Here is a 213299-nt window from a genome sequence, read left to right as displayed (position 1 = left end):
GAAATCGGCCTTGGCGACATTGAAGGCCGCCCGCGCTGCCAGCAGGCCGGCATCGAGCTGGGGGCTCTCCAATTGGGCGATCACGTCGCCTTGCTTGACATTGTCCCCGACATCGACGGCCAGCTTGGCGATGCGGCCGCCCACCCGGGMACTGATGTCGACCCGGTTGGCGGTGACTTCYCCTTGCACGATCAGCGGCGGAGGGCGCGTCGCGAACCASAGCACCGCGCCCAGCGCGGCCAGCGCRCCAATGCCGATGATCGACCGGAAAACAGCACGTCCCTTGGTGTCAGCTGCCACGAAACACCCCCGCAAACAGGTGAAAGGCCTGGAAATGACGATTATCCCAGCATCGATCTAGGGCGCAGTTGCAGAATTGATCAAGCCCCGATCGGCATCGTGACGTGAAAAACGCTCCCTATCTCGTTTATTTCAGGTGCACGACGCATGGTTAATAAAGGATACAGCGATATTATACCAATGAATAGCAGAATAATACCTTCTTGGTTTTCTGAAAAGCAAAGCATTTATCGATGTGTGCCTGATTCCGGTAGGTGCTATGCTGCTTTATGAATTACCGGAATCGGCAAGAATTCCAAGACGTTCTGATGCAAAGTGTTGGAGTAAGGCAGCGTTCGGTCGTGAACAGCTTTGGCCTGGTCACTGAAGGCGGCAGGAATGCCTTCAGTGTTCTTGTAGCTCGAATGGCCCGTAGCCATGAGGCTATGGCGCCGCGAGAACGGGAGCGTGGTTGCTCCTCGGGTTCAGTTCGTTCCGGCCAGTGCCACGGCATCGGCGCCCGCGGCGATGCGCAGGGGGCAGGACGGATCGTTCGCCGCGCGCCACACCGCTTCTGCAACATCCTGTGCCTGGGTCGCCGTGGACGTCTGCCCCCATTCGGCGAAGATGCTCTGCGCCAAGCCGGCATAGGCTTCGGGAATGCCTTCCTGCATGCGAGCTCGCGCGTTTTCGCCGAAACGGGTCTCCGGCGCTCGCCCGGGCAGCACCAGGCTGACGCGTATATCGAAGGGATGCAGTTCAAGCGCCAGCGATTCCGTGAAGGCGTTCACTGCCGCCTTGCTGGCGCTGTAGACGGCGAGCAGCGGAAACGGCTTGTATGTCACGCTGGAGGTGACGTTTACGATGACGCCGGATCGGCGCTGCCTGAACTGGGGCAGCAGGGCCTGCGTCACCGCGATGGTGCCGAGCGTATTCGTCTCGAAGACCTCGCGGATATCAGCCATGGAAGTGCCTTCGAGGGCGTTCAAAACGCCGATCCCGGCATTGTTGACCAGGACGTCGATCGGCCCCGCGGCTGTCACAGCGTGTTTGATGCTGTCGGGATCGGTGACGTCGAGGGCGAGCAGGCGCATATGCTCGGAGTGGGGCAGGATCTCCTCGCGGGGCGTGCGCATCGTGGCGATGACCTTCCAGTCGCGATCGAGGAAGTAGCGGGCCGTTTCGAGGCCGAATCCGGACGAGCATCCGGTAATCAGGACGGTTTTCATCGGGGCTTTCGCAAATTCGTTGGCGGAGTCGGAAAGCTAGATCGCCGTTCTCGGACTTGCTACAATGAGAAGTCCATATATCATTTGCAGAAGTCCGGATTTGATCGACCCGCTCACCGAAATTGTCACGCTGCTTCAACCTGAGGCCCGGTTTTCGAAAGTCGTCGGCGCGGCAGGGTCCTGGCGTGTCCGCCGAACGGAAGCGGGCCGGCCATTCTACTGCGCGATCCTTGAAGGTGCATGTCGCCTCGTGGCCGATGGACAGGAGCCGATCGATCTCCAGGCCGGCGATTTCATGCTGATTCCCGCGGCTCATGGCTTCACCATGTCGAGTCAAGCCCCGATGGTATCGGACGCGATCGACAGCACGCCGATTGCCCTGGGCGACGGCGAATTCAGGCTCGGCTTTCCCGCTGGCCCGCCCGATGTCGTGATGTTGATAGGCTATTGCGATTTCGCTTCGCCCGATGCGGCCCTGCTGGTTTCACTGCTGCCGCAACTCGTCCATGTGCGCGGAGAGAGCCGGCTTACGACCCTGGTGCAACTCGTCGGTGAGGAGTCACGAGGGACGCGGCCCGCACGCGAGGTCATTCTGGCACGGCTGCTGGAGGTTCTTCTCATCGAAGCGCTGCGGTCGACGGCCCGGACCGCTGCCTCCGCCGGACTCCTGCGCGGCCTGGGTGACGGGCGCCTTACGGCCGCGATCCGCCGCATGCACGAAGATCCCGCCCGGCCGTGGACCGTGGTGCAATTGGCGCAGGAAGCGGCCCTGTCCCGTTCGGCTTTCTTCGAGCGGTTCAAGCGCATGGTCGGCGTCGCGCCGATGGAATATCTGCTGGCCTGGCGCATGGCCCTGGCCAAGCCCCTGTTGCGGCGCGGCGAGGGCGGCATCGCCGAGATCGCCGAACGGGTGGGCTATAGTTCAGCGAGCACGTTCAGTGTCGCCTTCACCCGGCATGTCGGTCTGCCGCCGGCCCATTACGCCCGACTGCATGGGCCATCGGGCCATCTCTGAAAGGGGCTGCTTGCCAGGCCCGAGCGCGCCGTACTCCATGGACGTAGTCACGGAGGAATCACGAGGCCGTGCGACAGTCGAGATACTGCCAGCCCCTGCCTTAGGGGGAGCTGGCGGGTGACACGGTCCTAAGAAAACGACCTTGCCCGGCGTTCACAGCGTCGGGCTCTTTGTGCATTGAGGGCGGAGGCTGCGACCCGCTCGCCTGTGCCATTGGGAATAGCCTGCCAGCTGGCTGCCGAGGACATTGTACCGGCTTGAATGAACGGGGTTTCCGGGACAGCTCGGTGTCCTTGGCAAAAGTTCGAAATCGCATCGGGTGCCAAAAGCCGAGATTGAAGCCTCTGGGAGGAGGCTCAGCATGAGCACTGGTACTGTCAAATGGTTCGATCCCGCCAAGGGGTACGGCTTCATCGCACCGGACAATGGCAGTCGGGATATCTTCGTTCATATTACCGCCGTGACGCGCTCAGGGCTTGGCGAACTGCACGAGGGGCAGAAGGTGAGCTTCGAGCTCGTCGTCGATCGCAAGACCGGCAGCTCAAAAGCAGGTGCGCTGAAGCGTTGCTGAAGCATCCACTGCCGCCAATATCTGGCGGGCAACTTCACTTCTTCGCACCCGGACGCCGGCTCTCCATCAATTTGCCGTCCTCTGCCGACATGCAAGGTGGGTAAAGGAAACGTAACGCTTCCCGGCTAGCCTGACCCCGTGCGGATTATGGCCATGCTCGCCTGGCTTTCGCATTGCTCGTGCCGCGCCTTCTTCGCGGGCCGGTTCGGCGATAAAGAGGGAAAGAACTTACGATGGCTCGGTCGGCGCATACCCCCAAGGCGGCCCTTCCCATCCGCAGGATGGAGATCCTGAAAGCAGCCCTCGGACCACATTACACAAGGAAAATCGGCTCGGTGCGACTGAAATCCAGGCTGGTGAAGGGCGTGGGCATCACCTGCCTGTCTCTTGGCGCCGCTGTCGGCGCGGGATCGTTCGAGGCTTTGGCGGCTGGCCAGGCCGCCGGCATTCCCGGCTGGTTGATGACGTATGTCGGCGAGGGGCAGGGACAGATTGCCCTGCCGGTCCTGCAGAGGGCGCGAGCGCTCTATGTTCAGAAGGCGAGCCAGGGAACCGTCAACAATCCCTGCTATTTCGCCATGGATGCGACGCGCCCCAACGATCCCGGCAGCTCGGGCGGACGCTTCTACATCATCTGCGAATCCCAGCACTCGTTCCGGGCCATTTCGGCGGGGCATGGTGGCGGCCGCAATCTGAGGGGCGTGGCGGATTTCTCCAATGGACGACGCTGCGCGAGGCATTTCGGCAATGCGCAGGATTCGGAACTGACGACGGGCGGCGCCTATGTGACTGCCGAGACAAAAACCTCGTTCAAGGGCTATTATCGCGTGGCCGTAAACCAGGACGCGGCATTTCTGCGGTCCTTCATCCAATTCGATGGTGTGGGCGAGACCGCGAACGCCCGCCAGCGCGCCATCGGCGGCCATGCCGCCGTCGCCCTGAAGGGCGTGTGCTTGCGCAAGGCTCCGAGCAGCCCCTATGCGAACCAGGATGGTTACGTTCCCTTCGGCAAGCTGGTGGATTATGCGGGCGGCCGCAGCAATGGCTGCACCAGTTGGTCGCTCGGAGACGTGAAGCAGATCCTGTCCATGGTGAAGGACTATCCGACCACGCTCTACATCTATCCCGAAGCCGCCGACGTCAGCAATGTCGCACGCTCGGTGGCGGCCGGGCAGTCGCCTGCCCGCGCCGGCCTCTATTGGAACGCTGCCTGCCTGAGGGAGATCGGGGCTCCCAAATACTGGTCGCGGCAAGTGCTCGAGCCGGTCTTGGCGCAATACAAGCTCGACCACCCTGCGCCGCCGCCACGGCCGACCCCGATCTGCGAAGGCAGCGAATAAGCGCGACCACCACGTAAAGTGCGCGCGACAGCGCGGGAAAACTCGGCGCAGCCTCGCCCTCTGGGGACCGAGGGCGAGGCTCCCCCAAACCGCGGCTTTTCCGTCGGGTCGTTTGTCTCGGGACGCCGCGTGGGCTTCATCTGCCGCGGCGAAGATCAGAACCGGCCTCATAGTTGCCAGGAATAGCCGCCGTTATGGTGGCCTGACGATTGAACGGCTTTGAGAAAGTCGCCAATATCACCCTCCGGTCTGGAGAGTTCACCAATGAGGATTACCTTCGCCTTGTCTTGCGCCGGCCTGATCACCTGCTTGGGCATCGCGCCGGCTTGGGCCGATGGTGCCAGTTGCAGCGACATCAAGCGGGCATTGGTCTCTGCCAATATGGACTTCATGCGCATCGAGCGGGGGCCGCTGCCGGTGGCGCCGGTGCAGGCCGCCCTGGTGATCGGTCAGATGTCCGCCCTCACGCAACTCACCCGGCTCGCTTGCGAGGAGGAGGATGCCCGCCAGATCGCGAAGGTCGTGGGGATCCGCCTGCACGCCCTGCAGGCGATGCTGCCGATCGGTTCAGCCCCCATCGAGACGGCGGAGGCCCCCGAAACCCCACCCACCGCAGCCACCCCACCCACGCCGCCCCCGGCGCCACCCAGCGAAGACCGCCGACAGACCACGCGAAAGCCGGCGAGTGCTGTCGGCTGCCATCGCGTCTATTATACGAGAGACGGTCATCGTTATTGGCGCTGCCAGCGCTGACGCCAGCCGGCCTCGCCATGCCCAAGATTTACCTCGGACCGGGAGCGAGGCTGAGGTCCGCTGCTTTGCGCCACGATCCTGGTGAGTAGCTGCCATCGCCGCTGCCGACCACCGATGGCTGCCTTTTTCGCAAGCATATCGACAGTCTTGGGCATGGCGTCCGAAGGTCGATACGGTCGAATCGTTGGCCCTGTCGGTGTTGCCTGCGGACAGGTTCAAAGACTTCCCCGACCCGGCTTTACACGCGTCGCAATTTGCTTGAGAATTTCTGAATCGCCGCAGCAATCGGGTCCACAACGCTGCGGCCACTAAGAAAACTTCACTCACTTTGAAATCAACACAACAATGAAAGTGGTTGAACGTGCTTGAAGCTGACACGAAACTGGTCGACCTGACGGTCGACATCGTCTCTGCCTACGTCGCAAACAATCAGGTCTCCTCTTCGTCCCTTTCCGAACTGATACAATCGGTGCATGGGCGGCTGAGCGATCTGAATACTGGTAAACCGGCCGAAGCCGCCGTAGCGGCAACGCCCGCAGTACCGATCAAGAAGTCCATCACACCCGACTTCATCATCTGCCTGGAAGATGGACGCAAGTTCAAGTCGCTGAGCCGGCATCTGCGCAGCGCCTATGACATGACGCCCGAGCAATATCGGGAAAAATGGAGCCTGCCCGCCGATTATCCCATGGTGGCGCCGAACTATTCGGCTCATCGCTCCCGGCTGGCAAAGGAACTTGGCCTGGGTCAGCAGGGCCGCCAGACCAAGGAGAAGGCCCCGGCCCGCACCGCGCGCGGCAGGGCCAAGAAAGCCAACGCCTAAGGCGTTTTTGGGAAAGCCGATAAGTAACTGCTCACCCCCTGCCGTTGAGGTCGTACTGTTCCTCACCCCTCGCCCTTGCAAAGCAAAGGCTGGCCTCTCGCTGTAAGAACGGGGCGAGGGTATGGGTGGGGTGACACCACCGTGAGCAACTACGCCACGAGGCTTCTCGATTAAGAAAACCTGTTGAAACAAAGAGTTGGAGCAAGGTTCGATTTTTCGAAAACGCGCTTTGGCTCCAGCTTCTTGTTTTGGCGCGCCCCTTGCCGGCCCTGATGGTTCCACCGAATCGCAAAATGCCGGGGCGAGGGAGGCTTTGCCGTCGATCGCCTGTTTCTCGCCGATTTCGTCGTCGGCCGCCAACCAGCGGTGATTTCCATGCTTGGGCAGCTTGGCACGAGGCGACAGTCTTAAAAGGTTGGTACGCTTTCCCGATCCCCCTATGCTACGTGCATGGAGAGACCAAGCAGGGTTTTTCGGCATGGCACATGGACGAGCTTCGCCGGGAACGCCTGCAATGTCTGGTGTCTTGCAGCTTTCTGTTGATCGCGCCTGTGCTCGATCAACAGAAAGCTGCTCAGGGGAGAGTGATGCGTGACCGGTGAGGTAATCTTGTTGAACGGTCTCGGCATTGTCGCCAGCGATCTGGTGGAGCCGGGAACAGTGGCGATCATGCTGCATGGCGGTGACGTGCAGGTCGTGCCGGTGCGTGAGCTGAGGGCGACCGTCGGCCAGATCGGCAGCGAGAAGATCGAGGGCCTGTCGATGGCGCCCTCCGATTTCACGCAGGTGCAGGCGGTCATCGAACGCCGTAAGGCCGATGGCGACGACGACAGCGAGGATACGAAGGAATAGGGCGTGATTTCGTAACGCCTGCCGGGATCGCAATGTCGCTCCGGCGTGCGCAGGCGAAGCTGGTAACTACGGCTATCGCGCTCAATCTGCGACTGGAGTGAACCCCTGGACTGAGACAGACAAAATAGGGACAGTTCTCGTTAGGAGAATGGATGTCCGACCAAGAATGTCGAAGTTTCAGCCGCGAGTTCAAGCTGCGAGCGGTGCAGCGCACATCCACTCACCGGCCGGCGGGCAGGGACTCGACCAGGGCTTCGGCGGCGCCGCGGCGCTCGCGCGCCTCCTGCTGCCGGTACTGCGCGGTGAGGCGAACGCAACCGGCCTCGATGCCTATGGCTCGGCGCGCTTGGAGAAACGCCATGATTGAATGGACCGTGGGTCACGCTGTCTCGCGCGATGGAACGATCATCGGTTACAGGCAGGTCGGCGCTGGCCCGAGCCTCGTGCTGCTGGCAGGCGCCATGCAGAGCAGCCGCAACTTCACCCAGTTGGGGGAGTTGCTGGCCGATCGCTTCACACTGCATTTGCCTGACCGGCGCGGACGTGGCCTCAGCGGCCCACCGGGGCCGGACTACGGCATCGAGACCGAGGTCGACGATCTGTCGGCGGTGCTGGCGCAAACGGGCGCGCGCGACGTATTCGCGCTGAGTTCGGGCGCCATCGCCACGCTGTGGACGGCGCTGCACCGGCCGCAGGCGCTCGCTAGAATTGCGCTCTACGAGCCGCCGCTGCCGGTCGGCACACTGTCATCGCTGGACTTTGTGCCGCGCTATGAACGCGAGCTTGCCGCCGGCAATTTGCCGGCCGCCATGGTCACGGTGATGAAGGGGACGGGCGACCGACGCGATTGGTTCACCGGCTTGCCCCGGCTGCTGCTGACTCCGATGATGGGCATGGCGCTGCGCGGCGACGGCGAAGAGGCGGCAGCGATCCGCGAACTGGTGCCCTCCGTCCACTACGATCTGCAACTGGTCGCCGCCACGGCCGGGCAGGTTCAGCGCTTCGGCGCCATCCGCATGCCGGTCCTGCTCATGGGCGGTGACAATTCCAATCCCTATCTGCCGATGGCGCTCGACGCGTTGCAGCACGAGTTGCCTCAGGCGGAGCGGGTCGAACTCAAGGGCATCGGCCACATGGCCTCCGACAATGTCGGCAAGCCAAGATTGGTCGCCAGCGAGTTGCGGCGCTTCTTCACTAGCCCACCGAGAGTCTGACTTAAGTAATTACGGTGAAGTGCACTTAATTTGCGATATGTGAAGCCAGAAGCAGAAATAAATGCACTTCACTTCACTGTATTTCCCGCAAGGCCGATGGCGATCGAGACGACGACAGCGAGGATGCGAAGGAATCGGGCGTGATCTCTTGAGCTTGCCGGGATCGCAATCCGTTGCAGTGCGCTTCAGCCGAGCTTTCCGGCCGCCTCGCGGATGGTCCTGAGCAGAATGGCGAAGGCGGGATGGGCAATCATGTCGGTGCGCATGGTCAGGCCTACCGGTCCCTTCGTGTCGCTGGTCTCGATGGCCAGGGCTCTCAGGGTGGCTTCCTCGATGTCGTTGCTGACCACGCCGTGTGAGATGACCCAGATCGCATCGCTCTGGCGCACGAAAGCCCGGCCAAAGGAATCCGACACCGTCTCGATTTCCGTGGGAACAGACGCGATGCCATTGGCGATGAAGATACGCTCCACGAAGGGACGGATGACGGAGCCGCGCGTCGGCATCAGCACGGGATAGGTGCTCATCTGCTCGAACAGATTGCCGCCGCTGTCGAGGAGCGGATGTCCAGGCCGCACCACGAACACGACCTGTTCCGAATAGAGATGCTCGAAGAAAAAACCGGTCATCTTGTCCGGTGCCGCCAGGCGCCCGACCACGAGGTCGAGCTCACCGATGCGCAACTGCTCCAGGAGGACACTGTTTTCCCCGGTGACGATCTTGACGGTGACGCCGGTGTCCTCCTTGAGGAAGAACCGCATGGCGAGCGGCATGATATGGGCCGAGACCGTCGGCAGCGCTCCGATGCGAAGGGGCGGCCCCACTTTGGCACCGGCGAGGGCGACGGAATCGATCCCTTGCCTGAGGGCGCTGACGGCGAGGCCGGCATGCTGCATGAACACTTCGCCGGTCCGGGTTATCCTGATGCCACGGCCGTCCCGCTCGAACACGCAAACGCCCAAGGCTTCCTCGAGCTCGCGGATCGTCTTGGTCACCGCCGGCTGGCTGACATGCAGCACGCCGGCTGCCTTCACCACGCTTTTCTGTCGCGCGACTTCCAGGAAAGTCTGAAGATGGCGGAACTTGACACGGCTGTCGATCATGGCGATCCATAACCCAGCAGTTAAGATAACGCTAGAAAATATGATTTTACCAAACCAATTGCATCATCCATCTTCGCGGGGAGGAGACGGCCGTGCAGTTCATCACCATCGGCGGCATTACGCTGCATTTCGATCGCAGACCGGCCGGGCAGGGCCGACCCCACCTCGTCTTCATCAATTCCCTCGGCACGGATTTGCGCATCTGGAGCGAGGTGGCCGGGGCGTTCGACGGCTCGATCGCCACGCTCGCCTATGACAAGCGCGGCCATGGCCTGTCCGATCTCGGCCCCACGCCCTATACGATCGAGGACCATGTCGACGATCTCCTTGGCCTGATCGATCATCTCGGCATTAAGGAAGTGGTGCTGTGCGGCCTTTCCGTCGGCGGCCTCATCGCGCTCGGCCTTGCCGGCCGCCGACCCGGCATCGTCAAGGGCCTGGTGCTGTGCGACACGGCGCATAAGATCGGTACCGCCGATGGCTGGAACAGCCGCATCGCCGCTGTTCAGAAGGGCGGGATCGCCGCGATCGCCGATACCGTGATGAAATTGTGGTTCACGCCGCGTTTTCATGCCGAGCGCAAGCCAGCGCTGGATGGTTGCCGCAACATGCTCGCCCGTCAGCCCGTTGCGGGCTATGCGGCGACCTGCGCGGCGATCCGCGATGCCGACTATACCAGGACCGCCGAGGCGATCGCCGTTCCTACACTGTGCATCGTCGGTGATCAGGATGGTTCGACGCCGCCGGCTCTGGTGCGTTCCATGGCCGATATCATCCCCGGTTCGCAATTCGAGGTCATCGCCGGCGCCGGCCACATTCCCTGCATCGAGCAGCCGGCCGTGCTCGTTGCCCTCATCACCCAGTTTCTCGCACGCTTGCCATCGGAGTGACCCTGCCATGAGTGTTTCGGCGCCACGCTCGGCCAGATATCGCGAGGGCCTCGCCGTTCGCCGCGCCGTGCTCGGCGATGCCCATGTCGATCATGCGGAGGGGGCCTCGACCGCGTTCGACCGTCCGTTCCAGGAGCTGATCACCGAGGCTGCCTGGGGCACGGTGTGGTCGCGCCCGACCTGGACGCAGCGGGAGCGCTCGATCGTTACCCTCGCTTTGCTGGCTGCACTCGGCCATGACGAGGAAGTGGCCATGCATGTCAGGGCAACCGCCAATACCGGCGCGACGCGGGAGGATATCTGCGAAGCCTTCCTGCATGTGGCCGTTTATGCCGGCGTGCCGGCAGCCAACCGGGCCATCAAGATCGCCAAGCAGGTGTTTGCCCAGATGGACGAGGAGGCCGGAAAATCCGATGTCCGCTGAACGCACCGACCTCCGGCCCGAGACGGGCGCTTTCTTTCAGCGCGACCGGAGCTGGCATCCGCCGGCCCTGACGCCGCCCTACAAGACGTCCGTGCTGCGCTCGCCGCAGAAGGCGCTGCTGTCGCTCGACAATACGCTGTCCGAGATCACGGGACCGGTTTTCGGCCACGATCTGCTGGGCCCACTCGACGACGACCTCATCCACAATTTCGCCAGGCCCGGCGAGAGCGCCATCGGCGAGCGCATCATTGTCTATGGGCGTGTCCTGGATGAGCGCGGCAAGGGCGTGCCGGGGGCACTGCTCGAATTCTGGCAGGCCAATGCCGGCGGGCGCTACCGGCACAAGAAGGAAGGCTATCTCGCCGCACTCGACCCGAATTTCGGCGGCTGCGGCCGCACCATCACCGATGTGGACGGCGGCTATGCCTTCCGCACCATCAAGCCCGGTCCCTATCCCTGGCCGAATGGCGTCAATGACTGGCGTCCCGCCCATATTCATTTCTCGGTGTTCGGCCACGGCTTTGCCCAGCGTCTGATCACGCAGATGTATTTCGAGGGTGATCCGCTGATCTGGCTGTGCCCGATCGTGAAGACGATCCCTGACAGGGCTGGTATCGAAACCTTGATCGCAGCCCTCGACATGCAGGCGACCATCCCCATGGATGCCCGTGCGTATAAATTCGACATCGTGCTGCGCGGTCGCCGCTCGGCGATGTTCGAGAACCGCCTGGAGGGCAATTGATGGTTCAGGCTCTCGATCGCCTCAAGGAAAGCCCCTCGCAGACCGCCGGTCCTTACGTGCATATCGGGCTGACACCGAATTTCGCAGGGATAGCGGGCGTCTATGACCGCGACCTCGGCGATGTGATGGTCAATGCCGCGACCAAGGGCGAGCGCATCGGCGTGCGGGTGCGCGTGCTCGACGGCTTGGGGACGCCGCTCAAGGACGCGCTCGTCGAGATCTGGCAGGCCGATAGCGCCGGCCTTTACAATTCGCCTTCGGAACGGCGTGGCAAGGCCGATCCCAATTTTGCCGGCTGGGGCCGCAAGGCGACGGATATGACGACGGGTGAGTGCCTGTTCGAGACGGTCAAGCCGGGCCGGGTGCCGTTCAAGGATGGCCGCCTGATGGCGCCGCATCTCACCTTGTGGATCGTTGCCCGCGGCATCAATCTCGGCTTGCAGACCCGCATGTATTTCGCCGACGAAGCGGAGGCGAATGCCGAGGACCCGGTGCTGGCACGCATCGAGCATCGCCATCGCGTCGCCACGCTCGTCGCGGCGCGCGAAGGCGATCCCTATGTCTTCGACATCCACCTGCAGGGCGAGCAGGAAACAGTGTTCTTCGATATATGACAGTCTCGCCCCTCGATCATCCGGTTCTTGCCTCCCTGTTGGGCGATGAGGAAACGGCACGCCAGTTCTCCTTCGAAGTGGAGATGGCGGCGATGCTGGCTTTCGAGCTTGCCCTCGCCGAGGCGGAAGCCGAAGAGAGGGTAATCGAAGCCGATGCCGCCGCGGCGATCGCCGCCGGCCTGGCCTCGTTCGTCCCCGATCTCGAGGCGCTCAGGCGTGGCGTTGCCAGTGATGGCGTCATCGTGCCGGAGTTGGTGCGCCAATTGCGTGAAGCGGTTGGAACGCCGCATGGCGACAGGCTGCATTTCGGCGCCACTAGCCAGGATGTCATCGATACCGCGCTGGTGTTGCGACTGGTGGCGATAGTGCAGCGGCTGGATGACCTGTTGGTCGAGGCGGTCGCGAAACTGGCTGGCCTGGAATTGGAATTCGGCAGCCGCAGGCTGATGGGCCGTACCCGCATGCAGGCGGCGATCCCAATTACGGTCGCCGACCGTATACAGGCTTGGCGCGAACCGCTGGAACGGCACAGGAAGCGGCTCGAAGCCATGCGGCCGGCGCTGCTGGTAGTGCAGTTCGGCGGGGCCGCGGGCACGCTGGACAAGCTCGGGACCAAGGCCGCTGCCGTTCGGGCGGGGCTCGCCGCTCGCCTCGGTCTCGGTGATGCCCCGCAATGGCACAGCCAGCGCGACCGGCTTGCCGATTTCGCCGGTCTGCTGTCGCTGATCACAGGAAGCCTCGGCAAATTCGGCCAGGATATCGCCCTGATGGCCCAGGACGGCGGCGAGATTGGCTTGTCCGCCGGCGGAGGATCCTCCGCCATGCCGCACAAGCAAAATCCGGTGGCGGCGGAGATGCTGGTTACGCTCGCTCGCTTCAACGCCACGCAGCTTGCCGGCATGCATCAGGCCTTGCTGCACGAACAGGAACGCTCGGGCGCGGCGTGGACATTGGAATGGCTGCTTCTGCCACAGATGGCCGTGGCGGCCACTGCGTCGCTGCGGTTGGCGGATGAACTCGCCACCCAGATCGAAAGTATCGGTGTGCTGGCCGACGGATAGTCGCGATCCCGAAACAGAAATGGAACGAAAACCGACCCGAGCCTGCCGATGGCATGGAATTCGCGGCGATGAGGGCAGGACATGCGCACACAGGTGGTCATCGTCGGTTCGGGTCCTTCCGGCCTGTTGCTTGGACAGTTGCTGGCCAATGAGGGCATCGCCAACATCATCCTCGAACGTGCCAGCCGCGGTCATGTACTCGCTCGCGTGCGTGCAGGCGTGCTCGAGCAGGGCACACTGGATCTCATCGATGAAGCCAAGGCGGGCGAGCGCATGCATGCCGAAGGCCTGCCGCATGACGGCATCTCCCTGGCTTTCGACGGCCGGCTGCACCGCATCGACCTGGCAGCCCTGACCGGCGGCAAGCGGGTGATGGTCTACGGCCAGACCGAGGTGACGCATGACCTGATGGACAAGCGCGAGGCTGCAGGCCTGACCACCATCTATGAGGCTGGCAATGTCGAGCTCCACGATTTCGGCGGCGAGGCGCCCTACGTCACCTATGAGAAGGACGGTGCCGGCCATCGCATCGATTGCGACCTCATTGCCGGCTGCGACGGCTTCCATGGTGTCAGCCGTAAATCGGTGCCGTCGACCGCGATCAGGACCTATGAGCGGGCCTATCCCTTCGGCTGGCTCGGCATTCTCGCCGAGGTGCCGCCGGCCGGTCATGAATTGATCTATGCCAACCACCCACGGGGTTTTGCGCTCTGTTCGATGCGTTCGGCTCATCGCAGCCGTTACTATGTGCAATGTCCGCTCGATGACAGGATCGAGGACTGGAGCGACGATCGTTTCTGGGACGAACTGCGCCTACGCCTGCCGCCCGAGGCCGCCGCCGGCATCGTCACCGGACCGTCCTTCGAAAAATCGGTTGCGCCGCTGCGCTCCTTCGTCGCCGAGCCCATGCGTTTCGGGCGCTTGTTCCTGGTTGGCGACGCCGCCCATATCGTGCCGCCCACCGGGGCCAAGGGGCTCAATCTTGCCGCGAGCGACGTGCGCTACCTCTATTGGGGGTTGCGGGAATTCTATCGGGAGAATTCATCGGCTGGCATCGATGTCTATTCGAGCCGGGCGCTTTCCCGCGTATGGAAGGCAGTGCGTTTTTCATGGTGGATGACGACGATGCTGCATCGCTTCCCGGACACGGACGATTTCGGGCAACGGATCCAGGAGGCCGAACTCGATTATCTCGTTCATTCACAGATGGCGTCAGCGGCACTTGCCGAAAACTATGTCGGTCTTCCCTACTGAAATCTCGGAGTCCCATGCCCGTCACATATCCTGCAGGTTATGGTTCGAGCGTTTGTTTTCATTTTACATTACCAATTAACGCGTCACATTTGACCAATATGGAAAGCCTGCGATCGGCGTGCCCAAAAGGTGCTGGTCCGGCTTTCAAAGCGTTTTGTGATTTGATCGTATCATTTCAAATCGCAAAGACGCGCCGAACCAAAGAGTTAGAGCAAACAAGCGTTCACACCTGGACGCGCTTTGCTCTAGGAGGAAAGAATGAAAAAAACCGTTCTCGCCGCCAAATCGGTTCTCGCGACCTTGGCGGTCGTCATGCTGTCCGGCAGCGCCCTGGCCGAAACCATCAAGGTCGGCGTGATCGGTCCGTTCTCAGGCCCCTTCGCCATCCAGGGCAAGAATTTCAAGGCTGGTATCGACACCTACCGGGCTCTGCATGGCAGCAAGGTCGGTAGCGACGACATCGAGATCGTCTATCGCGACGTGCCCCAGGCCGATCCCGCGCAGTCCAAGGCCCTTGCCCAGGAACTGGTGGTCAAGGAACGCGTCCAATATCTCGCGGGCTTCTATTTCACACCGGACGCCATGGCCGTCACCCCGCTGCTGAAGCAGGCCAATGTGCCGCTCGTGGTGATGAATGCCGCGACGTCGGCCATCGTGACCAAGAGCCCCCTGGTGGTGCGCACCTCCTTCACCACCTGGCAGACCTCGGCGCCCATGGCCAAGGTTGCCAAGGAGCGCGGCGCCAAGAAGGCGATCACCGTGGTCAGCGACTATGGTCCTGGCGTCGATGCGGAAAATGCCTTCAAGACCAGCTTCACCGGCGTCGGCGGCGAAGTCGTCGGCACGATCCGCATGCCGTTGTCGACCAACGATTTCAGCCCGATCATGCAGAGGGTGAAGGATTCCGGTGCCGATACCCTGTTTGCCTTCCTGCCGTCCGGCCCCACCACGCTCGGCTTCGTCAAAGCCTATAATGACAATGGCCTGGCAAAATCAGGCGTGAAATTGCTCGCGCCTGGAGACCTGACCCAGGAATCGGATTTGCCGGCGCTCGGCCAGGCCGCCGAGGGCTTGCCGACCACCTTCCACTATGCCGTCTCGCATGACTCCGCCGAGAACAAGAAATTCGTCGAGGCGGCGCGCAAGGCCATCGGCAACCCAAGTGAATTGTCGTTTCCCGCGGTCGGGGCCTATGATGGCATGCATGTCATCTACAAGATGATCGAGGCGACCGGCGGCAAGCAGGACGCCCAGAAGGCGGTGGACGCCGTCAAGGGACTGGCCTGGGAAAGCCCGCGCGGGCCCGTTTCGATCGATCCCGACAGCCGCCACATCACGCAGAACATCTATCTGCGCGTGGTCACCAAGGCCGAGGACGGCAGTTATTACAACAAGGAAATCGCCACTTTCGAAAAACAGGGTGACCCCGGCCTTGCCGCTTTGAAATGACTGCGCCGCGCCGAGATCCACAGAGTGCAAGGCGGCGCCGGGGAGAGAGCATCTTCTGGAACAGTCAAGCCTTGAGTTCAGAAAATGCATTAGAAAAAGGACATAGAGTAAGTGGTAGTTTAACAAAATTGCCATTCCTCTAGTGCTGGATCAGACCATGCAAACCATTCTCAGCGTGGGTATCGACGCCCTTGCCTATGGCATGGTGCTGTTCGTCATCTCCATCGGGCTTTCCGTGACCATGGGGCTGATGCGGGTGGTGAACCTTGCCCATGGCGCCTTCGCCATGATCGGCGGCTACATCGCTTCCTATGCCGTGCAATCCCTCGGCCTGGGATATGCCCTCGCCATCCTGGTGGCCGTGGCCGGCACGGTGGTGATCGCCCTTCCGCTGGAACGCTTGCTCTACCGCCGGCTCTATGGTGCGCCCGAATTGACCCAGGTGCTAATGACCATCGGCATCACCTTCTGCGTCATCGGCATCGCCAATTACGTCTTCGGCCCCACGCTGAAGACCATCCCCTTGCCCGAGCTGTTGCGCGGACCTGTCGATCTCGGCTTTCGCACCATCGCCGCGCATAAATTATTCGCCATTGCCTGTGGCTTGGCCGTTGCCCTGGCTCTCTGGTATCTGATCGAGAAAACCGGGTTCGGTATCAAATTGCGCGCCTCGGTGGACAATGCCGCCATGGCTGCTTCGCTCGGCGTGCGCACCACGATCGTCTATGCCGTGAGCTTTGCGATCGCCGTCGGGCTCGCCGCCTTCGGCGGTATCGTCGGTGCCGAGCTCCTGCCGATCGAACCCTATTATGCCTTGCGCTACATGGTGACCTTCCTGGTCGTGGTCTGCGTCGGCGGAGCAGGCTCGATCCCAGGTGCCTTGCTGGCCTGCCTCGTGCTTGGACTCGTCGACACTACCAGCCGCTATCTCCTGCCCGAATATGGCGAATTCTTCTTCTATCTCGCCGTGATCGCCATCGTCTGCGTCTTCCCACGCGGCCTCATGGGCAGGAGAGCCTGAATGGACATGGTGGAGAGCAAATCCGTGCCCGGTCGGGAAGAAATGCCGAAAACCAACTGGCTGAGGCGCGACCTGGCAGGTCTTGCGGCCGTCCTGGCCGCCGCCGTCGTCGGCTATTGCCTGTTTCCCGACAATCTGGCGCTGCTGACCCGCATCCTCTCGGTCGCGCTGCTCGTGCTTTCGCTCGACCTCGTCACCGGCTTTTGCGGCGTCGCCACGCTGGGCCATGCGGCCTTGTACGGTGCCGGTGCCTATGCCGCGGGGATTGCCGCCGCGCATTGGAACGTCACCGATCCGTTGGCGATGCTCGCCATCTCAGCCGTGGGCGGCGCACTCGCCGGCCTGGTCTCGGGGGTGGTGATCCTGCGCGGGGAGGGGCTCGCGCAATTGGTGCTGTCGATCGCGGTGGTCCATCTCTTCCACGAAGCCGCGAACAAGGCTTCGGCCTATACCGGCGGCAGCGACGGCCTTTCGGGCATCTCACCCGACCCCGTCTTCGGTCTGTTCGAGTTCGATCTGTGGGGTCGCACTGCCTATGGCCTGGGTGTGGCGCTTCTCATCGTTGTCTTCGTCATGCTCAGACTGCTGGTGCGCTCGCCCTTCGGCATGCTCTGCCGGGGCATCCGGCAGGATCCCGTGCGCATCCGTGCCATGGGTGCTTCGGTGCAGGGCACGCTTTTGAAGATGTATGTCATCTCCGGTGCCGTGGCCGGGTTGGGCGGCGGGCTCAACGCCCTTTCCACCCAGGTGGTGGGTTTGGACAGCCTGAGTTTCACTCTCTCGGCCGAGGCCCTGGTCATGCTCGTGCTCGGCGGCACCGGCTCGCTTTATGGGGCGCTCGTCGGTACCATCGCCTTCATGGGTTTCGAGGATTTTGTTTCGGCCGCCAATCCGTTTCACTGGCTCACCATTGTCGGCGCCCTGCTGATCGCCGTCGTGCTGTTCGCGCCGCGTGGCCTCTATGGCTCGGCCGTCCTGCTTCTTGCCCGTTTCAAGGGGAGGGGCGGATGAGTGCGGTGTTCCAGACCCTTGATTTGAAAAAATCCTTCGGCGGCCTTGCCGTCACGCAAGGCCTGTCGATCAGCCTGAACGCCGGCGACCGTGTCGCCCTGATCGGTCCGAACGGTGCCGGCAAGACCACCTTCGTCAACCTGGTCACCGGCCACCTCGAGCCCGATTCCGGCAAGGTGGTGCTCGCCGGCAGGGACGTCACCGGGCTCGGACCGACGGAGCGTGTGCGCCAGGGCCTCGTACGCTCCTTCCAGGTCACCCGGCTCTTCCCCGACATGACGCCGCAAGAGCATCTGGCGCTCGCCGTCCTGCAGCGCACGGGCCGTACCGGCCGCCTTTTCGGCCATTATCGTGCGAAACCCGACGTGATGGTTGAAGTGGCTGCATTGCTGGCCACGCTCGGCCTCGCAGCGATCGCCACCCGTCCGGTCGCGGAGATCGCCTATGGCCAGCAGCGCCTGCTCGAGATCGCGCTGGCGTTGGCGCTCAAGCCCAAGGTTCTCCTGCTCGACGAGCCGGCCGCGGGCGTGCCGCAAAGCGATACGCCCCGCATCGAGGAGGCGCTGGCCGGCCTGCCCCCCGATCTCGCCGTGCTGATGATCGAGCACGACATGGACCTGGTCTTCCGCTTCGCCCGGCGCGTCATCGTGCTCGCGGCCGGCGCCATCATCTTCGACGGTTCTCCCGAGGACGTGACGAAGGATGCGCGTGTCCGCCAAGCCTATCTTGGAAACTATGCCCATGAGAAGCAGTCAGCATGACCGCAACGCCGCTTGAAATCAGCGATCTCAGCGCCGGTTATGGCCCGACCCGGGTGCTGGAGAACATTTCCTTCGCCGTTCCCGCCGGCGGGCGTCTGGCCGTACTCGGTCGCAATGGCATGGGCAAGACGACCCTGCTCGCCACCATCGCCGGGCAGACCCGGCGCTACGGCGGTACGCTGCGCCTTGGCGGCAGGGATATCAGCCTGCTCGACATCGCCTCGCGCGCCCGCGGCGGCCTGGGCTATGTCCCGCAGGCCCGCTGCATCTTCGCCTCGCTGACGGTGGAGGAGAATCTTTTCGTTGGCCTCAAGAACCGTGGCCGCCCGGCGATCGAGGAAGCCTATGAGATGTTTCCGCGCCTCAAGGAGCGCCGCGGGAATCTCGGTTCCCAGCTCTCGGGAGGCGAGCAGCAGATGCTCACCACGGCCCGCAGCATTCTGGGCAGGCCGACGGTGCTGCTGCTGGATGAGCCGCTGGAAGGGCTGGCCCCCGTCATTTGCGAGGAACTGATGGCCGTGTTCTCGCGCCTCGCCGCCGAAGGGCAGATGACTATTCTGCTGGTCGAGCAGCGCATCCAGACCGCGATCGACTTCGCCGATCATGTCGTCATTCTGGAACGGGGGCGCATCGCCTGGTCGGGCGCCTCGGCCGCGCTCTCCGAGCAGCCGGAGGTAATCGAGCGGCTACTCGGGGTCGGCGGGCTGCATTGAGCAGGGCCCGGCGCCGGGGCGGATAGCGAGGCGGGTGGCAAGTCAACGTTTCCCGGAACAGGCGCTCGGGACGGCTCGCGTGCTGCACCCTAACGGATCATGTCGAAATTGATATCGCCGTAATCGGCAAATAGAGCCGGACGCTGCTTTCGCAATAGGCGGAGGTTTTCGAACATGCTGTCGAGCTGGAATTGAAGTGCCGTGACAGCGGCCTGCTCGCTTCCGGTTCTCAAGCCTTGGTAAATCGCGCCATGTTCGGCGATCACGACGTCGAAACTGTTTTCGAAGGCAAAGGCGAGCAGCCTGACGCGGTCGAGCTGTCCCGTTGCGGCACGGAGTGTGCGCCAACTGTTGCCGACGCCTGAGACTTCGCAGATCAGCTTGTGGAAGGCGTTGTCGAGAGCGAAGAATGCATCGGTATCGTGCCGCGCGGCGGCTTCGCCCTGCAGGGCCAGAGAATGCTCGAAATCCTTGGCCAGGGCCGGGACGAAGTGCCGGGCCGCGAGGCGCGTTATCCGGACTTCCAGCGTTTCCCGGACGATCTGGCCGGTCAGCACTTCGTCGATGTCGATCGCGGCAACGAGCGCCTGGCCATCGGGCTCGATAATGACGAACCGTTCGCCTGCCAATTGCTGGATTGCATCCCTGAGCGGCGGGCGGGAAATCGATAAACGGGCGCAGATCTCTTCTTCCTGAATGGCCTCCCCCGGTGCCATTGCCATCGCGATGATGGCACTGCGCAACAGTTCATGAATCTGAGATGTCTCGGACAGGCCCGTATCCAACTTGACGGCTTTGAACAAATCGAGGGCCGATGTCATTGCCTGCCCCTCTGCGCCGGATTGTTGTGGCGGACTAACCCGCTCTTGCCTCAATAAAACACTGCACTGAAGCAATTGACAACTGTATCTTTTAAAATATCGATCGGATTTGATCAGACAAATTGTCAAAATGTACTGTAAAACGATTGATCCTATGACGTGTATATGAGGTATGGCCGACTTCGGCGCTCAATTCAGGCGAAGGGCAATCCCACCGGCGGCGAGCAGGCCGACGACGATCCAGGGTGGGGCTTTCCACACCGTCAGCAGCAGGAAGCCGGCCAGCGCCAGCGCAAAGTCTCGCGGCGAGAGGATGGCACTGGTCCAGACGGGGCTGTAGAGCGCCGCAGCGAGGATGCCGACGACGGCAGCATTGGCCCCGCGCATGGCTGCCTGGGCCGCCGGCCGCAGCCGCAACGCGTCCCAGAAGGGCAGCATGCCATAAACCATGAGGAGGCCCGGCGCGAAGACGGCGACCAGCGCGATCAGCGCACCGGCAATGCCGTTGGGCATTGGTGTCATGATGGCACCGAGATAGGCGGCAAAGGTGAAGAGGGGGCCTGGCACAGCCTGGGCCACGCCGTAACCGGCGAGGAAGGCCTCGTTGCTGACCCAGCCTGGCGCAACCACCTCTGCCTGCAGCAGCGGCAGGACGACATGACCACCGCCGAAGACCAGCGCCCCCGAGCGGTAGAAGGCATTGAACAGAGCGATCACGCCGGAGAAGATCGTGTCCGGGCCGGTCGCAGCCGTGAGGAGGGCGGGAATGACGAAGAATGCCGCGAACAGGGCCAGGGCGATGGCACCTTTGCGCCGCGATACGGCAAAGCCGAGACGGCCGACGGCGGTGCTCCGTTCGCCGCGGCAGAGCCAGAGCCCGGCGATGGCGCCAACCACGATGGCGCCGATCTGGCTGAACCAGCCTGCCGTCAGGACGGTCAGGGCAACAGCCGCCAGGGCGATGGCGGCGCGTTCCCTGTCCGGCGTGAGGGTCTTGGCCATGCCCCAGATCGCCTGAGCGACGACCGCGACCGCCACCAGCTTCAGGCCGTGTAGCACACCTGCAGCCAGGGGGCCGGCAAGGGCCGATGCGCCGAGAGCGAATGCCATAAGGATAATGGCCGAAGGCAGGGTGAAGGCCAGCCAAGCTGCAAGGCCGCCCAGCAATCCCCCGCCACGCAAGACTCCGAGGCAGAAACCGACTTGGCTGGAAGCAGGGCCCGGCAGGAACTGGCAGAGCGCTACGAGGTCGGCATAGGCGGCCTCGCCGATCCACTGGCGCCGCACCACCAATTCGTCGCGGAAATAGCCGAGATGGGCAATCGGTCCGCCGAAGGAGGTCAGTCCGAGCTTGAGGAAGATGCCAAAGACCTCGAGCGGCGAACCATTGGCTGGCTCGACATGGGAACGGGCTTGCCTACGCCCATCCATGACCGACCTCCAAACGGATAGCGGCGGATCGAGTGGATGTCGCAGGCCTCGCGCGGAGCTGCATGGTGGAGACGGGGCGGAGCAAAACCGGCCGGTCGAGACGTCTTGCTGCGCGGGCCGCCATCATTTCGAAAACACCTGTATCGCCGAAAATCGATATCGATAGCCGACGATACAGGTGGGAAGTCTCGGGTCAATGACGATGTCCAATGCTGAAGCGGGCAAGCGCTTCAGCGTGCGCCCCAGGTGTCGCTCAGCTTGTAGCCTTCGGGCCAGGGATCCGAAGGGTCGAGCATGTGCTGGTGGGTGCCGGTAATCCAGGCCCTCCCGGAAATCTCGGGCAGCACTGCCGGACGGCCGCCGACCTCGGTGGTGCCGACGATGCGGCCCGTGAAGGTCGAGCCGATTACCGAAACCGCGGTCAGGCTGTCTTCCATGGTCATCTGCCCGCGTGCGTGCAGCACGGCCATGCGGGCCGACAGCGCCGTGCCCGTCGGCGAACGGTCGACCTTGCCGGGCTGGATCGCCACCGCCGCCCCGGCGCGCAGGCCCTCGGCCGTACGCTCGACGGCACCGGCGAACAGGCAGAAGGAAAAATGCTGCCAATCGGGATTTTCAGGATGGTGGAAGCCGAGCGCCGCATTGGCGGCATTGGTGATGCGCACGCCGAGCGTGGCGATGTCATGCGCCTCATCGGGCTTGAGCGAAAAGCCCAGGGCGGCGGCGTCGACGATGACGAAACTGTCGCCGCCATAGGCGGTGTCAACGGTAAGCGTGCCCAGCCCCTCGACTTCAAGCTTTGCATCAAGCTTGTCAGCGAAGCTCGGAAGGTTGCGTACGAAAATGCGTTCGGCCTTGCCGTTCCGACACTCTGCGCGAACGCGAACGAGCCCGCCGGGCGCTTCCAGGGTGATCTCCGTCACCGGCTCGTGCATCGGCAGGATGCCGCTGTCGAGCAGCACGGTGGAGACGCAGATCGAGTTCGAGCCGGACATCGGCGGGGTGTCTTCCGGCTCCATGATGATGAAGGCCGCATCCGCTTCGGGGTGCTTGGGCGGCACCAGCAGGTTGACATGGCGGAACACGCCCCCACGCGGCTCGTTCAGGACGAAGTTGCGCAGGGTCTGGTCGCGGGCGATCCAGCGGCTCTGTTCCCAGATGGTGTCGCCGGGCGGCGGGGTGACGCCGCCGACGATGACGTCGCCGACCTCACCCTCGGCATGGGCCGAGATCACATGGATGGTCTTGGTGCTGCGCATGGGAATTCCTCAGGAAAGCCAGGTCGGCAAACGGCGCGGGGCATGGCCGGTCAAGGCTGCGGCCACGCAATCGGCAAGGTTGCCCAGGCGCACGGTGCGGCCGGACAGGCCAGGACCGTAATGGGCGTATTTGCCCGAATTCGTCATCACGGCGCGGGTCCGCGTCGGGAAGACCGGTTCGGAAATCGAACACCAGCACAGGTCCGGCAATACCTGCACGCCGCTCTCCTGCAGGCGTGCAAGCGTGCCATCGCTTTGTGCTTCGCGGATGACCTGCTGTCCGGCGGTGACGATGACGGCGACATCCGCAAGACACCTGCGGCCTGCCAGCGCCTCGGCAAGGTTGCGGCATTCGTCGAGCGACGCATGCGGGCTGCCGATTGCGACGAGTTCTACCTGTTCCGGCCCTTCGTTGAGGCGCTGCCAGGCTGCAGCCATGTCGGCGCGGGTGATGACGGCATGGTCGGCGTCATCGGCCACGGCACCGCCAGCCTCTGGCGTGACCCCTTCGACATGCAGCATCGGCGCGGCCGAGGTGGTGCCGAAGGCGGCGCAGAGCGCCTTGAGGTCGTCCCGCGAAGGACGGGCCGTGGCAATGCCGCGCAGGAGCGGGATGCGTTCGGGCGCGGCGCGGCCGGCGAGATAGCCGATCAGCGGCCAGAAGGCATCGTCCACATCTCCGGGCAGTTCGACGTCGAGGACGCGGCGGGCTTTGCGGTGCCGATCGAGATAGACACCCGACAGGGGAGCCCGTCCCGTCACCGCGATGCAGAGGTCGAGGAAGTCGGGATGCTTGGCCGTTCGCGCGCCGAGCACGGTGTTGGCGAAGATCACCGCATTGGACTCGGCCCAGGCGATGGTTTCGCCGGCATTGGGGGCGCTGTCGAGCAGATAGGGCGAACAGGTGAAGGTCGGTCGGCAGCCCATGCGGACATAGGCATCGGCGAGGCTCGCGGCGGGGGCGCCGAAGGAGGGCGGCACGCCCTGTTCCCGCCAGTGGGCATGATCGACCGAAATCGCGTTCATCGTGGTGGGCACGCGGACCCGCGCGCCCATCTCAGCCATCTTCTCGGCAAAGGTCAGGTTGGCGGGGCTGGCATAGATGCAGCCGTCGATATGAGCCTGGGTGACGTCCACAAGCCCCTGGGCGCCCTGCTGGGCGGCCATGGCGCAGATGATGCGCATGGCCTGCTGTATCGCCGGTCCGTCGCGTCCATCGAGCATGGAACGGTCGGTATCGGTGAGGTCGAGCGTGGCAAGAGCCGGGGGCGCGAGAGACAAAGTGAGACCCTCGGCCTCGATGCCTGTATCGTCGATGCGTGCGGACTTTGCCCGTGCCAAGGCCGCGAAAGCCTCCGGCGCCAGGCGCAACACGGGCAGGGGCCTGCCGAAGAGTTCGGCGGCAATCAGCGCACCCAGGGTCAGCACGTCCTCGGGTTCCGAGAACACTAGCGCGGCAGGCGCCCGCCCGTTGAGGACGAGGTCGAGCAGCACGCCTGAACCCGTGCACGAGCCCCGGCTGGACGGCATCATCAGGATGCCACCCGTGAGGCAGGTTCCGTGCAGGGGATGGTGCACGTCAATCACCTGCCCGGTGGCGGGATCGACACCGCCCCAGAAGCTGAGCGCTTCCTCGCTGGCGATGACAGGCCCGTGGGCGGAGCCGGCAAGGATGCTGCGCGCGGATAAGGCGGTGTTCATTTCACCACGAAACCAGTTCACTTGACCACAAAACCATGGGCGAAGGGGTCGCGATCGTCGATGAAGATGGTGTTGATGCCGGTCATGCGCGCCCAGCCTGCGATGGAGGGGATGATCGCCGCGCGGCCGGCAACTTCGGTTGCCGCCTCGACCCGCCCCTTGAACAGCGAGCCGATGATCGATTCATGCACGAATTCGTCGCCGACCTTCAGCTTGCCCTTGGCGGCGAGCTGGGCCATACGGGCCGAGGTGCCGGTGCCGCATGGCGAGCGATCGATGGCCTTCTCACCGTAGAACACGGCATTGCGGGCATGCGCGCCTGCCTGCGTGGGCTTGCCCGTCCACTGGATATGGCTGAGGCCCTGGATCTCAGGATGTTCAGGGTGGACGAACTCATATTTGGCGTTGAGCGCGGCGCGCAGTTTCGGGCTCCAGCCCACCAATTCGCCGGCGGTATGGTCGGCCATGTCGCGGAAGTTCTTCTGCGGCTCGACGATGGCATAGAAATTGCCGCCATAGGCGACGTCGACCACGATCTCGCCCAGCCCCTCGACCTCGGCCGTCAGGCCTTCCGCGTGGAGGAAGCCGGGCACGTTGGTGAGGCGAACCTCCTCCACGAAGCGGCCCTCCTGGCGGTAGGTGATGTCGACCTTGCCGGCGGGGGCGTCGATCGAGAGCTTGCCGGGTTCGCGCGGGGTGATCAGGCCGTGCTCGATCCCCATGGTGATGGTGCCGATGGTGCCATGGCCACACATCGGCAGGCAGCCGGAGGTCTCGATGAACAGCACGGCAACGTCACAGTCCGGCCGCGTCGGCGGATAGAGGATCGAGCCCGACATCATGTCGTGGCCGCGGGGCTCATACATCAGGCCGGTGCGGATCCAGTCGAATTCACGCAGGAAGTGGGCGCGCTTTTCCAGCATGGTCGCGCCTTCCAGGCGCGGGCCGCCGCCCGACACCAGGCGGACGGGATTGCCGCAAGTGTGGCCGTCGATGCATGAGAACGTATGGTTGGCCATGGCAGGACCTTTTCGTCAGAAACGCTGAGGCGAGAAAGAAGCGATATCGATGGCGGGCTTATGGCCGGTCAGAAGATCGGCGACGATGCGCGCCGTACCGGCCGACTGGGTCAGGCCGAGATGGCCATGACCGAAGGCGTGGATCACGCGCGGCGTGACGCGGGCACGGCCGATGGCGGGCAGGCTGTCGGGCAGGGAAGGGCGGAACCCCATCCACTGCACGCCACCTTCCGGCTTCAAAGCGGGCAGGAAGGCCTGCGCCTTCTTCAGCATGGCCTCGGAACGACGGAAATTCGGCTTGAGCTCCAGGCCACCGAGTTCTACGGCGCCGCCAACGCGAATGCCGGTCGACAGGCGCGTGACCACGAAGCCGTGGCCGCCGAAGGTGATCTGGGTGCGTAAATCGAGGGCATCGGGCGGCAAAGTGGTGTTGTAGCCGCGCTCGGTTTCCAGCGGAATGATCTCGCCAATGGTCCGGACGATCCGGTGCGAGAAGGCGCCGGCCGCGAGCACCACCTTGGCGGCTCGCCGCACGCTGCCGTCGGCACCAAGGATCTCGACGCCGTTTTCGAGGGGGCGCAGCGCCTTGACCGCCACCCGCTCGATCAGCCCATCACTGGCGCGCAGATGGTCGGCCAGCGCCAGGGTATAGAGCTTGGGATCGGCGATGGAGTACCAACCGGGCGTGAAGGTGCCATGGGTGAAACGTCGGGCCAGCCCGGGCTGGATTTCGGCCATGCCGGCGGCATCGAGATGACGGAATTCGATACCGTGCGTCTGCCGAACGGCCCAGCCCGGCAGCGAGGCTTCGAGTTCCGCCTTGCTCTCATAGACCTGCAGATTGCCTTCCTTGCGCAGCATCGGCAGTGTGCCGGTCTGGGTGAGGAAGGGCTCGAGCTCGGCTTTGGACAGATCCATCAAGGCGGTCTGGGCAGCGGTCGAATGCGCGACGCGTGACGCCGAGCAGGCCCGCCAGAAGCGGAACATCCAGGGCGCGATCTGCAGCGCATAGGCCGGCGGCACGCTCAGGGGGCCCAGCGGATCCAGCAGCCATTTCGGCGCCTTCTTCAGGATGCCGGGCGAGGCGAGCGGCAGGATGTCAGTAAAGGCGAAGGCCCCCGCATTGCCCGCCGAAGCGCCGGCTGCCGGGCCTTCCCGGTCCAGTACCGCGACCGAGAGCCCACGCGCCTTGGCGGCGATGGCGCAGGACAGGCCCACCACGCCGGCACCGATGACGATGACATCGAGATCGGAACTCACCGCACGCTCGCCAGGAATTTCTGGGTTTCGGGGTTCTGCGGCGCACCGAAGAGCTGGTCCGGCGTGCCGATCTCCGCCATCACACCCTGGTGGAAGAAGGCCACCCGCTTGGAGACATCACGGGCGAACGCCATTTCGTGGGTGACGCAGATCATCGTCATGCCCTCTTCTGCCAGCATCTTGAGCGTATCGAGCACTTCGCCGACGAGCATCGGGTCGAGCGCTGATGTTACCTCGTCAAACAGCATATATTCGGGCGACATCGCAAGGGCCCGGGCGATCGCCATGCGCTGCTGCTGGCCGCCCGACATGCGGCTGGGATAGACGGAGAGTTTCTCGCCAAGCCCGACATGGGAGAGCTGCCTGACTGCGATCTCCTCCGCCTTGGCCTTGGCCATGCCGAGCACCTTGCGCGGGGCAAGCATCACGTTTTCCAGGACGGTCAGATGCGGAAAGGCGTTCCATTGCTGGAAGACGATGCCGACCTTCCGGCGCAACTTGTTGAGGTCGGTGCTCTTGGCGTGGACCTCGGTGCCGTCGATGGTGATCCTGCCCGAATTGATCGGCTCCAGTCCGTTGATGCAGGTCAACAGCGTCGATTTGCCCGAGCCGGATCCGCCGATGATGCTGACCACTTCGCCCTTGTCGACGGTGAGGTTGATGCCCTTCAGCACTTCGAGAGCGGAAAAGGATTTACGGACGTTCTGGATCTCAATCATGGGGGGACCACCGTCTTTCGAGATAGCCGCCCAGCCGGGCGATGGGGAAGCTGATGAGGAAATAGATGGCGCCGCAGATCATCAGGATGAACAAGGGCTCCTGCAGGCGGGTGACCAGGATCTGCGAGGCGCGCAGGAGCTCGATCAGGCCGAGCCAGAGCACCAAAGCGGAATCCTTCATCACACCGAGCGTGAGACCGATCCAGGAGGGCAGCGAGACGCGTATCGCCAGCGGGGCCACGATATAGCGCATGTCCTGCCACCAGCTCATGCCGAGCGAGCGGGCGGCCCGGCGGGTGGTTGTCGGTACCGAGCCGATGCCGCCGCGCACGATCTCGGTGCAGTAGGCGGCCGTATACAAGCTCAACACCACGCAGGAGGTGGTGAAGGGCGGCCAACCCAGTCGCGCGATGGACTGGAAGGCATTGGCCAGCACGAGCTGGATCAGCAGCGGGACCGAGCGGAAGATGTCGAGCAGGAAGGTCAGCGGCACCGACCAATAGGGGCCGAGCTGGACGCGGATCACGCCGAAGAGGATGCCGAGAACGGTACCGGCCGCGACGGAGACCGCCGTCACAGCCAGCGTCATCCCTGCGCCTTGAGCGAGGAAGGCGAAATCGCTCCAGGTAAGGGCGGTGTTGAACATGATCAGCCCTCTCAATACCGGAACATGCGCCAGGCAACCGCCCGGGCAGCCAAAGTGACGGCCTTGGCGATCAGGTAGTAGATCACCGCGGCCAGCGCGAAGAATTCGAAGGTGCGGAAGGAGCGCGCATTCAGCTCCTGCGTGACGCCGGCGAGATCGGTATTCATGCCCACGGTGACGCCGAGCGAGGTCATCAGGATGGCCCACACCATCTGGTTGGTGGCAGGCAGGAAGGCGATGCGCAGCATCTGTGGCACCACGATCATCCGGAAGGCCTGCAGAGAGGTCATGCCGAGCGAGCGGCCGGCACGGGCCTGGGTGTCGGGAATGGCCTTGAGGGCGCCGCGGAAATTCTCGGCCAGATAACCCGCATTGTTGAAGGCGATACCGACAAGCAGCGCAGTGAACGGCGTCAGATGGATGCCGAAATTGCCGAGGCCGAAATGGGCCATGTAGATCTGGAACAGCGCCGGCGTATTGCGCGCCACCTCGACCCAGGCCGAGGCGAAACCGCTGAGCAGGCGATTGCCGGACAGGCGGAACAAGGTGAGGACGATGGCGATGGCCAAGCCGATCGCCATCGACAGGAGCGCGATCTGCAGGGTGACCAGGGCGCCTTCGAGCAACTGCGGCAGCGCCTTCAGCGCCTGGTTCCAATGGAAGGCATATTTGAACATGCCGTTTCACCTCTCGAGTAGGATCGGCGGCGCGAAGCTTGCCAGCGCGCCGCCGGTGAAACGGTCAGGTCAGCGATAGGAACCGTTGACGGTGAGATTGGGAACGTGGTCGTCGACCCACTTCTTGTAGAGCTCGGCGTAGCGGCCGGTGCGAACCTGCTGGTTGATGAACAGGTTGAGATAGTTGATCAGGCCGTATTCGTCGCGATTGGTGAACAGCGCCACATAGTCGATGTCGAAGGGCGCCTTGCCGACCACGGCGATGCCGGGGAACTTGCCGGTCTTCACATTGGCCTGTGCGACCGTCGAGGTCGAGACGGTGGCGTCGAGCTGGCCCTGGCTCAAGGCGAGGAAGACGTCGGCCTGGGTCTGGTAGGGACGGAATTCGCCGCTGCCCCAGGCCTTGACCTGCTTTTCCAGCGCGATGGCTTCATAGGTGCCGGCGGTCGCGCCGACGACCTTGCCCTTCATGTCCTCGAAGGACTTGACGCCAGACTTTTCATTGGCGGTCACCGCCATTTCGAAGGCGAAGTAGGGGATGGTCATGCCGACGGTCTTGGCACGCTCCAGCGTGTCGGAGGTCGAGGCGACGCCGACATCGACGCGGCCGGACATCAGGGCCGGAATGCGCTCGGGGAAGGGTGTCTCGACGATCTCGGCCTTCACGCCGAGGGCCTTGGCGAGATCGTTGCAGTAATCGACGTCGAAGCCGATCGGATTGTTGTTGGCATCGCGCGCGCCCATGGGCGGGAAGTCGAGCACGACAGCGCAGCGCAGCGTTCCCGAAGCGATGATGTCATCCAGCTTGTCAGCCTTGGCGGGGCTGACCATGGCGATGGCGGCCATGAGGCCGAAGGCGGCAACCGATTTCCTCATTCTAACGCTCTCTCCCTGCGTTGGCCCGTGTTTTTCACGGCGGGGCCACTATTGCGTTTTCGAGCGCGAAATCAACAAAAAATACAACATGAATACAAAAAGAATTTTATGTGTGGGCATAAGTTATTCTCGTGAGTGCCCATCACTCGTCGCCACACCGCTTCTCGACAATGGTCTGAAGACGCAATCTGTTACTCCCGGCGCCGCCGCAGGTGACGTTATTCTCAGAAGCTCCGCTCGGGAGCGGGATCCGAGGCGCGCCAGCAATGGCCCTTGATCTCCTCCCAACGCCTTCGGCTATGCCGAAGATGAGAGATGCCCTCATTTGGGCATGATCAGTGCGGCGGATCGGGATTATCCGCGTTTGGACCAGAGCTTATCGGGATTTCCGACTCAGATTTCGGGCGCAGTGACTTTGCTTGGGCTCACGTTTGACGGCACTGAGTTCGGATTGTTTAAGACGGACTCAATAATTTGGGGTCGTCTTTTGGTAAGAAATACGGATAGTATCTGATCGAAGAAATTTCGATACCGCAAACATGGATAAGTTCTACAAAGATCTGCGCTATAGAACAATAACTTGACCAATTTTCTTAGATTTTGCGTGTCTGTACGCGATATCGGCCGCTATCATGTCTTCCATTGCGATGCCCATCGCTTTGTAGACGGTAATGTCCGTTTCTAATTGCCTGCCGCTTTTCAAGCGCGAAAGCATGTCACCTAACGTTGTCGCGACGCCGGGATCGATCCCGCAAAGCTCGCCGCAACCAACGGGAGGTCCCTCGAAAGCCTCAAGGCTTTCGACAAAAAGGCTCGCCTTTTCCAACAATTCGACCGGCAATTCTCCGTGCGGAGGCGCATACCCAACGGATGTGACATGCGTCCCCGCACGTACCCACCCTGCCTCAATCACCGGTGTGTAGGAATGGCTTGCCAAGCAGACTATATCCGACGTTCGGACCGCGGCTTCGACATCCCTGACGGCAATGGCTTTTGGATTCAGGCGCGCGAGCTTTTCAGCATCTTCATACTCAAGGGAGGCGATGCGGATCTCGGTGAAATCACCAACCAAGGGCAGTAGCAGCAAATGCTCGCGACCTTGGACTCCGGCCCCAATGATCGTTGCGACCCGAGCATTCTTGCGGGCAAGCGCGCCCACTGACAGAACGGCCGATGCCGCAGTTCGGACCGCGGTAATATACGTGCCGTCCATGATGCAGACAGGCGCCCCGGTCTGCGCATCAAACAAGGTGATCGTAGCCAAATGGTTCGGAAGGTTGATTGCGAGGTTTCCCTCGAACACATTTACGACCTTAACCGCGATATTCATCCCCTCCATATAGGCGGGCATTGCCAAGCTAAATCCTTTTCCAGGAATCGTGATCTCGGGCCGGTGCGGAGACTGTACGGCACCTCGTGCAAGAGCCTGAAATCCGCTCGACAGGCGGCTAAGGAGTTCGCGGGGGTCAAGGTGCCGCATAACATCCTCTTCGCTCAGCGCCAAGATCGGCATGTCTCCTTTGCGGATTTCGGCTGCACTTTTTACGGCGTGCCTTTGCGCTTCACTACCCATGGACTTTGTTACCCTCCAAATTACATTGGTGCTAAGAATGTTGGTATCTTGTTTGAAATCAAACGATTAAATTTACTACATCATAACTTGAGGTAATGGCTTATGGGCGGACGCAAGCTGCCATCCTTGACCGCCCTTCGGTCTTTCGAGGTCGTCGCTCGGACGTTGAGCTTTACAAAAGCCGCAGAGGAATTGGGTGTCACTCAAGCGGCGGTAAGTCGTCAGATCAAGAATCTCGAGCGGGAACTTGCGGTAGAACTGGTATCGCGACGGTCAACGAAGAATGCACTGACGGATGCAGGCGACTTGTTGTTCGACGGCATCTACCGTGCCTTCGAAACGATCGCCGGCACCGTTGATAAGATCACCGACACCGGCGATAGGGAGATCCTCACCATAAGCGTGGCACCCTATCTTTCCGCGCAATGGCTGACTCCACATCTCATGGAATTCTTGGCCGTCCACCCCGAAATTGATTTACGGCTACATCATTCTTATCACCCCTCCGACCACCGCAGGGAGGGTATCGATATAGGCATCAACTGGGGTTCGGGTGAGTGGCTAGGTGTTGAGAAGATAAAGGTGGTTGACGGATCCCTAGAGGCAGTCGCCAGCCCGGCGTTGATTGAAAAAATCGGTGTGCCGGTCGATCCCCACAAGCTTCTGGGCCAACCCCTCTTTTACGAATTCGATTTGCAACATTGGCGGCTGTGGTTCGAAAATGCCCATGTGAAAATGCCTGACAATTTCAGAGGGCAGCGAATCTCCGATTCTCACGCACTTCGGCGCGCCATCGTCGATGGACATGGCGTTGGGCTGTTTTTCTCGGCGTTGCTCGATGAAGACGTTGCGACAGGACAACTCATTAGATTGCAGGGCGGCGCCATACATACAGGATATGACTATTATTTGAATTATCCGAGAGATGTCCAATTGCCCAAGAAGGCAAGGGCCTTCATGAGATTCATATTAGCAAAAGCCGGCATTCGAGGATGATTATGGTGGACGCTGGCCCCGCGCGAATCGACTGATGAAATACTCATTGTCGGGACCGAATTATGACTGCGGCCCACCTAAATTCAGATCATCAGGCTTGAAATAGTGTGCCCCTCGCGGATAGTGGCGATCCGCTACTATCGAGGGCTGCAGCCGTTGCCCTCAGCCGTCCAGATCCTCAGGCAGCAGGCCCTGCGGCAGGTTCTGATAGGCAACAGGGCGCAGGAAGCGGCGGATCGACAGCGTGCCGACGCTGGTCGCGCCGAAATTGGTCGAGGCCGGATAGGGGCCGCCATGCACCATGGCATCGACGACTTCCACCCCGGTGGGGAAGCCGTTGACGAGCACGCGCCCGGCCTTGCGCTCGAGGATTGGCAGCAGGCGGCGTGCGGCCGCAAGATCCGCCGGCTCTATATGAAGAGTCGCGGTCAACTGCCCCTCGAAGGAGCGGGCCAGCCGCTCCATGTCTTCCGGCGACGATGCCCGCACCACGAGGCCGAGCGGCCCGAATACCTCTTCGCCGAGCGCGTGGTCGGCGACGAAGCGATCGCTCGACGTTTCGAACAGGCTGGGCGCGACCTCGCGGCCGGACATCGGCGTCGCCAGCACGGATCTGACGGCGTTGCGTTCGGCCATGCGGGCCTTGCCTTCATGGTAGGATCGGGCAATGCCGTCCGACAGCATGGTCTGCGGCGCCACCTTGCCGAGAGCTTCCGTTGCAGCGGTGGTGAAGCGGTCGGCGTCGGGGCCCTCGATCACGATAGCGATGCCGGGATTGGTGCAGAACTGGCCGGCCCCCATGGTCAGGGAGGCTGCCCAGCCTTGGCCGAGTGCCTCGGGTCGTGCCTTGAGGGCTTCGGGCAGCAGGAACATTGGATTGACGGATCCGAGCTCTCCGAAGAAGGGGATCGGTTCCGGGCGGGCCGCGCAGAGATCGAACAGTGCGCGGCCACCTGCGAGCGAGCCGGTGAAGCCGACGGCCTTGATCAACGGGTGCTGCACGATGGCTTGGCCGATCTCGCGGCTGTTGCCCTGGATCAGGGAGAACACGCCCGGATGCATGCCGCTCCTGCGGATGGCGGCGTCGATGGCCTCAGCCACGATCTCGCCCGTTCCCGGATGGGCCGAATGGCCTTTGACCACCACGGGGCAGCCGGCCGCGAGCGCGGCGGCGGTATCGCCGCCGGCAGTGGAAAAGGCGAGGGGGAAGTTGGAGGCACCGAACACCGCGACGGGGCCGATGGGGCGCTGCATCATGCGGATCTCGGGCCGCGGTGCGGGCTGGCGATCGGGTAATGCCACATCCACGCGGCGGTCGAGATAACCGCCAAGCTCGACATGATCGGCAAAGAGCCGGAGCTGGCCGGTGGTGCGAGCGCGCTCTCCCTGCAGGCGTGCGGCAGGCAGGCCGGTTTCCTGGCTGCCGATCTCGGTGATCGCCTCGCCGCGCGCCTCGATCTCCTCGGCGAGCAGGCGCAGGAAGGCAGCGCGCTCCCATCGCTTGGCATAGCCGAAATGCCAGAACGCGTCCTCGGCCGCCTCGCAGGCTCGGTTCACCAGCGCGCTCGTGCCGATCGAAAACCGGTGGGTGGGCCCATGGGCGGGGGCCGATGCGAAGAACCCTTCGCCTTCGACCCAGTCACCTGCGACAAGATGCTTGCCTGTGGGAGTGAAGCCCATATGCCATTCCTTCCGAGCCGTGCGGGGGAAACGCGAAATTTCATCGCGCTTGTCGATTATATGTATACACCGTGTATTTTTTCTATCAACCCGTGATATCGAGCGGCAACGCGAACGACCAGGAAAGGCATGCCATGACTGACAGCCGTCTTTTGACGACGAGGGAACTGAGCGAGCAGGTGGAGGCGATCTTCCGCAAGGCCGGCTTCAATACCGCGCAGGCCGGAGCTGTGGCGCGGGTGATCGTCGCCGGCGAGCGTGACGCCTGCAAATCGCACGGCATCTATCGTATCGAGGGCGCGTTGCGCACGGTGAAGGCCGGCAAGGTCCGCCCCGACGCCGAGCCGGAACTGTCGGCTCAGGACGCCTCGGCCATCGTCAAGGTCAACGCGAAGGGCGGCTTCGCCAATCCGGCCTTCGAACTCGGCCTTCCCTTGCTGGTCGAGCGGGCGCGTTCCTATGGCCTTGCCGCGCTGGTGATCAACGACTGCACCCATTTCTCGGCGCTCTGGCCCGAGGTGGAGGCCTTGACGGAGCAGGGTCTCGCCGGTCTCGTGATGTGCCCCAGCTACTCGGCCGTGGCGCCCACCGGCGGCAACAAGCCCTTGCTCGGCACCAACCCCTTCGGCTTCGGCTGGCCGCGCCAGGGCAAGCCGCCCTATGTCTTCGACTTCGCCACCTCCGTCGCGGCGCGCGGCGAGATCGAACTGCATCGGCGGGCCGGCAAGCCATTGCCCGAGGGCTGGGCCATCGATGCCGAGGGCAAGCCGACGACGGATCCGGTGGCGGCTCTTGCCGGTGCGATGCTGCCCTTCGGCGGCCACAAGGGCTCGGCGATCGGCACCATGATCGAACTCCTGGCCGGCATCATGATCGGGGATCTCACCAGCCCCGAAGCATTGGAAGCCCTGGGCACCACGAGTCTGGCGCCGGCGCATGGCGAGTTGATCCTTGCCTTCTCGCCCGAGAAATTCGCCGCCGGCCGCCCGGGAGATCCCTTCGCTCGCGCCGAGATTCTGTTCGAAACCATCGTCGGGCAGGGCGCCAGGCTGCCGTCCCAGCGCCGGTTCGTGGCGCGCTCCAAGTCACAGGCGGAAGGCATCCTCCTCAGTGCAGCCGAGGTCGAGCAGCTCGACCGCCTGCTGGCCCTCGGCCTCGACGCCGTGGACTGAGGGGCCTCATATTGGCTGGGTGACTGCTCTTCAGAACCGGACCGATCGCAGGAACCTTCGCTTCTTGTCATCACCGGGCTTGTCCCGGTGATCTAGCCACTATCTCGATGGGTTGCGGTATCTGGATGCCCGGGACAAGCTCTGGCATGACAAAATCGAGTTCTTGTCGGCCTCGTTGCGATTGTAGAGCCGGCCAGCAGCAAAAAGGCCCTCCGGATGGGAGGGCCTTTTTCAGTTCGGTGCTTTCGACAATGCCGTCAGGCGGCGCATTTCTGTACGGCGCCGGGGAGGCGGCTCCACTGTGCATACCACGTGTCGAACAACTTGAGCTGAGTCTCGGCGTAGCCGCGCTGGCTGTCGGACAGCACATCGGTTTCGTTGAAGTTGAGGGCGTATTCCTTGTCGCCCTTCACCACCATCATGTGCTTGAAGAAGAGCACGAGGTCCGGTCCTTCGTCGAAGGAGGAGAGCACGGCCAGGGCCTGCTCCAGTTCCTGGGCGCGCTGGCGGGCGTCGACATCACCGGCGGCGGCGGCCTGCGACAGCTTGCACAGATGGATCACTTCCTTGGGCAGCACATTGCCGATGCCGGTGATCGCGCCGGTGGCGCCGCAATTGACAAAGCCATGGAACACGGCGGTATCGACGCCGATCATCAGCGAGACGCCATCGTCGCGGCTGGTGATGTTCTCGGCCGCATAGCGCATGTCGGCCGGGCCGCCGAACTCCTTGAAGCCGACGAGGTTGGAATGCTCGGCCCTGAGGGCGAAGAACAGGTCGGCACGGGTGGCGAAACCATAATAGGGGCTGTTGTAGATCACGGCCGGCAGATCGGGTGCAGCCGTAAGGATGGCCTTGAAATGATCCTTCTGAGCCGCGACCACCGAGCCGCGCGACAACACGCGCGGGATCACCATCAGGCCCTGAGCGCCGACTTTCTGGGCGTGAGCAGCATGCGCCACGGCCGAAGCGGTATTGACCGCGCCGGTGCCGACGATCAGCGGGATGCCGGCCTTGACCAGACGCTCGACGCCTTCCATGCGCTGGGCGTCGGTAAGGAGCGGCCAGTCACCCATCGAGCCGCAATAGACCACGGCAGACATGCCGTCGGCGATGAGCTCCTTGCCCTTGCGCACGAGAGCATCGAAATCCGGGCTGCGGTCTGCCTTGCACGGGGTCATCAGCGCGGGGATGACACCGGAGAAAATCTTGGCCTTCATCTCGGGTTCCTCTGTTGGCCTGTCGGATAGGCTTGATCGTAGCACCGCAAGGGCGCCGGTTCCTCGCCTTCGACGTCTTCATACGCGTTTGTATATTATTTGTCGACAAGAAATCGACATACAAAGATACTAAGCCCCTCTTATATGAACGATACTTATCGTAATGAATTGTTTTCGCTTGTTCTTTTCGTTTCGCGGCGAGCCGGGAAAATTGGAGAAAAACGCCTCAAAGCGCGATGTCGAGACGGCGGTCGCGGACCAGGAGCTTGCGAATTTGCTCGACGATCTGCTCGGCGTGGATCTTGGCCAGCCGTTCGGCGAGGTCGACGTCACGCGCCACGACGGCATTGATCATGTCTTCGTGCTCGTCGACGAAGCGCTGCGGCAACCGGTCGTCAAAGGATTGGTAATAAAGGCGCAGGAAGCGCCGGCCCTCGTCGAGCAACCGCTGGAACAGGCCGGCAAAATAGGGATTGCGGCCGGCTTCGGCGATGGCCGAATGGAACGCGGCATTGGTGGCGATCATCGCCAGGGCATCCTGGGCCTCGACCGCCGCGGCAAATTCTGCCTGGCGGGCGTGGATCGCGTCCAGATCCTGCTGGCGATGATGCTCGGCTGCCAGCCGTGTCGTCACCCGATACATCAGCACCAACGCATCGAAAAAGGGCGACATGTTGAGGAAATCGATGCTCGAGACCATGGTCGAACGATTGGGGAGGGTGTCGATCAATCCCTCGCCGGCGAGTCGCACCAGGGCCTCGCGGATTGGCGTGCGGGACATTTTGAAGCGCTCCGCCAATTGGACCTCATCGATCGGGCTTCCGGGTGGCAGCACCAGATCGAGGATTTCGTCGCGCAGGAGGTCGTAGACCATCTTGACGCCGGAACCGCGCTTGCGCTCCGTGGACGGGCCGCCCTCTGACTTTTTCTTCATTTCAGAATCCTCTTGTCGACAAGAGGGATACTGTCGAGCGGACAAGCGATCAACCGTTTCGCGGCAATACCGTTTGCCGGTGCCGGGGAGCCGGCATTACGCTCTACCCTATGAAAGGCATAGATACTTAAGTTTTTCAGTAAATTAGAATGAATATATAATTCAAAAAATTAACTCTTGGAGAGCGACTCATGCTTCCGTGCTTTTCCTGGGGCACTAGCCGCGCACCGCGGCCCGAAAGGCGGCGGACAGAGCGGCAAGTGCTTCGCGTGGCCGGCCATTGCCAAGCCGGCTATGCAGCAGCACGGGCAGGCGCGGCAAATCGGGAAGGCCGAGCCTGGCCCCCACCTCGACCGCACCGAAGGGCAGCATGCGCGGCGCCAACGCCGCGACGCCGAGTCCGGCCATGACGGCGGCGGCTACCGCCGCAACACCGCCGCCGACGAAGATCTCCGTCCAGCGTATGCCGGCCGCGTCGAGCAGCCGGCCGGCCATCACCCGCACGCCGCAGGGTTCAGCCAATGTCGCAAGCGGCAGAGGCTCGTCCGCCCGGTGCTGCCAGCCCGGCGCCGCGAACCAGCCGAGCTTTTCCTCGGTGATGATCTCGCCATCGCTCCGCCCGGCATGCAGGCGCACGATCACCGTGTCGAGTTCCCGCCGGTCGAAGCTTTGCAGCAGATCACCGGACGAGCCGATCCGGATCTCGATCAAAAGCTGCGGGTCCTGCGCATTCATGCGCGCGATCAGCGCCGGCAGTTCCGGCCCGGCGACATGATCGCTGATGCCGATGGTCAGGCGCTGACGAGCCCCAGCAAACACGCCGAGCGCGCGGTCATGCACTTCGAGAAGCTCGCGGGCATGATCGAGGAAGGTAGCGCCCTGGGCCGAGAGCTGCACATAGCGAGGTGTCCGCTCAACGAGCCGGCAGCCGAGCCTGTCTTCGAGGCGCTTCAGCTTCAAGCTGACGGCGGCCTGCGTCGTCTGCATGGCTTCGGCCGCCCGGGTGAAGCTGTCGAGCTCGGCAATATGGACGAAGGCCCTGATGGCATCGAGGTCGAGGGGGCGTTCCATCATTTCCAATCGTTATCATTGATATCCACTTTCATAGAATATCAAAATGTTGGGGCGGCCGCTAATCTCGAACGGAAATCATGGAGAAGAACGGATATGCCGCTTACACACATCTCGTTGCGGGCCGGAAAGCCGGAGGCCTACCGGCAAGCCATCTTCGACGGCCTCTATCGCGCGATGCGCGAGACCTTCGACGTGCCCGAGGACGATCAGTTCATGACCATCACGGAACATGAGGCCGGGAATTTCCGCTATGGCGCTTCCTATCTCGGCGTCGCCCGCAGCGACGATCTCGTGTTGATCCAGATCACCGCCAACGACACCCGCAGCAAGGAACAGAAAAAGGCGCTGTTCCGGCGGATCGCCGAACTGCTCGGCCAAGAGCCCGGCATCCGGGCCGATGACGTCTTCGTCAGTCTGGTTGAGGTTGCGAAAGCCAATTGGTCCCTCGGCCATGGCCTCGCGCAATATGCCTGAGGGGGCAGGCGGAGGCATGGTCTTGGTGTGCCGGTCTTCTCAGCTCCATCAAATGACGGAGCGAGATCGGGACACCGAGTTTCAGGCATCGCCATCGTCCTCGATGTGATCGGCAAAGGTAGATCCGCGGTATTCGTCGCGGCACAGGCGGGCTTTTCAACCAGCCGGGGCACCAGGTCCTCGAGTGCCAGCTGCAATGCTTCGGCCGACCCGCCCGGCAGGATGATGAAGCCGTCGATGGCGCCGGCACCGGCCTATTGCCCGATCTGCCCGGCTGCGTCCTCTGTCGTTCCGATGACGCACCAATGCGCCGAGCCGATTACCTCGGGATGGGTCAGAAGCTCGGCATGGGTATGGCTGCGGAAAATCGACGCTGCTGGAGGCGATCATGGGCTTCTTGCCCCTGAGCGCCGGCGAGATCACACTGGCGGGAAGGCCCCGTCGGCGCCATCAGGCGGAAAGTGCTCGCCCGCGATATTGCCTATCTGCCGCAGGACATTCATTGCCCCCACTATATGACTCTTGGCGAGTTGATCGAACTGGCCGGCTATGCCGAAAAGGACCGCTCGCAGGCAGCGATCCGCGCTCGCCTCGACAAGATCATGCCGGGCTGGGACAAGTTCCTCAGATCGGCGCGGGAAGGGCGCATTCTCTATCTCGACTTCGGTGAGGTCGCCACTCCCACCCTCGCCAGTGCCGAACACACGCTCGACGCCTTCGCCGCCAGGAAGGAATGAGCCAGGCCCCCGCGACGGCGACAAAGTTGCGCGTGGAGAGCAACGCCTTCGTTCCGATCGTAACTCGTCTCGTCGGCTCTCAGCATTCCGGCAGGTTGACGGCAAGCCCGCCGGTCGAGGTCTCCTTGTATTTGAGATTCATGTCGATGCCGGTCTGGCGCATCGTCTCGATGCAATTGTCGAGCGGCATGAAATGCTTGCCGTCGCCGCGCAAGGCCAGGCTGGCGGCGCTCACCGCCTTGATCGCACCGAGCCCATTTCGCTCGATGCAGGGCACCTGCACCAGGCCCTTGGCCGGATCGCAGGTCATGCCAAGATGATGCTCCAGAGCGATTTCGGCCGCGTTCTCCACCTGCTCGTTGGAGCCGCCGAGCGCTGCGCAAAGCCCTGCCGCCGCCATGGCCGAAGCAGATCCGACCTCGCCCTGGCACCCGACCTCGGCTCCCGAGATCGAGGCGTTGTATTTGATGATGCCGCCGATGGCGGCGGCAACCAGCAGAAAGTCGCGGATGCCTTCATGGCTCGAGCCACGGCAGTGATCGCGATAGTAGCGGATCACGGCCGGCACTACGCCGGCGGCCCCGTTGGTGGGCGAGGTGACGACGCGTCCACCGGCGGCGTTCTCCTCGTTGACCGCCATGGCATAGATCGAGATCCAGTCATTGACGACATGGGGCTGTTCGAGATTGCGGCCCTGTTCGGCTAGAAGCTGCTGATGAATGGTGCGTGCACGACGCCGCACCGACAGGCCGCCCGGCAGAATGCCGTCGTGTCGTAAACCCCGGTCGATGCAGCCGTCCATCGCAACCCAGATCGCATCGAGCTTGTCGTCGAGAGCGCCGCCGTGGACGACGCCTTCATTCGCCCGCTTCATCTCGGCGATGCTGAGATTGGCGGCGGCGCCCATCGCCAGCATTTCGGCAGCCGTACCGAAGGGATGGGGAAAGCCGAGCGCACCCGGCTCATCGGACGAAGACGCATCCTTGCTGCGCTGGGCTTCGAGTTCTTCGGCCGACAGGACGAAGCCGCCGCCGATCGAATAGAAGATCCGGCTGAGAAGCACCGCGCCCTCTGCATCCGTGGCCGCGAGGATCAGGCCATTGGCGTGGCCGGGCAGAGGTGGGCCATAGTCGAAGATGAGGTCGGTGTCGGGGGTAAAGCTCAGCGGCGGCAGGCCTGGCAGCCTGATCACGCCGGCATGGCGGAGTTCTGCTTCCTTCTCCTGTGCCAGGTCCGGATCGATGGTGGCAGGCAGAAAGCCCATCAGCCCGAGGATGACGGCACGGTCGGTGGCATGGCCGTGACCGGTGAAGGCCAGCGAGCCGTGCAGGCTGGCCTTGAGCCTGAGGCCCGTCATCGCAGGCTCGTGCCTGACCAGGGCACGCAGTTCCTCCAGAAAACGGGCCGCCGCCACCATCGGCCCCATGGTGTGGGACGAGGAAGGCCCGATACCGATCTTGAAGATGTCGAAAATCGACAGAAACATGCCAAGCTCTCTAATCAACGCTCTCTAATCAAGGCAGGCGGCCCTGGAGGACCGCCTGCCGGGCGCGTGGCTATCAACCTTTACTCGGCCGCTTCGACATAGCTTTCGAGTGGCGGGCAGGAGCAGATCAGGTTGCGGTCACCATAGACATTGTCGACGCGATTGACCGGCGACCAATATTTGTCGACCCGGAAGGCGCCGGCCGGATAGCAGGCAATTTCGCGGCTATAGGACCGGTTCCATTCGCCCACCAGATCCTCGACGGTGTGCGGCGCATGCTTGAGCGGGTTGTCCTCCGGATCGAGTTTACCCGCCACGATCGCCTCGGCCTCCGCCGCGATGCCGAGCATCGCCGCGATGAAGCGGTCGAGCTCGGCCTTGGGTTCGCTTTCCGTCGGTTCCACCATCAGCGTGCCCGCCACCGGCCAGCTCATGGTCGGAGCATGGAAACCGCAGTCGATCAGCCGCTTGGCGATATCGTCGACGCTGACGCCGGCGCGATCCTTCAGCACGCGGGTGTCGAGGATGCACTCATGCGCCACCCGGCCCTTGGCCGAATAAAGGATCGGATAGGAGGCCGAGAGGCGGCTGGCGATGTAGTTGGCGTTGAGGATCGCCACCTTGGTCGCCTGGGTCAGGCCCTCGCCGCCCATCAGCAGGCAATAGGCCCAGGAAATGAGCAGGATCGAGGCCGAGCCATAAGGCGCCGAGGATACCGCGCCCTTCTCGCCGGTCTGCGGCAGGGTCGGCAGGTAAGGCGCCAGATGGGCCTTGACGCCGATCGGCCCCATGCCTGGACCGCCGCCGCCATGCGGAATGGCGAAGGTCTTGTGCAGGTTGAGATGGCTGACGTCGGAGCCGATGTCGCCGGGACGGGCGAGGCCGACCATGGCGTTCATGTTGGCGCCGTCGAGATAGACCTGGCCGCCATGGGCGTGGGTGATCTCGCAGATCTCGCGCACAGTCTCCTCGAACACGCCATGGGTGGAGGGATAGGTGATCATGCAGGCGGCGAGATTGGCCGAATGGGCCTCCGCCTTGGCACGGAAATCGGCAAGGTCGATGTCGCCATTCGCCGATGCGCCGACCACCACCACCTTCATGCCGCACATCTGCGCCGAGGCGGGATTGGTGCCATGAGCCGAAGTCGGGATCAGGCAGACGTCGCGATGATGGTCGCCGCGCGCCTGATGATAGGCCTGGATGGTCAGAAGGCCGGCATATTCGCCCTGCGCGCCGGAATTGGGCTGCATCGAGAAGGCGTCATAACCGGTGATCTGGCAGAGCTTGACCTCGAGATCGGCGATCGCCTCGGCATAGCCCCGGGTCTGGCCATCGGGTGCGAAGGGATGGACGTCGGCAAACTCAGGCCAGCTCAGCGCCGTCATCTCGGCGGTGGCGTTCAGCTTCATGGTGCAGGAGCCGAGCGGGATCATCGAGCGGTCGAGTGCGAGATCGCGATCGGCCAGACGGCGCATATAACGTGTCATTTCCGCTTCGGCGCGGTTCAAATGGAAGATCGGATGGGTCAGATAGGCTGACGTCCGTTCCAGGGTCTCGGGAAGCCGATATTCATGGGTGAGGTCGTCATCCTTGCGGTCGATACCGAAGGCGCGCCAGATGGCTTCGGTATGGCCGCGGCGGGTGCGCTCGTCATAGGCGATGCCGATCTTGCTGGTGCCAACCCGGCGCAGATTGATGCCTTCGGCCTCGGCCGCCTTCAGGATGGCGCCCTGGACCGCGCCGACCTCGACCGTCACCGTGTCGAAGAAGGTCGATGGTTCGACCTTGTAGCCCTGGCTCTCCAGGCCCTTGACCAGGCGTACCGTCTTGCGATGGACGCGCTCGGCGATCGCCCTGAGCCCGGTCGGGCCGTGAAACACCGCATACATCGAGGCCATCACCGCCAGCAACGCCTGGGCGGTGCAGACGTTCGAAGTCGCCTTTTCGCGGCGAATATGCTGTTCGCGGGTCTGCAGCGACAGGCGATAGGCGCGGTTGCCGCGCGCATCGATGGAAACGCCGACGATGCGGCCGGGCATGCTGCGCTTGAGCGCGTCGCGCACCGCCATATAGGCGGCATGCGGGCCGCCATAGCCCATCGGCACACCGAAGCGCTGGGTCGAACCGACGGCGATGTCGGCGCCCATCTCGCCCGGCGCCTTGAGGATGGTCAAGGCGAGCGGATCGGCGGCGACGCAGGCCAAGGCCTCGGCGCGGTGCAGCGCCTCGATTACGCCGCTGAAGTCATGCACATGGCCGTAGGTGCCGGGATATTGGAACAGCGCGCCGAACACGCTTGCCGGATCGAGATCGGCGAAGGGATCGCCGACCACGACCTTCCAGCCCAGCGCGGCGGCGCGGGTCTCGATCACCGCGATGGTCTGGGGATGGCAATGGTGATCGACAAAGAAGGCGTTGGCTTTCGACTTGGCGGAGCGCCGACACAGGGCCATCGCCTCGGCTGCGGCCGTGCCTTCGTCGAGCAGCGAGGCGTTAGCGACGTCGAGGGCGGTCAGATCAGAGATCATGGTCTGGAAGTTCAGCAGGGCCTCGAGGCGCCCCTGGCTGATTTCGGGCTGATAGGGCGTGTAGGCGGTGTACCAGGCCGGGTTCTCGAAGATGTTGCGCTGGATCGCCGGCGGCGTGACGGTGCCGTAATAGCCCTGGCCGATCAGCGAGATCATCACGCGGTTCTTGTCGGCGACCTCGCGCAGGCGGTTGAGCACACCGTGCTCGGACAGAGCCGGCCCCCAGGCGAGCGGCGCCTTCTGACGGATGCCCGCCGGCACGATGGCATCGATGAGCGCGTCGAGGCTGTCAGCGCCGACCGCCTTCAGCATCTCGGTCATTTCAGCCGGAGAGGGGCCGATATGGCGCCTGTTGGCGAAATCATAGGGATCGTAGGTGGTTTCGGTATGAGACATCGTACCCTCTCAGAGCAAAGCGCGTTCGAGACCGAACGCTTGTTTGCTCCAACTCCTTGTTTCCAAGCCAATTCAAAGAATTGGCTCGAGCGCCTTTGCGATTCTTGATGTTTCCGTCACATCACAAAACGCTTTAGCCGATGTGAGCTTTATAGGTGGCCTCGTCCATCAGGCCAGTCGCATCATCGGCATTGGCCAGCTTGAGACGGAAGAACCAACCACCGGCCTGCGGATCGGAATTGACGAGAGAGGGGTCGTTGACGATGGCCTCGTTCACCTCGACGATCTCGCCATCGAGCGGGCAATAGACGTCCGAGGCGGCCTTGACGGACTCGACCGTTGCCGCAACGTCCCCCTTCGACAAGTGCTTGCCGACCCCGGGCAGCTCGACGAAGACGAGGTCGCCGAGTTGCTCGGCGGCATGACCGGTGATGCCGACCGTGGCGACGCCGTCGGCGATCTCGAGCCATTCATGGTCTTCGGTGAATTTCGTCATGGTGGGCCTCTCAGCTGCGCTTGTAGCGCGGGGTGATGAAGGGAAGGGTGGCGACGACGACCGGCAGGCGCTTGCCGCGAACCTCGGCGAACAGCCGGGTGCCGGGCTCGGCGCTGGCAGTGGGAACATAGCCCATCGCGACGGGAGCGCCGAGGGTGGGACCGAAACCGCCGGACGTGACGCGGCCGATCGGCGCTGCCGCCGTCTCGTCGGCGAACAGCTCCGCTCCGTCCCGGATCGGCGCGCGGCCTTCGGCGGCGAGCCCGACGCGCCGGCGCAGCGCACCACGCTCGAATTCGGGCAAGATCACCTCCGCCCCCGGGAAGCCGCCCGCGCGGGCGCCACCGGGGCGCCGCACCTTCTGCACGGCCCATTCGAGCGCCGCCGCGACCGGTGTCGTCGAGGTATCGATGTCGTTGCCATACAGGCAGAGCCCGGCTTCGAGCCGAAGGCTGTCGCGCGCGCCGAGTCCGATGGGATGCACGTCGGGATCGGCAAGCAGGGCCTTGGCCAGTTCTTCCGCATGGGCCGATGGCACCGAGATTTCGTAGCCATCCTCGCCCGAATAGCCCGAACGGGAAACCAGGCAGGAGGCGCCGAGGATGGAGAGCTCTCTTACATCCATGAAGGCCATAGCGGCGACTTCTGGAGCAAGCTTGGCCAGCGCTGCCTCCGCGGACGGGCCTTGCAAGGCAATGAGCCCACGATCCGTCAGTTCCTCGATCTCGCAGTCTTTAGACAGATGAGCACGCAGATGGGCAATGTCCTGCTGCTTACAGGCCGCATTGACCACCAGGAAGAGATGGTCGCCGCGATTGGCGAACATCAGATCATCGAGGATACCGCCCCCCGCATCGGTAAAGAGCCCGTAACGCTGGCGACCCGGCTTCAGCCCGAGCACATCGACCGGGACCAGCCGCTCCAGCGCGAGCGCCGCATCCTCGTATTTGCCGGATTTCGCACGCAGCACGACCTGGCCCATATGGCCGACATCGAACAGCCCTACCAGGGCGCGGGTGTGGAGGTGTTCCTTCGCCACGCCCTCGGGAAACTGCACGGGCATGTCATAGCCCGCAAACTCCACCATTCTGCCGCCGAGCGCGGCATTGAGCGCGGTCAGCGGCGTCTTTCCAAGTTCATTCCTGCCAGGTTCAATCTTGTCGTCCATGGGCATGTCCTCGGTGGTGGTTCTTCTCAGGCCAAATATCGAGAATATCGACCCATGCGCAGGCATGGCATCCCAGGACCGTCGACTGCGCCAACGTCTTCGGACAGCTCGGATATGCCAGATCGTTTGACATTGCAGAAATTCATAGTTCAAATGCTAGGATTGAAATTTCTCATGATAACGCCATGCAGAATATTCCTACAGAACTCCTGCGTACCTTCGTGAAGGCCATCGATTCAGGCAGCTTCACGCGCGCCGGTGCATTGGTCGGCCGCAGCCAGTCGGCGGTGAGCCTCCAGGTTCGCCGGCTCGAGGAAATCGTGGCGGCACAGCTCTTTCAAAGGGATGCGCACAAGCTGCAACTCACCCAGGAAGGAACGTTGCTCGCCCAGTTCGCCCGGCGCATCCTGGCCTTGAACGACGAGGCGCTTGCCAGCATGCGCCAGCCCAAGGTTGCCGGGCGCATCCGGCTGGGTGCCCCCCATGAATATACGGCTTCGCTGCTACCGGACTTCCTGGGCAAGTTCGCCCAGTCCCATCCGAATGTGATGCTGGAAGTAACGAGTGACCTGAGCAAGAACCTGCTCAGCCGCCAGGCCGATGGCGATCTCGATCTCGTGATTGCTTTGCACGACGAGCCGAACCTGACGGAGGGACGCCAGATCTTCACCGAGCCGCTGGTGTGGATGACGAGCGCCGACCATGAGCGCCACACCCAGAGCCCTTTGCCCCTGGTGGTGGCACCGCCGCCCTGCATCTACAGGCACCGCATCCTGGAGACACTGAACGGGCTCGGCAGGCCCTGCCGGATCGCCTATCTCAGCTCGAGCTATGACGGCATTTCCGCCGCCGTGCGGGCGGGGTTGGGCGTGACGGTGATGGCGGAGAGTGCGGCGCCGTCGGGCGTGCGCATGCTCGGTGAGCGCGACGATTTCCCGCCGCTCGGCCATCTCGAACTCAGGCTGCACCGGCTTGCCGGCAATTCGAGCGAGGCGATCATTCGCCTCGAAGACTATATTGCCGAAAGCTTCGCCGATACCGAACTCGGGCGGGGCGGCCGGCCGCGGCCCTTGCCCCTGTCGGAATAGAACCGCTTCCGATACGAATACCTTCCCCGGAATACGTCTGGGGACAGGAAAGACGGTAGGAAGACACTTCAACGCTTCTTCAACGCCTCGGCCAAGGCCGCCCCGAAAGCCCCTTGCGAGGATGGCTTGTCGGGACGGCCCTGGCTGGGACGAGGCGGATTCGGCCTGGCCTTGTCGTCGCGCCTGGCCGGCTTGTCGGAGTTGGCATTGCCGTCCCGCCGCATCGACAGGGCAATGCGCTTGCGGGGAATGTCGACTTCGACCACGCGCACTTTCACGACGTCGCCGGCCTTCACCACCTCGTGCGCGTCCTTGACGAAACGATCGGCCAGTTGCGAGACATGCACCAGGCCGTCCTGATGCACGCCGATGTCGACGAAGGCGCCGAAGGCGGCGACGTTGGTGACCGTGCCTTCCAAAAGCATGCCGGGCCGGAGGTCCTTGATGTCGTCGATGCCGTCGGCGAAGGTCGCGGTCTTGAATTCGGGACGGGGGTCGCGGCCGGGCTTGTCCAGCTCGGCGATGATGTCGCGCACGGTCGGCAGGCCGAAGCGTTCATCCACGAAAGCTTGCGGATCGAGCTTTCTGAGGGCGGCACTGTCGCCCATCAGCGTGCGCACGTCGCGCCCGCAGGCGGCGACGATCTTCTTGGCGACGCCGTAGGCTTCGGGATGCACGGCCGAGGCATCCAGCGGCTCGCTGCCATTGGGAATGCGCAGGAAGCCGGCGCATTGCTCGAAGGCGCGCGGGCCGAGGCGGGAGACTTTGAGCAGGTCCTTGCGGCTGGCGAAGGGACCGTTGGCATTGCGATGCACCACGATGCCCTCGGCAAGTGAGGCGCCAAGGCCGGAGACGCGAGCGAGCAGCGAGGCCGAGGCGGTGTTGAGATCGACGCCGACCGCGTTCACCGCATCTTCCACCACGCCATCCAGCGAGCGCGCCAGGCGATATTGGTCAACATCGTGCTGATATTGCCCGACGCCGATCGATTTAGGTTCGATCTTGACCAGTTCCGCGAGGGGATCCTGGAGCCGTCGCGCGATCGAGACCGCGCCGCGCAGCGACACGTCGAGATCCGGAAACTCGGCAGCGGCCGTTGCCGACGCCGAATAGACCGAAGCGCCCGCCTCGCTGACGATGACCTTGAGCGGCTTGGGCGGGGGCAGGGTAGCGAGCATGTCGATCACCAGCCTTTCCGTCTCGCGACTGCCGGTACCGTTGCCGATGGCGATCAATTCGATACCGTGACGGCGGACGAGGGCCGCGAGCTCCGTCTGGGTGCCGCGCAAATCGTTCTTAGGCGGGAAGGGATAGACGGTGGTGGTGGCCAGGACCTTGCCGGTGCCGTCGACCACCGCGACCTTCACGCCCGTCCGGATGCCGGGATCGAGGCCCATGGTGGCGCGCGAGCCGGCGGGGGCCGCGAGGAGCAGGTCCTTGAGATTGCGGGCGAAGACCCGGATCGCCTCTTCCTCGGCCCGTTCGCGCAAATCGCCCATCAGGTCGACATAGAGATGCAGGGAGAGCTTGACGCGCCAGGCCCAGCCCACAACCTCCATCAGCCAGCGGTCGCCGGGAAGGCTGCCCGCGATCGCATAGGCCTGGGCGATCATGCGCTCCACCGGCTTGACCGCGGAGGCATTGTCGGCGTCGACCTCGATGTCGAGCGACAGCACCTCCTCGTTGCGGCCGCGCAGCATGGCGAGCGCGCGATGGCTGGGCACGCCCGACCATTTCTCGACATGGTCGAAATAATCGGAGAATTTAGCGCCGGCCGCCTGCTTGCCGTCGATGACGCGGGCGCGCAGGAAGGCATGTTCCTTCATATAGGCGCGCAGCCGGCCGACCAGCTCGGCGTTCTCGCTGAAGCGCTCGACCAGGATGTCGCGCGCGCCCTCCAGGGCCGCCTTGGTGTCAGGGACCTCGTCGCCGAGATAGGCAGCCGCCAGCTCCGCGGGCACCGCCGCCCTGTCGGCGAGAACGGCCTCGGCGAGCGGGCCGAGCCCGCGCTCGCGGGCGATCTCGGCCTTGGTGCGCCGCTTGGGCTTGTAGGGCAGATAGATGTCTTCCAGCTCCGCCTTGGTGGCGGCTGCGGCGATCTTGGCTGCGAGTTCGTCGTCGAGTTTGCCCTGCTCGCGGATGGAGGAAAGAATGGTCTCGCGCCGGGCCTCGAGCTCGCGCAGATAAGCGAGGCGTTCGGCAAGATCGCGCAACTGCGTGTCATCGAGCCCGCCGGTCACTTCCTTGCGGTAGCGGGCGACGAAGGGGACGGTGGCGCCTTCGTCGAGCAAAGCGACGGCGGCAGTGACCTGCTGCGGCCTGGCGCCGATCTCGGCTGCAATGATCGTGGCCAGGCGCAGGCCGGCTCCGGTGGCGTGTTGCTTGCCGTTCATGCGCTCCTCGCTCGACAATGAGTCGCGCACCATAGGCAAGGCTGGGCGGGATCGCCATGCCTCTGGCCACAGGCCCTTGCTTCTCCACAACCTGTCTTTCGCTTGCTGTTGGAGGGGCCTCAATTCCACCCCGGCCCCCTTTAGGCGGCATGACCACTCGGTCCTGACCTCATGGCACGACGACTCTACTTGGCTCGAACGAGCGGGAGAAACACGCTGTCGACCCAAGCTTTCCACAAGGCGGGCGGCGGCGCCGAAAAGGTCATGAGGATATGCCCCCCGAAAAGATCGCTCAGCAGGGAATCGACGGGCGGGGCGAGTTTTTCCCGATCAACCTCGCCGCGCGTCACGGCACGCTCGAGGATCGTCGGAAGCATTTGCCCATGCCCCCCCTTGATGAGCGAAGCGCGCAGGTCTTTTGGCGTGGAGGTGGTTTCGGTGAAATAGGCGCTCGAGAGCAGCGAGAAAGTAGCGACGATCGCGGAGGTGCGTTCCGAGGCCCGGTCCAGGAATTCCAGTAGCTCCGTGCGCAGATTGCCTCGATCCGGCACGTCAATCGGGTTTTTCGCCATTTGCTGCCGAATGGCCGCGACGACGAGGGGCGCCTTGCCGTCCCAACGACGCCCGAGCACCGGGCGGCTGGTACCGGCCCTTTCGGCCACGGCCTCCATCGTCAGCCCGGCATAGCCGCGTTCGACCAGTTCGGACCACGCTGCTTCCAGAATCGCCTGTTCGAGATCCGCTCCCCGACGTCGCTGCTGCATGAAATTCCTTATCTAAATAAGATGCATTTTCGCATCTTATTTCCACCATAATGCTATAACTAGATGCGCCAGTGTATCCTATATTTGGAGCTGGGCGTGACAAGTTTTCCTCTTTCACGGCGGCTGGCCGTGTTTCGAATCCGCACGGGCCTTGTGACATTCGGTAGGGTGAGCGAAAAGGCAACCGATCCCCACGCTGCTATGACGGCCTGTCTGCGGGATGTCCTGATACAAGTTCGGGTAACGACGGCCTGTTTGATTCTGCCTTTACTGTCCACCGGATGTGCTTCGGTTCCTCTCAAGTCTGCAGGCACGTTGACGAGCTATGACAAGCTCAGCGAACCAAAAGGACTGCTGTCAAAGTCGAGAAATTACGTCGATGCCAGTGCTTTGGCTTCCGTGAAGACTGTCGGTATCGTGCCGACCACGCTGACTCAGTCGGCCTCCGCGCGGGTGAAAACGCTGAGCGATCGGGCGATGGTTGCCAATGCGCTTGATCGCGAGATCTGCGTCGCCCTGAGCGACAAGTTTCAGATCGTTAGACCGGGCGCGCCTGCCGACCTGATGGTTCGGACTGTGGTCACCGACATCGTACCGACCAACAGGGCGGTGGCGGTGCTCGCGACTGCCGTGACATTGGGCAGCGGCTTTGCCCTGCCGGTCAGCGTTCCCAGGCTTCCTTTCGGCCTGGGTGGTCTGGCGGTCGAGGCGGAAGCCGTCGACAGCAAGGGCAACCAGCGCGCCGCGATGCTCTGGGCCCGCGGCGCCAACTCGATCTCGAACAAACCGCGCATGTCCGAAGTCGGTGACGCCTATGGCTTGGCGACGATGTTCGGGAGCGAGTTCTCCCGCATGCTCGTTACCGGAAAGGAGCCGCGCACGTTGGATATCAGGCTGCCATCCGGACAGCGGATACGATCCTGGCTGGGCGGCAAGCCGAAATATGCGACCTGCGACAGTTTCGGCCGGGCGCCAGGTCTTCTGGGCGTCGTCGCCGAAAAATTCGGGGCGCCGCCGGAATGGACCGACAAGCGCCCGCAAGCCGCCCCCCAGCGTTAGATCGGTGCTTGCTTGTATCGTGGATGCCATGGCCTCGCCTCGGCCGGCCATCGCGGGGCGCTGTCCGGGAATAGCGCCTGCGTCGCTGCCTCCCGTATTTTCTCTCGGTACCCAAGAGGCTTGCCTCAATAAAATCGATGTGATTTATTCGCGTGGCGTCACTGCGCCCATCACGAGGCGGAACCGATCCGCCCGATCGAGGAAACACCCCAGGGAGAAACAAGATGCGCAAGCGTCTGGTTACCGCGCTGCTCGCCTCGGCCGTTGCCTTCGCAACCGCCTCGTCACAGGCCGAAGACCTCGTCACCAAGAGCCGGATCGGGCCGGCCGATGCTCCGAAATCACTGACCTTCCGGCTGACGGGAGACGGGCCTGACAGCACCGACCCGGTCTGGGCGGAGGGCTACAAGAAGCTGTTCGGCGACTTCATCCAGCGCCATCCCGGCTGGAAGATCGAGCTCGAACGCATGTCCGACAATATCGGCCAGGAACAGGCCCGCATGCTCGAACAGGCCAAGGCCGGGCGAGGACCCGATTGCGCCGCGGTGGATTCCTTCGTGCTGGCCCTGTTCATCGGCGCCGGCGTGCTCAAGCCGCTAGATGCCTATTTTACGAAGGACGAGGTCAATGATCTCTTCCCCTTCGTGCGCCAGGGCATCACCGGCAAGGACGGCAAGATCTATGCCTGGTGGTGGGATACCGATCTGCGCGTGCTCTACCGCAAGAAAGACGTCGTGCCGGATGCCCCCAAGTCCTGGGACGAGTTGAAGGCAGCGGCTCTCGCCTCCAAGGAGAAGGGTATGGAGGGTCTGCTCTTCAATGCCGGGCGTTGGGAGGCCACGACCTTCGACTGGCTCGCCAATTTCTGGAGCCAGGGTGGCAAACTCGTCGACGACACCGGCAAGCCCGTCTTCGCAGAGGGTGAGAACCGCGAGAAATTCCTGAAGGCCGTCAAATATTTCAAGGAACTTGTTGATTCCGGCGCCGCGCCCAAGCGCGTCACCACCATCATGAATTATGACGAGTTGAACGCCGCGGCCGCCGCCGGGACAACCGCTCTGTTCATCGGCGGCAACTGGCAATATGGCCAGCTCAAGACCATTCTCGAACCGGAAGCCTTCGAGCAATGGACCTTCTCGGAGATCCCGGGACCGACCGCCGGCCAGAACGCCACCGGTACCGGCGGCTGGACGGTCGGAGCCTTCGCCAACGATCCCGAGAAGGTTGCCATGTGCGCGGCGATCGCCAAGGAGGTCTATTCGGGCCTGGGCAATGCCCTCCAGCAGCAATTGCCAACCTCCAAGGCGCAATATGACAAGTTCGACGTCTTCAAGACCGAGGCGAACAAGACCTTTGCGGCGGCGCTCGCCCACGGCCAGGCCCGGCCGGGCGTGCCGATCTATGCGGAAATCTCCAACCAGATCCAGGTGATGATGGGCGAAGTGCTGGCCGGCACCAAGACGCCGGAAACGGCCCTCGATGCCGCCAATGCCGCCGTGCAGGCGGCCTATACCCGGCAGAAATAGGGGAGGGGCAACCGAATCCGCGGACTGATGCCAGACAGGAGAGGGACGTCATGTCGACGACCAGGGCCGCCATCGCCGCCGTGCCGCGCCGCCAGCGAGGGCTCGGCCTTGCAGGGCGGATCGACACCAATGCCTTCTCCTGGCTGGCGCCAGCCGTCTTGCTGCTCGCCGCCTTCTATCTCTACCCGATTATCGACGTCTTCCGCCTGTCCCTGACCAATGCGACGCTGCTCAGTTCCGAGGAGCGCTACACGCTCGACACCCTCTACGCCATGCTCGGTAATGCCGCGCTCGGCGATATCCTCCTCACCACCTTCATCTTCTGCGCGGCTAGCGTGATCGGCCAGCAGGCGGTCGGCTTCGGCATCGCCCTGGTGGTGGTGCGTGGCGAGCGCCGCCGCCTTCCCGGCATGACGGTGATCCGCACCATCGTGCTGATCGCCTGGGTCATTCCCGGTATCGCCAACGGCTTGATCTGGCAGATGCTGTTCTCCGAAGCGCCGTTCGGTGCGATCAACAGCGTACTGCGCCTGATGCACATCGCCCCGGTGGCGTGGCTGTCCGATCCCACCAACGCCATGATCTCGGCCATCATCTCCAATGTCTGGCGTGGCACGGCCTTCTCGATGATCGTGTTCTATGCCGCGCTCAAGGGCATCGACCCTACGCTCTATGAGGCGGCCAATGTCGACGGCGCCAATGGCTGGCAGAAATTCCGCTTCGTCACCCTGCCGATGATGCGCAGTGCCATCCTGGTCAACTCGATCCTGATCACCATCCAAACGCTCAACACCTTTGACGCCATCATCTCGCTCACCGGCGGCGGGCCGGGCCGGGCGACGGAAGTGCTCTCGCTCTTCACCTACAACACCGTCTTCCGCAATTACGACCTCGCCGGCGGCAGTATGCTCTCGGTGCTGATGCTGGCGATCAGCCTGGCACTGGCCCTGTTCTATGCCGCCTTCCTGCCGCGTTGGGAGGATCGGACATGAAGGGCGAGCGCCGCGAGAAATGGGGCGATGTCGCCACCTATATACTGGCCGTGTTGATCGCCGCCTTCTTCCTGACGCCGCTTCTATGGCTGCTGTCGCTGGCGCTGCGCTCGCGCCAGGAGGTCTTCCTCGGGGCTGCCCGCTTCATCCCCAAGCGCCCGACGCTCGCCAATTTCGCGCAGGTGCTGAGCGATCCCACCTTCCTGGTCTATCTGTGGAACGGTCTGAAGCTCTCGGCGCTCGGGGGGCTCGGCTGCCTCGCGGTGGCTGCACCCGCCGCCTATGCCTTTTCGCGCTTCTGGTTCGCCGGCCGCTCGGCCCTGATGATGGCGATCCTCGCCTTTCAGATGGTCTCGCCGCTGGTGATCCTGGTGCCGCTCTATCGCTATATGAGCGATCTTGGCCTGCTCAACAGCCATTTCGGCGTGATCATGGTCTATATCGCCGTGGGCATTCCCATGTGCACCTGGCTGCTCAAGAGCGCCATCGACGCCATTCCGCGCGAATTGGAGGAGGCGGCCGCCATCGATGGCTGCAGCCACTTCGGCATCTTCTGGCGCATCACTTTGCCGCTGATCACGCCGGGCATCGCCTCGGCCTTCATCCTGATCATGATCCTCAACTGGTCGCAGTTCCTGATCCCCTTTCTGCTGCTCAACAAGGATCCGCAGCTGCCGATTTCGGTGGCGATCTTCAATTTCGCTGGCACGTCCAATGCCTCCACCACCCAGGTACTGGCGGCTGCCTGCCTGGTGGCGGTGGTGCCGGCCATCATCGCCTTCGTGGCGCTGCAGCGCATGGTGGTAGGAGCGCTAACTGCCGGAGCAGTTAAAGGTTAGATCGTAACATATTGTTTTATCTAGGAGTTTAAGATGTCACTCACGATCCAGCAGCGGATCGATCGCCTGAATGTCCGCGTGCTCGAGCTCGGTTTCTGGCGAGAGCACGAAAAGGTTGCCATCAAAGGCTGGACTTTCAATGGCGAACCGATCGCTCTCGGTGCCGACTGGCCCAGGCGCGACGGTGTCGTGCATTTCATGGCCAAGGCCGAGGTGCCCCAGTCCTGGCCGCTGGAGGAGACTCGCCTGATCCTCGATCTCGGCGGCGAGAGCCTGATCACGCTGAAGAGCGAGGCGGGACAGAAGCGCTACGGCCACGATCCCTATCATCAGGAATATCCGGTGCCCGGCCGGCATTTCTCGATCGAGACGGACAGCGTCGCCCGGCTGCCCTTCGGCGAGCCGGTGGCCGAGCCTCGGCTGGTTGCGGCACGCCTCGTGCGCCTCGAACCATCCGTGCATCGCCTGCGCCTGCTGCTCAAGCAGGTGGCCGAGGTGGCGCACCTGCTGGGCGACCACGAGGTCGTGCCCCATCTCGTCGGCGCAGCGGAGCGCACTTATGCTGCGCTCGACTGGCCCTCGGCGACCTCGGACTATGTGGCACGCATGGGCGACTACACCCAGCAGCGCTCGATCTGGCAATTGCCGGCACTGAAACCGAACCCTGACGGGCTGCGGCAGGACCACCGCGCCAGCGTGGCGGCGGCCCATGACAGACTGGTGGCCGAATTGCGCGCGCTCAAGGCCCGCTTTCCTCAGCAGGGCAAGCTCGGCATCACCGGCCATGCCCATATCGATCTCGCCTGGCTCTGGCCCTATGACGAGACCCGGCGCAAGGCCCGGCGCACTTTCCACACCGCGCTACGCTTGATGGAGCAGTTCCCGAGCTTCATCTTCAACCAGTCAACGGCCGCCTATTATGCCCAAATCGAGGAGGACGATCCGGCACTGTTTGCCGATATCGTCGCCGCCGTGAAGAAGGGCCAATGGGAGACCATTGGCGGCATGTGGGTCGAACCCGATACCAACATGCCGACCGGCGAGAGCTTCGTGCGCCAGATCCTGTATGGCCAGCGCTATTTCCTGCGCCAATTCGGCGTGCGCCATCGCGTCTGCTGGCTGCCGGATTGCTTCGGCTTCTCGCCGGCTCTGCCGCAACTGCTCAGGCAGGGCGGCATGGATTCCTTCTTCACCATCAAGGTGAACTGGTCGGAAACCAACCGCTTCCCGCACGACCTCTTCTTCTGGGAAGGCCTCGACGGCAGCCAGGTGATTGCCCACACCTTCGACAATCCACTGCACGGCTATAATGGTTCGACTGAGCCGGCGGCCATCATTCCGACCTGGAAGAATTTCCGCCGCAAGGACATCCATGATGAAAGCCTGCTCGCCGTCGGTTATGGCGATGGCGGTGGTGGCACCACGCCCGAAATGCTGGAACGCCAGGCCCAGCTCGTCGATTTCCCGGCGATCCCGGCGCTCAGGCCGGTTCGGGTCGAGGATTTCTACGCTCGTATACACGATGAAGTGCCGGCGGAGAAAATCCCGGTCTGGTCTGGCGAGATCTATCTCGAACTGCACCGTGCCACGCTGACCACGCAAAGCCACACCAAAAAGCTGCATCGCCATGCTGAACGGGCGCTGATCACGGCAGAGACCGTCGCTTCATTGGCGGCGTTGCTCGGCGGCCCTCTGCCCGAGAGCCTTGAGCCGGCCTGGCGCAAGGTGCTCAAGAACGAATTCCACGACATCCTGCCGGGCTCGGGCATTCGCGAGATCTACGAGGATGCTGAGCGCGAACTCGGCGAGGCGCTGGCGACCGGCCGTGAAGCGCAGGAGGCCGGGCTCGCGGCAGTGGCGGCGCAGCTACCAAAGAGCGGGTCGACGGACGTGCTGGTGGTGGTCAACCCTGATCTCCATGCGCGACCCATCCGCTGCGAAATCGGTGGTGTTCCCCTTGCACCGGAAGGGACGGTGCCCCCGCTCGGCATTGTTGTTCTCGACCGCGGCGGGCTACACCCGTCAGATGGCCTCACTGTCTCGAAGACCGGCCTCGAAAACCGCTTCGTGCGGGTTGCCCTCAATGGCGACGGCACGCTCGCCAGCCTCTACGACAAGCGCGCCGGGCGCGAGGCGCTGGCCGGCCGTGGCAACCAGCTCTGGGCCTATGCCATGGACAAGCCGCGCAATTGGGATGCCTGGGACATCGACGACGACTACACCGCCAATGGCCAGGAGCTGACTGCGGTGGAGGCGATCGACGTCGTCGAGACCGGTCCGCATCGCGTCGCCGTCAGGATCGTGAGGCGCTTCCGCGATTCCACCATCACCCAGACCCTGCGGCTATGGGCGAACTCGCCGCGCCTGGAGATCAGGACCGATCTCGACTGGCATGACCGCCGCGTGCTGCTCAGAACCCTGACGCCGGTGGCGGTGCGTTCGGACTTCGCCACCTTCGAATGCGCTTTCGGTGTCGTCAGGCGCTCGACCCGCGACAACACCTCCTGGGAGAGCGCCCAATATGAGGTGCCGGCCCATCGCTTTGCCGATCTGTCAGAGCCGGGTTTCGGCGTCGCCATCCTGAACGACGCCAAATATGGCCACAGCGTCAAGGGCAATGTGCTCGGGCTGAGCCTGGTGCGCGCACCCATCTATCCCGATCCGCTGGCCGACGAGGGCGAGCAGAGCTTCCTTTATGCGCTCCTGCCGCATCAGGGCAGCTGGCATGAGGGCGACGTGCGCGAGGAGGCGCTCGATCTGAACCAGCCGGTGCTGGCGCTCGCCGCCACCGGCCTCCAGCCCGGATCACATCAGCCGCTCGCCGTCGAGGGCATCGCGGCCGGGCTAGGCGGTCTCAAGCAGGCCGAGGAGGGTGGGGGGCTCATCCTGCGCGTCTATGAGCCCGCCGGCGCCCGCGGTGCCTTAGCCGTCAAACCAGCCACGGGCTGGCGGCTCGGCGATGCCGTCGATATCCTCGAAGAGTCGGTATCACGTGCCGACGGCCCGGATCTCAAGCCTTTCGAGGTGCGCAGCTGGGTGCTGAAGAAAGGCTGAATGGCTACCGCAGAGTGGCTTCCTGGGAGCGCGGACGTCCCTACGACACTCAAGTGAGAGTCGGACGATCCGCTTTTCCCTCTCATTGAGCACCTCCTCTCCGAGAGCGGGCGGGGACCCCGCGCTGCCAGGAGAATGCCCACACCGAGCGCCATGGTTGACAAGATGGGATACCGTGCGGCTTGATCGGTCCGGATATGAAGTCTTCCCTCCTGCCGGGCGAACTCGCCGGCTCCAATTCCGGCCATGCCGCGAGCCACAATCAGGCTGTCATCCTGCGCACCATTCGCTGGAGCCAGCCGATCTCGCGCACCGAGCTCGCGCGGCGCTCCGGCCTCAGCAAGCAGGCCGTCGCCCGCATCACCGAAAAGATGCTCGACGACGGGCTGATCATCGAGGCGCGCCGGCGCTACGGCATGCGTGGGCAGCCGGCGATCGAGCTCGAAATCAATCCGGAAGGCTGTTTTTCGGTGGGTATCGGCCTCGGGCGCGATCACCTCACCATCGTCGCCGTCGATGCGCTTGGCACGGTACGCGACCGGCTCCATCGGGAGATACGCTATCTTCTACCTGACGCCTTCTTCGCCGAGGTGAAGGAAGCCCTGAAGACCTTCCGCCGCCGCCATGCCATCGACGAGAACCGGCTGGTTGGCATCGGCCTCGCCATTCCCGACCTCCTCGGCGAGATCCCCTTCATCGGCATGCCGGAGGCCTATTCCGTCTGGGAAGAGACGGATATCCGCGCCCGCTTTGCCGCCTTCACGGAACAGCCCGTTTTCATCGACAATGATGCAACGGCTGCGGCGATCGGGGAGCTCACCTACGGGCTCGGCGTGGAGATTCGCAGCTTCTTCTACATCTTCATCGGCGCGGGGCTCGGCGGAGGCATCGTGCTCGATGGTGCCTGCTATCACGGCTCGAGCGGCATCAGCGGGGAAATCGGCTGGCTGCCGCTGTCGCCGGCGGGGGGGCGGGAAGGCGACGGCGTCCAGCCGCTCGGCCAGCTCGTCTCGCTGCTGCAGCTCTACGATTTTCTCGCCAGGCACGGCATCGCCGTCGCGCAGCCGCAGCAATTGCTGGCCCTCGACGAACGCGGTCGGGATCTGGTGGTGATCTGGCTGCGCATGGCCGCCCGGCATCTGGCCGAGGCAGCCATCGATATCGGCCTCCTGATCAATCCCGATGCGGTGCTGATCGGCGGTCGCCTGCCGGTGACCTTGATGGACAAGCTGCTGCTCTTCGTTCACGAGGAGCTTGCGCGCGATCCAAGGCCGATGCCACCGGTCTATCGTGCCGGTGGTTCGGAAGATGCGGCGGCGCTGGGGGCGGCAACCATGCCGCTCGCCCACGCCCTCAGGCTGGAGGCGGCCGATCCGGCACAGCGGACGCGTTCGCCCTTGCGTGCCCGCGATCTTCGCTAACGTTCTGGCGGACAAGGACGGTCCGGCGCATGTCCGGCAGCAGGATGTCGAGGAAAGGGATCGCCGCCATCCCTTGAGCCACGCCCTGCTCGGACAGCGTACTGCAGCGGATTTCCGGCAACCAGAACGGGTGTGTCGGGTCGATCATCCGGCTCCGGCGCAGCACCTGCAGGCGTGCGGCAAGCGCTTCCAGAAGCGGCGTCGGCAGGCGGCCGCCCACCACGATCAGGCGCGGTCCGATGAAGGCCGCCATGGCGATGATCATGTCGGTCAGATGCTCGGCGGCATCGTCGAGCCATTGCTGCACGGCAGGGTCCGACAGATCATGGCTGGGCAGGCGGCTGGTCGCCGCCACCTCGTCGAGATAGCGCCCGTCGCGGCCGGTGCGCATCAGTCCAACCAAGCCAGCCTTGTGCTCCGCACCGTCGAAGACGGTGCCGCCGATGATCATGCCGGCGCGAACGGTGGCGCCGAGCAGGACGAAGACGAAACTATCATCGGCCGTTGCAATCCCGGATTGCCTCTCGCTGATCGCTGCGGCGACCGTATCGCGTTCGACGATGGCCCGGTAGGGAGAAAGCGCGGCACGGATAGCCTCGGCATGTTCGCCTGCCGTCACTCCGATGCCGAACAGACGGCCGCCCGGCGCCGCCGTCGAGAGCCGGGAGATCGCCCGCCGGATCCAGGTGGAGGCCTCGGCCGGTTCGCGCACCGAGCCCGGCGCTTCCTCGGCAAAGAGGAGCGTGCCGGCAAGATCGGTGGCGATCAGCCTCGCCCGCTCGCCGGCGAGGTCAACACCGATCGACACGGCGCTGCCCTGGCGAATGGCGAAGCGGTTCGAACGCGCCGAACTATTGGTCTCGATCAGGCCTTCGCCGGTCAGGCGGCGAAGGATATTGGCGATGCCCGGCACGGTGAGGCCGGTGACATGGGCGAGTTCGAGCCGCGTCATCGCACCGCCGCGCCGCAAGGCCTCCAAGGTGACGCGCAGATTGTGATCGGCGGCCTGTACCAGATTGAGGCCCGAAGTCTGGTCGCGCCTTTCGGGAAAACGCACGGGAAGCGGGGGGCTGCGATCGATCGGCATGGCTTCTTCGTCAGAAAGCTCGAGACGGGACTCCACCGACGATAGCCCATTGGTGCCCGCCAGGGCAGGGCTCGCCTGCGCGAAAGTGCGAAATCCTGTGCGTGCGACCGCGTAAATCACCCGCAAGGGCCATGTGGCTATAGTCGCCGAATCTCGGTACCGCCGTCATGCGCCGAATACTCGTTCGACTGCACCAGAGGAAATGAAGAATGGCGAATAATGGTCACGCCAAGATAATTCCCAGAAGAACACCAGAATCAGCGGCCATGCTGGCAAGTGTCAAGCGGGCGATGGCGATCACTGCCGCCCTCAACCGCTTGACGTTCAACGATGCGGATGAGGTCAGGGCGCTGTTCAGCGAACTCATCGGCCGGAAGGTGGACGACAGCTTTATGTTGATCCCGCCATTCTACACCACCGGTGGGACGGACATCCGCGTGGGGTGCAACGTTTTCGTCAATCAGAACTGTACATTCTACGACCTTGGCGGGCTGGATATTGCCGATGACGTGATGATTGGCCCGAATGTAAGTATCCTCACATCCAGCCACCCCGTCGAGCCTTCGCAACGGCGCACCTCCGTCATCGCAAAGCCCGTTGCGATTGACAGGAATGTCTGGATCGCAGCCGGCGTGACGATCATCGGTGGGGTGACGATCGGCGAAAACTCGGTTGTTGCGGCGGGTTCCGTGGTCACCAGGGACGTGCCCCCAAATATGCTCGTCGCAGGCAACCCAGCCAGGATCATTCGTTCGATTGGCGACTGAGGGCGCTTCCGCGAGAAACCCGTTCCAGGCAATGCGCCTGGCCTTGATGTCGGTTGACTTTCCGATAGTAAAGCTATTTTCTTTTAGGAAAAATAACTTTCCAAGAAGAGGAGGGCGCGTTGAAGCTGTTCATCGCCGGTCTCGATACCGAGACCAACACGTTTTCGCCGATGCACACGGGCTATGAATCCTATGCCGAGAATCTGATCGCCCATGGCGATGCCACTTCGAGGCCGCTGAATTGCTGCTCGGCGCAGCTTGCCGTCTGGCGAGCCCGAGCCGAGGTGCGGGGATGGCATGTGGCCGAGAGCCTGTGCGCCGTGGCCGAGCCCGGCGGTGTCACCACGCGCTCGGTCTATGAGACCTTCCGCGATGAGATCCTGCGCGATCTCGCCACCGCCATGCCGGTCGATGCCGTCCTGCTCGCTTTGCATGGGGCCTGCGTGGCCGAGGGCTATGACGATGTCGAGGGCGATCTTCTCGGTCATGTTCGCGCGCTGGTGGGACCTGACGTAGCGGTGGGCGCCGAACTCGACCTGCATTGCCACCTCACCGAACGCATGCTTGATCAGGCCACTTTGCTGGCGACCTATCTCGAATATCCCCACACTGATATCGAGGAACGAGCCGACCATTTGTTCAGGCTTATGGCCCAGGTGCTTGCCGGCGAGACCCGTCCCGTGATGGCGCTGTTCGATTGCCGGATGATCGGCACCTTCCGCGTCCATGAGCAGCCCTTGCGCGACCTCGTCGACCGCATGAAGGCACAGCAGGGGCGTGACGGCATCCTGTCCGTCTCCTTCGGACATGGCTTTCCCTGGGGCGATGTCGCCGATGTCGGCGCCAAGATGCTGGTGGTAGCCGATGGTGACGGGAGGCAGGCACGGGCGGTGGCTGCCCACTTCGGCCAGGAGATCTTCGCACAGCGCCACAGACTGCAGCCGGATTATCTCGACATGGACGAGGCGCTCGATCGGGCCTGCGCCATCGAGGGCGGTCCCGTCGTGCTGGCCGACGTCTCCGACAATGCCGGCGGCGGCGCGCCGGGCGACTCCACCTTCCTGCTCCGTCGTGTCATCGAGCGCGGCATTCGCAATGTCGCGAGCTGCCTTTATTGGGATCCGATCGCCGTGAGGCTTTGCCGGGAGGCGGGCGAGGGAGCCACGCTGCCGCTCAGGATCGGCGGCAAGATCGGCGTTGCTTCCGGCGATCCGATCGATCTGACCGTCACGGTCCGGCGCGTCGCTTCCGGCATCACACAGCGTTTCGGCCAGGTGCCGATTGCGATCGGCGATGCGGCCTGGGTCAGCGCCGACGGGATCGATCTCGTGCTCAACAGCGTGCGCAGCCAGGCCTTCCATCCCGAATGCATGACCGCGCTCGGTCTCGATCCGGCCACGCGCAAGCTCGTGCTGGTCAAATCGATCAACCACTTCCGCGCGGGTTTCGAGCCGATTGCTCGCGAGATCCTATATGTTGCGACACCGGGGGCTCTGCAGCCGCGGTTCGAGCGCATACCCTACACCAAGCTCGCGCGGCCTTATTGGCCCAAGGTGGACGACCCCTTTGCCGAGGCTGGCACCTGACGGAACAGCGCCCCGATGCAGTAGCCACTACGAATATATAATTATTCGTTTTTTCAATAATTTAGTAGAATTATCTAATGTATTTTTTATCGAAGACTCCCTGACCGTCTGCGGGATACCCTAGATTGTCGCCTTCAACCCTGCAGCCCTGTGGCAGCGCACCCGGCGCCCCTCCATGGCGGCAATGGCCTCGTCATAGACCGTCAGTGCCTGGGGCCTGTCGCAGCCTGCGGCGGCGGATTGGCAGCGTTCACGATAGAAGCAGCCGGCGGGCAGCACCCGGTTGTTGGGCAGTTCGCCGACCCGGTTTGCCGCAAGCTGGGGCAATGGGTGCTCGAGGCTCGGCACCGTTGCCAGCAACGTGCGGGTATAGGGATGGGCGGGCTGCTCCAGCACCGCCTGCGCCGGGCCGGATTCGACGATCTGGCCGAGATACATCACTGCGACGCGATCGCAGAAATGACGCACTAGCGAGACGTCGTGGGAGATCAGGAGATAGGCGAGATTGCGCTCGCGCTGCAGCTTGAGCAGCAGATTGATGATCTGCGCCTGCACGGAGACGTCGAGCGCCGAGGTCGGCTCGTCGAGGATCAGCAGGTCCGGATCGGTGCTGATCGCCCGGGCTACGGCGATGCGCTGGCGCTGGCCGCCGGAGAAGGCGTGTGGCAGGCGGTCGAGAAGCTCTGGTCTCAGGCCCACCGCCGCCGCGAGTTCGGCGGCGCGCGCCCTGAGGGCCGCCCTGGTCATGCCGCCGCGCACATGCAGCGGTTCGGTGATCAAGCGCCATACCGGCATGCGCGGATCAAGCGAGGATTGCGGATCCTGAAAGACGATCTGCATGCGCTGGCGGATGTCGCGCTGCGCCTGGCCCTGCGCCAGGCGCAATTCGGCGCCGCCGATCAGCACGCGTCCAGAGCCGTGGCCGACAAGGCCGATGATCGCCTGGACCAGGGTGCTCTTGCCGCAGCCGGATTCACCGACAATGCCGAAGCTTTCGCCCGGTCGCACGACGAGGTCGACGCCGTTGACGGCATGGACATAAGGTCTCTCACGCTCGAACCAGCCGCGCGGCAGAGGAAAACGGACACGCAAGTCCTCGACGGCGAGCAGGGGCGCCTCCGTCACGAGGCGCTCCCCTGGTGGCGAATGGCCTGGCGCTGCCAGCAGGCGACGAGACGTTGCGGGGCCGGGGAGGTCGACTGCGGCTTGGTCAGGCATCGGGCGGTGGCCTCGGGACAGCGGGGACGGTAGAAGCAGCCTTCGGGCGGATCGAACAGATTGGGCACCGTGCCGGGAATGGCTTCCAGCTCGGCCTTGGGCGCGACGCGCTCCGGCAGGCAGCGCAGCAGAGCCTGGGTATAGGGATGCTGCGGCTCCTCCAGCACGGCGCGGGTCGGGCCTGCCTCGACGATGCGTCCGGCGTACATGACGTAGAGGCGATCGCACAGCTGCGACACCACCGCCATGTTGTGGGAGATGAACACGACGGAGGTGCCGGTGCGGCGGGCGCGGTTCTGGATGAGCCGCAGGATGACCGCCTGCACGGTCACGTCGAGCGCCGTGGTCGGCTCGTCGGCAATGATCAGGCCTGGATTGCAGGAAAACGCCATGGCGATCAGGACGCGCTGGCGCATGCCGCCGGAGAGCTCGAAGGGATAGGCCCGCATCACCCGTTCCGGCTCGGGGATGAGCATGTCGGCCAGGATCGCCCGGGCGGTTCGCTCGGCCTCGTCCCGGCCGACCTGCTCATGCCGGCGGATCACCTCTACGAGCTGCCGCCCTATGCGGATGGTCGGGTTGAGGGCGTTCATCGGCTCCTGGAAGATGGTCGAGACCAGCTTGCCGCGCACATCCTGCAGCGTTGCCTCATCCATGGCAAAGGGATCGCGGCCGAACAGGCGGATGCTGCCGGCAGTAACGCGATAGCCCCCTTGCGGGAGCAGGCGGGTCGCCGCCATGGTGGTGACGGACTTGCCGCAGCCGGACTCGCCGACGAGGCCGACGATCTCGGCCTGGCCGACCTCGATCGAGACGTCGTCGAGCGCCTTGACGGCGCCGCCATAGGTCGGAAATTCCAGCGACAGGCCGCTGATCGACAACGGCAGCGCGGAGGGAGCAGTTGCGGCGGCCATCAGCGCGACCTCATTTTCGGATCGAGGAGGTCGCGGATACCATCGCCGAGCAGGTTGCAGCCCATGGCCGTCACCAGGATCGCAAGGCCCGGAAAGGTGCTGTACCACCACTGGTCTAGGATGAAGCGGCGGCCGCTGCTGACGAGCGCGCCCCATTCCGAGGTCGGCGGTTGCGCCCCGAGCCCGAGAAAACTGAGGGCGGCGGCGATGAGGATGATGTTGCCGAGATCGAGCGTTGCCTGCACGATCAGAGGCGACAGTGCGTTGGGCAGCACATGCCAGCGTAGGATATAGAAGGGCGAGGCCCCGTAAGTGCGGGCTGCTCGCACATAGACCCTTTCGCGCAGCGACAAGGTCTGGCCGCGCGCCAGCCGGACATAAGCGGGAATGCGCACGATGGCGACTGCGAGCATGGCGTTGACCAGGCTCGGTCCGAGTGCGGCCGCCAGAGCCATGGCGAGCACGAGGGCGGGCAGTGCCAAGAGGACGTCCATCAGCCGCATGATGACGGTGTCAAGACGGCCGCCGAGGATACCCGACAGGCAGCCGATCAGCGCGCCGGCGATGGTCGAGATCGCCACGATGAGAAAGGCGGCGCCGCAGGAGGCGCGCGCACCATAGATGACGCGGGAGAACAGGTCCCGCCCGACTTCGTCGGTGCCGAACCAATGGGCCGCGCTCGGCGGCTTCAGGCGCAGGGACAGGGCGACCTTGTCGGGATTGTAGGGTGCGAGCAGGGGTGCTGCGGCGATGATCACCAGGACCATGAGGACGATGGCAAGGCCGATCACGGTCAGGGGTTGCCGGCGCGACAGATAGCCAAGATAGGCAAGGCGTTCGCGCAGCTTCGAGGGAGAACGTGCACTGGTCGCTTCGGGCGCCTGCATGGTCATCAGCCGATCTCCCTGATTTGCGGGTCGGCGGCCATATAGGCCAGGTCGATCATGAGGTTGATCAGGACATAGCCGATCGAGGCGACCACGGTGAAACCCATGATGGCGGGGAAATCGAGGGTCTGGATCGAAGTCACGACATAGCTGCCCATACCCGGCCAGGCGAAGATCGTCTCGGTCAACACGGCGCCATAGAGCAGGTCGCCGAGAGCGAGCCCGAGCAGGGTGATGGAAGGGATCAGCGCATTGCGCAGGGCATGATTGAAAATGACGGCCCGCCGGCGCAACCCGCTCGCCCAGGCGGTGCGGATATAGTCCTCCTGCAGCACTTCCAGCATCGAGGCGCGGATCTGGCGGGTGATCACGCCCAGATTGGCGAAAGCGAGCACGACGCTTGGCAAAATGAGGTGGCGGACGGCGCTTGCAAAAGCATCGAGGCGTCCCTGGAGCAGGGAATCGACCAGGAAGAAGCCGGTCATCGGCCGCAGCGGCGGAATTTCCATGGCGAGACGGCCGCCACCCGGCAGGATCTGCAGCTTGGCGTAGAAAAGCAGGATCAGGATCAGGCCGAACCAGAACACCGGCATGGAAATGCCGCAGACCGAGACCACCCTGGCAATCTGGTCGACCAGCCCGTCCTTCTTCACCGCCGATGCCACGCCGAGGGGAACGCCGATCAGCACCGCCAGGAACAGGGCTGTGATACCCAGTTCCAGCGTTGCCGGCAGGAAGGTGGCGATATCGGCGGCGACCGACCGGCGGGTTCGCAGCGAGGTGCCGAGATCGCCTTGGACGAGCTTGCCGACATAGATCACGAACTGATCCATCACCGGGCGATCGAGGCCGAGATCGCGGCGGACATTTTCGAGCGTCTCGGCACTGGCCCGATCGCCGGCGATCAGCCGGGCCGGATCACCGGGAATGAGATGGGAAATGACGAAGGTGATGACGACAACGCCAAACACCACCAGGAACAGGAACAGACCGCGCTGGCCAATGATGCGCGCGAATGTCATCGGCTTGTCTCTCCTTGCTGGGGTGCCTGGTGAGGCTTAGCCATCCTGCGATCTAACGCAAACGGAGCCGATGGCACCGCGTACCACCGGCTCCGGCTATCGTCAGTCCGCCTTGGACATGGCTGCGAAATTATAGACCTGGATCAGCATGGGATTGTAGACATAGCCCTTCACCGCAGCCCGGCGGGCGAAGATGTCGTTCTTCTGCACGAGATAGAGATAGGGCGCGTCCTGTGTCGACAGCTTCTGAGCCTCCAAATAGAGCTGCTGGCGCTTGGGCTGGTCGACGATGCTGCCGGCCTCGCGGATCAGCGCCGTGACCTTGGGATTGTCGTAGAAGGCGCGATTGCCGGGGGCGCCCTTGCGGTCTGGATCGAACCAGTAGTTCATGAACATGTAGGGGTCGGCGAAATCGGGGGTCCAATCGCCGGCCGCCAGCTCGAAATTGCCGTTGGCCACCATTTCGCGCTTGGTGGTGTCGGCCAGCGATTGCAGATCGAGCTTGATGCCGACATCAGCGAGATTGGCCTGCAGCGCCAGACCCACCGGCTCCCAGATCGGGTTGGCCTGGGAGAAGGTATAGGTGAAGTGCAGATTCGACTGCCCGGCTTCCTTCAGCAGGGCCTTGGCCTTTTCCGGATCGTAGCTGTACTGGAAGCCCGAGGGGTCATGGCCCCACATGCCATCGGGTACGGCGCCGCGCATCTGTTCGGCCTGGCCCAGCATGATGCCTTCGACGATACCCTTGTAGTCGACGGCATAGGAAATCGCCTGGCGCACGCGTGGGTCGTTCAGCGGCGGTTTGGTGTTGTTCAGATAAATATACGTGACGTAGAGGCTCGGATTGCTCTCCACGACCACGGAGGATTCCTTGCCGAGCGCTTCGGCCTGCTCGACGGGAACCTGCTCGATGATGTCGGCATCGCCATTGAGAAGCTGCAGCCGGCGCGCCGAGATGTCACCGACGATACGCACCACCACCTGCTTGAAGGCGGGCGCGGGGCCGGCATAATGGCTGTTGCGCTCCAGCACCGTGCTCTGGTTGCGCTCCCAGCTGGCAATGCGGAAGGCACCGCTGCCGGCGCTGTGCTCGGCGAGCCAGGCTTTGGCCATGTCGCCGTCCTTCTCATGCGCCATCACCTTGGGATTGACGATGGCTGCACCTGAGGTGGCGAGGGCCGAAAGGAAGGGCGAGAAGGGCGCTGACAAGACGAAGCGGACTGTCATGGGATCGACGATCTCGACGGTCTTCAGCGTGGGCAGGGCGTCCGAAGGGCCGGCCTTCAGCTTCATCAGGCGGTCGAAGCTGAACTTGACGGCGGCGGCATCGACCAGCGAGCCATCGTCGAATTGATGGCCGGGCGCCAGCTTGAAGGTCCACACCAGCTTGGCATCATCAACCGTCCAGCTTCCGGCCAGCTCTGGTATCACCTCGGTGGAGCTGCCCTTATAGGCGACCAGCCGCTCATAGGCGGCGTAGGTGAAGGTATAACCCTTATTGTCGATCTCGACGCCGGGGTCGGCGGTGGGTGCATCCTCGGATCGCGCCACTACCAAGACATCCTTGGCTCCCGCCATGGCGCCTTGGCTGAGGCAGGTGGCGAGCAGCAGGGCGAGCCCCATGGTTTTGAGTTGAGTCGAGATCATGCGCCCTCTCCGGCATTGGATGGATGAGATCGGTGCCGGTTTCCGGCTTGGTGATCCATCGCGTAAGAATGCCGCGATTTTTCCGAAGCGCAATCAATTTTTCTGATGCTATATGTCGCCGACAGTCTTTTTCGCACGCGGTTTGCGTGCAGCGGGCCCCGGCCTGGCATCCTGGGTGGCGGCAATCAGGTCGGTCTCGCTGATCGAGCAGATGCAGAGCACGCGAGCCGGCTCCTCACTGACCGAAATATAGGCGTGCCCCATGGCCGCATCGAAATAGCAGGATTCGCCGGCCTTCAGCCGCACCGGCGCGTAGTATTCGGTATGCAATTCGAGTTCGCCTTCGAGCACATAGGTGTATTCCTCCCCGACATGGCGGATGAAGGGGCCGAATTCGGCCATGCTTCTGGCGTGAGCGAGGGCCATGATCGGCACCATCGCCTTCTTGGAAATATCCGTGCAGAGGTAGAAATAATCGTAATTGCTGGTCTTGATCGGCCGCCCTTCGCCGATTCGGCTGATGGCACGGCGGGCCAGGGGCGCCTGGCTGGTCTCGGCCGTGCGGGTGCCGAACAACTCGACGATGTCGACGCCGAGCCCTTCGGCGAGCTGGATCAGCCGATCATAGGTGAGCGACATCTGGTTGTTCTCGACCTTGGACAGGGTCGAGACAGCCAGCCCGGTCATCGCGCTCATCTGCGACAGGGTCCACTGGTTGCGGAGGCGTATGTCCCGAAGGCAATCGCCCAGGCTGGCCTTGGCCTCCGTCGCGGATGCTGGCTTGGCGGGAAGTTTGATCGGTGGCCTGCTCTGATTTTTCATCACGATAATGATAACGCAGACAGGTTCTTGCGCAAATCGGAAAAATAATTGATCAATAGGAAAATTATCTTTCCAGCGGGATTGGCAGTGGGCAAGGCAGCGTTCGATTTCGTCATTATCGGCGGCGGCATGGCGGGGGCGTCCCTGGCCTATGAACTGGCGGAGACCGACCGCGTGCTGCTGATCGAGCGCGAGCAGTTCTGCGGCTATCATACGACCGGCCGGTCGGCAGCCCTGTTTTCCGAAACCTATGGCAACGCTACGATCCGGGCGCTGACGCGGGCCAGCCGCGGCCTTTACGAAGCGCCGCCTGCCGGATTTGCCGATCTTCCCCTGTTGACGCCGCGGCCGGTTCTGTTCATCGCGCGCGCCGATCAAGTAGCACGCCTTGCCGCCTTCACCGACATCCTCGCCGAGGCGAGTGGCAAGAAGCCGACGGTGCTCGATACCGCTCAGGCGCGTGCGCATGTGCCGATCTTGCGGACCGATTATGTCGCCCAGGCGCTGCTCGACGGCAGTTCCAGGGATATCGACGTGCACGCTTTGCATCAGGGCTATCTGCGGGGCGCGAAAGCGCGTGGCGCCGAACTCGTCACTTCGGCCGAGCTGCTAGGCCTCGACCGGCAGGCCGGGCATTGGCGGATCCGGACCTCTTCAGGTTCGTTCGAAGCCGGGACCGTGATCAACGCCGCCGGAGCCTGGGCCAGCACCGTCGGTGGGCTGGCCGGCGCCTCCACCGTGGTGCTGACGCCGCTGCGCCGGACGGCAATGATGCTGGACATGCCGCGTGGCTTTGATGGCACCGCCTGGCCGATGGCGATCGACATCGACGAGGCTTTCTATTTCAAGCCGGATGCCGGCCGGCTGCTGGCGTCGCCGGCCGACGAGACGCCGAGCGATCCCTGCGACGCCCAGCCCGAGGAACTCGACATCGCCATTGCCATCGACCGCATCCAGCGCGCGGCCGATCTGCCGGTCCGTACCATCGCCCGGCGCTGGGCCGGCTTACGGACCTTCGCCGCCGATCGCAGTCCGGTGGTCGGCTATGATCCGAAGGCCGAGGGCTTCTTCTGGCTGGCGGGGCAGGGCGGCTACGGAATCCAGACGGCGCCGGCTCTCGCGAGAGCTGCTGCCGCGCTCGTCCGCTGCCGGCCTGTCGAAGAGGCGGTCCTGGCCGAAGGCTTCGATCCTACCGCTGTCTCACCCGCCCGTCCCGGGCTCGAGGCCGCGATCGTGCCGCACGAGGCAGCCGAGGCCTGAGATTGCTGGAGGAGGCAACGGCTTTCAAAATGGCCCAGGGCTGCGGATGAACAGCCAGGAGCCGAGCCTGTCGGCCCCGCCAGGCTGGTCGTCTTCGAGCCAGCCGCATTTGCGATAGAAGTTTCGCGCCACCTGGTTCCGCATCTGGCATTTCAACGATAGGGCCGGACCGTATCGCCTGATGGTCTCGCCGAGCAACGTGGCCCCGATGCCGCAACCGGCGAGGTCGGGATCGATATAGAGGTGATGCAGAAAATTCTCCGGCATATAGACAGCGGCAAATCCGGCGACCTGATTGTGCGTCTCGGCCACCAGAATCTGTTCGCCCTTGGTGACCTCATCGAAGCCGGGGCCGTCGAAGACGGGCCAATCGGCCCAGTAGAAGGCCATCCGCCCGGCCTTGGACAGGATTCTGGCGCAAGGCTCGCGGTCGGCGGAGCTGAAATCGCGGATCATCACGTCGATCGGCACGCAATCCTCCCTTGCAGGGGAGGCGAGCATGGAGAGCGGCTTGCCCTTGCCATCCCTGGAGCAGATGCGTTCGAGCGCAAGCATCCCCCACGCTCTCACACCCTGTTTCAGGCGTCTTTGCCATTTCCGCCGATTCCGTCAAATCGCGATGGGCTCAGGACAGGCGTGCAACGGCCGCTGTAATACGCCGGCAGGCCTCCTGCAATTCGCCGGTCGAAGTGGCATAGGAGATGCGGAAATATGGGCCGAGACCGAAAGCCGATCCGGGAACCACGGCCACGTCTACCGAGCGCAGCAGATAGTCGGTGAAAGCATGGTCGCTATCGAGGATGACGCCATCCGGCGTCGTCTTGCCGATCAATCCGCCGCAGCTCGCGAAGGTGTAGAAGGCGCCCTCGGGAACCCGGCAGGAAATACCCTCGATCGCGTTCAGCGCCTCGACGACCAGGTTGCGGCGCGCCTTGAAGGATTGGCATCTTTCGCTGACGATCGCCTGCGGGCCGGCCAGGGCCTCGACGGCGGCGGCCTGGCTGATGGAGGAGGGGCAGGAGGTCGACTGGCTCTGGACGATGGCCATGGCCGCGATCAGGGGAGCCGGACCACCGGCATAGCCGATGCGCCAGCCTGTCATGGCATAGGCTTTCGACACGCCGTTCACCGTCAAGGTCCGCCCGGCGAGTTGAGGTTCGAGCGCGGCCGGCGTCACGAAGGCAAAATCGTCATAGACGATGTGCTCATACATGTCGTCGACCATGAGCCAGACTTGCGGGTGGCGCAGCAAGATCTCGATGAGGGGGTGGTAATGCTCGGCCGCGTAAGCCGCGCCTGACGGATTGGACGGCGAATTGAGCATCAGCCAGCGCGTTCGCGGCGTGATCGCGCACTCGAGGTCCTCCGCCGTTAGGCGGAAGCCGTTCTCCTCGCGGCAGGGCACGAGCACGGGCGTGCCGCCCGCAATCTTGACGATGTCGGCATAGGTCACCCAGAACGGGGTGGGGATGATCACCTCATCCCCTTCGTCGATGGTCGCCATCATGGCGTTGTAGAGGACCTGCTTGGCGCCGGCCGCGACCGTGATCTGGTCGAGGCCGAAGTCCAGCCCGTTGTCGCGCCGGAACTTCTCGCGGATCGCCGCCTTCAGCTCGGCCGTGCCGTCGAGGGCGGTATACCTGGTCTTGCCGTCGGCGATAGCCCGCACAGCCGCTTCCTTGATATTGGCGGGCGTATCGAAATCGGGCTCCCCGGCACCGAGTATGATCACGTCCCGGCCGGCCTTCTTGCGCTGCTGGGCCAGGGCCGTGATCCGGAGGATCTCCGACACCCCGATGGCCTCGATCCGGCGCGCGGGGCGAAAGCCCCGCGCCATCTGCACATTCATGTTCATGACGGGCTCACTCGACGTCGAACTTCACGCCCTGGGCCAGCGGCAGCGTGCGGCCGTAATTGATGGTGTTGGTTGCCCGCCGCATATAGGCCTTCCAGGCGTCCGAGCCGGACTCGCGGCCGCCGCCGGTTTCCTTCTCGCCGCCGAAGGCGCCACCGATCTCGGCACCGGAGGGGCCGATATTCACATTGGCGATGCCGCAGTCGGAGCCACGCGCCGACAGAAAGGTCTCCGCCTCGCGCATGTCGTTGGTGAAGATGGAGGATGACAGTCCCTGCGGCACGTCGTTATGCGCTTCCAGCACCGTGTCGATATCGCTGTATTTCATCACATAGAGGATGGGGGCAAAGGTCTCTTCGAGCACCGGGCCGACCTGTCCCGGCATTTCGACCAGGGCCGGAGCGACGTAATAGGCGTCCGGCAGACCGAGATCGACGCGTCCGCCACCGTGGACGGCACCGCCGGCCTCCTTCGCAGCGACAAGCGCCTTCTGCATGGCCTTGAAGGCGGCTTCATCGATCAGCGGGCCGATAAGCGTGCCTGCTTCCAGCGGACTGCCGATCGAGACCGAGGCGTAGGCGCGCTTGAGGCGCGGCACCAGGGCCTCATAGACGCTGTCATGCACGAAGAGGCGGCGCAGGCTGGTGCAGCGTTGCCCGGCCGTGCCCATGGCCGCGAAGGCGACGCCGCGCAGGGTGAGATCGAGATCGGCGGACGGGCAGACGATGGCGGCGTTGTTGCCGCCGAGCTCCAGGATTGCACGGGCAAACCGCTGGGACAGGCGCGGTGCCACCGCGCGGCCCATGGCGGTGGAGCCGGTTGCCGAAACCAGCGGAACCTTGTCATGATCGACCAGGAGTTCGCCGAGCTCACGATTGCCGTAGAGAACGCCGTGCAGGCCGGCGGGGGCCGCTTCACCCTCGACCGCGAAACGCGCCAAGGCACGCTCGACGAGCGCTTCGGTCGCCAGGGCGACCAGCAAGGTCTTTTCCGAGGGCTTCCACACCACGGCGTTGCCGCAGACCAAGGCAAGCGCCGTGTTCCACGACCAGACCGCCGCCGGGAAATTGAAGGCCGAGATGACGCCGGTCACGCCGAGGGGATGCCAGGTTTCCATCATGCGATGGTCTGCCCGTTCGGTGGCGATGGTGAGGCCGTAGAGCTGGCGCGACAGGCCGACGGCGAAGTCGCAAATGTCGATCATCTCTTGGACTTCGCCCAGGCCTTCGGAGGCGGTCTTGCCGACTTCGATCGAAATCAGCCGGCCGAGCAATGCCTTATGCGCGCGCAATTCCTCGCCGAGCAGGCGGACGAGCTCGCCACGGCGGGGGGCTGGCACGTTGCGCCAAGCCCGGAAGGCCCGATGGGCCATCTCGATACGCGCAAGCGCTTCCTCGGAGCTGGTTTCCTTCACGGCCGCCAGGGTCTCGCCCGTGATCGGCGAGCGGGCCGCAAGGGTGCCGCCGGTATAGAGGCTGGCCTTGACGCCGACCTGCTCGAGCAGCGCGATGGCGTCGGCGACGACGGACAGGGGCGCGGTGCTGGGTTCGGCGCCGGCGTGGCGCTGGGCGGACGATGCGGTCATCGGGGTTCTCCTTGCTGGGAATGCGGAATTGGCCGGGAATTCGGAACTGCGTCCTGCGGGGATCGGGGAAGGCTGTCGAGATGAGCGAGAAGTACCTGCGCCGGGTGGAGCGGAGAAAAGCCGGCGCAGCGCTTGGTCTGGCAGCGGCAGGAAAAGCCGGTGGCCAGCACCGTCGAGGGATCAAGGTCGGCAAGACGCGGGGCCCAGCTCATCGCGAACAGGTTTTTCGACATCTGCGCATGCTCGGCTTCATGTCCGAAAAGGCCGGCCATGCCGCAGCAGCCGGCCGTGGGCAGCTTGAGGTCGAGCCCGAAATGATGGAAGACGCGCGCCCAAGCCTGGCCGGTGCCGGGCTTTGCCGTCTTCTCCGTGCAATGGGGGAAGAGGTGATAGGCCGCCGCCGTGAAGGCCGGATGAGCCTGTCCCAGCCGGCCGCTTTCGAGCGCCTTGGCCAGGAATTCATCGAGGCTCTGGATGTGCAGCGGCTCCCCGAGTCCCGGGCCGGCATATTCGTGGTCGCGCATCAGCACGGTGACGGGCTCAATGCCGACGACTGGCAATCCCGTTGCCAGCAGACCGCTTTGATAGGCCCTGGCCGTGCCGGCGACCTTGGCAAATTCATCCAGCATGCCCAGGACATGCAGCGCCTTGCCATTGGCGGTGGGGCCGGCCCGATGCACGCGATAGCCCAGGCGGCTCAGCAGGCCGGCGACCGCGTCGACGACGCGGCCGTCGAACGAACTCGTGAAATTGTCTTCGAGCAGGATGATCTCGTCATGCCAGGAGTCGGCGGCGAGCCAGTCGAGATCGGCGCGGGAAAGACGCGGAGCGGGCACGGGCACGGACAGAGCCGGCAGATCGACCAGGCGCGTCCAACGCGCCAGGCGTGACAGGGCCATCAGCCGCAAACCCAGATTGGCCACTGTGGGAAAACGCCTGGCCAGCGACAGGCCGGGCTCCATCGCAGCGACGATCCTGTGGCGCAGCGGCCTGCGACGATGCTTGAAATAGCGATGCAGAAATCGCGATTTCATGGCGGGAATGTCGACCTTGACCGGGCATTGGCTGGAACAGGCCTTGCAGGACAGGCAAAGATCGAGGGAGGCCTTGAGCTGTTCCTCGATTGCGGTGTCTGGCAGTGCGTCACCCGTGGTGGTCGCGGTCGATCGCGCCCATTCGCGCAGCATCGCGGCCCGCCCCTTGGGGGAATGGCGGCGGTCGCGCGTAAGTTTGTAGGACGGGCACATCGGATCATGCCTGTCCCAGTTGAAGCAGGCGCCATTGCCGTTGCAGGCGATCGCCCGGTCATAATCGCGCTGGAGAGGAGCGGCGATGGCCCGGTCCTTCTCGCCCCTCAGCGGCACGGCATCGATGCGTTCGACCGGATACAGGGTGGCATCGACACTGGCGAGCTTGCCGGGATTGAGCAGGTTGAGCGGATCGAACACCCGCTTGAGAGCGCATAGCTCGTCATAGAGCTTGCCCCCGAAGAAGAAGGGAGAATATTCACCGCGATAGCCGCGGCCATGCTCGCCCCAGAGCAAGCCGCCATATTTCCTGGTGAGGGCGGCAACGGCATCGCTGACCGGCCGGATCAGCGCGGCATCTTCGGGGAGGCGCATGTCGAGGGCCGGGCGGACATGCAGGCAGCCGACATCGGCATGGCCAAACATGCCATAGGCGAGGCCGTGCCGATCGAGGATGGCGCGGAACTCTTCCACATAGGGTGCCAGCCTTTCGGGAGGAACGGCAGTGTCCTCGACGAAAGGCGTGCCTTGCTTGCCTCCGCCGAGACGGCCGAGCAGCCCGACGGCCTTTTCGCGCAGGGACCAGAGGCCGGCGATGGTCCTGGCGTCGGTGACGATTTTCCAGTCGAGAACCGTGCCGGGCTGCGCTGCGAGCAGGTTCGACAAGAGGGCCAGAGCCGCATCGACTTCGTCCTGCGTCTCGCCGACGAACTCTACGAAGTTCAGCCCACCCACCGGCCTGTCGTCATCGCTTCCCAGAACGCTCTCGATCTCTCCCCACACCACATCCTGCCTGGCGAGCGAAAGGATGGTGTCGTCGAGAATTTCGATCGCGGCCGGCTCAGCCTGCAGCAGGCGCTGGACGTCGACGAGGGCCGCCTGGAAAGTGGCGTAGCGCACGGGCACCAGCGCACGGCAAGCCGGGCGCCTGCGCAACCGCAAGGTCAGGCGGGTGGTGAAGGCGAGGGTGCCTTCCGACCCGGCCAGCAGATAGGGCAGGCGGAAGCTGCCGTCCTCGCCGAGCACATGTTTGAGATTGTAGCCCGTCAGGCCCCGGTTCATCTCCGGAAAGATCGACGCGATCAGTTCGGCGTTTTCGTCGACGACCCGCAAGACTTCCCGATGAATGCGGCCGGCGGCATCTTCCCGCCGCGCCAGCTCGCGCGCTTCGGCAACCGGCATCGTCTCGACCTGGAAGGTCTCGCCATTGGCGAGAACGATCTCCATCGCCTCGATATAGTCGGAGGTCTTGCCATAGATACGCGAGCCCTTGCCGGAGGCATCGGTGGCGACCATACCCCCCAGGGTGGCGCGCGAGGCGGTGGAAACGGTGGGCGGGAAGAACAAGCCGTAGGGCTGGAGATAGTCGTTGAGCTGGTTGAGCACCACGCCCGGCTCGACCGTCACCATCTGACGTTCGAGGTCGAGCTCGAGGATGCGGTTCATGTAACGGGAGGTGTCGACCAGCACCCCGCGCGTCAGCGACTGGCCGTTGGTGCCGGTGCCGCCGCCACGCGGCGAGAGCGGAATGCCGTGATCGGCCGCCAGCCGGACGACGCGGGCGACATTCTCGCCGTCGCGGGCAAACAGCACCGCAGCCGGCTCGACCTGGTAGATGCTGTTGTCGGTGGCATGAACGATGCGAGTGGCGCGATCGCGCGCAATGTCGCCGGCATAGCCGGCGGGCACCAGCGCGGACAGGAAGGCATCGAGCCCCGGGGGGACGGCCTTCTCCTCGACCTGCACTCTCATATTCATGGCTGCACCGATCCTTACGCGATGGCCATCATCGCCAAATGGGGATCGCCGAGCTGTGCGAGGGCCAGATCCAACGATCGCTTTTCGGTGGCGGCATAGAGGGCGAGTTCGTCCTGGACGGGTGCGCCGAGGGCGCCTTCGAACTCGATACGGTTCGAGCGCTCGCCATAATTCTGCTGTTCGTCGGTGCCGAGGTTCGACTGGAAGATGCCGGCGGCACTGACCGGCAGGAAGTCCTCGTAGACGATCGGATCGAAGCGCAGGAAGCCGGCCTGGACCAGCTCGTCGACGCTTGCGGGAAGCCGCTTGTCCTGCCGAGCGGCAAGGCCTTGCTCGGTCGCAGAATAGCGGAAATAGGCCAGGCCCAGGGCGCGCAACTCGGACCATTCATCAGGAAAAGCACGAAAGCGTTCGGCGAGTTCCGACTGATAGTCGCCGGCATTGGCGCCGCCTTGGCCGACGCGGACATCGGCGCGAACGCCCGACAGCAGCGTGTCATAGAGCCGACGCCCCTTCGGGGTGAGCGCGATGCCGCGCTGCTCGATTTCGCCGAAACGGGCGGTGTGCGTGCCCTCACGGCCATCATTGTCCTCGGCGAGGAACTCGATCGTCTCTTCGAGCGCCTTGAAGCTGGTTTGGCGCAGCAGGATGGCGCATTTGCGCGGGGGAGGCCCCTCGATGACGGCCTTGGGAATGATGCCGCGCGCGGGCATGGCGACCTGCACGGCGTCGATATCGAGGGTGCGCGGCGTCAGATGGTTGATATGCGGGCCCTTGAAGCTGACGACGTCGGCGATCAGGCGGTGGGCATCGTGCAACTTGTCATAGGTGCCGAGCGAGACCGTGGCCTTGGAATGCCAGCGAAAGGTTTCGAGCGCCTCCTCGACGAATTCCTGCGCCTCGCCAGGTGTCAGGCCGCCGTTGGTTTCGAACAGGTCGACCAGTTCCAGTGCCCGTGACGTGAAGATGCGCCGCGCCGCCAGGATGCATGTCGCCTCGTGGCGCAGGGCCTCGTCCTCGATCAATTCCAGCCGCAGCAGCGAGGTGAAGACGCGGAAGGGATTGCTGCGCAGGCAGGCATCGTCGATCGGACGGAAGGCGGTCGAATGAACCGGGACGCCGGCAACGGAAAGGTCGTAATAGCCCACCGGGAACATCCCCATCACGGCAAAGACGCGGCGAATGTTGAACAATTCCTCCGCCGTGCCGAGGCGGATGGCGCCATGGCGCTCGACGCTCAAGCGGGCCAGTTCGCCATTGCGCGTCAGGGTCTCCCGCAGCTCGCCATCCTCGGCAAGGGTGGTATCGTTGACGTCGGCGACCAGCTCCATCAGCGTGCCATATTGCGGCACTTCGGTCCGGTACATCTGCGACATGGCCGTCGAGAACAGGGTTCGGATCTCGTCTGGATGCAAGAAGGTCTGATTGGCCATGTCCCGGGCTCCCACTGCGACTCGATTGGGCGACGATCTCATTCGCAATCGTCATGTTGCCGGAACTCATGCGCCAATGGACACGGGTTGAATAGCAATGTTATCTCAACAACTCATACCGGTTGGGAATGAACATGGCCGTCAGCCAAGCTGGGGGAATGATGAAACAATATCGCTGTTGGAAGAGACCATCGATCGCTCGATCTCTGGGGCGGTCCATGCGGGTCCGAGGGTGAAGCGATGCAGGGTCCGCGACGTTTCCTGCCCTCGATCTCCCTGCTTTGCGCCTTCGAGGCGGCGGCGCGCGCGGGAAGCGTCACCGCTGCGGCCAAGGAACTCAACCTGACGCAAAGCGCCGTCAGCCGTCAGATCAAGCTTCTGGAGGAACAACTCGAAGTCGAGCTGTTCCATCGCGAAAAACAAACCATCAGCGTCACACCGGGCGGCGAAGCCTATGCTCGCGAGATCCGCGATGCCCTGCGCAAGATCAGCACCGCCTCGCTGATGCTTCGCGCCAACCCGCTGGGGGGAACGCTCACCCTGGCGATCCTGCCGACCTTCGGCACGCGCTGGCTGGCACCACGGCTGCCGCAGTTCCTGACGCACAACCCCGGCATCACCATCAATCTGGTGACGCGCTTGTCCTATTTCGATTTCCGGCAGGATCCTGTTGATGCCGCCGTCCATTTCGGCAGCCCGGACTGGCCCGGCGGTGAAATGGAGAAGATCCGTTCCGAGACCGTGGTGCCTGCCTGCAGCCCGGTCCTGCGCGACCAACTCGGGTTCAAGTCCGCTGCCGATCTCCGCACTGCCTCGCTGCTGCATCTGACCACCAGGCCCGATGCCTGGGAACGCTGGTTCGCCCTGCATGGCGCGCCGGCCCAATCGGTGCGGGGCATGCTGTTCGATCAGTTCGCCACGGCAGCGCAGGCTGCGATCGCCGGGCTCGGAGTTGCCTTGCTGCCCGAATTCCTCATCATCGAGGAATTGGAAGCCGGTCGGCTGGTTCGCGCTCTCGATCTGCCGATGGTGAGCGCGGAGGCCTATTACCTGGTCTGGCCAGCCGATCGCGCCATGCACCCGCCCTTGCTGGCCTTCCGGCAATGGCTTCGCACACAGGTCTCAGTCGAGGACGACTAGGTGATCGTCGTTCATTTGATGATATACTAGATCATAAATGATATATAATTAATTGATATATATATCATTTATAGTTTCTATTCAGAGTCGTTTATCGATCATATGAACGAGCCGGGCACCCACCTCGTAGCCGGCTTCCTTCCAGGACCTGAAGGCGGCTGGCGTGAGTTCGGTCCTCGCCAGAGGCAGTTCGGCTTCGCTCATCGTGCCAAGGATGTGGTCCGCAAGCGCCCGGCCGAAGACGGTGCCGGGTGCGATGCCGCGGCCATTATAGCCGGAAAAGCCGACGGCCTGCGGCCCGTAGCTGTGGAAACGGGGCAGAGCATTGCCGGTCATGCCGATCTTGCCGAACCACTCATGTTCGAATTCAACCTGCTCGATGGCCGGGAACAGTTTCCGCAAGGCGCGCCTGGCCCAGTTCTTGTGGACGGCGGCACCGGCCCCGCTGAGAGCGCCCACGCTGCCGAAGACCAGCCGCCCGGATTGATCCATGCGGAAGGAGGAGAGCACGGTGCGAGTATCCCAGACGCCTTCGCCACCCGGCAGGATCTGCTTGCGCAGTTCCGGGGCGAGGGGAGCCGTAGCCAGATTGAAATAGGGCAGATGCACCTGCTCTTTGCGCACCTTTTCCCAGGGTCCCTGGCCGTAGGCATCGGTCCCGACCACGATCCAGGCTGCGGTGACCTGGCCCTGCGGGGTCGTCACCAGCCAGCGGCCGTCGCGATGCTCGACATTGGTGACGGGGCTGCCCGTATGGATGTGGCCACCCTGACGCAGCACCGCATCAGCGAGGCCCCTGGCATAGGCCAAGGGCTGGAGCGTACCGGCCCTCCTGTCGAGAAGGGCGCCGGCGTAGGCGTTGGTGCCCACCCGCCTTGCGGTCTCCTCGGCATCGAGAAGTTCGACCGGAGCCCCCCGCTTGCGCCATTGGCGGGCACGCTCTTCGATTTCCTGCAGTCCCTTGCGGCCGACGGCGCAATGCAGGGTGCCATTCGTCCTGAGCTCGCAGACGATGTCGTGACGGGCGATCAGGTCCTTGACCACGGCCGGCGCGTCGCCGAGCATCTCCAGCAGACGCTCGCCATGGACCGGGCCCAGTTCCCCGGGCAGGTCCTGCGGCATGACCCACATGCCGGCATTGATCAGGCCAACATTGCGGCCGGAGCCGCCAAAACCGATCTCGACGGCCTCCAGCAGATGCACGCATGCGCCGGCCTGTGCCAGATGCAGGGCGGCCGACAGCCCCGTATAGCCGCCGCCGATGACGGCGACGTCGGCGATAACGGATTGGCGGAGCGGTTCGGTTTGCGGCGCGCGGGGAGCGGTCTTTTCCCAGAGGCCGTGGGAGCGCGGATCATTTAGCACGGTAGGATCTCGCCAAAGGGACGCGGTTGTTTTGCCCAGATGCCCGATGCAGGCGACATCATTCGCCGTAGGCATGCGGGCTAGCCTTATCGCTTCCTGTCTGGCTCCGATATCCATGAATGGGCAAGATGGCATTCCGGTTTGGAATGATCTGCGCATCGAAAACGCCTGGCGCGGCACGGCGTATCCGCGCGCCGAAGCTGCCGAACGAAGGACGCCGCTGTCATCCAGACGGGAAGGGAGCATCGCCGCCCCCTCCGCTCTCTTGACCAAAATAAATCATGAAATTCAATATTTTATATAAAAATCATAATCTTATCTGAAAGTCCTATATTTTTATTGAAGCTTCGGTTTCCTGGGCGCGTTCAGGCACTGGCCTTTGCCGAGACCGACGCTTGCAGTACCTGATTGTTTTGCGCCAGGTCATCGAGGAAGGCGTCGCACCAGTGCGACACGTCATGCACGAGCAGGAAATTCATCATGTTCTGCCAGCGTTCGCGCCGCTCCTGCAGCGACATGCTCAACGCGCGGGCAATCGCGTTGGCCGTCCCTTCGGTATCGTAGGGGTTGACCAGCACTGCGCCATTGAGCTCGCGCGCGGCGCCGGCGAAGCGCGATAGAACGAGCACGCCGGGATTGTCGGGGTCCTGGGCGGCGATGAATTCCTTGGCGACCAGGTTCATGCCATCGCGCAGAGGCGTGACCAGACCAACCCTGGCGATCCGGTAAAGACCCGCCAGGATATGACGGCCGATCGAGCGATTCACATAGCGGATGGGGACCCAGTCGAGCGTGCCCATGGCCCCGTTCACCCGCCCGGCCTCCTCGGCCACCATTTTCTGCATCGTCTCATATTCCGGCACCTCGGAGCGGGATTTCGGCGTGATCTGCAGATAGGTGACCTTGTTGTGATAGCCCGGATAGGCGCGCAGGAAGCGCTCAAAGGCATCGATGCGCTGGGTCAGGCCCTTGGAATAATCGAGCCTGTCGACGCCGATGATGAGGTCGCGGCTTTCGACACTCTGGCGCGCCTTGCGGACAGCGCTGTTGCCGATAGCGACCTGCGCCATCTGGGCAAAGGACTTGGTCTCGATGCCGATGCCATGCACGGCGGCCTTGAAATGCAGCCCGTGATATTCGAACCGGCCTTCCCCGAGATCCCTGGCGATGCCTTCCCGGGCGAGGTAGCCGGCGAAGTTGTCGAGATCGTAGTCGGTCTGAAAGCCGATGAGATCGTAGTGGGACAGGCCCCGGATGATTTCCTCATGCATCGGCATGGCGGCGATCACATCCGAAGGAGGCCAAGGGATATGCAGGAAGAAGCCGATGGTGTTCTTTATACCCATCTGCCGCAATTCAAAGGCGAGGGGGATCAGGTGGTAGTCATGCACCCATAGGATGTCGTCCGGCTTGATCAGCGGAGCCAGGCGATGGGCGAACAGGCGGTTGACGCGAAAATAACCCGCCATTTCCTTGCGGCCATATTCGGCAAGGTCGAGCCGGTAGTGGCAGATCGGCCAGAGCACCCGATTGGCGAAGCCGTGATAATATTCTTCCACGTCGGTCTCGGTCAGATCGGTCAGCACATAGGAAATATTGCCCTGCTGCTGGAATCTGGGGGGAGGGGGCTCGACGCCGGGACTGGATTTTCCGGACCATCCGAACCAGATGCCCCCGCGCTCCTGCAGGGCGGCGTTCAGGGCAACCGCCAGACCACCGGCGGGTGCTTCACCGCTGCGCGCGGGAACGGGAACTCGATTGGAAATGACGACAAGTCGACCCATGGGAACTTTCGAATATTGATGACGGAATCGGATTAGGCCGCAACGCGGGCGATCAAGGCCCGCAAAGCCGTTGGCGATGATATCAACGCGCGAGCGCGCGTTTGGGTCCCTGCCGATCCGATACGGATCGATTGGCCGCCGAGGCTGTTGACCGTCTCGAACATGGCCTCGTCGGTGAGATCGTCGCCGATCGCCAGGGGAACTCTGCCCTTGAAAGGTGCTTCCTGCAGGAAGGCTTCCAACGCCTTGCCCTTGCTTGCACGCGCAGGGCGCAACTCGACCACCATCTTGCCGTGCTGAAGCGACCAGTCGGGCATGGTTGGGGCGAAGCGCGACATCAATGCCTCGACATCGGCCTTGCGCTCGGGAGCCAGGCGGTAATGCACCCCCAATGCCGCGCCCTTGTCTTCGACCACGACGCCAGACCACGCTCCAGCCTCGTCGGCGATGTCGCGCTTGAGCTGCTCGAAAGCCGAAGGGACGGTGAGGCTGTCCACCGCGCCGGAAGCATCACGCCGTTCGGCACCATGCAAGCCCGCGATGGGAAAAAGATGGGGGCCAAATAATTCGTCGGCGAGCACGATGTTCCGGCCGGTGACCAGAGCCATGGCACCCCCCAGATGCCGTGAAAGAGCCCAGAGGTCATCGGGCAGCGTCGGGGGAACGGTAATCGACAGCGGCGTCGCGGCAAGATCGATCAGCGTGCCATCGATATCCAGGAAAACCGCCCATTTGTCGGGCTCAGATAAGGCTGACGCAAAGACCGTCTCGCCAGCCGAGGGCGAATTGCCAGGGCTGTCCTGACTGTTTCTATCCTCATACATGGCCCTTTAGGTAGGCGCGGAGCGCGGGCAGGGCAAGCAAAAAAGCCATCGACAAAAGCCTGGGCGGGAGTGGCACGCAGGCATATCGCCATCATCCGCGGGCCAAGACGCCAAGTTCATTTCCGTCGCACATGGCGCTCCAGCACGACGGCCGGCAGATATCCCTCATGCTGAACCTGGCTCCACGGCATGTGTCGAAAAGACTTGCCTTGAGGCCGGACAAAGCCGCTGAAGAGGGCACCGGCACAATCGGGCCCGGTGTTGGGATTGCCAATGGTGACCAGAGCTTCCGGGTTCTGCTCGCGCAGCAGATCGATAAGATCCGCCACGGTCATGGGTTCCGGCAAAACCGGCATCTTCTCCCCCTCTCCAGCCACGAATGCGCAGGACATTCATGGTGCCCCTCGGAGGGTGTATTGAGATACCTCCGAATATCGAGATGCAACAGCGCCGATACATGGCGCACGAAAAAGCCTGACGCAACCAGGATATCCTTCAGGTGCACTTCCTGAAAGGGGAAACGTGGCTCAGAATCCCTCACATCATCTTGGCAAACAAAGGGAAAGTGCCGTTTGGTCAACTTGCTCGATCCTGCCTCCGATACCGTCGTTGAAACAATGTGCTACATGCAGATCCAGGTCGCACGAAATTTCAAGGTTTAATTATACCTCTTATCTGTCGAATCGGATTTTAGACCGCATGGTCTGGGCGTTTTGGGTGGGTGGTTTGCGCGAAAGCACGGCGGCCGCCTGCGCTTCATCCGGTACCCCGCGCGGACTGGAGATTGCAGCCGCCCCTCACCAGGGCCATTCGACCCATAGCGGCAATGACACAGACGAGGGCAGCGGCGGCAAATGCCGTGGCATAGCCGGCGACCACATCCGATTGCCCTGCGGCAACCGACATCAGCGCGGCCAGACCGATGGGTCGGTCCAAGTTCCGTGGCGGTGCTCATGACGCCACCGGCAAGACCGGCCTGGTGCTCGGGCACATGGGTGGTAGCGAGCACGGCCGAGCCCGAGAAGATCAGGGAGAGGCCGATTGCAAGCAGGATTTGGCCGGGCAGAAGCACCAATCCGTAGGAGGTCGCGCCATTGATGAAGGCGAGGACGGCGAGGCCTGTTCGCCGCTGGCGATCAAGCCGAGGCTCGCGGCGATGATGCCGGCAGTGGCGAGGATTGCTCCCGGCAGATCCAGACCGAGGCGGCATCACCGAGCATGCGGCGCCGCGTGTCGCGACCGGCAATCTGCGCGGCACCGGCTGTACACTGTCGGCGGCGATCGCTGCGCTCCTGCCCTCGCTTCCCCTGGTAAAAGTGGTGGAGGAGGCCGAGCTTTATCTTACCGAGGCACTGAAGGCGTCCGGTCGGTTGACGGTCGGGAGCGGCCGCGGCCCCGTCCATCATTTTCACGCCTTGTGGCGCGAGGAATTGCCGGCAGGCGGTGGCTGATAAAGTCGGCCATTACGTGCTCAGCGCCGCACGGCGCTGGCAAGTTCCGCCCGCGAACGGATGCCCAGCTTGTCGTAGATGGCCTGGGTCTGGTTGCGGATGGTGGCCGGTGCGCTGCCCAGCATCTGCGCCGCCTGCTTGTGGGTTGCTCCGCTGGCGAGCAGGTGCGCCACTTCGCGCTCGCGCGGCGAGAGCCGGTCGAGCTTGGATAGCAGCGAGAGTTCCAGCCTGATCAGGCTCGACTGCCGGCCTGCTCCGCGATCCTCGCGACAGCTCACCGCCACACCCTCGCGCTCGAACAGATGGATGCCGGGATGCAGAGCCGCTTGCCTGAGAGGCCGGGGCAGGCGATCGCCGTTCCAGCCGGGCCAGATGGTTCTGAGGAAACTATGGGACTGATCCAGGCCAAGATGGGCGAAGCCGGCTTCGTCGACCGCCAGTGTCGCCCGCTCGCCCGGCCCGTCCGCACTGCGACGCTCGAACGCGGCCTGCAGCGCCAGGAACAAGTGATCTACCGCGCATTGCAGAAGCTGCAGGTCCTCCCCGTCCCAATGCGGGTCATGGCACCGGGTGCGATAGACCGAGACGAAGAAGGTGGTCGCGCGCCCCGGCCGATTATGCATGGCGGAGGCCCATTTGCGGATGCCGTAGCGCTCCGACAGTTCGGCCATCTCGTCGGTCTGCCGGGGCTGCCCACGGTCATAGATGCAGACCTTGCCGCGGTCCCGGCGCAAGGCCGTGGCGACCAGGTCCTGGCTGGCCATCGTCGACCAGAACGGGGCAAAACCGTCCGGCAGGCAAAGCGTGGAGGAGGCGGGCACAGTGGTGCGGTCGTCCACGAAGCGAGCCCAGCCATACCAGGCACAGTCGAAACCGAGCAGGGGGCGCAACAGCTCGAGGGCGTGGGCCGCCACGTCAAAATCCGCATCCTTGTCGGCGCGCCGGCCGGCTTGATGAAGATCGACCACGAATTGCGAGAACATGGACAGTTTGGAAGTCACATGCACCGACCCCGGATGGAGGGTTGTATTTTTGTCATGTTAACCGTGGACGGTGTTCGTCACAAGGTTGGTGCCCGCCGCCAATAGTGCATCTGCACCATTCCCGCCTTGTTTGCATGCGCTAGCCTGCCGGAAAACATGCAGATGAGGGAGAACTGCGATGACCACGGGATGGGTGTGGCATGAGCGTTTTGGCTGGCACGACACCGGCACGGCGGCCGGGTTCCTGAAGGGCGAATTCATCCAGCCCCTGCAGCATGTCGAGTCGCCGGAATCAAAGGCCCGTTTCGCCTCCCTGGTGGAGGTCTCCGGCATCGCCAAGGCCCTGAAACGCATCGAGATCACCAAGGCTAGCGACGAGGACATTCTGCGTGTCCATACGAGCGAACATCTCGACAAGATGAAGGCGCTCAGTGCCGACATCCGCGGCGGCGACATGGGCGATGGCGTTTCGCCCTTCGGCTTTGCCGGCGTGGACCTCGCCTGCCTGGCTGCCGGCGGCACCATCAGTGCGTTGCGGGCGGTGGTGCAGGGCGAGGTCGCCAATGCCTATGCGCTGGTGCGCCCCCCCGGCCACCACGCCCGCCCGGAGAAGGGCATGGGCTTTTGCATGTTCGCCAATGTCGCCGTGGCGATCGCCCATGCACGTGCCAAGCTCGGTATCGAGCGCGTGGCGGTGGTCGACTGGGACGTGCATCACGGCAACGGGACCGAGGCCTGTTTCGAAGCCGATCCCGACATCCTCACCATCTCCCTGCACCAGGATGGCAATTTCCCGCCCGATACAGGCAAGGTTGCCGATCGCGGTGTCGGTGCCGGCAAGGGCTCGGCGATCAACATCCCGCTGCCAGCGGGCTCGGGTGAGGGGGCCTATCTCGATGCCTTCGACCGGGTGGTATTGCCGGCAATTGCCCGCTTCAAGCCCGATGTCATTATGGTGGCGAGCGGCTTCGATTCATCCAATGCCGATCCGCTCGGCCGCATGATGCTGGTTTCCGGCTCCTATCGCCTTATGACCCGTCGCCTGATGGATCTCGCCGCTTCGATCTGCCGGGGGCGGTTGGTGATCAGCCATGAGGGCGGCTATTCGCCCTTCTACGTGCCTTTCTGCGGCTTGGCCGTGGTTGAGACGCTCAGCGGCGTCGAGACGGGCGTCCAGGATCCCTATGAGGCCTTCTGGAAGGACCTGCCCGGACAGGATCTGCAGCCGCACCAGAAGGCCCTGGTCGATGCGGTGATACAGGCTTGCGGCCTGTGACGCCTATTGGCCGCGACGTGAAGAACAACAAGAATGGTGCGTGCGGAAGCCCAGCGAAGGGCTTCGACGGCGCGCCGCCCACCCAGCAGGAGAATATCGAGATGGGAGGACGAAATGGAAAGGCAAGCGTCTGACTTTGGCCGTGTCCGCCGCCTTTTGCTGTGGCTCAACCTGATCATCATGCTGTTTCCGCCGATCCATCTGGCGATGGCGCGCGGCAGTCTCGGCATGGCGATGTTCTTCTTCATGGGCAGCGGCCTGTTCCTGGTCGTCAGCCTCACCTATCTGCATCGGGCGAGCCCGGACCGGGAAGAGGAATAGGGCCATGGACTTCCTGATCGGTTATGGGCTGCTGGCCCTGTTCTTCATCGGCGTCGTCGTGGTGCTGGAGCGCACCCGCCAGCAGGGCCGGGACTTCACCGACTATGCGGTGGCCGGCCGCTCCTTCGGGTCATGGTTCCAGACCATGGCCTTCCTCAACACCTGGCTGCCCGGGACGATCTTCATCGCCTTCGCTGGGCTTTCCGCCTCAGCCGGGGTGATCGGCTACTATGTGATCTCCTATTCGCTGCTGGCGGTGCTGTTCATGTTCCTGATGGCGCAGCGCGTGTTCGACTGGGGCAAGGCGTTCAACCTGCGCACCCAGGCCGATTTCGTCGGCATGCGCTACAATTCCACCAGCGTGCGCGTGATTGCCGCCGTGATCGGCGTGATCTCGGCCTTTCCCTGGCTGGTACTCGCCTTCCAGTCGCTTGGCCTCGTCTTCTCCTATCTGTCCTTCAGTGCCGTTGCGCCGACGACGGCGGTATTCGTCGGCATCGCGGTACTGGCCGTCCGGCAGATCTGGACGGTGCGGCTGGGCATGCGCGGCATCGTGATCTCGGACATGATCCAGGGCATCTTCGCCTATGGCGTCGGCGGGCTGGTGGCGCTCGGCCTGATCGTCTGGCTGATGTCGCAGGGCCTGGGCTTTGCCGGCCTGCCGGAGAGCTTTGCCAGCCTGCCGGGCCTGCACAGCGATCTCGGCCCGCTCTACTATTTCTCGCTGGTGTTCACCGGCGCGATGGGCTCGTGGTGCTGGCCCGATATCTTCGTGCGCCTGTTCACGGCCAGGAGTGCCCAGGCGGTGCGCAATTCCGCCCTCAAGGCGGCGCCGTTCATGTTCGTGTTCCTCGCCATCATGCTGACCATGAGTATGCTGGCCTCCCAGCTTCCGGAGGTGGCGAAGGCACCGGACAATGTCTGGTTCCTGGCGGCCGGGCATGGCGGGCCGTTCGTCCTGGCGCTGGCGGGCGTGGCCGTGTTCGCCGCCACGGTGGGTAATGTGAACGCCATCACCGCTGCGGTCGGCACCCATACCGCCCAGGATATCATCCATGTCGGCGGCGCGGATGAGGCCACCAACACCCGTACCGCGCGCATCACCATCGTCATCGCTACCTTGCTGGCGGTGGCCGGGGCGGTGGCGACCGCCAATGTCACTGCCGGCCTGCTCACTCTGGCGCTCGCCTCCTATCAAGGCATCGTGCAACTGGCGCCGGCGCTCTATCTCGGCATCTTCTGGCGCCGAGGCAACGCGGCGGGTGCCGCCAGCGGTATGGTCGCCGGTTTCGCGGTGGCCGTGGTGCTGCAGTTCCTCTACCCCGTGTCCATTCCAGCCTTGGCGGGGATGACCTCGGGGGTGGTTGGCCTCATTGTCAACACGCTGGTCTATGTCGCGCTGTCCTACGCATTGCCACAGAATGAGGCCGAGCGCCGGCGCATCGGCCGGTTGTTTGATGGCGCAGCGGAAGAGGCGGGCGATGATCTGCCGGCCGGCAAAGCGCAGCCGCGGCCTATCTGATGGTATGCAGTACCCCCGCGCCGCAAGTTTCCGGCGTGGGGGCCTCGTGCCGAGCCCCGGGCAGACGCGGCTCCGCCGCCATGAAGGCGTCAGCTATCTACGGCCTTGAATGTCCCGAGGCCGCATCGCCGATCATCGTTTGGTCCGCCTCATCGGCAAGGTTGAGCATGATTGAGGCGCCATCTGCCACGCGCTTGCGCAGGGCGTCGGAACGGCCGGGTTCCAGGCGCAACCGTTCCTGGCGGTGGAGCGATTGCAGCCTTGCTCGCGACAGGCCGAGTTCGCGCGCCAGGAGGCGGTCCAGGCGAATTCCCGCTGGCAGGTCGACACTGAGTTCGACATGCAGGATGGACCAGCCATCCGGCCGGTCGAGCACTCGCTTGGTGACGTCGACCTCGGCGCATTCCTCGATATGGAAGGCGTGCGAGCGCAAGGCTGCGAGATCGAAAGCCTGGCGACGAATCCAAATCGGGTCGTTCGTCTGCAACGCGGCGAGCATATCCGGAGGAATATCCTGCACGGGCCGGCGCTCGAACAGCGGCCTGTTCCAGCTCTTGTCGCAAACCGGGCATTTATAGATCAGCCAGGCATCGAGCCGTCGGCCACTGGCGTTGAGCCTTGTCTTGCCGCTGCAACGGAAGGGGCGGGCGATGCTGCATCCGGTGCAGGCCAGCCAGGGTTCAGGGGGGCTTCGGGGCGTGATGGTCCAGCGGACCGTGAGAAGATTGCACATACCGTCTCGGTCTTCCGTATGGAAGTCCACCGAGATGGCGATCGGAGAGGCCCGTTACGGGCACGGTATGGCGATGTTCGCTGGGGAGGGAGCTGGGGCAGCGGCCTATGCACATGGCACATTCGGACAAGCCAGACCGGTCTCGGACCGCCACCCGGTGAACACAACTACCCGCCGGGCTGCCGGCTGGCCGCCCAGGCGATGGGATGGAAAGGAAGAGACCGGTATTTACTTAGGCAAAATCGAACCTCAGCGCCCCAACGCTTGCTGGTGGATTGCTTAGCCGGCCAGGGGCGTCCTGGCAATCTGGCCGGTGATGAAACTGCAAAAAGAAACCGCCGCGCAATCCGAAGATGCGCGGCGGCTGTGACGAAGTCCGATTGCCGGGGAGCCCGCCAATCAGCGGCCTGCATTCTCCGGCAGAGGCAGAGGTTCCGCCTTACCGACGATGAAGGCGTAGGAAAAGGCGCCTAGCACGGCGAAGCCGGCCGCCAGGGCGAAGGCGGGCGTATAATCGCCATGGAACATGTCGAGCAGGAAGCCGAACATGAAGGGGCTGATGATGCCGGCAATGTTGGAGGCAAAGTTCTGGATGCCTCCGATCGAGGCGACATGGCGCGAGCTTGGCGCCACGTCGGCGGGCAGGGACCAGATCCCGGTCGCGGCGATCGCCAGGCTGGAATAGGAGATCGCCAGGAAGAACAGGGCCAGATAGATGGAGGAGGCGAAGGCGGCGGGCAGGATAGCGGCCCCGCCCAAAAGGCCGCCGACCATCACGACCTTGCGCACCGTGGTAACGTTGGCGCCGCCACGGATCAGGCGATCGGCATAGGCACCGGCGATCCAGGCCGTCACCACCGCGGCAAGACCCGGCAGCATGCCGAGGGTGCCCAGTTCCTTCAGATTGAGGCCGCGGGCGTTCTTGAGATAGTCGGGGAACCAGGTGAGGAAAAAGTAGATCACGAAGTTGAGGCAGAAGAAGCCGAGCATCATGCCCCAGACCGTACGGTAGCCGAACAATTGCGACCAGCGGATCTTGGTGGCTTCGCTGTCGTCATTGGCCTCGGTGCGTCCGCCATTGTCGGCGATGTATTGACGCTCGAGGTCGTTGGCATCGGGATGATCGACGGGATCGCGATAGTACCAATACCATACAAGCGCCCAGACGATGCCGGCCATGCCGAGGATCACGAAGGAATAATGCCAGGTCGCTACGACGAGAAGGCTGGTGACGATGGGCAATGAGAGCACCGTGCCGACCCGCGAGCCGGAATCGATCACGGCGGTGGAGAAGGCACGCTCGCCCACCGGAAACCAGCGCGAAGCTGCCTTGGTTGCCGCCGGATAGGCCGGCGCCTCGCCGGCGCCCAGTGCAAAGCGGAAGGCGAAGAAGCCCCAGAAGCTGCGGGCGAGGGGGGTGAGCGCCGTGAAGATCGACCACCAGATCGCCGCGATGGTAAAGGCCCGGCGCGAGCCGACCTTGTCGGTGAACCAGCCCGCGATCAGCATCATCCCGTCATAGGCCCAGAAGAAGGCGCCAAGGATCAGTCCCTTCTGGGTATTAGTAAGATTGAGGCCGAGATCCGCATCGATATAGGGCAGCGCCACGCTCATGTTGGCCCGGTCGAGATAGTTGATGACCAGGCCCGCGAAACACAATGTCAGGATGATATAGCGGGTGCGAGAGGCGCCAGGAGGCGCTTTCTGACTGCCACCCCGCGCGGGTGAACTAGCGGGTGTCGTATGCATGATCGGGTTCCTCCTCCCGTAGGCGTTTGTTCGTGGCGTTCGTCACGACCTTTCCGAATGGCCGCAGTTCATTTCGAGAGCGGTTCGCACAGGTGGCGAGCCGAGAGCAGGATCCAAGTCCTGGAGATGAAGTCAGCGTAAATTCGCCTGCCTTCTTGGAGAAAGGCGGGGTGTCTAGACGAGTATTGAAAGGTGATCACACTTCCCGGCGCGCAAGAATTGCCGACCGGCATCAAAGAGGCTCATAACCAGCCTATATGCCGGTCCTGCCACATTTTCCTCCCGTTCAACTTTGGTCGAACTCCTTAGTGATTGCGCAATCATTTTGCAAGGTCTATCTTTGCATCGAAAAAACAGCGACGGGCCTTCGACATGAAAAGACCCAAGAAACGTTCAGGGAAGAAACGCATAACATTGGTCGAGATTGCCGAGGCTGCGGAAGTTAGCGCTATCACCGTGTCGCGCGCCCTTCGCAATCCGCAATCCGTTTCGCATGAGCTCAGGCAACGCATTCAGCAAATCGTCGACGATCTGGGATATGTGCCCGATCCTGCAGCGAGCGCGCTGGCTTCGGCTCGGACGAATGTCATCGGCGTGCTGATTCCGTCAGTGACCAACAATGTTTTCGCGGATGTGATGCGTGGGGTCTATGCCGAGGCAGAGGCTACCGCCTTCCGGGTACAGTTGGGCAATACCCGCTACTCCCTGATCGAAGAGGAAAGGCTGCTCCGGGTGTTCCTCAGCCAGCGCCCGGCCGGCCTGGTCGTGGCCGGCATCGATCAATCGGAGGCGGCCCGTGCGCAGCTCCTGCAGGCCGAGTGCCCGATCGTCCAGATCATGGAGGTCGGCCACGACCCTGTCGATATGATGGTCGGGTTTTCGCACCATCGCGCCGCATTCGCTGCCACGAGGCATCTGGTGGAGCGCGGATACCGGCGGATCGCTTTTCTGGGTGCGCGCATGGATCCGCGCACGCAGAGGCGCCTTCAAGGTTTCATCCAAGCGCTGGACGAAGCCGGCTTGCTCGATGAAAAGCTCATCGTCACGACCCCCAGGCCATCCACCGTGTCGCTGGGTTGCGAGTTGATGTCAGAATTGCTGGCGCGAGCGCCCGACGCCGATGCCGTGTTCTGCAACAATGACGACCTTGCGGTCGGCGTGCTCTTCGAAGCTCAGCGTCGCCGTATTGCCGTCCCCCAGCAATTCGGCATTTGCGGTTTCAACGATCTGGACATCATGGCTGTCGCGAATCCCGGTCTCACCAGCGTCAGAACCCACCGAGAAGAGATGGGAAGGAAAGCCATGAGGATGTTGATCGACAGGATTGGCGGAAAGCATATCGAGCCGCGGCTGATCGATCTGGGTTACGAGTTGGTCACGCGGGAGAGCACGGCGCGCCATATGAGCATAACGGCTCCGGCCTGATGGTTGCCGGTACCTCGATCCGCCTCGGCTCCAATTCCTCGTGTCATTGCTATTCCGAGAGCCCAGTCGCATCTATTTCGATCGGCGAATCGTATTTGATTCGAGAAATGAGGTGCTCCTTTACACATTTACTGAGGCGCTGTGACCAGTGCGTCGTATAGTCTGTCAGTATATCCTCGAAAGTCTTGCGGAACGGCTTCGTTTTCCATTTGAAAAAGGCGTTATATGCTTGGTCGTCCGACGCCAATTCCAAAAGGTATTTTGCCAGGGACTGCGGGTCAGGATACAAACTGGCATCAATATAACACCGATCTCCCGGAGCAAATTCCTCGATATTAGGTGCGCCGAGATAGACCGGAACGGATCCCGCCCAAAGTGGGTCGAAGAATTTTTCGGTGACGTAGTCCTCGGCGCAGGCATTCTCAAATGCAATGGTGAATTTGTAGTCGGCAATCGTCTTCAGTTTGCTCCTACGTCCAAGATCAGGATCAAGGACGCGATTCCGCATAAACCGGCCATAGGAATCAATTGCTAGGTACTGGGCTAAGTCCTGGAGATAGCCAGATCTGCCACTTTGATCGAACCGGCTGGAAATAAAGGAAGCTACGAGCGTGTCTTTTTTGTAATGCGACGGCGGCCGACGAAAGCTTTCATGCATGGCGGCGATGTCACCATGAGGGTTCGCGTAATTCAACGTGACGTCTGCGGTTCGTCGATAAGTCATCGTGAGATCGAAGGCCGCCATGAAATTGGGGTCGGACATGAATGGATAGTGTTGCTCGCACTCCATGGACCAAGCGACCCAAAGCTGTCTTGGGCGCTTTTCCGGCAGCGTTTCGCCCGCCCCAGCGGTCGGCGTCCGCTTGAACCGCCATTCGGGCAGATGGAAGACGACTGCATCGGCAGCGCTAAAAAGGGTACGATCCGTCGAGAACTCGATTCCCTCAACAGGCCCGGGCAAATCGAGCGGCGCTCCCCATAGGGTATCGTGGAAAAGGATCAGCATGCTGGGATATGGCCACTTTCTTGAACCAGCCTCATAATATAAGAAATTATATTTGTTTTTTCAATACGTTTTTATATTACGCTACGTAAGTTTTGAACATCCTTTGTGATGATGCTTGCATTGTGATTGATCGATTGGGGCTTAGGCGATCAAGGCACGTCTATCCAAAGGAAGGACGGGCACTCGCCTCGCCTGAAGAGCTTGGAACCGTCGTGGGGTTCGCCAGGGTGCCGTTGCGTTAAGTCTAATTGGTGACTCGATCTGTTTCGGGGCCCCGGTAAGGTTCTTCCAAGAATGAGGAGGATACATGCCTAAGTACATCGTCCCGAAACGGCAAATCAGCCCATTTGGGCTTCGCATGGATCCCGAACTGCGAAAGCTCCTCGAAGGACAGTCGAAGCTCAAGGGCCTTTCTCTCAACTCTCTGATCGTCTCCATCTTGGAAACTCACGTCCACGGCACGATCAATCTCGTCGATCGAGTTGCCAAATTGGAGGAGCAGTTTCAGGAGGTTCTTACCAAATAGGGCCCTTATGGCGTTCAAAGGGGAGGTGGTAAGGAGAGCGTTTTGCAGAGTGTTGCCGCCCCCTGCCGCTATTCTCACGATCTGGCTGCAGGGCGCAGAAATAAAAGCCCGGCATATCGCCGGGCCTTGTTTGCATTCTGGCTGATGAGTATCAGAACTTGTAGCTGATGCCGAGATTGACGGTGGTCTGATTCCAGCCGGCCTTGACGCTCGGGTCCGTCACGACATAGCGCTTTTTCTGGAAATCAGTGTAGCGCACTTCCAAGCGGCCGATCCAATTCTGGGTGAAGGCATATTCGGCGCCGGCACCAATGGTCCACCCAATATGGGTGTTGGTGTCGCTGGTGCCGTAGGCGGTGCCGAAATACTGGCCGGAATCCGACAGCTTGCCGTTGGCGAAGGCGATACCACCCGTGGCGTAGAGCAGGATGTTGTCGAGGGCGTAGCCGGCGCGCAGCCGGGCCGAGCCCTGCCACTCGCTCTTCATCTGCAGGCGGCCGCTCCAGCCTCCACCATAATAGCTGTAGCGATGGCTGCCCTTGAGATCGGCGTAGTCGATATCCACCTCGCCACCGATCACGAATTGGTTGATCTGGTAGTTGTAACCGGCATGAGCGCCGCCCACGAAGCCATTCATATTGAAATGATCAGCAACCGACTGGGTCTGGGCCGGGGTAGGGGGCAGGAGCGGGCCGTTCTCGGAATAATTGTCGTTCTCGCGGCCCCAGCCATAGCCCACATGCAGGCCGATATAGGGACCGGACCAGTCATAGGGCGTATAGACGGGAGCGACGGGTTCGACCGGTCGCGGTGCGAGGTCGGCAGCGTCAGCGCCGCCGGCAACCAAGGCTGCGACCATCACGGTCGGTACGAAAACTGCCTTGAACATAAATTGTTCTCTCCCACATGTGTTCACCGAAAATCCAGCGGCTGGCGCTGAAACTTTCCTATTTCAGAAGCTATGGGGACGTCGCGTTTTCGAGTCAAAAGAATATAAATTACCTTAGGGAATATATCGCATTATCGGAATTATATGTGGCGAAATTGCAACAATTATCAGCGCTGTCGGCCAAATTTTACCTCCTTTCTATGCTTAATATCCACCACGCGCTTGGATTTCTCGAATTGTCTAACCAATATACACTCTAATCATTCATAATCGTCGCTTCGAACAGCCATATCGATTGACAGGCTCTAATCCGATACCTAATGAATATTGATTATGCGTTTAAATGGCATCCGCCTGCTGCGATATATGATGAGGTATGAGATGGCCGCCACTGCTGCGAAGAAACTCGATGCCGGGAGCGCCGCTCCCGTGGCCACTATCAAGAAGACGGGCATTCTCGTCGCCCGAGCCCCTTATGAAGCACCCAAGGTGCTGTCCTTCTCGGTCAAGGAATTGTCCACCGATAATGCCCTGTCAATGTTGGGCAACACCTGATCGCGCATTTTTGACGAACCTCGTCATGGAGCGTGTCTCCGCTCGCTGTTTAATGGCACTCACATCTCTGCTGCCGGAACCGCGAGCTTCGTGCTGATAAGGCCATCCGATTAGATGCGCCCCGATCTCGAACGCCCGGACCGGCTTGAGGGGATGCAGGGCACATTGACTTTGGCAACGACCATCTGTCGAAAATGCCCCTTGGCCCGGCCGGAGGCATGGGATTATGTTCCATAAGATATGTTATGCGAATTAATTCCCTGTAGAGCTCCGCTGAAACGGTCATACCTCTCCTCATTGGACATATCTCTTTTCCAAGGCGCAACGCCTTGGAAATTCAATGTGATGATGGCGGTGTCAAAGACACCGCCCGTGATTGGAGTGCTTACTTGCGAAGCTCGGTCCAGATCTTCTTGTAAAGCACGTCGACCTCCGGCGGGCACATCAGCGCCACGGTGCCATGGGCCTTGGCATCGGCGGGAACGACAATCTCAGGAGCGTCCCTCATCTCGGCTGGCATGTATTTTTCCGAGCCTGCGATGCCATTCGCGTAATGATGGAAGGTGGAGTTCAGTGCAGCGTTCTCAGGATCCATCATGAAATTCTGGAACAGCCTGGCGTTGTCGACATTCTTTGCTTCTTTCAGCACCGCCACATTGTCGGACCAGTACGTGAAGCCTTCCTTGGGATAACCGTAATGGATCTGGGGATGCGCCAGGCGCGTGCGCAGGGCCGCCCCGTTCCAGGTCAACGAGGCCTTGAAGTCGCCTGCCCCCATCTTTTCGATGGCATTGTATTCCATGGCGATCCAGTTCGGCTTGGCGGCCGTCAGAAGGTCACGGGCTTTCTTCAATAGCTGCTTGTCGCCGGTGCACTGCTCGCCGCCGACGTAGCGGATGGCGGCCGTAATGACGTCCTTCATCTCCGGAACGACGTTGACCTTGCCCTTCAGCTCGTCCGGCGTCTTGAAGATGATATCCCAGGTGTTGATATCGCCCTTATACGCCTCGGTATTGACGACGACGCCAATCGTACCCCATGCCCACGGCACGGAATATCTGCGGCCGGGATCGAAACCAGGATCTGCCCATTCCGGAGTGACGTTCTTGAAATTCTCCATCTGGCCGGGATTGGTTTCGAGCAGCAATCCTTCCTTGATCCAGATCGGCAGATAAGTCTGCGAGGGCACGACGATGTCGAAACCTGAACCACCCTGTCGCGCCTTGGCAAGGGCCGTATCGTTGGAATCATAGTCGGTGATGGTGACCTTGACCTTGTATTGCTCCTCGAATTTCTTGATGAGCTTGGGGTTGGTATAGTTGCCCCAATTATAGATGTTGAGCTCGCCTTCGGCATGAGCGACGCCCGTCATGGCAAGAAGCATCAGCACCGATCTGGGGATGGACCATTTCAAATACACAGGGGATTCCCTCCAACACATTCATCGATCTATCTGCCGTGAGGGCCTCGAACAGTCCAGAGGCTCAGCGCATGACTGTGAAGATATAGTCTGACCTATTTGACGCAGGCCCCGCGTGCAGCCAGATCGTTTTGGGTCAAGCCAGAGCAGCGTAGATGGATCGGCTACGAACTCGACGGTCTATTGGGTCCCCAAATCCGAGAGGTAAGCGGGCCGTGCGCCGCGTCACGTTTGCCCAGACACGGCAAGCTCAAACGCCTCAGCAACTGGTATCGCGGCCAGCCCGGCACGAAGCTCAATTTCAAAATGCCCAGTGCCCCCAGGTTATGCTCTTTCCAAAAAGGCCTTGGCGACAAGCGCGGACCGTGTGGGAGAACAAAGCCCCTCCCCGCCATTCCAATCAGAAATTGATTATATGAAATGAGTTTTTGAATTAATTTGTTAAATTGACACCTGATATTTCAAGTCGGGGGAAATGGTGGATCGGGTTGCGCTTGACGCCCAAATCCAGCCAATGAGGCGTAGCCACGCACGACACGCTCTCGCTCCTCATAGGTTGCAACGGCCTCGATATCGGCAAAACCGTCGGGCGCCCGAGCTTCCACCATATCGATCACGCCCTCGGGACCGCCCTTGCGATTGGCCAGGACGATCTGGGCGGTGCTGGGGCGTCGCTCTGCGTCATAAGCCGCCAGGGCCGCCTCGATCGTATCCGCGGCGCGGAGGTGCTCCGACAGGGATCGGGCGTCGAGAATGGCCTGACTCGCGCCGTTCGAACCGACCGGATACATGGGATGGGCTGCATCCCCCAGCAAGGTAACGCGCCCGAACGACCAGCGCGGCAGTGGTTCGCGATCGCAGTTGGGATATTCGTAGAACGCGTCCGTGGCTTTGATGATTGCGACGGGATCGACATAGTCGAGGTGGAAGCGGTCGCGAACGAATGGCAGGACTTCTTCGAGCACGCCGGGCCTGCTCCAGTTTCCCAGGGAGAAGCTCTGAACCCTCTCTTGGCCTGCTCGTGCCATCACCGCCCAATTGGTGAGGTGCGTCTCTGAGTTTTGTTCATGTTTTTCAATTGGATAGAACACGAATTTGGCAAAGTTTCCGCCCGCGATCGCCATGGTGCGACCGTCCTGCCATTTCGGCCAGGGGGTGGCGCCACGCCAGAGCATGATGCCGCTCCAGATCGGCTGGCCCTCTCCAGGATAGAGTGCGGCACGCACGGCCGAATGAATGCCATCGGCCCCCACGAGCAGGTCACCGACAGCTTGCGTCGGCCTGCCGAGGCTGTCCGACAGGTGAACGATGACGGCATTACTGTTTTGCTCGAAACCATTCACGCGGCATCCGGTGCGGATCACCGCCGGGCCCATCCGCTCGATCACGGCGCGATGGATCAGGCCGAGCAACCTACCTCTGTGAATGCTGAACTGAGGTGCGGCGAGACCTGCATCGATGCCGCGCAACTCGCGCCACACCACCTGCCCGAACCGGTTCGCATAGATCAATTCGCGCGTCCGGATGCCCGCGGCATCGAGTTCCTCGATCAGCCCCAGCTCCGTCAACAGGCCGACGGCATGCGGCAACATGTTGATGCCGACGCCCAGTTCACGCACATCCTTTGCGCCCTCGAAAATCTCGACGTCCACTCCCACCCGATGAAGGAACAAAGCAGCGGTCAACCCACCGATGCCAGCTCCCGCAATCAGTGCCTTCATGATCCTGCTCCGTATTCAGAATGCATATTTGGCATGAGGAAACCTATCATCCCAAGATCCAAGACCATCGCTGGCCGTCTCAGTTGGCTCGGTTCGCCTTCACAGTGACGAATTCGGGCATGATTCCTCCTGCTCTCCTATCGTACCTGCCTCAAGGACGAAGCAGTGCGCACTTTTCCGACATTCGACCGGATACGCCAGCTCGAAAGCCGTCGCCCTTCCCGCCAGTGTCGCCGACCGCCTTGCGCACGGCAACCGGACAGGTTTCACTGTTGCGCAAGCCGGAAAGCACGGACGGGCGGTCCCAGAGCGTCAGGACAAGGCGTGGAAGCATGGCATTTGCGATCAAGGCCGAGATTCGTGACCTGGATGCGGAAAATCTCAGCTTCACCGCACAGAAGACGATGTATGCCGGCAAGCATATCGCTGAGGGCGACATCATCTTCCTGTTTGCGAGCGAAAATGAGGGGGGCCAGGGTCTTTTCGCCCGTGGCGTCGTGACCTCTGCCGAGGCGGTTGCCAAGAAACAGGACACCCTTCGGCAGACCCCGCGTGTGAGCATTGCCGTGCGCCGCATCGCGCTTGCCCAGAGGCCACTGGGGCGCCGCGAGCTCAAACGTCTCAGCAATTGGCAGGACGGCCAGCCCGGCACGGAGCTCAATTTCAAATTCTATCGGCAAGCGACGAACAAGATCATCGGCATCACGGACGAGGCGGCGGTGTTCCTCAGCCAGTTCTTCTAGAGAGAACTGCTGATAAATGGATTAATATCTATAAATATTAAGCAATATCAATATATTATAGATATTTTCTTAACATTTAGATTAAGTATGATGCTATGGAGAAAAATGCTTCAAGTCTACGGATCCGGCCGGGCGACTCTGCGTGCGGCGATGGCCAGCAGCTTGAGGGTCCCCTCCAATGCCTGGCTGGCCCGATCAGTCTCGCCGCCTGTCGGGGAATGCGTATATTCGACACGCCCATTCTCGTAGATGTCGATCTCGAACCGACTGTCGGCGGCCGTCACCGTCAGGGTGATCGAGTCGGGCGTCAGTCGGTCCAGCACATACCAAAGGTGCTGCTGATCCAGCGTTCGCAACAGGCTGAAAAGTGGATGCGTCATGCTCGATGCTCCTCGAATCACGACCATGCCCACCGGCCTGTTGCGGAGGGCCGAGATGGCATTCCCCGCTCTTTGCAGCGAGGTGGCGTGTTCCTGGTCAAAAAACTATTAATAACAATAGGTTATAGAATGTTAGGTTCTGCGAGAGCGCGATTTGGCGGCCAATTCGGCTAACGCTCGGTCTGGTGACGATGTTCCGCCGTCCCTACCCGCAGGGTCGTGTTTCAGATGCCATCATCCGTCGCGTAGTCGCGCGTAAAATAGGCATTGGTCAAGGCCACAACCTCTGTTCTGTTGCGCGCATTGAGACGCTTCATGATGTTCCTGACATGCACTTTCACCGTGAACTCGCTCATCTCGAGTTCAGCAGCAATCAGCTTGTTCGGCAGCCCCCTGCGGATCAGGCCGACGACCTCGAGCTGCTTTGCGGTCACCCGATCCCGTAAGGATCCCCCGCCACTTGGCAAAGGCATGGTCTCGGTTCGAGACTGCATCACGCTGTGGGAGGGCACGAACACACCGCCGCTGCGGACCAGGCGAATGGCAGCGATGGCGACATCGACATTGGAATCCATGGCAATGAAGCCACTGGCACCCTGCTCCAGAGCCTTCGAAACGTCGCTTGCCGATTTCATGTCGGAAATCACCACAACCCGCACACCGGGCGTGACGGCAAGAACGCGCCTCACCATTCGCTCGACGGCGATTGTCGTCTCCCGTGTACCGGTGACGCACAGCAATGCGATGGAGGCGCCCTGCCCCCGCCTGCCCCACTCTTCGACGTCGGCGTAACCCTCCACCACCAATCCGGTTTCAGAGCCTGTCAGGCAATGCATGAGGCAGGTCCGGGTCAAGGCATTGGCGCAGATGACAACGACATGTGCGCTGGTATCCCGATATATCTGCACGGCTGGAACGGGCACGCTGTGATCGAGCGGGAGTTGCCCCGCAGTATGTTGCGGTATCGGCGCGGGAACGGCGTGCTGCTCGTCGGCGACCGGAGCGGTTGGCTTGCGAGGCGCCGACGAAGATAAGGGCATAGCGCGGTTCCAGCGGGTTGGTGCAGGCTCAACGGAGACCGCATGTGCCTTTGCGCACAGCCATTGCCTCAGCAGAACGTGAGGTTGCTCGAACGGCACCGCAATGTCAAATCCGAATATGAAATTGACATTTTAAAGCTCGTGGGTAAAAAGTTACTTCTCAAGAGACAGTGTCCAAGCTTCATGCCCAGACCCCTGCATGCCCGTCGTGTTTCGCCAGACAGCCAGGAGCGTGGCGTGAAGACGCGCCAAAACCTGATCGAAACGGCCGGACGGGTCTTTGCCGACAAGGGCTACCATGCGGCGACGAGCCGGGAAATTTGCGATCTGGCCGGCGTCAACACAGCGGCGGTGAACTATTATTTCGGTGGTATCCGCCCGCTCTATGAAGCGGCGGTGTCAGAGGCACGGCGCGAGGTCGTCATTCCGCCCGAGGCATTCGCGGCCATTCTGGAACACGCCGAGCCCCTGGATCAGCTCAAGGCCTATTATGGCCTGATGGCCCGGCGATTGCTGTCGCCGGCCGAACGCTCATGGCAGATCAGGCTGGTCACGCGCGAGATGGTGACGCCCACGGTCTCCACGCTGATTGTGGACGAGGATTTTCTGGCGCCCCAGGTCCATTGGCTGCGTGACCTGCTTGCCCGCATGCTAGATCGTCCGCTGGACCATCCCGACATCGGTAGGGCCGAACTGGCGCTCAACGCACCCTTCATGGTCCTGGCTACGGTGGAGCGCGGTGTGCTGGAATCCATCGCCCCGAGCCTGGCAGAGCGCGAACGGGAGATCGAACCGATGTCATGCGCGCTGGAAACATTCGCCCTCGCCGGCCTGCAGGCCCTGGCGCGCAAATGCCCCGGTCATTAGTGTCTCTTTGCGAGAGAGCACACGTTGCCGATGGCAAGGCGTGTTCACGGCAGAGCGCTTTCTTGGCCGAAGTCCTTGTTTAAACGCGTCTTTGCGATTCTGCGTGACTCAACGAGGTCGCAAAACGGCCTACAGGCCCGCCGCCGTGGTAGCGCGATTGCGGCCGGATCTCTTGGCTTCATACATCGCCTTGTCGGCCGCCTCGATCAATTTTTCGGGCCGGTCGTCGCTGGCGGGAACATGGGTTGCGCCGCCAACGCTGATGGTGACCTTGTCGGCGATCGGAGAGGCCGCGTGCGGCAGCCCTAGCGCCTCGATGGCCTGCACCACCTTATCTGCAAGAAAGGCAAGATCGCCCGCCTGGGTTTGCGGCAGCACCACGGCGAATTCCTCACCCCCCAGGCGTACTGCCAGGTCCTTGGGGCGATGGAAGGTGCCCCTCACCGCTGTCGCCACCGTTTTCAACACCTCGTCACCGGCAAGGTGGCCATAGGTGTCGTTATATTGCTTGAAGTGATCGACATCGATGATCAACAACGAGATCGGCTCTTTCGCGCGTATGGCCTGGCGCCACTCGGTATCAAGATATTGATCGAAATAGCGCCGGTTGCTGAGGCCCGTCAGGCCGTCAGCATTGGTCAGGCGCTGCAACTCGAGATTGGTCTCCATCAACTCCTGCTGGCTTCGACGCAAGGCACGATAGGCTTCGTCGCGTTGGATCTGGGTCAGATAGGCCGCAGAATGGTAGCGGATGCGCGCAATCAGCTCGATCCGGTCAGGCAGCTTGACGAGATAGTCATTGGCGCCGATCCGAAAAGCTTCGCTCTTGACAGCCGCCTCCTCCTCCGTCGAGAGCACGATGACGGGAATGGCCTTGGTGGCGGGGTCGGCACGATATTGGCGGACCAGGGTCAGGCCATTCATATTGGGCATCACCAGATCCTGCAGGATCACGGTGGGCTTCACCCGCTTGGCGATGGCAAGGGCCTCCAGCGGATTGGAGCAATAATGCAATTCGATCTCGATCTCATCGATCAGCGCGCGCCGGATGGCCTCGCCGACCATGATCTGATCATCGACCAGAAGGACCATGACCGACTGATGGATGGTGTCGAGGGAGGCGGCGCCGTGAGATTTGACGTCTGCTGGCTGGCTCATGGGGCAGTTCCTCTTCTCAGGCGCGGGGAGCCGAGCAGTTCGGTCAGACGCGAGGCGATTCTGTCCAGCGGCAGAATGTCCGTCGCGGCACCCAGGGCGGCTGCCGCCTTGGGCATGCCATAGACCGCACTTGTAGCCTGGTCCTGCGCGATAGTGTGATGTCCAAGTTCACGGAGCGCTTTCAGGCCGCGCGCTCCATCCGATCCCATGCCGGTCAGCAGGACGCCGGTCACCGGACCTTTCCATAGGCGTACCACGCTGTCGAAAAAAACGTCCACGGACGGACGATAAACCTGATCGACCGGATTGGGCGTATAGCCCAATTGCCCGCCGGCCTTGAAAACCAGATGATTGTCGGTGCCGGCGACCAGAACCTGTCCCGGCAAAGCGCGATCCCCCTCGCTCGCGAGCTGGACCGGAAGAGTGGAATGCTGGCTGAGCCAGTTGGCAAGGCCGGGCGCAAAGCGGGCATCGACATGCTGAACGATCACGATGCCGGCAGCACAATTACCGGGCAGGCTTTTCAACACCGTGGCCAATGCGGTGGGACCGCCGGCCGATGCGCCGATCGCGATGAGTTGCTGGGTCTGTGGTCGTGCCATATCGGCAGACCTTTGCCTGGGATTGCCGTCGGTGACCAGATTAGCGATCACGTCGATCTTTGCCAGGAGGGGGCGTGCCCCCCAACGCGTCTCGCGCGAGCCTAGAAGTGGCGTGTCGACCGCATCGAGAGCCCCCTCCCCCATGGCGGCAAAAACGCGTGCCGCATTGGTCTCGACGTCAGCTGTCACGATCAGGATGGCGCAGGGCGACTGCGCCATGATCCGACGGGTGGCTTCGATACCGTCCATGCGCGGCATGATCAGGTCCATCAGCACGAGATCGGGCCGGTCCCGGCTGCACAACTCCACTGCCTGCACACCATCGGCGGCGACCCAGGCAAGCTGATGCTGGGGTGCCATGGCAAGTACCCGGCGCATTGCTTCCACCGCCAGCGGCAAATCATTGACGATCGCGATCCTCATACCCCAGCCTCGCCAATCAGATCCACCACTGCGTTGATCAGAGTATCATCCTGGAAACTGCCTTTGGTAAGATAATAATCCGCCCCAGCGTCCAGGCCACGCTGGCGATCCTCCGCTCGATCTTTGTAGGACACGATCATCACCGGCAGCGATTTGAGATCGGCGTCCTGCCGGATGCGGTGGACCAGTTCGATCCCGTCGATGCGCGGCATGTCGATATCGCTGATCAGGAGATCGAAACGGCCATTGCGCAAGGCGTTCCAGCCATCCATGCCGTCGACGGCCACTTCGACCTCGTAGCCGCGATGGTCGAGCAGTTTGCGCTGCAGCTCGCGCACGGTGAGGGAATCGTCGACGACGAGCACGCGCTTGCGCCTTTCCTCCTGCCTGCCGGCCTTCTTTCGGCCAATCTGAGCAAGCTGATCAGCGGAGGAGAGTTTTTCCATGGAACGGATGATGTCCTCGACGTCGATGATCAGGAGTGGCGAGCCGTCCTCCATCAAGGCAGCCGCACTGATATCCTTGATCTTGCCGAGGCGCGGGTCGAGCGGCTGCACCACCAGCTCGCGACCGCCGAGGAAGCGCTCGACCACCAGTCCGTACATGGCACCGGGGCTGCCGACCACGACGATGCGCAATTCGCCGTTGGGATCATCAGCCGGCGGACAACCCAGCACCTGATGTGCCGCGACCAGGCCGACCAGCTGCCCATCGAGGTTGAAATGCTGGCGCCCTTCCAGGGTCTGGACCTGATCGCCGGCGATCTTGATGGCGCGCACGATATGGGCGAAGGGAAAGGCGTAGGGCTCCCCGCCGATTTCCACGATCAGCGAACGGACCACCGAGAGCGTGAGCGGCAGCTCCAGCTTGAAGCGTGTACCTTCGCCGAGCTCGGACGTTACTCGCACCAGGCCGCGAACCTGGCGGATCATCTCCTGCACGACATCCAGCCCTACGCCCCGGCCGGAAATAACGGTGACCTTTCCCTTCATGGAGAAGCCGGGCAGGAACAGGAATTCGAGCAATTCATGGGCGCTGAGCCTGTTCGCCGTGTCCGAGCTGGCAAGGTTTCGTGCAATCACGGTTTGGCGGATCTGTTCGAGATCGATACCGCGCCCATCGTCCGAGACGGTGATCTGCAACGTGCCCGCGCGGTGCGATGCTTCCAGACGGACCACGCCTTCGTTGGCCTTGCCGGTGGCAACCCTTTCGTCGGGGCTTTCAATACCGTGATCAAGGGCGTTGCGCAGGAGATGACCAAGCGGAGCATCGAGCCTGTCCAGAATGTCACGATCCACCAGCGTGCGCTCGCCGACGATCTCCAGCCGCACCTTCTTGTCGAGTTCGCGCGCAATGTCGCGCACCATGCGCGGATAGGCCGCGATGCCGTCGGAGAAGGGACGCATGCGTATCGCCAGCGCTTGATCGTAGAGCCGGTGGGCGAGCGTGGTGGCCTGATGGTCGGTGGCTTCCAGTTCTCCCAGTCGCTGCGACAGATGCTGCCGGCATTCCAGAAGGCGTTGCTGGGCCTTGTCGAGGGCCGATTGCGCCCGTTCATCCAGGGCGTGGACCGGCAAGACAGCGCGCAGCGACTCCAATGCACTCGCCGCCTCGAGCTGGAGACGCTTGAGGCGTTGCAGCGACTGACCGAAAGGTCCCAGCCATCGCGATTCCACCAGTGATTCACCAGCGAGATCGAGGAGCCGGTTGAGATTTTCGGCACTGACTCGTAGGGCCCGGTCGGTCGATCCGGAGGCTGAGGTCGTCTCCTCCGCCACTGGTAGGGGCAGAGGGGTGGGCTCGGGCGTCGGCTTCGGCACCGGCGCCGGCATCTCCGCAGCTTCGGCTTGAGGCTGGCTGAGTTCCAGGACGAACTGATCGGCTTCGGCCTGCCAGGCCTCGTCGCGCGAACCGCTTTCGAGATCCGGCGATCTGGCGAAAGTCAGAAGCAGATCCACGCCGCGCAGGAGTACGTCGATCCGACCGTGATCCAGCCGGGCGCCGCGCTGTTGGGCCAGAACGAAAAGATCTTCCATCGCATGCGCGATCGTCACGGCGGCATGGATCTCGACGATGCGGGCAGCCCCCTTGAGAGAGTGAGCGGCTCGCATGCAGGCCTCGATCTGGTCGGCTCGTGCCGGATCCTTGTCGAGCGCCAACAAGGCCGTCGTCATCGCCTCGGCCTGTCCTTCCGCTTCGATGCGAAACAGGTCGCGCATCGAGAATTGGCTGAGATCCTGTGTCATCGTGCCAGCCCCCTGCCGAGGGTCTCGAACAACGCATGCTCATCGAGCCGGCCGACATTTCTGTCGCGCCAAGACAGCAGGCCTCGGGTGAAACCCGAACTCGACTGGGCCACGGTGGCCGGCACAGGCTTCAGCTCCGCTTCCACATAGAGATGGGTGTACTGGACCTCGTCGACGGGAAACGCAAAGCGGGAACCGGCATGGTGGGCGACGATCAGCCGGCCCTGCGGCGAATGCTGCTCGCCGCCGATGAGGACCTGGGCGATCGAGACGCAGATCACCAATTCGCCGCGCACATTGACCAGACCCAGCAGCGCAGGATTGCGCCGGTGCGGCAGTGAATGGATGGAGCGCAGGCCGGTCACCTCGTCCAGGACCAGCGTGGGCAAGGCAAACCACTCGCTGCCCAACCGGAAGACCAGTACCGATTGGGTATTGGACGAACGCGCGATCGCGCCCGCCCCCGCTGGCGGAAGGGCAGCGGTGATCTCTCCTGGGGGAACGTCACGATCGAGCAATCGAGAGGCCGCGCGTGAAAACACCTCACAATTGTGGCAATGCGCATGGCGCCGGAGTTCCGGGCATGATTTGTCGCCGCGCACGCCGATCCGCTGCCAGCAATTGTCGATCTCGAAGGGCGACGCTGCGGCGGGAACGTCGGAAGCCAGGCTCGTCATCGCACTCTCCGTTCGTCCAGGCGTCGCAAGCGCTCGTCGAGCAGTCTGGCGCCGCCATGATCGCCCTGTTTCCTGAGCAGGAGGGCGAGATGGCCGAGCGCCTCGGTATTGGCGGGATCCAGATAGAGGGCCTTACGGTAATAGCGCTCTGCCGTGCCCAGATCGCCGGAGGCGTCGCTGATCAAGCCCAGCAGTGCCAGGGCGTCGGGAGTCGCGCCATCCTGACGGATCAACGCTTCGCATCCCCGCGCAGCCTCCTCCAGCCGGCCCCGATCGGCCAGCCGGCGCAGCTCGTCGAGGTTTGGCAGCGCTGTTTCCCGCTTCTTCTCGCGTCGAGGAGGCGGGGGAGTGAAAGGCCTCGGTTTCGGCAGTGGCGGCGGCTCCCGCCGTGGCGGGTTCGCGATTGCCGACGGCGTGGGTCTGGCCTTGGTGGTGCTTGGGCGGGCGCTTTCCTTGTGGAAGGCGAACGCCATCGGAATCTTGGTCGAGGTGAAGCCGTTGGCCCCCATCAGCCCGGCCTCCGAATGGCCGACAAAGGCGATCCCATGGGGCGCGAGCAGGCGCCGGATCACGGCGATCGCCTGCCTTTGCGTCGCCACATCGAAATAGATCAGCAGGTTGCGGCAAAAAACGAAATCATAGCTCGCCGGATCGGCATAGAAATGCGGCGCCACGATATTGCCCAGGCTGAACTGCACGGGGCTGCGGACGGCGTCCCGAAGCCTGTATCCGTCCCTGGTTGCTTCGAAATAGCGGTCGCGGAAAGCCAGATTCTCCCCCCGAAACGAGTTACGCCCATAGATGCCCTGTTTGGCAAGGGCAAGCGAGCGAGCGCTGAGATCAACGGCGTCGATACGGAATTGATCGACGGTCAAGCCCGCATCGAGCAACGCCATCGCGATCGTATAGGGCTCCTCCCCGCTCGAGCAAGGCAGGCTGAGGAGGCGCAATGGGCGAGAAGCATCGGCCTGGAGTGTTTCGCGCGTCACCAGCCGCGCCAAGGCAACGAAAGCCTGAGGAGCGCGAAAGAACCAAGTCTCGGGGACGATGACCGCTTCGATCAACTCCTGCACTTCTTCTTCGGAATTTTGCAGCAGTTCCCAATAGGCCTGGGCGCCGTCGAGCTTGCACGCCTTGTACCGCGCCACCACCGCACGCTCGATCGCCGACGGGCCGATGGAGGCTGCATTCAGCCCGATGACGCGCCCCAGGAATTGCTCGAAGCGCGGGTCGCTCACTGGCTGGCCACCGGCTGGCTGCGAACGGCGGTGAGAAGCGCAGCAGGGAGCAGGCCTTCCAGTTGAACACGCTGAACCAGGCCATGCGGGCCGGGCGCGAAAGGTGCGAATTCGGCCGGATCCAGCCGGAGCATCTCCGTGGCATTTTCCGCGATCAGACCCAGCAGGACGGTATCGTCCTGCGGATGGCGTATGACGATGATGCGCGTGCTCAGGCGCCGGCGCGCCGGCCGGCCAAGCTCGAGGGTACACAGATCGATGACCGGTACATAACGGCCGCGATATTCGAAGGAGCCGGCGACCCCCTCGGGCGCCTGACGCACCTTCTTCAATTCCGTCAACGGCATGACCTCGACGATCGGATCGATCGTCATCGCAAAGCCCTCATCGCCGATCCGGAAATAGAGGAAGAGCATTCTGGGTTCCGCCATATCCTGGAGAAAAGCGCGTTCTGGCGAAAACGCACTGCAGCTCCAGCTTCTTGTTTCCATGCGCCTTTGCGCGTCAGGCCATCTCGAGCTTGAAGCGTGCGATGCTTCCGCTGAGATTGCTGGCGACGTGATTGAGTTCGTCGATAGCCGAGCTGGACTGGCGCAGGGATTCCACCGTCTGCTGCGTCGCTTCGGTCAGCTGTATGAGCGCCTCGCTGATCTGCTCGGCCCCCGTCGCCTGCGCCTGCATGCCTTCGCTGACGGATTCATAGCGGGGCGTAAGCGCCTGCACCTGCGTGATGATCTCGGAAAGTTTGGCTCCGATCTCATGGACATCGTGCAGGCCGCGTCGCACTTCCTCCGAGAACTTGTCCATGCCCATGACGCTGGCCGACACGGCGGACTGGATCTCCTTGACCATCTGCTCGATGTCGTAGGTGGCGACGGCCGTCTGGTCGGCCAGACGCCGAATTTCCGAAGACACCACGGCAAAGCCGCGTCCATATTCGCCGGCCTTTTCTGCCTCGATCGCGGCATTAAGCGACAAGAGATTGGTCTGATCGGCAACTTTGGTGATCGCCGTGACGACCTGGTTGATGTCGCTGGCTTTTTCGTTCAGCACGGCAAGCTTGGCGGTGATGGAGCTGGCAGCGCCCATCACCTGGTTCATGGTGTCCTCCATATGGGCCAGCTCGACCTTGCCTCCCGATGCCAGACTGGCGGTGTGCTCGGACACCGTCACGACATCGGACATGGTCCTGACCAACTCCTTGGAGGTTGCTGCGATCTCGCGGGAGGTCGCACCGATCTCCGTTGTGGTGGCGGCGACTTCCGAGGCCGTTGCCTGCTGCTGTTTGGACGTCGCCGCAATCTCGGTCATCGACGTGCTGACGCGGATACCCGAGCGCTGGACCTGGCCGACGAGTTCCATCACTTCGTCGGCCATGCGGTTGTAGCCTTCGCCGAGATCGCCCAACTCGTCCTGCCGAACGATCTGCATACGCTGGGTAAAGTCGCCCTTGCGCATGGTGTTCATCAGCGTCTTCAACTGCAGCAGGGGCTTGGTGATGGCGCGCAGCAGCGAAAAGCCTGCAAAGGCGGCAACCACCAGGGCAAATGCGAAGGCCACTATCATGGCGCTCAGCAAAGAGAGGATTTCATTGCCGACGATATCGGGCAAGGCAAAGGCGCGTTGCTGGTTGAACGCTATTACATCGGTGAGGTTCTTGAAGGCCGTGTTGAAAGCCGCATCGACACCTGAAGCGGCCGATGCATTCGCCTCCCCGTTCCCAGGCGTGCCGTTGCGCGCCGCCGCCTGCTTGAGAAAGCCTTCCTTCAGGCTCTGATAGGAAGCGACCGAGTCCTTGAAGCGCGAGAAAAGCTGCCGATCGGCGTCGGCAACGATCGTTTCCTCATAGCCCCTGAAAAGTTGCTCCATCTTGGTCCTGCCGTCGGCAAGCTGATCGTCGGTCGGGGCCTTGGCCGCAGCCTCGCGTGACATGACGAAGGCAAGATAGTCGGCAAAAAGTCCATCCTTGACGAAAGCTGCCTGTCGTAGCCCGGCAACGGAGTCGGACTTGAGACTGGTGACATGGTCATCGATCGACTTGAGCTGCCAATAGGCAAACAGCCCGATGGCTAGAACGACCAGAAGGATAATGCCGAAACTCAGCATTATACGCGCGCGGATGGTTACTTGTTTCATGGAAGTTGCCACGTCATTTCAGTCTTGCAACGATCAGCACGTCGAGCATGGTAATATGACACGACCGTACGACGAAATCCGTAGGGAAAGCTATATCGAAATCCATGACGAGTAAGGCCAGGTTCCGCAAATGGAAGCACGCCGGACTGATGGACACTGGCGCTGAGGCCATACATGATTCATCCCCCACCCGAATCCTTCGCGACATGCTCATTCGGATCGACGGGCTTCCCCGTCGCATTCCTGCGACCATCGGCTCCGACAAACCACACGATCGGATCAAGGCGACCCCTTCGGAGCTTTGATTCTAGCCGACGCGCTCATGCAACCAGATATGCCAACCAAACATTAATCTCTTCATAATGAAGGACTTACTCCCAGAACATGCTTTTATGAAGGAGGCACATCCGTGCATGCCTGGCGGGTGCCGGCAGCCTGGGCAAAGCCCCCGTTTCAGCGGCCGCGGTCACAGGCCAACCCCGTGGTTACGAGACCCTGCCGATCTGGCGAGGCCCCTGCCCTACCTGGAGCAGGCATCATCCCATCGCCATGTTCGAGCGCAGCGGCTGCCTGTGGCGATCCACGATTCGAGGCGGCGCTCTTGACTTCCTGCCGCAGTGTCACTGGCAATCGATAAGATATATTTTTGTTTTTATAGTTTGGATTTTCAAGCATAAATGTAAGTATAAATTTACGAAAAATCTTATAATTATCTATATATTTTTAAATATTTAAATTACCGTATTATAAAGTGCCAATTTTGAATGATTCAAATATGTACTCGTTGACTTGAGTTGGAGGATATTGTTAGGCGGGTCTGACTTTTTCTTGAAGAAAGCTCTCGGCCTGTGAAACTTGAATCCGCCCTTCTGGCGTCCGCATCGCTTGTTCTGATGTCTGGTGCCGCCCATGCGCAATCCAGCGGCGCCGCGACGATCGAACTCGATCCGGTGGTGGTGGAGGGCAAGGACCGCGGCGGAGTAGCGGGCGTGATCGCAACCACCGGTTATGTCGCGACCTCCGGTCGGAGCCCCACCAAGACCGACACTCCTTTGCTGGAAGTGCCGCAATCCGTCTCCACCGTGACGCAGCCCCAGCTCGAAGAGCGCAAGCCACAGAATTTGCTCGAGGCGATCGCCTACACCCCCGGTGCCGTCGTGGGCATGTATGGCTTCGATTCCCGGTATGACGGTTTCATGGTCCGCGGCATCGACATGACCAATACCGGCGTGTTCCGCGACGGACTGCGGCAACTCAACAGCCCGAACGGCCTGTTCAGGCTCGAACCTTATGGGGTGGAAGCGATTTCCATCCTGCGTGGCCCGGCCGCTTCCATCTATGGTGCCAGCAGCACGGGCGGCATCGTCGACATCATCTCCAAGCGCCCGACCGAGACGCCTTTCCGCGAGATCGAATTGCAGACAGGTTCCTTCGGTCGGCTCCAGGGCAATTTCGACCTGTCGGGACCTCTCAATGCCGAGAAGACTGTATTCTATCGGCTGACCGGCGTCGTCCGCAATGCCAAGGCCGATCTGAGCGCCGGCCGGGACGACCGCGTCTTCATCGCACCGGCGATAACCTGGAAGCCCAACGATGCCACCAAGCTCACGCTGCTTGGCGAATATATGGATTCCACCGTTGGCGGCACTCAGGTCTACCTCAACCGCTACGCGCCCTATGTCGATAGCCAGGGCAACGTCACCGACAAGTCGGTTGGCGCCACCAAAGTATTCGCCGGCGATCGCCGCTACAACGACTTTCGCCAGCAGCAGGGGCGCATCGGCTACGAGTTCGAGCACAAGTTCAGCGATGCCCTGATCCTGCGCCAGAACGCACGCTATTCGCAACTTGGCACCAATCAGGAATATTACTATTTCGGCCCTGGCCTGACCCGCGAGAGCACGGCCGGCTTTGCCAGCGATACCAGCCTGGAAAGCCACTTTGCCACAGGTCCGCTCGAACACACGCTCGTGACGGGTCTGGACACCAGCTATCTGCATTACCGTTCGGCAGAAGGCTATGGCGGCGCGCCCCTTGGTGTCGACCCTCCGCTGACCACCCAGTCGAAGCAGACGCTGGCGATGACCGGCATCTATGTCCAGGACCAGGTCAAGTGGCAGAACTGGCGCCTGACGCTCGGCGGCCGGCACGACTGGCTCTATAGCCGCTTCAGCAAGGGCACGGTCGGCAGCGGCATGACGCAAAGCAAGAGCCGCGACACCAAGTTCACCGGACGGGCGGCCTTGAGCTATGTCACCGATTTCGGCCTCGCCCCCTATGTCGCGTATGGCACCTCCTTCACGCCCAATCCGGGTACGGTGCTCAATGGCGGCGTCGCCGTGCCCACCACCGGCGAACAGACCGAAATCGGCGTCAAATACGACATTCCCAACATGAACGCGTCGCTGCGCGCCGCCGTCTTCGACATGCGCCAGAACAATGCGGTGGTCTATGAAGTCATCGACGGTCTCAACAAGCAGGTCCAGCTCGACGTGCGCTCGCGCGGTGTCGAGATCGAGGGCGTGGCCTCGCTGACCAACGGGCTCAGCGTCCAGGCTTCCTATTCCTACAACGATGCCCGCATCCTCAAGCTCACTCCCGACACCGAGGGCAACCGTCTGTCGAGCGTGCCCTATCACATGGCCTCGCTCTGGCTCGATTATACCTTCCAGGAGGGGCCGGCCACCGGCCTCGGCATTGGCGGCGGCGTGCGCTATGTCGGCTCGAGCCTGGGCGACAATCTCAATCGCGCAATACTCGAAAACAAGCCGCGCACCTTCGTCGACGCCTCGATCCGCTATGACCTCGAAAACCTCAATCCAAAACTCGCCGGCATGCGCGTGCAGGTCAGCGCCACCAATCTGCTCAACGAGGTCAAGCAGATCTGCACGGTCGGCTATTGCTATTTCGACGAGGGACGCAAGGTCATTGCCAGCCTGCGCTACCGCTGGTGAGCAGTATCGAGCCCGTCACGTCGACCAGGTACGCTTTGTCCTCTCCACTCGCCATCGTGCTCGGCGTGGGCGGGCTCTATGTCGGCCAGAGCATCATCGGCGGCTTGACCTTCATTGCCTTGCCGAGCGTGCTACGGGAGCGAAACCTGCCGCTCGACCAGATCGGCCTGCTCTATCTGGCGGTGCTGCCCTGGGCCTTCAAATTCCTGTGGGCGCCGGCAGTGGAACGCTACAGGCTGCCGGCCACCGGCCATAGCCGTTCACGCTCGATCGTCCTGGTCGGCGGCCTGATATCGGCCGTCGGCCTCATCCTGACCGGGCTGATCGGGCCGACCAGTTTCATGCCCCTGCTCGCCGTGCTGCTGCTGATTGCCTTCGCCACCTCCACCAGCGACATCGCCTGTGACGGGCATGCGGTGGAAACCCTGTCCGAGCGCTATCATGGCTGGGGCAATGCGGCGCAGGTCGGCGGCGCCTATCTGGGGTCGGCGATCGGATCGGGGCTCTTTCTGGTGCTGGTTGCCCAGTATGGTTGGGGCGTCTCCTGCTTTGCCATGGCAGGCCTGCTGATCGTGCTCGGCCTGCTCTTCGTGGCCTCGCCGGCTCCGCCCTCTCCCGGGCGCGACCATCGGCCCTCTCTGCGCCAGGCGTTGCGGCGCAAGGACATGCATCTGGGCCTGGCTTTGGCAGCGGTCAACGTCATCGCCCAGAAGTGGGGCGTCAGCATGCTCGGCCCCTTCCTGATCGACAGCGGCCTCGACCTCACCTCGCTGGGCATCGTCAACGGCGTCGGCGGCATGGCCGTCGGTTTCATCTGTGCCCTGATCGGAGGTGCCCTCGTGCGGTTGTGGAGCGCGCGGACCGTATTGGCACTGGCGCTCGTCCTGCAGGCCATGGCGCTGTCGGGCTTGGCCTTCGCCGCCTGGAAGGGCGGGATCGGCCAACCCCTCCTGCTCATCCTCGCACTGGCAAGCTCGTCCGGCATCATGGCTCTCGGCTTCGTCGCACTCTATGCCCAGTTCATGGTGGTCTCCGATCCCCGCCAGGCCGGCATCGACTTCACGCTGCTGCAATGCATGGACGCGCTGGTGAGCATGGCGGGTGGCATGGGTTCGGGCTGGATCGCCCAGCATTGGGGCTATGGGCCTTATTTCGGCATGGCGGCATTTCTCGCTCTGGCTGCCGCGCCGATCGCCGCCATGCTCAGCCATCGCGTCGCCGTGCGGTCCGGTGCCTGGAAGGATCCGGTAGAGGCGCTGGCCGGAGTTCCGTACGGTCGATGATTGCATCCCTCGCGCCCTGTTTTGCTGGAAATCTCCATTGGTACAAGGAGAGCGTGGCGCTGCCGGGCGTGCATGGACGCCTGATTGCCGGTCGCAGCCTTCTCGAAAAAGGCGTGGCCGAGGATCTGATGTCACGCTTTGCCGACACCTATCCCGGTGCCGAGCGCCAGGCGCTTGTCTCGATGTGGACGCAATGGCATTTCGGGGCGCTGGTCATCCCGGCAACGGCCGCAACCTTGCTGCTCAACCGGGAACTGCCCGTGGATCTGGATGCGATCGGCATCGTTCCGCATGAAAGCGGGCGCACTGCCGCGCTGGTCATCCCGGATGAGGGCAGGCCGCATCCCGGCGATGCCACCAAACGCTTCTCGCGCCTTTTCGAAGGGCATGTCGAACCGCTGATCCACAATTTCGGGGCACGATTTGGCGTGTCCAAACGTTTGCTGTGGACCAATGCTGCTGCGATTTTCGAGTGGACATTGCAGCAGGTGCTGGACGTTGGCGTTCCCGGCCCGGTCGCCTTGGAGGAAGGCCGCGCTTTGCTGCAGCAGCGCAGTGGCGGCGATGGTCGTCCCAATCCGATTTGCGGGGCGGTTCGCTATCCCCTGGAACAGGGACAACCCGTGCGCCGGCGGAAAGTCTGTTGCCTGCGCTATCTTCTGCCGGGCGTGGAGGATTGCGGCAGCCTATGCCCGCTGCCGCAGATAAGTCGGAAGCAAAAAGTAGACATTCTCATTTAAGCAAAATTTGTATCATATTGTTATCGCTTCTTTTTTCTGAAAAGAAGTTCCACGCTCCGGCACAGTGCTCAAGGTTCAGTGCAGGATCTCGGCGATCCAGGCACTGTCCGGACCTCGGGCGAAATAGATACGGACTGGGCTCGCTTGTGCCTGGGGCGTGTCCTTCACCGTGGCGGTGCACGTCACGCCCGGGCGACCGACGGCGGGCACACAAGTATTGATATGGGCAGTCTGTTGCTGCTTGGCGGCCAGCGCGGGTATTGCGCGCATGGCGGCAGTTGCCTCTGCATCGCTCGGTTGGTCCAGGAGCAGAGCGGTCGCGGACGCCAGAAATACGAAAACCAAGCCATCCGCTAAAGTCCGGTTGATCGGCACGGCGGCCTCCTGTGTTCAACGTCGGAAGAACAGGCGGAGCCATGCTTATAAACCCGCAAGGGGGCAGAAATCGGATCGAGTGTTTCTGGCAGAGCGGCACGACTGATGCAGGCGGCCGGATGTCGATTTAAGCGGTGCCGGACATGTCCGGCGCAGGCGCCCCCGACGTGCCGGCACGACGGTTCAGCCGGCGATATTCTCCGGGTGGCACGCCGAAACGGGCCCTGAAGCTCCTGGAGAACTGGGCCTGGTCCGTGAATCCCCACTGATAGGCTATCTCGGCGGCCGTTTGGCTATTGGCGGGATTTTCGAGGGCCGTGCGGCAGGCCGCCAGCCTCTGATCGCGGATCCAACCCGCCACCGTCTGGTCGGTGTCGCGGAACAGGTCGTGCAGATAACGGATGGAAACCCCGCAGGCCCGCGCGATCATGTCGGGATCGAGGCGCCAATCGTTGAGGTGGGCTCGGATATAGGCCTCGATCCGGGCAAGATGCGCCTCGCGCACCGTCGAGCTGCCCGATGTCAGGATACGATCATCCGCCTTGACCGCCAGCACCAGCAGATCGATGAGCTGGCGCCCCACGGCAGTGCGGGCCTCCTCGTCCAGCGCCTCGAAGCGCCGCGGCAGGAGGTGCAGCATGTCCGCAAACAGGCCGCCCGCTCCATTGGCCGCGTCGAACTGCAGCGAACACAGCCTGTCCGGACTGCGGATACGCTCCGACAGGGGTTGCGAGGCCACCTTCAGCACCCAGAGATCGGCGGGATCGGCGTGGCTGAACTCATAGGGCTCGTGGCTGCGCTCGAGGAAGAAGCCGCCGGGCGAACAGCGCACTTCGCTGCCGCATTGGGAGAAAGAAACCTGGGAACGGGTCGGCACCGTCACCAGGAACTCTTCCTTGCGGGCACTGCGAAAATGATGCGGCAGGCGCAGATATTGCAGCCCGTCCGAAGAGAGCCGAGAGATCGATACGTCGCCGAACTGCCAGATGGTGAGGTCACCGAAGAAATGATCCGGATGGCGGAACGTCAGGTCGAGCGGGAAATAGGCCCCGGCAATGGCCTGGTGCCAGTGCCGGCTCCGATCCATGGTGCGGGTCGCGCTCGTGGTGACGGAAGTCTTCATGACAGCTCCACAGAACGGTTATCGAGACTAGGCGCGAGAGGCGAAGATGGCAATCGCGCGGTCCGGCCATCCGGCCGATTGTGCACTCAGCGTCAAACCATTGCTCGCTCCCTGCAAAGACGGCCGCCGGCAAACCTGATTGGCTGATGGAAACAACGGTGCGCGAGACGCCGCTGCAGGGGATCGTGGGGGACAGACTTCTCCCGCCTTGCTTGCGGCTGGCCGGAGGGTTTTGCGATTTTGGCGGCACCGCCAAGAATCAGAAAGACGCTCCAGCCAATCCGTAGGATTGGCTGGGAACCAAAGAGTGAGAGCAAACAAGCGTTCACGTCTGAACGCACTTTGCTCTGGGGAGGATGGATGTCGATAGAGCGAGAAAAAGTTGATCCGATCACACTATCGGTGGTGCGTGGGGTGCTGGAGACCACCCAGCGCGAGATGACGCTGGCCCTGGAAAAGACGGCGCGTTCCTCCGTCTTCAACCTGGCCCACGATTATTCGACCGCGCTCTTCAATGCCCGTCCGGAAATGATCCTCCAGGGCCAGGATATTCCCATCCATCTCGGCTCCCTGATCCCGGCCATGAAGGCCGTCGCCAAATTCTTCGGTGACGACATTCATGAAGGCGATCTCTTCCTGCACAACGATCCCGTCTTCGGCGGCAGCCACGCCATCGATACTTGCATGTACAAGCCGGTGTTCTACCACGGCGAGCTGGTCTACTGGACCGTCTGCAAGGGACACCTCACCGATATCGGCGGCCCGGTTCCGGCCGGCTACAACCCAAACGCCACCGAGATCTACGCCGAATGCCTGCGTATCCCGCCGGTGAAGATCTGGGACCGCGGCAAGCCACGCGAGGACGTGCTCAACCTGATCTTCTCGAACATGCGGGCACGGCGCGACCAGGAGGGCGATTTCCGCGCCCTGATCGGTGCCTGCCAGGTCGGCGAACGACGCCTGATCGCCCTCCTCGACAAATATGGCAAGCCGACGGTCGATGCCTGCATCGACACGCTGCTCGACATGGCCGACCGCCATATGCGCTCGCTGATAGCGAGCGTTCCAGATGGCACCTATGAGGGCAAGGCCATCCTCGAGGATGCCGGGCACGGCTTCGGCGACTTCGAGATCGGCGCCAAGGTCACCATCACCGGCGACGCCTGTCACATCGTCATCTCCAGCCCGCCCCAGGTGCCCTATTTCATCAATTCCTATGAGGGCAACTCCCATTCGGGCGTCTATCTCGGCCTGATGATGTTCGCCGCTTTGCCCCCGCCCTACAATGAGGGACTCTATCGTTGCGTGAGCGTCGATTTCGGGCCGAAGGGCACGCTGTGCAACGCGCAGGAGCCCGCGCCCCACATGAACTGCACCACCACGCCGATGGAAACGCTGACGGATGCGGTTCGGCTCGCCTTCGAGAAGGCGATGCCTTCCAAGGTCGCGGCCTCCTGGGGACATGCCAACGGGCTCAACATCGCCGGCAAGGACGGCCGCAACGGCGAGGAGTTCGTGACCATGGTGCTTGCCACCATCATCTCGGGCGGCGGCGCCACGCCCCAGCAGGACGGCTGGCATGCAGTGGGTCCGGAATGCTGCTTTGGCGCCCTCACGTCGGGTGACGTCGAGCTTCTGGAATATTCCTATCCCATCATCATTCACCGCTACGCGCTGATGACCGATTCAGGCGGCGCCGGGAAGTTCCGCGGCGGCTCCGGCACGGCCTGGGAGGTCGAGCCGCTGAACGGCGACATGCTGTGCATCGGCTTTGGCGAAGGACGACGCATTCCAGCCATGGGCGCGGCCGGCGCCAAGTCTGCCCTGATCGACAAGAAAGTCGGCCGCGTCGAGCTCCGGCGCGGCGGCGAGGTCACGGTCGAGCGCAAGAACATCATCGAGACCATCAAGCCCGGCCAGACCATCACCAATCTCAACCCCGGTGGCGGCGGCTATGGCAACCCGTTCGAGCGTCCTGTCGACAAGGTGGTCTGGGATGTGCGCAACGGACTCGTCTCCATCGAGGGCGCTCGCGCCGACTACGGCGTGTCCATCACGAATGCCGAAACATTGGAAGTCGACCTCGCCGAAACCCAACGGCTCCGGGCGGCCTGAAAGAAATCATCATGGAACACGCTTATCGTCTCGGCATCGACGCCGGGGGCACCTTCACCGATTTCGTCATCGCCAATCGCACCAGCGGCGACGTCAAACTGTTCAAGGCACTTTCCACGCCATCCGATCCAACCAGGGCGATCGAGAACGGCCTGAAGCAGATCGCCGAGAATTTCGGCACGACGCCTTCGGCCATCGTGTCCGACTGCGACCTCTGCATCAACGGCACCACGGTCGGCCTCAATGCCCTGATCACCCATCGGGGCGGCAAGACCGGGCTGATCTGCACGGCGGGCCATGAGGATTCCATCGAGATCCGCAACGGCCATAAGGAAGACGGCTTTCGCTACGACCCCGAATATCCGGCGGCCACCATGCTGGTGCCGCGCTATCTCAGGCGCGGCGTGCGCGAGCGCGTGCTATCGGATGGCTCCGTCCGCACCGCGATACAGGAAGAGGACGTGCGGCAGGCCTGCCGCCTGTTCCTCGCTGAGAAAGTGGAGACGGTAGCGATCTCCTTCGTGTGGTCCGTGCTCAATCCTGGGCATGAGCGCCGCGCCGCCGAGATCGTGCGGGAGATGATGCCCGACGTGATCCTCACCGTCGGCAGCGAACTCTATGCGCAGATCCGTGAATATACCCGCACCTCCACCGCGGTGACCAATGCCTATCTCGCTCCGGTGATGCGGCGCTACGTCACCGCCGTCGACCGCTATTTCCGCGATCTCGGTGCCAAGCAGCCCGTGCGTTACTTCCAGTCGAATGGCGGCCTAGCCGTCGGGCAGGTGATGACCGATCGCTCCGTCTACGCCATCAATTCCGGCCCCGCCTCCGCGCCGCAGGCCGGCCTCTATGTCGGCGCCCCGTTCGGCAAGGAGAATGTCATCACCGTCGACATGGGCGGCACCTCCTTCGACATCACGCTCACCCGCAACGGCCAGACCAACCTGAACAAGAACGTCGACTTCCTGCGCTACCGCGTCGGCGTTCCCATGATCCAGGTCGAGACGCTCGGTGCCGGCGGCGGCTCGATCGGCTGGATCGACAGCCTGGGCCTGCTGCAGGTCGGTCCGCAATCAGCGGGCTCCGAGCCCGGCCCGGCCTGCTATGGGCGCGGAGGAACCGATCCCACGACCTCCGATGCCAATCTCGTGCTCGGCTATCTCAATCCCGAGGGGCTGCTCGGCGGCAAGCTGCCTCTCGACGTCGGACGAGCTCGCGAGGCCATCGCCAGGATCGCCGGGCCGCTCGGCATCAGCGTCGAACAGGCTGCCTATGGCATGTTCACGATCGTAAACAGCGGCATGGTCAACGGCATCCGGCGCGTGTCGGTCGAGCGTGGTTATGATCCGCGCGACTTCGTCCTGGTCGGGGCCGGCGGCGCCACCGCCGCCCACATCACCGCTCTGGCGCGCGAGATGGGCATCGATACCATCATCCTGCCCAAGCTCGCCTCCGGCCTGTGCGCCTTCGGGCAGATCATCTCGGACGTCAAATACAACTATATGGCAACCGCTCCTTTGCGCCTGGACAATGCCGGCGCCTGCGAGAAGATCGACGTGCTCTTCGCCGAGATCGAGGCCCAGGGTGTCCGCCATCTGGAGGCAGACGGCTTTGCTGCCGACCGCATCGCCATCAAGCGCAGCCTCGAAATGCGCTATGTCGGCCAGGTGCATGAATGCACGGTCGACATCGATAATTTCAGGATCGACGACACCACGATCGACCGGGTCAAGGAAGCCTTCCATGCCCGTCACGAAGAACTCTACACCTATTGTGAGCGGCACAACCCGGTCGAGGTGGTGAATATCGAATCCACCCTCTTCGGGTTGATCGAAAAACCCAGGCCTCCTCGCCTCGACAGCACCGGTAGCCTGGAACAAGCCCTGAAAGACCGACGGCCCGCGATCTTCCACAGATCGGGCGACGCGACGTCTACACCTGTCTATGACGGCTCGAAGCTGGGCGTGGGCGTGTCAGTTGCAGGGCCTGCCATCATCGAGGAGGTCACCACCACCATCGTCATCGAGCCGGGCTGGACCGCAAGCCTGCATGAAAGCGGCAGCTATCTGCTGACCCGCAAGGATTGACCGGCAATGCCTGCCTTTCCTGCTCTCCTTTCGCTCGCGGGGCTGTTGTCGCTAGCGATTGGGCGGCAGGAAGAAGGCCTGGCGGAAATAGGAGCGGAAGGCTTCCATGGCGGGCGTGAACACCGCGTCCCGCCGCCAGGCCAGGCCGACATCCATCGAGGGGATCGGCTCGGTCGGCACGATCGTCTCGATGCGCTTGCCCTCCAGCGACCAGGGCCTGAGCACCATGTCCGACAGGATCGCCACCCCCTGCCCGTCCGCCACCAGCGAACGTACCGCCTCGACCGAGGAAGTCCGCAGCGTCACGTTCGGCCGGAAGGAGGACAGGCTCCAATAGCGCAGCGCCGTATGGGCAGCTTCGTCCACGGTCAGCATGATATAGGGCTCTTCTGCGATCTCCTTGAGGCTGACGGCGCCCTGCGCCAGCAGCCGGTGGCGGGCCGGCACCCACAGCCGCCGGCGCGAGCTCATCAGCGTCTCGGTGGTGAGATCGGGATTGATCACGTTGGAGGTCAGCAGCACCGCCATGTCGTAGCGATTGGCCAGCAACCCGTCCTCGATCGCTTCGCGGTTGAGCTCGAAAAGCTGGATGTCGAGATTGGGCCAGGCCCGTCGCAGTCGGCCGAGATGGGTGGGCAGGAAATAGCCGATGACCGTGTAGGTGGCCGCCACCGTCAGCCGGCCGGCAAAATCATTGGCGGGCAGGAGAAGGCTGGTGGCCTCCTCGACCTTGTTCAGGATTTCATAGGCGTGAAACAGGAACTGGCGGCCCGCCGGCGTCATGTCCATGCCCTGGGTGGAGCGGGTGAACAGTTCGACGCCGACGATCTGCTCCAGCTCCTTGATGGCGGTGGTGATCGCCGATTGCGAGATGCCGAGTTCGCCCGCGGCCTGGGACACCTGCCCATGCTCGGCCGTCGCCACGAAATAGCGGATCTGGCGCAGACTGACCGGCATGAACAACTCCCTTCGCGTTTCAGATCGACCTCTACATCAATATTTATAAAATCGATAGATGGCCGACCAGAACTCCACCGAATCTCATGCCTTCTGGCTTATCTCCGGAAAATTGACCCAATATGAGGAAAATTCAAGCGAAGTCAGGAAATCTCCTATTTCTGAAAATCAGATAACAAGCATCTGATTATAGAATTTTTCAATCTACCCGTCTCGCCGTAACGTCAGAGCAAGACCGGCGGCGATGCCGGCGCAGGACTAATTACAGAGGGAGGCTGGCTTGGCGCTGGCTGCGGTCGACATCAATTGCGACATGGGCGAAGGCTTCGGCCAATGGCGCCTGGCGGAGGCGGACGACACCGCCTTGATGGAGCTCATCAGCTCCGCCAACATCGCCACCGGCTTTCATGCGGGGGATCCATCGCTGATGGACGCCACCGTCCGGCTGGCGGCCCAGCACGGCGTCGGCATCGGCGCCCATCCCGGCTATCGAGATCTCCAGGGCTTTGGCCGCCGCCGCATCGAGGGAGCGGCCGAGGAGATCGTCAACGACATCGTCTACCAGACCGGAGCGTTGCGGGAATTTGCCCGGCGCCATGGTGCCAGCCTGCAGCATGTGAAGCCGCATGGCGCGCTCTATATGGAACTGGCTGCCAATGAGGACCTGTCGCGTTCCTTCGTCCATGCGATGCAGGCCACAGCTCCCAACGCCTTCATCTACTGCATGGATGTCTCGCTGACCCATCGCGTCGCCGTCGAGGCCGGCCAGCCGGTGATCCGCGAATTCTACGCCGACCGCGACTATGGCCGCTCGGGCTCCATCGTGTTCACCCGCCGCACCGGCCGGCTCGATCCGGCGGCAATCGCCGACAAGGTGGTGCGGGCCTGCCGCGAACAGCGGGTGCGGACCGTCGAGGGCGACGACATCGACATCGCCTTCGACTCCATCTGCTTTCACTCCGATACGCCCGGCAGCCTTGCGATCGCCCGCGCCATGCGCGAGGCCCTGGTGGCCGATGGCATCAAGATCATGCCGGCGAGCGAGCTGGCGCACCCGTCCAAAGCCATCACGAGGGGATGAAGAATGGCAATTTCGCAGATCATGTCGCCCTTGCCCGGCGTCTTCTACAGACGCCCCTCCCCTGACAGCCCGTTCTTCAAGGAGGATGGAGAGGCCGTCACAGCGGCGGATGTCATCGGCCTGATCGAGGTGATGAAGTCCTTCCACGAGATCAATGCGGGCATCGGCGGCGTCAATATCAAATTCCTCGTCGATGACGGCGACGCCGTGATGGCCGGCCAGGCACTCGCCGAGGTGGAGGCATGAACATCCGTTCGGTCCTCATCGCCAATCGCGGCGAAATCGCCGTGCGCATCAATCGCGCGGCCAAGGCGCTGGGGCTGCGCACGGTGCAGGTCTACAGCGCAGCGGACAAGGACTCGCTGGCGGTACAGCTCGCCGACGAGGCCGTCGAGATCGGGCCGGCCGCCGCCAAGAAATCCTACCTCAATATCGAGGCGGTGATCTCGGCCGCCAAAGCGGCCAGGGTGGACGCCGTGCATCCAGGCTATGGCTTCCTTGCGGAGAATGCCGATTTTGCCGATGCCGTCGTGGCGGCCGGCATGAAGTTCGTCGGGCCCGCCGGCTCTGCGATCCGCCTGCTCGGCGACAAGGTCGCGGCGCGGGCCGAAGCCGAGAAGGCGGGCGTGCCCACCGTGCCGGGCAGCGGGGGTCGCATCGCCAATATCGAGGAGGCCGAGGCGATCGCCGCACGCATCGGCTTTCCGGTGATGATCAAGGCTGCGGCCGGCGGCGGCGGACGTGGCATTCGCATCGCCGCGGACATGGACGAGTTCCGCCGGCAGTTCCCCCAGGCTTCCGCTGAAGCGGCGGCAGCCTTCGGCGATGGCGGCCTCTACATCGAAAAGGCCATCGAAAAGGCGCGCCATGTCGAGGTGCAGATCCTCGGCGATGGCCGGAACTTCGTGCATTGCTACGAGCGCGAATGCTCGCTGCAACGCCGGCGCCAGAAGGTGTGGGAGGAAGCCCCGGCCGTCGGCCTGTCGCCTGAGGTGCGCGAACACCTGTGCCAAAGTGCCGTCGCCCTCGCCCGCTCGGTCGGCTATAGCGGCGCGGGCACGGTTGAGTATCTCTATGACGAGGCAAGCCAGGACTTCTACTTCATTGAAGTAAACACCCGCATACAAGTCGAGCACCCGGTAACGGAAATGATCACCGGCCTCGATCTGGTCCAGGAAATGCTGCGCATCGCTGGCGGTGAGCCACTCTCCGTCCGTCAGGAGGACATCGCCGTCGCCGGCCATGCCATCGAATGCCGCATCAACGCCGAAGACCCGTTCAAGAACTTCATGCCCTGGCCGGGCGTGGTCACGGCGCTATCGGTGCCCGAAGGCGATGACATTCGTTTCGACACCATGCTCTTCGAGGGCTATGCGGTGCCGCCCTTCTACGACTCTTTGCTGGGCAAACTCGTCGTGCGCGGTGCCGACCGTGCCTCCTGCCTCTCCACGCTCCGGCAGGCGCTGGCCGGCCTGAAGATCGAAGGCATTCCCACCACCATTCCCTTGCACGAGGCCCTTGCCGCCGACGCCGATGTGGCGGCGGGGCGTTTCCACACCCGCTTTCTCGAAGGCTGGCTCGACAGCCGTTTTGCGCCGCCGCCAGCCGAACCGGTGAAGGAGGCCGCCCGATGATGAGCCGATATTCGTTTGGCGGCGACGAGCACCTGTTCGTCGAATGCGACGAGAGCATGTCGCTGGAGGCCTTCTTCAAGAGCCTGTCCATGACCCGCGCGGTTCGGGAGGCCGGCATTGCCGGCGTCACCGAGATCTGCCCGGCCAATGCCTCCTTCCAGATCCGCTTCGATCCCGATCGCATCAAGCCGGACGACATCCTGGCGGAGGTGAAGGCCATCGAGGCGGTCGCCGCGAAGGCCGATCCGGTGATCGGCACCCGCATCATCGAGATCCCGGTGTTCTATCAGGATCCCTGGACTCATGAGACCCTGATGCGGTTTCGCGAACGCCACCAGGACCCTGGGGCCACCGATCTCGAATATGCCGCGCGCGTCAACGACCTCGCCTCGGTCGAGGATTTCGTCGCCGCCCATAGCGGTTCGCCCTGGTTCGTCTCGATGGTCGGCTTCGTCGCGGGCCTGCCCTTCATGTACCAGATGGTCGAGCGTTCCCGGCAACTCCAGGTTCCCAAATATCTGAGGCCCCGCACCGATACGCCGAAGCTGACGGTCGGCCATGGCGGCTGTTTTTCCTGCATCTATTCGGTGCGCGGCGCCGGCGGCTACCAGATGTTCGGTATCACGCCTATGCCGATCTTCGATCCCGAGCAGAAGACCGGCTATCTCCGCGACTTCATGGTGTTCTTCCGGCCCGGCGACATCGTCAAGTTCAAGCCGATCGGCCTTGACGAACATGATGCGATCGCCGCCGACGTCGCCTCCGGCCGCTATGCGCCTCAGATGCACGAGGTCACCTTCGACCTCCGGGAATTCCAGAACGACATCGACGGTTACAACGCCAGGCTGGAGGGCATGATCCATGGGCGTTAAGGTCCTCAATCCCGGCCTTTCCACCACCATCCAGGATCTCGGCCGGCCGGGCTATTTCCATCTCGGCATTCCCATCGGCGGGGCGATGGATCGGCTGGCTTTGCGCGCCGCCAATCTCCTGGTCGGCAATGACGAAGGAGATGCCTGCCTGGAGGCCGTGTTCCTTGGCCCCGAACTCGAATTCACCCGGGATGCGACGATCGCGATCACCGGTGCCGAGATGCCGATCAAGATCGCCGGGGTCGAGCAGCCGTCCTGGACCGCCCTCAGCGTCAAGGCAGGTCAGATGCTCAGCTTCGGCTTCCTCAAGGCGGGTGCGCGCATCTATATCGCCGTCGCCGGCGGCTTCGACGTTCCCCTGGCGCTCGGCAGTCGCTCGACTTACGTGATCGGCGCTCTCGGTGGCTATAAGGGCCGCGCCTTGGCCAAGGGTGACGAACTCGCGATCGGCGAAGCGGGCACGGCCAAGGCAGGGCGCAGCGTGCCGGAGCCCCTGCGTCGCCGCCCGGGCGCGACCGCGCAGCTTCGTGTCCTGCCCGGCCTGTATTGGCACCGCATCCAGGAGCAATCGGGACGCGCCTTTTTCGAGGATCAGTGGAAGGTCGCACCGGAAGCCGACCGCATGGGCTATCGCTTCCGTGGTGGCCGTCCCCTGCACTTCGTCGAACGTGAGCCCCCCTTCGGAGCGGGATCGGACCCCTCCAACATCGTCGACAGCTGCTACCCCTACGGCTCGATCCAGGTGCCCAGTGGCACCGAACCGATCATCCTGCATCGTGATGCGGTATCCGGCGGCGGCTACTTCATGCTCGGCACCGTGATCTCGGCCGACATGGACCTGATCGGCCAGATGCAACCCAACACGCCGACGCAATTCGTCGAGGTCGACATGGCCACGGCGCTGGCGGCTCGCGCCGAACGCGCAACGCTACTGGCCTGCATCCGGGCCGTGCTGGCCTCCAGCTAGATCCACCCTGGCCGAAGCGGTTGAAAAGGCCGCGCGACCCAAGAACAGAATCCACAAAACAGCATCCAGAACCAGTGAGAGGGGAACCATCATGGCAGGCACCGTCGCGGCCGCCGAAGCCGATACGCTCGACTATTCAAACCGGGCCGTCCCGCCCGATCAGCGCATGCCCAAGATGGCCCTGACCATGGCGTGGTGGGCCGTGTGCAGCGCGGTGTTCTATATCGTCGTCGGAGCCGCCCTGGCCCTCGGCTTCGGCACCCGCAACGCCATCATCGGCATGATCATGTCGGTGATCGCCTATGGCCTGATCAATGCCGTGCTCAGCCGCTTCGCCATTCGCACCGGCCTGTCCGTCGCCTTGTTCTCGCGCGTGCTGTTCGGCAATGTCGGCGCAGGGCTGGCGACGCTGATCTTCTGCGCGACCGCGATCTATTACGCGGTGTTCGAAGGGTCGGTGATCGCCGTCGGCATCCACACCATCTTTCCGTCCGTGTCCTATGCGATCGCCGCCCTGATCGTCGTGCTCTATTCGGTGCCGCTGATCTTCGGCAGCATCCAGACCTGGCTCGACAAGTTCAACGGCGTGCTGCTGCCCTTCTATATCCTCGGGCTCGTGGTCGCTGTCGGTCTCGCAATCGCCGAATATGGCTACAGCGACAAGTGGCTCAATCTCGGCCCGGCCGGCGGCGCGCCGGCTGGCGGTTGGTGGTCGTGCTTCGTCTATTACATGGGCGTGTGGGTGCTGATGATGTTCACCTTCGACTATGCCCGCTTCGGCCGCGAGGAGGACGCCGGCTATCACGCCTTCTTCAATTTCGGCATGCCCTTCTATGTCATGGTCTTCCTGGTCAGCGGCCTGTTCGGCATGTTCATGATCGGCACCGTCCCCGATCTCGGCACGGTCAGCGAAGTCACCGTCCTGCTCGCTCTGCTCAAGCTGATGGGCGTCTGGGGCCTGCTCTTCGTTTGGGTTACGCAGACGCGCATCAACACGGCCAACTACTATCTCGCCGCGGTTAACATGGAGGCCCTGGTCCAGCTCTTCGGCAAGCTGCCCTTCGGACGCATCGGCTGGGCCGTCGTCGTCGGCCTGATCGTTTATCTCCTGATGCTGGCAGATGTTTTTGCCTATCTCCTGCAAGCCCTCGCCTATCAGGGCATCTTCGTGGTGGCCTGGGTTGCCGTGGCAATGGCCCATATTCTCAGCGACCGCTACCGGCGCCTGGCTGGCGATACGATCGAGTACCGTTCGAGCCATGTGCCGGCCTTCAATCCGCTTGGCCTCGTCGCCTGGTTTGCCGGCGCCGCCATCGGCATCGGCCTGCATCTGTTCGGCGGCGCCTATGCGGAGTTGTCCGCGCCGGCAACGGCCGTGGCCGCATTCAGCATCTATGCGGTGGGCCTCACCTTCGCGCGCCGTTCCTGGTTCCTGGTCGCCGACTGAAATGATGAAGCACAGGCTCCCGGTCGACCTTCGGCCGGGAGTTGCTATTGAAACCGCGAAGGAAACGGCTCTAGATCCTGTCCGGGAGATCCATCTTCCAGCGCCGTGCAGCCTGGTAGAGGCTGATGGATGAGACTTTGCGGGGGCCTATGGAAGTTATATCTCGGCTCGTTTTCACCGTGGCCAGCATCTGCCTGATGGTGTTGGCGGGCGGCCTTGTGGCGATTGCCGGCGTCCGGGTCTTCCGCGCCGCGTATTCAGACGGCCAGTTCGACAATACGCTGCTCGACTCAATCGGCTTCGTGGTCGTCGGCATCGCGGTTTTCGACGTGGCTCGCTATTTCCTCGAGGAGGAAGTGCTGCGCGCCCGCGAAATGCGCGACGCCGTGGAAGCCCGGCGCAGCCTGACCAAATTCATGTCGGCCATCGTGATCGCGGTTTTCCTCGAAGCCCTGGTGACCGTGTTCAAGGTGGCCAAGCAAAGCCCGGAGCAATTGCTTTATCCGGCACTCCTGCTCTTCGGCGGCACCGCGATGATCGTCGGTCTCGGCGTCTATCAGAAGCTGTCCGTCAGCGTCGAACGCGAAAGCCCGGCCGAACCCAGCAAGGAAAAGGGCGAAAGCAAGCGCAAGACGGAAGATCAGGGATAGAATACGGCACCGATCAGACACGAGCCGAAGGCTCGCCCTGCGTCAGAATGGACAGCACGGCGCGACCGCTGGTGACGTCGGCCATCAACTGCCGGACATCGGCCAGATACTCTTCGCGGATCGCAGCGACAAATTCGGCCCCCGTCGCGGTATAGTCCTGAGCGAGAATTTGCACCGCCTGATGCGCCGACAATCGCGCCTGAACCAACGCCAGATCGGCAAAGCCGCAGACAATACGCGCCTCCACCCGGGCGACGATCGGCAGCTTCTCGGCGGCGCGCAGGCAGGATGCGGCGGTACCGCCATAGGCCCGGATCAAGCCGCCGCTGCCAAGCAGGATACCGCCGAACCAGCGCGTGACCACGACGGCGACACCATCCAAGGCCTGGCCGTCGATCGCCTGCAGGATCGGCTTGCCCGCAGTGCCGCTGGGCTCGCCGTCATCGTTGAAGCGGTAGAGCGGACCTATTCGCCAAGCCCAGCAATTGTGATTGGCCGTTGGATCGGAATGGTCCCTGATGAAAGCCTTGGCCGCCTCTTCATCCGTGGCGGGAGCCGCTGTCGCCAGAAAACGACTTTTCTTGACCTCCTGTCTGAAGGTCTCGGTTTTTTTAAGACTGAACAAATCCGGCATGGCCGCAATCTAAAACATTTTCCTGAAAAGTTTATGGGCTTCCTGGCTACAGGAAAGTACATTGAAACAAAAAGTTAGAGCAGAACGTCGATGTAGGGAAATCGCAATTCACCGCTCTGTGGCGGGTTCGGGAGCCAAATCACCGCGCTCTGAGGGCAAGGGATCTGCTACCCTGAACGCGTCGGGCTCGGCCGCCATTCACCCACGAAGGTTCAGGTGGCGCAGTCGGGGATGCCCAATGCTCGGCCGATGACACCAGACACTTCAGATTTAACCGCTTCGTAAACCCAAAATCGAAAGCCAGATGTGGGCACCGTTCTGCATCGATTGACTTGACCCCGCGTCACTGCTGTAGTCGCCGGCAGCCTGGATGTTCTCAAAAAAGGGATTGGAATGAGCACGAGGATACATGTAGCGGCACTGGCCGGAGCGGTCTTGAGCCTGTTCCAGCTTTCAGGCGGAGCCCATGCTGCCCAATGCGGCAAGAACGCATCCGGCTATGAAGCATGGAAGCAGGAGTTTTCAGCCGAGGCACGCGCCAAGGGCGTTGGTCAGGCCGGCATCGCCGCGCTGATGAGCACCCATTACGCCACAGCCACCATCAACGCCGATCGTGGCCTGAAGAGCTTCAAGCTGTCCTTGGATCAGTTCCTTGCCAAGCGCGGCGGCAATACGATCGTCGCGCGCGGGCGCCAGCTCAAGAAATCCCAAGGCGCGCTGTTTGCCGATATCCAGCGCCGTTACGGCGTTCCCCCCGGACCGCTGCTGGCGATCTGGGGCATGGAGTCGGGCTTTGGTGCCGTCAAGGGCAATCAGAACATGCTCTCCTCGGTGGCAACGCTTGCCTATGACTGCCGCCGGCCCGAATTCTTCACCGACCAACTCTACGCCGCGCTCAAGCTTGTCGACAGCGGCCGCTTCACAGCGCAAACCCGCGGTTCCATGCATGGTGAAGTGGGCCAGACCCAGTTCATGCCCAAGACCGTGCTGCAATATGGTGTCGGCAATCTCGACAGTGCGGCCGGCGCCCTCGATTCGACCGCCAACTATCTGAAGGGTCATGGCTGGAGCGCTGGCCAGGGCTATCAGCCGGGCGAGCCGAATTTCTCGGCCATCCAGGCCTGGAATGCCGCCTCGGTCTATCAGCAGGCCATCGCCCATATCGGCCAGCGCATCGACGCCCAATAGGAGACTTGGCGGGCTCTCTCACCCGAACACAGTCGACTATCGATCAATTGCGCCGTGGAGCACTCGCCTCCACGGCGTTCTTCATTATTTGACGTTGCGTCATGGCATTTGAGGCACATAAGAAGCTTGCATCGCTTCACGCGTCCAGCCGCTTGTGTGCCAGGTGGGACTTGGCATCCCTCAGTAACGCCTCTCACTATCGCGCATCGCGCCTGTGCTGCCCTTGAGGAGCCTCCCTCAGTCGAAGGTGCCGACATGGAGTGGCCTCATTCGTCGCTACCAGCACAGGCCCGGGGTCAGGAAGGGCCTCCTCGCGAGACGTCTAAAGTATTATGCTCCAGCCAATATCATCGCGAATGAACTCCTTCTTTTCGGTATGATGCAAGCGGAGGTTGCTGTTTTTGCCTTCTTTACTTCAAGCTGGACTTGGCAATCTTGGGGCATTCATGCACAATAATAATGTGTACCGGTAGCGTGTCTGCGGATTTTCATCACCGGTCACAAGGCGGCAAGTATTCGACCAGCTACACAGGCGATGGGCTGTCAGCCCCGGGGGACGGTCAAATGCTGGAAGTCATGGCTTTTGAGACGTTGCATGATCTGCGCAGAGCCAAGACGGTCGATGAGGTGAAATCGACGTTTGGTTTAGCGCTACAGAATTTCGGATCCCATTCCTTTGTCATTTGTGACATTCCGGCAGGCGCACCGCCTGGTGTTCGCGAACTGCACGCCTCCAACTGGTCCGAGGCATGGCAGCAGCGCTATGTGGAGCGCGATTATGCCATGCATGATCCGATACCCAACAATGTCGGCCGGCAGATCAACCCCTATTACTGGCATGAGGCCGCCGAGGCGTTCAAAGACAACTCGATCGCAAACCGGATCATGGCCGAGGCCCGTTCGGATTTCGGCATGGGCGATGGCTTCTGCGTTCCCATTCATGGCCTCACCTCCGTCGCGGGGCTGATCTCGATTTCGACACCGGAAAAGAACTGGATTCTGTCCGAGGAAGAGAATGCCGCGATCCACATGATCAGCATCTATGCCTACGAAGCCATTCGGCGCTTGCGAACGACGCGTCCTTCCGGCGGTGGCGGACCTGTTCTCTCGGCTCGCGAGACCGAATGTCTGCGCTGGACTGCGGAAGGTAAGACGGCGTGGGAGATCAGTTGCATCCTGGGAATATCCGAAGAAACGGCAACAAAATACCTCAAGAATGTTGCCAAAAAACTCGGAACCCGAACCAAAGCCCATACAGTTTCAAGAGCATATAGACTACATTTGCTACAATGACACTGCCCCATTTTTGGGGTATTGCAATACTGTACCATGACGGCAAGTCTCTCCGGACAAATGGAGAGGTTCTGCTATGTTACACATTATCAAGGGATTTGATTCCTCTAAGCAATTTGAGTTGGAATTGGCTTTCCGTTTTCGGAACGAAGCGTTTGTCGAAGAAGCCGGCTGGGAAAATCTGCGCCGGCCCGATCGCAGGGAAATCGATCAATTCGATACCGACGACACCATCCACATCCTGGCCATGAAGGATGAGCAGGTTCAGGCCTATAGCCGGCTCAACCCGACGATCAAGCCTCATGTTCTGTCCGAGGTCTATCCCGGCCTGGCTTCGCGGGGACTGATCCGAGACCCCAGGGCCTGGGAGTGGAGCCGCATGGGCACGGCGAAGCGGGCGCGCGGCGCCGGCCGAGGCTGGAACGGCCCGATTGGTCTGTTGCTGCGGAGCGTGGCCTATGTCGCCTTGAAGTTCGATATCCAGACCCTGGTCTGGCAGGCCCATCCGGGCTGGATTACCAGAGCGAGTGAACTTGGTTTCGACCCCTTCCCGATGGGGCTGCCAAAGACCATTGCGGGTGAGCCCGTCATCGCCGCCCATATGGCTGTCAATCTCGGCGTCTTTGTCCGGATGGACGCTCTGAATTTGCCGCGCACCGGGCTGGCGGATCCCGCGCCATGCGAGTGGAGCGACCTGATTACGCCGATGCAGCAGATTCACGCTTGAACGGGGTCCGAACTGGTTCGCAGCGAACCCGCCAATCGTCGCTGCGAGCTCTCTCCCGCCCGACTTCGCACCATTATGCAGAAGAACAGGTTCACGCCATCTCACATTCTCTTCGAAATTTCTTGCCGGCTCCTCATTCAAAATCTCGAAAATCTTTCATCTCAAGAGTTGCGCCATGTCCATGCAATCCAGCGCTACGGGCTTGCTTACCTATCAGCAGGTGGTGAAGGGCCTCGAACACATCGTCAGGCACTGCACGGATCGTGCCGCCGTGCACGCGGCCGTCGCGGTTCTCCAGGAGATGGGGAAGATCGACGCTCCCCAGCCCAGAACCTATGTGGTGGACATCTTTCACGCCACGGATACGATCGAAGGCGAAGCCGTTTGCTTCAGCTCCGACCCCGGTGCCCGTTACGGACCGTGCGACGCCTGGTACAATTACGAGATCGCCAAGAAATACGCGATGACCGGCACGCTCGAACTGATCGGCCGTAAACCCGCCGATGTCCTCAAGGAGGCCCGCCTCTACACGCGGCACGGCGAGTATAGGGACATTCGGCCAATGGCGCGCGTGACGACCACCGGCGACATCATCGTGGTCTCCGACGCCATGACGGAATTGCAACTGCTGATCGCCGTGGTCGATCGCAAGGGCTTTTTCGATTTGCGGGAAACCAAGTTCCACTAACCCGACCGCCCTGCCCGCTCGTCGCCGGACCACCCGTCACAGGCGGAAGCCCACCTGTCGGTCATCTCTCCCTGCCTCACGGCAAGCCGGCTCATCACGCACAAAAACTAAGCTCTTGTGCTAAGTATTAAAGACTGATAGTTAGCCCATAAGGTAATTGATTATCTCCGGCCTCGGCCCGGACAGCAGCGGCAATAAAACCGCGAGAGGTGATGTGATGAAGCTGGTATTGATGGAATTTCTGTCTCTCGATGGTGTCTATCAGGGCCCGGGAGGCCCCGATGAAGACACGACGGACGGTTTTGTCCGTGGCGGCTGGTTCGTCCCCTTCATCGATGATGCCCTGATGCGCTCGGTAACCGACTGGGTCTCCGAAGCCGATGGCTTCCTGTTCGGCCGCCGCACCTATGAAAGCTTCGCGCGCGATTGGCCGAAGATGGACGATCCCAATGATCCCGTGGCCAGCAAGTTGAACGGCGCTCCGAAATATGTGGCCTCGAACACACTCGAGCAGGCCACATGGGCGCCTTCGACCATCCTGTCGGGCGACATTCTCGGCGGCGTCGCCGCGTTGAAGGCAAAGGCCGGCCGCGAACTCCAAATCCATGGCAGCGGCCGGCTCGCCTATTCGCTGCTGGCGGCTGGATTGGTGGATGAATTCAGGCTCATGGTCGCTCCCGTCGTGCTGGGACAGGGCCGCAGGCTCTTCAAGGAAGGCGGGCAGCCTCTCGGGTTCAAGCCTGTGAAGACCGAAGTGACGCCAGCCGGCCTCTCGATCCAAGTCTATCAGAAAGGCGAATCCCCCACATTCGCAACATACAGTCCGTCGTGACGAATGGGGCAAGCTGCGCCCTTGCCATGCCCGCGGCATCGCTGGGCAGGAGACCGCGAAATGCCGCGATATCACCATCACGGCGAAACAAATGGAAATCGCAGGTTAAGGCAGTGCGCGCATGTTGACGGCCTCTTTCACCGGAGCAAAGCCGATGCTCGAAAGTGTGCTGCTTGCCTTGCTGTTCTCCTTCTTGACCTACTATCTCACCTTCGACCTCTAACAAGGGATGTCGATGCGCCTGTCGGTCAATGCCCCGCTTCAGCCAGGATCGGATAGAGCGAGGCGACCAGTGCCAACGCCATGGCGATGTTGAAAAGACGCAGCCGTAGAGGTTTCGACAGGAAACCGCGCAAAGCGGTTCCCGCTGCCGCCCAGACCAAGAGGCAGGGTGCATTAACCAGAACGTAGATGGCCGCCACCACCAGGACATTGCCGAAGAAGCCACTGGCCGGCGTATAGGTGGCAATGGCGCCGATAGCCATGATCCAGGCCTTCGGATTGATCCACTGGAAGGCCGCTGCTTGGAAAAAGGTCATCGGGCGATCCTGGCCGCCTTCGGAATCCGGCCTGCCTGCCTTGGCAATCTTCCAGGCAAGGTAGAGGAGATAGGTCGCACCGCCATAGCGCAACAGCGTGTGCAGGAGCGGAAAGACCGTGAACAGGCCGCCTATGCCGAAACCGGCGGCGAGCACGAGGACACAGAAACCGAGATTGATGCCGAGAAGATGAGGCATGGTGGCCTTGAGACCGTAATTAGCTCCGGAGGCCAGCAGCATCGTATTGTTCGGGCCGGGCGTGATCGAGGTGACGAAGGCGTAGATGACGAAGGCGATAAGCAGGTCGGGTGTCATGGGAAGTCGGGTGTCATGGGAAGTGGCCGCTCCGTAGAGAATTGACGGGATCATAGCGGCGTGACACTATTTTGAAATATGCAATAGTGTCATGTGACACAATTGATGGTCCTGCCGTGAAGCTTGCATCTCCCTGGGTACCGCACTTGGCACAAGGTGGTGGGCCACCTTTCGAGCGGCTTGCCGCAGCGCTTGCCGACGACATTGCCGCCGGCCTGATCGGCGCCGGCGACCGTCTGCCGGCCCATCGCGACCTTGCCTGGCGTCTCGGCGTTGGCGTCGGCACCGTCACCAAGGCCTATGCCAGGCTGGAGCAGCGCGGCCTGGTGAGGTCACTCCATGGCCGCGGCATGTTCGTGGCCGGTTCCTCGGCCGCGGCGGCCGGCGCAATCGACCTCGGCATCAACGCCCCTCCGCAGATGCTGAGCGACAGGCTGCTACAGGCCACACTGTCGACACTGGCAAAGCGCCTCGATGCCGGCACCTTCGGAGCCTATTCCCATCCCGCAGGCCGCCCGGAGCATCGGCGCCTGATGGCGCGCTGGCTGGCCAGATGGGGCTTTGAGGCTAGGCCGGACTGTATCGTGCTGAGCCATGGCGCCCAGCACGCTCTCTCTATTGCGATGGCCATCGCCTGCCCGCCGGGAACGATCTTGCTGACCGAGGCGCTGACTTATCCGGGGGCGTTGCTGGCGGCAGGGCAGGCCGGCCTCGAGACCGTCGGTCTTGCGATGGACGAGGAAGGACTCACGCCCGACGCCCTGGCCGAAGCACTCGGCTCCGAGCGCGGCCGGCATCGGGTGCTCTATGTGACCCCGACCCTGCACAATCCAACAACGGCGACGATGGGCGCTGAACGCCGCCAGACTTTGGTCCGCCTATGCCGAGCCCACGACGTCGCCATCATCGAGGACGACGTCTACGGCATTTTCGCGCCCGCAGGCGTCTGTCCCCTGGCGTCCCTTGCGCCCGAACGTACCTTCTATGTCACCGGCCTCTCCAAGACCTTGAGTCCCGGGCTTCGCATGGGCGCGCTCGTCGTCCCGCCCGATCGCATGGCCGAGGCGGAGGCACGGCTGCAGGCGAGCAGCACCATGGCGTCGGCACTCCTGGCCGAAATCATGGAGATGTGGCTGGTGGACGGGACAGCGGAAGCGGTTGCGGCGTCGGTCCGCGCGGACGCGGCCCGACGCTCGGCGCTCGCCACCGAACGCTTGCCCAAGCATGCGTCACTGAAGGTCAATGGCGGTTTTCATGCCTGGCTGCCGATGCCGGCCGAGGCGGCAGACCGTTTCGTCGCCCGCGCCGCCCTGCACGGGGTCGCTCTGATGCCGGCGCGCGCAGCAATGGCCGATCCCGCCGCTTTGCAGGGCGGCGTGCGGATAAGCCTCGGCGCTCCGGCAATCGATCAGCTCGATCGGGCTCTCGGCATTCTCGCCGATCTGTTCGTGTCCAACCGGCCGGTGCTCGTCTGAGCAAACAAGCGTTCAGTCATGAATGCGCTTTGCTCTAGAGGGCCGGCGGACGGCCCTGACTTTTCCGCTGGCACCACCTCCGCAGAAGAAGCGATCGCCCCCATCGGATTCGAGCCCGGAGACGACCAGGCCGGCCGGCATCTCGATGCTGTCGAGAACCTTGCCGGTAGCCGGATCGATATGCCGCAATTCGCTCTCATCATTTTCCAAGGTGGCGTGCCAAAGCTCCCCATCCACCCAGGTCACACCAGTGACGAAACGGTTGGATTCGATGGTGCGTAGCGTGGCGCCGGTCTCAGGATCGATCTGGTGAATCTTGCGGTCCTGGTATTGGCCGACCCAAAGGGCGCCTTCCGCCCAGGCCAGGCCTGAATCCTTGCCGCCGCCGGGCGCTGGAATGGTGGCGAGCACCTTGCCGGTGGCCGGATCGATCTTCTGGATGCGATCCTCCGCGATCTGAAACAGATGCCGGCCGTCAAAGGCGGTGCCGGCATGCGCGGCGACATCGAGAAACCTCACCGTCTTGCCACTGTCGGGATCGAGTGCGTTCAGCTTGTCGCCGGACGCAAACCAGACGTTGTCACCATCGAAGCTGACCCCGTGCACGGCCTCGACACCGGCAAAAGGGCCATATTCGCGAAGGATTTCTGCTGATGTCCGTTTCATCGGGCGATCCTAACTTCATGGCAGAGGCGCGGGGAGTAACAAGGTTGTCGCGAAACCCGGCACGGGCGGCGTCACCCAGCGGCGTGCCCGGCCGCGGCCGAAGAACTGCACTTTGGCGGCCAAGGCGAGCTCGTCGAGGGCGCGCTGCACCGTACGCTGGCTGGCACCCAGCGCAAGCGCCAGAGCCGAGCTCGACCAGGCTTCGCCATCGGAGAGGAACGCCAGCACCGCTGCATATTTCTCTTCGACCGGCCGGGCCAGTACCAGGACGTCGCCGGCACGGCGAGGAACCAGGGCAAAGCCGCGCCGGGTCGCGTTGACGGCGGCCATTCCCCGCAAGATCGCGCGCAGGCGGCCCATCTCGACCCGAAGCCGGGCGCGATGGGACTCGTCGGCAGATTTGGCTCCGAAGGCGCGCGCCACCAGTTCGTCGCGCGTCACATCGCCGGGCCAGGCCTCGCCCAACGCCCTGACAAGGGCAAACAGCACCGGCCGTCTGGCGAGCGAAGCCCCCTTCTCTGCATCGCGCACGACATGACGGCAGGCATCGACCAGGAAGGCTTTCGATGTCTGCAAAGCCTCGACTTCATCGAGCAGCACGGGGCGTTCGCAGCCGCCGGTGATCAGGCGCGCGGCCGGTGTGTCCAGAATCCGCATGGCGCTTTCGACCTCCGCCGCCAACGCCGGGATCCCGGCCTGGCGTGCGGCCAGCTTGGCCCGGGTCAGCGCCTCACGGGCCTGTCGGGTCCGCAGCCTGCGCATCGCAATGCCGGCAACCACCAGATCATGCGCCGTCTTCAAGGCCGGCGGCAGCGGCGCGGGATCGAAATTGGCAAGCTCTGCCTCGGCGGCGTCCAGGCGCCCGATCAGCAGCAGGCGCCGAGCTTCGAGATATCTGGCATGTGCGGCATTCACCCAGTCGCCATGCTGTTCCAGCGTCACGCGCGCCGCATGAAGGGCCTTGGCGGGCCAGCCTAGATCGCGCGAGACGAAGGCGATCTCCGCCTCGGCGACAACGCATCTTGCGCGCGCCACCGCTTGCCTAGTGCCGAAGGCACGGCCCGCGCTTCGGATCAGTGTCCGAGCGCGATCGAGGTCCCCGAGCTGCGCCATTGCGATGCCGCGCAGGGCCAATGCCGGCGCATCGTCGCGCAGGGCAATCCGGTTCAGGGCACCGAGCGGATCGCCGGCGGCGAGCGCACGGGCCGCGGCCGTAATCAGCGAGTCCATTCGAATCCCGCCAAACTTGTCACTCCCACCATCCGACACTCCCGGACTAGCACGAAACACCGGATCGTATCGAGAACGCCGCGAGACCCGTCATGAGCCTCATTCACGCCAGCAGGATATGGAACAGCCCAGCGCATGACGGCGCCGGATGGATCTCCCGGCTTGCCTTTGTCGGCTGTCTGGGTCTCGCCTTCGCGCTGGGCACGGCGATCATGTTGGAATGGTCGCTGGCGATGGCCGGCATGGGCGAGATCCCGATGCCCGGCAACTGGACGATGTCGATGATGTGGCTGCCGATATGCGGACAGAGCTGGCCCGGCTTGGCCCTATCCTTCCTCGCCATGTGGCTGGCCATGATGGCAGCCATGATGCTGCCGAGCCTGTCGCCCGTTCTATGGCGCCGTCGCGAGGCTCTGGTCGCGGCGGGAAAAAGGCGTCCCGGCCATCTCATCGCCCTGATCGGCGTGGGTTATCTCTCGATGTGGGCCTTGGTCGGCTGCCTTGTCTTCCTGTGCAGCGCAACCTTCGCGGTAGCATGCGCCAAGCTGCCGGAGTTGTCGCGTACCGTACCGCTCGCCGCAGGCCTGATCGTTCTGTTGGCCGGCGCCTGGCAATTCACGCCATGGAAGGCCCACCAGCTCGCCTGCTGGCACGGTATGCCAGCAAACAGAGTCGAGCGACCGGCGTACGCGGCCTTGCAGGACGGCTTGCGGCTGGGGGCCCATTGCAGCCTGAACTCCGTCGGCCTGACCACGATCCTTCTCATGACCGGGATGATGGATCTGCGCATGATGGCAGCCGTCACGGCGGCCATCAGCTTCGAGCGTCTCGCACCGAACGGTCCACTCGCCGCGCGGCTGATCGGAGGCGTAATCATCGCCGCCGCGCTGATCCTGATCGTCAAAGCACTTGGCGGTTAGAGCACCGTGCCGAAAAGCGGATGCCGGTTTTCGGTACGTTTCAGGTCCCGCGGCGTGCGGTGAAAGCGGGCGGATCGCTGGCAGGGAACGACTCGTCGCTCGCTTCGTCGACCTCGTCCCAAGGATCGGCAGGCTGCATCGCCATATTCCGGCGCCTACCGGCGGCTGCCGCGCCGTGCGCATTCAGCACCTCCAGTTTCCGGCGCAGCCGATGATTGTCATCCAGAAGCCTGGCAATGGTGATCAGTCCCGCAAATGAAGCCAGAAGGCCAAGGCCACGCATATCGTCCTCCCTTTTCAAGCCGCAGACCCCGCCCGATCGCCGTGGCCTTGATGTCCAAACGCCTTGCTGCTGAACCTGCTAACCGGCCCCGTGGTTCCCGCCGGCTGACCCTGTGGCTCTGCTCCAATTCGTCGCAGGCCAGAAACCTTTGCTGTTGGTAGCGGTTCTCGCCATCGACAATCATCAAGGTACGGATCCGATGCAAGCTTATGACGTGCGCGCGCTTTTCTCATTTGCCGACAGAGCCAGTCGGCTGAGCGGCAGCGATCCATCGCTCGATCGCGACATCTGCCTGAGCCTTCGTTATCTCGATGGTTGCATGTTCGCCGATTGGCTGGTCGTCCTGCCTGACCATCGCCTGTCTTCAGCCAATGGTTCGCATCGTGCCGAGCCTGACGCGCTCACAGCCTCCGTCGATGCCGTCGAAAGACTTCGGCAATGCCTGCTGCCCGGGAGCCGATTGAATGTCAGGTCGCTCGATGGCGCCCTGGAACAGTTTCAATGCCAGGTGCGGTATGGTTTAGACGCAGATGAAGCCGGCAAGGCAGTCGTCGCCGGCTCGGAGCCTTGCGCCCGGCTGGCGGCTCTCCTTCATGCCTTTGCCAATTCGACCCTGGGTTGGCCAAATCCTGCAAGCGAACCGGCCAGGCTGCGCTTTGCCCTGGTCGACAAGTAAGCGCAGCTGGTAAAGCACCCCTGGCCGAAAAACTGTTTCAGAACAGCGTGTCGATGCTTGCTCGACACGCAAACATCAACGGCGTTCGCTTCCGAGCAGGGTGGCGCCGACCACAAGCCCTATTACGAACCCGACAATGCCGGCTGAGGACAGGATCGTCGCGGCGGTGCCTGGGTGTTCCCTCGCCGCATCGGTCACGGCGTGCGCTTGCTCGCGTGCTTGCTGGAAGGAAGCTCGCGTCTGTCCCTTGGCTCGATCCACGGCCTCCGAGGCCGCCTCGCGCGTGCGCTCCAATGTTTCGGCGCCACGGTCCGCGATGGATTTGCCAAGTGCGCCGATTTCCTTTCTGAGTTCGGTAATCTGCTTTTCCAGTTCTTTGCGCACATCGTCCGAGGAAATCGAGTCGGCCATCATGTTCTCCGTTCTGGTGATCCGTAACGGCGATAGCTCGCAGCCTGCACCGCACCCGACTATAACGCCCGACTTGGCGCCATGTTCCCGTCTTGCCGCCGACGCACGAAAAAGGCTCCCCTTGGGGAGCCTTGGAGCATTTTGAGATTTGACGCGGTTCAACTGGAATTGCGGTCGGTACGACCGTTGAGGGAAATCCCCGCGATCAGTTGAACAGATCCTGGGTCAGGATCGCCACTTCCGTGCGATTGCGCGCCTTGATCTTGCGCATGATGTTGCGGATATGGATCTTCACCGTGCTCTCGCTCATTTCGAGCTTGTAGGCGATGATCTTGTTGGACTCGCCGCGGCGCAAGTGGTCGATGACGTCGATCTGCCTTTGGGTAAGAACCTGGCGGAATGGCCCCTTCTCCGGAGCCTGCATGGGAGCTGTCTGCGCAGCCAGGAGGCTCGTAACAGGCACAAACCTCTCCCCGGCCTGGACCAGACGAATGGCCGCAGCCGCCATATCCAGATTGAAGGTCATACCGACAAAACCACGGGCGCCTTGCTCCAGGGTACGGCGAACCAAAGCGGGATTCTCGGCATCGGAGAGTACGATGATCTGGCTATCGGGAGCCTTGGCTTGCAGCTTGGCAATGTCGTCGCAGATGGCGCGTTCCGTCGCCCAATCGCCAGTTGCGCACAGCAGTACGGTCACGGGAGCGGTTGGGTCCAACGGGCGCCATTCGTCTACCGATCCGTAGCCGCTCATCGTGCAGTTCAATTCGGAATCGGCGAGGCAGCGCGCCAGACAGTCTCGGATCAGCGTTGCCGCGCTGATGATGAGGACCGGGATTGTTGCAATCCGAGGCGTGACGGAAGGCGTGGCAATGGGTGCCGTCGGTCGCACTGCGTCATCGCGCAGTCTCGGCGGGCGATCAAACATGTCGACGCTCCTATAGGCGTCGGAAAGAACAGCAGTACCCATTACCATATTACCTTATATCAGACCGCCCCTATTCAGCAGGCCTACAAACTGCGTGGAGCGATAAAGGTATTTCCCTGCGGCGTATGTGCGATTTCGCACATACGCCATGGCGTGGCGCCCCACGGACGATGGCGAATCCGGTTGGCGGACAATGATCTGATGTGCCCTGGAGGACCTTTACTCACGCTGGGATCGAGAACCCATTGCCGCCCATGTAAGCAAGACCGATAAGAATTCTCGTTCTATATAGATCGGCACCCTCAGAGTTTATCAGAATAATATAAACGCCATACATTTATCTGAAATGTGTTCTCATTGAGAAATCAAAGTTAATTTGAAGGCAGATGCCATAATTATTATTTTAGGAAAATTTATATGGGAACAAATGCATCCTCTGATTGTTATAGTGCTCATATCGGGAGTGTGTACACTCGGCAAACACGGAGAAAGGCTATGACAAACAGGTTGATGAACTTGATTGGCGTATCTTTGGTGGCGCTATGGCTGCCAGCCGCTGCCCAGGCGCAAGGCGTGATGGGCGGAGCCCAGGAAGGGGCGGAACGCGGTAATGAGAACGCCGGGCCGATCGGCGGCATCGTCGGTGGCACGGTTGGCGCTGTGACGGGCGGCATCAACGGACTGCTGGGAATTCAGCAGCGCCCCCGCTTCCGTCAATATGTGATCGAGAGGCACGTTCCGTCCTACCGCTATGAGGAGCCCGTCAATGTGGGCGTCGTTCTGCCCGAGGACGGTATCGAATATTATGACGTGCCCGCGGACTATGGTGAAGTCCGCTACAAATATACGGTGATCAACGACGAGGTGGTGTTGGTCGATCCGGGCACCCGCCGGATCGTACAGGTTGTAGAATAGGGCTCCTTGCGGCCGTGCCTCGCTTCGAACGGGCTCGCTGCAGAGTTGATTGAGAAATCTTCCGGCTGCGCGACACAGCAGCCGGAAAATCAGGGCTTCTGCTTCAGCAAGCGCGGACCAGGGCATGGCACTTCGGCACGCCTCTATCGCCATAAGAGTGGCGGATATAGGTTATGCACTACACCTGACAAAGCAGATCAGCTCGATAAGACATCGATATAGGAATATTATATATATCATTGATATATAATATCTTTTTATAAATATAAGGAAGAGACTTGCCCTTTCGGCATAGGCACAAGATGCGCCAAACGGGTATGCGCGCTCGGTGCATGAGCAAGCCAATTTAGCGTGGCCACCTCGTATAGGTCAGGTTATCGGCACAAGGTCATTCTTATCCTTAACTTCAACGAGCCAACCCATCGGAGTTCGTGTCAGGGCGCCTCTGACAGGACGTCCGCGCACGCCGTGACCGGGAACCGCTGCCACGTCCCTGCCATTCTCCGATCCCCTCACCCGCCGAAACGGGGCTCCGGGATGCCCCGAATGCCCAGATCATAGATGGCGAAGAGGCTGCCCCGCAACACGCCGTCGCCGGGGAAGCGCGGCAAAGGCGGCTTGGCCATCGAGGTCACATAGAGCACATCGAGATCGGGACCGCCGAACATCACGCTGGTGACCTTCTTGACCGGCATCTCGATCACCCGGTCGACCGAGCCGTCCGGCCGATAGCGCACCAGCTTGCCATCGTAGACCAGGGCATTCCACAGGCAGCCCTCGGCGTCCACCGTCGAGCCATCGGCCGCACCACCACCCGATCCATCGACCTTGGCGAAGGTCCGGCGGTTCGACACGCCGCCAGTGTCCTGGTCATAGTCATACGCAGAGATCTCGCCGGACCAGGTGTCGGTGAAATAGAAAATAGTACCGTCCGGGCTCCAGCACGGCCCGTTCGAGCAGATGATGCCGGAATCGAGCCTGGTGACCTTGAAATCCGTCGACAGGCTGTAGAGCGCCCCGTTCGGCCCTTCCTCCATCGTGTCCATCGAGCCGGCGATGAAGCGGCCGCGCTTGTCGACCTTGCCGTCATTGATGCGGTTGTTGGGCAGGTCGGGCTCGGGATCGTGGATGAGTTCGACGTCACCCGTCTTGAAGTCGAGAAGATGGAAGCCACGCGCCAGCGAGACGACGGCGCCCGAGCCGTCCTGGCGCAGCGCCATGGAGCCGATTTTCTGCGGCACGTCCCAGGCCCGGAGCTCCCTGCCATCGGCAGTGGCACGGAAGACGCGGCCGTCGAAACTGTCGATCCAGTAGAGACGCTGCTGGTCGACGTCCCAAAGCGGGCCCTCCCCCAGGGTGGTCTTCACATCCAGCAAGACTTCGATACGCATGCTCGTTCCCTCTCCTTCAGCCGTTTTGTCGTCAGCCTTCCGGCTGGCAGCCCCGATCAAGTGCTCAGAAATTCACGGCATGGCCGCCTTTCAGGCTCAGTATTTCGCGGGCCTCGTCCGGGGTCGCCACGGCGAGGCCCAGCCCCTCGATGATCTGGCGGACCCTGGTGACCTGTTCCGCATTGGAGCGGGCGAGCACGCCGGGCCCGTTCCAGAGCGAGTCCTCCAGCCCGACGCGGACGTTGCCGCCCATCGCAGCCGACATCGCCGCAATGTTGAACTGGTTGCGGCCCGCACCGAGGACGGACCAGCGATACTGGTCGCCGAACAAGCGATCTGCGGTGCGCTTCATGTGCTGGACGTCGTCGGGATGGCCGCCAATGCCACCCTGCAGGCCGAAGACGGTCTGGATGAAGAGCGGCGCCTTCACCAGGCCGCGATCGAAGAAATATTTTAGATTGTACAGGTGCGCCGTGTCGTAGCATTCAAACTCGAAACGGGTGTCGTTGCCCGCGCAGGTGGTCAGGATGTGCTCGATCTGCCCGAAGGTGTTGCGAAAGATGATGTCCTTGTTGGCGAGATAGGTTCGCTCCCACTCATGCTTGAGATCGGTGAAGCGATCGAGCATGCCGAACAGGCCGAAATTCATGGAACCAAGATTGAGCGAGGCGACCTCCGGCGCGAAGGTTGCCGCCGGTCGCACGCGCTCCTCGATGCTCATGGTCGGGGCACCGCCGGTGGTGAGGTTGATGACGCAGTTCGAGCGCTGCTTGATCTGGGGCAGGAACCTGGCAAAGGCCTCCGGCGTCTGGTCGGGCTCACCGGTCACGGGATTGCGGGCATGGAGGTGCACGATCGCCGCGCCGGCCTCGGCGGCGCCAACTGCCGCATCGGCGATCTCTTCCGGCGTCACCGGCAGATGCGGCGACATCGAGGGCGTATGAATGGCGCCGGTTACGGCGCAAGTGATGATGACTTTATTGCGGGCCATGCGTTTACTCACTTTCCGATGTCCTTGGCGGCCCTGCGCTTGTGCGCGCGCAGAGCCATCAGCTGGCGGTCGCGCCATTTCTGGCGCGCACCGAGCTTGTCGCGCGGTAGAAGGGCGCTGCGCTCCGCTTCGATGCGCTCCATCACGGGGCCAGCCCAATCGACGCGGTACTGCACCGACGGGAAGATGTTGGCGTAGATGCCTTGGTAGCGCTCGGCATAGTCGCGCACGCCCCCGGGCGCGTTGAGGTCGATCGTCTCGAAGGGGCCCATGAAGGACCAGCGCAAGGCCAGCCCGTCGCGCAGGCCTATATCGATGTCCTCGACGCTGGCGATATCGTCGGCGACCAGGCGGAACGCTTCTTCGAGCAGAGCACCCTGCAGGCGGTTCATGATGAAACCGTCGATCTCGCGCTTCATCACCAAAGGTGACTGGCCACAACTGCGCATGAAGTCGGCCGCCTTGCACATGGCCTCCTGCGAGGTCCAGGGCGAGGGGCAGACCTCCACCGCTTGTACCAGGTAGGGCGGATTGATCGGATGGCACACGAGGCAGCGCTGGCGACCGGGAAGATGCTCCATGAAGGCGGAAGGCAGGATCGCCGAAGTCGAACTTGCCAGCACCGCCTTGGCGGGCGCCAGCCGGTCGAGATCGGCGAACAGAGTGCGTTTCAGCTCGACCTGTTCGGGCGCGTTCTCCTGGACGTGGTCGACGTCATCGAGCGCTACGGCAAGATCGGGCTCGATGCGGATGCGTGCCTTGACTTCGTGAGGTTCGGAACCGCCGAGAAGGTCATTTGCGGCAAGATCCGGCAACATCTCGTCGATGAAGGCCAAGGCTTTCGGTAAGGCGTCGGCGTCCTTGTCCCAGAGCCTGACCTCATGGCCGGCCCTTGCGAAGGTGATGGCCCAGGCGCGGCCGATGAAACCGGATCCGATGATGGCTGTCTTCATGGGAATGTTCCCGACTGGGAGGGAGGCGCTCACAGGGATTCGACGTTGCCGTCGACGCCCAGGGACTGGCCGGAGATGTTGATTCCGGCCGGTGACAACAGGAAGAGCACCATCGCAGCGACATCCTCCGGGCCCGTCATGCGGCGCAGCGAGATGCGGTCGAGATATTGCTTCTCCATCGCCTCATAGGGCACGCCGACCTGGGTGGCGCGATCGCGGATCACCCCTTCCATGCGCGGCCCGCGGATGATGCCGGGCAGGATGGCATTGACCCGGATACCGGAGGGGCCGAGTTCCTTGGCAAGGCTCTGGGTGAAGCCGATGACACCCCATTTGGCGGCCGAATAGGGCGTGCGATAGGCATAGCCATAGCGCCCCGCCGCCGAGGACAGGTTGATGATGGCGCCATCGCCCGCCTGCTTGAGCAGAGGCACGCCGTGATGAGAACAGAGGAACTGCCCGGTGAGGCAGATATCGATGGTGCGGCGCCAATCGGCGGGCGAGATCTCCTCCACACCACCGGTCGGCCCGGCAATGCCGGCATTGTTGATGAGCGCATCGAGGCCTCCGAGCCCGGCTCGCACGTCGTCGAAGAGCCCAGCCACGGCCTCTTCGTCCGAGACGTCGCACAGGCTGGCACCGTGTCCGGGATGAGCTGCCCTGAAATCGGCAAGATGCTGCTCGGCGACATCGCACACATGCACCCTGGCGCCATTGTCGATTAGGAGATCGGCAATGGCGCGGCCGATGCCGGAAGCTCCGGCTGTGATGAGAACGCGAAGGCCAGGTTTGAGGGCAATTCCGGTCATTTATATTTCCTTGATTTACAATGTTTTCAGGAATTTTTTTCACGCAATGTGATAACGGCGCAAAGCACCACGACCCCGTAGAGAATGGCGCGGGTCGCATAAGGGAGCGTGGTGCCGGCCAGCAGGGTCTGCAGGGCCGTCAGCAGCAGCACGCCGCCGATCATGCCGATATAGCGCCCTCGCCCGCCGGTGATCAGCGTTCCTCCAACCACGGCGACGGCGATGGACGGCAGCAGATAGTCATCGCCCATGCCCAGGCTCGCCTGGCCGGAGAAGCCGGCGAGGAGGCAGCCCACCAGGGCCGCACAGCAGCCGGACAGCATATAGACCTTGACCGTGGTTGCGCCGACCGGCACGCCCGACAACTGGGCCGCGCGCGCGCCATTGCCGATGGCATAGACACGCCGGCCGAAGGCGGTCCGGCCGAGCAGGACGATGGCGAGGAACACGAACAGGACGACGAGGGGCACGATCGGCGTAACGCCGATCACCTGCCCGGTCATGATCCAGCGAAGCCCCGGGGCCGAGAAACCGTCGGGCGTCCCGCCGGAATAGACCAGCGCGAAGCCCTGCAGGATGCCGTTCATCGCCAATGTCATCACGATCGGCGACAGGCCGAGGGCAACGATGCCGAGGCCGTTCAACAGGCCGATGAACGTACCCATCGCCAAGGTCAGCGGCAGGGCATAGAGCATCGCACTATCCGATCCCTTCATCAGGCCGGCGCTGACGATGCCGCAGAACGCGATCGTCCACGGCAGGGAGAGGTCGAGGCCGCCGGTGAGGATCACGCTCCCCTGCCCAAGCGCGAGAATGGCCAGGAAGCTCGCGAGCACGATCAGTGAATTGTAGTAGCCCCACGACGCCAGCGTACTGCCGAGCACGAACTGGCTGACGATGAGGACGATCGCAAAGCAGACAAAGGCTGGAAGAACCGTGCGCAGATCCTCCTGGCGGCGGATCCAGAAGCTGGGACGGGCAATCTGAGATCGCGCGGCTTGAGCCGGCTCGGCCGGCAGTCGCAACCGCGTTTCCGGCAGTGACAGCTGCCGCGGCAGGCGGCCCTGGCGCCAGGCCGCCAAGCGATGGCCGATCAGGCGCAGGGTGGTGGCGAGCACCGATGTGCGGGTGATCGAAGCGCCGAGCACCGCCAGGATCAGGATGGTGCCCTCGACGACGGAGGAATAGAAGGCCGGCACGTTGAGGACGAGCAGGATGTTAACCACCATCATCAGCACATAGGCGCCGAAGATGGTACCAACAGGCCCGCCGCGCCCGCCGCCCAGCAATGTACCGCCAACCACCACGGCCGCGAACATCTGCAGCAGCATGGGATTGCCGACCAGCGGGTCGCCCGAGCCGGTCTGCGCGCTGATGAACACGCCGGCCAGGCCGTAGAGCCCGCCGGCCAGCACATAGACAAAGAACTCGCACAGGCGGGTGTTGAGGCCCGCCGCCCGGGCCGCGTCCCGGTCAGAGCCGATCGCGTAGATCGCCTTGCCGAAGACGGTATTCTTGAGGAAAAGCCAGCCCAACACCAGGAGGACGAGCATGAGAACCGGTCCCGGCAGCCATTCGGGGATCGCGTCGGCCGTGAAGAAGGCCGTGAAGTCAGCGGGAAGCTGGCCGCCGGGCTTGTCCATCACCAGCAGTGTCACCCCCTGCAGGATGAACATGGTCGCGAGCGTCACGACGATCGGCTGCAGGCGCAGGAAGGCGATGAAGAAGCCGTTGAACGCCCCCGCTGCCGCTCCGATGGCGATGCCGGCGCAGGACCACAAAAGGATGCTGGAAGGATCGTCCTGCATGCGGCTTGCCAGTGCGACGTTCACCAGCGAGACCACGGCGGCGGCCGACAGATCGAACCCGCCCGACAACACCACGATAGTCTGGCCCACAGCGGCCGTCGCCAGCGTGGCACCACCCGTGGCGATGGTCGAGATATCGTAATAGTTGAGGGATCCGTTGACGAGGCGGATCAGCCCGAGGCAAGCCAGGAAGGCGGCGACTGCGATCAGCGCACCCCGATGGCGCGACCAGCGCAGGCCCGCGCGCTTGGCTCGCGACGGCTTGAGGGACATGTCGACGTGGGCCGCGCTCATGATGCCTCCCGGATCGTGGAAGCGCTGCCCAGCGTGGCGCGCAGAATGGCGTCTTCAGAAATCGCAGGGCCGGTGAGATCGGCCGCAACCTTGCCGCGATAGAGCACGAGGACGCGATGGGCGAGATGGTCGAGTTCGGCAATCTCGGTGGAATGGAACAGGACGGCGCCGCCGGCGGCGGCATATTGCTGGATCAAGGCATAGATCTCGTGCTTGGTGCCGACGTCGATGCCGCGGGTCGGGTCGAACAGCAGCAGCACGCGGCTTTGCGCGAACAGCCATTTTGCGATGGCGATCTTCTGCTGGTTGCCGCCGGAAAAGGATTTCACGCTGGTCCACAGCGCGCGCATCTGCACGTTGAGCCTGCCGAAGACCCTGGCGACATCCGCCTCCTCGCGGGTTTCGTCGATCAGGCCGAACCTTGTATAGCGCTCGATCACCGGCAGGGAGACATTGCGCTGCCCGTCAAGCTTGAGGAAAAGGGCTTCGGTCTTGCGGTCCTCGGGAACCAGGCTGATGCCGATACGCGCCTCGATGGCGTCGCGCGGGGAGGTCAGCGTCACCGCCTGCCCGTCAATTCGGATCTCGCCGCGATATTCCTCCATGCCGAACAGGGCCGAGAAAAGCTCGAGCTGGCCCATGCCCTGCAGGCCCGCGACGCCGAGAATCTCGCCCGCACGCAGGTCGAGGCTGACCTCATCGAGCCTCTTATGGGTGCCAAGTCCTTTCACCGACAGCACGGGATCTCCGGTCAGCGACGGCACCGGCGGCTTGGGCGGAAAGGAACGACCCAGCTCTCTGCCCGCTATCATGCCGATCAGGTCCTCGTCGGCGACATCGGCAAGGCTGGCGGTAGCGATATGCTTGCCACCACGCAGGACCGTGACCCGATCGCAAAAGGCCCTCACCTCTGCCATGCGATGAGAGATGAACACCACCGTCACGCCGTCGCGCTTCAGCCCGTCGATCAGGCCGCCCAGCCAGTCGATGTCCCGGCCGGACAAGGTGGAAGTCGGCTCGTCGAGGAGGAGGATCCTGGGGCGGCGGAACAAGGCGCGGGCAATCTCGATCTTCTGGCGAATGTTGAGATCGAGATCGCGCAGGTCGGTATCGAGATCGATCGCCTCCAGGCCGAGCGCTTCCAGATGATCAATCACCTGCCGGCGCGCCTCCGAGCGGCGGATCTGGCCGAACAGGGTCGGCGGATAGGGCAACAGCATATTATCCAGCACCGTCAGGTCCTTGACGATGGTGAGTTCCTGAAAAGCCGTCTGAATACCGAGCCGATGGGCTGCGCGCGGACTGCCGAGCACCGCCTGCTGGCCAAAGATCTCGAAATGGCCTGTCGTGGGCATGATCAGGCCGGACAGCAGCTTGACGAGCGTGGATTTGCCAGCGCCGTTTTCGCCCAGCAGTGCGTGGGCCTCGCCTGCCAGGACCTCGAAGGAGACGCCGTCGACGGCGATGGTCGGTCCGAAGGAGCGACTGATATCGCAGGCCGCAACCGCCGTTTTCGACAAGGCCGTCTGAACGGATATGGATGACATACGAGCCGGTCCCTGGAAATTGGTGTTGTCGGCAGCACCGGAGCCGGAATCGGTTCTGGTGCTGCAGATCTTTGATGCCGCATCGTTTTTGCCGAAAACCGGCGCCCCCTTTTCGGTACGATGCTCAAAGCAGTACAGGTGGGTCAGCAAGGATGGCGCAGTCCCACGCCGCCGTCAGTTCTCGGGCTGGCCGACCAGCGCCGCCGACAGCCCTAGTTCGGGCGTCTCGGCCGAATAGATCGAGGCGAACCAGCCGGGATTGGAAACGAGAGAAGGCTTGAAGGCATTGCAGCCGGCCTTCATCTCCGCCCAACTGCCCTCCTGGCAAAGCTTGATCGTCTCGTTCGTCACGATTGGCAAAGGCAGCACCGTGTGCTTGGGGATGTCCTTGCCATCGAGTTTGGCGATGGCGAGCTTCAGGGCCAGGCCACCCGAATAAGGCGGTGAGGCATAGGAAATGCGGGGGGCGGCCATTGGTGTGTAGGTGCCGTTGGCGCCCTCGACCTCGGTGCCCACAGGCAGCATCTGGATGCGCCCGCCATTCGAGCCCTCACCGGCACAAGGCTTGAGCTTGTCGGGAGTAGCGCCGGCCTCGATCTGCATGGTGTTGGCGGTATAGCAGCCCACCTGCATCCACAGCCCGTCGATCTCGTCCCATTTGCGGGTGGCCATAATCTTGGATAATTCGGTGCGGGCCACCGCCTGGCTCCACATGCCGATGGCTTCGTTGACGATCTTGATGTCGGGATATTTGGCGAAGACCTCCTTGGCGGCCTTGGTGCGCAGCGTATCGACCGAGGTGCCGGGTACGCCGGTGATGGCGATGATGTTGCCCTTGCCGTTCAGTTTCTTGGCCAGCCATTCGGCCGTGACCCGCCCTGCTTCGCTCTGGTCGATCGTGACGTTGTAGGCGCAAGGTTCGGTGATCTCGCCATCATAGGCAATCACCACCACGCCCTTGCCGCAGGCATTCTTCACGGCTGCGTTCAAGGCAGTGGGGGAGATCGGGAAGACCACGATGGCCTTGGCGCCGGCCTGCACCATGGCGTTGATCTGCTGGATCTGGCGCTGGGCATTGGGGCCGGCGACCTGGACCTGGAGATCGATCTTGTCGGCCAACTCCTTGCTGGCGGCCATGGCCTTGACCATGTTGGCGGCCTCGCCTTGCCAGTCATTGCCGATATAGCTCATCGACAGATAGATCTTGTATTTGTCCTTGGCCTCGGCCTGCCCGCCAAGGGCGCATAGGCCGAGCAGTCCCGCGCCCACCAGGGCAGCGCCGCGCTTTACCAATCCCATTCTTCCCTCCCTGTCAGCCCGCTTCGTTGCGGCGGGCACTTCGACTCGTTGATGAGCCAGCTTCTTTGAGCTACTTTTGATCATAAATCAAAGATCAGAAATTTTGCAAGCGCAGAGGACCGCTTTCTCCGGACGGCGAACCGACCTACAAGACGAGAACCCGGCATCGGGATTGCAACGCGGAGGTGTCATGAGCGAAATCAGGTCCAGGGCGCGAGAGCCGCTCTCGGTCGTGCGTGTGCAGCGCGCCACCATGCAGGAGGACGTCTATCGCCAGGCCAAGGAACTGATCCTCAATGGCGATCTGGCTCCGGGCCAGTCCATCACCATTCAGTGGCTGGCCGATGCCTTCGGCGTCAGCGCCATGCCCGTGCGCGAGGCCATTCTTCGCCTGACAGCGGAAAAGGCCCTCACCGTGGTGGCCGGACGAAGCCTCGGCATCCCCCATCTCACCCGCGAAAGGCTGGCGGATCTGACGCGTACTCGCCTGGAGATCGAAGGCCTGGCGGTGTCATGGGCCGTGCCCACCCTTCAGCCCGCGACACTCGCCCGGCTGGACGAACTGGTCGAGGAGATGGACAATATCAAGCCGAACAAGGAGGCGCGGAAGATCTATCTGCGCGCCAACCGGGCCCTGCATTTCGAGATCTATCAGGCGAGCGGTTCGGAAACCCTGTTCGGCATCATCGAAACTCTCTGGCTCCAGGTCAGCCCCTATTTCAACCTGCTGCAGGAACGCGGCAATTTCGTTGTTTCGAACAAGCACCATCGTGTCCTGGTGGAGGCGCTGAAATCCGGCGACCACGCCGGCGCCGTACGCGCCATCCAGGCCGATATCGGCGACGCGGCCAATATCCTCGAAACCATACTCTGACAGGCTTGCTCGGCTTTCGAGGGTGCGTCTGCGACCGGGCGTCACGCTTCATTCCAAAACGGAGCGCGTTCGCACCCGGCTGTTTCTAAATGCTTTTCTATCTCTATTGACTTCGTTACCTCGCAAATCGGTCTGGGCGAGCACTTTCACGGCTGTGTCACATCGTCCGACAATAGTGCGCCCATGCCGCAAATCGGCGGCATAGCAACCAACTTTTCACCCGGCGCCCGACACGCCGGGTGCTTTGTTTTCGGGCGGCAAGATCGGCAAGGCGCTCTGCGAATCGCGGGAATGTTCCTTGAGCAAAGCCCCCGAGGTTGCATCTTGCCTGTGACGCGGTATGAACGGCGAACGACATCGGGACTGGCTTGGGCATGCAGGCGGATTTCTTGAGCTTTGCTGGTGAATGGGGAGCGGCCGTGTTGCTGCTGCTCTTCTTCGTCAGTGCGGTCTCCCTGCTGCCCCGGCCCGCGCTTTGCATCGTAGCCGGCTCCGCCTACGGGCTTTACGGCATTCCGCTCGCCCTGATCGGCTCCATCCTCGGTGCGTCGGTGGCCTATTGGCTGGGTGTGGTGGTCGGACGCCGCTACGGGCACCGGCTCACCCGGCGCTGGCGCTTGTTGGAACCGCTTCGCGAGGCCGTCCGGCTGGGCGGCTGGCGCATCGTGCTGTTGTGCCGCTGCGCGCCGATCGCGCCTTCGAGCCTGGTCAGCTTCGTGTTCGGCTCGACGTCGATCGCCTTCGGCCCCTTCCTGGTCGCGACCGGCGTTGGCATTCTGCCCGGCATCGCCTTGCAGGTCGCTGCTGGGGCAGGGCTACGCGCAAGTCTGGATGGTCACCTGTCCATGCTGCAGGTCGTCGCCCTCGGCTTCGGCCTCTGCGCCGGCTTGGCAGCCCTTCTCTTGCTGGGCCGCAAGCTGCGGCAGGTGCTGGCGACCTATCAGCGTGAGCCGGCGGTGGAAAACCCGCTGCGTTAGGCCCAGCGCGCGCGATCCCGGATGCCGACGGCTGGCAAGGCCCCTCACCCGCGTTTTCTTCGCCGGATACTCGCCGCTACCGCGCCCGCCACCAGCAAACCGGCGGCTGTGAGGGCAATGATGCCGGTCGCGCGGATGGCTGCCAAAGCGAGGATGATGGATGTCAGGGCGTGGATGAGGGCGTCGGCGATACTCAACAAGGGCGGCGCATACCAAAAGGTTTGAAGGACAGAGATCGGTCTCAATTGCGGGGGCAAGGATGCCACGAGAGTTGGGCACGGATGGGGCGCTCGCGCGCAACGGCTCCAACCTTATTTGGCCCTGCCCTGACGGGGCAATCGGATCACATCCCTGTCACGCGGGTTGGCGATTTAATAGCAGCATGGAAGGGCTGAGGGTTTGACCCGAACCAGGTACCGAGCCGGTGTCCGGCTGCGGCACGTGTTCGACATCAGGCATCGCGGCTAGACCCACGGCATTTCCCTGAGAGAGCAAAAAGACGTTCTGCCCAGGCAGATGCATCAGCACGAAGAAATACAGGAAATTGCGATCCAATACGGTCGCGGGTCCCGCCGGTGGCAATCATGACGATGGACATTCACGATGTAAGTCTCGCGCTGACGCAGGTTCCCGGCGGGGAGACCGCGAGCCGGCCGCCCGACAAGCTCAAGACCGTCCTCGTCTGTGGCAATGATGGGGTCATTGACGAGCAACGCGTGTTTGCGATCCTGGACCGTCTTCTCATGGATGAAGGCGCGTTTCGTATCGTTCATGGCGGCAAGCGTGGCGCCGACCTGTTGGCGACCAAATGGGCCGTCGCGCATCGGGTCCGGTCAATCGCCGAGCGCGCGTCCTGGTTTCGATATGGCAAGTCGGCAGGTCCGCTGCGCAACGAGCATATGCTCAACTGCTACGAGCCCTTCCTGGTCATCGCCTTTCCGGGCGACAAGGATTGTGCGGACCTGGTCGCGCGGGCCCGGCGATCCGGCGTTCGCATCATTGAAGCCGACGCGCTTTGAGGCTCGCAGCGCCGCGAGCCTGGTCCTCGGGGCGGGCCGGAGCTTCGCTGCCTCCCGCCGACTGCATCACTGGATATCGCCGTCAAACAGATTATTGGTCATGTAGGCGATTTCCGTACGGTTCCGCGCCCGGATCTTCTGCATGATGTTGCGGATATGCACTTTGACCGTGCATTCCTCCATATTCAGCTTGTAGGCGATGATCTTGTTGGACTCGCCCTGCCGCAAACGCTGGATCACGGCCAATTGCTTGGGCGTGAATGCTGCCTGCCGCGGCACCCCTTCATCCTGGCTTTCCTCGCCGCTAAGGCCAGCGCGTGACTTGGACGGCAACAGGCCGCTCGCCGGGACGAAGACGCCTCCCGCCGCCACCAGGCGTATGGCCGCGAGGGCAACATCCAGACTGGCGCTCATGCCGATATAGCCCCTGGCGCCCCTGCCGAGAGCCGCCACGACCAGTCGGGGATCCTCGATGTCGGAAACCACGATCACCCGCACGTCGCCCTCATGGCGTGACACATAATCGAGATCGAGCTCCACGATCGCCTCGGTTGCTTTCTGACCCGTGACGCAAAGCAGGACGATGCACGATGCGTGCCCTCCCCCGTTCTGGTGCCATTCCGCCAGGCTGGCATATCCGCGCGCAGCAAAAGCGGGGGCGGCAGAAATGAGGCTGTGTGTCAGGCAACTACGGGTGAGCTGCTTTTCGTCGATGACGGCGATCGTCCACGGCGCACCCTGCCGGTCTTGTTCGGGAAAATGGGGAGCGGGTATCGTTTCCACGGGAGGGGTCTTTCACCAAGAAAATGGACCATGAGACCTTCGGCGGCGAATTGCCGAAGCACATAGTGCGCCACCCTGTCCCGCTGGCTACCATTGAAAGCGCGGCCCGCTTGCCAGGATCGGCGGTAGATCGACGAGGCGAAAGCCTCATCCATCCGATTCTCTTGCGGCAAGCGGTCTAGCCAAAATCGGCCGGCAAGCTCGTCGTGAGACCAATCCCGCTAAGTTGCTCCACTCAACTCCAACCCGTTGGTCAAAGCGACTTTAGAAACTTCTTAGAGCCTTTTCCATAGTCTGTCTTGGACTAGTCTGCATGGACTAATGGTCTAAGCTCGGCAACTGGCCTAGAGTGAGGTGTCATGCACGCCCCATCGCCGCTGCACTTGCTCCTGATCGACGATCACTCGCTCCTGCGCGCGGGCTTGCGCCTGGTGCTGGAGCAGGGGTTGCCGCATGCCATGATCCGCGAAGCCGGCTCGATCGCCCAGGCCATCGCCGAGGATCAGGTGCGGCCCCATGCGGTGCTGCTCGATATCGAGATGCCCGGCCTGAGCGGAATGGAAGGGCTTGCGGTGTTCAGGCGACGCTGGCCGGGCGCGCCGGTGATCATCCTCACCTCGCATGACGATGTCGACACCCGGGCGGAAGCGCTGGCCAAGGGCGCCGCGGCCTTCCTGTCCAAGGCGGAGCCGACCGATCGTATCGTCGCCACCGTCGAAGGCGCCCTGCGGGGAGAGATGCCGCCCAGCGAGGTTGCCCACTCCGCCGCCAGAAGCCAGGCCCAGCTCACGCCGCGTCAATACGAGGTTCTCGACCAATTGGGCCGGGGTTATTCCAACAAGGTGATCGGGCGGCACCTCAACCTGTCGGAAAATACCGTGCGCGTGCATGTCCAGGCATTGCTGGCCGCCTTCAATGTGGCGAGCCGGGCTGAGGCCGTGGCCGTGGCCCGCGAACGTGGCTTGATGCGCTGAATGGCGGTTCCCTGGTTCAAGCCAGTCCCAGCTCGCATTGCTGCGGAGCAGCTTCGCTTCATGCTCGGCACGGCGCCGTTCGCCTTCATCATCGGCGGCATCGGCAATGCGGCGATGGCCGTCATCTTCGCCCTGGATGCTCCGGTGCTTCCCTTGGCAATCTGGGCGGTCTGCGCTTTTCTCCCCGTGCCCTTTTTGCGCCTGCTCGCCAGCCGCTTTCGCGACAGCCCGGATCCCGTTGCCGAGGTCGGCCGCTATCAGCGCTATACCATCATCCTTGCCACGGCGATCGGCGTCTTGCGGGGCATATTGCCCTGGATCGCCTTCGATCAGGCTTCTCCGCTCGCCATAGCGTTGCTGATCTGCTTCATGGCCGGCATCCAGGCCGGCTCCCTCACTTTCATGGCTCCCGTATTGCCGGCCTTTGTCGGCTATTCGGTCGTGTTCATCGCCCTGCTGGCCCTCAAGCTGATCACGCTTGGCGATCCAATGTATTGGGGCATGGCGATCGGCAGCATATTATTCTGCATCGCCATCATCGCTTCGGCGCGAAGCGCTTCGCAGACCTTCCAAAAAATGGTGGAGCTGCGTTTCGACAACAACGAATTGGTGGAGCGCCTGCGCCAGGAGACGGCGGTCGCCCAGGCTGCTCGCCTCGAGGCAGAAACGGCCAACCAGGCGAAATCGAAATTCCTGGCCGCCGCCAGCCACGATCTTCGCCAACCCATCCATGCCCAGGGCCTGTTCCTGGAGGTGCTCGCCCGCGGCCAGTTGACGGTACAGCAACGCGAAATCCTGGACAATGCCCGCGCCGCCTCAAGCGCCTCGGGCGACATGCTCAACACGCTTCTCGATTTCTCGCGGCTCGAAGCCGGCGTGGTCACGGTGAGCAAGCGCTGTTTCGAACTCCAGCCCCTGCTCAACAGGATCGGCACTGAACTTGCCCCGTCGGCGGATGAAAAAGGCATCGTCTACCGCCAGCGCGATACCGATGTCGTGGTGGAATCGGACCCAGCGCTGGTTGAACTGATCCTCCGCAATCTGATCTCCAACGCCATTCGCTATACTGATCGCGGTGGCGTGCTGATCGGCTGCCGGCGCCGTTTCGATCAGGTGCATGTCGAGGTCTGGGACAGCGGCATCGGTATCGCCGCCGACAATCAGCAGGAGATCTTTCGCGAGTTTCATCAACTCGGCAACCCCGAGCGTGACCGCCGCAAGGGGCTTGGACTCGGATTGGCCATTACCGAGCGGCTCGCCCGGGCGGCCAATCATGAATTACGGCTTCGCTCGGTGGTCGGCCGCGGCAGCAAATTCGCTCTCGTGCTGCCGCTCGCCACAGGGCAGCCGGGTATGCCTGCAGATCCCGCGCCGTCCGAATCCTTGGCCGAACACACGGCGTTGGGCGCGCCATGCCGGATCCTCGTCATCGACGACGACGAAGCCGTCCGGGAAGGCATGCTGCGCCTGCTCACAACCTGGGGAGCGCAGTGTGAGGCGGTAGAAGGCATCGAGGAGGCGCGGCTTTGCCTCGGCCGTCTGGCGCCGGATCTGGTGATCTGCGACTACCGCTTGCGCGAGCAGCGGACCGGCGCGGAGGCGATCGCGATCCTGCGGGAACAAATCCCCGGCTTGCCTGCCATTCTCATCACTGGCGATACCGCGCCTGAACGGCTGCGCGAAGCGGAGGCCAGCGGCATTCCCCTGCTGCACAAGCCGGTTCTGCCGGCCGCCCTCTTCACCAAGATCCGCACCACCATGTCGCTTGGGGCAAAGCGCGCTCATGGCTGAACGCGCCGGCTGGCCGTCGCCTTCAGCCGAATCGACCCATCGCAAAGGGAGCCGGATTGGCAAAAGTGGGCAGCCCCATCATCATTTCCGACAGCAGCCGCCCCGTGGCCGGGCCGAGCGTCAAGCCATGGTGGTTGTGGCCGAAGGCGAACCAAAGACCCTTGTGGCGCGGTGCCGGGCCGATCACGGGACGCATGTCCGGCAGGCATGGGCGCGATCCCATCCAGGGCTCGGCCTCGACGCGCTGATCGAGCGGAAACACCTCGCGGGCATGAGGTTCGGTCCGGTCGAGCTGCACCGGCGTCGGCGCGTGATCGCGCGAGGCGAACTCGATTCCCGTCGTCAGTCGGATACCGCGGGTCATCGGCGCCAGCAGATAACCGCGCTCGATGTCGACGATAGGTCGATTGAGTACGGCGCCGGGAGCCGGCTTGAAATGCACATGATAGCCGCGCTTGACCGCGAGCGGCATGCGATAGCCGAATTTCGTGTAGAGCCGGTCCGACCACGGCCCGAGGGCGACGACGGCCTCGCGCGCATGATAGTGTCGGGTCGGGCTCTCCAGGCTCCAGCCGTCCTCCTCTTGGCGCAGGGCGGTCGCGTCGGCTTCAACGAAGTTACCGCCATTGCGGCTGAAAAGCGCGGCATAATCCTTCACCAGCCGACCGGGATCGGCAATCGTGGCCGGATCGCGCCAATGCACCGCGCCTGCGAACACCCCCGCAAGATTCGGTTCTCTCTCGCGCAGAGCGGAAGCGCCAAGCAGATCGTAGCGCAGGCCGAATTCGTCGAGCTGTCTGGCCGCCGAACAGGCTTTTTCAAAGGCCGCGGTGGTGCGATAGGCCTCCATCCAGCCGGTCGGTCGCAATTGTTCCGAAATGCCGGCATCGGCCATCAGCTTGGCATGCTCATCGACCGAATGCTCGATCAAAGGTAGCATGTCGAGGGCAGCCTGGCGCAGCCGCCTGGGAGAGGATTCCCACCAGAAACGCGCGAGCCACGGCAGGGCCTTGGGCAGGAAGCGCCAATGGTAGCGCACATCCGCCGACAGGTTCAGCCCATAGTGGAGAACCGTCGAGAGCTCGCGCGGAAAGCCGTAGGGAATGACGCTTGCGCGCTCGATCAGGCCCGCATTGCCGTAGCTGGTTTCCTCGCCGGGCGCGCGCCGGTCGACGAGAATGACGGATCGTCCCAATTTCTGAAGATGCAGAGCAATCGAGACACCGATGATGCCTGCACCGAGTACCAGCACATCGCTCGATTGCCTGATGACCTGAACCATGGACCCCCGCCTCCAAGCAATATCGGGGTCAAGACCTCAATCATGGCCAAGACCTCGATCGTAACCAAGACCTGACCGTTCCATCGTGGAGCATATGACGGCCGGCCATTTCGCGCCTGTCCTTGCGCCGAGCGCCGGCATGCCCGCAAGCAATTTCGTCGAGTGGTACCGCAACCGCGCTGGTTTGCCGCTCGGCTCGCGGGAAAGGCCTGGAGACGGCAATGGTCTTTTGCGCGCGCTGTGGGCACTCTCCGAAAGCATCTCGCGGTTCGACGTGACGATCGGAATCACCAAGACGTCTCGAAACAAAGGCCCGGACAAAGGCCGTTTCCGCCTGAACGCGCCTTGCTTTAGGTTCGCCGCTTCGAATCATCGCAATCCGATCGGAGTGAGACAAGATGGACCGTTCATCGGACGAAGCCCATTGGACCGGTGTCGCCCAGCAATGGATCGCTTGGGCGCGCTCGCCCGAACATGACGCCTTCTGGGCCTATCGCCAGTCACTGCTCGCATTCATCGGCCCCGGCCAGGGCAAGGCTCTGGAGATCGGCTGCGGTGAAGGGCGGGTCAGCCGCGAACTGCGCAAGCTGGGCTATCACGTAACGGCAACCGATGCCGTGGCGCCCATGGTCGATGCTGCCCGGGAAGCGGAATCGGCCGACGCCTATGCCGTTGCCAGTGCTGCCCGCCTGCCCTTCGCTGCTGCGAGCTTCGATCTGGTCGTGGCCTACAACGTCCTGATGGATGTCGAGGATGTCCCTGCAGCCGTTGCCGAAGCCCGGCGCGTCCTCAAGCCGGCCGGCGAGTTCCTGATTTCACTGGTGCATCCCTTTCGGGATCGGGGTCACTTCGCCGGCCCCGCACCCGATGCGCCCTTCGTCCTGGAGGGCAGCTATTACGGCCGCGTGCGCTTCGAGGGCGAAGAGGAGCATGATGGCCTTCGCATGCACTTCGCCGGTTGGTCGCAGCCGCTCGAGGACTATGTCGCCGCGCTCTCGCAAGCGGGCTTGGCGATCACGGCCCTGCGTGAGCCCGTTCCCGACATTGCGAATACGGACCGCCTCAATCAGTGGACGCGCCTGCCCCTCTTCCTATGGCTCAAGGCCAAGATTTTGCCCTAACCTCCCTTCTGTGTTACTTTAGAAAATATCGGTAAAAATTTGATATAAATAAATAATTTCTATCAGAAATTACAGCCTCAGCGAGGTTGGAGGTTAGACTGGCGACCTTGGCCCGCCTTACACCGCCCATTCGACATCGGTGGTGAAGGCGATGGTCAGCCAACGATCCCGGCTCTCCCCGCCAATCGCTTCGCCGATCTCGTCACGGATCCGATCCCATTCCTCCAGGCGCATGGCGGGCCGGCCAGCCGGCACGATGAAATAAAGCTCGATCTGCCGGCCTCGGCCGACCTTTGCGACATAGGACTTGTGGGTCAGGAAGCCATATTTGGCGACGAAGGTCTTAGCGACCGTGTCGACATGGTCCTTGAGATAGGATGGCGTCACCAGAAGGATTTCGGACAGGGCCTGCCTGACGGTCGAAACCGGCAGAGGAATGATGACCAGGCAAAGCAGGAGCAGGACCGCGGGGTCGACATAGGGCGTGAGCCAGTCCAAACGGGTCCCTTCGATCGCATAGCCGATGCAGAAGGCCAGAAGGAGCGCCCCGGTGATCGAGGCCGACATGATCCAGGCCTTGGCATCGAGCGCCACGAAATCGGAGCGAATGATCCGGTTCATGCGGGTCTCGACCACGGCCATGGCGATGCAGGCCGCCAAGGCCACGGCTGCATAGAGGATGGCATATCCGAATTGGAGATCCCTGCCACCGACCATCAGGCTGCCAATGGCATTGATCATCGCATAGATGGCCGCTCCGATCAGCATCACACCGTTGAGGCCGAGAACCATCGGCTCCAGGTGCCAAAAGCCCATGGTGAAGCGCTCATGCAGCTTGCCCACGGCGGTGGCGGGAGACGAATTGGTCGCAATCAGGCTCGCCACGATCAGCGCAAGGCCGCTCATGCTGGCATCGACCAGCATATAGACGCCGTCGAAGACGATGGAGAAGGAGCCGGAAAGCAGGCCGAACACGACGCCGAAGCCGGCCACGAAAATCGTGACGGCGATCGAGACTTTGAGAATGCCTTGTTCCGTGTACACCTTCAGCCCCCGCTTTGCCGAACAGCCAACGCCTTTACCCTCCGCGCTGAATGCACGCAGGCCCGGGCATCGCCCGGCAGGCAGACGGTCGTACCAACAGCGTCAGTCGAAAGGCGATGCCCTTGGCGAGACTGGAAGTGTGTTGCGGATGCAATTATCCGATGCGGCCCGCGCCCAGACTCCGGCGGACATGCCGCAACCGGCAAGTCCAGCGTTCTGCAGGCTTGGCTGCGGAGCGCGCGGCGCGCGCCGAGAGGGGCTTTCGCCCGCCCACCTCGGCTTCATCCTCGGCGGCGGTGCCGTCCAGATATGAACTCGAAGCAGAAGGCGTCTTATGCAGGACCGTGCTGGCCTCCTCCGGCCGAGAGGCTGATGGCTGCGATTGCACGGAAACGGAATCTTCCCGTGGCACCTTTTTCTTGCGCGCCTTTTTTACCGAAGAAGTCTTCGCCTCCTCCGGTTCAAGCGCCGGGACCTTGGCTACCTTCCGGCCGCGTTTGGCACCGTTCTTGCCTTCCTCTCCACCACGAGCCTCGACTCGCGGGGAAACCTCGGCCTCGCTTTTCTGCTCGACTGCGGCCTGAGCGGGAACAGCCACAGGCTCCAGAGGAGCAGGCTCTGGGCGCTCGGCCCCAGGGCCGGCAGGTCGAGGCTGAAAGAATTGCTCAGCATGTTGCCAAGCTCTGGATCGCGAACTCGCAGGCTCAGGCGTATCCTCCCAGGACGACGTCTGTCGCGGGGGTGGAGAGGCCTGGGTCGGAGTCGATCGCGATCGCCTGACCTCGACAAAGAAAGGCTTGGAGGGGGGTTTCATTCAGGAATGTATGCTTGTTGGCGAGTCGTGGAACGCGGCAAGCATTACACCCTCGACCGTGCTTGGCAAACCGCCAGATCGGGTGGAATGCGAAATATCGTCCTCTTCCCACCGACAATATCCACTATACCGGGTTCCTTGCAGGATCATTGCACCTTCAGGTGCGCTTCCGGCAGCGTATCCACTCGACGACCGCACCTGCGATCGAATGGAGAGGGACCCTCGCGGCGCAGCCAAGATCTGCTGCAGGGCATTCCCGCAACCGTGCAAAAAGCGGCCCCTTCCGACATTTGCAACGCCCTCTTGCCGGCGCCAAGGGATAATTCCGGCCCGTTTGCTCTTCCATCGCAGCAATGTTGAGAGCTGGAACAGGAGAGAAGCCAGGTTCATATTTGGGCTAGAGCGTTTTCCGAAAAAGTTGATAGACTTTTCGATTAAGAAAACACGACAAAACAAGAAGTTGGCGCGAAAAGGCGCATTTCTGCCAAACGTCGAGCCAGTCAAAGGAGGAATTGTCATGGCTGCCAAGGACGTGAAGTTCTCATCCGAAGCACGTGAGAAGATGCTGCAAGGCGTGGACGTGCTTGCAAACGCGGTCAAGGTGACGCTCGGCCCCAAGGGCCGGAATGTCGTCATCGAAAAAAGTTTCGGCGCCCCCCGCATCACCAAGGATGGCGTGACCGTCGCCAAGGAAATCGAACTAGAAGACAGGTTCGAGAATATGGGGGCCCAATTGGTCCGCGAGGTCGCCGCCAAAACCTCGGACTCGGCTGGTGACGGCACCACCACCGCCACCGTTCTGGCCCAGGCCATCGTCAGGGAGGGCGCCAAGGCTGTCGCCGCCGGCATGAATCCGATGGATCTCAAACGCGGTATCGACATGGCAGTGGAAGCCGTGGTCGCCGATCTCCGGAAGCACGCTCGCAAGGTTACCAAGAACGATGAAATCGCCCAGGTCGGCACCATCTCGGCCAATGGCGATGCGGAGATCGGCGAGTTCCTGGCCAAGGCGATGAAGAAGGTCGGCAATGAGGGCGTGATCACCGTCGAGGAAGCAAAGGCGCTGGCCACCGAACTCGAGGTGGTGGAAGGCATGCAGTTCGATCGGGGCTACATCTCGCCCTATTTCGTCACCAATGCAGAGAAGATGCGGGCCGACCTCGAAGATCCCTACATCCTCATCCATGAAAAGAAGCTCTCGAGTCTTCAAGCATTGCTCCCCTTGCTCGAAGCCGTCGTGCAAAGTGGCCGCCCCCTGCTGATCATCGCCGAGGATGTGGAAGGCGAGGCACTCGCCACGCTGGTGGTGAACAAACTGCGCGGCGGGCTGAAGATTGCCGCCGTCAAGGCGCCGGGCTTCGGTGACCGCCGCAAGGCCATGCTGGAAGACATCGCCATTCTCACCGGCGGCAGCGTCGTCAGCGAGGATCTCGGCATCAAGCTCGAAAATATCGACCTGCAAATGCTTGGGCAGGCCAAGAAGGTGGTGATCGAGAAGGAAAGCACCACCATCGTCAACGGCGCTGGCAAGAAGGCCGAGATCCAGGCCCGCATCGCCCAGATCCGGGCGCAGATCGAGGAGACCAGCTCTGACTACGACCGGGAGAAATTGCAGGAACGCCTGGCCAAGCTGGCGGGCGGCGTGGCGGTGATCCGGGTCGGCGGCGCTACCGAAGTCGAGGTCAAGGAGCGCAAGGATCGGGTCGACGATGCACTCCACGCCACCCGCGCGGCCGTGGAAGAAGGCATTCTTCCCGGCGGTGGCATAGCCCTGTTGCGTTCGCTCGGCGCCCTCGACAGCGTGAAACCGGGCAATAGCGACCAGAAGACCGGCATCGATATCGTCAGACGCGCAATCGAAGTGCCGGCGCGGCAGATCGCGGCGAATGCCGGCGCCGATGCCAGCATCATTATCGGCAAGCTTCTGGAAAAGGACAGCTATAGTTGGGGCTACAATGCCTACACGGGTGAATACCAAGATCTTGTCCGGGCCGGCGTGATCGATCCTGCCAAAGTGGTGCGGACAGCCCTGCAGGGGGCGGCGTCAATCGCCGCCCTGCTGATCACCACCGAAGCTCTGGTGGCTGAGCTGCCTGACAAGGAGGCGCCGCCAGCCATGCCCGGAGGCGGCGGCATGGGCTTTTGACGGCCGTTTACGGAACCCGCCTCCTCGCGGGTTCCGACGGCAACACCGTATGCAACGGTCGTCGCGCTGGCCTCATTCCCCTTTTCAGCCATTGCGGCCAGATGATGATCGCAATGTGCGAAATCGCACTGACAGATCTGAATGCGTCCTGCCTTGTCGTTACGTCATATCGACAGTTCGAGGGCGAAATCTTGGTGCGGAAAGAAACATTGCTGGACCTTATCGAGGGAAAATCCCGGGCCAGGAAGGTCCGCCGGGGGATCGCTCGTCGCCAGCACTATTTCGCCGTCTGTATCGTGGCGACGCTCGCCGCGGCGCTCGTGACCACGGCCATTGCCGGGGTCACGGCCTATCAGGGCCAGACCACCTATTGGAATCACCCGGCACAAAAACGCGCTTCCCTGGCCAAGTCCTAGAGCCACGGCCTAAGGAGCGGGGGCGTTCAGGCATGAGCAGCGCTGCTGCGGGTGCGTGGTCAGGCCTTGTCGGCCAGCCAGGCCGCCGCTGAAGATCCCAACTTCGGCGCGGGCAAATCCCACATCATTGGGATATCCGCGATCGCAACGGGCGGGCGGATGCGGCGGGCCGGTCCCCAACCGGTCTGCTCGACGAGGTCGGACCAGTCGGAAGGTTGCTCGGGCGCCGGCGCTTCGGCGTCGTCCGGTTGGTTGCCACCTGAAACCAGCAAGCGCGCGGTGCGCGCGAGCGATCCGCGTATCTCGCATCCCCGCCCCGTCTGCAGCCGTTCCACCAGCCCCCGGACGGCCGCGGCGGCCAGGAGGTAGCCCGTGGCATGGTCGATTGCCTGCCCGGGCAGCGGTGTCGGGCGGTCCTGCCCTGCCGCGCGCATGCCTGCATCGGCAATCCCCGTGCTCATCTGAATCAGGCTGTCATAGCCTCGCCGTCCGCTCCAGGGGCCGCTCCAGCCATAGGCGTCCAGGCACACATCGACCAGCCCCGGATTGAGTTGCCGGCGGCGCGTCGAATCAAGCCCTAGGCGGGCAAGCGCGTCGGGCCGATAGCCGTGAACGAAGATGTCCGCCCGCGCGAGCAGTTGCTCCAGCGTGCGCAGACCGTCGGGGTTCTTCAGATCGAGCCGGGCGCAGCGTTTGCCGAGCACGACCTCCGGCACGGTGCCCGGCTCCTCCCAACCCGGGGGATCGATGCGCAGAACCTCTGCCCCAAAGCCCGCGAGGAAGCGCGTCGCAACGGGACCGGCAAGAATGCGCGTCAGGTCCAGTACGCGGATGCCCTGCAAAGGCCGACCTGCCGACAGCGGCAGGTGCGGCCTGTCACCGCCAGCGGTGCTGCTACGATGCAGCAGCGGCTCGGCATTGACGGCCCTTCCCTGTGGATGATCGGCCCATTGCTCGAGCGTCCGCATGGTGGCGGCGCAGCCATTCTTCGCCACGATGGCCGTCTCCAGGGCCGCCGCGTGCCATTGCTTCACGGCGGCAGCCACCGCCTCGCGTTCGGCATGCGTCCTCAGGACAGCCAAGGCTGCATCGCGGTGATGCGGGGTATTCGTGTGCAGCCGGATCCAGCCATCTGCCGCCCTATAATCGCCGGCCACAGCATCCCATAGCGGCGGCATCGACCATCCCTGCGGCCGTAGCGTGGTGAGGAACCAGAACGAGGCCAGCCGCCGATCGACCTGCACGGCGGGGAATTTGCCTTGTCGCAACGACGCCAGTTCGGCGACTGAGAGGCTGGCGGCGGCCACCGCCGCGCCGGCGAGATCGGTAACGTGGAATGTCGAGGGCAGAGCACCGGCGCCTTCTATCGTCAGATGGCTGAGATGCGCAGGATCTCCGCCGACGGCTTGCCAGATCTCGCGCAGGAAATACGCAGCGGGAGCTGAGACCGTCGAGGATAGAAATGTAGGAGCCGTATCGTCGCGCATGGAAGCCTCAATATGATTTTCTTCAATGAACAATTTCGGGGCACCTCGGCCCAGACTTCGCCGACCGCCGGAGGGCGCAGATCGATCTAGTCGTGCACAAGGCTTGAATGAACGGTGCGGCATGCTAAAGCGTTTTTCGGTTCGGCGAGCCCGCCCAGAATCGCAAAGATGCGTCCAAACAAGGCGTTAGAGCTGACGAGCGCCAGCCATGAACGCGCTTTGCTCTTGAGATACTTATCCTGCCTTCCCCTTGTCCTTGCTTTTCTTCGATTGGCTTCGTCCTGCTGTTGGAAAGCTGGAAATCGTCATGATTTCAATGTTCTTGCTGGAATCGCTCATCAAATCACGCAATTCGAATTGCCTGGAATCGATCGTATGAATGTGTTTGCCCGACCCATAGCGTTTGTGGGTGTTCTACTCTGCCTTGCCCTTTCCGCCTGCGGCGACCAGGAACCCAGCCAGCGCAAGGAATTCATCGAATTCCTGCAAACCCGCATTCTCGACAAGCCCGGCGCCCATGTGCCGCAATTGAGCGGCAACCAGAAGGACGCCTTCGGCCCCTACGTCAAGGACTACGCCATCATCACCGACTTCGCGGCAGGCCCGACGGGTGAGCCTGGCAATCTACAGCAGCGCTTCGGCGCCATCATGGCCAAGGGCTCTATTCGCTCGATGAGCGATCTGGCGACGCGGCGCGAGGATCTGGCAGCCGTGCACAATCTTGTCGGCGAGCTCGGCAGCGCCATCGACCAGGCCCTTGCCAAGGCCGACGCTGCCAAGGCGCAGCTCAAGCAGCCGGACGATCTCAAGGCCGTCTTCGACAAGGCCTATGAGCGGGACGTGACGGAGGTTGCAAGGAACGTCAAGCAGATGTTGCCGCCGGTCCAGGACATGACCACTGCTGCCTTGCGGCTCGCCGATTTCATCACCGGCAATAAGGACAGGCTCGAGGTCAGCGGCATGATGATCACCGCCAAGGATCAGAAGACCCTGTCGGCCTTGCAGCCGCTTCTCGACGATTTCAACGCCAAGGGACAGGCCGCGATGGCTCTCCAGCAGAAATTCCGTTCATTCCAGTAGGATGCCATCACGCCCTGAAGCGTCTTTGCGATTCCGTCAAATCGCAAAGACGCTCAAGCCAATCCGTCGGATTGGCTTGGAAACAAGGAGCTGGAGCAAACATGCCTCCAGCTCTGAACGCGCCCTGCTTGAGGTATCGAATATGCTGATCTTGCGAAAACTCATCATGATCGTGGCTGTGGCCGTCATCGCCATCGTTGGCACGGCCGGCTATCGCTGGTACGACTATGTGACGGCTGCCAAGGACCCGCTCGACGAAGTGGGTATCGAGCTCAACAGCCGCATGCCGATGGCCCTGCGCAAATGGGGCTGCTATCAGTTGCAAAAGCGTTTCGGGGACCGCCTGCCGCCCTATGGCTGCTCCAGCGGCGACGGCAGAAGCTGGATGTAATCAGGCCACCCTGAACAAGGAACCTGGCCGGTGGGGATGGGCAGTCGCTCAGCCGCAACTGGCGCTGACCACCCGCCCGGTCGCCGGGTTGGTGGTGATAGTGACCCGATCCTGACGAAAATCGAAGGTGACGGCCTGGCCCGGCTTGATCTGGCGTACGATCTGGGCGCCTGTCAGTTTCCTGGCCTCATCGTCCGTCGGCTTGGGCTGGCCGACCAGGCGCTGCGCCGCCTCCGCCACGCAAGATGAAGATGGCCCCGGCTGTGCGGCATTGGAAGCGCAGGCCGTCAGTGCCAGCAGGGCAACGGGTATGAACGGCAGAAAGGGCCTGATCTGGCTGGTAAGCATGCTGATTCCTCATTGCGGTATTTGACCGGCAGAACCGATCGAGCCTGTCATGCCGGATTGTACCTCGCCCTTTCATCCCGTCGGATGAAACTCAATCAAAAAATATGATTTAATTCATATATTTCAAATTATTCCATAGCATTCCTTATGTCAAACATTCAAAAAACGTCCTGACGCTCACCCCTGCTGCTTGACCTCGATATGCAGGCTGAACGCGCCGAACGTCTGCGTCCGGAAAAAGCGCCTGCAGGCGCACGGCTTGCCATGTGGCTCGTGAAGAATTATTTGTCGATTGAACAAGAATGGAGGCTTCGATGGCGCGCCCTCGGGAGTTCGATCGTGGCGAGGCCCTGGCAAAGGCACGTGACGTCTTTTGGAGCCGTGGCTATGAGGGAACTTCTATGGCCGACCTCGTGTGTGAACTTGGCCTCGCCTCGGCGCGCATCTATGCCGCCTTTGGCTCCAAGGAGGATTTGTTCCGGGAAGCGGTCGCGCTTTACGAAGCGCAAGAAGGCGGCTTCGTGGAACGGGCGCTGGCCCAGGAGCCGACGGCCCTGGCGGCGGCCGAACGGATCTTTCGGGAGGCGGTGGACACCTATACGCGGCCGGGAAAGCCTTGGGGCTGCATGGTCGTCACTGCAGCCACCAATTGCGCGACCGAGAATGTGAAGATAGGCGACTGGCTGGCCGAGCGCCGCCGCGCTCAGACGAGTGCGATCACCGGACGGCTCGATCGCGCCATCCGCGAGGGCGAGTTGCGGCCCGAGGCGGATGCCCGCGCCCTCGGCGACACTTTCGCCACCGTGATGCATGGCCTGTCGGTCAAGGCGCGGGACGGCGTATCGCGCGAGCGCCTGCAGGACGTAACTCGCCTCGCCATGCAGTTGCTCCAGGCGCAAACCGGTTCGCCAAGCGTTCGATAAGAGGCCTTTCGGCTTGGGCGATCGATGCTATCCAGCCTTTCCGGATCGCCCACTCATTGAGCCTCTCACCGAGGCCTTCTGCGTCAGATCACGACCGGCGAATGAAATTGCAGATCAGATCGGCGATGACATCGGGAGCATCCTCGAAACAATAATGCCCGACTCCGGCGAGCCGCTCGACGGGAGCCTGGGGGAAGAGTTCGGAGAACAAGGGCAGGAAATGCGCTGCCCGCAATGTGCGGTCTGCTTCGCCCCAGATCGCCAAGGCGGGCTTGTCGCGGATGATCTCGAAGGCCACTGGGCCCGGCTGCTCGAAACGGTGGGCGCCTAGGGCAAAACCCTCTGCCCAGCCGATGGCACCCACGCATTCAGCCGGATCTGAAAAAGGAGCGCCATAGGCCGAGAGCCATGCGTCGGTGATGACGGCATTGTTCTCGAAACCGTTGAGCTTCAGTGTGCTCAGGATGTTGAAGCCGAGCTGGCCGAGCACGCTCCTCAACACGCCCCCGGCATGGGCCCGGGCAATCCATTGGAACCAGGGCGCCGCTTGTGCATTGGCCGTGAGGCGCTCGACGAGATCGGCTTGCCCGAAGGGCGTCGGTCCATTGACCGAGATGATCCGACGGATCCGCTGCGGCTGCCGGGCGGCAAGGCCCATGCCGACGGGGCCGCCGAAATCATGCATGACGAGAGTGATCTGGCTGAGGTCGAGCGCGAGGACGAAGCGGTCGAGATTGTCGATGTGGTCCTGGAGCCAATAGCTGCGGCCTGCCGGGGTCCCGCTCTTGCCGAAACCCATATGATCGGGAACGAGCACGCGATGCGTCCGGCTCATAACGGGAATCAGATGACGGAAAAGATAGCCCCAGGTCGGCTCGCCATGCAGGCACAGGACGGGTTCGCCATCATCGGGGCCCTCATCGACATAGTGCATTCGAAAACCGGCGGCATTGGTGAAGTGTGGAGCGAATGGAAAGGTGCCGTCGAAGGTCGCTTCCGCCTCGATCATTGGGAATATCTCCTGTCATGGTTTTAGATTGAAACCATGACAGGACTAAATCCTGCAGTTTTAATTTGCAACCGATATGCTATGAGTTCGAGTGACAAGCCGGGAACGGCTGGAGCGCGTTTCAATGCGTGACAGTCGAGCCGTCCCCTCGGCACGAACAAGGATGGATCGGCGAGTGCCATGGCCAAGCGGGTAAGCCACCGGGAATCTGCGTGCGGCGTCGCCCGGCCGCTGGATGCGATCGGCGACTGGTGGTCGCTGCTGATCGTGCGCGACGCCTTCGATGGCCTGCGTCGGTTCGGCGAGTTTCAGAAGAGCCTTGGCCTGGCCAAGAACATCCTCTCGGCCCGGCTCCGCAACCTGGTGGCCCACGGCATCATGGATCTGGCGCCCGCCGGTGACGGCGGTCCCCATCACGAATACGTCCTGACCGAGAAGGGCCGCGGCCTATTCCTGGTTCTGGTGGCCTTGCGGCAATGGGGAGAGGATTTCTTCTTCGAGCCGGACGAAGCCCATGTGCTGTTGGTGGACAAGAAGACCACCCTGCCCGTGCGCCGGCTCGAGCTTCGTGCCCAGGACGGACGTGTGCTGGGCGCGCAGGACACCTTCGTCCGCAGCCCACCGGATGGAGCAGATATGGAGGAGAAGAACTGAGCCCCTGCTCGCTGGCGCAGCAGGTCGTTCTACCGTTCCTTCCCATGCCCATCGCAGCCGCGTTCACGGTGCGCCGCCAGGCGCGCCTGGAAATCGCCGGAGAGATCCGCCAGCGTCACCTTGGCAAACTGATCGAGCAGCAATTGGCGGGCTTTGCCGAGCGCATCGTCGAGACGCGCATTCACAGCCTGTTCGACCAGGCATTGCGGGTGGTCCTCGGCCAGACCCAGGGCGAATATGGGTGGCTCGCCGATGGCGGCATAGACATCGCGCAAAGTGAATTGATCGAGGGGCCGGGCCAGTTTCCAGCCGCCGCCATGGCCTTTCTCCGACGTCACATAGCCCTGCTCCCTCAGTCCGGCCATGGTGCGGCGGATCACCACGGGATTGGTATCGAGCATCCTGCCGATCTCATCCGAGGTCAGGCCGCGCTCGGCCTGATCGATGTGGAGCAGCACATGGAGCATGCGTGACAGCCGGCTGTCGCGAGCCATTTCCGTTCCCTTTTCTTCCGGCATCCCCGATCCGGCAATCGCACCGTTGCACGGAGATTCCGCTGATGCAGAGATAGCCGCAATATGATCTCGTAACAATAAAAGTTGCGTTCTTGAGCGCCCCGCATATCATGTAACTCTTAATGATACGAATCTGGCAGGCATGCCAGCGAGCCATTTCTCAACTCCGGACCTACAGGTGCTCCAATGATCGCCGCATCGCCTCTTAACGGTATCGACCGCCCTCGCCACGCCGCTGATCACGACGTCATCATCATCGGCGGCAGTTTTGCCGGCGTCTCGGCCGCAATGCAGCTCGCCCGCGCCCGACGCCGCGTGCTTCTCATCGATGGCGGCCAGCCGCGAAACCGCTTCGTCGAGAACGCCCATGGCTTTCTCGGACAGGATGGACGGCCCCCGCGCGAGATCATCGGCACCGCTCTTGACCAGCTCTCCGCCTATCCGACTTTCGGTTTTCTCGCCGGACAGGCCCTGCAGGCACGCAAGAACGGAGATTTCTTCGAAATCGATCTGGGAGAAAAAGGCACCGTGCGCGGCCGGCGGCTGATCCTGGCAACCGGCGTCGGGGACGACCTGCCGGAGATCGCCGGCCTGCGCGAGCGCTGGGGCCTTTCCATCTTCAGCTGTCCCTATTGTCACGGCTATGAGGTCGCGGATCGCCGCCTCGGCGTAATCGCCAACCATCCGATGTCGGCGCATCAGGCCGTCCTCGTGTCGGACTGGGGTCCGACTGTCTATTTCACTCAGGGCCGGTTCGAGCCGGATGAGGAACTCCTCCCCCTGTTTCGTACGCGCAAGATCGAGGTCGAACGCAGCCCGATCGTCGAGATTATCGGCTCCGGCACGGCGGTCGAGGCCGTCCGATCCGCGGATGGCCTGACGGTGCCGGTCGAAGCCATTTTCACCGCACCACAGACCTATTTGACGTCTCCCCTTGCCGAACAGCTCGGATGCCGCATCGAGGACGGCCCCCTCGGGCCCCTCATCGGCGTCGACGACCAGAAGCGCACCAGCATCGAGGGCGTTTTTGCCGCTGGCGATGTCACCAGCATGATGGCAAATGCGACGCTGGCGTCTGCAGCCGGTGTGATGGCAGGTGTGTCCGCGCACCGCTCGCTTGTTTTCGACAGCGGCGCGCATGGATGATCCGCGGGATCAGGCAGGCCGGAACCGGCCCGCCGTCGGGCACGGGATCACGCCCGCACCCACCCGGCCCGGATCAACATGGAGAAAAGGCGGCGATAGCAGGCCTCGGCAAAGGCGAGCAGCCTCGTTCCCGCGAGCACCATCAGGCCTCGCGATAGCATGGCTCCTGTCAGGCCGCTTAGCGCGCCGCCGAAAATGTCGAGGGGATAATGCACGCCAAGATAGATGCGCGCCCAGCCGACCATCAACCCGGTGACGGCAAACAGCCAGGCGCTAGCCGCCCGTTCGGCGAACGCATAAGCCCAGGCCGCGGCGAACAGGACGGTCGCATGATCGCTGGGAAACGAGCTATCGGCAGCATGCGCCAGATAGCTGTGTCCGATCCCAGCCTCGTGCGGCCTGGGTATCTGAACCCCGGTCGAGATCAACAGATTGATCCCCAGAGCCAACAAGATGGCGGTCACGACGGCCATCGCGGCACCACGGTCACGCGAATTGCCCCATAGCCAGTCGATCATCAGCTTCGCTGGCAGGCTGAAGATCAGAAAGACAGCGGCGAGATAGCCGATGTCGAGGCCGACCGCACTGGCCGGCACGCCCGCATTGAGGATCGCGAACAGGGTCTGGTTCAGGGTCATTCAGCAATCATCGCATGGAAAACACTTCGGCCGCCGCCAGCGGAAAGCAAGCAGCGGCCGGATGGATCACATCGTCCGTGCGAGGCTGTCGGCGACATCCTTGGCGGCCGCCAGCGTCACTGCGATGTCTTCGCGGCTATGGGCCGTCGACACGAACAGGTTCTCGTAGGCCCCGGGATGGAAGAGCACGCCGCGCTCCAGCATGCCTTCCCACCAGCGCCGGAACAGTTCCTGGTCGGCATAGCGCTCGGCATCGCGATAGTTGTGGATCGGCTTGTCGGCGAACCACACCTGCATCAGGGGGCCGAGACCAACCGTGTAGGCGGGCAGCCCGGCCTGTTTCAGGACGCGGTCGAGGCCTGTCCTCAATTCGTCCGAGACAGCATCCAGCTGCTCATAGATCCCATTCTGGCCGAGTTCGTCCAACGCCGCATTGGCGGCGGCGACCGCGATGCCATTGGCCGTATAGGTGCCCGCCATCGACACGGTCCCGTCAGCGACCAGGCTCATGATCTCCTTCCTGCCGCCGAGGGCCGCCACCGGGAAGCCGCCGCCGAGCCCCTTGGCGAACACTGACAAATCAGGCCGAATGCCGAGCCGCGCCTGAGCGCCACCAAGGCCCAGGCGGAAACCGGTGATGACCTCGTCGAAGATCAGCACGACATCATGGCGGGTGGCGAGATCGCGCATCGCCTCAAGATAGCCCGGCTTGGGCAGGATGCAGCCGGTATTGCACATCACCGGCTCGGTAATGATGCCGGCGATATCCTCGCCATGCTTGGCCAGAACGTCGGCCAGCACCTGCGCATCGTTCCAGGGCAGGATGATCAGGTTCTCCTCCACGCCGCGCGGCATGCCGGGGCCCTGTGCAACGGCCGTGGGGCTGTGGTCCGGTCCGGCCTTGTCGATCGGCGGGTGCTTGCTCCAATACACGCCGTCGGAAAAGCCGTGATACATGCCCTCGAAGCGGATGATCTTACGCTTTTTGGTGAAGGCCCGCGCCAGGCGCGTCGCATAGAGCACCGCTTCGGTGCCAGTATTGCACAGGCGCGCCTGCTCGACGCCAGGTACCGCGGCCACGATCTTTTCGGCCAGGACGGCCTCGTCCGCCGTCGGCAGGGCGAAAACGGTGCCGCGCTGCTCGATGAAATCGACAACGGCGCGGGTCACCTTGGGCGGGCGATGCCCGAGGATCATTGGGCCGAGCCCAAGCAAATAGTCGATGTAGTGATTGCCGTCGACATCGACGAGCCGAGATCCCTCGCCCTTCTCGACGAACAGGGGATAGGGCAGCCAGCCGGACCATTGGGCCCGGGCGGTCGAGTTCACGCCCCCTGGAATGACATGGCGCGCCGTTTCGAACAGGGCGGCGCTGGTGGCGGTGCGCGTGAGAGTGGTGCTGATGAAATTCACGGAACTATCTCGATTGAAGAGGGAGTTGGCGAACGCCCCGTCCTTCGACGGGTGTTCCTGGGCTCAGTGCTGGGTTAGATCGGCGTCGAGGAAACCGAGGGGATGGGGCGGGCGGATCACCCGCGTGCCGGCCTGTTCCTGCTCCGCGGCAATGTTGCGGTGGAGCTCGGGCATCTTGGTCCAATGGACCTTGGGCCTGTAGTGATGCTCGGCGTGATAGCCGTTGTTCATCCAGGTCCAGTTGTAGACCTTTTCATAGGTACTCACGCCCCAGGCCAGCGGCTTTTCCGGGTCGCCACCGAAATGCTCGTAATAGCCGTTGAGGGACGACAGGCACTGGCCCAGATAGTTGAAGGGCAGCATGCAGACGATGAAGCGCCAGTCGAGCAGCGCCAGCACCAGGTAGAAGCCGATCATCACGGCAAGTTCGAACTTGGCCTGACGAGCCTCGCCCGGACGCCTGACCGCCATGGCCCTGAGGATCTCGGCAGGGTCATCACGGAAATAGCTCAGGAAGGTATAGGCCCAGACGTTTTCGGGTTTTCCGTCATGGCCATGCTTGTAGATCGACAGATAATCGATCGTCTTTCCACTGCCGTCGGGGCGGTCCATGTTGCCACTGTGATGGCGCATATGAACAAAATTATACATGATCTGCGAAAACCCGAGCGTAATCGACAGCATGAAGCTGAAGGCGACATTCAAGGTCTGGCTGGCAAAGAACGAATTATGAATGAAGTTGTGGGATATACTGTTGATATTCCATGATATCGACAGCGAATAGATCAGTGCCAGGCAGATGAAGCTCCACCACGACAAATGCGGAAAGGCGAAAAACAGTCCGATCACGGCAAGGAAATGAGCGGTGCCGAGTACCACGGGTACCCAGTCCCATTTTGAGTATTGCAGCATGCGCATCTTGAACGTTCCTGGTTCGGTCGCCTGGTCAGGCAACCAACAGAGCGGCTGCCGCACCAACCGCAAGGAACGTGCCAAGATCGCCAAAGCAGGGAATGGCCGCCTTCCACCAAGGTTTTTGGCACATTGCCCGCCATGGCGGCGCGCAGTGCGCCGATTGCCACTCCGACATTTCATGACGCGAGCTACAAAACTTGTAGCTCGCAATTTGGAGGGAGCCGAGGAAGCCGCGGCCTTAGCGTGCCGATCTTCTCCGTTCCATCGGCAGGTCGATGGAGCGGGATCGGCATTTCCGCCGGCAAGCATTCGTCTCCATGCCGGTCTGGAGACCGGCACACCGGTTTGCGACCCCAAGAAGGCCGACTGGCACGCATCTTGCCACCCGAGAGGCAAACCTTCTGCCAGCGGATCGTGAAATGGCGTATCGGATATATTGCGACTTCGACGGAACGATAGCGACCAGCGACGTTACCGACGTCCTGCTCGAGGCTTTCGCGACCCCCGGCTGGCGCGACATCGAAGCCCAATGGCAGGCGGGCCTGATTGGCTCCGCCGATTGCATGGCGCGCCAGGTCGCGCTCCTGCATTGCAGCCACCCTGCCCTCGATCGATTGCTCGATTCCATCGACATCGATCCCGGCTTCGTCGATTTCGTCGCCTTCTGCCGGGACCATGACATCGAGCCGACCATCGTCAGCGACGGCCTCGACTATGCCATCCGACGCATCCTTTCGCGTCTTGGCCTGGGTGACCTGCCTGTTATCGCCAACCGCCTGATGTTCCTGGCCGAAGACCGTCATGCCATGCTCAGCCCCTACGCTTCCACGGCCTGCCGTTCGGCTGCTGGAACCTGCAAATGCGAGGCCGTCAGGGCGACTGGCGGAGCGGGGCCGCATACCACCATCCTGGTCGGCGACGGCCGCTCGGATTATTGCGCGGCCGGGGCCGTCGATCTCGTCTTCGCCAAGGCCGGCCTTCTGGAGCATTGCCAGGCCAGCGGCATCGTGCATTTGCCCTACAGGGATTTTGCCGAGGTCACGCAGCTTCTGGCCGAACGACTGCCGAGCCTCGGCGCCGGGTTGGCCGGCCTGGCAGCGCAGGTCCCCGATGGAGCCTTCCTCGGGCAGGAAAAGCATACCGGCCTGCTCGAGGCCTGCATCCCAGGCAGGGTGCTGCCATGATGCCGATCAGGATCCTGGATCTTGACGGTAGCCTACCCGGCCAGAAGCCGATCGCCCGGCGCCTTCAGTCCGGCCAGGCGGTGCTGCATGATCTGCGCTCGCTCGGCCCGGCCTTGCGTCTGTGGGCGCGCCGGCAGACCTACGCCGCTTTCGAGAGCTTCTGGGCCAGCCTGCCGGCGCCGTCCGAGCCAGCACTCACCCTGGTGGGCTCGGGCGATTTCCATCATCTCACCGCCGGCTTCATCGCCTCGGCACCGGGACCGCTGACGGTGGTTCATTTCGACAATCATCCCGATTGGTGCTGGACCATGCCCCGCCGCCATTGTGGGTCGTGGGTCAACGAAGCGCTCGCCCTGCCGCATGTCGAGCGTGTGGTCACCATCGGTCCCTGCAGCGACGATCTGGTGCGTCCGGATCGCAAGGGGGCCAACCTGGAGGCCTTGTCGAACGGGCGGCTGGAGCTTTTCCCCTGGTGGCATGGTCCCTCGGAAACGCGCAAGGAAGTCCGCAGCGGTGCCGGCCATATTGCTGCTGACGGACTGATCCGCTGGCATAATCTGGTGGATCAGGACTGGAGCGGCTTTCTTTGCGCCCTGATGGAGCGCGTACCGACGGAACGGATCTGGATCACCATCGACAAGGACGTGCTGCCGCCGACCGAAGCCGTGACCAACTGGGACCAGGGCGGGCTGCCGCTGCAGCGCCTGATCGAAGCCATCCAGCGCCTGGCGGCCAATTTCAGCGTGGTCGGCGCTGACATCTGCGGCGAATATGCGCCGATCCGCCACCGCAATCCTTTCAAGCTTATCGAATCCCGGCTGGACCAGCCGCGCGTCGATGCAGAGCCTGATCTCACTATCAATGCCCATACCAACGAGCGGCTGATCGCTGCCTTCGAGGCTGTCCTATGAACGGTTTTGCCTTCCTCGTCCTCTTCGGCACGATCCTGTGCGACGTCGTCGGACAGCTCTGTTTCAAGGCTGGCCTCGACGGTGTCACAGGCGGGGATTCGTCCCGTCCGGTCTGGCTCAAGGTCGCGACCACGCCCTTGATCTGGCTGGGCGTGGCGACCTACGCCATCGAGATCGGCGCCTGGCTGTTCGTGCTGTCACGCATGCCATTGAGCGTCGCTTTCCCGTTGGCGAGCCTCTCCTATTGCGGCATCGCGCTCGCAAGTCGCTTCATTCTCAAGGAGCCGGTATCGCGCCGGCGCTGGCTCGGGACCGCCCTCATTGCCGTGGGTGTCGCTATTGTGGGGACCTCGACATGAACGTTCATACCCCCCCGATCGGCAAATCTGAGACCCAAACCCAGTCCGCGCCCCCTCTGGCCCATGCCTTCCATTATGCCGGCGGCCCGACCGCCGTCCTGCTGATTCATGGGCTGACCGGCACGCCGGCCGAGCTGAAGCTGGTCGCCAAGGGCCTGGCCCGGGCCGGTTATTCCGTCTACGGCGTACAGCTCGCCGGCCATTGCGGCAGCGAAGCCGACCTCATGGCGACCGGCTGGAAGGACTGGCTCGCCAGTGCCCTGGAAGCTTTCGACCGGATCCGCCAGAACCACGATGCCGTGTTCGTCGGTGGCCTGTCGATGGGTGCGCTGCTGGCCCTCCTGGTGGCGTCCCACCGTTCCGATCGCGTCGCGGGCTGCCTGCTCTATTCACCGACCATGTTCTATGATGGCTGGAGCGTGCCGCGCGGCAGCGTGCTTCTGCACGTGGCCATCCTGCTTGGGCTCGGGCGCTTTTTCCGCTTCCGAGAGAATTTTCCTTACGGCATCAAGGACGACCGACTGCGGGCCCGGGTGCAGGCCGCCATGGAATCCGGCCGCAGTGAAGAGGCGGGCTTGCTCTATATGCCCGGCCGAAGCCTTGCCCAGCTTCTCTACCTCATCCGGGATCTGAAACCACGTTTGCCCGCCCTGCGCATGCCCGCTTTGGTCCTGCATGCCCGCGAGGACGACGTCACCAGCATCCGCAATGCCAATTATCTGGCGGCCAATCTCGGCGGCAATGTCGAGAAGATCCTGCTCGAAAACAGCTATCACATGATCACGCTCGACCAGGAGCGCGATCTGGTGGTCGACCATTCCGTCGGCTTCCTCAAGCGTACCGAGCCGCGCCGGCTCGCCCAGCCCGCGCTGAGCCTGGCGCTCAATCGAGGACGATCATGACGCTGACCGCCGTCGTCGAGAACTCGATCGCCGCCTTCGACAGTGCGGACTGGAATCGCTGCTTTCCGTCCGATCCGGAAAACTGGGCCTTCTATCGTGCCTGCGAGGAAGCCGGCCCTCCGGGCTTCACCTGGTACTACGCGGCCATCCGCGATAATGGCCGGTTGGTCGCCGTCGTGCCGGCCTTCGGCACCGAATATCGCCTCGACACCACCGTGCAGGGGGTCTTGAAGCGGATCACCAACCAGATCCATCGCGTGCTGCCCGCTCTCTTGTCACTGCGCCTGATCGCCTTCGGCTCGCCGGTTGCCGAAATCTGTCATCTCGGCTTTGCGCCGGAGGTGCCGGCCTATGACCGGCCGGCTCTGCTCCGGCGTATCGTCACCGCCCTGCAGGAATTTGGCGCCGCCAAGCGCTACGGCCTGCTCGGCATCAAGGATGCCCCCTCCCGGGATGACGGGCTGTGGCGCGGCGCGCTCACGCCAAGCGGCTTCACCCGCCTGCCCGGCCTGCCGACGGCCATGCTCGACCTGCCTTTTGTCACTTTCGACGCCTATCTCGAAAGCTTGAGCAAGGCCACCCGCAAGGACATGCGGCGCAAGCTCAAGGCCTTCAAGGATATTCGCGTCGAGCAGCGCCGCGAGATCGACGACGTGGTTGGCGAGGTATCCGCCCTCTACCAGCAAACGGTCGCCCATAGCGACCTTCAGTTCGAGTATCTGCCGCCGGACTATTTCCCGCAGTTGCTGCGCTTTCTTACCCCCGAAGCCAGCGTCTTCCTCTACTGGCATGGCAATGAGCTGGTCGCCTTCAATTTCGTGATCGAGACCGCGGACCGACTGATCGACAAATATATCGGCATGAACTACGCCGTCGTTCCGAAATTCAGTCTCTATTTCAACAGTTGGCTGCACAATGTCCGCTATTGCATCGAGCGCGGCATCCCGGTCTATCAGAGCGGCCAGGCCTTCTATGGCCCCAAGCTGCGGCTGGGCTGCCGGCTGCAACCCAATTGGCAATATTTCCGCCATCGCAACGCGGCAATTAACACCATACTGCAAGTCGTCGCCAAATTCGTGCGGTTGGACCGCTTCGATCCTGCGATCGCCAATCTCGTGAAGGATGCGGCATGACCAACACGATATCCACTCCGCGTCCGGGCTACCGCAATACCCTGTTTGCGTGGCTGCTTCTGCTCGTGTTCGAAACCACCTCGCAATTCGCCCTCAAGATCGGCGGCGAGGCGCTGGCGCATCTTCCCTTCGGCCTCGCCTGGCTTATGGAAGCGGCGAGCAATCCCTGGGTCATCGTCGGGGTCTTCGGCTATCTAGGGGCCTTCTCCGCCTGGATGGTCATTCTCGATCGCATTCCGCTCAGCTTCGGCTTTCCTCTCACCGCCGTGGTGATGCTGGTGGTTGCCATCGCCTCCCACTATGTCTTTGGTGAAGAACTCTCGCCCTGGCGCATGGTGGGCATCGGCCTGATCGTGGCGGGGGTGGTCGTCATGGGGGGAGGCGACGGGTGACGATGCTCACCGTTCTCTATAAATGGTGGAGCCGCTCGATACGCTGGAAGCTCGTCGGCGTGTTCGTCATCATCAGCGTCATTCCGATGCTGATCGCGACCAAATTCGCCACGCAAGTGGTCTCCACCACGTTCGAGGACAATGTCGAGGCCTGGCTGTTCCAGACCTCGCACTTTTTCGTGGCCAACATCCTCGACCAGCGTCGGGAAACCGCCAGCATCGCCGACGTGCTCGCCGAGAATGGCAGCCTGACCGCTCTCGTCACCGGACAAACGCGCGAGATGCCGCCGGCGGTGTCGCATATGATCAATGCACTCGGCTATGATCTCCTGCTGATCTCCGACAATGAAGGCAAGGTCGTCTTCTCCTCCAAGCCGGCCACCAACATCACCAGCGTGCCCTTCGGCGAGGGCCAGAAGCTCTATCTCGACGTGATCGACGGCACGCCGACCCTGATGGCGGCGGGCTCCAGCACCTTCGACTATCAAGGCCAGCGCTACCACGTGCTGATCGGTACGCTGGTCGACCAGAGCTTCGTCGCCAATATGGGGGCATTGTCGTCGCTGACCGTTCGCCTTTACTACAAGGTCAATGGCCAGTTCACTCAGGTCTATGCCTCCAACGGGCAAGCGCCCATTGCCTTGCCCGCGGCGACGCTGGCCGAGGTCGCCGGCAATGGCGTCGATGAGTATACATCCGCCGACATCGCTAGCGAGGATATCTCCATCGGCATCTATGCGCCGATCCGAGATGGCAACACCCTCATTGGCGTATTGTTTTGTGGCCTCAGCTCGGAGTCGGGCATTGCCGATTGGGTGACGAGCAAGAACCTGTTCATCGCCATCTTCGCCTTCGGCATGCTGCTGTCGCTCGGCGCCGGCCTGATCATGTCGCGCCTGCTCACCAGCCCGGTCATTCGTCTTGCGGAGGGCGTCAACGCCATCGCGAAGGGGGATTTCACCCAGCGCGTGCCGACCCGCCGCCACGATGAACTCGGCCAGTTGTCCATCGCGTTCAACTCGATGGCCCAACAGCTCGAGGGGCTGCGCAAGATGGAAGCCAAGCTCAGAAGGCGCGAGCGCATGACCACGCTCGGCGAGGTTGCCGCCGGCCTTGCGCATGAGGTGCGCAATCCGCTCGGCATCATCAAGACCTCCGCCGAGCTCCTCCAGAACAGCGCCAACCTGACCGAGGTGGAGACGCGGCGCCTGGGCTATGTCATCGACGAGGTCCGCCGGATCGACCAGTTGATCCGCGACTTCCTGGCCTTTGCCCGGCCGCCGCAGCGCATGACGGACCTGGCTCCCGTCGATCTTGTCGACCGGGTTCTCGGCAGTTGCCAGAGCGAGATCGAGCAGCAGCAGGTCCTCGTCAATGTCGAGGACGAAAGCGGCGGAGCCCGCATCCATGTCGATCGCGATCAGATGATCCAGGCCTGCCTCAACCTGGTGCTCAACGCTCTGCAGGCCATGGAAGGAACGCCCGAACTGGCGACGGCACCCGGTCTTGCCGTTCGCCCACGCCTCGACATTCGCATCACCACCGAGGGAGACGAGGTGCATTTCATCTTTGCCGACAATGGACCTGGCATCCCGTCAACCCTGATCGACCGCATCTTCGATCCCTTCGTCACCACCAAGGACAGCGGCACCGGGCTTGGCCTCGCACGCGTCTTCGCCGTCGCCGAAGGTCATGGCGGCTGGATCGAGGCCCGCAACGCCACGCATGGCGGCGCCATTTTCGAACTCGTGATACCGGCATCTCAACGGAGGGCAGGCGATGTCCCAAACGATCCTGCTCGTTGACGACGAGGTGAAGCTGCTCGACGTGTTGAGCGGCGTGCTGGAGGGGCTGGGCTATCGCCCGCTTACCGCAAGCAGCGGTGCCGCCGCGCTCGAGCGGTTGGAGCAGGAACCGGTCGATCTCGTGCTCACCGATCTGCGCATGCCCGGCATGAGCGGGCAGGAATTGCTGGCCGAAATTCACCGCCGCCATCCTTCCATGCCGGTGGTGATCATGACCGCCTACTCGACGGTGCGCGACGCCGTCCAGGCCATCAAGGACGGAGCCTTCGACTATATCGACAAGCCGATCGAACAGGAGGAGCTGGCGACGACCCTCGCCAACGCCCTGCGGCTTCACGAGGCTTTGCGCGACAACGAGCGCCTGCGCCAGGAATTGGCCGGACGCTACAAGTTCGACACGCTGGTGGGCAAATCCCCCGCCTTCCAGAAGGTACTGCGTGCCGTGAGCGAGGTGTGCGAGCAGCGCACCACGGTGCTGCTCACCGGCGAGAGTGGCTCGGGCAAGGAAGTGGTGGCCCGCGCCATCCACTTCAACAGTCCGCGCCAACGCAAACCCTTCGTCGCGGTCAATTGCGCCGCCATTCCCGAGGCACTGCTGGAAAGCGAGTTCTTCGGCCATGTGAAGGGCAGTTTCACCGGCGCCGTCAGCAATCGCGTCGGCCGTTTCGCCCAGGCCGAGGGTGGCACCCTTTTCCTCGACGAAGTCGGCGACATGCCGCTCAACCTGCAGGCCAAGATCCTGCGCGTGCTGCAGGAGCGCCAATATGAGCCGGTGGGAGCCACGGGCTCACGCACGGCCGATGTGCGCATCATCGCCGCGACCAACCGCGACCTCACCCAGATGGTGGCCGAGAACAAGTTCCGCGAGGATCTTTACTACCGCCTCGCCGTGTTCCCGATCGCCTTGCCGCCTCTGCGCGAACGCGCCGAGGACATTCCGCTGTTTCTCGATCTTTTCGCCGACGACCTCGCGCCCACGCTCGGCAAGCGCGACATCCGTTTCAGCCCCGACGCCGTGCGCGTGCTGACCGCCTATCGCTGGCCCGGCAACATCCGCGAACTGCAGAATTGCGTAGAACGTTCACTGATTTCGGCGCGCGGCCCGGTGATCTCGGCCACCGACCTGCCGCCCTATATCGCCGAAAAGCCCGGCAACGGCGCAGCGCAGGATTTTCCCATTCAACTAGACGATGCAGCTGCCGCCTTCGAACGCGGCCTCATCGTCGAAGCCCTGAAGCGGGCCGACGGCGTGCAGGTGCGCGCAGCCGAACTGCTCGGCATCAATGAACGCAGCCTTTGGCACCGGCTGAAGAAATACGACATCACCGTCTCCAAGACGGTCGGGCCGCGCTCCTAGAGCAAAGCGCGTTCAGGTGTGAACGCGCGTTGCTCTCATTGTTTTGTTTCGACGCGTCTTTGCGATTCTTGGCGATTCCGACGAACCGCAAAACGCTTTGACGCCGCCCCATAGGAGATCATGAGATGGATGCCATCCTGGACCGCATCGTGCGCTGGGCCTTTGCCCGGATCGTCAGCCGCGGCAATCTGACGGTGGTGACACCCGCCGGAACCCGGCTCGTCTTCGGTGACGGCAGCGGCGAACCTGTCACCGTCCGCCTGACGGACCGGGCTGCTGTGTTGGCGCTGCTGGCCGATCCGGACATGCGGCTCGGCGAACTCTACATGGACGAGCGCTTCCTGGTCGAGGAGGGCTCGATCTACGATTTCGTCCATCTCATCCTGCGCGAGGGCCAGAACCAGACCCATCCCCTGCCCGCGCGCCTCATCGATCGGGCCCGCGCCGCTCTGCGCCGGTTCCGGCTGCGCAACCTGCCGGGCCGTTCCAAGCGTAATGTCGCGCATCACTATGATCTCGACGGGCGCCTCTACAACCTGTTCCTGGATGCCGACCGGCAATATTCCTGCGCCTATTTCGAATATCCCGGCCAGAGCCTGGAAGACGCCCAGGCCGCCAAGAAGCAGCACATCATCGCAAAGCTTCGGGTGGGGCCGCAGCACAGGGTGCTCGACATCGGTTCGGGCTGGGGTGGTCTCGCCTGCTCGATCGCCGAGGCCGGAGCTGCCGAGGTCCGAGGCGTCACCCTGTCGGAAGAACAGCTCGCCTTTGCCCGCGAACGGCCCAAGGGCGTTGTCGAGGGCCGCGTCCATTTCGACCTGATCGATTATCGCAGTGTCCAGGGACGCTTCGACCGCATCGTTTCCGTCGGCATGTTCGAGCATGTCGGTCTTGCCTATTACGAGACCTTCTTCCGGACCGCCGCCCGGCTTCTGGCCAACGACGGCGTGATGCTCCTGCATACCATCGGCTGTTCGTCCGAACCCGGCTTCACCACGCCCTGGCTCGACAAATACATCTTCCCCGGCGGCTACATCCCCTCGCTTTCGGAGATCCTGCCGGCCATCGAGCGGGCCGGGCTGATCGTCACCGATGTGGAAGTGCTGCGCCTGCATTACGCCGAAACGCTGAGGGCCTGGCGCGAACGTTTCCTGTCACGCTGGGGCGAGGCCGAGGCGCTGTATGACGCGCGTTTTTGCCGGATGTGGGAATATTACCTCGCCGCCGCCGAGGTCGCCTTCCGCTGCGAGGATCTGGTGGTGTTCCAGATCCAGCTCGCCCGGTCCAACCAGACCCTGCCGATGACCCGCGACTATATCAGCGCCGAACGTCGGCCGGCGGCCAGCAAGTTTACGCCCGTAGACGCCCAGCTTGGAAACGTAGCCTGAGGAGACGCGCCCGACTCGTCTCCTCTCAGTCTGCCCGGACTGCCCCCTGAACCAAACGAAATGATGGAATAGCCGCAAGAATCTCCCTCAACTCCACCGAACGGTGACGACCATGGCCCATATCGTGCTGATCAATCCGCGCTTCGAGGCTTCCTATTGGGGCCTGGAACATGCCCTGCCTCTGTTCGATGCCAAGGCCAACCTGCCGGTCGCCTGCCTGCCCTTGCTGGCGGCGCTGACACCGGCCGAACACACCGTCACCCTGATCGACGAAAACGTCGAGGCAATCGACTATGAGCTCTGCGCCCGGGCCGATATCGTCGGCCTCACCGGCATGATCGTGCAGCGTTTCCGCATGCGCGAGATCCTCGATGAGTTGAAGCGTCGCAAGTGCTTCGTAGCGGTCGGCGGTCCCTGGATCACGGTGAGCGAGGACTATTTTGGCGACGACGCCGACGTCACCTTCATCGGCGAAGCCGAGGAGAGCTGGCCACACTTTCTGGATGACTGGGTCCATAATCGCCATGCCCGTCGTTACGAGCAGGCCGACAAGACCGATATGTCAACGGTGCCGGTGCCGCGCTTCGATCTCCTCAAGATGGACGATTATGCGGTCGGCAGCGTGCAATTCTCGCGCGGCTGCCCGTTCACCTGCGAGTTCTGCGACATCATCGTGGTGTTTGGCCGCAAGCCCCGCATCAAGACCAGCCGGCAGGTCATCGCCGAACTGGAGGCGCTGCTGGCGACCGGGATGGATACCGCCTTCATCGTCGACGACAATCTGATCGGCAACAAGAAGGCGATCAAGGAAGTGCTGCGCGACGTCGTCGCCTGGCAGGTCGCGCATGACTATCCGATGACCTTCGTCACCGAAGCCTCCATCGACCTCGCCGACGACGCCGAACTGATGGAACTGATGGTCGACGCCAATATCCGGGTGGTGTTCATCGGTATCGAAACGCCCAATGAAGCCGCTTTGCGCGAGACCAAGAAGCTGCAGAACGTGCGCAAAGGCGCCACCATGCTGGAAAAGGTCCACACCATCCAGCGCAGCGGCATCGAGGTATGGTGTGGCATGATCCTGGGTTTCGACAGCGACGATGCCTCCATCTTCGAAGCCCAGCGCGTTTTCATCCGGGAGTCCCGCATCGTCAACGCCATGGTCGGCATGCTCGCCGCCATTCCCAAGACGCCGCTCTACGCTCGGCTCGCTAAGGAAGGCCGTCTCGATCTCTCCGACCGGCAGCCCTACGGCACCAATGTCATCCCTCTCAATTTGAGCCGCGAGGCACTGCGCGACGGCTATCTGGAGGTGATGGCCGATCTTCACCAGCCCCAGGCCTTTTTCGACCGGCTGGACGCGCTCTATCTCGACGAACGCATCAAGCCGGAGCGCTCCAGGCTGCGGCATCTGCGCCGCCATCCGCTGCGCCTGGCGAAGCTCAACCTGATGTGGATGCTCGAAGCCGCCGGTATCTTCCTGCGCCTGATGCGCCGGGTGCCCCAGAAGGAACTGCGTCGGGTCTATCGCCAGCGCTTGTGGACGATGCTCAAGCGTCGCCAGTCGCCGGTGGTGATGCAGATCTATGCGATCAAATGCGCCATGCATTACCACGCCCATACCATGATCAGCGACATGCGGGCGGGCCGGATCGTCAACTCGTTCTAGGGCGTGTCGTCAGTTATGGTTTCGAAGCTTTGCTTGCACAGATTTGTGCTGACGGACGTCCAATGACCGCGCAGCAATTGCGCGCGGTCAGAAGTCGAGGAAACGCCAGCACAAGGCAAGGAGGGCCAAAGGCTTCTTGCGCTGGTCGTTCTCAGCCACTTTGGCGGTCACTTAGACCTATGCCGTTTCACGAACCATCTCCGCTGACGACAGCACGGGCGGCACGAACGACAGCATCCGTCGTAATATCGAACTTCTTGTAGACATCGTCGATTTTGCCGGATTCACCGAAGTCGTGCATCCCAACGAAGCGCCCCTCGAAGCCGAGATAGCGCTCCCAGCCGAGTTCCACCGCTGCTTCCACGGCGACGCGCGCGGTCCCTTCGCCGAGCACCGCCTTCTTGTAGGCAAGATCCTGCTCCTCGAAGAGCAGGCGGCAGGGCATGGAGACAACGGCCGTGGGCACTCCCTCCTGCTGCATGATTTCGCGGGCCTCGACGGCGAGATGAAGTTCGGAACCTGTCGCCAGGATGGTCAGCTTACGCGCTCCGCCCTCGGCTTCCAGCAGGACATAGGCACCGCGGGCGGATTTGTTCTCCAGGCTCGCCTCCCGGCGCAGCAGCGGCATGGGTTGGCGTGACAGTGCGATGAGTGCGGCACGGCGCGGCTGATCGAGGATGAGTTCCCAGCATTCGGCCGTCTCGACGGGATCGCCGGGGCGGTAGACACCCAGATGCGGGATGGCACGCAGTGCCGCCAGATGCTCGACAGGCTGATGGGTGGGGCCGTCCTCGCCCAGACCGATCGAATCATGCGTCATCACGAAGATCGTGCGGATGCGCATCAGCGCCGCAAGCCTGATGGCTGGGCGGCAATAATCCGAAAAGCACATGAAGGTTCCGCCGTAGGGGACGAGGCCGCCATGCAGCGCGATGCCGTTCATCGCAGCCGCCATGCCATGCTCGCGCACGCCGTAGTGGACGTAAGACCCGGCATAGGCGCCCGGCCTGATCTCGACCTKGCTCTTGGTCCTCGTGTTGTTGGAGGGCGTGAGGTCGGCCGAGCCGCCAAGCAATTCGGGGATCGCGTTGGCGAGGTGTTCGAGCACGGCGCCGCTCGCCTGCCGGGTTGCCATGCCCTTGTCGCCAGCGATGAACTCCTGCTTGGCGGCGGCAATGGCGCTCTTCCAATCTGCCGGCAGTTCGCCCCTGTGGCGGCGCTCGAATTCCGCGCGCAGCGGCTCCGGCGTGGCCTTGACACGCTCCAGCCAGGCGGCGCGAGCGCTTGCTCCCTTCGAGCCGATGTCGCGCCAGGCCTTCAGGAGGTGGTCGGGGATCACGAAGGGCGGCGAGTCCCAGCCCAGTATCTTGCGGGCACCGGCGATCTCCTCTTCCCCTGGCGCATCGCTATGGGCCTTCTGCGTGCCGGCCCTGGTGGGGAAGCCGAAGCCGATGATCGTCTTGCAGGCGATCATCGACGGCTTGTCCGTCACCGCGCGGGCGGCCGTGATCGCCTCGCGGATGGCGTCGGTGTCATGGCCGTCAATCTCCTGAACATGCCAGCCGGAGGCCCGGAAGCGCTCGATCTCGTTGTCGGACACGGCGAGGCTGGTCGCCCCGTCGATGGTGATGGAATTGTTGTCCCAGAAGGCGATGAGCCGCCCCAGCTTGAGATGGCCGGCCAGCGAGATCGCCTCCTCGCTGATGCCTTCCATCAGGCAGCCATCGCCCATAAAGACATAGGTGTAATGGTTGACCAGATCGTCGCCGAAGGTCGCATTCAGGATGCGCTCGCCCAGAGACATGCCGACCGAATCCGCGATGCCCTGCCCAAGAGGGCCAGTGGTGAGCTCGATGCCGGCGGCATGGCCGTATTCGGGGTGACCTGGTGTCTTGCTGCCAACCTGGCGGAAACGCTCCAGCTCTTCGATCGGCATGTCCTTCTCGCCTGTCAGGTAAAGCAGGCTGTAGAGCAGCATCGAGGCATGGCCGTTGGAGAGAACGAAGCGATCCCGATCGGGCCAGTGGGGCTCCGCCGCATCGAACGTCATGAAATCCTTGTAGAGGACAGTGGCGATGTCAGCCATGCCCATGGGCGCGCCGGGATGACCGCTCTTGGCCTTCTGCACGGCATCCATCGACAGGAACCTGATGCAATCTGCCATGTCGCGGAGATGCTGGTCACGCGGGGCAGGTACCGTCTTCGGTGTCGCGGTTGAAGTGGCTTCATCCATAAGCACGATCCTTCTCAATGAGGTGATTGCGCGACAGCAAGCCTGTCAACCGCATTGCCTTACCGCGCAGATACGGCAACATTCGTTCATACTATAATCTGGTAACCTAGTCGCTTGATGACGAACCCTCATCGTCTTTTTGGCTGGGCTGAATACCACCGCCCCCATCCTGAAGTTCGCCTGGAAAGCCGCGCGAAAGTCACGATCGACTTTCCGCTCATGGTAGGCGCGTGGGGGGCAGTACAAATCGTTCCACCCAAAGCTTGAATCGTAATCAGTCTTCAATGGGAAGGCCTGAATCTCAACAAGTCTTGGCGTAAAGCGCGTTCTAGCGAAACTTCAGGCCGAAGGAATAGCTCAGGCTGAGGCCGACCGTGTTCTGATTGACCGAACCGAAGCGCTTTGTGACCGGGCTGTCGGCGGCATCGCCCGTCAGGCGCTCGAACTTGTCGTAGACCGTAGCCTTCCAGGCTGGCGAGAATTGATAGGAAACCGAAGCGAGGGCGCCATAAGCCTTGATGCCGGCCGAGGGGTCGTAGGGTATCACCTGCCCATTACGCAGGGCATCGCGCTCCGTCACGCCGAAGGAGGAGCGCATATAGGTCCCGTTGCCGACCGACAGGCGCGGGCCTATGGAAAAAGTGAAGGCGCCATAGGGCTGCACCCAATCGGCCGAGAAATCAGCGACCAGCCCCTGCCCCGCCCGCAGGGCCTGGCGTACCTCCGCCCGGGCACGCAACTGGTTCTCGATCAGCCAATATTCCATGAACAGGCCGGCATCCAGCGTCGCGGGTACCGTATGCACCCCGGTGAGGTCCCGCTCATCCGACCGTGAGCGGCCACCGCGGAAATCGGCCGCGGGCCCGATGGCAAAGCCATGGCTCTCCAACAAGGCGAAGGAGAACGCATCGTCGGGGGCGCCCCAGCCTGGCGCTTCCCCGGCGCGCCTGATGTCGAAATCGGAGGGCAGCACCGTGACGCTGGTTTTCGAAGCGCCTTCATAGGTCGGCCCGTACTGAACCCCAACGCCCAATGTCACGATCCAGTCCGGACCGGCATCAGGCTGCGAGGAGAAGTTCAGTACCGAATAGGGAGAGCGTTCATCGGCATGCGCCGGCAAGCCGGAGACGAGCGAACCGGCACCCAGACCAAGGAAAGTTAGAACGGGCAACACACTCGAACGCATGGACACGGCATCCTCAAACTGGATCGTACTTGCGGCACCTTCCATCGCCTTGACAAGCAAAATCAGGCTAGAGGTTTAAGATTTCATGGGCATGACGCGATTGCGCCAGGGTAGAGAGAGCTACAGCGCGCCCAGACTATCAATCATCATGGCCGCGCGGGCGCCAGGCTGGCTGCCAGATAGAGACGGTTCATCAATCTGAGCTGGTCGGGAGCACCGGGGGTCGTGGGTGCATCCCTGCGCATCATGCCGACCATGGTCTTCATGTTGTTGAGCACGACCGCCGCTATATCGTCCGCCTCGGCCTCGGCCAGGCCTGGCGCGTTGGCCTTCAGCGCTGCGCGTACGCCGGCAAGAGCCTGGGCGCGGAAGCGGAGGCGGATCTGCGTCCAATCTGTCCTCGAATCCAACAAGGCCGTGACGGCCCGTGCCTTGGGATGAAGCTTTACCAGGAGCTCGATCAGGAGGTCCGCCAGTTCCTCCGGCGTGACATGTCCTGCCTGGTCGCGCACGGAATCATAGGCCGCGGCAAGGACCGTCGCATAATGGTCCATCAGGGCATCCGCCACCGCGTCCTTGCTGGGAAAGAAGCGATAGAGCGAGCCGATGCGGGCATCGGCGCGCAGGGCGATCTCCGCCATCGTCGTCGCTTCGAACCCGCGCTCCTGGATCACCTCCGCCGCCGCCTCCAGCAGTTCCGCCACGCGTTGGCGGCCGACCTCGCGCTGCGGCGCCAGGGTTTTGCGTTTCTGGCTTGACAAATTTGAGTCCACCCTCAAATAGATATGTTGCTTGAGCAATTCCTCAAATAAATAGCGACCTTCCCCGCACGGCGCAACCCGGCACAGGACGGTCGAGAACCCGGCGAAAGGATGGTTCCATGCTCGCCCTACCCGCCCGCACCACGGCCCTCATTCTAATCGATCTGCAAAAGGGCATTGTCGGTACGCCGACCGAGCCCTATTCCGGCTCCGACGTGCTTGCCAAAGGGCAGCTCCTGGCCAGGCGGTTTCGCGCCGCTGGCGCCCCCGTCATTCTCGTCAATGTCGCCTTTTCTCCGGATTTCGGCGACGCGCCCACGGGAGCGGTCGATCAGCCGATGAAAATACCGCCCGGCGGTTTTCCCGACGGCTGGGCCGATCTGGCCGACGGCCTTGCAGAACCCTCCGATCTGCGGGTCACCAAGCGCCAATGGGGCGCCTTCTACGGCACCGAACTCGACCTGCAGCTGAGGCGTCGCGGCATCACCACCGTGGTCATCGGCGGCATCGCCACCAATATCGGCGTGGAGTCGACCGCCCGAACCGCCCATGAGCATGGCTATGCCGTCGTGCTGGTGGAGGACGCCTGCACGGGCCGCGCTGCAGACATGCATGCCTTCGCCTTCGAACGCATCTTCCCGCTCCTCGCCCGCGTGACCAAGGCCGACGAGGTCACGCTCCAGCCATGAAACGCTTGGCTCGATGGCCGGGCCCTGCCCGCCTCTCTCTTCAATCCGCGCCGCCGGCTCGGCGTTGGGCCGCATTGCTGGCCTGTTCCATCCTGCTTGCGGGCCTGCTGCAAGGGTTGAAGCTTCCCGCGGCCTTCATGCTCGGGCCCCTGTCTGCCGGCGTCCTGCTCCAGATGGCGGGTGGAGCGGTCAAGGTTCCCTCGTCCCTGAACGCAGCAGCACAAATGGTGATCGGCTGCCTCATCGCCCAGGCGATCAATCCGACGATCCTTGCCAGCCTTGCCCGGCAATGGCCGGTATTCTGTGCCGTGGTGGGCCTTGCCGTCGCCGCGAGCGCGCTGATCGGATGGGGCATGAGCCGCTTGCGCATCATTGCCGGCAGCACGGCAGTCTGGGGCATGCTGCCGGGCGCCGCCACCGTGATGATGGCGATGGCGGAAGCCTATGGTGCGGATTTCCGCCTTGTCGCCTTCATGCAATATCTGCGCGTGGTTCTGGTGGCTGCGGCCGCTTCGCTGATCGCCCTCCTTTTCGTTCAGGACGGCGGCGGCCGCTTCGCGACCGGCTTTTTCCCGCCGATGGCGTTCAGCGATCTCCTGGCGACGGCAGCGATCGCGCTTGCCGGCGGCGGCATCGGCCGCCTCCTGCGCATCCCCGCGGGCATGCTCCTCGGCCCCCTGGCACTCGGCGCGCTCTTCAATGTGCTGGGCTGGGTCCGGATTGAATTGCCGCCGATCGTGCTCATCGCGAGCTATACGCTGATCGGCTGGAACACCGGCTTGCGCTTCACGCCGCAGATCCTGGCCGCAGCCGCCCGGGCCTTGCTGCCGAGCGTGGGCGCTACCGTCCTTCTGATGGCCTTCTGCGGTTTTCTGGCCTGGCTGCTCGTGATCTTCCTGCATGTCGATCCGCTGACGGCCTATCTCGCCACCAGCCCGGGCGGGGTCGATGCGGCCGCCATCATCGCGGCCTCGACCCATGTCGACACTCCCTTCGTCATGGCCTTGCAGACGGTTCGGCTGGTCATCGTGCTGGTCATCGGTCCGAGCGTGGCGCGATGGGTGGCCGATACGCTCGGCCGACCGGTCTCCGAGGCCGGGCCGGTCGATCTCAACGATCCGAACTGACGCGGCCTCGACACCGGCACGTTTTCAGAATTGCAGGCCCAGGCCACGGCAGCGGGTAGAAGGCCATGACTTGGACAATGGCCATGGCCTTCCACTTCACTCTGATTCAATCATAGATTGGGAAGCGGGCGAGCAGGTCCTGCACCTCCTCGCGCACGCCGGTTTCCACGGCGCCGTTGCCCTCTTCGCCATCGGCGGCAAGACCGTCGATCACCTTGAGCGTCAGGCGTGCAACTTGCCTGAATTCTTCGGTCATGAAGCCGCGGGTCGTGCAGGCCGGCGTGCCCAGGCGTACTCCGGAGGTGACCATCGGTCCCTCGGGATCGAACGGAATGCCGTTCTTGTTGCAGGTGATGTGAGCGCGTCCGAGCGCGGCTTCCACCGCCTTGCCGGTGAGGTTCTTGCGGGTGAGATCCACCAGCATCAGATGGGTGTCGGTACCGCCAGACACGATGTCGACGCCGCCACTGGACAGTCCCTCCGCCAGGGCCTTGGCGTTATCGACGACATTGGCGGCATAGGTCTTGAACTCGGGCGTCAGCGCCTCGCCGAAGGCGACGGCCTTTGCGGCGATGACGTGCATCAGGGGCCCTCCCTGCAGGCCGGGGAAGACCGCCGAATTGATCTTCTTGCCGATGTCCTCGTCATTCGACAGCACCATGCCGCCGCGCGGGCCGCGCAGGGTCTTGTGCGTCGTGGTGGTCACCACATGGGCATGGTCGAGCGGGTTGGGATGAACGCCGCCTGCAACCAGGCCGGCAAAATGCGCCATGTCGACGAACAGCTTGGCGCCGATCTCGTCGGCGATCTCGCGGAAGGCTTTGAAGTCGATGATGCGCGGATAGGCCGAGCCACCGGCCAGGATCAGCTTGGGCCGGTGGGTCTTGGCGAGGGCGCGCACCTCGTCGAGATCAATCCGATGCGTCTTGGGGTCGACGCCATAGGAAACCACGTTGAACCACTTGCCCGATTGGTTGACGGGCGCACCATGGGTGAGATGGCCACCCGCGGCAAGGTTCAGGCCGAGAAAGGTGTCGCCCGGCTGCATCAGGGCCATGAACACCGACTGGTTGGCCTGGCTGCCCGAATTGGGCTGCACATTGGCAAAGCTGCAGTTGAACAACTGCCGCGCCCGCTCGCGGGCAAGTTCCTCGACCTCGTCGACGTGTTGGCAGCCGCCATAGTAGCGGCGCCCGGGATAGCCCTCGGCATATTTGTTGGTAAGGACGGAGCCCTGCGCCTCAAGCACCGCCCTGGAGACGATGTTTTCGGAGGCAATCAGCTCGATCTCCTCGCGCTGGCGATGAAGCTCGCGGCCGATGGCACCGCTGACCGCCGGATCGGCCTTGGACAGGGTATCGCGAAAGAAATGGCCGGTATCGGTGCTGCCGGATCTGACTGGGCTATCCATGAAACTCTCCCTTGTGACGCCCGGAGGCGCTGATATGACCATCGTCAGCCGGTCCAACCGAGCCCGGCCGAGATGCAGTTGATCGAAAGCAGCAGGGCATTGACCGCCCGCTTGGGGCTGGCGGACTTGCCGTCCTGGGTACGGACTTCCCGTAAAAGCTGAACCTGCAGGCGGTGGATCGCATCCATCTGCGGGCGGATCTGGTCGAAATGGCGTTTGAAAGAGGGAAATCGCTCCGAAAGGGCCAGTCCGCCATTGACCTCGCCTATCATCTTGCGGGTCAGGTCATATTCGGCCGCGATCTTGCGATAGATGCGTTCACCCACCTCGTTGTCCTGCACCAGCGAGGCATAGAGGTGCCCGATCTCCATGTCGGTCTGGTAGAGCCCCTTGTCCACTTCGTCGACGACGAGCCGGAAGAAGCGCGAGCGTTCGAACATCTGACGCAGGAGGTCGAGGCCGGCATCGCCGCGAACGCCCACGAAGGAGTTGAGCGCGCTGCCGATGCCATACCAATTGGTGATCAGGTGCCGGTTCTGGCTCCAGGCGAAGACCCAGGGAATGGCGCGCAGATCCGAGATGTCGCGGGCGCCGAAGCGCCGCGCCGGGCGCGATCCGATCTTGAGCAGCGACAATTCCTCGACCGGGCTGGCCTGGTTGAAATAGTCGATGAAGCCGGGCTCGCGGATCAGGCCGGAATAGCTAGCCTGCGACATGCCGGTGAGCGCTTCCAGGGCCTCGTTGAACTCGGGGATGTCCTTGAGCTCGCTCTCGTTACGCGACTTGACAGAGTGGGCGAACACGCTCGCGGCCAGGATCTCGAGCTGGTAGAGGCCGGTACCACGATTGGCGAATTTCGACGACACCACCTCGCCCTGCTCGGTCACACGCATGACCCCGTCGATGGTGCCGGCCGGCTGGGCCGCGATGGCGCGGCCGGTGGGCGCCCCGCCACGGCTGACCGAGCCGCCGCGGCCATGGAAGAAGCTGATCTTGACCTTGCGCTTGAGACCCAGCGCAGCGATGCGCCGCTGGGCCTTGCTCAGCTCCCAGTTGGAAGCGAGGAAGCCGCCATCCTTGTTGCTGTCGGAATAGCCGAGCATGACTTCCTGGCGGTTGGCGAATTCGCGCACCGATCGGCGCACGATCGAAATCCCGAACAATTGGTCGAGAATGTCGGGGGCAGTGCGCAGATCCGCGATGGTCTCGAACAACGGCACCACGCGCAGGTTGATGGTGCCGCTGCCGTCGGCGGCCGTGGCCAGGCCGCTATATTGGGCGAGCAGATAGACAGCGAGTAGGTCGTCGCAGGAGCGTGTCATCGACAGGATGAAGGCACCGATGGCGCCTGTGCTCGGATCCACCGACGCGTCGCGGATGACGTCGAAGAGGTCGAGCAATTCCCGGGCTTCGTCGGACAAGGCTGCCCGATCAAGCGTTGGTCTCCTGCCTGATTGCAGCTCGGAACGCAGGCGAGTGCTCCATTGCCCGGTTTCTGGCTGCAGCACCTCGTCTGCCGCGATCTGGCCGAATAACTCGGCCAGCACGCGATTGACGACCGTGGAATTCTGGCGGATGTCGAGCGAGACGGTGCGGAAGCCGAAACTCTCGACCTGCTGGCGCAGGGGGCGAATGAGGCGCCGCGCCGTCAGCGAGCCGCCAAGCTTGATGAGGACGTTTTCGAGATCGCCGAGATCGGCGTTGAAGGCATCCGCCCGGGCATAGGGCTCGGCGAGAGACTCGCTGCGCAGGGCGCGCAGACGCTCCAGCATGCCCGCCGCGAACTGGCGCAGGGGCTCCCCGGGATTGCGTGCCGTCACGGCCGATGCCGTGCCCGTCGAGCTCAGGAGGCGCGCCAGGGCCTGGCCGAAATCCTCGGGAATGTCGACGACGTTGGCGCTGACGCTGAGCAAGGTCACCAGGCGGCGCACCTGCTGAATATACCAGCCGATGACGGCCTGGCGGCAAGCATCGAGTGCATAGGCCGTGGTCTTGGCCGTGACATTGGGATTGCCGTCGCGGTCGCCGCCGATCCAGGAGGCGAAATGCAGGAAGGAGGGCACCTTGAGGTCATATTCCGGGTAGTGGCGCCCCAGTGCCTCCTTGGCCGTCTCGTAGATCCGGGGCGTCGCCTCGAAGATGACCTCGCGGAAGAAGTGGAGGCCCCAGGCGATTTCGCGCTCGACCGATGGCCGTTCGAGCCGCAATTCGCCCGACATCCACAGCAGCTCGATCTCGCTAGCGAGGTCGTTGACGTGCTGCTCGCGCTCGCGCGGCGCCCAGCGATGCTGTTCCAGCTCGGTGAGCTTGCGATAGATGCGCCGGTGGATCTCGAGAACGGTGACCCGCTTGGCTTCGGTCGGGTGTGCCGTCATGGTCGGCCCGACCCACAATTGGTCGAGCGCCGCCTGCACTTCCTCGGCCGGATAGCCGGCGGCGGCGATCTCACCCAGCACGTTGGAAAAGGAGCCAACGATTTCGTCGGCGCCGCCGATCTGTTCGAGCTCGCGCCGAGCGCGCACGGCGAGGAGTTCGTTGGCAATGGCGACGAGCTGGAACCAGATTCCGGTCGCCTGCAGCGCGCAGATGCGCTGCTTCTTGTCGAGCCTATCCAGAGGCTCGGTGCCGGCCAGCACCGCGGCCAGAGAAGGCTCGCGTTCACTGACGACAGAAAGGAGCAGCCTGAACAGCAGGCTGCGCACGTCCTCGCGGAAACTGAGTGGCCTGCTCTCATCCATCCAAGGCGTCCCCCGTCATCTATCCATGATCCCGCAGGCAGCCCGACACCGGCCTCTTGCCTGTTCCCCCGAATGCTTCGTCCTGGGGATTTTTGGTTGGCTTAGCAGATCGCGTTTTGCCGCGGTTGGGAACGCCCGGACGGGTAGAAATCCTGTTCGTTCGGGTGGTGAAAAGACTGGCCGCCCGGATGGTGCAAGACTGTGGCCGCGCCTACTCGTGGCCAGCCACACCAATGGCTCCGCATCATGTCTCATTACAAAAATTTTATTAAATAGTCAATGTTTTCAAATAATTACAGTAATTCATTACAGTATTTTAGGAGAATTTCTTGCCGCCACGCGTTCATCCCCTCAATCATAGAGGGACGACGAGAAAGAATGGCGGGATCAACGGCGAAACACCCAGCCGAAACGTCGCAGCGGGGAGGCTTCCGCCTCCTTTTCGAAGCGCGCAACGACGTTCGTCAGCCCTTCATACATCCGGCTTCGCCGCATGATCCGATAATGCCAGGAGGCGAGCAGGCGCTCCAGGGTCGTTTCATGGTCGTCCCGAACTTCGATGAACAGCAGGGGGCGGCAGCGGTCGATCAGGCCGTCGAGACCGCCGAGGACCTCCAACTCCATGCCTTCGACATCGACCTTGACGAGGTCGAAATCCTCACTCGCGAAAAGGTCGTCACCCCTGACAATCACAAGAGGGCCGGTATTCCCGGGCTCGACCATTGCTCCGCCCGAATTGTGGTCCGCCACCGCGACCACCCTGCCCCGCCCGGCCTTCGCTCCGAGCGCATGATCGACGCGGCTGAGATCGACATTCCGGCAATGGTTGAGCTGACAATTGAGGCGCAGGATCGCCTGGGAGCGTGGATTGGGTTCCACAGGCACGACGATGGCGGCGTCGAAGAAATGGGAAAAATAGACCGTGTGGTTGCCGACATGCGCGCCGACTTCCAGGATACGTGGTTTGCTGCCAACCAAGCTTCGCAGCGCTTCGAGATCATCGAGCTCGTAGAAGCGGCCGTGGACATGAAAGTTCTGCACGGAATCGCCGAGATCATCGACGAAAAAGGAAAAGCGCCGGCCAGCCTGATCGAACGACATCACGGAGCCGTCGACCCGCTGCACGAGATTGACCGGTGCATCCGCCCGCTCGGCGGAAACCTCGAGAGCGTGCAGGCGGAAATTGCATTGCCGCCCGTTCAGGCTCCTGTCGGCCATGGGCAGGCCCTCGTGCTGGAAGACGAGGTCGAGCCGGTCCTCCGCCTTCGGATCCAGGCTGAACGCGACCGCAAGACGCCGGTCATCCTCGAACCGGATCGAGGCAGCCTCCCAGGACCCGACGCGGATCGTGACACCCGGCGCAAGCCCTGCCTGCCGCCGCGCTGAGACCGCCATCGGCTCGAGCTCGATGACGACCCGCCGCCTTCCCGTTTGTGGCTCGGCGAACTTCAAGGTGAGATGGGATTCGCGACCCTCGCTGACCGGACGGCCATCCTCCAGGGCAAAGCCGCGCAGGAGGTGGGGCGAGCGGCGATGCAGCACGGCATCGAAGGCCAGGCGCACGGGCAGGCTCGCTCCAACCTCCAACTCCCCCGTCGCGAAGGCCGGAAAGAGCTGGGCGTTATAGCGCTGCTGCCACCAGGTTGCGGCGAGCCCCTTCGCCTCGGCTCCCGACCGGTAATCGAAGAAGGCGGTGGTAACGGCCACCTTGTCGAGTTGGAAGGCGTCGTCTGTCAGAAGAAAGCGATAGAGTTGATGGACGCTGGGGATGCGGATGTCCGAGATTACCAGCAAGGCGCCCGGCTTCAGCCGCTCGCGGATGGCGGCGAAGGCAAGATCGGCCGCCGGATAGCCGTCGGCGCCGCCGAGAACGGCGATGTCGACTTCCTCCTGCGGCGGCTGCACCAGCATGGCTCTGGCAACCGGGCCGTCGATCCAGGTGATGTTTTCCGCCGTGAAGCCTCTGCCCGCCGGCAATGTGGCCTGCCCGCCGCCGGCATAGACGCTGTGCCATCTGGCGTAGCGGGCGAGCAGAAGCGTGGTATGGCCGGTTCCCGTCTCCAGGCTGCGCAAGGCTCCCGCTGCGGCAGCTTCCCGCACGCGCCAGTCGAGATGATCCAGGGCCGACTCGCTGAGGGTTCCCACCTCCCCGCAGCCGAGCTCGAGCGGGAACCGCGCCAGCAGGTCCTTGAGAAAATCGGACATCGGCATCTGCAATCCTCGCACCGCGCTTCATTCGCCACTGGAGCATATCGGCAGCATCGGCAACCAGAAAGCCTGCCCTGAACGCGAAAAGCCACCCTTTGTGAGGGTGGCTTTCCATGCTGTGCCCGGCTCCCGACGGAGCCAGGCAACCTTCACGGTGATCACGCCAGATCGAAGCGATCCGCGTTCATGACCTTTGTCCAGGCGGCGACGAAGTCGGTGACGAACTTGGCGTTGGCATCCTGGCTGGCATAGACCTCGGCCAGCGCCCGCAGCTGGGAGTTGGAGCCGAACACCAGGTCGGCGCGGGTGCCGGTCCACTTCACCTCGCCCGTGGTGCGGTCGCGGCCCTCGAACACGTCCTCGGCCGGCGAGGTCGCCTTCCAGGCCGTGCCCATGTCGAGCAGGTTGACGAAGAAGTCGGTGGTCAGCGCCCCTGGCCGGTCGGTCAGCACGCCATGCTTGCTACCACCGGCATTGGCGTCGAGCACGCGCAGGCCCCCGACCAGCACGGTGAGTTCCGGCGCCGTCAGGCCCAAGAGCTGGGCCTTGTCGACCAACAGCCCTTCGGCCGGCACGCTGTAGTCCGTCTTCAGATAGTTGCGGAAGCCATCCGCCACCGGCTCGAGCACGGCGAAGGATTCCACATCGGTCTGCTCCTGGCTCGCATCGGTGCGGCCCGGTGCGAAGGGCACCGTCACCTCATGGCCGGCCTGCTTGGCCGCCTGCTCGACCGCGGCATTGCCACCCAGCACGATCAGGTCGGCGAGCGAGACCTTCTTGCCGCCGGCCTGCGCCGCATTGAAGCCCTGCTGGATCTCCTCCAGCGTGGCGAGCACCTTGGCCAGCTGCGCCGGCTGGTTGGCCTCCCAGTCCTTCTGCGGGGCGAGACGGATGCGCGCGCCATTGGCGCCGCCGCGCTTGTCGGAGCCGCGGAAGGTCGAGGCCGAGGCCCAGGCCGTGGCGGTGAGTTCGGAAATCGACAGGCCCGAAGCCAGAATCCTGGCCTTGAGATCGGCCACGTCCTTCTCGTCGATCAGGGCATGGTCGACAGCCGGCAGCGGATCCTGCCAGATCAGCTCCTCGGCCGGAACCTCCGGGCCGAGATAGCGGGCGCGCGGGCCCATGTCGCGATGGGTCAGCTTGAACCAGGCCCGGGCAAAGGCGTCGGCGAAGGCTTCCGGGTTCTCGAAGAAATGCCGGGAGATCTTCTCATAGGCCGGGTCGACACGCAGCGCCAGGTCGGTGGTCAGCATGGAGGGGGCATGGCGCCTGGAGCGGTCATGCGCATCCGGCACCGAGCCGGCACCCGCCCCGTGCTTGGGCTGCCACTGATGGGCACCCGCCGGGCTCTTGGTCAGCTCCCAGTCATAGCCGAACAGGTTCCAGAAGAAGTTGTTGCTCCATTTGGTCGGCGTCGAGGTCCAGGTCACCTCAAGGCCCGAGCCGATGGCATCGCCCCCCTTGCCCGTGCCGAACTTGTTGTGCCAGCCCAGGCCCTGCAGCTCGATGCCGGCCGCCTCGGGCTCGGGACCGACATTGGCCGCATCGCCGGCACCATGGGTCTTGCCGAAGGTATGGCCGCCCGCGATCAGCGCCACCGTCTCCTCGTCGTTCATCGCCATGCGGGCGAATGTCTCGCGGATGTCGCGGGCCGCCGCCAGAGGATCGGGATTGCCGTTCGGCCCTTCCGGATTGACGTAGATCAGGCCCATCTGCACGGCGGCGAGCGGGTTCTCCAGATTGCGGTCGCCGGTGTAGCGCTTGTCGTCGAGCCAGACGTTCTCGGTGCCCCAGTAGATGTCCTCTTCGGGCTCCCACACATCCTCGCGGCCGCCGGCAAAGCCGAAGGTCTTGAAGCCCATCGATTCCAGGGCGCAATTGCCGGTCAGGACCATCAGATCGGCCCAGGAGATCTGGTTGCCGTATTTGCGTTTGATCGGCCAGAGCAGGCGGCGGGCCTTGTCGAGATTGACGTTGTCCGGCCACGAATTGAGGGGGGCGAAGCGCTGCGTGCCCGAGGAGGCGCCGCCGCGCCCGTCGCCGGTGCGGTAGGTGCCGGCACTGTGCCAGGCCATGCGGATGAACAGCGGACCATAATGGCCGAAATCGGCCGGCCACCAGTCCTGCGAATCCGTCATCAGCGCGAACAGGTCCTGCTTCAGCGCGGCAAGGTCGAGCTTCTTGAACTCTTCAGCATAGTCGAACGCCTTGCCCATCGGATTGGACAGGGCAGAATGCTGGTGCAGGATCTTCAGGTTCAGTTGGTTCGGCCACCAGTCTCGGTTCGAGCGAACCTCAAAGCCGGGACGAGCCCCATGCGCAACAGGGCACTTGCCGGGGGTCGGCGTATCGCTTCCGTCCATGATCGTCTCCAATGGTTCTTGTTGATGAAATTTGCTTGGCCAAGGACTTTGGCCAGGAACTATCGCGTCTCAGAAAGACAATTGCGTGTCATGGTCCATGACAAAGTGGCCCATGAGAGAGTGGCTCACGAACGCGGTATGGCTTCTCGCCAACTGCTTGACCGCAATAGAACACCCTGCAAACGACATTAATCGCAGCCACCCGAATTCTGTGCGCCTTCGAGGCGGCATGTCTCGGGGATCACAACGCGGAATCTGGGTCACATCCGACTCGCCTCATCGCCCCCGTTTAGAGCTTTACTAGAGTTCTCTCATCAGTTTAAGTCAGCTTTTCCGATTATTGCGATAAGGTCAGCTTATGAAAAATCTGACGCTCCGGCAGTTGCGCTATGTCGAGGCACTGGTCCGGCATAGCCATTTCGGCCGGGCGGCCGATGCGTGCGCGATCTCCCAGCCCGCTTTGTCGATGCAGATCAAGGAATTAGAGGAAGGCCTGGGCCTGGCGCTGTTCGAAAGAGGCGCGCGCCAGATCAGGCTCACCAGCTTCGGCAACGAGTTCGCCACACGGGCCCGCGACATTCTGCGCGCAGTCGAGGCGTTGGGAGACCTGGCCCAAGCCTGGCAGGACCAACTGGTCGGGCCGCTGCGCATTGGCATCATCCCGACGGTTGCTCCCTATCTGCTGCCGACCCTCGTCGGCAATCTCGCCCGCTCGCATGAGGGCCTGGACATCCATGTGCGCGAGACTGTGACGCCCCGACTGATTCAGGAACTCATCGACGGGCGTCTCGATACCGCCATCGTCGCTTTGCCGGTATCGGAGCCGTCCTTCAACGAGGTCGCGTTGTTCACCGAAAGCTTCGTGCTGGTGAGGCCGAGTGAGGACGAGGGAAAGCCGGTGCCGGACCGGGAAATGCTCAGCGAGATGCGGCTGCTCTTGCTGGAAGAGGGTCACTGCTTCCGCGATCAGGCGCTCGCCTTCTGCAATGCCCCATCCCTGCGGACGCGCGAATTGCTGGACGGCAGTTCCTTGTCGACACTTGTTCAAATGGTCGGGGCCGGTATCGGGGTCACCTTGATCCCGGAAATGGCAGTGCCGATGGAAACACGCTCGGCGCATGTCTCCATCGCCCGTTTCGCAGATCCCCAACCCTCGCGCACCATCGGCATGATCTGGCGCAAGACCAGCCCCCTCGTCAAACAACTCCTGGAAATCTCGAAAGTGGTACGCGATGCGGCCGATCTGTTGAGACTGCGCCACGACCAGAGCCTGTCCGATTTGCTGCTTTCACCTGCCGGGTCCCACGCCTCGTAGTTGATCCTTGGAGCCCCTTAGTCGCGGCAAGAGCGCCCGAGCATAATCCGGGTTTGGTCGAGGACACTCGTGTGAACAGGCCGGGGCCCACAAGAGACCCGGCCCTATCGCGCTGCCGACGCAACCTACGCCGCCATATCGCGATTGCGATCCTGCCAGAGTTCCAGGATCGCGAGTATGGCCACGAGCGCCCCAAGCACGATGTGCCAGTTGCGCAGCGGTGAACCATAGGCGAACACCAATGGCTGTATTGCCAGCCACAGACCGCAGGCGAGCAACAAGATTTCCTCCCAGCGCCGCAGGAACACCACCTCCAGCCCGGCAAGCACCACGACGGCCGCGCCCACCAGGGCCGTGACCAGCATCACGGTGGGCTTTTCGGTGCTACCGAACCATAGGGGAGAGATGGCGATCGCGACGCCGAGGATCATCAAGGCGATGTCCTCCCAGCGTCGGTGTTGCAAAAGCCCCAAGGGCCCCATGACGTTGAACGTTGCCATAATGCGCCTCCTCTCAAGGCCATGAGCTTTGCTCAAACGCCCGCGAGGACAACCGTGCCTTGCTTGAGAACATCCTCGGCAGGCGTTCTTTGCACTGGCATCATTATCTCAAGAAAGCCCAGTAACTTCAATGCGTCTTATTATCCTGGCCGGCCCATCCAACGTAGAATGCAAGACGTTTTCCGATCAGGATTTTCGGTAGGCCGGAAGCATGTTCTTGTACGACTTCATCGAGGCATCAGCGGCTGAGTTTCAAATAATGTGGTGCCAGCGAGACGCATCATGGATAATGCCCCATCGAGCACTATCCGAATGGAGGCTAGGTGACGGAACTGGAAATCCCGCGGGTCGAAGCCCGCATTCGGGCCAGCTTCGCAAAGCAAGGCCTTATGGATACGCTCGGGGCAACGCTGGCCGGCGTGTTGCCGGGCCGGGTCGAGATCGCTCTCGTGCCCAGCAGCGCGGTGTCTCAACAACATGGCTTCGTTCACGCCGGAGCCGTGAGCGCCATTGCCGATAGCGCGGCAGGCTATGCTGCCCTCAGCCTGATGCCGATGGACCAGGGCGTGCTGACGGTCGAGTTCAAGATCAATCTCCTGGCCCCGGCGGCGGGCGAGCGTATCGTGGCGCGCGGCAAGGTGGTCAAGGCCGGGCGCACGCTGACGCTTGCACAGGCCGAAGTCTTTGCGCAGAGCGAGGGCAAGGAACGGCTGACCGCCGTGCTGACCGCGACGCTCATGGCGATCGAAGGCAGGGACGGCATCGTCGATTGAGTGCCATGTCCTGGATTTGGTGGCTCCAGGCGCCTGAAACCTCTCTATCGGGCCGCGCCTGCCGTTCCCGTTCGATCCCCTCTGTGACGTCACGCGCCATCGAGACGGAACCAAGGATGCCCTGGTCGGCTTCCATAAGGGCGAAACTCATTTCGACATAGAGCTTGGGCCCGTCTTGTGCAGCGCCCTCGAGCGACCCTATTGCGCCTGCTTCACCAATTGACAAGTCGGGTCGATCAGGTCCTCGCCATGAGCCGGCGCACCATCCTCCCGACGGCGGCTGAGGATGTAGAAGCCTCTGCTTCCATCCCTGAAGACCGCACCGACCACCACGATGGTCTGAAAGCCCATCGCGGCCCTGGCTTCGAGAATGCCGTCGGCAACCGCCTGGAATGGATTGAAGCCGGAGAGGTTGTCCCGCTTCAGCCTGAAAACGAGATAAGAAGGATCGGACGCTGTCGGCTTCAGGGGCACCCAGCCTTCCGAAAGCTTCGCCTCATTGTCCTTCAGGGCGTTGCGAATGCCCGCCCTGACACAGCTGACATGGATATGAAGCTGGTTCTGGGATCTGTCCTTCGCCGAATTCACGGCAAGCGCGACCATATTCCAATCCAGGTCGCGCTTGAGGATTGCGCCGGGATAGGACCGCGCGGCCCAGGCATGCTCGAAATAGTTTTCGGCACCGGGCGCCAGGAGGGTCGCATCCTCGATCCCGGTGATGCGTTTCGTCGGAATGAGCAGATAATTGTAGGGTTTTGTCGGGGCATTGTCCTTGAGGACGGCGAAACCGCGATCCACACCCTTGCTGATGTCGACCTCGGCGCAATGCCGGCGCTCGGCCTGCTGCTGTTGTTCCGGCACGCATTGCCCGTTGACGATTTTCCAGAGGGCATCGGGATCGAGAAAGCGCGAGAGAAAGAAAAACAGGACCAGGCCGGCCAGTGTGGCGAGGATGGCGAGAGTCATCCCGGTTCTGCGCCAGCCGGTCGCACTCGCCCTCATGCTTTCGCCTCCTTGGGCCCGCCGATCTCGGCGACCCGACCCGTAAACCAGAGCAGGCCAAGCTCGCGCCAATGCCCGCCTGCTACCGAGCCAAGTAATCGCCCCGCATGAAACCTTCATTAAGGAAGCCGATCACCGCATCGAAGGCCTGCCCCCGGTTCTTTTCCATGAGCACCATATGCGTCGCCTGCCCGATCTCGACGAAGCGCTTGTAGGGCGACTTGGTGAGGCGGCCGAACAGATCATGCGCCATGTCGAACCGGACATCGATGTCCCACTCCGCACCGACCAGCAACACCGGACAGCCTATGTCCGAGGGGTCGTAGAGCGGCCTGCCAGCGGTCCAATGCTCGCGCACGTCCTGCACGGCACCGGAGGGCGCCCTGATCGTGCCGGGCATGGGCGAGCCCATATCGGTCGCGAGCGTCTCCTTCTCCCAGGTTTCGAACCAGCCCTCGGGTATCAATGTCCCTCTCGCCTCTTCCGGTGCCGGGCTTTTCCATGCCGCCTCGAAAGCTCTCGGGCTCACCAGGCGATAGGCTCCGAGCGGCCCTCCCGCATCGATGCGCAGCGGCTTTTCCGAGAGCCAGAGGGGCGTCACCAGCACGAGTTTCTCGACCGGCGCATCCGGCTGGCTGGCAAGAATGCCGGCCACCGTCGCCCCCCAGGACATGCCGAGCAAACCGAGCCGCGCTATGCCGCGCTCGCTACGGATGAAGTCGACCGCGGCGGCGAGGTCCCGGACTGCCGTATGGGCCAGCGTCAGGGGAACGCCGTCCTCGGGCGGTCGTTCCATCTCGGGCAAACGGGTGGAGCCGCCATAGCCCCGGGCGTCGACAGCCCAGACATCGTATCCGGCGCGGGCCAGCACATCCATGAACGAGCCCTCGCCTACCGGCACATCGAACAGGCTCGCGGAGGGAAAGGTGGCGCCATGCATCATCACCAAAGTGCGCTCGGACCTGAACGTGCTCACACCGTCCGGTCGCTTGTTGAGGAGTTGCAACTGGATGCCCGGCGTATCACTTGCGATCAGCAGGGTCCGGGCAATGATGCGCGGCATCGACAGGGTATCGGCTGAAGTCATGACAGGTTCCTTATCAGACGAATTGCCAGCTGAAGGCGCTGCCGTCACGACGGACTCGGCCCGCTGAGGTCTCGGCGAAATGCGTGGTCAGCACGAGGGCGCCGGTCTCGGCGGCATGGTTCAGCGCCCACTGGCGTGACGCCGTGGCCGCCTGCGGGAATTCGCAATAGGTCGAGTTCCAATCCGGTCTGGCGACCTGGAGGGGGTGATGCAGCACATCGCCCCAGAACAGGGCGTATTCGCCTTCCGAGCGAAAGCCGATCGAAGCATGGTCGATGCTGTGCCCTGGGCTGGGAAAGAAGGAGAAGCCCTCCTCCACTTCCGAACCATCCACCACGATTTCACGGGCAAGCCCTGCTTCGAGGATGGGAACCACGCTGTCTTCGAACACGCCCGGAAGCGGCAGGCGAGCCATGGGCCCCAGGCTTGCTTCGGCCCGGATCGCTGCATCCGAGCTAGTCGCCACCGCGAGCGCCGCGTTATAAGCGCGCTCGCGGGCGGAAAAGACGTAACGGGCGTTCGGAAAGGTGGGGATCCATCGCTCTCCGAGCTTGCTCGTATTCCATCCCGCATGGTCCGCATGGATGTGGGTCAGCAGCACCAGATCGACGTCACCCGGAGCAACGCCGGCCGCACTCAATCGCTCGAGGAACGGCTCATTGAGATGATGCAGCACTGCCAGGCCGGGGCGTTCCTTGTCGTTGCCGGAAGCCGTATCGACGAGGATGATCCGATCGGGGGTGGTGACCAGCCAGGCGTGAACGCTCTGGCGCAACAGCCCCGTCTGCCGGTCGACCGATCCCGGGCCCAGCTTTCGCACTTCCTCGGCTCCCGCCTCGGAATCGTACTCGGGATAGAGAAGAGCGGCATCGATCCCCTCGAGGGCCAACTCCGGAATCTTGGTGATGGTGGCTGCGCCGACCCGATAGGATCCGAGGGCTTGTTCCGTGTCCTGTTCCATATCCTGCTCCACATCTGCCGCCTCGAAGGACGGCATTGTCCGATGCAGGATTTAGCGCTATCGATGTCATATTAGAAATCGATACGGCTCATGTCGCACATTAACCATTTCGATCTTCGTTCCTTCGATCTCAACCTCTTGGTGGCTTTCGACGCCTTGATGCAGGAGCGCAGCGTCACGCGCGCGGCGACCCGCCTCAAGGTCGGGCAGCCGGCGATGAGCCACAGCCTGTCGACCCTGCGCGTGCTGTTGCTGGACGAACTCTTCGTCCGCGTCGGCACCGTGATGCAGCCCACCGCCTATGCCTTCGCCCTGGCCGACCCGGTTCGCGTGGCCCTTGCGCAGATTCAAGCCGCTCTCCATGCGCCCTCCACCTTCGAGCCGGCGACGGAGGAGCGCACATTCCGCCTCGGCTTCTCCAGCGAGGTGGAGCTGTTGCTGATACCCGAGCTCACGGCCCGCCTGCGCAGATCCGCACCCGGCCTGAGGCTGCTCAGCCGGCAGACGGGAAGCGACGAGGTTCATCGCCTGCTGGATGAAGGCACGCTGGACCTGGCCGTCGGCTGTTTCCAGGCCGTTGCGCAGCGCCACAAGGCACAATTCCTGTTCGAGCAGGCCTTGAGTTGCGTCTTCAATCCCGACCGACTCGATATCGACCTGCCGATCAGCCTGGCCGATTATCTGGCGCTGCCGCATGCGCTGGTCACGCTGACCGACAGCCTGCAAGGCTGTCTAGAGGCCGCCCTCGATGCCATCGACGCCAGGCTCAACGTGGTGTCGGCATCGTCCGAGTTTCTGAGCGTCCTGGCGACCGTCGCCGCCTCGCCGATGATCACCACGATCCCTACCCGCATGGCACAGCTTTACGGACCGCGCTTCGGCCTGACGGCAGGCCCTGCTCCCCTCGATCTCACGTTGCCGGCGGTTTCGATGGTGTGGTCAGCCCGCCTCGATCAGGATCCGGCTTCGTCCTGGTTCAGGGCCGAGGTCGCCGATACGCTCCTTGCCTTCGAGGCGGCGGCCCAGGACGCACCAAAGCGAATGAGACGACAGAAATTGGTATTGGAATTGGCAGGGCAACGCCCGCGTAAGGAACCGGCACAATGATCGCCCTGAAAGTCATCCGCGTCGCTGCCTGGAGCGTGATCGCAGTCGCCGCTCTTCTGCTCGGGGCGAATGCCCTGCTGCCGGACGCATGGAAAGGCGAACCTAAGCAGTCTGCGCTCGAAAAGCCCGTCATCGACATGGCGGCGGTGGGTGGACCCTTGCGGCTCACCTCGCACAAGGGAGAGGTGATCGACAATGCCCGGCTGGCCGGCAAGCCCTATCTCGCCTTTTTCGGCTTCACCCATTGCCCGGACGTCTGCCCGACCACGCTGTCCGATCTCACCGAACTGATGAGTGCCCTCGGCCCTGCCGCCGGGGCCTTCAACGTCCTGTTCATCACCGTCGATCCGGAACGGGACAGCCAGGACCTGCTGGCGCAATACATGACCTCGTTCGATGAACGCATCCTGGCCTTGCGCGGCAGTCGGACGGAAACGGATGCAGTGGTAAAGGCCTTCGCGGCCTATGCCCGCAAGGTGCCGATCGAAGGCGGCGAGTACAGCATGGATCATACCGCCGGCGTCTATGTTATGGGTGCCGACGGCAAGTTTGCCAGCATGCTCGACATGCATGAACCGCGCGAGACCAAGCTTCAGAAACTACGTCGAATTATCGAGGCAAAGGCATGAACATGAAGAGAAAATATGTTCTGAGACCTCTGCGAAGCCTTTCGATTGCGATACTGGTTTCTCTGCCCGGCCTCGCCCATGCCACCGGTCCCGTGATCGAGATCCTCACCACCGAGGGCTGCAGTTGCTGCATCGGGTGGGCCCGCCATCTGCAGGGAGAAGGCTATACGACGGATGTCCGGAAACTCCCGTCGAGCGAACTGCAGCAGCGCAAGCTGCAGCTGGGGGTGCGACAGGATCTTGCCTCCTGCCATACCGGCTTGATCGGCGGCTATGTCGTCGAAGGCCATGTTCCAGCCCGCGAGATTGCACGCCTGCTCTCCGAACGCCCCGACGCGGTTGGGCTGGCGGTGCCCGACATGCCTGTCGGTTCGCCCGGCATGGGAGAAGGCAGCGCCGATGCCGAGCCATACGACGTCCTGCTGCTGCGCAAGGATGGCACCACCCAGGTCTTTGCCAGCTATCGTTGACCTCAGCCCCGCGAAGACAGTCTCCGGCTCCGGTCGCGTCGCTTTGCCGCGGCATGTTGGCTGCAGTGCAGCATTCGCTCTAATTGCCCGCCGCTCGATACCGGATTTGGCTGTGAATGGTGCGCATGCACACGGACGAATCAACGATGATGCGTTAGATTGATCCCTGTTGATCAGCCGATTCATACTTGCGGCTAGAGCCACAAGCGTGAGGTGGCCGGGCGACGAACATTAATTTTTCGATCGCACTCTGGATAAAAATACTTACCGGCACCAGACTACCATAATATGCCGCAATCTTAGCGGATGTTCTTTGTGAGTCACTCGGAACTCTACGGGTTTCCTGCAGTTGAGTGAGCAAGGGCGCAGTCAACCCGATCAGCCACCATGGGAGGCTGCCATGACTGAGAGAAACAGCGACGTTTTCGACCTGTTTGCGGAACTTTATACCAACGCGGCCCAGGAGGAGATGAGCCTCCAGCAATATTTGCTCGCGTGCCGCGAGGACCAATCGATGTATGCCTCCGCGGCCGAGCGGATGATCGACGCGATCGGCAAGCCGAAGCTGCTCGACACCAGCAAGGACGAGCGCCTCGGACGGATTTTTGCCAACCGCACGGTCAAGACCTATCCGGCCTTCGCCGATTTCTATGGCATGGAAGATACGATCGAGCGTCTGGTCGGCTATTTCCGCTATGCCTCTCAGGGACTGGAAGAGCGCAAGCAGATCCTCTACCTCCTCGGCCCTGTCGGTGGCGGCAAGTCTTCCCTGGCGGAACGGCTGAAGAAGTTGATGGAGGAGCGTCCAATCTACACGCTCAAGGTCGGCGGTAAGATAAGCCCGGTTTTTGAATCGCCGCTGGGTCTCTTCAATCCGGACCGGATGGGCGATCTGCTGGAAGACAAATACGGTATTGCACGGCGGCGTCTGAACGGCCTGATCTCTCCATGGGCAACCAAGCGCCTCGATGAGTTGTCGGGCGACATCTCCAAATTCAGCGTCGTCAAGCTCGTGCCTTCGCGGCTGCGCCAGATCGGCATTGCCAAGACCGAGCCGGGCGATGAGAACAATCAGGACGTCTCGGCCCTGGTCGGCAAGGTGGATATCCGCCAGCTCGAACATTTCAGCCAGTCGGACCCGGATGCCTATTCCTACAGCGGCGGGCTCAACCGCACGACCCAGGGGCTGCTCGAATTCGTCGAGATGTTCAAGGCGCCGATCAAGGTTCTGCATCCCCTGCTGACCGCAACGCAGGAAGGCAGCTATAACGGCACCGAGAATTTCGGCGCCTTCCCCTATCAGGGTATCGTCGTGGCCCATTCCAACGAGTCGGAATGGCTGCAGTTCAAGAGCAACAAGAACAACGAAGCCTTCCTCGACCGCATCCTGGTGGTCAAGGTGCCCTATTGCCTGCGTGTCACCGAGGAAAGGCAGATCTACGAGAAGCTTCTGCGCGAGAGCGAACTGGCCAGCAGCCCTTGCGCGCCGGAAGTGCTCGACCTTCTCAGCCGCTTCTCGGTGTCGACCCGGTTGGCCGAGTTCGACAATTCGCCGCTCTATACGAAAATGCGTATCTACGACGGCGAAAACCTGAAGGAACTGGATCCCAAGGCGAAGGCCGTGCAGGAATATCGCGATGCCGCCGGCGTCGATGAAGGCATGACCGGCGTCAGCACGCGCTTTGCCTTCAAGATCCTGTCGCAGACCTTCAATTACGACACCCAGGAACTGGCCGCCGATCCCGTGCATCTGATGTACATCCTGGAAGAGGCAATCAAGCGCGAGCAGTTCGCGAAGGAAACGGAAACCGCCTATCTCGATTTCATCAAATCGGAGCTGGCAAGCCGCTACGCCGAGTTCATCGGGCACGAGATCCAGAAGGCCTATCTCGAATCCTACTCAGAATATGGCCAGAACCTGTTCGACCGCTACATCGCCTATGCCGATGCCTGGGTGGAGGATCAGGACTACAAGGATCCCGATACCGGCCAGGTCCTCAACCGCGAGGTGCTCGACAAGGAACTGTCCCAGATCGAAAAACCGGCCGGCATCGCCAATCCCAAGGATTTCCGTAACGAGGTGGTGAAATTCACCCTGCGCGCCCGGGCCAGGAACAATGGCCGCAACCCGGCCTGGACCAGCTATGAAAAACTGCGCGAAGTCATTGAAAAGCGGATGTTTGGCCAGGTCGAGGATCTCTTGCCGGTGATCAGCTTCGGCTCCAAGCAGGATAGCGTGACCGAGAAGCGGCATACGGAGTTCGTGCAGCGCATGGAGGCGCGCGGCTACACCCAGCGCCAGGTGCGTCGACTGGTGGATTGGTACATGCGTGTAAACAAGGCGGGTTGATCCCGGCCGGGTGGTGTTCCCATGCCAATCTTTATCGATCGCCGCCTCAATCCCAAGGACAAGAGCCTGGGCAATCGCCAGCGCTTCCTGCGCCGCGCGCGCGCCGAGTTGAAGCAGAGCATTCGCGACCAGATCAAGACCGGCAAGATCGCGGATGTCGATGCCAAGCATTCTGTCTCGATGCCGGTGCACGGCACGAGCGAGCCGACCTTCCGCGAGGCGAGGGACAGCGGCGGCCGCCATCATGTCCTGCCTGGCAACAAGCAGTTCGCACCGGGTGACAGGGTCTCCAAGCCCAATCAAGGCGCCGGGTCGGGCTCGTCTCCCGGCTTGAGCGACTCGGAGGATGATTTCCGCTTCGTGCTCACCCGCGAGGAGGTGCTGGACCTCTTCTTCGAGGATCTCGAACTGCCCGACATGATCAAGCTCAATCTCAAGGAGATCCTGATCGTCAAGCCGCGGCGGGCGGGTTATGCGGTGAGCGGCTCGCCGACCAACATCAATGTCGGGCGGACCATGCGCAACAGCCATGGCCGCCGCATCGCCCTCAAGCGTCCGAAACAGGAGGAGATGGATACGATCCTCCAGGAGCTGGAAGGGCTGGAAGCCGGCCCGGCAGGTGCCGCAGCCGACCAGCGCATCGCGGAACTGCGTGAGGAGCTCGACCGCCTGGAGCGCCGGCGCCGGGTGATTGCCTATATCGATCCGGTCGACATCCGCTTCAACCGTTTCGACGCGCAGCCCGTACCGAACGCCAATGCGGTGATGTTCTGCCTCATGGACGTGTCCGGCTCGATGGGAGAGCGGGAAAAGGACCTGGCCAAGCGTTTCTTCGTCCTGCTGCACCTCTTCCTGAAACGGCGCTACGAGCGCACCGACATCGTCTTCATCCGGCATACTCACGAGGCGCAGGAGGTCGACGAGGAAACCTTCTTCTACTCGACGCAGAGCGGGGGCACTGTGGTCTCCACAGCCCTCGAGGAGATGCAGCGCATCATCAAGGAGCGCTACCCCTCCAATGAATGGAACATCTATGCCGCCCAGGCCTCGGATGGCGACAATATCGCCACCGATTCCGGGCGTTGCATCGCACTGCTTGATGGCGAGATCATGCGCCTTTGCCAGTATTTCGCCTATGTCGAGATCATCGATGAACGTGAGAGCCACATTTTCGGTGGCACCGAGAACGGAACCTCACTCTGGCAAGCCTATGCGGCCGTCACCGAGCGCTGGGCGAACTTCCAGATGAGCCGCATCGCCAAGGCTTCGGACATCTACCCGGTTTTCCGCCGGCTCTTTACCAGGCAGTCCGCCTCGAAGGGCGGCTAAAAGGAGCGTCGATGCCCAAGCCTACGCCCAAGCATGCGCCCAACGCCGACTTGCTGTTCTCAGGCTCGGACTGGAATTTCAAGACGCTGTCTCGGGCCTATGACGCCATCGAGGCGCTGGCGGTCGAGGAACTCCACCTCGACATCTATCCCGTGCAGATGGAAATCATCTCGTCCCAACAGATGCTCGATGCCTATTCATCCGTTGGGATGCCGCTGATGTACCGGCATTGGTCGTTCGGCAAGCATTTCCTTCATCAGGAGCTCATGTATCGCAAGGGTGGCCGCGGGCTCGCCTATGAAATCGTCATCAATTCCAATCCTTGCGTCGTCTATCTGATGGAAGAAAACACCATGGCGCTGCAGGCCCTGGTGACGGCTCATGCGGCGCTCGGCCATAATCACTTCTTCAAGAACAACTATCTTTTTCAGCAGTGGACGGATGCCGGCGCGATCCTGGGTTATCTCGATTTTGCCAAGGGCTTCATCACCCGCTGCGAGGAACGCCATGGCGTCGCCGCGGTGGAGGCCATTCTCGACGCTTCCCACGCGCTGATGGAACAGGGCGTGTTCAGATATCGCCGCCCGCCCAAACTGTCCTCGGAAAAACAGCGCGAAGGGGTGCGCGAGCGGCTGGAATATGAGGAACGCACCTATAACGATCTCTGGCGCACGCTACCGGCCTCCAAGGGCGGGGACAGGGCCGAGGAGGCCAAGGACGGCATGCCCGAACGGAAGAAGTCGCTTAATCTTCCTGAGGAAAACCTGCTCTATTTCCTGGAGAAGAACAGCCTGATCCTCGAGCCGTGGCAGCGTGAACTCGTCAGGATCGTGCGTGTCATCGCACAATACTTCTATCCGCAGCGGCAAACCCAGGTGATGAACGAGGGCTGCGCGACCTTCGTGCATTACACCCTGATGAACGCGCTGTTCGACCGAGGTCGGATCAGCGAGGGCGCCATGCTCGAGATCCTGCGCAACCATTCCAACGTGGTGTTCCAGCCGGGCTTCGACGATCCCCGCTTTTCCGGCATCAATCCCTATGCGCTCGGCCTCGACATGATGCAGGACATCCAACGCATCTCGACCGAACCGACGCAAGAAGATCGCGACTGGTTTCCCGAATTCGCGGGCAACGGCAATTGGCGCGAGGTCCTGCTCGACGCTTGGGCCAATTACCGCGATGAGTCCTTCATACGCCAATATCTCAGC

At 62.7% G+C, this 213299-nt stretch carries 193 protein-coding genes and 1 pseudogene (1 of these 194 cut by a window edge); 97 read left to right on the top strand and 97 right to left on the bottom strand.

All coding sequences use genetic code 11. The annotated features are described in order from the left end of the window. Together AB4037_RS05600 and AB4037_RS05595 are read right to left on the bottom strand one after the other, a co-directional pair. Positions 1–300, bottom strand: a pseudogene (locus AB4037_RS05600) (HlyD family secretion protein); the annotation flags it as partial. A gap of 464 nt (positions 301–764) precedes the next feature. Then, the gene (locus tag AB4037_RS05595; protein WP_441770821.1) at positions 765–1508 is read right to left on the bottom strand and encodes an SDR family oxidoreductase; all 744 of its coding nucleotides are present in this window, start codon (positions 1506–1508) and stop codon (positions 765–767) included. Positions 1509–1608: 100 nt separating this feature from the next. Here AB4037_RS05595 and AB4037_RS05590 point away from each other — a divergent pair, with 100 nt between their 5' ends. From AB4037_RS05590 to AB4037_RS05555, 8 genes are all read left to right on the top strand, one after another. Then, positions 1609–2523, top strand: a complete 915-nt coding sequence (locus AB4037_RS05590) for an AraC family transcriptional regulator (protein ID WP_441770820.1) — start codon at positions 1609–1611, stop codon at positions 2521–2523. A gap of 361 nt (positions 2524–2884) precedes the next feature. Then, a complete protein-coding gene (locus tag AB4037_RS05585; RefSeq protein ID WP_434960903.1) occupies positions 2885–3094 on the top strand; it encodes a cold-shock protein in 210 nt (69 codons plus the stop codon). 335 nt (positions 3095–3429) lie between these two features. After that, complete coding sequence (locus AB4037_RS05580) at positions 3430–4434, top strand: hypothetical protein (RefSeq protein WP_434960902.1); 1005 nt, start codon at positions 3430–3432, stop codon at positions 4432–4434. Between the two features lie 264 nt (positions 4435–4698). Next, positions 4699–5187: a hypothetical protein gene (locus AB4037_RS05575; RefSeq protein ID WP_441770819.1), complete on the top strand. Its 489-nt coding sequence runs from the start codon at positions 4699–4701 to the stop codon at positions 5185–5187. A 361-nt stretch (positions 5188–5548) separates the two neighbouring features. Next, a complete protein-coding gene (locus tag AB4037_RS05570; protein WP_434960900.1) occupies positions 5549–6010 on the top strand; it encodes a MucR family transcriptional regulator in 462 nt (153 codons plus the stop codon). A gap of 591 nt (positions 6011–6601) precedes the next feature. Next, a complete protein-coding gene (locus tag AB4037_RS05565; protein ID WP_434960899.1) occupies positions 6602–6862 on the top strand; it encodes a hypothetical protein in 261 nt (86 codons plus the stop codon). 166 nt (positions 6863–7028) lie between these two features. Then, positions 7029–7229: an FAD-dependent monooxygenase gene (locus AB4037_RS05560; protein WP_441770818.1), complete on the top strand. Its 201-nt coding sequence runs from the start codon at positions 7029–7031 to the stop codon at positions 7227–7229. Further along, positions 7222–8076 carry an alpha/beta fold hydrolase gene (locus AB4037_RS05555; protein WP_434960897.1) on the top strand — a complete coding sequence of 285 codons (855 nt, stop codon included), beginning with the start codon at positions 7222–7224 and terminating at the stop codon, positions 8074–8076. The genes AB4037_RS05560 and AB4037_RS05555 overlap by 8 nt, the downstream gene beginning before the upstream one ends. 185 nt (positions 8077–8261) lie before the next feature. On the opposite strand, the gene pcaQ is transcribed toward AB4037_RS05555, so the two are convergent. After that, positions 8262–9179 (bottom strand): pca operon transcription factor PcaQ, encoded by a 918-nt coding sequence (gene pcaQ / locus AB4037_RS05550; protein WP_441770817.1) that lies wholly within the window; start codon positions 9177–9179, stop codon positions 8262–8264. A 92-nt stretch (positions 9180–9271) separates the two neighbouring features. Between pcaQ and pcaD the strand changes: the two genes are divergently transcribed. The 11 genes from pcaD (at position 9272) to AB4037_RS05495 (ending at position 19119) form a co-directional block, all read left to right on the top strand. Further along, positions 9272–10069, top strand: a complete 798-nt coding sequence (gene pcaD / locus AB4037_RS05545) for a 3-oxoadipate enol-lactonase (protein WP_441770816.1) — start codon at positions 9272–9274, stop codon at positions 10067–10069. A gap of 7 nt (positions 10070–10076) precedes the next feature. Continuing rightward, positions 10077–10493, top strand: coding sequence for a 4-carboxymuconolactone decarboxylase (gene pcaC, locus AB4037_RS05540; RefSeq protein ID WP_434960894.1), 417 nt, complete (start codon positions 10077–10079; stop codon positions 10491–10493). Continuing rightward, complete coding sequence (pcaH, locus tag AB4037_RS05535) at positions 10483–11235, top strand: protocatechuate 3,4-dioxygenase subunit beta (protein WP_434960893.1); 753 nt, start codon at positions 10483–10485, stop codon at positions 11233–11235. Before pcaC ends, pcaH begins: the two co-directional genes overlap by 11 nt. Next, entirely contained in the window at positions 11235–11849 is a 615-nt protein-coding gene (gene pcaG, locus AB4037_RS05530; protein ID WP_434960892.1) for a protocatechuate 3,4-dioxygenase subunit alpha, read from the top strand. The genes pcaH and pcaG overlap by 1 nt, the downstream gene beginning before the upstream one ends. Beyond that, positions 11846–12910 (top strand): 3-carboxy-cis,cis-muconate cycloisomerase, encoded by a 1065-nt coding sequence (locus tag AB4037_RS05525; RefSeq protein ID WP_441770815.1) that lies wholly within the window; start codon positions 11846–11848, stop codon positions 12908–12910. Before pcaG ends, AB4037_RS05525 begins: the two co-directional genes overlap by 4 nt. A gap of 81 nt (positions 12911–12991) precedes the next feature. Further along, the gene (pobA, locus tag AB4037_RS05520) at positions 12992–14164 is read left to right on the top strand and encodes a 4-hydroxybenzoate 3-monooxygenase (RefSeq protein WP_434960890.1); all 1173 of its coding nucleotides are present in this window, start codon (positions 12992–12994) and stop codon (positions 14162–14164) included. 258 nt (positions 14165–14422) lie between these two features. Beyond that, entirely contained in the window at positions 14423–15613 is a 1191-nt protein-coding gene (locus AB4037_RS05515; RefSeq protein ID WP_441770814.1) for an ABC transporter substrate-binding protein, read from the top strand. 157 nt (positions 15614–15770) lie between these two features. Further along, positions 15771–16634: a branched-chain amino acid ABC transporter permease gene (locus AB4037_RS05510; protein WP_441770813.1), complete on the top strand. Its 864-nt coding sequence runs from the start codon at positions 15771–15773 to the stop codon at positions 16632–16634. A gap of 6 nt (positions 16635–16640) precedes the next feature. Then, positions 16641–17645, top strand: a complete 1005-nt coding sequence (locus AB4037_RS05505) for a branched-chain amino acid ABC transporter permease (RefSeq protein WP_441770832.1) — start codon at positions 16641–16643, stop codon at positions 17643–17645. Next, a complete protein-coding gene (locus tag AB4037_RS05500) occupies positions 17642–18406 on the top strand; it encodes an ABC transporter ATP-binding protein (RefSeq protein ID WP_441770812.1) in 765 nt (254 codons plus the stop codon). The genes AB4037_RS05505 and AB4037_RS05500 overlap by 4 nt, the downstream gene beginning before the upstream one ends. Next, positions 18403–19119, top strand: coding sequence for an ABC transporter ATP-binding protein (locus tag AB4037_RS05495; RefSeq protein WP_441770811.1), 717 nt, complete (start codon positions 18403–18405; stop codon positions 19117–19119). Before AB4037_RS05500 ends, AB4037_RS05495 begins: the two co-directional genes overlap by 4 nt. An 89-nt stretch (positions 19120–19208) precedes the next feature. Here the strand turns inward: AB4037_RS05495 and AB4037_RS05490 are convergent, their stop codons facing one another. From AB4037_RS05490 to AB4037_RS05440, 11 genes are all read right to left on the bottom strand, one after another. Beyond that, positions 19209–19922 carry a GntR family transcriptional regulator gene (locus tag AB4037_RS05490; protein WP_441770810.1) on the bottom strand — a complete coding sequence of 238 codons (714 nt, stop codon included), beginning with the start codon at positions 19920–19922 and terminating at the stop codon, positions 19209–19211. Between the two features lie 207 nt (positions 19923–20129). Beyond that, positions 20130–21371, bottom strand: coding sequence for a chromate efflux transporter (gene chrA, locus AB4037_RS05485; RefSeq protein ID WP_441770809.1), 1242 nt, complete (start codon positions 21369–21371; stop codon positions 20130–20132). Between the two features lie 230 nt (positions 21372–21601). Next, positions 21602–22630 carry a trans-3-hydroxy-L-proline dehydratase gene (locus AB4037_RS05480; RefSeq protein WP_434960883.1) on the bottom strand — a complete coding sequence of 343 codons (1029 nt, stop codon included), beginning with the start codon at positions 22628–22630 and terminating at the stop codon, positions 21602–21604. A 9-nt stretch (positions 22631–22639) separates the two neighbouring features. Continuing rightward, positions 22640–24331: a cis-3-hydroxy-L-proline dehydratase gene (gene lhpI / locus AB4037_RS05475; protein ID WP_434960882.1), complete on the bottom strand. Its 1692-nt coding sequence runs from the start codon at positions 24329–24331 to the stop codon at positions 22640–22642. Positions 24332–24348: 17 nt separating this feature from the next. Further along, positions 24349–25350: a 4-hydroxyproline epimerase gene (locus AB4037_RS05470; protein WP_434960881.1), complete on the bottom strand. Its 1002-nt coding sequence runs from the start codon at positions 25348–25350 to the stop codon at positions 24349–24351. A gap of 15 nt (positions 25351–25365) precedes the next feature. Beyond that, positions 25366–26610, bottom strand: coding sequence for an NAD(P)/FAD-dependent oxidoreductase (locus AB4037_RS05465; protein ID WP_441770808.1), 1245 nt, complete (start codon positions 26608–26610; stop codon positions 25366–25368). Further along, on the bottom strand, positions 26607–27329 hold the full coding sequence (locus AB4037_RS05460; RefSeq protein WP_434960879.1) for an amino acid ABC transporter ATP-binding protein: 723 nt from the start codon (positions 27327–27329) through the stop codon (positions 26607–26609). Before AB4037_RS05460 ends, AB4037_RS05465 begins: the two co-directional genes overlap by 4 nt. Further along, on the bottom strand, positions 27322–27975 hold the full coding sequence (locus AB4037_RS05455) for an amino acid ABC transporter permease (protein ID WP_434960878.1): 654 nt from the start codon (positions 27973–27975) through the stop codon (positions 27322–27324). The genes AB4037_RS05460 and AB4037_RS05455 overlap by 8 nt, the downstream gene beginning before the upstream one ends. A gap of 11 nt (positions 27976–27986) precedes the next feature. Beyond that, positions 27987–28652, bottom strand: a complete 666-nt coding sequence (locus AB4037_RS05450) for an amino acid ABC transporter permease (protein ID WP_441770807.1) — start codon at positions 28650–28652, stop codon at positions 27987–27989. A gap of 69 nt (positions 28653–28721) precedes the next feature. Beyond that, positions 28722–29528: an ABC transporter substrate-binding protein gene (locus tag AB4037_RS05445; protein WP_434960876.1), complete on the bottom strand. Its 807-nt coding sequence runs from the start codon at positions 29526–29528 to the stop codon at positions 28722–28724. Between the two features lie 565 nt (positions 29529–30093). Continuing rightward, positions 30094–31101: an ornithine cyclodeaminase family protein gene (locus tag AB4037_RS05440; RefSeq protein ID WP_441770806.1), complete on the bottom strand. Its 1008-nt coding sequence runs from the start codon at positions 31099–31101 to the stop codon at positions 30094–30096. 102 nt (positions 31102–31203) lie between these two features. On the opposite strand from AB4037_RS05440, the gene AB4037_RS05435 reads away from it, so the two are divergent. After that, the gene (locus tag AB4037_RS05435; RefSeq protein WP_434960874.1) at positions 31204–32097 is read left to right on the top strand and encodes a LysR substrate-binding domain-containing protein; all 894 of its coding nucleotides are present in this window, start codon (positions 31204–31206) and stop codon (positions 32095–32097) included. Positions 32098–32259: 162 nt separating this feature from the next. Here the strand turns inward: AB4037_RS05435 and AB4037_RS05430 are convergent, their stop codons facing one another. Further along, positions 32260–33777, bottom strand: a complete 1518-nt coding sequence (locus AB4037_RS05430; RefSeq protein WP_441770805.1) for an aldehyde dehydrogenase (NADP(+)) — start codon at positions 33775–33777, stop codon at positions 32260–32262. A gap of 134 nt (positions 33778–33911) precedes the next feature. Between AB4037_RS05430 and AB4037_RS05425 the strand changes: the two genes are divergently transcribed. Then, entirely contained in the window at positions 33912–34949 is a 1038-nt protein-coding gene (locus AB4037_RS05425; protein WP_441770804.1) for an Ldh family oxidoreductase, read from the top strand. A gap of 257 nt (positions 34950–35206) precedes the next feature. On the opposite strand, the gene AB4037_RS05420 is transcribed toward AB4037_RS05425, so the two are convergent. The 3 genes from AB4037_RS05420 to AB4037_RS05410 form a co-directional block, all read right to left on the bottom strand. Beyond that, positions 35207–36169: a dihydrodipicolinate synthase family protein gene (locus AB4037_RS05420; protein WP_441770803.1), complete on the bottom strand. Its 963-nt coding sequence runs from the start codon at positions 36167–36169 to the stop codon at positions 35207–35209. A gap of 226 nt (positions 36170–36395) precedes the next feature. Beyond that, a complete protein-coding gene (locus AB4037_RS05415) occupies positions 36396–37103 on the bottom strand; it encodes a GntR family transcriptional regulator (RefSeq protein WP_434960870.1) in 708 nt (235 codons plus the stop codon). A 216-nt stretch (positions 37104–37319) separates the two neighbouring features. Next, positions 37320–38177 carry a LysR family transcriptional regulator gene (locus AB4037_RS05410; protein WP_434960869.1) on the bottom strand — a complete coding sequence of 286 codons (858 nt, stop codon included), beginning with the start codon at positions 38175–38177 and terminating at the stop codon, positions 37320–37322. 93 nt (positions 38178–38270) lie between these two features. Here AB4037_RS05410 and AB4037_RS05405 point away from each other — a divergent pair, with 93 nt between their 5' ends. Then, positions 38271–38651: a tautomerase family protein gene (locus AB4037_RS05405; RefSeq protein ID WP_441770802.1), complete on the top strand. Its 381-nt coding sequence runs from the start codon at positions 38271–38273 to the stop codon at positions 38649–38651. Between the two features lie 461 nt (positions 38652–39112). Next, positions 39113–39388, top strand: a complete 276-nt coding sequence (locus AB4037_RS05400; protein WP_441770833.1) for a hypothetical protein — start codon at positions 39113–39115, stop codon at positions 39386–39388. Positions 39389–39467: 79 nt separating this feature from the next. Here the strand turns inward: AB4037_RS05400 and AB4037_RS05395 are convergent, their stop codons facing one another. The 4 genes from AB4037_RS05395 to gcvT form a co-directional block, all read right to left on the bottom strand. After that, positions 39468–40874 carry an L-serine ammonia-lyase gene (locus AB4037_RS05395; protein WP_434960867.1) on the bottom strand — a complete coding sequence of 469 codons (1407 nt, stop codon included), beginning with the start codon at positions 40872–40874 and terminating at the stop codon, positions 39468–39470. Between the two features lie 80 nt (positions 40875–40954). After that, entirely contained in the window at positions 40955–43801 is a 2847-nt protein-coding gene (gene gcvP / locus AB4037_RS05390; RefSeq protein WP_441770801.1) for an aminomethyl-transferring glycine dehydrogenase, read from the bottom strand. Between the two features lie 133 nt (positions 43802–43934). After that, the gene (gene gcvH, locus AB4037_RS05385) at positions 43935–44297 is read right to left on the bottom strand and encodes a glycine cleavage system protein GcvH (RefSeq protein ID WP_441770800.1); all 363 of its coding nucleotides are present in this window, start codon (positions 44295–44297) and stop codon (positions 43935–43937) included. 10 nt (positions 44298–44307) lie between these two features. Beyond that, complete coding sequence (gene gcvT / locus AB4037_RS05380; RefSeq protein WP_441770799.1) at positions 44308–45465, bottom strand: glycine cleavage system aminomethyltransferase GcvT; 1158 nt, start codon at positions 45463–45465, stop codon at positions 44308–44310. A 185-nt stretch (positions 45466–45650) separates the two neighbouring features. On the opposite strand from gcvT, the gene AB4037_RS05375 reads away from it, so the two are divergent. Next, a complete protein-coding gene (locus AB4037_RS05375) occupies positions 45651–46553 on the top strand; it encodes a LysR substrate-binding domain-containing protein (RefSeq protein ID WP_434960863.1) in 903 nt (300 codons plus the stop codon). Between the two features lie 68 nt (positions 46554–46621). On the opposite strand, the gene AB4037_RS05370 is transcribed toward AB4037_RS05375, so the two are convergent. Beyond that, positions 46622–48946 carry a Tex family protein gene (locus tag AB4037_RS05370; RefSeq protein ID WP_441770798.1) on the bottom strand — a complete coding sequence of 775 codons (2325 nt, stop codon included), beginning with the start codon at positions 48944–48946 and terminating at the stop codon, positions 46622–46624. A gap of 185 nt (positions 48947–49131) precedes the next feature. Continuing rightward, a complete protein-coding gene (locus tag AB4037_RS05365) occupies positions 49132–49710 on the bottom strand; it encodes a TetR/AcrR family transcriptional regulator (protein WP_441770797.1) in 579 nt (192 codons plus the stop codon). 201 nt (positions 49711–49911) lie between these two features. Between AB4037_RS05365 and AB4037_RS05360 the strand changes: the two genes are divergently transcribed. The 6 genes from AB4037_RS05360 (at position 49912) to AB4037_RS05335 (ending at position 58601) form a co-directional block, all read left to right on the top strand. After that, positions 49912–50769 (top strand): DUF3313 domain-containing protein, encoded by an 858-nt coding sequence (locus AB4037_RS05360; RefSeq protein WP_441770831.1) that lies wholly within the window; start codon positions 49912–49914, stop codon positions 50767–50769. 224 nt (positions 50770–50993) lie between these two features. Further along, positions 50994–52295: an extracellular solute-binding protein gene (locus AB4037_RS05355; RefSeq protein WP_434960859.1), complete on the top strand. Its 1302-nt coding sequence runs from the start codon at positions 50994–50996 to the stop codon at positions 52293–52295. A gap of 50 nt (positions 52296–52345) precedes the next feature. Next, entirely contained in the window at positions 52346–53287 is a 942-nt protein-coding gene (locus AB4037_RS05350; RefSeq protein WP_434960858.1) for a carbohydrate ABC transporter permease, read from the top strand. Next, the gene (locus AB4037_RS05345; RefSeq protein WP_441770796.1) at positions 53284–54126 is read left to right on the top strand and encodes a carbohydrate ABC transporter permease; all 843 of its coding nucleotides are present in this window, start codon (positions 53284–53286) and stop codon (positions 54124–54126) included. The genes AB4037_RS05350 and AB4037_RS05345 overlap by 4 nt, the downstream gene beginning before the upstream one ends. Positions 54127–54159: 33 nt before the next feature. Further along, positions 54160–57180: an alpha-mannosidase gene (locus AB4037_RS05340; protein WP_441770795.1), complete on the top strand. Its 3021-nt coding sequence runs from the start codon at positions 54160–54162 to the stop codon at positions 57178–57180. A gap of 197 nt (positions 57181–57377) precedes the next feature. Beyond that, complete coding sequence (locus AB4037_RS05335; protein ID WP_434960855.1) at positions 57378–58601, top strand: ROK family transcriptional regulator; 1224 nt, start codon at positions 57378–57380, stop codon at positions 58599–58601. On the opposite strand, the gene AB4037_RS05330 is transcribed toward AB4037_RS05335, so the two are convergent. Then, on the bottom strand, positions 58534–59688 hold the full coding sequence (locus tag AB4037_RS05330; RefSeq protein ID WP_441770794.1) for an ROK family transcriptional regulator: 1155 nt from the start codon (positions 59686–59688) through the stop codon (positions 58534–58536). The genes AB4037_RS05335 and AB4037_RS05330 overlap by 68 nt on opposite strands. A 209-nt stretch (positions 59689–59897) precedes the next feature. Here AB4037_RS05330 and AB4037_RS05325 point away from each other — a divergent pair, with 209 nt between their 5' ends. Both AB4037_RS05325 and AB4037_RS05320 read left to right on the top strand, forming a co-directional pair. Further along, a complete protein-coding gene (locus tag AB4037_RS05325) occupies positions 59898–60455 on the top strand; it encodes a sugar O-acetyltransferase (protein WP_441770793.1) in 558 nt (185 codons plus the stop codon). 119 nt (positions 60456–60574) lie between these two features. After that, positions 60575–62041 (top strand): M81 family metallopeptidase, encoded by a 1467-nt coding sequence (locus AB4037_RS05320; protein ID WP_441770792.1) that lies wholly within the window; start codon positions 60575–60577, stop codon positions 62039–62041. 120 nt (positions 62042–62161) lie between these two features. Here AB4037_RS05320 and AB4037_RS05315 read toward each other — a convergent pair whose 3' ends face one another. From AB4037_RS05315 to AB4037_RS05290, 6 genes are all read right to left on the bottom strand, one after another. After that, positions 62162–63166 carry an oligopeptide/dipeptide ABC transporter ATP-binding protein gene (locus AB4037_RS05315; protein WP_441770791.1) on the bottom strand — a complete coding sequence of 335 codons (1005 nt, stop codon included), beginning with the start codon at positions 63164–63166 and terminating at the stop codon, positions 62162–62164. Next, on the bottom strand, positions 63163–64173 hold the full coding sequence (locus tag AB4037_RS05310; protein ID WP_434960850.1) for an ABC transporter ATP-binding protein: 1011 nt from the start codon (positions 64171–64173) through the stop codon (positions 63163–63165). The genes AB4037_RS05315 and AB4037_RS05310 overlap by 4 nt, the downstream gene beginning before the upstream one ends. Next, a complete protein-coding gene (gene ddpC, locus AB4037_RS05305; protein ID WP_434960849.1) occupies positions 64173–65066 on the bottom strand; it encodes a D,D-dipeptide ABC transporter permease in 894 nt (297 codons plus the stop codon). The genes AB4037_RS05310 and ddpC overlap by 1 nt, the downstream gene beginning before the upstream one ends. Then, the gene (locus AB4037_RS05300; RefSeq protein ID WP_441770790.1) at positions 65066–66082 is read right to left on the bottom strand and encodes an ABC transporter permease; all 1017 of its coding nucleotides are present in this window, start codon (positions 66080–66082) and stop codon (positions 65066–65068) included. The genes ddpC and AB4037_RS05300 overlap by 1 nt, the downstream gene beginning before the upstream one ends. Positions 66083–66184: 102 nt before the next feature. After that, positions 66185–67729: an ABC transporter substrate-binding protein gene (locus AB4037_RS05295; RefSeq protein WP_441770789.1), complete on the bottom strand. Its 1545-nt coding sequence runs from the start codon at positions 67727–67729 to the stop codon at positions 66185–66187. Positions 67730–67837: 108 nt separating this feature from the next. Beyond that, on the bottom strand, positions 67838–68551 hold the full coding sequence (locus tag AB4037_RS05290) for a helix-turn-helix domain-containing protein (RefSeq protein ID WP_441770788.1): 714 nt from the start codon (positions 68549–68551) through the stop codon (positions 67838–67840). 87 nt (positions 68552–68638) lie between these two features. Here AB4037_RS05290 and AB4037_RS05285 point away from each other — a divergent pair, with 87 nt between their 5' ends. Further along, entirely contained in the window at positions 68639–69811 is a 1173-nt protein-coding gene (locus AB4037_RS05285; RefSeq protein ID WP_441770787.1) for an NAD(P)/FAD-dependent oxidoreductase, read from the top strand. Between the two features lie 24 nt (positions 69812–69835). On the opposite strand, the gene AB4037_RS05280 is transcribed toward AB4037_RS05285, so the two are convergent. The 5 genes from AB4037_RS05280 to hglS form a co-directional block, all read right to left on the bottom strand. After that, positions 69836–70366, bottom strand: a complete 531-nt coding sequence (locus AB4037_RS05280; RefSeq protein ID WP_441770786.1) for a GNAT family N-acetyltransferase — start codon at positions 70364–70366, stop codon at positions 69836–69838. A 70-nt stretch (positions 70367–70436) separates the two neighbouring features. Further along, positions 70437–71666: a pyridoxal phosphate-dependent aminotransferase gene (locus AB4037_RS05275; RefSeq protein ID WP_441770785.1), complete on the bottom strand. Its 1230-nt coding sequence runs from the start codon at positions 71664–71666 to the stop codon at positions 70437–70439. A 7-nt stretch (positions 71667–71673) separates the two neighbouring features. Continuing rightward, entirely contained in the window at positions 71674–73251 is a 1578-nt protein-coding gene (gene amaB, locus AB4037_RS05270; RefSeq protein ID WP_441770784.1) for an L-piperidine-6-carboxylate dehydrogenase, read from the bottom strand. Beyond that, positions 73248–76256 carry an FAD-binding and (Fe-S)-binding domain-containing protein gene (locus AB4037_RS05265; RefSeq protein ID WP_441770783.1) on the bottom strand — a complete coding sequence of 1003 codons (3009 nt, stop codon included), beginning with the start codon at positions 76254–76256 and terminating at the stop codon, positions 73248–73250. Before AB4037_RS05265 ends, amaB begins: the two co-directional genes overlap by 4 nt. A 14-nt stretch (positions 76257–76270) precedes the next feature. Next, positions 76271–77689 carry a 2-oxoadipate dioxygenase/decarboxylase HglS gene (gene hglS / locus AB4037_RS05260; protein ID WP_441770782.1) on the bottom strand — a complete coding sequence of 473 codons (1419 nt, stop codon included), beginning with the start codon at positions 77687–77689 and terminating at the stop codon, positions 76271–76273. A gap of 240 nt (positions 77690–77929) precedes the next feature. On the opposite strand from hglS, the gene AB4037_RS05255 reads away from it, so the two are divergent. Further along, positions 77930–78829, top strand: coding sequence for a LysR family transcriptional regulator (locus AB4037_RS05255; RefSeq protein WP_441770781.1), 900 nt, complete (start codon positions 77930–77932; stop codon positions 78827–78829). A gap of 81 nt (positions 78830–78910) precedes the next feature. Here AB4037_RS05255 and AB4037_RS05250 read toward each other — a convergent pair whose 3' ends face one another. The 5 genes from AB4037_RS05250 to AB4037_RS05230 all read right to left on the bottom strand — a co-directional run bounded on the left by AB4037_RS05250 (position 78911) and on the right by AB4037_RS05230 (position 83738). After that, positions 78911–80194 carry an NAD(P)/FAD-dependent oxidoreductase gene (locus AB4037_RS05250; RefSeq protein WP_441770780.1) on the bottom strand — a complete coding sequence of 428 codons (1284 nt, stop codon included), beginning with the start codon at positions 80192–80194 and terminating at the stop codon, positions 78911–78913. 365 nt (positions 80195–80559) lie between these two features. After that, positions 80560–81978 (bottom strand): alpha,alpha-trehalose-phosphate synthase (UDP-forming), encoded by a 1419-nt coding sequence (otsA, locus tag AB4037_RS05245; RefSeq protein ID WP_441770779.1) that lies wholly within the window; start codon positions 81976–81978, stop codon positions 80560–80562. Positions 81979–82010: 32 nt separating this feature from the next. Continuing rightward, a complete protein-coding gene (gene otsB / locus AB4037_RS05240; protein ID WP_441770778.1) occupies positions 82011–82802 on the bottom strand; it encodes a trehalose-phosphatase in 792 nt (263 codons plus the stop codon). A 116-nt stretch (positions 82803–82918) separates the two neighbouring features. Continuing rightward, positions 82919–83194, bottom strand: coding sequence for a hypothetical protein (locus tag AB4037_RS05235; RefSeq protein WP_434960835.1), 276 nt, complete (start codon positions 83192–83194; stop codon positions 82919–82921). A gap of 364 nt (positions 83195–83558) precedes the next feature. Then, entirely contained in the window at positions 83559–83738 is a 180-nt protein-coding gene (locus AB4037_RS05230; RefSeq protein WP_441770777.1) for a hypothetical protein, read from the bottom strand. Positions 83739–83980: 242 nt separating this feature from the next. Here AB4037_RS05230 and AB4037_RS05225 point away from each other — a divergent pair, with 242 nt between their 5' ends. After that, positions 83981–84253 carry a bifunctional hydroxymethylpyrimidine kinase/phosphomethylpyrimidine kinase gene (locus tag AB4037_RS05225; RefSeq protein ID WP_441770776.1) on the top strand — a complete coding sequence of 91 codons (273 nt, stop codon included), beginning with the start codon at positions 83981–83983 and terminating at the stop codon, positions 84251–84253. A gap of 20 nt (positions 84254–84273) precedes the next feature. On the opposite strand, the gene AB4037_RS05220 is transcribed toward AB4037_RS05225, so the two are convergent. Beyond that, positions 84274–85254: a response regulator transcription factor gene (locus AB4037_RS05220; RefSeq protein WP_441770775.1), complete on the bottom strand. Its 981-nt coding sequence runs from the start codon at positions 85252–85254 to the stop codon at positions 84274–84276. 160 nt (positions 85255–85414) lie between these two features. Between AB4037_RS05220 and AB4037_RS05215 the strand changes: the two genes are divergently transcribed. The 3 genes from AB4037_RS05215 (at position 85415) to AB4037_RS05205 (ending at position 88355) form a co-directional block, all read left to right on the top strand. Continuing rightward, positions 85415–86512, top strand: a complete 1098-nt coding sequence (locus AB4037_RS05215) for a class II histone deacetylase (RefSeq protein WP_441770774.1) — start codon at positions 85415–85417, stop codon at positions 86510–86512. Between the two features lie 114 nt (positions 86513–86626). Further along, positions 86627–86833 (top strand): hypothetical protein, encoded by a 207-nt coding sequence (locus AB4037_RS05210; RefSeq protein WP_434960831.1) that lies wholly within the window; start codon positions 86627–86629, stop codon positions 86831–86833. Between the two features lie 4 nt (positions 86834–86837). Continuing rightward, positions 86838–88355, top strand: coding sequence for a sodium:solute symporter family protein (locus AB4037_RS05205; RefSeq protein ID WP_441770773.1), 1518 nt, complete (start codon positions 86838–86840; stop codon positions 88353–88355). Positions 88356–88452: 97 nt separating this feature from the next. Here AB4037_RS05205 and AB4037_RS05200 read toward each other — a convergent pair whose 3' ends face one another. Further along, the gene (locus AB4037_RS05200) at positions 88453–89088 is read right to left on the bottom strand and encodes a DUF1062 domain-containing protein (RefSeq protein ID WP_441770772.1); all 636 of its coding nucleotides are present in this window, start codon (positions 89086–89088) and stop codon (positions 88453–88455) included. Between the two features lie 399 nt (positions 89089–89487). Continuing rightward, on the bottom strand, positions 89488–90837 hold the full coding sequence (locus AB4037_RS05195) for an MFS transporter (RefSeq protein WP_434960828.1): 1350 nt from the start codon (positions 90835–90837) through the stop codon (positions 89488–89490). 372 nt (positions 90838–91209) lie between these two features. Here AB4037_RS05195 and AB4037_RS05190 point away from each other — a divergent pair, with 372 nt between their 5' ends. Further along, entirely contained in the window at positions 91210–92262 is a 1053-nt protein-coding gene (locus AB4037_RS05190; RefSeq protein WP_434961355.1) for a LacI family DNA-binding transcriptional regulator, read from the top strand. Positions 92263–92311: 49 nt separating this feature from the next. Here AB4037_RS05190 and AB4037_RS05185 read toward each other — a convergent pair whose 3' ends face one another. Next, positions 92312–93268 (bottom strand): glycosyltransferase family 10 domain-containing protein, encoded by a 957-nt coding sequence (locus tag AB4037_RS05185; protein ID WP_441770771.1) that lies wholly within the window; start codon positions 93266–93268, stop codon positions 92312–92314. A 307-nt stretch (positions 93269–93575) separates the two neighbouring features. On the opposite strand from AB4037_RS05185, the gene AB4037_RS05180 reads away from it, so the two are divergent. Further along, the gene (locus AB4037_RS05180; protein ID WP_434960826.1) at positions 93576–93794 is read left to right on the top strand and encodes a hypothetical protein; all 219 of its coding nucleotides are present in this window, start codon (positions 93576–93578) and stop codon (positions 93792–93794) included. A 151-nt stretch (positions 93795–93945) separates the two neighbouring features. On the opposite strand, the gene AB4037_RS05175 is transcribed toward AB4037_RS05180, so the two are convergent. Next, the gene (locus tag AB4037_RS05175) at positions 93946–94683 is read right to left on the bottom strand and encodes an outer membrane protein (protein ID WP_441770770.1); all 738 of its coding nucleotides are present in this window, start codon (positions 94681–94683) and stop codon (positions 93946–93948) included. A gap of 381 nt (positions 94684–95064) precedes the next feature. On the opposite strand from AB4037_RS05175, the gene AB4037_RS05170 reads away from it, so the two are divergent. Further along, entirely contained in the window at positions 95065–95238 is a 174-nt protein-coding gene (locus AB4037_RS05170; RefSeq protein ID WP_434960824.1) for a hypothetical protein, read from the top strand. A gap of 385 nt (positions 95239–95623) precedes the next feature. On the opposite strand, the gene AB4037_RS05165 is transcribed toward AB4037_RS05170, so the two are convergent. After that, a complete protein-coding gene (locus AB4037_RS05165) occupies positions 95624–96679 on the bottom strand; it encodes an extracellular solute-binding protein (protein WP_441770769.1) in 1056 nt (351 codons plus the stop codon). A 440-nt stretch (positions 96680–97119) separates the two neighbouring features. Further along, entirely contained in the window at positions 97120–98379 is a 1260-nt protein-coding gene (locus tag AB4037_RS05160; protein ID WP_441770768.1) for a flavin-dependent oxidoreductase, read from the bottom strand. Positions 98380–98711: 332 nt separating this feature from the next. On the opposite strand from AB4037_RS05160, the gene AB4037_RS05155 reads away from it, so the two are divergent. After that, complete coding sequence (locus tag AB4037_RS05155; protein ID WP_441770767.1) at positions 98712–99122, top strand: hypothetical protein; 411 nt, start codon at positions 98712–98714, stop codon at positions 99120–99122. Between the two features lie 116 nt (positions 99123–99238). Here AB4037_RS05155 and AB4037_RS05150 read toward each other — a convergent pair whose 3' ends face one another. After that, positions 99239–99502, bottom strand: coding sequence for a hypothetical protein (locus tag AB4037_RS05150; RefSeq protein ID WP_441770766.1), 264 nt, complete (start codon positions 99500–99502; stop codon positions 99239–99241). A 224-nt stretch (positions 99503–99726) separates the two neighbouring features. Next, the gene (locus AB4037_RS05145) at positions 99727–100425 is read right to left on the bottom strand and encodes a response regulator transcription factor (RefSeq protein WP_441770765.1); all 699 of its coding nucleotides are present in this window, start codon (positions 100423–100425) and stop codon (positions 99727–99729) included. Positions 100426–100779: 354 nt separating this feature from the next. On the opposite strand from AB4037_RS05145, the gene AB4037_RS05140 reads away from it, so the two are divergent. Beyond that, positions 100780–101409 (top strand): TetR/AcrR family transcriptional regulator, encoded by a 630-nt coding sequence (locus AB4037_RS05140; RefSeq protein WP_434960818.1) that lies wholly within the window; start codon positions 100780–100782, stop codon positions 101407–101409. Between the two features lie 129 nt (positions 101410–101538). Here the strand turns inward: AB4037_RS05140 and AB4037_RS05135 are convergent, their stop codons facing one another. From AB4037_RS05135 to AB4037_RS05105, 7 genes are all read right to left on the bottom strand, one after another. Then, the gene (locus AB4037_RS05135) at positions 101539–102567 is read right to left on the bottom strand and encodes a diguanylate cyclase domain-containing protein (RefSeq protein ID WP_434960817.1); all 1029 of its coding nucleotides are present in this window, start codon (positions 102565–102567) and stop codon (positions 101539–101541) included. Then, a complete protein-coding gene (locus AB4037_RS05130) occupies positions 102564–103592 on the bottom strand; it encodes a chemotaxis response regulator protein-glutamate methylesterase (RefSeq protein WP_434960816.1) in 1029 nt (342 codons plus the stop codon). Before AB4037_RS05130 ends, AB4037_RS05135 begins: the two co-directional genes overlap by 4 nt. Beyond that, positions 103589–105838, bottom strand: coding sequence for a hybrid sensor histidine kinase/response regulator (locus AB4037_RS05125; RefSeq protein ID WP_441770764.1), 2250 nt, complete (start codon positions 105836–105838; stop codon positions 103589–103591). Before AB4037_RS05125 ends, AB4037_RS05130 begins: the two co-directional genes overlap by 4 nt. Further along, positions 105835–106515, bottom strand: a complete 681-nt coding sequence (locus AB4037_RS05120) for a chemotaxis protein CheW (RefSeq protein ID WP_441770763.1) — start codon at positions 106513–106515, stop codon at positions 105835–105837. Before AB4037_RS05120 ends, AB4037_RS05125 begins: the two co-directional genes overlap by 4 nt. Then, a complete protein-coding gene (locus tag AB4037_RS05115; RefSeq protein ID WP_441770762.1) occupies positions 106512–107753 on the bottom strand; it encodes a CheR family methyltransferase in 1242 nt (413 codons plus the stop codon). Before AB4037_RS05115 ends, AB4037_RS05120 begins: the two co-directional genes overlap by 4 nt. Continuing rightward, on the bottom strand, positions 107750–108169 hold the full coding sequence (locus AB4037_RS05110; protein ID WP_434960812.1) for a chemotaxis protein CheW: 420 nt from the start codon (positions 108167–108169) through the stop codon (positions 107750–107752). The genes AB4037_RS05115 and AB4037_RS05110 overlap by 4 nt, the downstream gene beginning before the upstream one ends. 88 nt (positions 108170–108257) lie before the next feature. Continuing rightward, positions 108258–109889: a methyl-accepting chemotaxis protein gene (locus AB4037_RS05105; protein ID WP_441770761.1), complete on the bottom strand. Its 1632-nt coding sequence runs from the start codon at positions 109887–109889 to the stop codon at positions 108258–108260. Between the two features lie 893 nt (positions 109890–110782). Between AB4037_RS05105 and AB4037_RS05100 the strand changes: the two genes are divergently transcribed. From AB4037_RS05100 to fhuF, 3 genes are read left to right on the top strand one after another with little or no spacing between them, the layout of a single operon-like run. Further along, positions 110783–112843 carry a TonB-dependent siderophore receptor gene (locus AB4037_RS05100; protein WP_434960810.1) on the top strand — a complete coding sequence of 687 codons (2061 nt, stop codon included), beginning with the start codon at positions 110783–110785 and terminating at the stop codon, positions 112841–112843. Positions 112844–112878: 35 nt separating this feature from the next. Then, positions 112879–114126 (top strand): MFS transporter, encoded by a 1248-nt coding sequence (locus AB4037_RS05095; RefSeq protein WP_434960809.1) that lies wholly within the window; start codon positions 112879–112881, stop codon positions 114124–114126. Further along, complete coding sequence (fhuF, locus tag AB4037_RS05090; protein ID WP_441770760.1) at positions 114123–114866, top strand: siderophore-iron reductase FhuF; 744 nt, start codon at positions 114123–114125, stop codon at positions 114864–114866. The genes AB4037_RS05095 and fhuF overlap by 4 nt, the downstream gene beginning before the upstream one ends. A 75-nt stretch (positions 114867–114941) precedes the next feature. On the opposite strand, the gene AB4037_RS05085 is transcribed toward fhuF, so the two are convergent. Together AB4037_RS05085 and AB4037_RS05080 are read right to left on the bottom strand one after the other, a co-directional pair. Then, positions 114942–115136 carry a hypothetical protein gene (locus tag AB4037_RS05085; RefSeq protein WP_441770759.1) on the bottom strand — a complete coding sequence of 65 codons (195 nt, stop codon included), beginning with the start codon at positions 115134–115136 and terminating at the stop codon, positions 114942–114944. Positions 115137–115368: 232 nt separating this feature from the next. Then, on the bottom strand, positions 115369–116364 hold the full coding sequence (locus tag AB4037_RS05080; protein WP_441770758.1) for a helix-turn-helix domain-containing protein: 996 nt from the start codon (positions 116362–116364) through the stop codon (positions 115369–115371). Positions 116365–116724: 360 nt separating this feature from the next. Between AB4037_RS05080 and capB the strand changes: the two genes are divergently transcribed. Continuing rightward, positions 116725–118479, top strand: a complete 1755-nt coding sequence (capB, locus tag AB4037_RS05075) for a caprolactamase subunit beta (protein WP_441770757.1) — start codon at positions 116725–116727, stop codon at positions 118477–118479. Between the two features lie 11 nt (positions 118480–118490). Next, a complete protein-coding gene (gene capA / locus AB4037_RS05070; RefSeq protein ID WP_441770756.1) occupies positions 118491–120569 on the top strand; it encodes a caprolactamase subunit alpha in 2079 nt (692 codons plus the stop codon). Between the two features lie 51 nt (positions 120570–120620). Here capA and AB4037_RS05065 read toward each other — a convergent pair whose 3' ends face one another. Next, a complete protein-coding gene (locus tag AB4037_RS05065) occupies positions 120621–121526 on the bottom strand; it encodes a LysR family transcriptional regulator (RefSeq protein WP_434960803.1) in 906 nt (301 codons plus the stop codon). Between the two features lie 280 nt (positions 121527–121806). Here AB4037_RS05065 and AB4037_RS05060 point away from each other — a divergent pair, with 280 nt between their 5' ends. The 7 genes from AB4037_RS05060 to AB4037_RS05030 all read left to right on the top strand — a co-directional run bounded on the left by AB4037_RS05060 (position 121807) and on the right by AB4037_RS05030 (position 128177). Further along, positions 121807–122607: a 5-oxoprolinase subunit PxpA gene (locus tag AB4037_RS05060; protein WP_441770755.1), complete on the top strand. Its 801-nt coding sequence runs from the start codon at positions 121807–121809 to the stop codon at positions 122605–122607. Positions 122608–122610: 3 nt separating this feature from the next. Beyond that, positions 122611–122853 carry an acetyl-CoA carboxylase gene (locus tag AB4037_RS05055; RefSeq protein WP_441770754.1) on the top strand — a complete coding sequence of 81 codons (243 nt, stop codon included), beginning with the start codon at positions 122611–122613 and terminating at the stop codon, positions 122851–122853. Beyond that, on the top strand, positions 122850–124241 hold the full coding sequence (locus tag AB4037_RS05050; RefSeq protein ID WP_441770753.1) for an acetyl-CoA carboxylase biotin carboxylase subunit: 1392 nt from the start codon (positions 122850–122852) through the stop codon (positions 124239–124241). The genes AB4037_RS05055 and AB4037_RS05050 overlap by 4 nt, the downstream gene beginning before the upstream one ends. Beyond that, on the top strand, positions 124238–125113 hold the full coding sequence (locus AB4037_RS05045; RefSeq protein ID WP_441770752.1) for a 5-oxoprolinase subunit B family protein: 876 nt from the start codon (positions 124238–124240) through the stop codon (positions 125111–125113). The genes AB4037_RS05050 and AB4037_RS05045 overlap by 4 nt, the downstream gene beginning before the upstream one ends. Further along, positions 125103–126080, top strand: a complete 978-nt coding sequence (locus AB4037_RS05040) for a biotin-dependent carboxyltransferase family protein (protein ID WP_441770751.1) — start codon at positions 125103–125105, stop codon at positions 126078–126080. The genes AB4037_RS05045 and AB4037_RS05040 overlap by 11 nt, the downstream gene beginning before the upstream one ends. A gap of 91 nt (positions 126081–126171) precedes the next feature. After that, positions 126172–127527, top strand: a complete 1356-nt coding sequence (locus tag AB4037_RS05035) for a purine-cytosine permease family protein (protein WP_441770750.1) — start codon at positions 126172–126174, stop codon at positions 127525–127527. A gap of 149 nt (positions 127528–127676) precedes the next feature. After that, positions 127677–128177: a GNAT family acetyltransferase gene (locus AB4037_RS05030; RefSeq protein WP_434960796.1), complete on the top strand. Its 501-nt coding sequence runs from the start codon at positions 127677–127679 to the stop codon at positions 128175–128177. A gap of 13 nt (positions 128178–128190) precedes the next feature. Here the strand turns inward: AB4037_RS05030 and AB4037_RS05025 are convergent, their stop codons facing one another. Next, positions 128191–128802 carry an IMPACT family protein gene (locus AB4037_RS05025; protein WP_441770830.1) on the bottom strand — a complete coding sequence of 204 codons (612 nt, stop codon included), beginning with the start codon at positions 128800–128802 and terminating at the stop codon, positions 128191–128193. Positions 128803–129204: 402 nt separating this feature from the next. Between AB4037_RS05025 and AB4037_RS05020 the strand changes: the two genes are divergently transcribed. The 5 genes from AB4037_RS05020 (at position 129205) to AB4037_RS05000 (ending at position 133539) form a co-directional block, all read left to right on the top strand. Next, complete coding sequence (locus AB4037_RS05020) at positions 129205–129999, top strand: lytic murein transglycosylase (protein ID WP_434960795.1); 795 nt, start codon at positions 129205–129207, stop codon at positions 129997–129999. 564 nt (positions 130000–130563) lie between these two features. Beyond that, complete coding sequence (locus AB4037_RS05015) at positions 130564–131292, top strand: LuxR family transcriptional regulator (protein WP_434960794.1); 729 nt, start codon at positions 130564–130566, stop codon at positions 131290–131292. A 127-nt stretch (positions 131293–131419) separates the two neighbouring features. Next, positions 131420–132019, top strand: a complete 600-nt coding sequence (locus AB4037_RS05010) for an acyl-homoserine-lactone synthase (protein WP_434960793.1) — start codon at positions 131420–131422, stop codon at positions 132017–132019. 175 nt (positions 132020–132194) lie between these two features. Next, on the top strand, positions 132195–132707 hold the full coding sequence (locus tag AB4037_RS05005) for a hypothetical protein (protein WP_441770749.1): 513 nt from the start codon (positions 132195–132197) through the stop codon (positions 132705–132707). Between the two features lie 232 nt (positions 132708–132939). Next, positions 132940–133539: a dihydrofolate reductase family protein gene (locus tag AB4037_RS05000; protein ID WP_441770748.1), complete on the top strand. Its 600-nt coding sequence runs from the start codon at positions 132940–132942 to the stop codon at positions 133537–133539. Between the two features lie 248 nt (positions 133540–133787). Here the strand turns inward: AB4037_RS05000 and AB4037_RS04995 are convergent, their stop codons facing one another. Next, complete coding sequence (locus AB4037_RS04995) at positions 133788–134393, bottom strand: LysE family translocator (RefSeq protein WP_441770747.1); 606 nt, start codon at positions 134391–134393, stop codon at positions 133788–133790. Between the two features lie 116 nt (positions 134394–134509). On the opposite strand from AB4037_RS04995, the gene AB4037_RS04990 reads away from it, so the two are divergent. Continuing rightward, positions 134510–135868, top strand: a complete 1359-nt coding sequence (locus AB4037_RS04990) for an aminotransferase-like domain-containing protein (protein ID WP_441770746.1) — start codon at positions 134510–134512, stop codon at positions 135866–135868. A gap of 12 nt (positions 135869–135880) precedes the next feature. On the opposite strand, the gene AB4037_RS04985 is transcribed toward AB4037_RS04990, so the two are convergent. Both AB4037_RS04985 and AB4037_RS04980 read right to left on the bottom strand, forming a co-directional pair. Then, positions 135881–136534, bottom strand: coding sequence for a Vgb family protein (locus AB4037_RS04985; RefSeq protein WP_434960788.1), 654 nt, complete (start codon positions 136532–136534; stop codon positions 135881–135883). Between the two features lie 15 nt (positions 136535–136549). Beyond that, a complete protein-coding gene (locus tag AB4037_RS04980; protein ID WP_441770745.1) occupies positions 136550–137764 on the bottom strand; it encodes a helix-turn-helix domain-containing protein in 1215 nt (404 codons plus the stop codon). Positions 137765–137856: 92 nt separating this feature from the next. Here AB4037_RS04980 and AB4037_RS04975 point away from each other — a divergent pair, with 92 nt between their 5' ends. Continuing rightward, positions 137857–138684: a copper chaperone gene (locus tag AB4037_RS04975; RefSeq protein ID WP_441770744.1), complete on the top strand. Its 828-nt coding sequence runs from the start codon at positions 137857–137859 to the stop codon at positions 138682–138684. A gap of 40 nt (positions 138685–138724) precedes the next feature. On the opposite strand, the gene AB4037_RS04970 is transcribed toward AB4037_RS04975, so the two are convergent. Continuing rightward, positions 138725–138967, bottom strand: coding sequence for a hypothetical protein (locus AB4037_RS04970; protein WP_441770743.1), 243 nt, complete (start codon positions 138965–138967; stop codon positions 138725–138727). Between the two features lie 112 nt (positions 138968–139079). Between AB4037_RS04970 and AB4037_RS04965 the strand changes: the two genes are divergently transcribed. Next, the gene (locus tag AB4037_RS04965) at positions 139080–139643 is read left to right on the top strand and encodes a hypothetical protein (protein WP_441770742.1); all 564 of its coding nucleotides are present in this window, start codon (positions 139080–139082) and stop codon (positions 139641–139643) included. 75 nt (positions 139644–139718) lie between these two features. On the opposite strand, the gene AB4037_RS04960 is transcribed toward AB4037_RS04965, so the two are convergent. Together AB4037_RS04960 and AB4037_RS04955 are read right to left on the bottom strand one after the other, a co-directional pair. Then, positions 139719–140054, bottom strand: a complete 336-nt coding sequence (locus tag AB4037_RS04960) for a hypothetical protein (RefSeq protein WP_441770741.1) — start codon at positions 140052–140054, stop codon at positions 139719–139721. Between the two features lie 205 nt (positions 140055–140259). Beyond that, positions 140260–140982 carry a response regulator transcription factor gene (locus tag AB4037_RS04955; RefSeq protein ID WP_441770740.1) on the bottom strand — a complete coding sequence of 241 codons (723 nt, stop codon included), beginning with the start codon at positions 140980–140982 and terminating at the stop codon, positions 140260–140262. A gap of 495 nt (positions 140983–141477) precedes the next feature. On the opposite strand from AB4037_RS04955, the gene AB4037_RS04950 reads away from it, so the two are divergent. After that, positions 141478–141897 carry a DUF1236 domain-containing protein gene (locus AB4037_RS04950; RefSeq protein WP_434960781.1) on the top strand — a complete coding sequence of 140 codons (420 nt, stop codon included), beginning with the start codon at positions 141478–141480 and terminating at the stop codon, positions 141895–141897. 512 nt (positions 141898–142409) lie between these two features. On the opposite strand, the gene AB4037_RS04945 is transcribed toward AB4037_RS04950, so the two are convergent. The 7 genes from AB4037_RS04945 to AB4037_RS04915 form a co-directional block, all read right to left on the bottom strand. Next, on the bottom strand, positions 142410–143288 hold the full coding sequence (locus AB4037_RS04945) for an SMP-30/gluconolactonase/LRE family protein (RefSeq protein WP_441770739.1): 879 nt from the start codon (positions 143286–143288) through the stop codon (positions 142410–142412). A gap of 64 nt (positions 143289–143352) precedes the next feature. Continuing rightward, positions 143353–144279 (bottom strand): 3-keto-5-aminohexanoate cleavage protein, encoded by a 927-nt coding sequence (locus tag AB4037_RS04940; RefSeq protein WP_434960779.1) that lies wholly within the window; start codon positions 144277–144279, stop codon positions 143353–143355. An 8-nt stretch (positions 144280–144287) separates the two neighbouring features. Beyond that, positions 144288–145232: a 3-hydroxyacyl-CoA dehydrogenase gene (locus AB4037_RS04935; protein WP_441770738.1), complete on the bottom strand. Its 945-nt coding sequence runs from the start codon at positions 145230–145232 to the stop codon at positions 144288–144290. Between the two features lie 29 nt (positions 145233–145261). Continuing rightward, positions 145262–146041: an SDR family oxidoreductase gene (locus tag AB4037_RS04930; protein WP_441770737.1), complete on the bottom strand. Its 780-nt coding sequence runs from the start codon at positions 146039–146041 to the stop codon at positions 145262–145264. A 26-nt stretch (positions 146042–146067) separates the two neighbouring features. Then, positions 146068–148143, bottom strand: a complete 2076-nt coding sequence (locus tag AB4037_RS04925; protein ID WP_441770736.1) for an ABC transporter permease — start codon at positions 148141–148143, stop codon at positions 146068–146070. Beyond that, complete coding sequence (locus tag AB4037_RS04920) at positions 148140–149690, bottom strand: sugar ABC transporter ATP-binding protein (RefSeq protein ID WP_434960775.1); 1551 nt, start codon at positions 149688–149690, stop codon at positions 148140–148142. Before AB4037_RS04920 ends, AB4037_RS04925 begins: the two co-directional genes overlap by 4 nt. Before the next feature lie 174 nt (positions 149691–149864). Beyond that, positions 149865–150989: a sugar ABC transporter substrate-binding protein gene (locus tag AB4037_RS04915; protein WP_441770735.1), complete on the bottom strand. Its 1125-nt coding sequence runs from the start codon at positions 150987–150989 to the stop codon at positions 149865–149867. 190 nt (positions 150990–151179) lie between these two features. Between AB4037_RS04915 and AB4037_RS04910 the strand changes: the two genes are divergently transcribed. Then, positions 151180–151863, top strand: a complete 684-nt coding sequence (locus AB4037_RS04910; RefSeq protein ID WP_441770734.1) for a GntR family transcriptional regulator — start codon at positions 151180–151182, stop codon at positions 151861–151863. A 389-nt stretch (positions 151864–152252) separates the two neighbouring features. Then, on the top strand, positions 152253–152840 hold the full coding sequence (locus AB4037_RS04905) for a TVP38/TMEM64 family protein (RefSeq protein WP_434960772.1): 588 nt from the start codon (positions 152253–152255) through the stop codon (positions 152838–152840). A 44-nt stretch (positions 152841–152884) separates the two neighbouring features. On the opposite strand, the gene AB4037_RS04900 is transcribed toward AB4037_RS04905, so the two are convergent. Further along, positions 152885–153037, bottom strand: coding sequence for a hypothetical protein (locus AB4037_RS04900; protein ID WP_434960771.1), 153 nt, complete (start codon positions 153035–153037; stop codon positions 152885–152887). A gap of 387 nt (positions 153038–153424) precedes the next feature. Between AB4037_RS04900 and AB4037_RS04895 the strand changes: the two genes are divergently transcribed. Continuing rightward, the gene (locus AB4037_RS04895; protein ID WP_441770733.1) at positions 153425–153859 is read left to right on the top strand and encodes an SLOG family protein; all 435 of its coding nucleotides are present in this window, start codon (positions 153425–153427) and stop codon (positions 153857–153859) included. Between the two features lie 66 nt (positions 153860–153925). Here the strand turns inward: AB4037_RS04895 and AB4037_RS04890 are convergent, their stop codons facing one another. After that, on the bottom strand, positions 153926–154642 hold the full coding sequence (locus tag AB4037_RS04890; protein WP_441770732.1) for a LuxR C-terminal-related transcriptional regulator: 717 nt from the start codon (positions 154640–154642) through the stop codon (positions 153926–153928). A 359-nt stretch (positions 154643–155001) separates the two neighbouring features. Here AB4037_RS04890 and AB4037_RS04885 point away from each other — a divergent pair, with 359 nt between their 5' ends. Both AB4037_RS04885 and AB4037_RS04880 read left to right on the top strand, forming a co-directional pair. Beyond that, positions 155002–155616 (top strand): response regulator, encoded by a 615-nt coding sequence (locus tag AB4037_RS04885; RefSeq protein ID WP_434960768.1) that lies wholly within the window; start codon positions 155002–155004, stop codon positions 155614–155616. Then, positions 155617–157407 (top strand): ATP-binding response regulator, encoded by a 1791-nt coding sequence (locus AB4037_RS04880; protein ID WP_441770731.1) that lies wholly within the window; start codon positions 155617–155619, stop codon positions 157405–157407. A 22-nt stretch (positions 157408–157429) separates the two neighbouring features. Here the strand turns inward: AB4037_RS04880 and AB4037_RS04875 are convergent, their stop codons facing one another. Then, positions 157430–158689, bottom strand: a complete 1260-nt coding sequence (locus AB4037_RS04875; protein ID WP_434960766.1) for an NAD(P)/FAD-dependent oxidoreductase — start codon at positions 158687–158689, stop codon at positions 157430–157432. A gap of 398 nt (positions 158690–159087) precedes the next feature. Between AB4037_RS04875 and AB4037_RS04870 the strand changes: the two genes are divergently transcribed. Next, positions 159088–159810: a class I SAM-dependent methyltransferase gene (locus tag AB4037_RS04870; RefSeq protein ID WP_441770730.1), complete on the top strand. Its 723-nt coding sequence runs from the start codon at positions 159088–159090 to the stop codon at positions 159808–159810. A 117-nt stretch (positions 159811–159927) separates the two neighbouring features. On the opposite strand, the gene AB4037_RS04865 is transcribed toward AB4037_RS04870, so the two are convergent. Both AB4037_RS04865 and AB4037_RS04860 read right to left on the bottom strand, forming a co-directional pair. Beyond that, the gene (locus tag AB4037_RS04865; protein WP_441770729.1) at positions 159928–160854 is read right to left on the bottom strand and encodes a cation diffusion facilitator family transporter; all 927 of its coding nucleotides are present in this window, start codon (positions 160852–160854) and stop codon (positions 159928–159930) included. Between the two features lie 154 nt (positions 160855–161008). Continuing rightward, positions 161009–161452: a hypothetical protein gene (locus tag AB4037_RS04860; protein ID WP_434960763.1), complete on the bottom strand. Its 444-nt coding sequence runs from the start codon at positions 161450–161452 to the stop codon at positions 161009–161011. Positions 161453–162185: 733 nt separating this feature from the next. Here AB4037_RS04860 and groL point away from each other — a divergent pair. Beyond that, on the top strand, positions 162186–163814 hold the full coding sequence (gene groL / locus AB4037_RS04855) for a chaperonin GroEL (RefSeq protein ID WP_441770728.1): 1629 nt from the start codon (positions 162186–162188) through the stop codon (positions 163812–163814). Beyond that, positions 163811–164230: a hypothetical protein gene (locus AB4037_RS04850; protein ID WP_441770727.1), complete on the top strand. Its 420-nt coding sequence runs from the start codon at positions 163811–163813 to the stop codon at positions 164228–164230. The genes groL and AB4037_RS04850 overlap by 4 nt, the downstream gene beginning before the upstream one ends. Positions 164231–164289: 59 nt before the next feature. Here the strand turns inward: AB4037_RS04850 and AB4037_RS04845 are convergent, their stop codons facing one another. Then, positions 164290–165717 carry a CoA transferase gene (locus AB4037_RS04845; protein ID WP_441770726.1) on the bottom strand — a complete coding sequence of 476 codons (1428 nt, stop codon included), beginning with the start codon at positions 165715–165717 and terminating at the stop codon, positions 164290–164292. 375 nt (positions 165718–166092) lie between these two features. Between AB4037_RS04845 and AB4037_RS04840 the strand changes: the two genes are divergently transcribed. Together AB4037_RS04840 and AB4037_RS04835 are read left to right on the top strand one after the other, a co-directional pair. Continuing rightward, a complete protein-coding gene (locus tag AB4037_RS04840) occupies positions 166093–166797 on the top strand; it encodes a DUF3053 family protein (protein ID WP_441770725.1) in 705 nt (234 codons plus the stop codon). A gap of 142 nt (positions 166798–166939) precedes the next feature. After that, a complete protein-coding gene (locus tag AB4037_RS04835; protein WP_434960758.1) occupies positions 166940–167188 on the top strand; it encodes a hypothetical protein in 249 nt (82 codons plus the stop codon). 48 nt (positions 167189–167236) lie between these two features. Here AB4037_RS04835 and AB4037_RS04830 read toward each other — a convergent pair whose 3' ends face one another. Then, on the bottom strand, positions 167237–167536 hold the full coding sequence (locus tag AB4037_RS04830; RefSeq protein ID WP_434960757.1) for an I78 family peptidase inhibitor: 300 nt from the start codon (positions 167534–167536) through the stop codon (positions 167237–167239). Between the two features lie 314 nt (positions 167537–167850). Between AB4037_RS04830 and AB4037_RS04825 the strand changes: the two genes are divergently transcribed. Continuing rightward, on the top strand, positions 167851–168459 hold the full coding sequence (locus AB4037_RS04825; RefSeq protein WP_441770724.1) for a TetR/AcrR family transcriptional regulator: 609 nt from the start codon (positions 167851–167853) through the stop codon (positions 168457–168459). Positions 168460–168547: 88 nt separating this feature from the next. Here the strand turns inward: AB4037_RS04825 and AB4037_RS04820 are convergent, their stop codons facing one another. Next, positions 168548–169468: an alpha/beta fold hydrolase gene (locus AB4037_RS04820; protein WP_441770723.1), complete on the bottom strand. Its 921-nt coding sequence runs from the start codon at positions 169466–169468 to the stop codon at positions 168548–168550. 180 nt (positions 169469–169648) lie between these two features. Here AB4037_RS04820 and AB4037_RS04815 point away from each other — a divergent pair, with 180 nt between their 5' ends. After that, complete coding sequence (locus AB4037_RS04815) at positions 169649–170122, top strand: winged helix-turn-helix transcriptional regulator (RefSeq protein ID WP_441770722.1); 474 nt, start codon at positions 169649–169651, stop codon at positions 170120–170122. Between the two features lie 29 nt (positions 170123–170151). Here AB4037_RS04815 and AB4037_RS04810 read toward each other — a convergent pair whose 3' ends face one another. Further along, positions 170152–170616: an Rrf2 family transcriptional regulator gene (locus AB4037_RS04810; RefSeq protein WP_441770721.1), complete on the bottom strand. Its 465-nt coding sequence runs from the start codon at positions 170614–170616 to the stop codon at positions 170152–170154. A 207-nt stretch (positions 170617–170823) separates the two neighbouring features. Between AB4037_RS04810 and AB4037_RS04805 the strand changes: the two genes are divergently transcribed. Next, positions 170824–171783 carry an NAD(P)/FAD-dependent oxidoreductase gene (locus AB4037_RS04805; RefSeq protein WP_441770720.1) on the top strand — a complete coding sequence of 320 codons (960 nt, stop codon included), beginning with the start codon at positions 170824–170826 and terminating at the stop codon, positions 171781–171783. A 47-nt stretch (positions 171784–171830) separates the two neighbouring features. Here AB4037_RS04805 and AB4037_RS04800 read toward each other — a convergent pair whose 3' ends face one another. From AB4037_RS04800 to AB4037_RS04790, 3 genes are all read right to left on the bottom strand, one after another. After that, positions 171831–172421 carry a phosphatase PAP2 family protein gene (locus AB4037_RS04800; protein ID WP_441770719.1) on the bottom strand — a complete coding sequence of 197 codons (591 nt, stop codon included), beginning with the start codon at positions 172419–172421 and terminating at the stop codon, positions 171831–171833. A gap of 66 nt (positions 172422–172487) precedes the next feature. Next, on the bottom strand, positions 172488–173834 hold the full coding sequence (locus tag AB4037_RS04795; RefSeq protein WP_441770718.1) for an aspartate aminotransferase family protein: 1347 nt from the start codon (positions 173832–173834) through the stop codon (positions 172488–172490). Positions 173835–173897: 63 nt separating this feature from the next. Then, positions 173898–174752 (bottom strand): fatty acid desaturase family protein, encoded by an 855-nt coding sequence (locus AB4037_RS04790; RefSeq protein WP_434960749.1) that lies wholly within the window; start codon positions 174750–174752, stop codon positions 173898–173900. Positions 174753–175168: 416 nt separating this feature from the next. On the opposite strand from AB4037_RS04790, the gene AB4037_RS04785 reads away from it, so the two are divergent. The 10 genes from AB4037_RS04785 to AB4037_RS04740 all read left to right on the top strand — a co-directional run bounded on the left by AB4037_RS04785 (position 175169) and on the right by AB4037_RS04740 (position 185849). Beyond that, a complete protein-coding gene (locus AB4037_RS04785) occupies positions 175169–175933 on the top strand; it encodes an MtnX-like HAD-IB family phosphatase (RefSeq protein WP_441770717.1) in 765 nt (254 codons plus the stop codon). Next, a complete protein-coding gene (locus AB4037_RS04780) occupies positions 175930–176844 on the top strand; it encodes an arginase (protein ID WP_441770716.1) in 915 nt (304 codons plus the stop codon). The genes AB4037_RS04785 and AB4037_RS04780 overlap by 4 nt, the downstream gene beginning before the upstream one ends. Continuing rightward, positions 176841–177203, top strand: coding sequence for an EamA family transporter (locus AB4037_RS04775; protein WP_434960746.1), 363 nt, complete (start codon positions 176841–176843; stop codon positions 177201–177203). Before AB4037_RS04780 ends, AB4037_RS04775 begins: the two co-directional genes overlap by 4 nt. Then, entirely contained in the window at positions 177200–178105 is a 906-nt protein-coding gene (locus tag AB4037_RS04770) for an alpha/beta hydrolase (protein WP_441770715.1), read from the top strand. Before AB4037_RS04775 ends, AB4037_RS04770 begins: the two co-directional genes overlap by 4 nt. Next, on the top strand, positions 178102–179238 hold the full coding sequence (locus AB4037_RS04765; RefSeq protein ID WP_441770714.1) for a GNAT family N-acetyltransferase: 1137 nt from the start codon (positions 178102–178104) through the stop codon (positions 179236–179238). The genes AB4037_RS04770 and AB4037_RS04765 overlap by 4 nt, the downstream gene beginning before the upstream one ends. Continuing rightward, positions 179235–179630, top strand: coding sequence for an EamA family transporter (locus tag AB4037_RS04760; protein ID WP_434960743.1), 396 nt, complete (start codon positions 179235–179237; stop codon positions 179628–179630). Before AB4037_RS04765 ends, AB4037_RS04760 begins: the two co-directional genes overlap by 4 nt. Before the next feature lie 2 nt (positions 179631–179632). After that, the gene (locus tag AB4037_RS04755; protein WP_441770829.1) at positions 179633–181435 is read left to right on the top strand and encodes an ATP-binding protein; all 1803 of its coding nucleotides are present in this window, start codon (positions 179633–179635) and stop codon (positions 181433–181435) included. Next, positions 181410–182792 carry a sigma-54-dependent transcriptional regulator gene (locus AB4037_RS04750; protein ID WP_434960742.1) on the top strand — a complete coding sequence of 461 codons (1383 nt, stop codon included), beginning with the start codon at positions 181410–181412 and terminating at the stop codon, positions 182790–182792. The genes AB4037_RS04755 and AB4037_RS04750 overlap by 26 nt, the downstream gene beginning before the upstream one ends. Before the next feature lie 125 nt (positions 182793–182917). Then, on the top strand, positions 182918–184180 hold the full coding sequence (locus AB4037_RS04745; protein WP_441770713.1) for a class I SAM-dependent methyltransferase: 1263 nt from the start codon (positions 182918–182920) through the stop codon (positions 184178–184180). A gap of 112 nt (positions 184181–184292) precedes the next feature. Next, complete coding sequence (locus tag AB4037_RS04740; protein ID WP_441770712.1) at positions 184293–185849, top strand: DUF4070 domain-containing protein; 1557 nt, start codon at positions 184293–184295, stop codon at positions 185847–185849. Positions 185850–186036: 187 nt separating this feature from the next. On the opposite strand, the gene tkt is transcribed toward AB4037_RS04740, so the two are convergent. From tkt to AB4037_RS04725, 3 genes are all read right to left on the bottom strand, one after another. Beyond that, positions 186037–188082 (bottom strand): transketolase, encoded by a 2046-nt coding sequence (gene tkt / locus AB4037_RS04735; protein ID WP_441770711.1) that lies wholly within the window; start codon positions 188080–188082, stop codon positions 186037–186039. 328 nt (positions 188083–188410) lie between these two features. Then, complete coding sequence (locus AB4037_RS04730; protein ID WP_441770710.1) at positions 188411–189268, bottom strand: MipA/OmpV family protein; 858 nt, start codon at positions 189266–189268, stop codon at positions 188411–188413. Positions 189269–189414: 146 nt separating this feature from the next. Beyond that, positions 189415–190029 carry a helix-turn-helix domain-containing protein gene (locus AB4037_RS04725; protein WP_441770709.1) on the bottom strand — a complete coding sequence of 205 codons (615 nt, stop codon included), beginning with the start codon at positions 190027–190029 and terminating at the stop codon, positions 189415–189417. A 119-nt stretch (positions 190030–190148) separates the two neighbouring features. On the opposite strand from AB4037_RS04725, the gene AB4037_RS04720 reads away from it, so the two are divergent. Both AB4037_RS04720 and AB4037_RS04715 read left to right on the top strand, forming a co-directional pair. Continuing rightward, complete coding sequence (locus AB4037_RS04720; RefSeq protein ID WP_441770708.1) at positions 190149–190718, top strand: hydrolase; 570 nt, start codon at positions 190149–190151, stop codon at positions 190716–190718. Further along, positions 190715–191845, top strand: coding sequence for an AbrB family transcriptional regulator (locus AB4037_RS04715; RefSeq protein ID WP_441770707.1), 1131 nt, complete (start codon positions 190715–190717; stop codon positions 191843–191845). Before AB4037_RS04720 ends, AB4037_RS04715 begins: the two co-directional genes overlap by 4 nt. Before the next feature lie 106 nt (positions 191846–191951). Here AB4037_RS04715 and glyA read toward each other — a convergent pair whose 3' ends face one another. The 4 genes from glyA to katG all read right to left on the bottom strand — a co-directional run bounded on the left by glyA (position 191952) and on the right by katG (position 200565). After that, positions 191952–193256 carry a serine hydroxymethyltransferase gene (glyA, locus tag AB4037_RS04710; RefSeq protein WP_441770706.1) on the bottom strand — a complete coding sequence of 435 codons (1305 nt, stop codon included), beginning with the start codon at positions 193254–193256 and terminating at the stop codon, positions 191952–191954. A 44-nt stretch (positions 193257–193300) separates the two neighbouring features. After that, the gene (locus AB4037_RS04705) at positions 193301–195994 is read right to left on the bottom strand and encodes a phosphoenolpyruvate carboxylase (protein WP_441770705.1); all 2694 of its coding nucleotides are present in this window, start codon (positions 195992–195994) and stop codon (positions 193301–193303) included. Between the two features lie 387 nt (positions 195995–196381). Next, positions 196382–198199 carry an FkbM family methyltransferase gene (locus tag AB4037_RS04700; RefSeq protein ID WP_441770704.1) on the bottom strand — a complete coding sequence of 606 codons (1818 nt, stop codon included), beginning with the start codon at positions 198197–198199 and terminating at the stop codon, positions 196382–196384. A 161-nt stretch (positions 198200–198360) separates the two neighbouring features. Continuing rightward, positions 198361–200565, bottom strand: a complete 2205-nt coding sequence (gene katG / locus AB4037_RS04695) for a catalase/peroxidase HPI (RefSeq protein WP_441770703.1) — start codon at positions 200563–200565, stop codon at positions 198361–198363. A gap of 358 nt (positions 200566–200923) precedes the next feature. On the opposite strand from katG, the gene AB4037_RS04690 reads away from it, so the two are divergent. Then, on the top strand, positions 200924–201880 hold the full coding sequence (locus AB4037_RS04690) for a LysR substrate-binding domain-containing protein (protein WP_441770702.1): 957 nt from the start codon (positions 200924–200926) through the stop codon (positions 201878–201880). Positions 201881–202005: 125 nt separating this feature from the next. Here the strand turns inward: AB4037_RS04690 and AB4037_RS04685 are convergent, their stop codons facing one another. Beyond that, entirely contained in the window at positions 202006–202380 is a 375-nt protein-coding gene (locus AB4037_RS04685) for an SPW repeat domain-containing protein (protein ID WP_441770701.1), read from the bottom strand. A 389-nt stretch (positions 202381–202769) separates the two neighbouring features. On the opposite strand from AB4037_RS04685, the gene AB4037_RS04680 reads away from it, so the two are divergent. After that, positions 202770–203153 carry a PaaI family thioesterase gene (locus AB4037_RS04680; RefSeq protein WP_434961352.1) on the top strand — a complete coding sequence of 128 codons (384 nt, stop codon included), beginning with the start codon at positions 202770–202772 and terminating at the stop codon, positions 203151–203153. A 198-nt stretch (positions 203154–203351) separates the two neighbouring features. Here the strand turns inward: AB4037_RS04680 and AB4037_RS04675 are convergent, their stop codons facing one another. The 3 genes from AB4037_RS04675 to AB4037_RS04665 all read right to left on the bottom strand — a co-directional run bounded on the left by AB4037_RS04675 (position 203352) and on the right by AB4037_RS04665 (position 206203). Beyond that, positions 203352–204155 (bottom strand): CDP-diacylglycerol diphosphatase, encoded by an 804-nt coding sequence (locus AB4037_RS04675; protein ID WP_441770700.1) that lies wholly within the window; start codon positions 204153–204155, stop codon positions 203352–203354. An 82-nt stretch (positions 204156–204237) separates the two neighbouring features. Continuing rightward, a complete protein-coding gene (locus tag AB4037_RS04670; protein ID WP_441770699.1) occupies positions 204238–205242 on the bottom strand; it encodes an alpha/beta hydrolase in 1005 nt (334 codons plus the stop codon). Positions 205243–205255: 13 nt separating this feature from the next. Beyond that, the gene (locus AB4037_RS04665) at positions 205256–206203 is read right to left on the bottom strand and encodes an MBL fold metallo-hydrolase (RefSeq protein WP_441770698.1); all 948 of its coding nucleotides are present in this window, start codon (positions 206201–206203) and stop codon (positions 205256–205258) included. 90 nt (positions 206204–206293) lie between these two features. Between AB4037_RS04665 and AB4037_RS04660 the strand changes: the two genes are divergently transcribed. The 6 genes from AB4037_RS04660 to AB4037_RS04635 all read left to right on the top strand — a co-directional run. Beyond that, positions 206294–207310, top strand: coding sequence for a LysR substrate-binding domain-containing protein (locus AB4037_RS04660; protein ID WP_441770697.1), 1017 nt, complete (start codon positions 206294–206296; stop codon positions 207308–207310). Continuing rightward, positions 207307–207939: an SCO family protein gene (locus AB4037_RS04655; protein WP_434960724.1), complete on the top strand. Its 633-nt coding sequence runs from the start codon at positions 207307–207309 to the stop codon at positions 207937–207939. Before AB4037_RS04660 ends, AB4037_RS04655 begins: the two co-directional genes overlap by 4 nt. Continuing rightward, on the top strand, positions 207936–208409 hold the full coding sequence (locus AB4037_RS04650; protein ID WP_441770696.1) for a DUF411 domain-containing protein: 474 nt from the start codon (positions 207936–207938) through the stop codon (positions 208407–208409). Before AB4037_RS04655 ends, AB4037_RS04650 begins: the two co-directional genes overlap by 4 nt. A gap of 400 nt (positions 208410–208809) precedes the next feature. Further along, on the top strand, positions 208810–210759 hold the full coding sequence (locus AB4037_RS04645) for a PrkA family serine protein kinase (RefSeq protein ID WP_434960722.1): 1950 nt from the start codon (positions 208810–208812) through the stop codon (positions 210757–210759). 21 nt (positions 210760–210780) lie between these two features. Then, entirely contained in the window at positions 210781–212088 is a 1308-nt protein-coding gene (locus AB4037_RS04640; RefSeq protein ID WP_434960721.1) for a YeaH/YhbH family protein, read from the top strand. 11 nt (positions 212089–212099) lie between these two features. Beyond that, positions 212100–213299, top strand: partial view of a SpoVR family protein gene (locus tag AB4037_RS04635; RefSeq protein WP_441770695.1) — the 5' portion only. Its footprint extends 363 nt past the window's final position; only the first 1200 of its 1563 coding nucleotides appear in the window; the start codon lies at positions 212100–212102; its stop codon lies beyond the right edge, outside the window.

Origin of the sequence: Labrys sp. KB_33_2 (genome assembly GCF_052114505.1) — a bacterium.
GTDB lineage: Bacteria > Pseudomonadota > Alphaproteobacteria > Rhizobiales > Labraceae > Labrys.
The sequence above is the reverse complement of the archived record's forward strand: the minus strand, read 5'-3'. Positions and strand labels throughout refer to the sequence as shown.

What these genes read in the sequence shown, in the direction of transcription:
- AB4037_RS05595 (WP_441770821.1), bottom strand. Translation starts at nt 1,508, where the DNA reads ATGAAAACCGTCCTGATTACCGGATGCTCGTCCGGATTCGGCCTCGAA.
- AB4037_RS05585 (WP_434960903.1), top strand. Translation starts at nt 2,885, where the DNA reads ATGAGCACTGGTACTGTCAAATGGTTCGATCCCGCCAAGGGGTACGGC.
- AB4037_RS05575 (WP_441770819.1), top strand. Translation starts at nt 4,699, where the DNA reads ATGAGGATTACCTTCGCCTTGTCTTGCGCCGGCCTGATCACCTGCTTG.
- AB4037_RS05560 (WP_441770818.1), top strand. Translation starts at nt 7,029, where the DNA reads ATGTCGAAGTTTCAGCCGCGAGTTCAAGCTGCGAGCGGTGCAGCGCAC.
- AB4037_RS05555 (WP_434960897.1), top strand. Translation starts at nt 7,222, where the DNA reads ATGATTGAATGGACCGTGGGTCACGCTGTCTCGCGCGATGGAACGATC.
- pcaQ (WP_441770817.1), bottom strand. Translation starts at nt 9,179, where the DNA reads ATGATCGACAGCCGTGTCAAGTTCCGCCATCTTCAGACTTTCCTGGAA.
- pcaC (WP_434960894.1), top strand. Translation starts at nt 10,077, where the DNA reads ATGAGTGTTTCGGCGCCACGCTCGGCCAGATATCGCGAGGGCCTCGCC.
- pcaH (WP_434960893.1), top strand. Translation starts at nt 10,483, where the DNA reads ATGTCCGCTGAACGCACCGACCTCCGGCCCGAGACGGGCGCTTTCTTT.
- pcaG (WP_434960892.1), top strand. Translation starts at nt 11,235, where the DNA reads ATGGTTCAGGCTCTCGATCGCCTCAAGGAAAGCCCCTCGCAGACCGCC.
- AB4037_RS05525 (WP_441770815.1), top strand. Translation starts at nt 11,846, where the DNA reads ATGACAGTCTCGCCCCTCGATCATCCGGTTCTTGCCTCCCTGTTGGGC.
- pobA (WP_434960890.1), top strand. Translation starts at nt 12,992, where the DNA reads ATGCGCACACAGGTGGTCATCGTCGGTTCGGGTCCTTCCGGCCTGTTG.
- AB4037_RS05515 (WP_441770814.1), top strand. Translation starts at nt 14,423, where the DNA reads ATGAAAAAAACCGTTCTCGCCGCCAAATCGGTTCTCGCGACCTTGGCG.
- AB4037_RS05510 (WP_441770813.1), top strand. Translation starts at nt 15,771, where the DNA reads ATGCAAACCATTCTCAGCGTGGGTATCGACGCCCTTGCCTATGGCATG.
- AB4037_RS05505 (WP_441770832.1), top strand. Translation starts at nt 16,641, where the DNA reads ATGGTGGAGAGCAAATCCGTGCCCGGTCGGGAAGAAATGCCGAAAACC.
- AB4037_RS05500 (WP_441770812.1), top strand. Translation starts at nt 17,642, where the DNA reads ATGAGTGCGGTGTTCCAGACCCTTGATTTGAAAAAATCCTTCGGCGGC.
- AB4037_RS05495 (WP_441770811.1), top strand. Translation starts at nt 18,403, where the DNA reads ATGACCGCAACGCCGCTTGAAATCAGCGATCTCAGCGCCGGTTATGGC.
- chrA (WP_441770809.1), bottom strand. Translation starts at nt 21,371, where the DNA reads ATGGATGGGCGTAGGCAAGCCCGTTCCCATGTCGAGCCAGCCAATGGT.
- AB4037_RS05480 (WP_434960883.1), bottom strand. Translation starts at nt 22,630, where the DNA reads ATGCGCAGCACCAAGACCATCCATGTGATCTCGGCCCATGCCGAGGGT.
- lhpI (WP_434960882.1), bottom strand. Translation starts at nt 24,331, where the DNA reads ATGAACACCGCCTTATCCGCGCGCAGCATCCTTGCCGGCTCCGCCCAC.
- AB4037_RS05470 (WP_434960881.1), bottom strand. Translation starts at nt 25,350, where the DNA reads ATGGCCAACCATACGTTCTCATGCATCGACGGCCACACTTGCGGCAAT.
- AB4037_RS05460 (WP_434960879.1), bottom strand. Translation starts at nt 27,329, where the DNA reads ATGATTGAGATCCAGAACGTCCGTAAATCCTTTTCCGCTCTCGAAGTG.
- AB4037_RS05455 (WP_434960878.1), bottom strand. Translation starts at nt 27,975, where the DNA reads ATGTTCAACACCGCCCTTACCTGGAGCGATTTCGCCTTCCTCGCTCAA.
- AB4037_RS05450 (WP_441770807.1), bottom strand. Translation starts at nt 28,652, where the DNA reads ATGTTCAAATATGCCTTCCATTGGAACCAGGCGCTGAAGGCGCTGCCG.
- AB4037_RS05445 (WP_434960876.1), bottom strand. Translation starts at nt 29,528, where the DNA reads ATGAGGAAATCGGTTGCCGCCTTCGGCCTCATGGCCGCCATCGCCATG.
- AB4037_RS05440 (WP_441770806.1), bottom strand. Translation starts at nt 31,101, where the DNA reads ATGGGTAGTGAAGCGCAAAGGCACGCCGTAAAAAGTGCAGCCGAAATC.
- AB4037_RS05435 (WP_434960874.1), top strand. Translation starts at nt 31,204, where the DNA reads ATGGGCGGACGCAAGCTGCCATCCTTGACCGCCCTTCGGTCTTTCGAG.
- AB4037_RS05430 (WP_441770805.1), bottom strand. Translation starts at nt 33,777, where the DNA reads ATGGGCTTCACTCCCACAGGCAAGCATCTTGTCGCAGGTGACTGGGTC.
- AB4037_RS05425 (WP_441770804.1), top strand. Translation starts at nt 33,912, where the DNA reads ATGACTGACAGCCGTCTTTTGACGACGAGGGAACTGAGCGAGCAGGTG.
- AB4037_RS05420 (WP_441770803.1), bottom strand. Translation starts at nt 36,169, where the DNA reads ATGAAGGCCAAGATTTTCTCCGGTGTCATCCCCGCGCTGATGACCCCG.
- AB4037_RS05415 (WP_434960870.1), bottom strand. Translation starts at nt 37,103, where the DNA reads ATGAAGAAAAAGTCAGAGGGCGGCCCGTCCACGGAGCGCAAGCGCGGT.
- AB4037_RS05410 (WP_434960869.1), bottom strand. Translation starts at nt 38,177, where the DNA reads ATGATGGAACGCCCCCTCGACCTCGATGCCATCAGGGCCTTCGTCCAT.
- AB4037_RS05405 (WP_441770802.1), top strand. Translation starts at nt 38,271, where the DNA reads ATGCCGCTTACACACATCTCGTTGCGGGCCGGAAAGCCGGAGGCCTAC.
- AB4037_RS05395 (WP_434960867.1), bottom strand. Translation starts at nt 40,874, where the DNA reads ATGTTTCTGTCGATTTTCGACATCTTCAAGATCGGTATCGGGCCTTCC.
- gcvP (WP_441770801.1), bottom strand. Translation starts at nt 43,801, where the DNA reads ATGTCTCATACCGAAACCACCTACGATCCCTATGATTTCGCCAACAGG.
- gcvH (WP_441770800.1), bottom strand. Translation starts at nt 44,297, where the DNA reads ATGACGAAATTCACCGAAGACCATGAATGGCTCGAGATCGCCGACGGC.
- gcvT (WP_441770799.1), bottom strand. Translation starts at nt 45,465, where the DNA reads ATGGACGACAAGATTGAACCTGGCAGGAATGAACTTGGAAAGACGCCG.
- AB4037_RS05375 (WP_434960863.1), top strand. Translation starts at nt 45,651, where the DNA reads ATGCAGAATATTCCTACAGAACTCCTGCGTACCTTCGTGAAGGCCATC.
- AB4037_RS05370 (WP_441770798.1), bottom strand. Translation starts at nt 48,946, where the DNA reads ATGAACGGCAAGCAACACGCCACCGGAGCCGGCCTGCGCCTGGCCACG.
- AB4037_RS05365 (WP_441770797.1), bottom strand. Translation starts at nt 49,710, where the DNA reads ATGCAGCAGCGACGTCGGGGAGCGGATCTCGAACAGGCGATTCTGGAA.
- AB4037_RS05360 (WP_441770831.1), top strand. Translation starts at nt 49,912, where the DNA reads ATGACGGCCTGTCTGCGGGATGTCCTGATACAAGTTCGGGTAACGACG.
- AB4037_RS05355 (WP_434960859.1), top strand. Translation starts at nt 50,994, where the DNA reads ATGCGCAAGCGTCTGGTTACCGCGCTGCTCGCCTCGGCCGTTGCCTTC.
- AB4037_RS05350 (WP_434960858.1), top strand. Translation starts at nt 52,346, where the DNA reads ATGTCGACGACCAGGGCCGCCATCGCCGCCGTGCCGCGCCGCCAGCGA.
- AB4037_RS05345 (WP_441770796.1), top strand. Translation starts at nt 53,284, where the DNA reads ATGAAGGGCGAGCGCCGCGAGAAATGGGGCGATGTCGCCACCTATATA.
- AB4037_RS05340 (WP_441770795.1), top strand. Translation starts at nt 54,160, where the DNA reads ATGTCACTCACGATCCAGCAGCGGATCGATCGCCTGAATGTCCGCGTG.
- AB4037_RS05335 (WP_434960855.1), top strand. Translation starts at nt 57,378, where the DNA reads ATGAAGTCTTCCCTCCTGCCGGGCGAACTCGCCGGCTCCAATTCCGGC.
- AB4037_RS05330 (WP_441770794.1), bottom strand. Translation starts at nt 59,688, where the DNA reads ATGCCGATCGATCGCAGCCCCCCGCTTCCCGTGCGTTTTCCCGAAAGG.
- AB4037_RS05325 (WP_441770793.1), top strand. Translation starts at nt 59,898, where the DNA reads ATGGCGAATAATGGTCACGCCAAGATAATTCCCAGAAGAACACCAGAA.
- AB4037_RS05310 (WP_434960850.1), bottom strand. Translation starts at nt 64,173, where the DNA reads ATGGCCGCCGCAACTGCTCCCTCCGCGCTGCCGTTGTCGATCAGCGGC.
- ddpC (WP_434960849.1), bottom strand. Translation starts at nt 65,066, where the DNA reads ATGACCATGCAGGCGCCCGAAGCGACCAGTGCACGTTCTCCCTCGAAG.
- AB4037_RS05300 (WP_441770790.1), bottom strand. Translation starts at nt 66,082, where the DNA reads ATGACATTCGCGCGCATCATTGGCCAGCGCGGTCTGTTCCTGTTCCTG.
- AB4037_RS05295 (WP_441770789.1), bottom strand. Translation starts at nt 67,729, where the DNA reads ATGATCTCGACTCAACTCAAAACCATGGGGCTCGCCCTGCTGCTCGCC.
- AB4037_RS05290 (WP_441770788.1), bottom strand. Translation starts at nt 68,551, where the DNA reads ATGAAAAATCAGAGCAGGCCACCGATCAAACTTCCCGCCAAGCCAGCA.
- AB4037_RS05280 (WP_441770786.1), bottom strand. Translation starts at nt 70,366, where the DNA reads ATGCTTGCGCTCGAACGCATCTGCTCCAGGGATGGCAAGGGCAAGCCG.
- AB4037_RS05275 (WP_441770785.1), bottom strand. Translation starts at nt 71,666, where the DNA reads ATGAACATGAATGTGCAGATGGCGCGGGGCTTTCGCCCCGCGCGCCGG.
- amaB (WP_441770784.1), bottom strand. Translation starts at nt 73,251, where the DNA reads ATGACCGCATCGTCCGCCCAGCGCCACGCCGGCGCCGAACCCAGCACC.
- AB4037_RS05265 (WP_441770783.1), bottom strand. Translation starts at nt 76,256, where the DNA reads ATGAATATGAGAGTGCAGGTCGAGGAGAAGGCCGTCCCCCCGGGGCTC.
- hglS (WP_441770782.1), bottom strand. Translation starts at nt 77,689, where the DNA reads ATGGCCAATCAGACCTTCTTGCATCCAGACGAGATCCGAACCCTGTTC.
- AB4037_RS05255 (WP_441770781.1), top strand. Translation starts at nt 77,930, where the DNA reads ATGCAGGGTCCGCGACGTTTCCTGCCCTCGATCTCCCTGCTTTGCGCC.
- otsA (WP_441770779.1), bottom strand. Translation starts at nt 81,978, where the DNA reads ATGGGTCGACTTGTCGTCATTTCCAATCGAGTTCCCGTTCCCGCGCGC.
- otsB (WP_441770778.1), bottom strand. Translation starts at nt 82,802, where the DNA reads ATGTATGAGGATAGAAACAGTCAGGACAGCCCTGGCAATTCGCCCTCG.
- AB4037_RS05235 (WP_434960835.1), bottom strand. Translation starts at nt 83,194, where the DNA reads ATGTCCTGCGCATTCGTGGCTGGAGAGGGGGAGAAGATGCCGGTTTTG.
- AB4037_RS05215 (WP_441770774.1), top strand. Translation starts at nt 85,415, where the DNA reads ATGACCACGGGATGGGTGTGGCATGAGCGTTTTGGCTGGCACGACACC.
- AB4037_RS05210 (WP_434960831.1), top strand. Translation starts at nt 86,627, where the DNA reads ATGGAAAGGCAAGCGTCTGACTTTGGCCGTGTCCGCCGCCTTTTGCTG.
- AB4037_RS05205 (WP_441770773.1), top strand. Translation starts at nt 86,838, where the DNA reads ATGGACTTCCTGATCGGTTATGGGCTGCTGGCCCTGTTCTTCATCGGC.
- AB4037_RS05200 (WP_441770772.1), bottom strand. Translation starts at nt 89,088, where the DNA reads ATGTGCAATCTTCTCACGGTCCGCTGGACCATCACGCCCCGAAGCCCC.
- AB4037_RS05195 (WP_434960828.1), bottom strand. Translation starts at nt 90,837, where the DNA reads ATGCATACGACACCCGCTAGTTCACCCGCGCGGGGTGGCAGTCAGAAA.
- AB4037_RS05190 (WP_434961355.1), top strand. Translation starts at nt 91,210, where the DNA reads ATGAAAAGACCCAAGAAACGTTCAGGGAAGAAACGCATAACATTGGTC.
- AB4037_RS05185 (WP_441770771.1), bottom strand. Translation starts at nt 93,268, where the DNA reads ATGCTGATCCTTTTCCACGATACCCTATGGGGAGCGCCGCTCGATTTG.
- AB4037_RS05180 (WP_434960826.1), top strand. Translation starts at nt 93,576, where the DNA reads ATGCCTAAGTACATCGTCCCGAAACGGCAAATCAGCCCATTTGGGCTT.
- AB4037_RS05175 (WP_441770770.1), bottom strand. Translation starts at nt 94,683, where the DNA reads ATGTTCAAGGCAGTTTTCGTACCGACCGTGATGGTCGCAGCCTTGGTT.
- AB4037_RS05170 (WP_434960824.1), top strand. Translation starts at nt 95,065, where the DNA reads ATGGCCGCCACTGCTGCGAAGAAACTCGATGCCGGGAGCGCCGCTCCC.
- AB4037_RS05165 (WP_441770769.1), bottom strand. Translation starts at nt 96,679, where the DNA reads ATGTGTTGGAGGGAATCCCCTGTGTATTTGAAATGGTCCATCCCCAGA.
- AB4037_RS05160 (WP_441770768.1), bottom strand. Translation starts at nt 98,379, where the DNA reads ATGAAGGCACTGATTGCGGGAGCTGGCATCGGTGGGTTGACCGCTGCT.
- AB4037_RS05155 (WP_441770767.1), top strand. Translation starts at nt 98,712, where the DNA reads ATGGCATTTGCGATCAAGGCCGAGATTCGTGACCTGGATGCGGAAAAT.
- AB4037_RS05150 (WP_441770766.1), bottom strand. Translation starts at nt 99,502, where the DNA reads ATGACGCATCCACTTTTCAGCCTGTTGCGAACGCTGGATCAGCAGCAC.
- AB4037_RS05135 (WP_434960817.1), bottom strand. Translation starts at nt 102,567, where the DNA reads ATGAGCCAGCCAGCAGACGTCAAATCTCACGGCGCCGCCTCCCTCGAC.
- AB4037_RS05130 (WP_434960816.1), bottom strand. Translation starts at nt 103,592, where the DNA reads ATGAGGATCGCGATCGTCAATGATTTGCCGCTGGCGGTGGAAGCAATG.
- AB4037_RS05125 (WP_441770764.1), bottom strand. Translation starts at nt 105,838, where the DNA reads ATGACACAGGATCTCAGCCAATTCTCGATGCGCGACCTGTTTCGCATC.
- AB4037_RS05120 (WP_441770763.1), bottom strand. Translation starts at nt 106,515, where the DNA reads ATGACGAGCCTGGCTTCCGACGTTCCCGCCGCAGCGTCGCCCTTCGAG.
- AB4037_RS05110 (WP_434960812.1), bottom strand. Translation starts at nt 108,169, where the DNA reads ATGCTCTTCCTCTATTTCCGGATCGGCGATGAGGGCTTTGCGATGACG.
- AB4037_RS05105 (WP_441770761.1), bottom strand. Translation starts at nt 109,889, where the DNA reads ATGAAACAAGTAACCATCCGCGCGCGTATAATGCTGAGTTTCGGCATT.
- AB4037_RS05100 (WP_434960810.1), top strand. Translation starts at nt 110,783, where the DNA reads ATGTCTGGTGCCGCCCATGCGCAATCCAGCGGCGCCGCGACGATCGAA.
- fhuF (WP_441770760.1), top strand. Translation starts at nt 114,123, where the DNA reads ATGATTGCATCCCTCGCGCCCTGTTTTGCTGGAAATCTCCATTGGTAC.
- AB4037_RS05085 (WP_441770759.1), bottom strand. Translation starts at nt 115,136, where the DNA reads ATGCGCGCAATACCCGCGCTGGCCGCCAAGCAGCAACAGACTGCCCAT.
- AB4037_RS05080 (WP_441770758.1), bottom strand. Translation starts at nt 116,364, where the DNA reads ATGAAGACTTCCGTCACCACGAGCGCGACCCGCACCATGGATCGGAGC.
- capB (WP_441770757.1), top strand. Translation starts at nt 116,725, where the DNA reads ATGTCGATAGAGCGAGAAAAAGTTGATCCGATCACACTATCGGTGGTG.
- capA (WP_441770756.1), top strand. Translation starts at nt 118,491, where the DNA reads ATGGAACACGCTTATCGTCTCGGCATCGACGCCGGGGGCACCTTCACC.
- AB4037_RS05065 (WP_434960803.1), bottom strand. Translation starts at nt 121,526, where the DNA reads ATGCCGGTCAGTCTGCGCCAGATCCGCTATTTCGTGGCGACGGCCGAG.
- AB4037_RS05055 (WP_441770754.1), top strand. Translation starts at nt 122,611, where the DNA reads ATGGCAATTTCGCAGATCATGTCGCCCTTGCCCGGCGTCTTCTACAGA.
- AB4037_RS05050 (WP_441770753.1), top strand. Translation starts at nt 122,850, where the DNA reads ATGAACATCCGTTCGGTCCTCATCGCCAATCGCGGCGAAATCGCCGTG.
- AB4037_RS05045 (WP_441770752.1), top strand. Translation starts at nt 124,238, where the DNA reads ATGATGAGCCGATATTCGTTTGGCGGCGACGAGCACCTGTTCGTCGAA.
- AB4037_RS05040 (WP_441770751.1), top strand. Translation starts at nt 125,103, where the DNA reads ATGGGCGTTAAGGTCCTCAATCCCGGCCTTTCCACCACCATCCAGGAT.
- AB4037_RS05035 (WP_441770750.1), top strand. Translation starts at nt 126,172, where the DNA reads ATGGCAGGCACCGTCGCGGCCGCCGAAGCCGATACGCTCGACTATTCA.
- AB4037_RS05030 (WP_434960796.1), top strand. Translation starts at nt 127,677, where the DNA reads ATGGAAGTTATATCTCGGCTCGTTTTCACCGTGGCCAGCATCTGCCTG.
- AB4037_RS05020 (WP_434960795.1), top strand. Translation starts at nt 129,205, where the DNA reads ATGAGCACGAGGATACATGTAGCGGCACTGGCCGGAGCGGTCTTGAGC.
- AB4037_RS05015 (WP_434960794.1), top strand. Translation starts at nt 130,564, where the DNA reads ATGCTGGAAGTCATGGCTTTTGAGACGTTGCATGATCTGCGCAGAGCC.
- AB4037_RS05005 (WP_441770749.1), top strand. Translation starts at nt 132,195, where the DNA reads ATGTCCATGCAATCCAGCGCTACGGGCTTGCTTACCTATCAGCAGGTG.
- AB4037_RS05000 (WP_441770748.1), top strand. Translation starts at nt 132,940, where the DNA reads ATGGAATTTCTGTCTCTCGATGGTGTCTATCAGGGCCCGGGAGGCCCC.
- AB4037_RS04995 (WP_441770747.1), bottom strand. Translation starts at nt 134,393, where the DNA reads ATGACACCCGACCTGCTTATCGCCTTCGTCATCTACGCCTTCGTCACC.
- AB4037_RS04985 (WP_434960788.1), bottom strand. Translation starts at nt 136,534, where the DNA reads ATGAAACGGACATCAGCAGAAATCCTTCGCGAATATGGCCCTTTTGCC.
- AB4037_RS04980 (WP_441770745.1), bottom strand. Translation starts at nt 137,764, where the DNA reads ATGGACTCGCTGATTACGGCCGCGGCCCGTGCGCTCGCCGCCGGCGAT.
- AB4037_RS04975 (WP_441770744.1), top strand. Translation starts at nt 137,857, where the DNA reads ATGAGCCTCATTCACGCCAGCAGGATATGGAACAGCCCAGCGCATGAC.
- AB4037_RS04970 (WP_441770743.1), bottom strand. Translation starts at nt 138,967, where the DNA reads ATGCGTGGCCTTGGCCTTCTGGCTTCATTTGCGGGACTGATCACCATT.
- AB4037_RS04960 (WP_441770741.1), bottom strand. Translation starts at nt 140,054, where the DNA reads ATGGCCGACTCGATTTCCTCGGACGATGTGCGCAAAGAACTGGAAAAG.
- AB4037_RS04955 (WP_441770740.1), bottom strand. Translation starts at nt 140,982, where the DNA reads ATGTTTGATCGCCCGCCGAGACTGCGCGATGACGCAGTGCGACCGACG.
- AB4037_RS04950 (WP_434960781.1), top strand. Translation starts at nt 141,478, where the DNA reads ATGACAAACAGGTTGATGAACTTGATTGGCGTATCTTTGGTGGCGCTA.
- AB4037_RS04945 (WP_441770739.1), bottom strand. Translation starts at nt 143,288, where the DNA reads ATGCGTATCGAAGTCTTGCTGGATGTGAAGACCACCCTGGGGGAGGGC.
- AB4037_RS04940 (WP_434960779.1), bottom strand. Translation starts at nt 144,279, where the DNA reads ATGGCCCGCAATAAAGTCATCATCACTTGCGCCGTAACCGGCGCCATT.
- AB4037_RS04935 (WP_441770738.1), bottom strand. Translation starts at nt 145,232, where the DNA reads ATGAAGACAGCCATCATCGGATCCGGTTTCATCGGCCGCGCCTGGGCC.
- AB4037_RS04930 (WP_441770737.1), bottom strand. Translation starts at nt 146,041, where the DNA reads ATGACCGGAATTGCCCTCAAACCTGGCCTTCGCGTTCTCATCACAGCC.
- AB4037_RS04925 (WP_441770736.1), bottom strand. Translation starts at nt 148,143, where the DNA reads ATGAGCGCGGCCCACGTCGACATGTCCCTCAAGCCGTCGCGAGCCAAG.
- AB4037_RS04920 (WP_434960775.1), bottom strand. Translation starts at nt 149,690, where the DNA reads ATGTCATCCATATCCGTTCAGACGGCCTTGTCGAAAACGGCGGTTGCG.
- AB4037_RS04915 (WP_441770735.1), bottom strand. Translation starts at nt 150,989, where the DNA reads ATGGGATTGGTAAAGCGCGGCGCTGCCCTGGTGGGCGCGGGACTGCTC.
- AB4037_RS04910 (WP_441770734.1), top strand. Translation starts at nt 151,180, where the DNA reads ATGAGCGAAATCAGGTCCAGGGCGCGAGAGCCGCTCTCGGTCGTGCGT.
- AB4037_RS04895 (WP_441770733.1), top strand. Translation starts at nt 153,425, where the DNA reads ATGACGATGGACATTCACGATGTAAGTCTCGCGCTGACGCAGGTTCCC.
- AB4037_RS04885 (WP_434960768.1), top strand. Translation starts at nt 155,002, where the DNA reads ATGCACGCCCCATCGCCGCTGCACTTGCTCCTGATCGACGATCACTCG.
- AB4037_RS04880 (WP_441770731.1), top strand. Translation starts at nt 155,617, where the DNA reads ATGGCGGTTCCCTGGTTCAAGCCAGTCCCAGCTCGCATTGCTGCGGAG.
- AB4037_RS04875 (WP_434960766.1), bottom strand. Translation starts at nt 158,689, where the DNA reads ATGGTTCAGGTCATCAGGCAATCGAGCGATGTGCTGGTACTCGGTGCA.
- AB4037_RS04870 (WP_441770730.1), top strand. Translation starts at nt 159,088, where the DNA reads ATGGACCGTTCATCGGACGAAGCCCATTGGACCGGTGTCGCCCAGCAA.
- groL (WP_441770728.1), top strand. Translation starts at nt 162,186, where the DNA reads ATGGCTGCCAAGGACGTGAAGTTCTCATCCGAAGCACGTGAGAAGATG.
- AB4037_RS04845 (WP_441770726.1), bottom strand. Translation starts at nt 165,717, where the DNA reads ATGCGCGACGATACGGCTCCTACATTTCTATCCTCGACGGTCTCAGCT.
- AB4037_RS04840 (WP_441770725.1), top strand. Translation starts at nt 166,093, where the DNA reads ATGAATGTGTTTGCCCGACCCATAGCGTTTGTGGGTGTTCTACTCTGC.
- AB4037_RS04835 (WP_434960758.1), top strand. Translation starts at nt 166,940, where the DNA reads ATGCTGATCTTGCGAAAACTCATCATGATCGTGGCTGTGGCCGTCATC.
- AB4037_RS04830 (WP_434960757.1), bottom strand. Translation starts at nt 167,536, where the DNA reads ATGCTTACCAGCCAGATCAGGCCCTTTCTGCCGTTCATACCCGTTGCC.
- AB4037_RS04825 (WP_441770724.1), top strand. Translation starts at nt 167,851, where the DNA reads ATGGCGCGCCCTCGGGAGTTCGATCGTGGCGAGGCCCTGGCAAAGGCA.
- AB4037_RS04820 (WP_441770723.1), bottom strand. Translation starts at nt 169,468, where the DNA reads ATGATCGAGGCGGAAGCGACCTTCGACGGCACCTTTCCATTCGCTCCA.
- AB4037_RS04815 (WP_441770722.1), top strand. Translation starts at nt 169,649, where the DNA reads ATGGCCAAGCGGGTAAGCCACCGGGAATCTGCGTGCGGCGTCGCCCGG.
- AB4037_RS04810 (WP_441770721.1), bottom strand. Translation starts at nt 170,616, where the DNA reads ATGGCTCGCGACAGCCGGCTGTCACGCATGCTCCATGTGCTGCTCCAC.
- AB4037_RS04805 (WP_441770720.1), top strand. Translation starts at nt 170,824, where the DNA reads ATGATCGCCGCATCGCCTCTTAACGGTATCGACCGCCCTCGCCACGCC.
- AB4037_RS04800 (WP_441770719.1), bottom strand. Translation starts at nt 172,421, where the DNA reads ATGACCCTGAACCAGACCCTGTTCGCGATCCTCAATGCGGGCGTGCCG.
- AB4037_RS04790 (WP_434960749.1), bottom strand. Translation starts at nt 174,752, where the DNA reads ATGCGCATGCTGCAATACTCAAAATGGGACTGGGTACCCGTGGTACTC.
- AB4037_RS04785 (WP_441770717.1), top strand. Translation starts at nt 175,169, where the DNA reads ATGGCGTATCGGATATATTGCGACTTCGACGGAACGATAGCGACCAGC.
- AB4037_RS04780 (WP_441770716.1), top strand. Translation starts at nt 175,930, where the DNA reads ATGATGCCGATCAGGATCCTGGATCTTGACGGTAGCCTACCCGGCCAG.
- AB4037_RS04775 (WP_434960746.1), top strand. Translation starts at nt 176,841, where the DNA reads ATGAACGGTTTTGCCTTCCTCGTCCTCTTCGGCACGATCCTGTGCGAC.
- AB4037_RS04770 (WP_441770715.1), top strand. Translation starts at nt 177,200, where the DNA reads ATGAACGTTCATACCCCCCCGATCGGCAAATCTGAGACCCAAACCCAG.
- AB4037_RS04765 (WP_441770714.1), top strand. Translation starts at nt 178,102, where the DNA reads ATGACGCTGACCGCCGTCGTCGAGAACTCGATCGCCGCCTTCGACAGT.
- AB4037_RS04760 (WP_434960743.1), top strand. Translation starts at nt 179,235, where the DNA reads ATGACCAACACGATATCCACTCCGCGTCCGGGCTACCGCAATACCCTG.
- AB4037_RS04755 (WP_441770829.1), top strand. Translation starts at nt 179,633, where the DNA reads ATGCTCACCGTTCTCTATAAATGGTGGAGCCGCTCGATACGCTGGAAG.
- AB4037_RS04750 (WP_434960742.1), top strand. Translation starts at nt 181,410, where the DNA reads ATGTCCCAAACGATCCTGCTCGTTGACGACGAGGTGAAGCTGCTCGAC.
- AB4037_RS04745 (WP_441770713.1), top strand. Translation starts at nt 182,918, where the DNA reads ATGGATGCCATCCTGGACCGCATCGTGCGCTGGGCCTTTGCCCGGATC.
- AB4037_RS04740 (WP_441770712.1), top strand. Translation starts at nt 184,293, where the DNA reads ATGGCCCATATCGTGCTGATCAATCCGCGCTTCGAGGCTTCCTATTGG.
- AB4037_RS04730 (WP_441770710.1), bottom strand. Translation starts at nt 189,268, where the DNA reads ATGCGTTCGAGTGTGTTGCCCGTTCTAACTTTCCTTGGTCTGGGTGCC.
- AB4037_RS04720 (WP_441770708.1), top strand. Translation starts at nt 190,149, where the DNA reads ATGCTCGCCCTACCCGCCCGCACCACGGCCCTCATTCTAATCGATCTG.
- AB4037_RS04715 (WP_441770707.1), top strand. Translation starts at nt 190,715, where the DNA reads ATGAAACGCTTGGCTCGATGGCCGGGCCCTGCCCGCCTCTCTCTTCAA.
- glyA (WP_441770706.1), bottom strand. Translation starts at nt 193,256, where the DNA reads ATGGATAGCCCAGTCAGATCCGGCAGCACCGATACCGGCCATTTCTTT.
- AB4037_RS04705 (WP_441770705.1), bottom strand. Translation starts at nt 195,994, where the DNA reads ATGGATGAGAGCAGGCCACTCAGTTTCCGCGAGGACGTGCGCAGCCTG.
- AB4037_RS04700 (WP_441770704.1), bottom strand. Translation starts at nt 198,199, where the DNA reads ATGTCCGATTTTCTCAAGGACCTGCTGGCGCGGTTCCCGCTCGAGCTC.
- katG (WP_441770703.1), bottom strand. Translation starts at nt 200,565, where the DNA reads ATGGACGGAAGCGATACGCCGACCCCCGGCAAGTGCCCTGTTGCGCAT.
- AB4037_RS04690 (WP_441770702.1), top strand. Translation starts at nt 200,924, where the DNA reads ATGAAAAATCTGACGCTCCGGCAGTTGCGCTATGTCGAGGCACTGGTC.
- AB4037_RS04685 (WP_441770701.1), bottom strand. Translation starts at nt 202,380, where the DNA reads ATGGCAACGTTCAACGTCATGGGGCCCTTGGGGCTTTTGCAACACCGA.
- AB4037_RS04680 (WP_434961352.1), top strand. Translation starts at nt 202,770, where the DNA reads ATGGATACGCTCGGGGCAACGCTGGCCGGCGTGTTGCCGGGCCGGGTC.
- AB4037_RS04675 (WP_441770700.1), bottom strand. Translation starts at nt 204,155, where the DNA reads ATGAGGGCGAGTGCGACCGGCTGGCGCAGAACCGGGATGACTCTCGCC.
- AB4037_RS04670 (WP_441770699.1), bottom strand. Translation starts at nt 205,242, where the DNA reads ATGACTTCAGCCGATACCCTGTCGATGCCGCGCATCATTGCCCGGACC.
- AB4037_RS04665 (WP_441770698.1), bottom strand. Translation starts at nt 206,203, where the DNA reads ATGGAACAGGACACGGAACAAGCCCTCGGATCCTATCGGGTCGGCGCA.
- AB4037_RS04660 (WP_441770697.1), top strand. Translation starts at nt 206,294, where the DNA reads ATGTCGCACATTAACCATTTCGATCTTCGTTCCTTCGATCTCAACCTC.
- AB4037_RS04655 (WP_434960724.1), top strand. Translation starts at nt 207,307, where the DNA reads ATGATCGCCCTGAAAGTCATCCGCGTCGCTGCCTGGAGCGTGATCGCA.
- AB4037_RS04650 (WP_441770696.1), top strand. Translation starts at nt 207,936, where the DNA reads ATGAACATGAAGAGAAAATATGTTCTGAGACCTCTGCGAAGCCTTTCG.
- AB4037_RS04645 (WP_434960722.1), top strand. Translation starts at nt 208,810, where the DNA reads ATGACTGAGAGAAACAGCGACGTTTTCGACCTGTTTGCGGAACTTTAT.
- AB4037_RS04640 (WP_434960721.1), top strand. Translation starts at nt 210,781, where the DNA reads ATGCCAATCTTTATCGATCGCCGCCTCAATCCCAAGGACAAGAGCCTG.